The organism is Pseudomonas sp. KCJK9016 (genome assembly GCF_046231795.1).
Classification (GTDB): domain Bacteria; phylum Pseudomonadota; class Gammaproteobacteria; order Pseudomonadales; family Pseudomonadaceae; genus Aquipseudomonas; species Aquipseudomonas bananamidigenes.
This window is the reverse complement of record NZ_JBJJMM010000009.1, coordinates 1-222,901: the sequence shown is the minus strand read 5'-3', so window position 1 is coordinate 222,901 and position 222,901 is coordinate 1. Positions and strand designations below refer to the sequence as shown.

Here is a 222,901-nt window from a genome sequence, read left to right as displayed (position 1 = left end):
CGCATCAGTCGTTACCTTACCGAGCGCAGTCAGTTGTTCAGTGCGATTTCCCATGACCTGCGCACGCCGATCACTCGCCTGCGACTGCGGGTCGAACTGCTCGAAGACGAACAACTGCAAACCAAGTTCGGCCGCGATCTTGACGAGCTGGAACTGCTGGTCAAAGGCGCGCTGCAATGCGTGAAAGACACCGACATTCACGAAAACATCGAGCCGGTGGATCTGAACCATGTGCTCGACTGTCTGGTGGAGCCTTATCTGGCGCCCAACGGCAATGGCCGCGTAACCCAGCAGGGACGGGCGCTGGCGGCGTATCCGGGCAAGCCATTGGCGCTCAAGCGCTGCATCGGTAACCTGATCGACAATGCGTTGAAGTACGGGCAGAACGCACACCTGCATATCGATGACGACGAAAGCGCGTTCGTGCTGCACGTCGATGACGAAGGGCCGGGCGTACCGGAGCAGCGGCTGGAGCAGGTGTTTGAACCGCACTTCCGCTTGGCGGGTCAACAGCAGGGATACGGTCTCGGTTTGGGGATCGCCCGCAACATTGCCCATAGCCATGGTGGTGAAGTGACGTTGCAGAACCTGCGTGAGGGCGGGTTGCGCGTGACGCTGCAATTGCCTCGCAGTGCTGACTGACACTGTTTCTGTGGCAAGCTCCCTCGCCACAGATTCCGAGAAACTGTCACCAGATGGTGACAAAACCCGTCCCCTTCGTTACAAGCCAGCCCCGCCCCGTTGTTTAGACTGCCCGCAGTCATAACAACAAAAAAGGCCTTCCATGGATCTCTTCAATCCGGGCTTCAGCAGTTGGCTGAACGCCCCTGCCCACCAGCAATGGCTCGCCGATGAAGGCCTGCGCCTGCTGGCGTTTGCCAAGGCTTCGCGACTGCCCGAAGGCTTCGGCAATCTCGATGAGCGCGGTCGGCTCCAGGTCGGCGCACAAGCCGAAACCATGAACACCGCGCGCATGACCCACAGCTTCGCCATGGCCCACATTCAGGGCCTGCCGGGATTCGCCGAACTGGTTGATCACGGCATTGCGGCATTGCGCGGTCCGTTGCGCGATGCGCTGCACGGTGGCTGGTTCGCCGTCGCCGACCACCGCGACGGCAACACTGGCAAGAACGCTTATCTGCACGCTTTTGTGGCCCTCGCGGCCAGTTCCGCAGTCGTCGCCCAGCGCCCCGGCGCGCAGGCGTTGCTGGATGACGCCGTCGACATCATCGACACCTATTTCTGGAGCGAAGAAGAGGGCGCCATGCGCGAATTCTTCAATCGTGACTGGCGCGAAGAAGAAGCCTATCGCGGCGCCAACAGCAACATGCACGCCACCGAAGCGTTCCTCGCGCTGGCCGATGCCACCGAGGATCCGCGCTGGCTGATGCGTGCGCAGCGCATTGTCGAGCGGGTGATCCACGGTCACGCTGCCGCCAACGATTACCTGGTGATCGAGCATTTCGACCGAAACTGGCAGCCGCTGCGCGAATACAACCATGACAACCCCGCGGACGGTTTCCGCCCCTACGGCACCACGCCGGGCCACGGTTTCGAGTGGGCGCGGCTCTTGCTCCACCTCGAAGCGGCGCGGGTGCAGGCCGGCATGCTCACGCCCGGCTGGCTGGTCACCGATGCGCAGAAACTGTTCGAGCAAAACTGCCGTCATGGCTGGGACGTCGATGGTGCCCCGGGCATCGTCTACACCCTCGACTGGAACAACAAGGCCGTGGTGCGCCATCGCTTGCACTGGACCCACGCCGAAGCCAGCGCCGCCGCCAGTGCCTTGCTCAAACGCACCGGCGATGCGCAGTACGAATCCTGGTACCGGCTATTCTGGGAATTCTGCGAAGCGAATTTCATCGACCGTTGCGACGGCAGCTGGCATCACGAACTCGATCCGCAGAACCGTCCAAGTGCCGATATCTGGGCGGGCAAACCCGATCTGTATCACGCCTGGCAGGCGGTGCTGATTCCGCGTCTGCCGCTGGCGCCGAGCATGGCGACGGCGCTGGCACAGTTGTCCCGGGCCGTTCCTGTGTAACCATGCGGTGACATTTGCGCGTCCCTTCGTTACCTGCGAGGGGAAACGCCCTGTTTAAACTCGTATGCAGCGCAAGCACCAGACTTGCATGCATAACAACAAGAAAGGTACATCTCAGATGAATGCGATTTCTCGCCTCGCTACTGTCATTTCTGTCGCCTCCCTGTTCCCGCTCGCTGTGCTGCCCCTGAGTGTTTCCGCTGCCGAATCCAAAGGTTCGGTGGAAGTCGTGCATTGGTGGACGTCCGGTGGCGAAAAAGCCGCCGTCGATGTGCTCAAGGCACAAGTGGAAAAAGATGGTTTCACCTGGAAAGACGGCGCTGTCGCCGGTGGTGGCGGTGCGACTGCCATGACCGTGCTGAAAAGCCGTGCCGTCGCCGGCAACCCGCCAGGCGTGGCCCAGATCAAAGGCCCCGATATCCAGGAATGGGCGTCCACCGGTCTGCTCGATACGGACGTGCTGAAGGACGTTTCCAAGTCCGAGAAGTGGGACAGCCTGCTCGACAAGAAAGTCTCCGATACCGTGAAGTACGACGGTGATTACGTGGCCGTGCCGGTGAACATTCACCGGGTGAACTGGCTGTGGATCAACCCGGAAGTCTTCAAAAAGGCCGGTATCGCCAAAGCCCCGACCACTCTCGAAGAATTCTACGCCGCCGGTGACAAGCTCAAGGCTGCGGGCTTCATCCCGCTGGCTCACGGCGGACAGCCTTGGCAGGACAGCACCGTGTTCGAAGCGGTCGTGCTGTCGGTGATGGGCGTTGATGGTTACAAGAAAGCCCTGGTCGATCTGGACAACGCTGCCCTGACCGGTCCGGAAATGGTCAAGGCCCTGACCGAGCTGAAGAAAGTCGCGACCTACATGGACGTCGACGGCAAAGGCCAGGACTGGAACCTGGAAGCGGCCAAGGTCATCAACGGCAAGGCCGGCATGCAGATCATGGGTGACTGGGCCAAGTCCGAATGGACCGCCGCCAAGAAAGTCGCCGGCAAGGATTACGAGTGCGTAGCCTTCCCGGGCACCGACAAGGCATTCACCTACAACATCGACTCCCTGGCCGTGTTCAAGCAGAAGGACGCGGGCACCGCGGCCGGTCAGCAGGACATCGCCAAAGTCGTGCTGGGTGAAAACTTCCAGAAGGTCTTCAGCATCAACAAGGGCTCGATCCCGGTGCGTAACGACATGCTCGCCGACATGGGCAAGTACGGTTTCGACTCCTGCGCCCAGACCGCTGCCAAGGACTTCCTGGCAGACGCCAAGACCGGCGGCCTGCAGCCGAGCATGGCGCACAACATGGCGACCACGCTGGCGGTACAGGGTGCGTTCTTCGATGTCGTGACCAACTACATCAACGATCCGAAAGCCGACCCGGCCGACGCTGCCAAGAAACTCGGCACTGCCGTCAAGGCTGCCAAGTAACACCGGCGTAGAGCAGCTGCCAGCTTCAAGTCGCGCATCGGCTTGAGGCTGGGAGCTCGCAGCGGTCCTTCATCTTTTTTACTGGATCTTCCCATGAGTTCTGTTGCTGTGTTCAGCAAGGCCTCGCCATTCGACGCATTGCAGCGCTGGCTACCGAAACTGGTGCTGGCGCCGAGCATGTTCATCGTTCTGGTGGGCTTCTATGGCTATATCCTCTGGACGTTTGTCCTGTCGTTCACCTCGTCGACCTTCCTGCCGAACTACAAGTGGGCAGGGCTGGCGCAGTATGCACGGCTGTTCGACAACGACCGCTGGTGGGTGGCGAGCAAGAACCTGGCCGTGTTCGGCGGCATGTTCATCGCCATCACCCTGGTGATCGGCGTGACGCTGGCGATTTTCCTCGACCAGAGAATCCGTCGCGAAGGCTTTATCCGCACCATTTACCTGTACCCGATGGCGCTCTCGATGATCGTCACCGGTACCGCGTGGAAATGGCTGCTCAACCCGGGCATGGGCCTGGACAAATTGCTGCGGGACTGGGGCTGGGAAGGCTTCCGTCTCGATTGGCTGATCGACCCGGATCGTGTGGTGTATTGCCTGGTGATCGCGGCGGTCTGGCAAGCCTCGGGTTTCATCATGGCCATGTTCCTCGCCGGTCTGCGTGGCGTTGATCAGTCGATCATCCGTGCCGCCCAGATCGACGGCGCGAGCATGCCGCACATTTACTGGAAAGTGGTGCTGCCAAGCCTGCGTCCGGTGTTCTTCAGTGCGGTGATGATTCTGGCGCACATTGCGATCAAGAGCTTCGACCTGGTGGCGGCCATGACGGCCGGCGGTCCGGGTTACTCCTCCGACCTGCCGGCGATGTTCATGTACTCGTTCACGTTCAGCCGTGGGCAGATGGGCATGGGCTCGGCCAGTGCAATCCTGATGCTCGGTGCGATCCTCGCGATCATCGTGCCTTACCTGTACTCCGAGCTGAGGACCAAGCGTCATGACTAGTCTCGCTGCCAAACCTTCCGTCAGCCTGAGTCGCATCGCGATCTACGCGGTGCTGATCCTTGCGGTCCTGCTGTATCTGGTGCCGCTGGTGGTCATGCTGTTGACCAGCTTCAAGACCCCGGAAGACATCTCCACCGGCAACCTGCTGAGCTGGCCGACCGTGGTCAGCGGCATCGGCTGGGTGAAAGCCTGGGCCACCGTTGACGGTTACTTCTGGAACTCGATTAAGATCACCGTTCCGGCCGTGATCATCTCCACTGCCATCGGTGCGTTGAACGGCTACGTGCTGTCGTTCTGGCGCTTCAAGGGTTCGCAGCTGTTCTTCGGCCTGCTGCTGTTCGGCTGCTTCCTGCCGTTCCAGACCGTGCTGCTGCCGGCGTCGTTCACCCTCGGCAAGATGGGCCTGGCGAGCACCACCACGGGCCTGGTGTTCGTGCATGTGGTTTACGGGCTGGCGTTCACCACGCTGTTTTTCCGTAACTACTACGTGAGCATTCCGGATGCGCTGATCAAGGCTGCGCGGCTGGACGGCGCAGGATTCTTCACCATCTTCCGCCGGATCATCCTGCCGATGTCGACCCCGATCATCATGGTCTGCCTGATCTGGCAGTTCACCCAGATCTGGAACGACTTCCTGTTCGGCGTGGTGTTCTCCAGCGGTGATTCGCAACCGATCACGGTGGCGCTGAACAACCTGGTCAACACCAGCACCGGGGCCAAGGAATACAACGTGGACATGGCGGCGGCGATGATCGCCGGGCTGCCGACCCTGCTGGTCTATGTGGTCGCAGGCAAGTATTTCGTGCGCGGGCTGACGGCCGGCGCAGTCAAGGGGTAATCATGGCTACGCTCGAACTTCGCAATGTAAACAAGACCTACGGTGCCGGCCTGCCGGACACCCTGAAGAACATCGAACTGTCGATCAAGGACGGTGAGTTCCTGATCCTTGTCGGGCCGTCGGGCTGCGGCAAGTCGACCCTGATGAACTGCATCGCCGGCCTGGAAACCATCACCGGCGGCGCGATCATGATCGGTGACCAGGACGTCAGCGGCATGAGCCCGAAAGATCGCGACATCGCCATGGTGTTCCAGTCCTACGCGCTGTACCCGACCATGAGCGTGCGCGAGAACATCGAGTTCGGTCTGAAGATCCGCAAGATGCCCCAATCGGCCATCGACGAAGAAGTCGCCCGGGTGGCCAAGCTGCTGCAGATCGAGCACCTGCTCAATCGCAAGCCGGGCCAGCTCTCCGGTGGCCAGCAACAGCGTGTCGCCATGGGCCGTGCGCTGGCGCGTCGCCCGAAGATTTATCTGTTTGACGAACCGCTGTCCAACCTCGATGCCAAGCTGCGCGTCGAGATGCGCACCGAAATGAAACTGATGCACCAGCGTCTGAAAACCACCACGGTCTACGTGACCCACGACCAGATCGAAGCGATGACCCTGGGCGACAAAGTGGCGGTGATGAAGGACGGCATCATCCAGCAGTTCGGTACGCCGAAGGAGATCTACAACGACCCGGCCAACCTGTTCGTGGCGAGCTTCATCGGTTCGCCGCCGATGAACTTCATCCCGCTGCGCCTGCAACGCAAGGACGGTCGTCTGGTGGCGCTGCTTGACAGCGGCCAGGCCCGTTGCGAACTGCCGATGGCGATGCAGGACGCCGGTCTCGAAGACCGCGAAGTGATCCTTGGCCTGCGTCCGGAGCAGATCGCGCTGGCCAATGGCGAAGGCAACGGCCTGCCGAGCATCAAGGCTGAAGTGCAGGTTACCGAACCGACCGGTCCGGACACCCTGGTGTTCGTCAACCTCAACGAGACCAAGGTCTGCTGCCGACTGGCGCCGGACGTGGCGCCGCAGGTGGGCGAGACCCTGACCCTGCAATTCGATCCGTCGAAAGTGCTGCTGTTCGATGCCAACAGCGGCGAGCGTCTGGGGGTGGCGGGGCATTCTCGGGTCGAAGCACGATCTGCAAACGTGGCGCAGTTCAAAGGGCGCTGAGGGTCAAAGAGTGTGGGAGCGAGCCTGCTCGCGAAGGCGGAATATCAGTCGACTGAGATGTCGGAAGTAAAACCGCTATCGCGAGCAGGCTCGCTCCCACAGGGGAGCACGCGGTGTATTGCCTGCAATCCATCGCACGTTATGTAAACCGCGTTGGAAAAAAACAGTTAATAACAATAAAGACGAGGATGTAGGGATGAAAAAGAAACACGTCAATGCCCGGTTGATCTGCCAAGTGTCAGCCGCGGCCGCATTGGTCATGGCCGGCAATGCCATGGCCGCCGATGCATTCAGCTCCGATTCCAAATGGATGACGGGCGACTGGGGTGGCGAGCGGACCAAATTGATCGAGCAAGGCATCGACATCAAGGCTGACTACGTCGGTGAGATGGGCGCCAACCTGCATGGCGGTTACAACGACGACAAGACCGGCCGCTACAGCGACCAGTTCGGTCTGGGCGTGGCTCTGGACCTGCAGAAACTCTGGGGCTGGGACAACACTCAGGCCAAGATCCAGCTGACCAACCGTAACGGTCAGAACATTTCCAACGATCGCGTTGGCGATCCGCGTGCCGGCACCCTGTCTTCCTCGCAGGAAGTCTACGGTCGTGGCCACATGGTGCGTCTGACCCAACTGTGGATTCAGCACCAGTTCTTCGACAACAAGCTCGACGTCAAGGCCGGTTACTTCGGTGAGGGCGAAGACTTCAATACCTTCCCGTGCGACTTCCAGAACCTGGCGTTCTGCGGCTCGCAGGTCGGTAACTGGGCGACCAACATCTGGTACAACTGGCCCGTCAGCCAGGCCGCGATCCGCGTGAAATACAACATCAACGACGAGCTCTACGCGCAGATCGGCGCGTACAACCAGAACCCGTCGCAGCTGGAGCACGGCAACGGCTTCAAACTCAGCGGCAGCGGCACCAAAGGTACCGTGCTGCCGGTCGAGCTGGTCTGGTCGCCGAAGGTCAACAGCCTGCCGGGCGAATACCGTGTGGGTTACTACAAGAGCACGGCCGATGCCGCCGATGTTCGTGAAGACATCAACGGCAACGACGCCGCGACCACCGGTAATGCCTACCGCACCCACAGCAGCAAGCACGGCTACTGGTTCGTTGCGCAACAGCAACTCACCAGCCACAACGGCGACGCTTCCCGTGGTCTGAATATTGCGGCCAACGCCACGTTCCACGACAAGGACACCAACTTCATCGACAACTACCAGTCGGTGATGTTTGTCTACAAAGGCCCGTTCGACGCCCGTCCGAAGGATGACGTCGGTATTGGTGCGGCGCGTATCCACGTCAACGACGACGTGAAGAAAAACGCCGAGCTGCTGAACGTCTCCAACGGTGTTTCGGACTACGACAATCCGGTGTTCTCGCCGATTCGCGAGACCGAATACAACTACGAGATCAACTACGGCTTCCACGTCACCAACTGGCTGACCGTGCGTCCTAACCTGCAATACATCACTCACCCGGGTGGTGTGGATGAAGTGGACAACGCTTTGGTCGCTGGCCTGAAAATTCAGTCTACGTTCTAACGCTGTTGCGATAAGCTCCTCTCCATGTGCGCATATTTGCGGACGGCCAAGGCTGTCCGCTTTTTTTTGAGGGCGGCGCAGCCCTGTGAAAGACGAGTTCAGGACCGTGGCAAATGCATGAGCATCCGCTGCAACGCTTTTTCAAATCCTTGCGCGAACGACCGGTGTTCGCCTGGGAGCGCTATCAGATGCGCGATGTGCTGGTGATCGACCATCCGCTGTGTCAGGCGGTGTTCAGTCGTCAGGGGGCGCAATTGCTGCACTTTCAGCCGCGCGGGCAAAAGCCGTGGTTGTGGTGCGCGGCGAAGTGGCCGCATGTCGGCGCGATTCGCGGCGGCGTACCGGTGTGCTGGCCATGGTATGGCCGCCATCCGAGCGAAAATGCATGGCCGTCCCACGGCTGGGCGCGGCTGCTGGACTGGAAACTGCTCGATAGCAGCACCGCCGACGACGGCGTACGCCTGCACTGGCAGTTGCAGCTGTGTGACTGGCAGGTGGACCTGCACGCGCACCTGGGCGAACGCATGGAATTGCACCTGAGTACCGAGCATCAGGACGACATGCCGTGCCAGTTGAGCCAGGCTTTGCACGCTTACTGGCGTATTGGCGACGTGAGTGAGATAGCGCTGTCTGGGCTCGAAGGGGCGCAGGGTTACGATCAGTTGAACCGTGAAGTCTGCCAACAGGAAGGTGAGTTGCGGGTCGATGGCGGGTGTCAGCGCGTGTTCCAGCACGACGGCGAATTGCAACTCAAGGATCACGCCTGGCAGCGTGAATTGTGCATCGATACCGGTGACAGTGCGGACACGGTGGTGTGGCATCCGGGGGCGCGGCCGTTGCTGGGCGTGACCTGGGATGAGGTCTCGGAATTTGTCTGTGTCGAAGCGGCGGCGGGGGGTACCGACAGCCTGCATCTGGCGCCGGGGGAGAAGGCGCACTTGAGTTTGCAGGCGTGGGCGGGGGCTTAGTGATCGTTCCCACGCATAGCGTGAGAACGATCAACGATTCATCAGGCCTCAGTTGAACTCGTCACCCACCGGATACCGGCTCGCATTCAAACTCTCTTTGATCTTGCGCAGATGCGGCTGGAAATCCACCCCGCGACGCAAGGTCATCCCCGTCGCCAGCACATCCAGCACCGTCAACTGAATGATCCGCGAAGTCATCGGCATGTAAATGTCGGTGTCTTCCGGCAGCGGAATGTTCAGGCTCAGGGTGCTGGCCTTGGCCAGTGGCGAGTTCTCGGCGGTCAGGCCCAGCACCGAGGCGCCGTTCTCCCGGGCGATGCGCGCCACTTCCACCAGCTCTCGGGTACGCCCGGTGTAGGAAATGATCACGAACAGCTCGCCGGTGTGCGCCACCGAAGCAATCATGCGTTGCATCAGCACATCGGCGTGGGCGGTGACCGCCAGGTTGAAGCGGAAGAACTTGTGCTGCGCATCCAAAGCCACCGGGGCCGAGGCGCCGAGGCCGAAGAAGTGGATCTGCCGGGCCTGGATCAACAGGTCGACGGCGCGGCTGATCAAGTTCGGGTCGAGCGCCTGGCAAGCGCTGTCCAGCGAAGCGATGGCGCTGCCGAAAATCTTTTGAGTGTAAGCCTCGGGATTGTCGTCGGCTTCCACTGCGCGGCTGACGTAAGCCGCGCCGCTGGCCAGGCTCTGGGCCAGTTGCAGCTTGAGTTCGGGGTAGCCGCTGACGCCAAACGAACGGCAGAAACGGTTGACGGTCGGTTCACTGACAGAAGCGGCCTGGGCGAGGGCGGCGATGCTGAAGCGGGTGGCCTGCTGTGGGTTGAGCAGGATCACTTCGGCGACTTTGCGTTCGGCCTTGTTCAGCTCTTCAAGGCGACTCTGGATCTGTTCCAGTAAATTTCGCACGCGGTCCATATGGATTTCCTGAGATTCACCGGCGCCGATAAGCGCGCGGCCTTGCAAATTGGGCCTTTGATGAGGCCCGTGACGGTGGCCTATCCTACTGATGGCTCCGATCGACCACCACTCGGAATCTGTATTTTGAGAAAATGTTGTGGTTATTACTACATTTTCCCTTGAGTGATACCTTGAAAAAAGGTATTTGTAGCTTAACTTGATAAAAGAACAAACATCATGCCTTCGATTACGGTTGAACCGTGCACCTTCGCCTTGTTCGGCGCCTTGGGCGATCTGGCCCTGCGCAAGCTGTTTCCTGCCCTTTATCACCTGGATGGCGCCGGCCTGCTGCATGAGGACACGCGTATTATCGCGCTGGCCCGTGAAGAGGGTACCGAGCAGCAGCACCTGGCATTCATTGCCGCCGAACTGCGCCGCTACGTGGGCAAGGAGCTGGACGAGGCCGTGGCCGAGCGTTTTCTCGCTCGCCTGACCTACCTGCACGTCGACTTCCTCAAGGCTGAAGATTATGTGGCGCTGGCCGAGCTGGTCGGCAACACGCAACGCATGATTGCTTACTTCGCCACTCCGGCGGCGGTGTACGGCGCGATCTGCGAGAACCTGGCGAACGTCGGTCTGGCGGAAAACACCCGCGTGGTGCTGGAAAAACCGATCGGCTCGGACCTGGAATCCTCGCGCAAGGTCAACGACGCCGTGGCGCAGTTCTTCCCGGAGAACCGCACCTACCGCATCGACCATTACCTGGGCAAAGAGACGGTGCAAAACCTGATCGCCCTGCGGTTCGCCAACAGCCTGTTCGAGACCCAGTGGAACCAGAATTACATCTCCCACGTGGAAATCACCGTGGCCGAGAAGGTCGGCATCGAAGGTCGCTGGGGCTATTTCGACAAGGCCGGCCAACTGCGTGACATGATCCAGAACCATCTGCTGCAACTGCTTTGCCTGATCGCCATGGACCCGCCGGCCGACCTGTCCGCCGACAGCATCCGTGATGAAAAAGTCAAAGTGCTCAAGGCCCTGGCACCGATCAGCCCGGAAGGCCTGACCACTCAGGTGGTGCGCGGGCAGTACATCGCCGGGCACAGCGAAGGCAAGTCCGTACCGGGCTACCTCGAAGAGCCGAATTCCAATACCCAGAGCGATACCGAAACCTTCGTCGCCCTGCGTGCCGACATCCGCAACTGGCGCTGGGCCGGTGTGCCGTTCTACCTGCGCACCGGCAAGCGCATGCCGCAGAAGCTGTCGCAGATTGTCATTCACTTCAAGGAACCGTCGCACTACATCTTCGCCCCGGAGCAGCGCCTGCAGATCAGCAACAAACTGATCATCCGCCTGCAACCGGACGAAGGCATTTCCCTGCGTGTGATGACCAAGGATCAGGGCCTCGACAAGGGCATGCAGCTGCGCAGTGGTCCGTTGCAACTGAATTTCTCCGACACCTGGCGCAGCGCGCGGATTCCCGATGCCTACGAGCGGTTGTTGCTGGAAGTGATGAACGGCAATCAGAACCTGTTTGTCCGTAAAGATGAAATCGAAGCCGCGTGGAAATGGTGCGACCAGTTGATCGCCGGGTGGAAGAAATCCGGTGATGCGCCCAAGCCGTATGCGGCCGGGTCGTGGGGGCCGATGAGCTCCATTGCACTGATCACGCGGGACGGGAGGTCGTGGTATGGCGATATCTGATGTGAAACTGCCCGAGGGCGTGAATGCCCATGAATTCAAGAGCCCGGTGCTGCTCGCCGAAGGCCTGGCGCTGAATGTCGCCAAGCAGTTGAGCGAGGCGTTGGCAGCGCGCGGCAATGCTGTGTTGGTGGTGTCCGGCGGTCGCAGCCCGGTGGCGTTTTTCCAGCACCTGGCCAAGCAGGAGCTGGACTGGTCGAAGGTTGTCGTGACCCTGGCCGACGAGCGCTGGGTGCCGGTGGAACACGCCGACAGCAACGCCGGTCTGCTCAAGCAGTATCTGCTCAAGGGCCCGGCAGCCAAGGCGCAGTTCCTCAGCCTCTACAGTGCGGCGGCCAACGTCGAGCAGGCTGCCGAGCACGCCGATCGGTTGCTCGCCGAGTTGCCCCCCATCGACGTGCTTGTGCTGGGCATGGGCGATGACGGCCATACCGCGTCGTTGTTCCCGAACAGTCCGAACCTGGCTGAAGCTCTGCAAGCCGATGGCACTCGTCGTTGCTGGTCGATGCTGGCGCCGAGTGTGCCGCGTCAACGCCTGACCATGAGCCGGGCACTGCTGGCTTCGGCGAAGCACAAGATTCTGTCGATTTCCGGTCAGTCGAAACTGACCACCCTGAATGCCGCACTGGCATCCAGCGACGTCGCCACCATGCCGGTTCGCGCGTTTCTGCAACCCACGCTAGAGATTTACTGGTGCCCATGAGCCAAGGAACAGCCGCTATGACAACCCCATCCCCGACCGTTTCCATGGCGGACAAAGTTGCCCTGATCGACAGCCTCTGCGCCAAGGCGCGGATCCTGCCGGTGATCACCATCGCCCGTGAACAGGACGTGCTGCCGCTGGCCGATGCCCTGGCCGCCGGTGGCCTGACCGCACTGGAAGTGACCCTGCGCTCGCAGTTCGGCCTCAAGGCGATCCAGATCCTGCGCGAACAGCGCCCGGAACTGGTGACCGGTGCCGGCACCGTACTCGACCGCAACATGCTGGCCGCTGCCGAAGCGGCCGGTTCGCAATTCATCGTCACCCCGGGCATCACCCGTGACCTGCTGGAAGCCAGCGTTGAAAGCCCGATCCCGCTGTTGCCCGGCATCAGCAACGCCTCCGGCATCATGGAAGGTTATGGTCTGGGGTATCGCCGCTTCAAGCTGTTCCCGGCTGAAGTCAGCGGTGGCGTGGCGGCCATCAAGGCCCTCGGCGGCCCGTTCGGCGAAGTGAAATTTTGCCCGACCGGTGGCGTGGGACCGGCCAACATCAAGAGCTACATGGCGCTGAAAAACGTCATGTGCGTGGGCGGTAGCTGGATGCTTGATCCCGAGTGGATCAAGAACGGCGACTGGGCCCGCATTCAGGAATGCACCGCCGAGGCGCTGGCGCTGCTGGACTGATCGCTTCATCCGACACTTCGTTGTGTGTTCTACGGCTTTACGGTGCGCTTGGTCGGTGCACCGTTTTTTTTTGCCCGGGAAAAGTCTGCGGCGACATTGCGCGATACATAGTTATCGCACGACGACTTTTTCATGGCGCTAACCTGCGTTTTTCTTATGGAAGAGAGAACGCATCATGGATCATCAGCCGTCAGCGCCACCCGTCTATCAACTGGCCCCCGAGCAAGTCGCCGGGCCGTATTTTCGCAATCCCAGACTGTTGCGCCGTAACATCAGCGAAGGTGCCGAGGGCTTGCCTTTGCTGTTGCGCCTGACCATCGTCGATGCCATGACCGGCGAGCCGGTCAGCGGCGCGCTGGTGGATATCTGGCACTGCAATGCTCGAGGGGCCTATTCGGGCTGGAGCCGGATCAATCCGGATCAGGAAGTCGATGTCGAGGAGATCGGCTCCATCCCGCGAACCGACGATGACACCTACCTGCGTGGCGGCCAGTTCAGCGATCACAAGGGCAGGGTGCGATTCACCACGATCTATCCGGGGTTCTATGCCGGGCGGGCGTTGCATATTCATGTGGCGGTGCGCATCGTTGCCGGCAGCGAATACCTGGACGAACGCAATGTGGCCTGGGTCGGGCAGCTGTACTTTCCCGAAGTCGTCTCGCGTTCGGTACTCAATGCCAGGGCCTATCGCGGGCGGGCGTCCTCGCCGCTGAACAATTGCCAGGACCACTACTACACCCGGATGGGCGGAGAAGCCTCGACGCTGACGGTCTGGCCGATCAGCCGCGACTCCCATGAGGACGGTTTCTTCGGTCATCTCACGATCGGCATCGACACCTTTGCGGTGTCGTCGCAGATCAAGCCCGAGGACTTCGACAAGTACACGGTTTAGCGTAGTTCGTCGAGTGCACGGATCAGCAATTGGATTTCCGCGGCCGTAGTGGTCAGCGCCGGTGTGATGCGTATGCACGGCCCGCACGCTGCGCCGTGGCGTACGACGGTAAACAGGTTGAACTCGCCGAGCAGGCGATCGACCATCGCCTGCTGGTCGGCATGCCGGGTAAAGCGTATCGAGGTGATGCCGCAGTACAGACGCGGATCGTCCGGGGTGGTGACCTCGATGCCCGGCAGGTTGCGCACGGCGCTGACCCACAGGTTGCGCAGGTAGTTCAACCGTGCGCCCTTGGCCGCCGCACCGCCCAGTGCACGGTGCTCCTCGAACACCAGCGGCAGGGTCATCAGCGCCGGAATGTTCGGTGTACTGTGGGGCGTGCGGGATCGGATGTCGTTGAGCGGGAAATGCATCTCGCCCATGTCCGGGTCGATGTCGGCCAGACGTTGCGGGGCTATATACAGAAAACCCAGAGTCAGCGGCGAGCCGATCCATTTGTGCAGGTTGTACCCGGCGAAGGCAATGCCCAGTGCATCCAGGTCAAACTCGATCTGGCCGAGGGCATGGGCGCCATCGAGGATGATGTCGACGCCATGCTCTCTGGCGAGCGAGGCAATGGCCTGCACCGGCATTACCAGTCCGGTGCGGTGGGTGACGTGAGTCAGCGCCATCAGCTTGAGTTTCGGATGACGGATGAAGGTTTCGCGGTAGGTTGCCAGCAAGCTTTCGAAACTGGCCGGGTGCGAGTGCTCGATCTCGATCACTTCGACCCCGCGATGGCGCGCCAGCCAGCGCATGGCGCTCTTGACCGTGTCGTATTCCAGGTCGCAGATCAGTACCTGATCGCCCGGTTGCAAGCGGTTGTAGTTGCGGATCAGCGATTGCAGGCCGGCGGTGGCGTTGTGGGTGAAAGCGATGCTTTGTGCGCGCACGCCAATCATCTCGGCCAGTTGCGCGCGGATGTCGAGGCCGTCGTGCTGTTCGAAACGCTGGCGCACGTAGATCGAATTGCTGTTGTTGATCAACTCGATGTGGCGCTGGTAGTCCTCGACCACTGTGCGTGACATGCGTCCGAAGTAACCGTTTTCCAGATTCACGGGGCCGGGGTGGCGATCGTAACGGTCGGCGAAAGTTTGCCAGAAGGCTTCGTCTCGGGCACGGCGGGTGTTATCGGGCATGGTCGGTTCGGCTCAGGAAGCGCCTCAGTGGCGCGGGGCGGGTTTGCCGTGTTTGGCGCGCAACGGTTCAAGCAGTTCCGACAGTCCGTTGTGATCGATCTCATGCATCAGTGCCAGCAGGCCGCCGAGTTCGCCACCGGGGAATCCTTCCCGGGCAAACCAGTTCAGGTAAGGGCCCGGGAGGTCGGCAATGATCCGCCCTTTGTACTTGCCGAAGGGCATTTCGCGGGTGATCAGCAACTCGAGTTTTTCAGGATTCATCAAAGCGATCGTCTGGATTCGAAACAGTCTGGAAAATACAGGCATTCTGCATGCAGGCCAAATGACAAATCATGCAAAAAACAAGCATACAGATTTTCTATTTATTCATAACTTATTGAAAAATAACGATTAAATGTAGTTTTGGAAAATGGCACGCCCGCTGCAACAGTCCTTGCAACTTCCACCAAAACGCAAGGAACTGGAAAATGACTGACCTCAATAAAGAAGCCATCTCTGTCCTCAATGACCTGATTGAAACCAGCAAGGACGGCCAGGAAGGGTTCAAGACTTGCGCCGAGGACATCAAGCACCCTGAACTGAAAGCCCTGTTCGCGAAACGCTCCGCCGACTGCGCCACGGCGGCTGCCGAATTGCAGGCGACCGTGCGCTCGATGGGCGGCGATCCGGAAACCTCCACCAGCGTAAGCGGTGATCTGCATCGTCGCTGGGTCGACGTCAAAGCGATGTTCACCGGCAAGGACGAAGAGGCCGTGCTCAACGAAGCCGAGCGCGGTGAAGATCACGCGTTGAAGGCTTACCGTGAAGCGATCGAGAAGATCAACAAGCACAACCTGGTAGGTATTCGTGATCTGGTCGAGCGTCAGTACCATGGCGTGCAACGCAATCACGATCAGGTGAAAGCGCTGCGTAACCAGGCTCGCGCACGCTCTTAAGCGTTCGAGGCCAAAAAAAACGCCAGCTAGTCTGGCGTTTTTTTTGGCCGGATTTAACCGGGGATCATCAGCCAATGCTGATGGCCGGCAAGGTCGGCAAGGTCACGGTCTGCTGTTTGCGCGGCGCCAGGATCTCGGCCTCGCCATCGACCACCAGCTCATCGCGCTGGTTGAAAACTCGGGTGGCGATGCGTACGCGGAATTTAGGCAGTTTTTCGAGGATTTCCAGGCGCACGGTCAGGGTGTCGCCGATCTTCACCGGCTTCTGAAAGCTCATCTGCTGTCCGATATAAATGGTGCCCGGCCCAGGCAGCTCGCAGGCCACGGCTGCACTGATCAGCGCGCCGCTGAACATGCCGTGGGCGATACGCTCCTTGAACATGCTCGCGGCGGCGAACTCGGCGTCCAGGTGCACCGGGTTGTGGTCGCCGGACATCGCGGCGAACAGCTGGATGTCGCGCTCCTCGACAGTCTTGCTGTAGCTGGCGGTCTGGCCCACTTCAAGGGCTTCGTAAGGGATGTTGGTAACCTGGGTCATGGGTCTGAATTCCTGTGACGGATGAAATGAATCCACAAAAAGACTATTCGCTGCGGTGCGGACGGGGATGGCTCAAGGCCTGGTCGATCCAGGCCAGGATATCGGCGGTCACTTCGTCGCGGTTGCTCTCGTTGAACAACTCGTGCCGGGCCTGCGGGTAAATCTTCAATTGCAGGTTCTGGCTGCCGGCCGAGCGCAAGGCGTTGGCCAGATCAGTCAGACGCTTGCCTTCGCTCACCGGATCACATTCACCGCCGATCACCAGCAGTGGCAGGCCCGGGTCGATCTGGGCGAGATTGGACGCTTTACTGATTTGCTGCAAGCCACCGAGCAGGTCGATCCACAGCTGATTGGTGCAGCGAAAGCCGCACAGCGGGTCAGTGGCATATTTATCGACTTCGGCCGGATCGCGACTCAGCCAGTCGAACGCGGTACGTGTCGGCTTGAATTTTTTGTTGAACGAGCCGAACGACAGCCATTCGATCAGCGCGCTGCGCCCCTTGGCACCCTGGCGCAATTTTTCGAAACGGGCGATCTGCCGCGCCGTTCGATACAGCGCCACCGGCTGGAAATTCGAGCCGCTGAGAATCGCGCCATGCAGGCTGGCGCTGTGATGCAGCAGATACGCCTGCGCGATGTAGCTGCCCATGCTGTGCCCGAGCAATATGATCGGCACGCCGGGATGGCGCTGGCCGATGCACTGGTTGAGGCTCGCGAGATCGCCGACCACCTTGCACCAGCCATCGTCGTCGGCAAAATGCCCCAGCGTCCCATGACCGGCCGTTTTGCCATGACCGCGCTGATCCGGCGCGTAAACACCGTAGTCTGCGGCGCAGAACGACTCTGCCAGTCGCCCGTAGCGGCCGCTATGCTCGGCCATGCCGTGGGCCAGCAGAATCACCGCTTTCAGCGGCGCAGACGGCAGCCACTGGTTGACGAACAGACGGCTGCGGTCACTGGCGTCCAGCCAGAAGGTATCGTGGATCATGGCGCTTCCTTTTGCTGCCTGCTTTTGCTGAAGGGGCTCGAAGACGTTGCATTGTATAGCGCGTCCGATCCGGTCACGCCACGGCAGGAAGATTCACACGATCAATGAGGACCTTGCCCGTATTTGCCTGATTGACCATAGCTGCTAGTGTCCGTGAAGCCCCGCTTTTTGCTGTGTGCTCTTCCATGGACGGGAGAGAAGTGACAGCGACGCGGTCCCGGATCGGCTCAGGTAAAGAGGACAAGAACAATGCAACCTGATTTCTGGAATGACAAACGCCCGGCGGGCGTACCCCTGGACATCGACGTGAATGAATTCAAGTCGGTGATCGAGGTGTTCGAGCGTTCCTGCAAGAAATTCGCTGATCGCCCGGCGTTCAGCAACATGGGCGTGACCCTGACCTACGCTGAACTCGAGCGTCAGAGCGCCGCATTCGCCGGTTACCTGCAAGCCCACACCGACCTGGTGCCGGGCGATCGCATCGCGGTGCAGATGCCCAACGTCCTGCAGTATCCGATTGCCGTGTTCGGCGCCTTGCGCGCCGGGCTGATCGTGGTCAATACCAACCCGCTGTACACCGCGCGGGAAATGCGCCATCAGTTCAAGGATTCCGGTGCCCGGGCGTTGGTGTATCTGAACATGTTCGGCCAGAAGGTCCAGGAAGTGCTGCCGGACACTGACATCCAGTACCTGATCGAAGCGAAGATGGGTGACCTGATGCCCGCTGCCAAGGGCTGGCTGGTCAACACCGTGGTCAGCAAAGTGAAGAAAATGGTCCCGGCGTACTCGTTGCCTCAGGCCCTTTCCTTCAAGAGCGCGTTGCGTATGGGCCGGGGCCTGGGTATCCAGCCGTTGAAGGTCGGCCTGGACGACATCGCCGTCCTGCAATACACCGGCGGCACTACCGGCCTGGCCAAGGGCGCGATGCTCACTCACGGCAATCTGGTGGCCAACATGCAGCAGGTTCGCGCCTGTCTCTGTCAGTTCGGCAGCGATGGCCAGCCACTGTTGCGAGAGGGGCAGGAGGTGATGATCGCGCCACTGCCGCTGTACCACATCTACGCTTTCACCGCGAACTGCATGTGCATGATGGTCTCCGGCAACCATAACGTGCTGATCACCAACCCGCGTGACATCGGCGGCTTCATCAAGGAACTGAAGAACTGGAACTTTTCGGCGCTGCTGGGGCTCAACACGCTGTTCGTTGCGCTGATGGATCATCCGGACTTCAAGACCCTGGATTTCTCCACGCTCAAACTCACCAATTCCGGTGGTACCGCACTGGTCAAGGCCACCGCCGAGCGTTGGGAGCAGATCACCGGTTGCCGGATCACCGAAGGCTACGGGTTGACCGAAACCTCGCCGGTCGCCTGCACCAACCCTTATGGTCAATTGTCGCGGATTGGTACGGTCGGCCTGCCGGTGCCGGGCACCCGGTTGAAGGTCATCAATGACGAGGGCGTCGAGCAACCCTTGGGAGAGCGCGGCGAACTGTGCATCAAGGGCCCGCAGATCATGAAGGGTTACTGGAACAAACCCGAAGCCACCGCCGAGGTGCTGGACGCCGAGGGCTGGTTCAAGTCCGGCGACATAGCGGTGATCGACCCGGACGGCTTCGTGCGCATCGTCGATCGCAAGAAAGACATGATCATCGTCTCCGGTTTCAACGTGTACCCGAACGAAATCGAAGACGTGGTGATGGCCCACCCGAAAGTCGCGAACTGCGCAGTGATCGGTGTGCCGGACGAGCGCTCGGGCGAGGCGGTGAAGCTGTTTGTGGTGGCCCGGGAAACCGGGGTCAGCCTGGAAGAGCTGAAGGCCTACTGCAAAGAAAATTTCACGGCGTACAAGGTACCCAAGCACATCGTGCTGCGTGAGTCGCTGCCGATGACGCCTGTCGGGAAGATTCTGCGGCGCGAGTTGCGTGATATCGCATAGACACGCTTGAAGCAGAAGATCGCCGCCTGCGGCAGCCTCTGAGCGGGAAACGTTTTCCCGCCGGAAGGGTCACGGGCGACGATCTTTTTGCTTTGAAGGCCCCGAAAACCGGGGCTTGCAGAGATTTGTAGGATTTTTGCTCTAAAATGACTGCCAGTAATTCTTGAGTCATTAAAATGACTGCAGGGGCCGCTTTTGGCTCTAGTCGACCCTCGGCAAAGCTGCTACTCTCGGCGCGCTTTGTGACTTCTCGGCCTGCAAAAAGCCAGATTCACCAATACAAGACAAACACCAATAATAATCGCATCAAATGCGGTGCTGAATTCGCGTTGCTGAGGAGTGGGCTTCCATGATCGAAGACTTTTGGAAGGATAAGTACCCCGCTGGAATTGCTGCCGACATCAATCCAGACGAGTACCCGAATATTCAGGCAGTGTTGAAGCAATCCTGCCAGCGCTTCGCCGACAAACCGGCGTTCAGCAACCTGGGCAAGACCCTCACCTACGGTGAACTGTACGAATTGTCCGGTGCGTTTGCCGCTTATCTGCAACAGCATACCGATTTGCAGCCCGGTGATCGAATCGCCGTGCAACTGCCCAACGTGTTGCAGTACCCGGTCGCCGTCTTCGGTGCCATCCGTGCCGGGCTGATCGTGGTCAACACCAACCCGCTGTATACCGCGCGGGAAATGGAACATCAGTTCAATGACTCCGGCGCCAAGGCACTGGTGTGCCTGGCGAACATGGCGCATCTGGCCGAAGCCGTGGTGCCGAAAACCGGCGTCAAACACGTCATCGTCACCGAAGTCGCCGACCTGTTGCCGCCGCTCAAGCGGCTGCTGATCAACAGCGTCATCAAGTACGTGAAGAAAATGGTGCCGGCCTATCACCTGCCCAAAGCCGTCAAGTTCAACGACGTGCTGAGCAAAGGCCAGGGCCAGCCGGTCGCCGAAGCCAACCCGGACAGCGGCGACGTTGCCGTGCTGCAATACACCGGCGGCACCACCGGCGTGGCCAAGGGCGCGATGCTCACCCATCGCAACCTCGTCGCCAACATGCTGCAGTGCAAGGCGCTGATGGGCTCCAACCTCAATGAAGGTTGCGAAATCCTGATCACGCCGCTGCCGCTGTACCACATCTACGCGTTCACCTTTCATTGCATGGCGATGATGCTGATCGGCAACCACAACATCCTGATCAGCAACCCGCGCGACCTGCCGGCCATGGTCAAGGAACTGTCGAAGTGGAAGTTCAGCGGTTTCGTCGGCCTCAACACGCTGTTCGTGGCCCTGTGCAACAACGAAGGTTTCCGCAAGCTGGACTTCTCGGCGCTGAAAGTCACCCTGTCCGGCGGCATGGCCTTGCAACTGGCCGCAGCCGAGCGCTGGAAAGCGGTCACCGGTTGCCCGATCTGCGAAGGCTACGGCATGACCGAAACCAGCCCGGTGGCCACGGTCAACCCGATCCAGAACATCCAGATCGGCACCATCGGCATTCCGGTGCCATCCACTTTGTGCAAGGTCATCGACGACAGCGGTGTAGAGCAACCGCTGGGGCAAATCGGTGAACTGTGCGTCAAGGGGCCGCAAGTGATGAAGGGCTACTGGCAGCGTCAGGAAGCCACCGACGAGATCCTGGACGGCGAAGGCTGGCTGAAAACCGGCGACATCGCGCTGATTCAGCCGGACGGCTACATGCGCATTGTCGATCGCAAGAAAGACATGATCCTGGTCTCCGGTTTCAACGTGTACCCGAACGAGCTGGAAGACGTGCTGGCGACCCTGCCGGGCGTGTTGCAGTGCGCGGCGATCGGCATTCCGGACGAGAAGTCGGGCGAGGCGATCAAGATTTTCATCGTGGCCAGGCCAGGCGTCACGCTGACCAAGGAAACGGTGATGGAGCACATGCGCGCCAACGTCACCGGCTACAAGGTGCCGCGTTCGGTGGAGTTCCGCGATGCGCTGCCGACCACCAACGTCGGCAAGATCCTGCGCCGCGAATTGCGCGACGAAGAGCTGAAGAAGATCAAGGCCAGGAGCGCCGCGTAAAGCAAAAAGCCCCGCAGATGCGGGGCTTTTTATTGGTGCAGGGCTTGATCGGTTACTGACGGAACGCCGCAAAGTTCACGTTGGTCCCCGCCGGACGCATGTCCTGCAGGTACGAATCCTTGTCGGCGCTCAGTTCCAGACTCAGGGCCGCCTTGCGCTTGCCTTCGTTGCGGATCACCAGGCCGTCGAGCTTTTCCCGCAGGAATGCGGTCGGCACTTTCAGGTGCAGCAGTTCGTCGGTGGCCGGGGTGTGCATCAACAGGTGAATCCACTCGTACTGACCGATGGCCAGACGCTTCACCGGTAGATCGAACCACCAGATGTTGCGGTTGCGGTTCAGTTCGGCGAAGTGGCAATTGTTGGTGCCGAGCACGGCACCGCCCAGTTCCTGGTTGCGACGGGCGATGGCCTGCTTTTTATCGAGTTTCATAACATTCCTGCGGGATCGGTTCTGTGGCGCCTGACGCCTTATGATGGGCATTCTCGGGGCTCCGCTCGCAAACATAAAGCCCAACCTGCACGCCACGACGAAATGAGGCCTGAAAATAAATGAAACCTGGCGCAAATCGGGACGGTCCATCGTTACGTACTGACTTTTCCCCTTCAATGCACCCAGGAGAAACACCATGAGCAGCACAGGCGATAAAGTGAAAGGCATGGCCAACGAAGCCGTCGGCAACATCAAGCAAGGCGTCGGTAAAGCCACCGACAACACCAAGCTGCAGGCCGAAGGCAAACTGCAAGAGAAGAAAGGCGAGGCCCAGCAAGCGGTGGGCAAAGCCAAGGACGCGATCAAGAAAGGCGTCGACAAGGCTTGATTACGCCTTGAACGAAACACCGAAGCGGCCATCCAAGGATGGCCGTTTTTGTGTGCCGTTCACATGCCGTCACGGATCACAGTGTTTCAGAGTCGCCAAGTAGGCTACTTTGATGAGAGAACACGGCCCCTGAGTCGCCACGACTTCAACCTGTTTTGCGGCGAAAGGAGACGCGAATGATTTTCCCCGACATGAAAGGCCTGCCCCTGCACCGGGTCATCGTGCGTACCGTCACCGAGTTCATGGATGACGAGATGTCGACCTATGCCTCGGCACTGGCCTACCAGATGCTGTTCTCGTTGTTCCCGTTCATTCTGTTCCTGATTGCCCTGATCGGTTTCCTGCACCTGCCGGACTTCTTCTCCTGGCTGCGCCTGCAGTCGGAGCTGGTGTTGCCGCCCCAGGCGCTGGAGCAGGTCAACCCGGTGATCGACCAGTTGCAGCAGTCCAAGGGCGGCCTGCTTTCCGTGGGTATCGTCATCGCCCTGTACACCGCGTCCGCCGGTGTGCGCCTGATGATGAGCGCGATGAACGCGGCCTACGACGTGGTCGAGGGCCGGCCGATCTGGAAGCGCTTTCCGCTATCGATTTTCTACACCATCGGCATCGCCGGCATGTTGCTGGTGGCCGCCGCGTTGATGGTGCTGGGGCCGCAGGTGATGACGTGGATCGCCGGGCAGGTCGGTCTGGAAGACTTCATCGTCACGGTATGGACCATTGCCCGCTGGCCGGTGATCGTGATTCTGATGATGGTGGCCGTTGCGGTGATCTACTACGTGATGCCAGACGTCAAGCAGGAGTTCCGCTTCATCACGCCGGGCTCGGTGCTGGCGGTGGTGGTGTGGATCGTCGCGTCCCTGGGCTTTGCGTTTTACGTCAAGACGTTTGCCAACTACAACGCCATGTATGGCAGCATCGGTGCGATCATCGTGCTGTTGCTGTATTTCTACATTTCTGCCGCCGTGTTGCTGCTGGGCGCGGAGATGAACGCGGTGATCGAACACATGTCCAGCGAGGGCAAGGACCCGGGCGAGAAAGTCCCCGGTGAACTCGACGAACATCCCAAACAACACGTTTCCGGCCTGGGCCGCGATCCGTCACTCAAGCCGAACACAGACGAAGCCTGATCATGATCCGTGAAATCCTGAAGATGGGCGACGAACGCCTGTTGCGCATTGCCCCGCCGGTGCCGGCCGAGATGTTCGACAGCCCGCAGCTGTGGCAACTGATCGACGACATGTTCCAGACCATGGAAAGCGTCGGCGGCGTCGGCCTCGCCGCGCCGCAGATCGGTGTCGACCTGCAACTGGTGATCTTTGGCTTCGAGCACAGCGAACGTTACCCGGACGCCGAAGCCGTGCCACAGACCATTCTGATCAATCCACTGATCACGCCGCTGAGCCCGCTGATGGAAGAGGGCTTCGAAGGCTGCCTGTCGGTACCCGGCCTGCGGGGCGCGGTGGATCGCTACCAGCAGATCCGTTACGAAGGTTTCGATCCCAAGGGCGAGCCGATCATGCGTGTGGCCTCGGGTTTTCATGCACGAGTCGTGCAGCACGAGTGCGATCACCTGATCGGGCGGCTGTATCCGTCGCGCATCACCGATTTCAGCAAGTTCGGTTTCACCGAGGTGATGTTCCCGGATCTCGACCCCGACGCCGACGACTGATCAGTCCGCCTGCGGCGCCAGTTCCATGGCAATCATCGGCTTGCTCCGCGCATAACGGCTCAGGCGTTCGGCCATGGCCTGGGGCAGGGCGGGATCGAAGGTGAAGCCGCGCCGCTCATAGAATCCGCGCAGGTCCGGGTGGCAGAACAGCCAGACCGGCGCCTTCACATCTTTCACCGCTGCCGCAATCAATTGGGCGGCGATGCCTTGTTCACGACAGGCCGGATCAACGAACAGCCCGGTCAGCCAGTGCCCGCCGAACACCGGTCGCAGACACAGCGCCGCCACGATTTCTTCGCGCCTCGCCACCCACAATTGTGCTTCACGAACCGCTTTCATCGACGATTGGTGCTGGCGGTAGAACTTGTTCATCAAGGGCCAGGACAATTCATCGAGCTGGCTATAGCGGGTATCGGTCATCACTCGGGCTGCCGGTTCAGAAAGAGACGGGATTATAAGGATCCCGGCTCGCAAAAATAATCTGCAAGATCTCCCGCGGGTGTTGCACAGAACGATCAGACCTTCGTTCCGAGCCACGCCATGACCCATTATTTCGACGATGCCCATCGCCAACAGATCGAGACCCTGCGTCAACGCTTCACCGCCCGTACCGACTGGCCGACCTGGTTGCTGCTGATCGGCGTATACGGCGGCTGGTTCACCCTTGTGGCGGGCAGTGAGTGGCTGGGTCTTTGGTGGAGCACGTTGCTGCTGATTCCATTGCTGGTGCTGTGGTTGTCGGTGCAGCACGAGTTGCTGCATGGCCATCCGACGCGCTGGATTGTGGTGAACAAGGTCCTCGGTTATGCGCCGTTCGCCGTGTGGTATCCCTACACGCTCTATCGCGACAGCCATTTGCAGCACCATCGCGATGAGGACCTGACGATCCCCGGCCTCGACCCGGAAAGCCGTTACCTGAGTACCGGGCGCTGGCAGGGCTGCTCGCGATTCGAGCGCAACCTGCACTGGCTGAACAAGACTGTGCTCGGCCGATTCATTCTCGGCGCGCCGCTGGCATTGCTGGCACTGGCCGGTGAGGAACTGCAACGCCTGAAAAACGGCGAGCGTCAGGCCTGGCTGATGTGGCTGACCCACGGCACCTTGACCGTGCTGATGCTGCTTTTCATCGCCCGCTACAGCCTGTTGCCGGTGTGGCATTACCTGTTTTTAATCAGTGTGCCGGCGCTGTCGATTGCGATGGTCCGCTCTTACCATGAGCACCGGCCATACGCACAACCGCAGCAGCGCACAGTGCTCAACGAGGCCGGATGGCCGTGGCGCTGGCTGTTCCTGAACCTGAATTTCCATCTGGTGCACCACGATTTGCCGAAGCTGGCGTGGTACGACTTGCCCAGGGTTTACCGCATGCGTCGCGAGCAATGGATCGAACGCAGCGGCGGCTTTCTGGTGCAGGGTTACGGGCAATTGTGGCGCGAACACGGTCTCAAACCGATCGACAGTCCGCAGCATCCATTCAGTTGAGGAAACCATGACGTCAGGTTACGCAGAGCTGTTGATGTACATCGCACCGGAGCCGATCCGGGCGGCGAATGAGCAATGGCTGGCGCGAATGCTCGATCACCTGGACGGCTCGCGGCTCAGTGCCGAAGGCTTGTCGCTGCCGGAACTCTGGCTGTCGCCGCAATTGCTGCTGACCCAGACCTGCGGCTATCCACTGATGACCGCGCTGCGCGGGCAGGTGAGGATTGTCGGTCGTCCACGCTACGAGTTGCCGGATGCGACGGCCGGCAATCATTGCAGCCTGATCCTGGCCCGGGCCGATGATCCGCGCCAGAACCTGGCAGCGTTTTTCGACAGTCGCGGGGTGATCAACAGCGAGGATTCCAACAGCGGCATGAACCTGTTGCGCCAGCGTCTGACGCCGTTGCATCGGGAGGGCCGTTTTTTCGCTTCGGTGGGCCTCAGTGGCGGCCATCGCCAGAGCCTGCGCTGGTTGCGTGAAAACCGTGCCGACCTGGCGGCCATCGACAGCGTGACCTTTGCATACCTGGCGCAACACGCCGCCGAAGAGGTCAGCGGCTTGCGGGTGGTGGCGCGCAGTGCGCTCAGTCCGACCTTGCCCTTCATCACCGCTGCCAGTGCTTCGGACGCACAGATCGAACAACTGCGTCGGGCGATGAATCGTGGCCTGCAAGACTTGCCGGACGTAGCCCGCATCCTGGGATTGCCGCAAGTCCTGCCCGCCAGTGAAAGCGATTACCTCGTCCTGCTGGATTATCAGCGCGAGGCCGAAGAACTGGGTTATGACCGTTTGCGCTAGCGGTTTTGGATAATTCTTTAATGGAATATAAAAATTCTTTTTAAGTATTTTTAACGCATAAGGCGCCTTGCTAGGATCGCGCCACCGGACGACCGGACATTCAGCGACCCTTGACCAAGGAGCCCCCATGTCCGGCGCCGACTCATCCCATCGAAATCATGTGAACACGTTGTTTCGCGACCATTACCAATGGTTGTGCACACGCCTGCGTCGGCATTCGAACGATGCAGCCGCAGCCGAAGACCTCGCCGCCGAAACCTTCGCACAACTGCTCGAAGCGTCGACCCTGACCGCCATTCGCGAGCCCCGCGCCTTGCTTACCACTATCGCCCGGCGCCTGCTGTATGAGCGCTGGCGGCGGGGCGATCTGGAGCGTCGGTATCTGCATCAGCTTCAACAGGGCGACCTTGATCATGCGCCCTCTCCCGAAGACCTGGCACACCTGGCGCAAAGTCTCAAACATCTGGACCGGACGCTGCAGCGTCTGCCGGGCAAGGTGCGCTCGACCTTTCTGCTGGCCCGCATCGACGGCCTGACCTACCCGCAAATCGCCGCCGAACTGGGCATCTCCCAGCGTTCGGTGAGCCTGTACATGACCCGTTCCCAAGCGCTGTGCAACCGCCACAGCGCCAACCAAACCCTGATTTCCTCCCAGAACAAGAGGTCCGCATGAGATCGATCAAAAACCTGCTCGGCAGTTCGCTGCTGGCCCTGACCCTGACGGCCGGACACGCCGTGGCAGCGGAAAAAACGGCACCGATCCACTTCGGTGACATCACCTGGGAAAGCGGCAGTTTCATCACCGAAGTACTGCGCCTGATTGTCGAGAAAGGCTACGGCTACTCCACCGATACACTGCCGGGCAGCACCGTCAGCCTGGAAGCGGCGTTGGCGAAAAACGACATCCAGGTGATCGGCGAAGAGTGGGCCGGGCGCAGTCCGGCGTGGGTCAAGGCGGCTGCCGAGGGCAAAGTGTTCAGCCTCGGCGACACGGTGAAGGGCGCCACCGAAGGCTGGTGGGTGCCTGAATACGTGATCAAGGGCGACCCCGAGCGCGGAATCAAGCCGCTGGCACCGGAGCTTAAATCCGTGGCCGACCTGCCGCGCTACAAGGATGTATTCAAGGACCCCGAAGACCCGAGCCGCGGGCGATTCCTCAACAGCCCGACCGGTTGGACTTCCGAGATCGTTAACAGTCAGAAGCTCAAGGCGTACGCGCTGAACGACAGCTTCGTCAACTTCCGTACCGGTTCCGGCGCGGCACTGGATGCCGAGGTGGCGTCGTCGATCAAGCGCGGCAAACCGGTGCTGTTCTACTACTGGTCGCCGACGCCGTTGCTCGGTCGCTTCAAACTGGTGAAGCTGGAAGAGCCGCCGTTCGACGCCGAGGCCTGGAAAACCCTGGCCGATGCCAGCAACCCCAATCCGCGAGGCACTCGCTCGATGCCGGCCAGCCTGGCGATTGGCGTGTCGGCACCCTTCAAGGCACAGTACCCGGAGCTGGTGACGTTCTTTGAGAAAGTCGACTTGCCGATCGATCTGCTGAACCAGACCCTGGGCGGAATGAGCGAAAAACGTCAGCAGCCACGCCAGGTCGCCGAGGCATTTCTGCGCGATCAACCGCAAGTATGGAAACCGTGGGTTCCGGGAGAGGTGGCGAATAAAGTCAGTGCGGGTCTGTAGTTCTTTTCCGGTCATTAAGTTGTTTTAAAGTTGCCATTGCGAGTCTGTCGCAATGGCAACAAACATCCCGCCCGCTGAACCGTTTCTCGTCCGTTTCCTGTCCGGAGTCGCCGGATACTGGCCGACTAGTGGCCTTGCGCAAGGCTTTGCGCTGTCTATGCTCAGCTGTAACTAACTATGTCGACCGCAGCCAAAGCGCCTCGACGACAACCGGTTAGCCGAGAACAAAGCTGCCAGAGTGCGCAATCCAAGGCACCGACACTTAACCGGCAAGGAGCATGTTTTTTAAATGGAAGTTCTTTTGCGCGTTAGGAATGGCCCGTTCGCGGGCTATCAAGAGAAGGATGTCTTGATTAGAGCGTCGCTGCATGGACTCTTTGATTAATCATCGTTTATCACCTGACAACTTCCTCCCGTGGAGGAATGCGTGTGCCTGTTCTGTGGAACGTAGTGGTGGATTCTGAAAGACCTGAACTTTCATCAAATCAAAAGACCGCGCCGAAGGTGATACAAACATGTTCAACCTACATCACAAGGCTGACTTGCAGGAAATCGAACGTTTCAGCTGTGCCCTGACCGAAGCCAACGCCAAGCTGGAGGCGATCAGCCGCTCCATGGCGATGATCGAATTCACCCCCGACGGCATCGTGCTGGATGCCAATGACAACTTCTGCAAGACCATGGGCTACAGCGCCGAGGAAGTACGGGGCAAGCATCACCGGATCTTTTGTGAAGAAGCGTTTTATCGTAGCGAGGAATACGCAAAATTGTGGCGTGACCTGGCCCGTGGCGAACCGCTCAGCGGGACTTTCCTGCGTTTGAACAAACGCGGTCAGGAGATCTGGCTGGAAGCCAGTTACATGCCGGTGTATGGCCCGGACAAACAGGTTCGAAGTGTGATCAAAGTGGCCTCGGACATTACCGCGCGGGTGAACAAGGAAAAAGAAGAGGAAAGCATGCTCGCCGCCATCAGCCGTTCGATGGCCGTCATCGAGTTCACCCCGGAAGGCAATGTGATCTCGGCCAACGACAACTTCCTCAAGACCATGCAGTACTCGCTCAATGAAATCGTCGGTCACCATCACAGTCTGTTCTGTCACCGTGCCGAAGCCGAATCGGCACAATACAAGGCGTTCTGGGCCTCGCTCAATCGCGGCGAATATCACTCGCACCGCTTCGAGCGCAAGAACAAGTCCGGGCAGACGGTTTACCTCGAAGCCTCCTACAACCCGCTGTTCGACGCCAAGGGCCGGCTGTACAAGGTGGTGAAATTCGCCAGCGACATCACCCACCAGATGACCACCTTGCAGACCGCTGCGGAATCGGCCCACAGCACCTCGGTACAAAACGACGCCTGCGCGCAAAAAGGCTCACAGGTCGTGCAGCAAACGGTGCAGATCATTCAGGACATTTCCCGCGACCTCAACGAAGCGGCGTTGAGCATCGATGCCGTGAACAAACAGTCGGACATCATCGGCACCATCGTCCAGACCATTCGCGGAATTGCCGACCAGACCAACCTGCTGGCACTCAACGCGGCCATCGAAGCGGCACGGGCCGGTGAGCACGGACGCGGTTTTGCGGTGGTGGCGGATGAGGTGCGCAGCCTTGCGGCGCGGACCAGTCAGGCGACCCTGGAGATTGTCGATGTGGTGCGCAAGAACCACGAGTTGTCACTGAGTGCGGTGTCGAGCATGCAGTCGAGCCTGAGCCGCACCGGGCTTGGGGTGGAACTGGCGAACGAGGCGGGGGACGCGATCCGCGAGATTCAGCAGGGCTCGCGGCATGTGGTGGATGCGATCAGCCAGTTCAACGAGACGTTGCAATTGAACTGATGGCCTGGAGATAAAAAAGGATCCCCGCAGGGATCCTTTTTCTTTGCGTCGTTTTTCAGCTTCAGAGCGAAGCCAGGAACTTGTCGGCCGACTGGTCGCTGAGCTTGACCGAGTTGGCGTCCTGCTTGTTCTGCTTCTCGGCTTCGGCGAGTTTCACCTTGTCCTGCAGACGGTCGGCGATCTCTTTGTTGATGGCCTGTTGTTTTTCCGGCGGCATCGCTGCGATGTCATCTTCGGTCAGACCCATTTCCTTCAGGATGCTGTCGCGCAGGCGCTGTTCCGGCGACTTGCTCATGTAGTCCTTGAACTCGTCCAGCGCCGAAGATCCGGAGGATCTGGTCGGCGAAGTATCGGAAGTTTGCAGGGCGACACGGGTCTTGGCGAACGCCTCGTCGACGTTGTCACTGATGCGTGTGGCTTCGTTGACTTGCCGGGTGGCGAGCCGGGTTGCGGAATCCTGCACCTTGGCAGAGGCTTCGGCAGTTTGCGCTTGAGCCTGGGTTTGCAGGGTCTGCAGCATTGCGCCATGCAGTCCGCCTTGCAGACCGGCCGCTGCCGTGGCGGTCGCATCATCATTGAGCGGCTTGGGCAAATGGATGATGGGCTGTTGTTTTGCACTGACCAACATGATGGATAGACCTGTAGGTAATGACTGTCAGCCCTTCGGCAGCAAATACCGTGCCTTTCGAAGAACCCCCCTGATTTCAGTGGCTTGGGCTCAAGCATCGTCGGGTGAAGCGGTCATCCCTTGCCGGAGGGCGGCAGAAGATGACCGTTGTCCGTCAGCGATGGGCGATGTTTTCCAGCGCCAGGTTGCGGGTGCGAGGGCCGAAATAGCCGATGGTCAGCATCACGATCAACATGCTGACGACAATGAACGCCAGCACGCCCGGCGTGCCGAAGTGGTCGAGGAACAGACCGATCAACAGGCTGCTGAACACCGTCGACAAACGACTGAACGAATAACAGAACCCCACCGCCCGGGCGCGGATGTTGGTGGGGAACAGTTCGCTCTGATAGGAGTGATAACTGAAGCTCAGCCAGGCATTGCAAAAGGTGATCATCACCCCGCAGAAGATCAGGCCGAAGGCGCTGGCCTGCAAAGCGAACAAGGTGCCGAAAGTCATTGCACCCAGGGCCGAACCGACGATCTGCCACTTGTTCTCGAAGCGGTTGGCAAATTTGACGAACAGCAGCGGCCCGAGCGGGTAGGCGAGGGTGATGATGAACGCGTACATCAGGCTGTGAGTGACGCTGATGCCCTGGCCGGACAGCAGCGCCGGCAACCAGTTGCCGAAGCCGAAGAAGCCGATGGCCTGGAAAATGTGGAAGACGATCAGCATCAGTGCGCGGCGGCGATACGGCGGTTGCCAGATGTCGGCGAAGCGGCCCTTGCCTTCTATGTCGATGGCCACGGTTTCCGGCGCATCCAGTGGCTGACGGTGATCTTTTTCGCAGCGTGCCTCAATGGCTTCGAGAATCCGGTTGGCCTCATCGAAGCGTCCATGCTGGGCCAGCCAGCGCGGCGATTCTGGCAGGCGCTTGCGCAGCCACCAGATAAACAGCGCAAACACCGCACTCGCCAACACCACCCAACGCCATCCGGACACCCCGAACGGCGCCTGCGGTACCAGCCACCAGGACATCAGCGCCACCGCCGGTACCGACAGAAACTGCACGAAAAACGCGAAGGCGAACGCTGAACTGCGCATGCGTTTGGGGACCAGTTCCGAGAGGTAGGCGTCGATAGTCACCAGCTCGATGCCAAGGCCAATGCCCACCAGAAAACGCATGCAGATGATTCCCAGCGCCGAACTCTGCAGGCCCATCAGCACCGTGGCCACGGTGTACCAGACCAGCGCGAAGGTGAAGATCGCCCGCCGCCCGAAACGGTCCGCCATCGGGCTCAACAGGCTGGCGCCCAAAAACAGACCGAGGAAGGTCGCCGAGGCGAAGGCCGCCTGATCGGAAAAACCGAACACGCCCTGATTGCCGGTGGCGAAGATGCCGTCGCGGATCAGACCGGGGCTGATGTAGGCAGTCTGGAACAGGTCGTAGAGTTCGAAGAAACCACCGATCGACAACAGCGCCACCAGCCGCCAGATCGTGGCGACTGCCGGCAGGCGGTCGATGCGGGCGGAAATCCGGGCGGCGCGTATCGGGTCGATGCCGTCGCGTTGCGCGGCTGCGGGGGCGTGTGCAGTCATGGGCCGATCCATTTTTTTATGATGGAAAAGCTTAGCCTGCTATCGGAAATCAAGGATTGCTTATATCGGCGGTTGGTACGGGAAAATCGCCGATTTCTTGCAATATCTGTTTACCAATCAGCGATTCATGCTGCAGGTGCCGGATCCGGCAGCGCCGAGGCCGGCAGGCCGAACACCTTATCGAACAGCCAGTTGAAGACGAAGGTGTAGCAAGGAATGAACACGATCAGCGCCAGATCCAGCAGGAAGGCCTGCACCAGGCTGATGTTCATCCACCACGCGATCAGCGGAATCAGGAACACGATCAGTGTCAGTTGAAAGCCGACGGCGTGGGCGATGCGGCGTTTGACCGTGCGGGTGCGCGAGGCCTGACGGCTTTCCCAGCGCTCGAACAGCGAGGTGTAAATGAAGTTCCAGGTCACGGCGATGGTGGTGATGATCACTGCCAACGGGCCGGTGCTGCCGGGCGAGGTGCCGGACAACAGAGCCAGGCCGAGGGCCGAGAAGGTCATGCCGATCACTTCATAGAGCGATACGTAGACCAGTTTGCGTTTGACGCCTTGCATGGGGAATTGCCTCTTTCTTGCGACTTGTGGCCATCAGGGCTGGCGAAGGCGACGAAAGATAGCTTCAATATTGATGACAGAAAAAGTCATCAGTTTTCAGTTTTATTGACAGGTGTGTGGATTGAATTTCAACAGCGAAAGCATCGAGCTGTTTCTCGCCGTGATGGAGCGCGGTTCGTTTTCCGCGGCGGCCAGGGTGCTGGGCAAAGTGCCGTCGGCGGTGAGCATGGCCATCGGCAATCTGGAAGCCGAACTCGGTTATGCGCTGTTCGACCGCAGCAGTCGCGAACCGCAACCGACGGCGATGGCGTTGTCGCTGGTACCTCATGCGCGACTGATCGCCGATCAGCTCAAGCAGTTGCGGGTGCATGCGGTGCAGTTGTCGTTGGGGCTGGAAAGCAAATTGTCGATCGGCGTGGCGGCGGATATCGATCGTCGGCGGTTGCTGGCGGCCATCAAGCAGATCAGCGAGCGTCATCCGCTGCTCGACATCGAAGTGCTGACTGCGCCGCAGGATGATGTGCTGGCGATGCTCCACAGCGGGCGGGTCAGTGTGTGCCTGGCGTTCGCCGGGTTGAGCGTGAACGTGCTGGAGCGCTTTCAGTTTGTCGGCAGCGAGCGAATGATTGCGACGTTGGCGGCGGACAGCCCGTTGTTGCAGGGGCAGGATCTGTTTCTCGAGGATCTGGTGCAGGTGCGGCAGATCGTGGTTGGCAGTCGCGATCTGCCGATCAGCGAAACCCGGCCGCTGGTGGCCGAATCCCACTGGCGTACCGACAACCTGGAAACGGCACTGGAAATGGTGGAAGCGGGGCTGGGCTGGGGCAATTTCCCGCTGTCGGTGGTGCAGCCGTGGCTGGACTCTGGGCGATTGAAACGGCTGAATTTCCGCAACATCGAAAACGGCCTGGTGCTGCCGGTGCACGCGGTGTGGCTCAAGAGCCAGCCGTTGCAGAAGGGCGCGCTGGCTCTCGTGGAGTTGCTGGGCAATTGAGTCAGGTGCTTTCGCGGATTTTCAGTTCGAAGCCCATGTCCTCCACCGGTCGCGCCACGCTGTTGCCGGCCATCAGCGTCAGCATCTGCTCCGCCGCACGCCGGCCGATGGCTTCACGCGGGGTGTTGATGCTGCTCAGACGCGGCACCATGTGCTCCGACATCGGCAGGTCGTTGAAGCCGAGGATCGCCACTTGCTCGGGGATCCTGATCCCGTTGCGCAGCGCTTCGAGCAAGGCACCCTGAGCCAGGTCGTCGTTGCCGAAGAAGATGGCATCGACGTCCGGGTGCGCTGCCAGCAGCTGCAGGAACAACTCGCCCCCCAGGCCGACGGACGATGAGCGCGGGGTCAGCACTTCCAGATCCGGGTCATAGCGACCGGCCTTCTGCAAGGCTTTGCGGAACCCTTCGCCGCGCAGCAGGGTGCGCTGATCGAGTTGCGCGCCGATGTAGGCCAGACGCTTGCGGCCCCGGGACAGCAAATGTTCGGCGGCGGTTTCCCCGGCGCTGAGCTGGGAGAAGCCGACGCAGTTCACCCCGGCGGCGCTGTCCAGTTCCATCATGTACACGCAGGGAATATTGCTGGCCTCGATCATCCGCCGCGAGGTTTCGGTGCGGTCGAAGCCGGTCAGCAGAAGGCCCCGTGGCTGATAGGCCATGTAGTTGCGCAGCAGGTTTTCTTCTTCATCCCGGGAGTAGTGGAAGTTGCCGATCAGCACTTCAAAGCCTTTGGGCGTGAGCACCCGATGAATGGCTTCCAGGGTATCGATGAACAACAGGTTGGCCAGCGAAGGCACCAGCACCACCACCGAATGGCTCTGGGCCGAAGCCAGGGCGCGGGCGGCAGGGTTGACCACATAGTTGAGTTCCAGCGCGGCCTTCTGGACTTTCTCCACCAGTTCGGTGGCGACGGTGCTGACCCCGCGCAGGGCGCGGGAGGCGGTAATCGGACTGACGCCGGCCAGCCGGGCAACTTCATTGAGGGTGGGACGGCCGGTGGTGCGGGTGTTTTTATCGTTTTTTGGGGTGGTCATCGGGCGGCTTGCCAAACAAAAATCAAGGCACTAAGGTAGCGCTGTCCTTATGCAGCTGCAAATGCGTGAGCGAGGTCCTGCCTGATCCTCGCTTTTTGGCGTGGGGACAAAACCTGCTGCAACCCAAAAAAACGACAAGAAGGCGTCGGCAACTTCTGCCTGTGCACTAGAGTCATAGCTAGCGAAGGTAGCGCTGTCTGCGCGCTGAGGTGTTAAATGAATCATCCCATCACCGCCCTGGTCATCATGGGCGTTGCCGGTTGCGGCAAGACGTGCGTCAGCGAGGCCCTGTGCCGATTGAGCGGCGCCACTGCCATTGAAGGCGATACTTTCCATCCGGCCGCGAACATCGAAAAGATGAGCGCGGGGATTCCCCTGAACGACGAAGACCGTGCCGGCTGGCTCGACAGCCTGTGCGACGAACTGCGCCGCGTCGACGCCAAGGGCGAGCGCCCGGTGCTGACCTGCTCGGCCCTCAAACACATTTACCGCGAACGTCTGCGCAGTGCCTTGCCGGGCCTGGGTTTCGTGTTCCTCGAATTGACGCCTGAAGTCGCCGCCGACCGCGTGTCCCATCGCCCGGGGCACTTCATGCCGGCCACCTTGATCGAAAGCCAGTTCGCCACGCTTGAATCGCCGGTCGGCGAACCGTTGACCCTGGCCCTGAATGCTTCGATCCACAGCGTTGAAGAACTGGCGTCGCAAGCTCACGTCTGGTGGCAGGCCCATGGCCTGAAGCAGGCGGTATGAGTGTGATTGTGAAGACAGCGCTGTCCTTTCGGCTTCTGACTAACCCGCTTTAATAACAACAACAAACCAGGAGACACCCCCAATGTTTGGCATGTCCCATGACGCCTATCTGCTGCTCGATGCAGTGGTCACGGTGATCGGGCTTATCGTCCTGATCACCAAATTCAAGCTCCATCCCTTCATTGCCCTGACCATCGCCGCCGCGTTCCTCGGCCTGACGTCCGGCATGCCGATCGGCACCATCATCAAGGCGTTCCAGGACGGCTTCGGTGGCGTGCTCGGTTTTGTCGGCATCATCCTCGCGCTGGGCACCATGCTCGGCAAAATGATGGCCGAATCCGGCGGTGCCGATCAGATCGCCCAGACCCTGATCCGAGCCTTCGGCAAGGACAAGGTGCAGTGGGCGATGATGTTCGCCGCGTTCCTGGTGGGCATTCCGCTGTTCTTCGAAATCGGCTTCGTGCTGTTGATTCCGCTGGTGTTCATCGTCGCCCGTCGCACCGGCGTATCGATCATCAAGATCGGCATTCCGCTGCTCGCGGGTCTCTCCGCCGTGCACGGTCTGGTACCTCCGCATCCGGGCCCGCTGCTGGCCATCGGCGTGTTCGGTGCCGACATCGGCAAGACCATTCTCTACGGTCTGATCGTCGCGCTGCCGACTGCCATCATTGCTGGCCCGATCTTCGGTACGTTCATCGCCAAACACATTCCGGGCACGCCGAATCAGGAACTGGTCGATCAACTGGCCCGTGAAACCGATTCGACCAAGCTGCCAAGCTTCGGCATCACCCTGGTCACCGTGCTGCTGCCGGTGTTCCTGATGCTGCTGAAAACCTTCGCTGATGTGGCGCTGCCGGACGGTCATTTCTTCCGCACCTGGATGGACATGATCGGTCACCCGATCTCGGCGCTATTGCTGGCACTGTTGCTGTCGCTGTACACCTTCGGCCGTAAGCAGGGCATCGGTTCCCAACAGATGCTCAAGTGGCTGGATGCGAGCCTGGCGCCTACCGCTGCGATCATCCTGATCATCGGTGCCGGTGGCGGCTTCAAGCAGATGCTGGTGACCAGCGGCGTGGGTGACGTGATTGGCCACATGGCGGTCAGCGCGCAGATCTCGCCGATTCTGCTGGCGTGGCTGGTGGCGGCGGTGATCCGTATCGCGACCGGTTCGGCCACCGTGGCGACCATTACCGGCGCGGGCATTGTGGTGCCGGTGGTCGGGATGATTCCGGGTGTGAACCGTGAGCTGCTGGTACTGGCTACCGGTGCCGGTTCGCTGATCCTGTCCCACGTCAACGACGCCGGTTTCTGGCTGGTGAAGCAGTACTTCAACATGACCGTGGCCGAGACCTTCAAGACCTGGACAGCGATGGAAACCATCCTGTCGGTGGTGGGCCTGGGTTTCATTCTGTTGCTGTCGCTGTTCGTTTAAGCAGGCACACCGCAAAACAAATGTGGGAGCGAGCCTGCTCGCGATGAGGGCATAACATTCAATGAAAATGTTGAATGTCAGTCCGCAATCGCGAGCAGGCTCGCTCCCACAATGTTATGTGCCCAGCGTCAGGATTTGGTGATCAGGCCATCGGCCCGGAACATCCCGCGAATCCCGCGTACCGCCTGACGAATCCGGTCCTGGTTCTCGATCAGCGCGAAGCGCACGTGATCGTCGCCGTACTCGCCAAAACCGACACCCGGCGAAACGCAGACCTTCGCCTCGGCCAGCAGCTTCTTGGCGAACTCCAGCGAACCGAGGTGCGCATAGGCGTCGGGAATCTTCGCCCAGACGTACATCGAGGCTTTCGGGTTCTCGACCATCCAGCCCAGTTCATGCAGGCCTTTGACCAGCACGTTGCGGCGCTGACGGTACTGTTCGGCGATGTCGCGCACACACTGTTGATCGCCTTCCAGCGCAGCAATTGCGGCCACCTGCAGCGGGGTGAAAGTGCCGTAGTCGTGGTAGCTCTTGATCCGCGCCAGTGCGCTGACCAGCTCTGGATTGCCGACCATGAACCCGATCCGCCAGCCCGCCATGTTGTAGCTCTTGGACAGGGTGAAGAACTCCACCGCGATGTCCTTGGCGCCCGGCACCTGCATGATCGACGGGGCTTTCCAGCCGTCGTAGACGATGTCGGCGTAGGCCAGGTCGTGCACCACCAGCACGTCGTACTGTTTGGCGAGGGCGATAACCCGTTCGAAGAAATCCAGCTCCACGCACTGCGCGGTGGGGTTGGACGGGAAGCCGAGGATCATCATCTTCGGTTTCGGGATCGAGCCGCGAATCGCCCGTTCCAGCTCATCGAAGAAATCCACGCCCGGCACCAGCGGCACCGATCTCACCTGGGCGCCGGCAATCACGGCACCGTAGATGTGAATCGGGTAACTCGGGTTCGGCACCAGCACGGTGTCGCCCTGATCCAGGGTCGCCAGCATCAGGTGCGCCAGGCCTTCCTTGGAACCGATGGTGACGATGGCTTCGCTTTCCGGGTCGATATCGACCTCGTAGCGTTCCCTGTACCAGTTGGAAATCGCCCGGCGCAGGCGCGGAATGCCTTTGGACGTGGAGTAGCCGTGGGTGTCTTCGCGTTGTGCAACCTGCACCAGTTTTTCAACGATGTGCGGCGGCGTGGCGCCGTCAGGGTTGCCCATGCTCAAGTCGATGATGTCTTCGCCACGACGTCGGGCGGCCATCTTCAGCTCGGCGGTGATGTTGAAAACGTAAGGGGGGAGTCGATCGATGCGCGCAAAGCGGCGCGGCGAACCTTGTTCAGCCATTGTTGCCTCGGATAACGTAAGCGCCCGGAACCGTCCGAGCGACGCTGGTCACTGCGGTGACCTGTGGCGGAAGATAAGGGCAGCAGTGGCAGACTGTCCAGCGTGTACGACAACAATTTTTTCCCAAGGAAAACGGTCAATGGAATTCACCAGCGGCTTCTTGCTGAGCCTTTCGCTGTGCCTGGACATCGGCGTGGCCAACATCGCGATGATCACCCTGGCCATGCAGCGCGGCTATTTTCAGGGCTTCGCGCTGGGTCTCGGGACCTGTGTCGGTGACCTGATCTACGCGGTGCTGGCCCTGGCCGGGATGACCGTTCTGCTGCAATACGAAACCGTGCGCTGGGTGCTGTGGATCGGTGGCTCGGCGCTGTTGATCTACTTCGCGGCGAAGATGATTTATTCGGCCATTCATCATGAAGCGCAGCTGGCGCAGGCAGCGGAGGTCGGCCAGAACTCCCATCGCAAGGAATTCTTTCGGGGGATTTTTCTCGCCATGTCGTCGCCGAGCGCCATCCTCTGGTTCGCGGCAGTGGGCGGCACCTTGATCGCCCGTTCCGGTGGCGGCGGCCCCTTGAGCTCGGCGCTGTTCCTCGGCGGCTTCCTGTGTGCCGGGCTGTTGTGGTCGGCGGGCCTGTGCTTCGCCGCAAGTCATGGCGGCAAGCTGCTGGGCGACAAACTGCTGCGCTATTCCTACCTGGCATCTGCAGCGATCTTCTGCTATTTCGCGGTCTACGTGATCGTATCCGGTTATAACGAATTCGTCGGCTCAGGCGCCGCCGAGGCCCTGCATGCGCTGTAAATGTGCGAATCGGGTTTGGCTTCTATACTCCCAGCCGAACCCACTTTTTTCGTTCCAAGGAGTCGAGTCATGGATGAGCAAAAACGCGTCGAAGTGGCTGAACCTCGCTTCGAACATGGACACTTCCTGCTGATTGCAGGTTTTCGCGACCGTTTCACCAAAAAGACCGTTCAGGACATCTCGGCGCTGTGGGAAAAACTGATCCCGCACATCGGAAACATTCCCGGCCAGAAAGGCGAAGTCACCTACGGTGTCTGCAGCAATTTCGACGGCAACGGCGGTTTCGATTACATGGCCGGCGTCGAGATCAGCAAGCTTGATGAGTTCCCGCAGGAAAAGTATCCGTGGATCGAAATTCTCCCACGTCAATACGCGGTGTTCGAACATAAGGGTTCGCTGGATCAGTTGCCGAAAACCATTGATTACATCTACAACACCTGGCTGCCGGCGTCCGAGTACAAAGGGCTGAACGCCCCGGAGCTGGAGCGCTACAGCGCCGACTTCAATCCAAGGCTCAGAACCGGAAAGCTGGAAATCTGCGTTCCGGTCGAAAAGAAAACCTGATGGGCAACCGGCAGCGCGAACCTGTTTCGCGCTGCCGTTCGAGTCCTATTTGCCCTTGATCCGTCGTGCCCGCAACAGGTCGATGCCCAGGGTGATGAAGCCGAAGACGCTGATGCCCAACACCATCAACAAACCGATTTCCACGCTGCTCATAAGCTGTTTCCCCCTTCGGGTGATCAGAGACAGTGCTCAGGAATAGACCGTCCCGATTGCGAAGAAAAGTGCTTATACGCAGGCTTTACGCTGCCCGTGCGGATCGATATGAACACCTTATTCCTTTATTCTTGGCAGCCCCGTTTTCACTGATTTCGAGCCGCCATGAACACCGTCATCCGCCACGTCACCGCCGCCGACCTGGACCGCTGCTACGCCATCGAGACCCTCGCCTACGAAGGCGACGAAGCCGCGACTCGCGAGAAAATCGCCACGCGTATCGCCACCTGGCCGGACGGTTTCATCGTCGCCGAAGTGGACGGGCAGGTGGCCGGGTTCATCAACTCCGGTGCGGCGTTTGATGTGCAGATGTCCGACGAGGCGTTCAAGGAACTGATCGGCCACGACCCGGCCGGACCGAACGTGGTGATCATGTCGGTGGTGGTGCACCCGGATTATCAAGGCCTCGGTCTGGCCAAACGTCTGCTGGGCGAGTTCATCGAGCGCATGCGCGCCCAGGGCAAGGCAACGATTCACCTGATGTGCAAGGAACGGCACATACCGCTGTACGCCGGATTCGGTTTTGCCTACATCAAACCGTCCGAGTCCGACCACGGCGGGATGGCGTGGCATGAGATGATTCTGACCCTCTGAAGAACAGCCCCGGACCTGATTGTTCCCACGCAGAGCGTGGGAACGATCGATGGGCGGTGTCAGTAAAGGGTGTCACGCACCCGCGCCGGGGCCTCGCGATCATAAGCCTCGGCATCAAACTGCCCGTCATTCAAACGCTTGTGAAACGCGCCAGCGGTTGGCAGCGCCGAGCGCGGCAGATGGGTTTGCGGATTCCACGCATCCGAACGCACAAACGCTTTCGAGCAATGGAAGAACGCCGCCTCCACGGTCACCAGCAACACCGTGCGCGCCGGTTTGCCGTTGACTGCAAAGCTTTCCAGCAACTCCGGATCTGCGCTGATGGTTGCGGTGCCGTTCACCCGTAACGTCTCGCCAATCCCCGGAATGATGAACAGCAGCGACACCCGTGGATCGTGGAGCACGTTGCGCAAGGTATCGATGCGGTTGTTGCCCGGGCGGTCGGGCAGGGCCAGGGTGCGCTCGTCGATGATCCGCACAAACCCCGGCGCATCGCCACGCGGAGAGCCGTCGATGCCATCGGCGCCCACCGAGCTGACGATCACCAGCGGCGAGACCCGGACCATCGCCTGATAGTCTTCGTTGAGAAAACCGATCTGCTTGCGCACGGCACGTTCGTGGGGCAAGCCGTAAATGGCTTCCAGCGCTTCGATTGAATCGATCATCGTTGCTCCCTCTACGATTGGAAGAACAGGCCCATGCGCCGCTCGTAACCGATGCGCCCCTTGTACGCTTCGCCGCTGTCGACGAAGCCGTACTTGGCGTACAGCGCAATCGCGGCGTCGTTGTCGGCGTCCACCGACAGTTCCAGCCCTTTGATCTCCGGCCAGGCCTGGCGTGCAACGTCAGGCAGTGCCAGCAGGCAGGCCTTGCCGTAACCCTTGCCCTGAGCCCGGTGATCGACCTGCAAGGCATGCAAGGTGGCGCTGTGTTCATTGGCCCAGGCCGGCAACACCGGTGGGCGCTTGAGCAGCAGGAAGGCCACCGGTACGTCCTCGGCCAGCAACGCAAAACCTTTCACGCCGGGGCCGGGTTTCGACAGCAGCGTGTGCAGGGCGCCGTGGATGTCGCCGGAGAACTTGATTTGCTCCGGGTGGATTTCAATGGCCTCGACCTGTTGGCGTTGGGTGGCGTTCAGGCTTTCGTAAGGTACCAGTCGGGCTGACACGGGAATTTCCTTTTTCCTGCAAAAATGAATCCCGGATTCTAGCGATTTTGTTTGCAAGCGAATTTTTTTGTTCACATTGTCGATACGGCCGATCGCCGAACGACAAAGGGTGTCTTCACAACAAAAAACAGGGAGAACCCCCATGAGTACCCAAGCGCAGATTCAAGCCATCATCGACACCTACCGCCAGGCCGTGATGACCAAGGACGTGGACAAGGTCATGACCCTGTATGCCGATGACATCGTTTCGTTCGACGCCATCAAGGCCCTGCAATTCAAGGGCAAGGAGGCCTACCGCGCCCACTGGATCGCCTGCATGGAAATGTGCCCCGGCCCGCACATCTTCGAGTTTCACGAGATTGCCATCGAAGCCTCGGACAACATCGCCTTCGCCCATTGGGTGGCCAACTGCGGCGGCACCAATGACAAGGGTGAAACCCAGAGTTGCTGGATGCGCGCCACCGCCTGCTATCGGCTGGTTGGCGGAGCGTGGAAAATTGCCCACGAACACTGGTCGGCACCGTTCGATCCGATGACCGGCTCGACCCTGTTCGATGCGAAACCCTGATCTTCAGCCATAGTTGATCCGTCCGATTCAGGAGAACGCCATGAAGTATTTATGTCTGGTCTACAGCGATGAGCGCCTGCTGCATTCGTCGCCCGACAGCCCGGAAGACGCCGAGTGTTGGGCCTATGCCGAGTCGATCCAGGGCAGCGGCCGGATGATCGCCGCCGAAGCGCTGGAATCGGTGCAGACCGCCACCACGGTGCGCATGCGTAACGGCAAGTTGTCGATCACTGACGGCCCGTTCGCCGAGACCAAGGAGCAACTGGCCGGTTTCTACCTGATCGACGCACGGGACCTCAATGAAGCCATTCAGGTCGCCGGCCACATTCCGGCGGCCCGGGTCGGCAGTGTCGAAGTGCGTCCCGTGCGGCAGTTGAATGTCTGAGGTCAGGGTCCGGGTCGAGCAGGTCTATCGCGAAGACTCGCGGCGGATTCTCGCGACCTTGATCCGTCTGCTCGGCGATTTCGACCTCGCCGAAGAAGCCTTGCACGAGGCGTTCTTCGTCGCGGTCGAGCGCTGGCAGCGGGATGGCGTTCCGGACAATCCACGAGCGTGGCTGGTGTCCGCCGGGCGCTTCAAGGCCATCGACGTACTGCGCCGCCGTGCACGGTTCAAGGCCTCGCAGCCGTTGTTGCTGGCGCAACTGGAAGAGCTGGAACAGTCCGAATGGGACGCCGAAGACGTGGAAGACGATCGGCTGCGGCTGATTTTCACCTGCTGCCACCCGGCGCTGGCATCGGATGCACAGGTGCCGCTGACCCTGCGCGAAGTCTGCGACCTCACCACCGAAGAAATCGCCCGGGCGTTCCTCTCGGCTCCGGCGACCATTGCCCAGCGCATCGTGCGCGCCAAGGCAAAGATCCGCGACGCAAAAATCCCTTATCAAGTTCCGGGCCTGAACGAATTGCCCGAGCGTCTCGACAGTGTGCTGCGAGTGATTTACCTGGTGTTCAACGAAGGCTACTCGGCATCCGGTGGCGCCCAGGTGACCCGCGAGGATTTGACTCGCGAGGCGATTCGTCTGGGGCGGTTGTTGCTGGAGTTGTTGCCCGACCCGGAAGTCATGGGCCTGCTGGCGTTGATGCTGCTGCACGAGTCGCGACGGTCGGCGCGCTCATCGCCGGAGGGGGAACTGATTCTGCTGGATGATCAGGATCGCGAACTGTGGAATGCCGGGCTGATTGCCGAGGGCTGCGATCTGGTGGAGCGGGCGCTGACCACCGGACGCTTCGGGCCGTACTGCCTGCAAGCGGCGATTGCGGCGGTGCACGCTGAAGCGCCAACAGCAGGGGAGACGGACTGGGAACAGATCGTCGGGCTGTATGACGTATTACTGCGGGCCGTGCCGTCGCCTGTGATCGAACTCAACAGGGCAGTGGCGGTGGCCAAGCGCGACGGGGTGCAGGCCGGGTTGACCTTGATCGAAGGGATTCTGGAGCGCGGAGAGTTGCAGGATTATCACCTGGCGCATTCGGCGCGGGCGGAGTTTTGTCGGCAGTTGGGGCGGGTCGGGGAGGCTCGGGCGGCTTATACCCGGGCGCTGGAGTTGACGCGGCAGGAGCCGGAGCGGCGGTTTATTGAAGGGCGGCTTAAAGCACTGGAGTGATCCGAAAGGATCATTGGCAATATTGGCCTCTTCGCGGGCAAGCCCGCTCCCACAATTGGAATGCGATCAAATGTGGGAGCGGGCTTGCCCGCGAAGGGGCTATTTAGGTCTGTAACAATGGATCAGGCTTGCTGACGCGTAGCCGCCATCACAATCTCCCGAATACAAACCCCCTGCGGCTGCCCATACGCATAGGCAATCGCCGTCGCCACATCTTCGGCGCTCAGCACCGTGCCGCCCATGTCGTGCTTCCACGCCTGATACCCGGTCTTGATCGCCTCATCCGTGGTGTGGCTCAACAACTCGGTCTCGACTGCGCCCGGCGCAATCGTGGTCACCCGCACGTTGTGTGGCGCCAATTCTTCACGCAGGTTTTCCGACAGGCCATGCACCGCAAACTTGGTGCCGACATACGCCACGTGGTTCGGGAAGGTCTTGCGTCCGGCCACCGAGCTGACATTGATGATGGTGCCGTGCTTGCGCTCGATCATCCCGGCGACCACCGCGTGCACGCCGTTGAGCAGGCCCTTCACGTTGACGTCGAGCATCTGGTCCCACTGCGCCGGATCCTGTTTGCCCATCTCGCCCAGCAGCATCACCCCGGCATTGTTGATCAGCGCGTCGGCCGGGCCGAACTGCGCTTGCGCCTCGGCCACAGCGGCCAGCAAGGCGTCGCGGTCGGTGATGTCGACGCGGCGGTTCAGGGTGTTCGGCAGGGCCAGTGCTTCCAGGCGTTCAATGCGCCGGGCCAGCAACAGCAGCGGGTGACCGGCAGCGCTCAAGCGGCGGGCGGTGGCTTCGCCGATGCCCGAGCTGGCGCCGGTGATGATGATCAATGGCTTGCTCATGGTTGAACTCCTGAAATAAGAAAAACAAATAACCAGATTCGGGACGCAGTATATTTAGCCCGCTGGAGGCTGAAAAATGCCTTATTTCTCTGTCTGCTATCGGAATCTCCTATGGATATCCGCCATCTCAAGGCCTTCCTCGCCGTGTTCGAGGAGCGCAACATCACCGCCGCCGCGCAACGGCTGTTCATCAGTCAGCCCACGTTGTCGGTCACCATCAAACAGCTGGAAGAAGAACTCGGCGCGACACTTTTCGTGCGTCAGCCCCGTGGTGTGGAAGTCAGCGACGAAGCGCGGTTGCTGTACCCGCAGGCGCGACGGATGGTGGCCGAATCCGAGGCGTTGAGCCGGATGTTTCGCGGTCGCGAAAACCGTGCGCCGCTGACCCTCGGCATCGAGGGCGACATCGCTGCCAGTCACATTGAAGCCTTCGTGCGCATGGCTCATCAGGCATTGCCCAATCTGCTGCTGACGCTGGAAGAGGGTTGTCACGGTGATGGTAGGTTGGCGGTCGAGGAAATGTGCTGCGAGGACGAGTTGTTCCTGCCGCTGTGGGAAGAGTCCTATGTGATGGCGCTGCCCCTCGATCACCCGATGGCCAACGCGCAAGCCGGCTGGGCGCCGATCGAGGACTGGATCACCTGTCCGCAGCATCCGTCCCATCAGCGATTGATGGCGCTTTACGGGCGTTCGCCGCAAGCGGTGGCGGGGCATGCCGGGTCACTGCAACAGGCGTTGCACATGGTGGCGGCGGGTGTCGGGGTGGCGATGCTGCCGCAGTCGCTGGTTCGTGGGCATGAGCGGATCATCGTGCGGGCGCTGCACCTGCCGGCACCGACCCGCCGGGTGGGGTTGTGTTATGCGGCGCAGGCGCTGGAGTTGCCGGCGCTGCGCGGGTTGCATGAGTTTTTCCAGCACAACCGGCCACCGGCCATTGCCGTTGCCTGAGTCCTCACTCAAGCATCTTGCCGAGCAACCAGCTTCCCGCCGGCCCCGGCGGGTACAGCCGCGACCACAACGCATCGACGAACACCGGTTTCGGCCAGCCGCGCACGTTCAGTTCAACCAGCGAGTCGTTGCCGAAATGCGCCACCAGCCAGCGCGGCAGGGGTGCCCAGCCAAAACCTTTCTGGGCCATTTCCAGCAGCATCAGATAACTCGGCGCCGACCACACCCGGCCTTTGCCGCGACTGTCATAGGGATTGACGATGGTCGCCAGGCGCAGCTCGCGATGCTGTTCAAGGGCCGTCTGATCGACGGATTTCAGTGTCGCCAACGGATGGTTTCGGCCGACAAACAGGGCGATTTCAGTGCGCTCGGCGACGGTCGCGGTCGCCAGATCCGGCGGGTAATTGTCCTGCATCTCGGCGAACGCCAGGTGCGCGCGACCGCGTTGCACCAGTTCGATCAGGTCATCGCACTCGGCGATCAGACATTCCAGTTCCAGATCCGGATAACGCTGCTCGAAGCCCACCAATGCGGCTTCGAAACGGTCGGACTGATAAGTGTCGGAAATCGCCACCGTAAGTTTCGGCTCGACGCCCTGGGCCAATTGCCGAGCGGTCATTTCCAGTTGGCTGTTGGCTGACAGGATCGCCTCGGCCCGTTGCAGCATCACGTGGCCGGCTGGGGTCAGGCTCGGCTTGCGGCTGCTGCGGTCGAACAGAATCAGATCCAGATCGATCTCCAGACTGGCCACCGCCGCACTGATAGTGGATTGACTGCGCCCGAGTTTGCGCGCCGCCGCCGAAAACGAGCCTTGAGTCGCCGCTTGGACAAACGCCAGCAGCACTTCTTGAGAGGCCATGAACTATCGCCTTGATCGATGGTTACTGATTATGAAGTATCGGTGTAGTGCCGGATCATGGCAACCATCTTCACAGAGGACTTCGGCCATGACTGCCAACAAATCCATCACTGAACGTATTTTCCAGGCCATCGGTTTCGAACTGCTGGCGATCCTGATCTGTACCCCGCTGCTGGCGTGGATCATGGGCAAGCCACTGGTGGAAATGGGCGCCGTTACCATTGCCATCGCTTTGCTGGCCCTGGGCTGGAACGTGGTGTTCAACGGCTTTTTCGACCGGATGCTCAAGCGCTGGAACATCGCCCGCAATGCCTGGGTGCGGGTGCTGCACGCGCTGCTGTTCGAGGGCGGGCTGATCGTGATGGGCGTGCCGCTGATTGCCGGGTGGCTGTCGGTCAGCCTGTGGCAGGCGTTCCTGCTCGATATCGGCGTGTTGCTGTTCTTCCTGCCGTACACCTACCTCTACCACTGGGGTTATGACCTGGTGCGCGAGCGGCTGGTGATGCGTAATGCTTGCCAGGGATAAACACGGTTGTGGCGAAGGAGCTTGCTCCCGCTCGACGGCCAAGCCGTCGCAAAACCCGAGAATATGGTCTGACTGCATTTCCCTGCTCTCGGTTTTGGGGGTGCTTTGCACCCCAGCGGGAGCAAGCTCCCTCGCCACTTTTGCAGGATCAGAGAAACATCCCGCCCGACGCCTCAATGCGCTGACCGTTGATCCACTGCGCCCCCGGCGACAGCAACAGCGCCAGCGCGCCACCAATGTCATCCGGCTGTCCGGCGCGGCCCAGCGCGGTGTTGCTGGCGACCATGGCGTTCAGCGCCGAGTTGTCGCGCACGGCGCCGCCGCCGAAGTCGGTTTCGATGGCACCCGGTGCCAGGATGTTCACGGCGATCTGCCGCGCGCCCAGCTCCTTGGCCTGATAACGGGTCAGCACTTCCATCGCACCTTTCATCGCCGCGTAGGCCGCATAACCCGGCAGGGTGAAGCGGGCCAGACCGCTGGAGATATTGATGATCCGCCCGCCATCGTTGATCAGCGGCAGCAGTTGCTGAGTCAGGAAGAACGGCCCTTTCAACTGCACATTCATCAGCAGGTCGAACTGCTCCGGCGTGGTGTCGGCGAAGGAAGCATGCACGCCAATCCCGGCGTTGTTGATCAGGAAATCAAAGCGTGGTTGCCCGAGTTGTTGCAGCGCTTGTTCGACCCGCACGGCGAAGTCGGCAAAGCCTTCGCTGCGACCGACATCCAGTTGCAGCATCACGGCGTTGGCGCCGAGTGTTTTCAGTTCCTCGACCAGCGATTGCGCTTCATCGGCGCGGCTGTTGTAGGTGCCGATGATGTCCACGCCTTGCGCGGCAAGATGCAGGGCGGCGTTCTTGCCAAGGCCACGGCTGGCACCGGTGATCAATGCGATTTTGCGGTTCATGGGTCTTCCTCGAGAGCGGTGACGGTTGATGCAGCAAAGTTTATTTATCCGCCTTGGGGTGATAAACAGACTGAAACCGGAATCACTGGTCGGTGATTCCGAACAATCAACAGGTGGCCCATGAACAAACTGGAACTGCTGCGCACCTTCGTCCGGGTCAGCGAGTTGTCGAGTTTTACGATGGCGGGAGAGAGCCTCGGGCTGCCGCGCTCGACCGTGTCCGAGCAGGTGCAGGCCCTGGAAACCCTGCTCGGCACACGCCTGCTGCAACGCACCACCCGGCGGGTGCAGGCGACTCAGGACGGCCTCGCGCTGTACGAGCGCAGCAAGGATCTGCTGTCGCACATGGACGAGATCGAGAACCTGTTCCGTCAGGACGAGGCGTCGCTGACCGGGCGGATCCGGGTCGATATGCCGAACATTCTGTCGCGACGGCTGATCATGCCGAAGCTGCCGGAATTCATGGCGCGGCATCCGAATCTGGAACTGGAAATCAGCAGCACCGACCGTCGCGTCGACCTGCTCGCCGAAGGCTTCGATTGTGTGGTGCGCATCGGCGCGCAGCCCGATCAGTCGGTGGTGGCGCGGCACCTGGGGGATTTCAGCATGATCAACTGCGCCAGCCCTGCGTATCTGCAACGCTACGGTGTGCCGCAATCACTTGAAGACCTGGCGCAGCATCGACTGGTGCACTACGTCGGGGTGCTGGGTTCGCGTTCGGAAGGGTTTGTCTACGAGCAGGGCGGCCAGGTCCACCGCGTGCCGATGGCCGGCAGTGTCACGGTCAACAGCACCGATGCCTACGAGTCGGCGTGCCTGGGTGGTTTTGGTCTGATTCAGGTGCCGCGTACCGGCATGAACAGCTATCTGGACAGCGGCGAGATTGTGACCGTGTTGCCGCAGTACACCGCGCCGGCGATGGGCATCTCACTGCTGTATGCCCGGCAGCGGCATCTGCCGTTGCGGGTACGGGTGTTCATGGACTGGCTGGGGGATTTGATTCGTTCGACGCTCTGACTCCTGCCGCAAATCCCTGTGGGAGCAAAGGCTCTCACAGGGATTCCGGTTAATCAGAAGATCTGGGTAAACAGCCAATACAGGCTGCCCGACAGCAGAATCGCCGCCGGCAACGTCAGCACCCACGCCATCAGCAGGTTGCGGATGGTCTTCATCTGCAGGCCGCCGCCGTTGGCGACCATGGTCCCGGCCACACCGGAGGACAGCACATGGGTGGTGGACACCGGCAGGCCGAACATGTCGGCGGCGCCGATGGTCAGCATCGCCACGGTCTCCGCCGAGGCGCCCTGGGCGTAAGTCAGGTGGGTCTTGCCGATCTTCTCGCCGACCGTGACCACGATCCGCTTCCAGCCCACCATGGTGCCCAGCCCCAACGCAATCGCCACGGCAATCTTCACCCACAACGGAATGAACCGCGTGGCGTTGTCGATCTGCTGTTTGAACAGTTGCAGTTTGTTGGTGGTGTCGGCATCGAAGGTGCCGACCTTGTGCTTGTCCATCAAGCGAATGGTTTCACTGGCCAGGTACATGTCGTTGCGCACGTTGCCCATGGCCTCCGCCGGGACTTTCGACAGCGAACCGTAGCCTTTCACCTCGTCGCCAATGTGCCCGGTCAGCGCCGCGAGGGCCGGAACCAGTTGCGGTGTGGCCTGCTTGCTGCGCACGTAATCGGCCAGCACCGGGCGTGGATCGGCCGGGGCCGGCAGCGGGGCGCTTTTCACCAGCGCCTGCTGGGTGACTTCGGCCACCGCTGCGAATTGCAACGTTTGATCGGCGGGCATGGTGCGGTTCAGGGCATAGGCCATCGGCAGGGTGCCGACCAGAATCAGCATGATCAGCCCCATGCCTTTCTGGCCGTCATTGGAGCCGTGGGCGAAGGACACGCCGGTGCAGGTGGCGATCAGCAGGCCGCGAATCCACCACGGCGGCGGGGTGTTGCCGTCCGGCGCCTTGTACAGCGAACGATTCTTCACGAAGGCGCGCAGGGCCAGCAGTAACAGCGCAGCACAACCGAAGCCCACCAACGGCGACAGCAAAAGCGCGTAACCGATCTTGATGGCCTGGGCCCAGTCCACACCGCTAGTGCCGTCGCGACCGTGCATCAGGGCATTGGCCACGCCAACGCCGATGATCGAACCGATCAGTGTGTGCGACGACGAAGCCGGCAGGCCCAGCCACCAAGTGCCGAGGTTCCACAGGATCGCCGCGATCAGCAGGGCGAAGATCATCGCGAAACCGGCGGACGAGCCGACCTGCAGAATCAGCTCCACCGGCAGCAACGCGATGATGCCGAACGCCACCGCGCCGCTCGACAGCAGCACGCCGAGGAAGTTGAAGAACCCCGACCAGACCACCGCGAAATACGGCGGCAGCGAATGGGTGTAAATCACCGTGGCCACGGCGTTGGCGGTGTCGTGGAAACCGTTGACGAACTCGAAGCCCAGCGCAATCAACAGCGCCACGCCGAGCAGCAGAAAAGGGGTCCAGGTGGTGACCACCGTGCCGAGTTGGTGCATGTCGTGCATCAGGCTGTAGGCGGTGAACAGCAGCCCCATCGCCAGCACCGCAAAAAACACCACATACGTGAACGGGCCGGGTTTCTTGTCGAGCGCCGGCCTGCCACTGGAAGCGGAGGCGTGGCTGGCGGTCAGGGAGGGAGTAGCCATGGGCGGACAATCCTGAGCGGGGGAAGGAGTGTTGCCCATGATCGTTGCTAAATATTACAGAGAATCTGCGATAGATCAGTGTTTGGCGGATTAGCCCCGCATTGATATGGACGCACTGTGGAGAGGGAGCTTGCTCCCGCTGGGGTGCGAAGCGCCCCCAAGCCGTTTATCGCAATCTTTAAGGCAACCCGCCCCAAGAACTCTGCGACTGCTTTGCAGCCGAGCGGGAGCAAGCTCCCTCGCCACAGGTGGATCAGTAATCCCCGCGCTTGCGAAACGCCCAGCGCCCGGCAATCGCGGTGAACGTCGCCACCAGCGCCACCAGAATCCAGAACCCTTCCGGATCGGTGGCCAGCGGCACCCCGCCGACGTTCATGCCGAAGAAACCGGCGATGATGTTGATCGGCAACGCCAGCACCGTCACCACGGTCAGGGTGAACAGTGTGCGGTTGCTCTGTTCGTTGACGTTGGCGGCGATTTCTTCCTGCAACAGCTTGATCCGCTCGCCGAGGGCCGTGAGGTCGTTGATGATCAGCGCAAACTCCTCGGTGGACTTGCGCAGCTCCTTGACGTCTTCCTTCTGCAACCAGGACGGCGGTCGGTTGAGCAGGCGCAGCAGCGAGCCCGGTTCCAGCGCCAGCAGCCGTTGCAGGCGTACCAGCACCCGGCGGTTGGCACCGAGTTCGGCGCGGTTGGTCGACAGTCGCGAGGACAGCAACTCGTCTTCGACCTGATCGACGCTCAGGCTGGTCTTGCGCACGATCTGGGTCAGTACTTCGCCCTGGTCGCGCAACAGGTGCACGAGCAATTCCGACGGCGAGCGAAAGCACTCGCCGGCCTTCACCGACGAACGCAGTTTGTCCACCGAGTGCAACGGTTGCAGACGCGCACTGACGATCAGTTTGCTGCGCACGCAGACCCACAGCGTCGACACGTCCGACGACACCATGCTGCTGAGGTTGAACACCACGTCGTTGACCACCGCCAGTAACGCCGAATCCACATGCTCGATGCGGGTCGAGCGCGAACCTTCATGCAGCGCCTCGAAAAATTCCTGGGGCAATTGCAGATGACTTTTCATCCAGCGCTCGCACGCGGCGTGGGCCAGGTTCAGGTGCAGCCAGAGGAATTCGTCGCTGTCGCTGTCGTCCTGCAGACAGCGCAGGGCGGTCGCCGAATCCACTTCGCGCCCGCGCTCGCCCGGGCGAAAACGGAAGCCGTAAAGCAGGCCGAACAGATCAGGATCGCGATGGCTGATATCCAGGCTGTGGTTCATGAAGTCTCGCTGCAGGGAAGGCGTCGATTGCGGGATTTGCAGGTTCACCCGAGCCGCATCATCGCAACGCAATGTGACGTTTTGGTGACGATGAAATGACCTCAAAATCAATGCCTTACCGGCGGTCGGATTTTTCTCAAGAAGTGCTCTGGCACGCCGATCACGCATGAGTTAGGTTGCGCGCCTTCGGCCATGAGCCAAGGTTCGGCGACACGGATGTCCGGCCACAATTCACGCCTTGTCGGGCGTGCCTCATTCCTGTCCCGAGTACCTGCGATGCTGCAAAAATCCTTGAGAGCGCAAATTCTTGCCCTGCTGAGCGGCAGCCTGTTGGCGATGCTGTTGATCGCGCTGGCCTGCTTTCACTTCCTGTCCAACGGCGTGCAAAGCTACAGCCAGTTGATCGCCGGTCCCTTGCACACTTCGCAATTGATCGACGAAGCCAACCTGCAATTCAAGGTGCAGGTCCAGGAGTGGAAAAACGTTTTGTTGCGCGGCAAGCAACCGGCGGACCTGGCCAAATATTGGGGCCAGTTTGAAGATCGTCAGCGTGATGTGCAGAACATCCTCGGTGAGCTGGCCAATCAGAAAGGCCTCGAGCCTTCGTTGAAAACCCGCATCGAACGCCTGCGTGAAGAACACCGCCTGCTTGGCGCTGCGTATCAGAAGGGCCGTGATGCCTACGTGGCTGCCGGTGCCGATCCGGCTGCGGGCGACGTGGCCGTCAAAGGCGTCGACCGCGCCGCCAGCGACCAGATGAGCGAACTGGTGGCCGAACTGCGCAAGCAGGGCACCGAACAGTCGGCGCTGATCAGCGCCAGTGCCGATCGCACCGTGATGCTGGGGATTGTGGTGATGCTTGCCTCCGGTCTGTTGATCGGCCTGCTGAGCCTGTGGCTGGTCAACCGCAACCTGGTCGAGCCGATCCGCAACCTCATCGACTACGTCACCCAGTTGAGCAAGGGCCGTCTGGTCGAGCGTGTCGTCAGCAATCGTCAGGACGAATTGGGTAACCTGGCCGCTGCGGCCAACACCCTGCGCGATTTCCTCGCCGAAACCTTCAATCACCTGCAACGCAGCGCCAAGGATCTGGACAGTGCCAGTGGCGAGCTGAACGCCATCGCCACGCTGATGGCCGGCGGCACCAACGAGCAGTTCAACCGCACCGATCAGGTGGCCACGGCGATGAACGAAATGTCCGCCACCGCCCAGGAAGTCGCCCGTCATGCCGCCGACGCGGCGCGTGCGGCGGACGATGCCGACCAGTCCGCCCAGCAGGGCGAGAAGGTCATGCAGAGCACCATCCACAGCATCACCCAGATGCGTGGCGAAATCGCCAACACCGCCACCGTCATCCGTCGTCTGGAAGCCGACAGCGGTCGTATCGGCAAGGTGCTGGAAGTGATTCGCGGGATTGCCGAGCAGACCAACCTGCTGGCGCTTAACGCGGCCATCGAAGCGGCTCGTGCCGGTGAAGCCGGGCGTGGTTTTGCGGTGGTGGCCGATGAGGTGCGCAACCTCGCGCAGCGCACGGCGGAGTCGATCATCGAGATCAACCAGATCATCCAGAGCGTGCAGACCGGTGCGGTGGATGCGGCCCAGGCCATCGACAGCGGCCAGACCCGAAGCGATGAAAGCGTCGAGCAAGTGACCCAGGCCGGCGCGATGCTCGAGCGCATCACCCATGCGGTGGAAGCGATCCGCGACATGAACCGCCAGATCGCCACCGCCGCCGAAGAGCAGACCTCGGTGGCTGAAGACATCTCGCGCAACCTGACCGAGATCACCTCGATCGCCAGCACTAACCTCGACAACGTGCAGCGCACCGAAAGCGCCAGCCAGAACCTGCACGGCCTGTCCGGACAACTGAACGATGTCACGGCTCGCCTGAGCGTCTGACCCACCAGCGACTGTGTACCGGCCCGGTTACCGAGTCGGTACACAGTCGATCTCAATTCGTGCAGGCCGCCGCCGATGGCCGGTTAACCATAACCGTCATTGGAGAATTTCCATGGTCAGCATCACCTCTGTTTCGATCAATCAGACCGTCACCACGTCCACCGGCAAAACCTTGATAGCGGACGGCGACGGCGGCGTTGCAGGCGTCTGATTCGAGTACGTCGGGGGCGTTGCTCAGTACTTCTGCATAAGTCGCAGACATAAAAAAGCCGCACGATCCGAAAATCGTGCGGCTTTGTCGTGTGGGGCAATCAGTGATCCTGTTTGTTGCTCAGTACCTTGCCGGTGGCCGCATCCAGGTCCACGTCCCATTCCTTGCCATCGGCGGTACGCAGCTCGACTTCGTACTCATAGCCGTTGAAATGGTTGTCCAGGTCGGTGTCGACGATGGTCGCGCCCGGGTGCAGGGCCAGGGCAATCTTGTTCAGCTCTTCCAGTGGCTTGATCTTGCCGGATTTCACCAGCTCAGGGATCTGATCGACACGAACGTCAGCCTGGGCCAGGCCAGCGGTGAGGGTCAGGGCGGCAGCGGTAAACAGGGCAGTCAAAGTTTTCATCGGTTATTCCTTTGGGTGATTCGTTCAAGTGAGTTCAGGTTAATCACCGCAACTTAATTCACCCTTAAAAAACAGCGAGCAGGCCGGACTCCCTGTGAGAGCGAGCCTGCTCGCGTTACTGACGCCCGATTGAAAGATCAGAAACCGTTGTTCTTCAACACCTGATCCACACTGGCGGTGGCCGGGCGTTTGTAGAACTTCAGCAGTTCGCTGGCGCGGTTGGTGAAGATGCCGTCGACGCCGGCAGCCATGACTTTCTCGTAGTCCACCGGCTCATCGACGGTGTAGACGTGCACCAGCATTCCCTTGTCGTGGGTGTACTGGTTCATCCACGGCTGTACCAGGTCCGAATAGCTCTGATCGCCGCCGTGGGTCAGCCTGGCCGAAGGGCCGGTGCCGATGGCGCCCTGAGCCTTGGCGTAGTCGATCCACTGCTTGAATTCAGCTTCGGATTTCGGCTCCTGCTTGCCGTAGAAAACGTTCTTGTCCTTCTCGCCGGATTCGGCAAAGGTCACTTTCGATTTCGGTTCGATGCTGCCCTCACCGACCCACAGCAGCAGGATCTTCGGCACCTGCGGCATTTCCTTTTGCAGCAGTTCCAGGCTGTTCTTCTCGAAGGTCTGCAGGATCACCTTGCCGTTGCTTTCGCCGACGCTGGCGACGTTTTTGGCCGGTTTGGCGCCGGCCGGAATCAGCCAGCCACGGGCCTGGAGCTTTTCCTTCAGGTCGTGCTCGATGCCCGGGAACAGTTGCGGCTCCTTGGTCTCGATGTACAGGCCAGGTTTGTGCTGCGGATTGGCCTGGGCGATGTCGATGATTTCATCCAGGGTCAGAATCTGCAGGCCGGCGTAGGAAGGGCGGGCGCGATCCGGGTAGGCCTTGTTGTACCAGCTGCCGGCATCCAGGGTTTTCAGCTCGGCCATGGTGAAGGCATTGGCCGGGCTGTCCTTGCGGTCCGGGAACTTGGTGGCGACGTCGGTGGTGCGTTGCAGGTTGTTGTCGTGCAGGGCGAACAGCACGCCGTCCTTGCTGCGCTGCAGGTCCATTTCCAGGTAGTCGGCGCCGAGGTCGCGGGCCAGTTTGTAGGAGGCTGCGGTGGATTCCGGTGCGTCGAAGGAGGCGCCACGGTGGGCGATCACTGCCGGGCGCGGAATGCCCTCTGAGGCTGCAAGCGCAGCTGGGCTCGACGGGTTGGCAGCGTGCGCCTGGCCGAGGCCGAGCATCAGGCTCAGCAGCAGAGCGCTTTTGGTAAACGTGGCGGGCATATCGAGGTCCTTTCGCAGGGATTTTCAAAGATGTCCCTTTTAGCAACTCAAACGAAAACCTGCTATCGCAAGACCGACATAAACGTACTGAAAGCGAAAAAATCCGCACTTTTGTGCGTTCGTTTGCAGTACGCTTGGCCACGGCAACCACCCCGGCAGAGGGGGTGCCTCAACGCCCTGCGTGTAGACCATCGATCCTTTTCGTGAGGTTTACCATGCGCATCACATCTCAACTCATCTGCCAGGCCGCCGACGACCTCAAGGGTTTTGTCGGCCTCAACCGCAAGACCGGCCAGTACATCGTGCGATTCAGCGAAGACGCGTTCGGCATGGACGTGGCTGATGACGGCATCATGCCCGCCAGCGAATTTGTCTGGTCACCGGCCTCCGGACAGACCATGACCCTCAAGCGCGAGTCGATCCAGTTGCTGCTCGATCAGCACATCGACGACCGGATCAACATCACCGAGCCGTTGCGGGTGTACATGCAAAAACGCGAAGTGCCGGAGATTGTGGCGGTGCGCAGTCTGGTGAAGGGCTGACTATCCGAATCGATAATCGCGCTCCACTTTGCACACTCGCGTATGACATGCCGAGTACCAGGTCGAACGTCCGCGCTCGCGAATGGCCTGGTGCTCGGGATGGTTTTTCCACGCCAGAATCGCCGCTTCACTGCTCCAATAGGAGGCCGTGATCCCGAGCCCGTCCGCGCCCCGGGCCGACTCTACGCCCAGAAATCCCGGTTGTTCTCGGGCCAGTTCAAGCATGCGTTCGGCGGCTTCGGCATAGCCCTGATCGCCTTCGGTGCGGGTCGATGTGAAAATCACCGCGTAGTAAGGCGCCTTTGGGGTTTTGGCAATCATCCCCGTTGCTCCGCGCAAGCTTCGACGAACACCCGCACCAGCGGCGGCAATTGCCCTTTGAGCGCAGCACGTTCCGGTTGAAACAGAGTCGCGACGAAGAACACATGGTTTTTCAGTTCGATGGCACGCAAATCACCGGTCGAATCGTGGCCCACGGCATGCAGGTCATGGGTCAGCAAATCTCGTTCGAACTGCGGATTCACTCCATAACGGCAGCGATACCCTTCACGAATCTCGGACATGTCGTACGCCTTGGCGATCAACGAACCGGGCACCAGATGAATACTGTCCACCGCTTCCACCAGCGAGCAGGTCAGGGGCGAGAGCACGGCGCGGCTGGCATCGGGCGAGGTTTCGCCATGTTCGGCATCGGCCCATCCGAGCACGTTGCGGGAAAACTCCAGCACCGCGTGTTGAAAACCGCCGCAGGTGCCGAGGAACGGTCGCTGCTGTTCGCGCGCAAAACGAATGGCCCGTAGCGCGCCCGCTTCGCTTTTGTAAGGACTGGCCGGGACGCACCAGAAACCGTCGAAGCCGTCGAGCGGTGTATCGGGGTGAATGGCGTCCGTAGCCAGCCATTCGAAATCCACGGGACGGCGAAGGTATTGCGCCGCCAGCCCGAGGGCGACAGGGATGGCTTGATGGGCGGTGACTTGCGGGTCGTAGTCACCGATCAGGGCGATGCGCAGAGCTCTGGATTCCATGAGTGTTCGCTGTGCTTGTTGAGGGATGGCGCTCACTATAGATTGGCGTTCATGCACTCCATATGGGCGTTTTCCCAAGTGATCAATGCAGCGACGCACTATCGACTCGACTTCCCGGATCTGGCACTGATTCTCGCCCTGGTGCGTGGCGGCTCTCTGGCCCGGGCCTCGCAGCTGTTGAAGGTCGATGTGTCGACGGTGTTTCGCGCCGTGCGCCGACTGGAAGCCGCGCTGGGTCAGCAGTTGTTTGAAAAAAGCCGCGCCGGTTATCTGCCCACCACCCTTGCGCAATCATTGGCGGAGCAGGCCGAACGTGCCGAGCAGGCACTCGAAGCGGCGCGCATCGGCGTGGAGCAGGGCGGCGAAGTGGTCAGCGGTACGGTGCGCCTGACCTGTACCGATTCGGTGCTGCAATGCTTGTTGCTGCCGGCGCTGGCGCAGTTCATGCCGAACTACCCGGCGCTGACCATCGAACTGAGCACCTCCAACGATTTCGCCAACCTCAGCCGTCGCGATGCCGACATCGCCCTGCGCCTGACTCGTACACCACCGGAACATCTGGTCGGACGGGAGCTGGCGAAAATTTCCTACCGGGTCTGTGCCAGTGAGCGTTATCTGCAAAAGGTCGATGCATCCGATCTGGCCGTCATGACCTGGATCGCCCCGGACGATTTCCTGCCCGATCATCCGACCGTTGTCTGGCGTCGTCAGCACTTGCCGGGCGTGATGCCGGGCTATCGCTGCAACAGCATGCTCTCAGTGACTGAACTGGTGCGTGCCGGCCTCGGTGTCGCGGCGTTGCCGGACTTTCTGATCACCGAAGGATTGCATGCGCTGAGCGAGCCGCTGCATGGCTACGACACCGCGCTGTGGCTGCTGACCCGTCCGGACTGCCGAGCGTTGCGCTCGGTGGTCACACTGTTTGATGAGCTCGGGCAGGCGTTGCGTTTGTCATGATGGCGGGTCATGTCTTCGGTTGTTGTTCCTGTTGCAAGATGTGCTGATGCAACTCGCGGGTGAGGATTTCGATCCGTTCGGTCAAGTCCTTGGTCATCTCGGTCAGGCGAGTGTTCTGTTCCAGCAATTCGAGCAGTTGGGCGGTGTTCTTCGCCGCTTCCGCCTGGCGCTCGCTGTTGGCCACCGCTAGTGCTTCGCGATGCTGCGCGTCGGCCTCCGATTGCGCTTTGTCCCGTGCCGCCTGGCGAGTCTGGGCCAACAGAATCAGTGGGGCGGCGTAGGCTGCCTGCAGGCTGAACGCCAGATTCAGCAAGATGAATGGGTAGGCATCGAACCGGGTTACGCCCGAGACGTTGAGGCCCATCCAGACCACGACGATCAGCGTCTGCGCGCCAAGAAACATTGGCGTGCCGAAAAAACGCGCGAATGCTTCGGCGCGCAGAGCGAATTTGTCATTGCCGAAGGTTGTGTTCAGGTGGGCGTGAGGGCGGTGGAATCGCAGATGATCGATAGAAGCGTTTGCAGGGTATTCGGATTTTTCTGTGTTCATGACGGGCTCGGCAGGGCGTAGGACTTTGGCTCACTATAGCCCTGCGCCAAGGGTCAGGCGCCGGTGTGACTCAACGCGATGCTGATCGTATTACGGCCGGTGTGTTTGGCGGTGTACAACGCCTTGTCAGCGTCGTCCAACCAATGCAGCGCATCCGGGTAGGTCGATTGAAAACGCGCCAGGCCGATGCTCAGGCTGACCCGCATTTGCGGTACATCGGGGTGGCGGTACTGATGCAGGGCCTGACGCAATTGTTCCATCAGGGCTTCGGCTCTGCCGAGTGGCAGATTGGGCAGGATCACGCAGAATTCGTCGCCGCCGTAACGGCCGGCCAGTGCGTTTTCACCCAGCAGGGATTTGAGTTCTTGACTCAGTTGCTGAAGCACGGCGTCGCCGACGATGTGTCCGTAACTGTCGTTGATCACCTTGAAGTGGTCGACGTCGATCAGTGCGAGTGTGGCCTGATGGTTGTGTTCGCGGCACTGCTGGAACTTGAGGTGCAGCAGGTCTTTCCAGGCGCCGTGGTTGAGCAGGCCGGTCAGGCTGTCGGTGCGGCTCAGGGCACTCAAGGTGCGCTTGTGTTCGGCGAGCTTGATCGCCAGCCGATAGCAGACCGTGCCCAGCGCCAGCGGATAAAGGGTGAGCATCGGCAGGCACGCCCAGACCTGGGTCTGTGTGGCCGTCAGCGTGAATCTGACCCCGAACAGCGACCACCCCAACAGCACGCCGATCACCTGGGCAAGGGCACCGAGCAGGAACAGACGTCGGCCGCCGGCGGCGACATTGTTCATGGTCATCATCGACAGAATGGTCACGGTGACCAGCGGGTTGAACTGAAAACACGCGGTCCAGAAACCACCGAACACCGAGTCATACAGCAGATTGCGGCGCTCGGCGCGATAGGGGAAAGCCGAGCGGATCGACCATTGATAGGCCACATGGGGCCAGACAAAACCATTGAACAGCAGCAGCGTCCAGATCCATGCTGGCATGTTCAATGGATACAGCGCGGCGCCGACGCTGAAGAAACCGATGCCCAATCCAAGGGCACGTGGCAAGTAGATACGTCTGGCGAATGACAAGCCTTTGCCGCGTCGGTTTTCCATGATGTTCTGCGCCAGATTCATTCTGAAACACTTTGCAGTGTAATTCTTCAGAGCGACCGTTCATCGGTCAATGACAGACATTGTCATTTATTCCAGCGGGAAAATTCAGTGTCCTTGTGAGCCAATTACGCGGCGCAGACCTGTTCTAGAGCTGGTAACAGGCCAGGAACATGTCCAGCGCGGAATCGGCCACGGCCTTTTGCGCGGCCGTGTCGAGAGAGGGCTGGCCCATGGAAATCTGCGGCCAGAACGCGAAGGTTTTGAGCAGGCCTTGTAACTGATGCGCGGCAAACTCCGGGTCGACCGGTTTCAACCGACCATCCGCCTGGGCGGCGCGGATCCACACGGTCACGCTTTCCTCGCGTTCACTCATGCGCGTCACCATGTTCTGCGCGCGCTCGGGCGAGTGGATCGTGGCGGCGATGGCGACCCGGGCCAGATCCATGAAATTATCGTCCGCCATCATCTGCAGTTTGGCCAGCAGCATCGTTCGCAGTTGATCACGCAAAGGCTGATCGGGCTGATACGACACAGCTTGCTCGGTGCTGATCCGTGCCCACAACTGGTTGAGAATTTCGGCGAACAGCTCTTCCTTGCTCGGAAAATGGTTGTACACCGTGCGCTTCGACACCCCGGCGCTGGCCGCGATTTTGTCCATGCTGGTGACCTCGAAGCCGTTAGCCCGGAATTCGGAAATGGCCGCCAGGATGATGGCTTCGCGTTTGCGGTCGGTGAGGCGCGTTGGAGCTGTCATAAATTCGATTCGGCAAGAATATGGAGGAAATTACACTCGGCAGTTTACTTGTCATCCGGATTCATGCAACCTAGAAAGTACACCGATCAGTGTAATGTTGCGTTAATCGGTGCCACCTAAAACCAGATGTCCGGCTGATGCGTGCGTGCCTTGGCCATTATCGTCCCACCGTGGAAAACCGTGAATTGCGCGGTTTCTCTGGAGTCATTCAGTCATGGCCAAATCAATTTCCTCCGCGGTCAGTCCTGTACCTGAAGCTTCGCGCCAGGCCGAAGGGACATTCCGCAACCACGCGCCGGTGCAGCGCGAAGGTGTGCGCAAGATGCTGCGCATCATGTGGAACATGATCTTCAATAAACCGCACAACACCCGTCCGGCGTCAGCCATTCCTGTGCAGCCGCTGACCCGTGCCGACCTGATTGCCGCGCCGAACCACAGTGTTTACCGCCTCGGCCACTCGACCCTGCTGCTGAAACTGCAAGACAAATTCTGGATCACCGACCCGGTCTTCGCCGAGCGCGCCTCGCCCGTGCGATGGGCCGGCCCGAAACGCTTCCACCAGCCACCGATCAGCATCGACGAGTTGCCGCCGATCGAGGCCGTGATCCTTTCGCACAACCACTACGACCACCTCGACTATGCGGCGGTGCTGAAACTCGCGGACAAGGTCAACCTGTTCCTCACCCCGCTGGGCGTCGGCGACACCCTGATCAAATGGGGCATCGATGCCACCAAGGTCCGCCAGTTCGACTGGTGGCACGGCACAGAAGTCGCCGGCATCCACTTCATCGCCACCCCGTCGCAACATTTCTCCGGCCGTGGCCTGTTCGATGGCAACCAGACCCTGTGGGCTTCGTGGGTGATCATCGACGGCGACAAGCGGATTTTCTTCAGCGGAGACAGCGGGTACTTCAACGGCTTCAAACACATCGGCGAACAGTTCGGTCCGTTCGACCTGACCCTGATGGAAACCGGCGCGTATAACGTCGAATGGCCCCACGTGCACATGCAACCGGAAGAAACCCTGCAGGCCCACATTGACCTCAAGGGCCGTTGGCTGTTTCCGATCCACAACGGTACGTTCGATCTGGCGATGCATGCATGGCATGAACCGTTTGACCGCATCCTCGCACTGGCCTGGGAACGCAGTGTTTTCATCACCACCCCGCAAATGGGCGAGGCGTTCAACCTGGCACAACCGCAACGTGGGGATGCGTGGTGGTTGGCGGTTGAAGGGGAGAGTGAGGTGGTGGTGCAGGAGGCCTGACTCCCTGATCCAGGTTCGCCTCAAAGAGGCGAACCGAATCACTCCGCCATTGCATAGTCCCCACGCACTGACTCAACTGTGGAACCATTGCTCGTCGAACGCCCCGGCGCAAACCCCGGAAAGAACACCAACCCCTGCGCCTCGAACCGATACGTCAACGCCAGCCGCGCCGCATCCGCCACGTCCTGCTGCGCTTCGAACCGCTGAATGTCGTCAACCGAAACCCCGGCTTCCCGCGACAGTTGCTCAACGCTCCAGCCCAGGATCTCTCGAGCCTGGACGCAATGGGTCGGGGTGAACTGGAAAAGGGCGATACGTTCGAGGATGAGGTTCATCGCTGAAGAGGCCATGGTGTGCTCCGGGCTCGAGAGTGCTGATGGAAAATGTACTGTGTTTTTGTACAGTTGTTTTCGGCCGGGATCAAACGCATTTTTTGATTTGCCCTAGTTCGCCACCTCCAACCAGACGGACGGTGCCTGACCGAGTATCCGACGGAACATCGTCGAGAACGCCGCCGGGCTGTCATAGCCGAGATCCAGGGCAATCCGCGTCACCGCTTCACCCGCCGCCAGCCGTGCCAGCGCCAGCACCACACAGGCGCGCTGGCGCCATTGACTGAAGCTCAGGCCGGTTTGCTGGCGGAACAGTCTGTTGAAGGTGCGCAAGCTTACGTGCAGTTGATCGGCCCATTGCAGAGGCGACTGATGGGCATTCGGCTGATGCAGAAAGGTCTGACACAGTTCGAGCAATCTTCCGTCAGACGGCAGCGGGATATGCAAGGGAAGTGGCGCACTCCGCTGCAATTCATGCAGCAATAAATCGATCAGCACCCCGTCACGCCCGGCCACGTCATAGGTCAGTGGCAGCTCCACCGCTTCCATCAGCAAGTGCCGCATCAACGGCGACACATTGATCACCTGACAGCACTCGCCCAGATCCACCGCCTCCGGCTCGATATACAAACTGCGAGTGCTGACCCCCAGCATCAACACCTCATGCGCCACTCCCGGCGGAATCCACACCGCCCGCTGCGGCGGCACCACCCAGTTGCCGTCATGGGTGCTGACCTGCATCACCCCGGTCGCGCCGTACAACAATTGCGCCCGCCGATGCGTATGACGTGGCAACAGATAGCCGTGGGAATAATCCGTACCGATCGCCACCACCGGACGCGGTGTGTCATCCAGCAGATTGATCGAAACATTGCGCATGAGCGGCCCGGCGATTGGCGTAAACGCAAACATTATTGGCTGACTTGCTGAAGCGGGCCAAACGTTACGGCTCTATCGTCGACCGCTTCCAAACAACGGACGGCGTACCATGTTCTACCTACTGCTGACACTCTTCGGCTGCCTGACCGGCGTCACCGCCGTACTTTTCGGATTCGGCGGCGGCTTCGTGGTCGTACCGCTGCTGTACCGCATGCTCACCGCCAGCCACGGCGCCGACGACCCGATCAGCCAATCCGCCATGCACATCGCCGTCGCCACCTCGACCTGCGTGATGATCGTCAACGCCCTGGTCGCCACCCACAAACACCACCGCGCCGGCAACCTGATCCGTGAGTATCTGTGGCCCTTGGGCGGATTCATTGGATCAGGTGCCATCGTGGGTGCCATCGCAGCCGTGTGGGTCAGCGGCGAAGTCATTCGCTATGCCTTCATCGCCTATCTCGGCGTGACGATTGTCGACTGCCTGCTGCGAAGGGGATTTCTTACGCAGTCCGAAGGTGCCATCCCACGTCGACTGGGAACGGTGGAGACGTCCGGCGGTGGTGTAGGCATTGGCGCCATTGCGACCTTCCTCGGCGTAGGAGGAAGCGTCATGACCGTGCCATTGCTGCGCCGTTGCGGGTTGAGCATGTCCCGGGCGACGTCGATGGCCAATCCGTTGAGCGTGCCGGTGGCGCTGGCGGGCACGTTGACCTACATGGTGATGGCGCGGTTCAGCGAGACAGACCTCGGGCCATGGTTTATCGGGTATGTGGATCTGTTGGCGTTTGCAGTGCTGACGCTGGGCTCGATGCTGGGGATTCGACTGGCCACGCCGTGGATCGGACGGATACCGGATCGGGTGCATGCGTGGGTGTATATCGCGCTACTCATCATCGTGATGCTGGGCATGACACTGAAGTAGCACCTCGATTCCCGCGCGCATCCTCTGCATACTCCGCAGCCTTATTCACTCAGGGATCGATCCATGCTCAAGGGACTGTTGCGCCTGGCGCCATACGCTGCCGTGTTGTTTTCACTGCTTTCCACCGCTCAGGCTGACGACGGCAGGCGTGTGTTCACCGGCACGCTGGGCACGACGCCGATTGTGGTCGAGCTCAATACGCAGCAGGTGGATGAAGTGACCGGTCGTTACTTCTACGAAAGTACCACCGCGATTTGGCCCTCAGCGGCGCACTGCAGGACAGCACGCTGACGCTGGTTGAAGGCACCAATCGCTACGGTGCCCGCCAGCGAACCTTACGAATATCTGCGGTTACAGGGGCTAAAGCTCAAAGCCACGAAAAAAGAAGATTTCATGGGCTACCCCCTTCAATGGTGGACGGAGCCCGAGTCGAAGATTGCCTTGTTTATCGTGGAATCCAGCCTGCCGAAAGATGACGTGCAGCGGGTCAACCAACAGGTCTGTACCTCGGCGCCTACTTTGCTCGCGTCGCCTGCGCCTGCGATGCGCCGGACTGGTCAGTCCTGCCGTACTCAGTCGTCAAACAACACCCCGGCGCCGTCAAACTGCAACTGCCCCAAGGCTGACCATCACGCCAGACCCGGCGCTTCACGAATGATGAAGTGATCCAGGTTCTCGATATTGGCATTGAAGACCTCGAAAGGCTTTTCGGGGTTCTTCTTGCTCGGCACCTGTTTCAACTCCGGCGTCACACCATAGAAGAAGCAGAACAACGCCTTGTCACTGTCGATGGCGTGCTTGATCTCTTCCAGAAACGCCTTGCGCTTGCGGTAGTTGTCGATCAGCTTTTTGTTGAGATAGACACTGACCGGATAAGGTTTTTTCTTGATGTCATCCGGCTTCTTGAACCAGACCTTGTCTTCGAAATCGATCCGGAAACTGGCGCTGTGGAAGTCCTCGATTTTCTTGATCCGGCCCCAGTAAATCAGCCCCTTGTTGTCCGTCAGGTACTCGATTTTCTTGAAGAACGAACTGTATGGCGCCGTATGCTCGCCAATCTTCAACGGCATGCGCTTGAGCAAATCCTTGTCCGCGAAGTTCGATACAAAACACTCCACGGGGTGAGCGAAGACACTGGTCTTGTCAGGCGCCGTCTCCCGACTCGGCGATTCTTTTGAGGGGGTAGCCACCACCCGCACCGGATCATCCCGCAACACATCCGCCACTTCAGTAGGCGCGGCAGGCTTGCGTACATACTCACGGCGCGTCAGCAACAACTCCGACGGGAAATGCTCCTCACGCCCGTCATCCGCTTCCCCATCCGCCGCCTCAACCCCCGACGCCGGCGTCTTCACACTCACATACGGACAACCTGCCACATGCTGCGTACCGGGCAGATTCTTGAAGTGCGGCGTGCGCACGTAATTCACGTTCTTGGCGTTGAACGTACCCAACTCGTTGGAGGCATCGAACGCCGAACGACAGGCGTCGTTGGGGCACTGGAAATGCTCCTTGGCGGAATCGAACGCCACCGTCTCATCGAAATTGAGATCGCGAACGTCATAGATCGACAACCTGTCGTCGAGGCTGAGGCAGTAGGCGAGGTCGAATTTCATGGTGGGGCTCGGGTCCTTGAGTGGGGGCGGGGTATTAATAGCGGGAGGTACGTGTTGGCGCACCTATTAATTCACCTTAGTAACCAGCTTCGTCATGTTTTCGGCCCGTTTTCGGTGTCTTGGAAGGCCTTTCTTTGCGACAAGGACTCGATCGCTGCTTTCTAGGTGTTGTTTTGAGTTGCGAGTGAGAGTCTTCTGTGGATTGTGTAGGAGATTTCCTGGAATTTGGTAGTCTTCATCCTCTGGTAGGGAGGGGAGTGGATGCCAGCTGTAATTGCCGAAAATGATGAGTCAAAGTGGGACGACAAAACAGGAGTTTCTTATCACTTTCCGAAGCAGTACCGAGCGATTCTGGCTGAAGGAACGAAGGTGCTCTATTACAAAGGGAAGATGACAAACAGGGCTTTTTCAGGGCAGCGTCTGAGTACTGAACCTCATTATTTTGGGGTTGCTCGAATAGGTAAGGTTTACGCAGATGTGAACAGCAAGCAGGGGGATTGGTTTGCTGTCATTGAAGATTTCAAACCATTTGAATCTGCGATCCCGATCAAAGCCGATGGGGAGTATTTTGAGCAGATTCCTGTAAATCTTAAAAAAAATTATTGGCGGAATGGTGTTCGCCCAATTGGTGAAACCGTATTCGACCAAATCTTATCCCGAGCGGCGTTGAAGTCGGTTCCGATTGATCAGCTCAGTCCAACCAATATCACGCAGGAGTTTGAAACCAAGATCGTTGGTACTGAAGGGAAAAAAGTAATTTACTACGGTGTTAGATATGAGCGCTGTCCAAAGCTGAGAGCGCAGGCAATCGCTATTCACGGGCTTCAATGCAAAGCCTGCGATTTTGACTTTGAGAAAGCATACGGAGCTCATGCAAAGGGTTTTATTCACGTGCATCACGTGAAACCCATTTCTGAATTTGGCGAGAATCAGGTTGTGGATCCCGAGACTGATTTGATCCCGCTTTGTGCAAATTGCCACGCGATTGTACATAGAAAGCCCCAGCAGCTACTGAGTGTTGAACAATTGAAAGGTATTCTCAGTGGGCGTTGGGTTTTTGACGATTTAACCTAAGGTGCAAAATGGATTAACAGAACAGCTACCGAGAATTGAGAACCCACGTCAGTTGGGACTGTCAGCCGCCCATAAAAAAGCCCCGATAAAATCGGGGCTTTTGCTTTCTCAATTCGATGACTCAAGCAGCAGTCTTCAAATCGTGGCGAGCGAGACGATTAGTCCCAGCTCAGCGCACCACCAGTTTGGTATTCGATCACACGAGTCTCAAAGAAATTCTTCTCTTTCTTCAAGTCCATGATCTCGCTCATCCAAGGGAACGGGTTAGTCGTCCCTGGGTACTCTTCCTTCAAGCCGATCTGCGACAGGCGACGGTTAGCGATGAACTTCAGGTAGTCCTCCATCATCGCCGCGTTCATGCCCAGTACGCCGCGAGGCATGGTGTCACGCGCGTATTCGATTTCCAGCTGGGTGCCCTGCAGGATCATCTGCGAGGCTTCTTCCTTCATTTCGGCGTCCCACAGGTGTGGGTTTTCGATCTTGATCTGGTTGATCACGTCGATGCCGAAGTTCAGGTGCATGGATTCGTCGCGCAGGATGTACTGGAACTGCTCGGCGACGCCGGTCATTTTGTTGCGGCGGCCCATGGAGAGGATCTGGGTGAAGCCGCAGTAGAAGAAGATGCCTTCCAGTACGCAGTAGTAGGCGATCAGGTTGCGCAGCAGTTCCTTGTCGGTTTCGACGGTGCCGGTGTTGAATTCCGGGTCGGAGATGGCGCGGGTGTATTTCAGGCCCCAGGCGGCTTTTTTCGCGACCGACGGGATCTCGTGGTACATGTTGAAGATCTCGCCTTCATCCATGCCCAGCGATTCGATGCAGTACTGGTAGGCGTGGGTGTGGATCGCCTCTTCGAACGCTTGGCGCAGGATGTACTGGCGGCATTCCGGGTTGGTGATCAGGCGGTACACGGCCAGGGCCAGGTTGTTGGCCACCAGGGAGTCGGCGGTGGAGAAGAAGCCGAGGTTGCGCATCACGATGCGGCGCTCGTCGTCGGTCAGGCCTTCCGGGTTTTTCCAGAGGGCGATGTCGGCGGTCATGTTGACTTCTTGCGGCATCCAGTGGTTTGCGCAGCCGTCCAGGTATTTCTGCCAGGCCCAGTCGTACTTGAATGGCACGAGCTGGTTGAGGTCGGCGCGGCAGTTGATCATGCGCTTTTCGTCAACGGCGACACGGGCGGCGGAGCCTTCGAGTTCGGCGAGGCCTTCGGCGACGTCGAGCGAATCCAGTGCAGCCTTGGCGCGGGCAACGGCAGCCGAGTCGGTGGCGGTCACGGCGCGGGCTTCGAGGGCGGCGGCACCGCCGGCGCTGTCGAGGCGGTCCATGGTGGCTTCGGCAGCGCGGCCGGCGTTAGCGCCTTTCACTACTGCTTCTTCACTGTCTTCTTTGTCGAATTCGTCCCAGCTCAGCATGACGTGTCGTCTCCTGCGTGAGGGCCTGTGCCCGTGTGAAAACTGATGGGTTGGTTTTTCACACGGCCGTACAGGCCGCGTTGGATGTCGTTTTTTGCAGCGGTGCTACGCAGGCAATAAACAGAAAATTTTTTCGGGTTTCCGAGAGCCTCTGACGGGCGCGAGACAGCGTTGACGCTGCTGCGGGGCTTCAGAATGGCTTTGATCCCTGTAAGGGAATATTGCTGACCCGATGGGGCGGCATTATAGGGAAAAAAACACGGCTGTGCTGAGGCGAATCCGCGCATTGCGCGGTCGGGGAGGCTGGTTTTTCGACGAGAGCGAGGGTTTACAGGGCTTTGCCGGGGATAGATTTTTTTTCGAAAAAATCTCGCAATTGTGGATTTGCTCAAAAAACGAACAAAAAAACACTATTTTCACTACATGTTGTGTTTTGCAAGAGCTTTTTGCAGCTCCAGACACAACTGAGCCCGACCGAAGCCGGGCTGGAATCGACCCTCGATGTTGCGCCGAGCGGTCCGATCCGGTGCAGTCTCAAACCATCAATTGGTACAGCCGTTACCCATCACGCTGTAACGCAGGATGTGACGCTGGCCGGTGGAGTCGTCGTACTCCATTTTCATCGGTACCACTTCGCAGACATTCGGAACTTCGCTCATCGATACAACTTTGGCGATGTCCAGGTGAGTGGAGTAAGTGTATTCCTCGATGGCCGGTTGTTGCTGTGCGACATCAGTCGGGACCTCGTCTGCCATGGCGGTTGCGCACAGACTGCTGAGGGCCAGAACCAATAAAGCTTTCATTTGAAATTTACCTTCTTGAGGTCGAGTGGGGTCACGCAACCTTTTTGGGGTTGCGTGTGGAACTTCATCGTTTGGGTTTGTTACTTCAGAGCTGGATTAACGGCCTTCGTGGGGGCTGTAACCTTGTTAATCACTTTGCCTTGTCGGCGAGGCAGATTTTAGGGAGACGGGGTGGGGGTAAACAGATGCGGTTTTGATAAACACCTTTGGCAGATTTGGTAACAATCGCCGCCGAGCCACAGGAATCAGGGCTTGCGGGGTGCTCAAGGGGAAACATCGGGATTATCGCCACGACCTGTAGGGGCTTGTTACTACCATCGTCGAATGGTTCTATACGGTCGCCCCGGCTACAACAGGGTCATACAAAAACAACTATTACACCGAGGTAGGAAAGATGAGTGCGGCTTCTCTGTATCCCGTTCGTCCCGAGGTTCTGGCCAATACGCTGACCGACGAGGCGACCTACAAAGCCATGTACCAGCAGTCGGTCGTCAACCCTGACGGTTTCTGGCGCGAGCAAGCCAAGCGTCTCGACTGGATCAAGCCTTTCACCACGGTGAAACAGACTTCGTTCGACGATCACCATGTCGACATCAAGTGGTTTGCCGACGGCACCCTGAACGTTTCCTACAACTGCCTCGACCGTCATCTGGCCGAGCGCGGCGATCAGGTCGCCATCATCTGGGAAGGCGACGATCCTTCCGAAAGCCGCAACATCACCTACCGCGAACTGCACGAACAGGTCTGCAAGTTCGCCAACGCCCTGCGTGGCCAGGACGTGCACCGCGGTGACGTTGTCACTATCTATATGCCGATGATTCCCGAAGCCGTGGTCGCCATGCTGGCCTGTGCCCGGATCGGTGCGATTCACTCGGTAGTGTTCGGCGGCTTCTCTCCGGAAGCCCTGGCCGGTCGCATCATCGACTGCCGCTCGAAAGTGGTGATCACCGCTGACGAAGGCATCCGTGCCGGCAAGAAGATCTCCCTCAAGGCCAACGTCGACGACGCCCTGACCAACCCGGAAACCAGCAGCATCCAGAAAGTCATCGTGTGCAAGCGCACCGGCGGCGACATCAAGTGGAACCAGCATCGCGACATCTGGTACGAAGACCTGATGAAAGTGGCGGGCACCGTTTGCGCGCCGAAAGAGATGGGCGCCGAAGAAGCGCTGTTCATCCTTTATACCTCCGGCTCCACCGGCAAGCCGAAGGGCGTGCAGCACACCACCGGCGGTTACCTGCTGTACGCGGCCATGACCCATGAGCGCGTGTTCGACTACCGTCCGGGCGAAATCTACTGGTGCACCGCCGACGTCGGCTGGGTGACCGGTCACTCCTATATTGTTTACGGTCCACTGGCCAACGGTGCGACCACGCTGCTGTTCGAAGGCGTGCCGAACTACCCGGACATCACCCGGGTGGCGAAGATCGTCGACAAACACAAGGTCAACATCCTCTACACCGCGCCGACCGCAATCCGCGCGATGATGGCCTCCGGCACCGCTGCTGTCGAAGGCGCGGACGGCAGCAGCCTGCGTCTGCTCGGTTCGGTGGGCGAGCCGATCAACCCGGAAGCCTGGGACTGGTACTACAAGAACGTCGGCAAGTCCCGTTGCCCGATCGTCGACACCTGGTGGCAGACCGAAACCGGCGGCAACATGATGAGCCCGCTGCCAGGCGCTCATGCCCTGAAGCCGGGTTCGGCGGCACGTCCGTTCTTCGGTGTGGTGCCGGCGCTGGTGGACAACCTCGGCAACATCATCGAGGGCGAGGCCGAGGGCAATCTGGTGATTCTTGATTCGTGGCCTGGTCAGGCCCGTACCCTGTACGGCGACCACGACCGTTTCGTCGACACCTACTTCAAGACTTTCCGTGGCATGTACTTCACCGGTGACGGTGCCCGCCGCGATGCCGACGGTTACTACTGGATCACCGGTCGCGTGGACGACGTGCTCAACGTGTCCGGCCATCGCATGGGCACCGCCGAGATCGAAAGCGCGATGGTCGCTCACCCGAAAGTCGCCGAAGCGGCGGTGGTGGGTGTGCCGCACGACATCAAGGGGCAGGGCATTTATGTCTATGTCACGTTGAAAAATGGTGAAGAGCCGAGCGAGCAGTTGCGCCTGGAGCTGAAGAACTGGGTGCGTAGGGAGATCGGCCCGATCGCTTCGCCGGACGTGATCCAGTGGGCGCCGGGGCTGCCGAAAACCCGTTCGGGCAAGATCATGCGCCGCATCCTGCGCAAGATCGCTACCGCCGAGTACGAAGGCTTGGGCGACATCTCGACGCTGGCCGACCCGAGTGTGGTGCAGCATCTGATCGATACGCACAAGACCATGAACGTCGCGTAAGCGAAGGGTCTGAAGGCTGAAAAGCCCCGCCCGGCATCGCGCCGGTCGGGGCTTTTTGTTTTCGATCACGCCACGTTGATCGTTCCCACGCTCTGCGTGGTAACGCCTTCTTGGACGCTCTTGGGACGCGGAGCGCCCCGGGCTGCATTCCCACGCGGAACGTGGGAACGATCAGTTACTGGGTGTGGCCGGGTTCAAGGTGAGGGGGGATTTTCGGCCAATAATTATCGAATTGCTCCGTCAGTCCATTCCTGTTGTTACCCGCCAGCCTTCAAGTAACCGAATGTGTAACCGCCCGCCCCGCAACGGGGCAATGAGAAACGTATCGCCCCGTTTCGGCGCCTCAAAACTCCGGTGAAAAATAAGACATCACCCCGCGCTTGCCGGATTAGAAGGGTTTGCGAATAATAGGCCCGCAATTTGCAGCATAGATCGGTTCACTGTCTTTTGCTCTTGCATGAAATTGCGGAGCTGTCAATGTGCTCAGGCGAGCTTCTCGGTGCTTCTGTAATTTGTTGTCGCATTGAAGAAATATCGGCTTCAGACCTGTCGTTAGAATGCCGATCACTCGCTCGTCGTGGCTCATGTTGAAATCGCTTCGGGTTTCAATGGGAGAAATCCTACGGACGCAGCAGCGCTTTTCCGTTCCACCCATTCGCATATTGGGCTGTCGCTCACTCTGCCGTTTTTGCCCTTTACCGATGGAGTCCCAAGATGAAGAAACTTGTGCTGCTTGGCGCCCTGGCACTGTCCGTGCTGTCCTTGCCGACATTCGCCGATGAAAAGCCTCTGAAGATCGGTATCGAAGCGGCTTACCCTCCATTCGCATCCAAAGCCCCGGACGGCAGCATCGTCGGTTTCGACTACGACATCGGCAACGCCCTGTGCGAAGAAATGAAGGTCAAGTGCCAGTGGGTCGAGCAAGAATTCGACGGTCTGATCCCGGCACTGAAAGTGCGCAAGATCGACGCGATTTTGTCGTCCATGTCGATCACTGAAGATCGCAAGAAGTCCGTGGACTTCACCAACAAGTACTACAACACCCCGGCCCGCCTGGTCATGAAGGAAGGCACCGTGGTCAGCGACAAGCTGACCGAGCTCAAGGGCAAGAACATCGGCGTGCAGCGTGGTTCGATCCACGAGCGTTTCGCCCGCGAAGTCCTGGCGCCGCTGGGTGCCGAGATCAAGCCGTACGGCTCGCAGAACGAAATCTACCTCGACGTTGCCGCCGGTCGCCTCGACGGCACCGTGGCGGACGCCACCCTGCTGAACGACGGCTTCCTGAAAACCGACGCCGGCAAGGGCTTTGCGTTCGTCGGCCCGCAGTTCACCGATGAAAAGTACTTCGGTGACGGCGTAGGCATCGCGGTGCGCAAGGGCGACGCCCTGAAAGACAAGATCAATACTGCCATCGCGGCCATTCGCGAAAACGGCAAGTACAAGCAAATCCAGGACAAGTACTTCGACTTCGATATTTACGGCAAGTAAAGACGTCGCTCGACCCGTCCGAAATGGCGCAAGCAACAGGATCTCTGCGGTTTGCGCCATTTTTTCATCCCAACTTTCGAGGACCTGAATCATGTTGAAAGGCTACGGGGCTGTCATCCTCGATGGCGCTTGGCTGACGCTTCAGCTCGCCTTGTCGTCCATGGCCCTGGCCATCGTTCTCGGGCTGATCGGCGTCGCGTTGCGCCTGTCGCCAGTGCGCTGGCTGGCCTGGCTGGGCGATCTGTATTCCACGGTGATTCGCGGAATTCCCGATCTGGTGCTGATCCTGCTGATCTTCTACGGCGGTCAGGACCTGCTCAACCGTGTCGCCCCGATGCTGGGCTATGACGAGTACATCGACCTGAACCCGCTGGCCGCCGGTATCGGCACCCTTGGTTTCATCTTCGGTGCGTACCTGTCGGAAACCTTCCGTGGCGCCTTCATGGCGATCCCCAAGGGTCAGGCCGAAGCGGGCATGGCCTACGGCATGAGCAGCTTCCAGGTGTTTTTCCGGGTGCTGGTGCCGCAGATGATCCGTCTGGCGATTCCGGGCTTCACCAACAACTGGCTGGTGTTGACCAAGGCCACCGCGCTGATTTCCGTGGTCGGTCTGCAAGACATGATGTTCAAGGCCAAGCAGGCGGCCGACGCCACCCGCGAGCCTTTCACCTTCTTCCTCGCAGTGGCGGCGATGTACCTGGTGATCACCAGTGTCTCGTTGCTGGCGCTGCGTCACCTTGAGAAGCGCTACTCGGTAGGCGTAAGGGCGGCTGATCTATGATCTTCGACTACAACGTCATTTGGGAGGCTCTGCCGCTGTACCTCGGCGGTCTGGTCACCACCCTCAAGTTGCTTGCATTGTCGCTGTTCTTCGGTCTGCTGGCGGCGCTCCCCCTGGGGTTGATGCGCGTGTCCAAGAATGCCGTGGTCAACGGTGTGGCGTGGCTTTACACCTACGTGATTCGTGGCACGCCGATGCTGGTGCAGCTGTTCCTGATCTACTACGGTCTGGCGCAGTTCGAAACCGTACGTGAAAGCTTCCTCTGGCCATGGCTGTCCAGCGCCACGTTCTGTGCGTGCCTGGCGTTCGCGATCAACACCAGCGCCTACACCGCCGAAATCATCGCCGGCAGCCTGAAGGCCACGCCGAACGGCGAGATCGAAGCGGCCAAGGCCATGGGCATGTCGCGCGTCATGATGTACAAGCGCATCCTGCTGCCGTCGGCCCTGCGCCGGGCGCTGCCGCAGTACAGCAACGAAGTGATCATGATGCTGCAGACCACCAGTCTGGCGTCCATCGTGACCCTGATCGACATCACCGGTGCGGCCCGTACCGTCAACGCGCAGTTCTACCTGCCGTTCGAGGCGTACATCACTGCCGGCGTGTTCTACCTGTGCCTGACCTTCATTCTGGTGCGCCTGTTCAAGCTGGCCGAGCGTCGCTGGCTGAGCTACCTGGCCCCGAGGAAGCACTGATATGGAACGCATCGACCACGTTCTGCCGTGGAGCCATCTGGGCAGCGAGCGCCGGATTTCGGTGTTCCGCTACGGTAGCGGTGAGCGCAAGGCCTACATTCAGGCCAGCCTCCACGCTGACGAGCTGCCCGGCATGCGCACCGCCTGGGAACTGAAAAAACGCCTCGGCGAACTCGAAGCCAAAGGCCTGCTCAATGGCATCATCGAGCTGGTGCCGGTGGCCAACCCGCTGGGTCTTGGCCAGTTGCTGCAAGGCAATCATCAGGGCCGTTTCGAGGCCGGCAGCGGCAAGAATTTCAACCGTGATTTCGTCGAACTCAGCGCGCCGGTGGCGGCGAAGGTTCAAGGGCTGCTCGGTGATGATCCCCATGCCAATATCCGTCTGATCCGTCAGGCGATGGCCGATCATCTGGCCGCATTGCCCGAGGCGAGCAGCCAGTTGCAAGGCATGCAGCGCATCCTGCTGCAACATGCCGCCACCGCTGACGTGGTGCTGGATCTGCATTGCGACTGCGAAGCCGCGCTGCACATGTATGCGTTGCCGCAGCACTGGCCGCAGTGGCGTTCCCTTGCCGCGCATCTGGATGTGAAAGTCGGCCTGCTGGCGGAAGATTCCGGTGGCAGCTCGTTCGACGAAGCCTGTTCGCTGCCATGGCTGCGTCTGTCGCGTCTGTTCCCGGATGCGCAGATTCCGCTGGCGTGCCTGGCGACCACCGTTGAACTCGGCGGTCAGGCTGATACCACACCCGCGCAGGCTGAAGCCTGGGCCGAAGGGATTCTGGCATTCCTTGCCGAGCAAGGGCTGATCCGTGGCGAGTGGCCGAGCGCCGGGCGCGAACCGTGCGAAGGCATGCCGTTCGAAGGCACGGAATTGCTTCTGCCGCCGCATCCGGGCGTGGTGAGTTTTCTGCGCAGGCCCGGCGAGTGGGTTGAAGCCGGTGACAAGATTTTCGAAGTGATCGATCCGCTGTCGGATCGGGTCAGCACGGTGTGTGCTGGTACGTCCGGGGTGCTGTTTGCCATTGAGCGGCTGCGTTACGCCCAACCCGGTTTCTGGCTGGCCAAAGTGGCGGGGCGCGATGCGCTGCGCGACGGCCCTTTGCTCAACGACTGACTGTTTTTGTGAGAACCGACCGCATGTACAAACTTGAAGTCCAAGACCTGCATAAACGCTATGGCAGTCACGAAGTGCTCAAGGGCGTTTCCCTGAAAGCGGCCGCCGGCGATGTGATCAGCATCATCGGCTCCAGTGGCTCCGGCAAAAGTACTTTCCTGCGCTGCATCAACCTGCTCGAGCAGCCGCACGCAGGCAAGATCCTGCTCAACAACGAAGAGCTGAAACTGGTTGCCAACAAGGACGGCGCGCTGAAAGCCGCTGACCCGAAGCAGCTGCAACGCATGCGTTCGCGCCTGTCGATGGTGTTTCAGCATTTCAATCTGTGGTCGCACATGACCGCGCTGGAAAACATCATGGAAGCGCCGGTTCACGTACTGGGCGTGTCCAAGGCCGAAGCCCGCGAGAAAGCCGAGCACTACCTGAACAAGGTCGGCGTGGCCCATCGTAAAGACGCGTTCCCGGGCCACATGTCCGGTGGTGAGCAGCAGCGTGTAGCGATTGCCCGTGCGCTGGCGATGGAACCGGAAGTGATGCTGTTCGACGAACCGACTTCGGCCCTCGACCCGGAACTGGTCGGCGACGTATTGAAAGTCATGCAGGCCCTGGCTCAGGAAGGCCGCACCATGGTGGTGGTGACCCACGAAATGGGCTTCGCCCGTGAAGTGTCGAACCAACTGGTGTTCCTGCACAAAGGCGTCGTGGAAGAAAGCGGCAACCCGCGTGAAGTGCTGGTCAATCCGCAATCGGAACGTTTGCAGCAGTTCCTCTCGGGCAGCCTCAAGTAATCGTTCCCGTTATGCACCCAATCAGGTCATGCTGCATGACCTGAGGGGCGGATCCATTTCCTCTGTGGGAGCGAGCCTGCTCGCGATTACGGTGGTTCAGAAGCAATGATGCCGGCTGACACACCGCTTTCGCGAGCAGGCTCGCTCCCACAAGGGATCCGCACCGGTTTCAGGATTTGTGTTCATTTTCGGGCTAGCATTGGCCCTTGCCTTCATCACCGTTTTTCGTTTCGGATCGCCCACCATGACTGCCCATCGAATTGGTTTCCTGATTTGGCCCAGCACTAAAGCTCTGACTTTGGCGCTGGCAGAGGAGGCCTTGCGTGTTGCCCAGCGTGTGCATCCGGAGGTGGTTTACGAACTCTCGTTCCTGCAGGCCGAACCGCCGCTCGAAGGTGAGTGGCAACTGCCCGGTGAGCCCTGGGCCGGCAAGCTCGAAAACTTCCAGAAACTGTTCCTGCTTGCCGATGAGCCGCCGGCTACCCTGGCGCCAGCCCTCAGCAGCGCACTCAAGCAACTGGTACGCACCGGTTGCGTGATCGGCGGTCTGTCGGCCGGTGTGTATCCACTGGCGCAACTCGGTCTGCTCGACGGTTACCGCGCTGCCGTGCACTGGCGCTGGCAGGACGACTTCGCCGAGCGCTTCCCGAAAGTCATCGCCACCAGCCATTTGTTCGACTGGGATCGCGATCGCCTGACCGCGTGCGGCGGCATGTCGGTGCTCGATCTGTTGTTGGCCGTCCTGGCCCGTGATCACGGTGCGGAACTGGCCGGTGCGGTTTCCGAAGAGCTGGTGGTCGAGCGCATCCGCGAAGGCGGCGAGCGGCAGCGCATTCCGTTGCAGAACCGACTGGGCTCCAGCCATCCGAAGCTGACGCAGGCCGTGCTGCTGATGGAGGCCAACATCGAAGAGCCGTTGACCACCGACGAAATCGCCCAGCATGTGTGCGTGTCCCGACGTCAGCTGGAGCGGATCTTCAAGCAATACCTCAACCGCGTGCCGAGCCAGTACTACCTGGAGCTGCGTCTGAACAAGGCGCGGCAAATGTTGATGCAGACCAGCAAGTCGATCATCCAGATCGGCCTGTCCTGCGGTTTCTCTTCAGGGCCGCATTTCTCCAGCGCCTATCGAAACTTCTTCGGTGCCACGCCGCGGGAAGACCGCAACCAGCGGCGCAGCAGCAGCCCGTTCGAGTTGTCGTCGGTGCCACCGGAGCGCGGCTGATCCTTGAGTCACAGCGCCATAGATCATGGCGCTGTTGTTTCAGGCTCTGTTCAATCTTCCATCTCGACACTGGGGCGAGTCGGCATCGTCGGATGTTCCAGCACGCCGTCAACGTTCAGTGTCATCCCCGTTTCCTGGTAGTAAGCGCGAATTCGCTGCATGGCCCGCGCGGAGAAGGGATTGCCGCGAAAGTCATAGCGATCACCGACGTAGGCAGGCACCTCCATCAGTTCGTCAGGCATTTCACTGATTTCATTGCCTGACAGATCCACCTCCATCCAGTTGAAGTTTTCGAGCACGCCTTTCGGGATTTCACGAATGCCGGTGGTGCTCAGATCGAGATCCGTAAGCCCTCGGAGATTGGTGAGGTCAGGCGTCAGCCCGAGCGGGTTGTCGTGCAGATGCAGCAGATCAAGGTTGTCCAGTGTGGCCAGTCCCGCCACATCGCGCGGCGACAGCGTGAGATCGCATGCCGGCAGGCTCAACGTGTTGAGTCGTCTCATCTGGAAGATGGCCTCGGGGATATGGTTCAGTTCATAGCCTTGTATATCAACGCTTTCAAGATTGCGAAACGCATCGAGGAATCGGCCGATCCTTGGTGAATAATCACTGGTGCTGACCAGATGCAGGTCCGAAACGTGGCCGAAGTCGGCACTCAGCGTCGGCAATTCACCACGGATCGGTAGTCTGAAAACGAAGTGGTGTTCACGCGCGTCCGCCCCCTCCACCGGTGTTTTGCGCCAGCAAGTCAACAATGCCTCCTTGAACGTTGACCTGTTCTGTTCCTCCAGCAGGCGCTCTTCGAGTGTGAGGGGGAGGCCGGTCGGGTGATGGTCGGGTATGTCGGCTTCCCAGGTTGCCAGATCTCCCAGCAATCTGACGAGTTCAGCCTCCCGACGGGCCAGTTCGACCCGCCCGTCGTTCAGTGTGCCGTCGAGCCGATAAATGAAGGCGCTGGCCTGTTCGTCGTTGAGCGCAGGATAAAGTGTGCGGGCGCGTGCGATGTCTGCTGGCTCGGCCAAAACGCCAAGGTCTTCCCCGGTTCTGTGGTAGTAAGCCTTTATCTGCTCTCGGGTGGCGGCACCGAAGGGATTGTTGTTGAAGTCAAAGCCTTTGCTGGCCGCAGCGGGCAGATTGAAGATTTCCGGGGGGAGCTCAGTCAGGCGATTGCCGCTGAGAATGGCTGTTTCGAGCCAGGGCGGATCCAGCAAGCCTGGAGGCAATGCCGAGATCCCGGTGTTCGCGAGGTCGAGGAATTCAAGATTTGGCAGCGTGCGCAGATCGAATGACCGGCCCAGCGGGTTGTTGTAAAGATCGAGCCTCACCAGATCTTTCAGTGACGAAAGCGTTGCAATCCCTTCGTCATCCAGCACGATCTGGCAGTTGCTCAACACCAGTTGCTGCATATCCGGCATTTCCCTCAGTGCTGGCGGAATTTCTACCAGTGCCAGATCCCGTAACTCAAGGGAGTCGAGCCCGGTGAATCCGCGCAGAAAACCCGTGTCGGCCCGCAACTGAGGATTGCCGGTGATCGACAGTGTCGTGACATGTGCGAAGTCTGCTCGCAAGGCGGGCAGGTCACCGATGAATTGCGGATTCAGACCGAGAGCGGCGGTTCTCGATTCAGGACTTTCCGCAGATCTTTCGCGCCAGAACGATTCGATCTCCAGTCTGAACATCATGCGACTGGCCCGCTCGATATTTCGGTCGCTCTCGGTCAGGAGAATGTCACTGGCAGGGTATCGTTCAGGGATATCGGTCTCCCATTGTTCAAGGTCACCTTCAAGTTGCCGCAGCTCGGTCTCCCAGCGTCGGATCTGTAGCCGACCGTCTTCGAGGGATCCCGGAAGCAGATACAGCACTCGATCGGCGTCATCCTTGTCCAGGGACGGGAACAGCGCACGGAGACGATCGATGTCTTCGGGGGGCATCGAAATGCCGAAGCTCTGCCTGAACTGCCGATAGCACGACTTGATGCGTTCGCGTGTGGCAACTGACAGTGGATTGTCGGCAAAACTGAACTGCCTGGGCGTGCGGCCAGGGATATCGAAGAGGATCTCGGGCAGTTCGCGGAGCCGGTTGCGATCGAAGTGGGCGACAACAAGACGGGGATGATCGAACAGACCGTCGGGCAAGCTCGATATCCCGCCATCGATCAGGCGCAGTTGTGTCAGGGCCGGAAGCGTTTCGAGTCCGGGTGGTGTCCCCAGCGGGTTTGCACTCAGATTCAGGTATTGAAGGTTGCTCAGGGAGGCCAGGTTGGTTCGGCTCTCGGGTGTCAGTGTCAATCGGCAGTTTTCCAGCACCAAACGTTCGAGTGGAGGCGTGCGCAGGAAGGTCAGCGGGTTTCGCTCGAGACCGAAGTCGTGCAATTCCAGATGACGCAACGTTGAAAAAGGTTGAAGAAACGCGTCGATGCCGCTCAGTGCTGCGTTGCCTGTCAGTGATATTTCGCGAATATGGCTGAAATCTGTGCTCAGGGTGGGAAGTTCACCGATGAACGCAAGGCTGGCAACCAGCGAGTCTCCACGCTGTCTGGGGTTGTCCGGCAGTCGGGCTCGCCACAATGCTTGCATATGATCGGCAAAGACTGTCCTGGCCGCGTATTCGGCAAATAATTGTGGCGGAGCCAGCGGTCGAGCCTCGAGAGGGTGGATCCGGGGAACGGCCGTTTTCCATTGTTCAAGGTCCGCCGAGAGCTGTTCGATCTCCGCTTTCCAGTGCCTGAGCTGCGACCGGCCATGCGCCAGGTCACCCGGCAAGCCATAGAAGACATCGCTGGCTTCCTCACTGTCCAGAGTTGGGAACAGCGCCTGGGTGGCATCGATGTCTGCCTGTTCGGCAAGCACCCCGAAATCCAGCCCGGTTTCACGGCTGTAGCGTTTGATCCTTTCACGTGTGTCGAGGGTCAGTGGATTGCCGGAAAAGTCGAATCCTTCGCTGGCCGATGCGGGCATTTCAAACAAGGTTTCGGGCAGCTCTCGGATCTGATTGTCACTGACAATGGCTGTTCGCAATGTCGGGTGAGCGGACAAACCTGCCGGTACATCGCTGATACCGGTATGAGACAGATCCAGGTAATGCAGTCCGGTCAGGCTGCTGACATCGGGGGCGCGACCCAGAACGTTGTTCGGCAGCTCAAGGGATTCGAGTTCACGCATCTCTGCCAGTGCGGCTTGTAGTTCGCCGGTGAGTTCAACGCCACAGTTATTGAGCAGCAGCGTATTCAGCTCAGGCAGGCTGGTGAGTGTTTCCGGCAACCGATCCAGGGTGAAGTCGTGGAGGATCAGGCGCTTCAGTCGGGGAAAGCTCTTGAGGAACGGTGCGGTGGCCTGTATTTGCTTGTTTCCGTTCAGGGACAGCGCCGTGATATGACTGAAATCGGCCGACAGGGCAGGCATGTCACCGATGAACGAAGCCTGTGCCGAGAACACGTCCGCTCTTGTCAGTGGCTGTGCGGTCGATCGGTGGCGCCAAAGCCGCTCGATCCTTCCGGCAAATATCTCTCGCTCGTAGAACTGGTTGAAGTGTTCGTTGGGCGGCAGCAGCTCGCCCGTGAGCGGATTGCGGTTCGGTGTGCCCCGGGCCCAGGCGGCCAGGTCGGTGGTCAGTCGGGCCAGTTCGTTCTCCCAGCGATCCAGCTGCAGGCGGCCTTGCGCCAGGGAACCGGGCAACTCGTAGATCAGTTCGCTGGATTGACGATCGTTCAGGTCGGTGAACATTGCCTTGACCCGGTTGATATCCGCTTGCTCGGGACGTACGCCCAGGTCGCTGCCGGTCCGTCTGAAATAGACCTTCACTTTTTCACGTGTGGCAACGGAAAGTGGATTGCCTAAAAAATCGAAGCCCGCTGTGGCGGACGCTCCCCGTTCGAACAATGAATCAGGCAGTGTGGTGATCTGGTTGTCGGTGAGCCAGGCGCTGATGAGTCGGGGATGATTCAGCAGACCGGGCGGAATATCGGAGATTCCCGTGCTGGACAGATTCAGATGCGTCAGGTTCGGCAGGAAACTGACATCGAACAGCGTGCCCAACGGATTACCTTCCAGGTCCAGCGCGATCAGCCCGTTGAGGGAAAACAGCAGTGCCTGGTTCGGCGGGGTAAGGATGATGCCGCAACTGTGCAACGTCAGTTGCTTCAGCTCCGTGAGTCCTGTCAGGCGCGGCGGCAGTCTGTGCAGGTCGAAATCACGCAAATCCAAACGGACCAGCCCTGAAAAACGTTCGAGAAAGGTGTTCAGCGCAGCCGATGCGCCACTGCCGATCAGTTCCAGATCGCCAACGTGGCTGAAGTCCGCCGTGAGAGCCGGCAAATCGCCCACCACCGGTTGTGAAAAGCGCATCTGGTAGCCGTGGGGAGCTCGCATTTCCCGCCGCCAGCATCTGCGCAATGCGTGGGCGAATGTCTGTCGATCACGGATGGCGGCCATTCGTTGTTCGGTCGACAGTCGGTTGCCGTCCGCCGGGTTGATTTCCGGAAACTCGAGCATCCAGTGATTGAGGTCGCTATCGAGTTGAGCGTATTCAAGTTGAAGGCGCGACAGCTCGGCGATCGCACCATTTGGATGGCCCTCGAGTCGTCTGGCCAGGGTGGCCTGTTCCGCTTCGGATATTCTCGGATAGACCTGCCTGATCCGGTTCGCCAGTGTACGGGGCATTCGCTGGCTGGCAGGCGGGTTGCGTGAATAGCCATCAGTGCCCAGCAATCTCAAGTTATCCACGACGGGAGGCGGTACCGGATCGGGCAGAATTGCCAGTCTGAGTTCGGTGCGGGCCAGCGGGTTGTCGCGGATGGCTTGCCTGAGTTTTTCTCCTTCGCCGATCTGCAGGTTCAACGCCTGCCGCTGTGCGTCCGGCAGGGCTTGCAGGACGGCCGTGTAGAAGTCGGTGGGGCCGGACAGCTCCAATCCCTGTTCATCAAAAGGCTGCCATAGATTGTCGGCTCCGAGCGTCAGCACTTTCCGGATCGACGCCTCCATGGGGCCGGTGCTGTCGAGTGCGCGGCCCTCTCGGGATTGCGCGCGGACTTCCAGCCGCACATCCGCGGACCACCCCGGCAACAGTTGAAGACTGTGCAACGCCAGGGTGTCGGAATCGGGATTGCGCACCGAGTCAAGTTCCAGTCCTTCATAGGCGCGGGTGATGCGCAGTTCCTGCCTGGCGTGCGCTGCCAGAAGCCGTTGCCGTTCAGGCCAGTGCCCTCTGCTGATTTCCACAAGCTCCGTGCCGGTGGCCGTGTGCAGCAGTTCTTCGGTGATTCTGGCGGGCAGTTGCGGTTCGTGCAGGGTCGCCTGTCTGACCATGGCCTCGTCGCGATGCTGGAGTGCCTGATAGCGCACCTCGAAAAGTGAGGTGCGATGCTGGCGGGCGATCTGTGCGAGTCTGCTCCTCAGCTTGCGGGTGCGCGCCTCGAGGGCCAGCCTCTCGCCGAATTCCTCTTCCAGCAGTGTGTTGATTTCCGGTTCGCTGAGGGTGTGCAGCAATGTCTTGAGCAAGTCGTCCTCGGAAAGCCTGTCCTGACGAATCGCTGTCAACGGGAGCTGTTGATTGTCGGAGGACTGCCAGACGATCTCACCTTGTTCGTCGATGAAGCACAGTCTTCGGGTGTCCGGCCACAGTTTCTGACTCTTGAGAAGCTCGAGCTGGAGCAGTGGGTCCGCCTTCAGGTAATCCTCGGGCCTGTCGCTGGCGATCCGTTCAATGAAGTCTTGCAGCTGCTGATCGATCCTGAAGCGCTGGATGCTGTCAGCCAGCAGCGGTGGCACGCGTTCCTGCTCGACGTGCATTTTGCGCAACGCATCTTCCGGACAGCCGCTGACCTTGAGGATCCGCTCGCGTCTGGCGGGGGAGAACGATTCGATGCTGTTTCCCAAGCGTTGCAACGCAGTGGCGGCGTCCCATTCGAGCGGTTGCTCAAGCTCGGTGTGAAAGGCGCCTTCATGGTTATGACGCACGATGGGGCGGTAGGCATCGTCACGGGTCGGATGCTCGATATACAGCTTGCCGGGATGTTCGTGAGCACTGACTTCGTAATGGGCCTGGTCAATGGGGAGCAGTTTTTTGCCCTGGTGCAAGAGCAGTCCTGACGGCTCGGTCACGACGCCATGGGCGGGTTGAACCTGTCGCGCGTACGGTCGCAGGTCGGGCTTCCAGTACAGCGTCTTGCCGTTGCGCAATGTCACGGGCTGGAATCGGTCAATCAGTGAAACCAGCTCGGCCGGCAATATTTTTGGCAGCTCCTTGATGGCGATGGTACCGCCGATGCCGAAGGCTCCGAGCTGGATCAGCGACTCCAGTGCGCCGAACATGTGTTCGGCCACTTCGGTGCTCAGTCCTTCGGCCCAGTCAACGACACCCTCGAATACTTCGTCGAGAAATTGATAGGCCATGTACGCCATCATCATTTCGCCCAGAAAGGGCACGAAGGGCATCAGTACGAACGAGGCGAATTCGAGAATCGAAGAGGCGATCCGGGTGAAGGAATCCCACATCGCCCAGCGTGCGTTGCGATCGACCGTGGCGGTCGGGACTGCGATCGTTGCAGCGTCATTCAGGATTTTGTCCAGTTTTCGCTCATAAAGGTGATCCAGCAACGGGCCTTCGATGGGTGTGGCGGCGAATTGCAGATCGGGGGTGTCGATGGGGGTATCCCGCCATGCCGGCAATGAGCTGCCGGGTTCAGAGATGTGCCATTTCACCCGGCTCAGGCGTTGCCCGAGGTCGGCGAAGAAGTGCCCGCGCTGGTCATGGGCCACGAAGCGGCTGAAAAATTTCTGATACTCCGGGTTGCGCAGCTGACGTGTCAGCTCGCGCATCAAGTCTGCCGTCGAGGCGTATTCCTTGACCGGATGCTCGGGATCATCCGGTACATAGGCCACCACCCTGACCGGGGTGCGGGCCTGCTGCGGATCCGGTGCGAACAGAACGATGCCGGTCAGCTTCGACGACATCATGGCCAGGTCATGACAAAGCAGCGGCTGGCCTTCGACACGCATGCCTTGCAAACCGTCGAGCAAACCGCCGATCAAGCGTGCGTACAGCTCGCTCACATCGCCATTCATTCGCGCCATTTGCAGGGCGGTCTGCATCGCAGTCTTTTCGCTGGCGTCGATATGCAGGCGCAGTGCCGAACCGGCGACCGGGTCGTTGAGGCCCAGATTTTCTTCCAGAAACTTTTTGTAGCGGGCGCCGATGTCCAGTTCCCGGCACAGTCTGGTGAACGCTGCGATACCGATTTGCGCCTTGATCTGCGGCAGGTTTTCGAACCGGCCCGACGGACCGGGTCTGGTAATGAAAGTCGATTCGCTGGAGTAAGCATCGGATTCGGTTTCGTCTTCGTCGAAGTTGTGCAGCGCAGCATCGAGCAGCGACACCGTCCAGGTCCGGTTGCCGGTGGTTATCGGGAACCCGCGTGCTTTCACCGGGATGTAGAGGTGAAGGAAGGTATTCCTGACATCCAGGTCGAGACTGAATCGGCTCTTGAGTGCCTCGGTCAGGATCGGCTCGGCGTAGGTGGCGGCATCCTTTAGCGGCTCCAGTGTCTGGTCGAGCCTGTTCTGTGCACTCATGCGTCGGCCGATCAGGGCTCTGAGTTCCTCATGCTGTGCCTTCGATGCTTGCTTGAGGGCGCCGGTGAGTGGGCGGCGGTTGTGTTTCAAGGCCTGGCGTCGGGCGGCCGAAGCCTTGCCGAGCCATTCGGGGAAGGCATTTCTGAGGGGTTCGTAGTGTTCGGGGGGATTGAGCGGTGTGTGGGCTGCAATTTGTCCGGTGGATGCCTGCATCGGGTCTGTCCATGTACGTCGGGAAGCCGTCAGCAGACCAGAGAACGCTGCGGCGGATGCGGTACATAGGTATGACAGACCAGCGCCTGCCAATTGATATGCTCACAGGCCTGCTGCAATTGTCGGCGACGGTTTAAACTGCGCCTTTGCGACGCTATATGTCGCATTGCCGTAAACCCGGGAAAATCCGGGGTTTGCGCTATAAGAAGTTGTCGCTTGGCGACAAGGCCGGGCAGAAAACTGTCCTTACAATCCCACCATCGCTCGCCAGTTTCAGGCGGGTGGCCCTCATCAGGAGACTCCGATGTCCGTTGAGCACGCTGCGGTACAACGCGCCGATTTCGACCAGGTTATGGTTCCCAACTACGCGCCTGCCGCTTTCATTCCGGTGCGTGGCGCCGGTTCCCGCGTCTGGGATCAGGCCGGCCGCGAGCTGATCGACTTTGCCGGCGGCATCGCCGTCAACGTATTGGGCCACGCGCATCCGGCGCTGGTCGGTGCGCTGACCGAACAGGCGAACAAGCTGTGGCACGTGTCCAACGTGTTCACCAACGAGCCGGCGCTGCGTCTGGCTCACAAGCTGATCGACGCTACCTTTGCCGAGCGCGTGTTCTTCTGCAACTCCGGCGCCGAAGCCAACGAGGCCGCCTTCAAGCTGGCCCGTCGTGTCGCATTCGACCGTTTCGGCAGCGAAAAATACGAAATCATCGCCGCGCTCAACAGCTTCCACGGTCGTACCCTGTTCACCGTGAACGTGGGTGGCCAGTCGAAGTACTCCGACGGTTTCGGCCCGAAAATCACCGGCATCACCCACGTCCCGTACAACGACCTGGCGGCCCTGAAAGCCGCTGTTTCGGACAAGACCTGCGCGATCGTTCTGGAACCGATCCAGGGTGAGGGCGGTGTGCTGCCGGCCGAGCAGGCTTACCTGCAAGGCGCCCGTGAACTGTGCGACGCACACAACGCGCTGCTGGTGTTCGACGAAGTGCAGACCGGCATGGGCCGCACCGGCAATCTGTTCGCCTACCAGCATTTCGGCGTGGTTCCGGACATCCTGACCAGCGCCAAGAGCCTGGGCGGCGGTTTCCCGATTGCTGCGATGCTGACCACCGAAGCGCTGGCCAAACATCTGGTCGTCGGTACTCACGGTACTACCTACGGCGGCAACCCGCTGGCATGCGCCGTGGCTGAAGCGGTGATCGATGTGATCAACACCCCTGAAGTGCTGAACGGCGTCAACGCCAGGCACGACAAATTCAAGACCCGCCTGCAACAGATCGGTGAAAAGTCCGGCCTGTTCACCCAGGTGCGCGGTCTGGGTCTGCTGATCGGTTGCGTGCTGAGCGATGCCTGGAAAGGCAAGGCCAAGGACATTTTCAACGCCGCCGAAAAAGAAGGCCTGATGATCCTGCAGGCCGGTCCGGACGTCATTCGCTTCGCCCCGAGCCTGGTGATTGAAAACGCGGATATCGACGCGGGCCTGGACCGCTTCGAGCGCGCCGTGGCCAAGCTGACTCAAGCCTGAAAGACCCTTCGGCGCCCGGTACTTTCAGGCGCCGAACCCAATTTTGATGCCGGGCGAGTTCCATTGTGGGAGCGAGCCTGCTCGCGAAGAGGGCGTGTCAGTCAACATTTTTGCTGACGGATAGACTGCTTTCGCGAGCAGGCTCGCTCCCACGGTGTCCGGCGTTTTTTCTGTGAGTTTATGAGAGAAAGGAGTGACACCATGCTGGTGATGCGCCCTGCGCAAATGGCTGATCTGGGCGAGGTACAGCGTCTGGCTGCGGACAGTCCGATCGGTGTCACTTCCTTGCCGGATGACGTTGAGCGCCTGAGCGACAAGATCGCGGCGAGCGAAGCCTCGTTTGCCGCCGAAGTGAGCTTCAACGGTGAGGAGAGTTACTTCTTCGTCCTTGAGGACACCGCCACCGGCAAACTGGTGGGCTGTTCGGCGATCGTCGCTTCGGCCGGTTACTCCGAGCCGTTCTACAGCTTTCGCAACGAGACCTTCGTGCACGCTTCCCGCGAGCTGAAGATCCACAACAAGATTCACGTGCTCTCGCAATGCCACGACCTGACCGGCAACAGCCTCCTGACCAGTTTCTACGTGCAGCGGGATCTGGTCGGTTCGCCCTGGGCGGAGCTCAACTCCCGTGGTCGACTGCTGTTCGTCGCCAGTCATCCGGAACGTTTCGCCGATTCGGTGGTGACCGAGATCGTTGGCTACAGCGATGAAAACGGCGACTCGCCATTCTGGGATGCCATCGGTCGCAACTTCTTCGATCTGAACTACGCCGAGGCTGAACGTCTGTGCGGTCTGAAAAGCCGTACCTTCCTCGCCGAGCTGATGCCGCATTACCCGATCTACGTGCCGTTGCTGCCGGACTCCGCTCAGGAAGCGATGGGTCAGGTGCACCCGCGTGCGCAGATCACCTTCGACATCCTGATGCGCGAAGGCTTCGAGACCGATCACTACATCGACATTTTCGACGGCGGTCCGACCCTGCATGCGCGCGTTTCGGGGATCCGTTCGATCGCCCAGAGCCGTGTGGTGCCGGTGAAGATCGGCGAGCCGGTCAAGGGTGCCGGTCGCCAGTATCTGGTGGCCAATGCCCAGTTGCAGGATTACCGCGCGGTATTGCTGGAGCTGGATTACGCACCGGGCAAACCGGTGACCCTGGATCTGGAAGCGGCCGAAGCCCTGGGCGTCGGTGAAGGTGCCAGCGTGCGCCTGGTGGCGGTTTAACGCCTTAGCGAGTTTCACGGGTGGCCGCGGCGGCCCGTTTGAGGAGATAGCATGATTGTTCGTCCCGTACGCAGCAGCGATTTGTCCGCTCTGATCGACCTGGCCCGCAGCACCGGCACCGGCCTGACCACCTTGCCGGCCAACGAAGAGCGCCTGACCCATCGGGTCGGCTGGGCCGAGAAGACCTTTCGCGGCGAAGCCGGGCGTGGCGACGCGGATTACCTGTTCGTGCTCGAAGACGACAACGGTCGGGTGGTGGGGATTTCCGCCATCGCCGGCGCCGTCGGTCTGCGTGAGCCCTGGTACAACTTCCGTGTGGGCCTGACCGTCAGCGCCTCGCAGGAGCTGAACATCTATCGCGAGATCCCGACGCTGTTCCTGGCCAACGACCTGACCGGCAATTCCGAACTGTGCTCGCTGTTCCTGCACGCCGACTACCGCACCGGCCTCAACGGTCGCATGCTGTCCAAGGCGCGGATGCTGTTCATCGCCGAGTTCCCGGAACTGTTCGGCAACAAGATCATCGCCGAGATGCGCGGTGTGTCCGATGAAGCCGGTCGCTCGCCGTTCTGGGAAAGCTTGGGCCGGCATTTCTTCAAGATGGAATTCAGCCAGGCCGATTACCTGACCGGCGTCGGCAACAAGGCGTTCATCGCTGAACTGATGCCGAAATTCCCGTTGTACACCTGCTTCCTGTCTCCGGACGCGCGCAACGTCATCGGTCAGGTGCATCCGGACACCGAGCCGGCACTGGCGATGCTCAAGAGCGAAGGTTTCAGCTATCAGGGCTACGTCGACATCTTCGACGCAGGTCCCGCCATCGAGTGCGAAACCGGCAAGATCCGCGCGGTGCGCGACAGTGAGGCGCTGGTGCTGGCCATCGGCACGCCGGGCGACGACGCCACGCCGTTCATCATCCATAACCGCAAACGCGAAGACTGCCGCATCACGGCTGCGCCGGCCCGTCTGGCCGCCGGTACGCTGGTGGTCGATCCGCTGACCGCCAAACGTCTTCAACTTAACGCTGGCGATCAGGTGCGCGCCGTGGCGTTGTCTGCTGCCCGGGAGTCGAAATAATGAATTCGCTATACATCGCAGGTGAGTGGCTGGCCGGTCAGGGCGAGGCCTTTCAATCGCTGAACCCGGTGACCCAGCAAGTGCTGTGGTCGGGGGAGGGCGCCACTGCCGCTCAGGTCGAGTCCGCCGTGCAGGCTGCTCGTCAGGCGTTCCCGGGTTGGGCCCGGCGTACCCTGGAAGAACGCATTGGTGTGCTTGAAGCTTTCGCCGCCACGTTGAAAAAACACGCCGACGAACTGGCCCGCACCATCGGTGAGGAAACCGGCAAACCGCTCTGGGAAGCCGCGACCGAAGTCACCAGCATGGTCAACAAGATCGCGATCTCGGTGCAGAGCTACCGCGAACGTACCGGCGAGAAGAGCGGCCCGCTGGGCGACGCCACCGCCGTGTTACGCCACAAGCCTCATGGTGTGGTCGCCGTATTCGGCCCTTACAACTTTCCCGGCCATTTGCCGAACGGTCACATCGTGCCGGCGCTGCTGGCCGGTAACAGCGTGCTGTTCAAGCCGAGCGAACTGACCCCGAAAGTCGCCGAACTCACAGTCAAGTGCTGGATCGAAGCCGGTCTGCCGGCCGGCGTGCTGAACCTGCTGCAGGGCTCCCGCGAAACCGGTATCGCCCTGGCGGCGAATCCAGGTATCGACGGTCTGTTCTTCACCGGTTCCAGCCGCACCGGCAATCATCTGCACCAGCAGTTCGCCGGGCGTCCGGACAAGATCCTCGCGCTGGAAATGGGCGGCAACAACCCGCTGGTGGTCGATCAGGTCGCGGACCTCGACGCCGCGGTTTACACCATCATTCAATCGGCATTCATTTCCGCCGGCCAGCGCTGCACCTGCGCCCGTCGTCTGCTGGTGCCGCAAGGCGCGTGGGGTGACAGCCTGCTCAAGCGTCTGGTGGAAGTCAGTTCGACCATCGAGGTCGGCGCGTTCGACCAGCAACCGGCGCCGTTCATGGGATCGGTGGTTTCCCTCGGCGCGGCGAAAGCGTTGATGGATGCCCAGGCGAATCTGTTGGCCAACGGCGCCGTGTCGCTGCTGGCCATGACTCAGCCGCAGGCGCAGTCGGCGTTGCTGACCCCGGGCATCATTGATGTGACGGCGGTTGCCGAGCGTTCCGACGAAGAGCTGTTCGGCCCGTTGCTGCAAGTGATCCGCTACACCGATTTTGCGGCGGCGATTGCCGAGGCCAACGACACGGCATTTGGTCTGGCGGCTGGTCTGCTGTCGGATTCCGAAGAGCGCTATCAGCAGTTCTGGCTGGAAAGCCGCGCCGGGATCGTCAACTGGAACAAACAACTGACGGGCGCGGCGAGCAGCGCGCCGTTCGGTGGTGTCGGCGCTTCGGGCAACCATCGCGCCAGCGCCTACTACGCGGCGGATTACTGCGCTTACCCGGTGGCCTCGCTGGAGACCCCGAGCCTGGTGTTGCCGGCGGCCCTGACGCCTGGCGTGAAGATGGCGTGATGCCAATTCGCGAGCAGGCCGCGCCGCGGTCTTGATGAATAGTTACTGAAGCCTATAACAACAGATTCTCGTGGAGCCTCGCTGATGAAATCCTTTGAAGTCAATTTTGACGGTCTGGTGGGGCCGACCCATAACTACGGTGGCCTGTCCTACGGCAACGTTGCGTCCCAGAGCAACAGCCAGCAGTCTTCGAATCCGAAGGAAGCGGCGCTGCAAGGTCTGGCGAAAATGAAAGCGCTGATGGAAATGGGCTTTCAGCAGGGCGTTCTTGCACCACAGGAGCGTCCGGACGTGGCCGCTCTGCGCCGTCTGGGTTTCAGTGGCAGCGACGCCCAGGTGATCGAGCGCGCCGCGAAAGATGCGATGCCGCTGCTGGTCGCCAGTTGCTCGGCGTCGAGCATGTGGGTGGCCAACGCCGCCACGGTCAGCCCGAGTGCCGACACTGCCGATGGTCGCGTGCATTTCACCGCCGCCAACCTGAACTGCAAATACCACCGCAGCATCGAGCACCCGACCACCAGTCGCGTGCTGGGCGCGATGTTCGCCGATCAGCAGCACTTCGCTCACCACGCGGCGTTGCCGGCGGTGGCGCAGTTCGGCGATGAAGGTGCGGCCAACCACACGCGCTTCTGCCGTGAGTACGGCGAGGCTGGCGTCGAGTTCTTCGTGTTCGGTCGCAGCGCTTTCGACACCCGCTATCCGGCGCCGCAGAAGTACCCGGCGCGCCAGACCCTCGAAGCGTCGCAAGCGGTTGCCCGCCTGCATGGCCTGCGTGACGACGGTGTGGTCTACGCGCAGCAGAACCCGGCAGTGATCGATCAGGGCGTGTTCCACAACGACGTGATCGCGGTGGGCAACGGCGAGGTGCTGTTCTATCACGAGGACGCGTTCCTCGACACCGAACAGATGCTGGCCGAACTGCAAGCCAAACTGGCCAGGGTCGGCGGCAAGTTCCAGTCGGTCTGCGTGCCGCGTTCGGCGGTCAGCGTGGACGATGCGGTGCGATCCTACCTGTTCAACAGCCAGTTGCTGTCGCGTCCTGACGGTTCGATGCTGCTGATCGTGCCGGAAGAATGCCGTGGCAACGAGCGCGTGTGGAATTACCTGCAAGGCCTCACCGGCTCCGGTGGCGTGATCCGCGAAGTGAAGGTCTTCGACCTCAAACAGAGCATGCAGAACGGCGGTGGTCCGGCGTGCCTGCGCCTGCGTGTCGCGCTCAACGAGACCGAGCTGGCGGCCGTCAACCCGGGCGTTATCATGACCGCCCCGTTGTATGGCTCGCTGACTGCTTGGGTCGAAAAGCACTACCGCGACCGCCTGACCGAAAGCGATCTGGCGGATCCGCAGTTGCTGATTGAATGCCGGACGGCACTGGATGAACTGACGCAAATCCTTAAACTGGGCGCGGTTTATCCATTCCAGATCAATTGATGGCCGGCGCGCTGCCTGAACGCGGCGCGCGGCTTGTCTCCCCAACAGAGCGTAAGAAAGACATGAGCGATTCCCTGCGGTTGATCCTTGAAGACACCGACGGCAAGCAACTGGAAACATCCTGCACCCGCTTCGCGGTCATGTGGCAAGGCAAGGAAGTCTGGATTCAGCAGGATGGTCGTGGCCAGTTGCTGATCGGCGTGGACGTCGAAGAAGGCGACGAAGAATACGCCAACCTGCTGTTGCGTCCATTGGCGACTAATCTGGTAAGTCTGCAACTGGAGATGGAACCGGCTGACCTCGGCGACGATGACGGCCATGTACACGGCCCGGATTGCAACCACGACCACTAAGGAAACCGCTCTATGCTCGCCCTCGGCAAACTGCTTGAACTGACCCTCGCCGGCCGCGAACCGGCGGAGAAGACTCAACTGACTGTCGAAGGCGTGCGCATGCGCTGGCTGAGCGAGGGTGCGCTGGAAGTCCGGCCACCCGAAGCGCGCGACAATGGCCTGGACCTGCTGCTGTCGGCAGGCATCCACGGCAACGAAACGGCCCCGATCGAATTGCTCGACCGGTTGTTGCATGACATCGCCCGCGGCGACCTCAAGCCGCGCGCACGCATTCTGTTCCTGTTCGGCAACCCGGAAGCGATTCGCAAGGGTGAGCGTTTCATCGAGCAGGACGTCAATCGGCTGTTCAACGGCCGTCATGAGCAAAGCAGCGGTTACGAAGCCCTGCGCGCCTGTGAGCTGGAGCGCCTGGCCGCGAGTTTCTTCAGCGTGCCGGATCGTCAGCGCCTGCACTATGACCTGCACACGGCGATTCGCGGTTCGAAGATCGAGCAGTTCGCGTTGTATCCGTGGAAGGAAGGGCGCCAGCACTCCCGTCTTGAACTGGCCCGCCTGCGCGCCGCCGGCATGGAGGCGGTCCTGCTGCAGAACAAACCGTCGATCGTGTTCAGCTCCTACACCTACGACAAGCTGGGTGCCGAGGCTTTCACCTTGGAGCTGGGCAAGGCGCGGCCGTTCGGGCAGAACGCCGGGGTCAATGTGTCGCGGCTGGAAAACCGTCTGAAACAGATCATCGAAGGCACCGAGCCGGAGATGGCCGAAGCGGGCCTGGACGGCCTGCAACTGTTCAGCGTGGCCCGGGAAATCATCAAGCACAGCGATGCGTTCCGCCTGAACTTGCCGGCGGACATCGAAAACTTTTCGGAACTGGATGCGGGCTATCTGCTGGCCGAGGATCTGGCCAATACCCGCTGGATCATCGAAGAGCAGGGCGCGCGGATCATCTTTCCCAATCCCAAGGTCAAGAACGGCCTGCGGGCGGGCATTCTGATCGTGCCGGCCACCGACGATAATCTCGCCTGAAACCAAATCGCCCCCACGCGTTGCATGGGGGCGATTGTTATTGCATCAGACCGCTACGGCACGCGGCTCGGTGCGGCGCAATGCACGCACTTTCTGCAGCGTGTCGGCGCAGGTTCTCGCCGCTTCCTGACCCTTGTACACGAAATGCTCGAAGAAGAACTTCTGGTGTTCTTCGCCGGCATGGAAGTGGTGCGGGGTCAGAGATACCGAGAACACCGGCACTTCGGTTTCCAGCTGAACCTGCATCAGGCCGCTGACGACCGACTGGGCGACGAATTCGTGACGATAGATCCCGCCGTCCACCACCAGGGCCGCGGCGACGATGCCGGCATATCGACCGGTCCTGGCCAGCAGCTTGGCGTGCAGGGGCATTTCAAAGGCGCCGCCGACTTCGAAGAAGTCGATGTCCGATTCCTGATAGCCCAGGGCGATCATTTCCGCGACGAAACCTTTACGACTCTGGTCGACGATTTCCTTGTGCCAGCAAGCCTGGATGAACGCGACGCGCTCGCCGTGAGGGTGTTTGTTTTTGCTGTCGATAGCGGTGGGTTGCATGTTCTGACTCCTGTTTGTGTGAAAAACAGGGCGTTATGAATCGAAAGGGATTCAAGGGTGCGCACGCTCGCGCAAGCACGGCGGACGGCCCTTTGGCGTCAATCCCGTTCTCTCTTCATCCGGACTGTGACCGTCGGCCCCGGAATCACACCGGGTCTGCTGACCTTGCCGCCGCTCACGGTTTCTGCCGTGCCGTCACCAAGCGCTCGCGGGCTATGCGCATTGCGCGCAATTACCGCCGGTGGGGAATTGCACCCCGCCCTGAGAACGTTTCGCCGCCCTTTTGTCGGGCGGCGCAGCGTTTTTAACACAGATCGACGGGCTGTGCATTGCGCCTTTGTGATGATTGCCATCGGATTTTTCGAAGCACGAAACGACTTTTCCTTGCGCAAGGGTTGATTAATCCGCGCCATGCCTGCAGTAATTCCCCTTCGAAAAGGGATTTCCCCTGCTGACTTGAGGCCAGGTTCATGAGCGTTATCGATCTTCGCAGCGACACCGTCACCCAACCGACCCCCGCCATGCTGGACGCGATGACCGCCGCGGCTACCGGTGATGATGTGTATGGCGAAGATCCGACGGTCAATCGTCTGGAAACCGAACTGGCAAAACGGCTGGGTTTCGCCGCGGCGCTGTTCGTCCCGACGGGAACCATGAGCAACCTCCTGGGCTTGATGGCGCACTGCGAACGCGGTGACGAGTACATTGTCGGTCAGCAGGCGCACACCTATAAGTACGAAGGCGGGGGTGCCGCAGTGCTCGGTTCTATCCAGCCGCAACCGCTGGAGGTGCAGGCTGATGGCTCGCTGGATCTGGATCAGGTGGCCGCAGCGATCAAACCAGACGATTTCCACTTCGCCCGCACCCGTCTGCTGGCGCTGGAAAACACCATGCAGGGCAAGGTATTGCCGCTGGAATATCTGGCCCGGGCCCGCCGGTTCACTCAGGACAAGGGCCTGGCCCTGCATCTGGACGGCGCGCGGCTGTACAACGCGGCGGTGAAGCTTGGGGTCGATGCCCGGGAGATCACGCAACACTTCGATTCGGTCTCGGTGTGCCTGTCCAAAGGCCTCGGTGCGCCGGTCGGCTCGGTGCTCTGCGGTTCGGCCGAGTTGATCGGCAAGGCGCGGCGCCTGCGCAAGATGGTCGGCGGCGGCATGCGTCAGGCCGGATTGCTGGCGGCGGCGGGTTTGTATGCGCTGGATCACAACGTCGAGCGTTTGGCGGATGACCATGCCAATGCGCAGTTTCTGGCCGAAGGCCTGCGCGCAGCTGGCTTCACTGTCGAGCCGGTGCAGACCAACATGGTTTACGTACAGATGGGTGATCGTGCCGAGGCGATCAAGGCGTTTGCCGCCGAACGCGGCATCAAACTGAGCGCTGCCGCCCGTCTGCGGATGGTCACCCACATGGACGTCAATCGTTCGCAAATCGAGCAAGTGATCGCGACATTCGTCGAGTTTTCGCGCAAGTGACAGTGTTAGCCACCCAATTGACCGTTTCTATCGTATAAACACGCTGTACCCCGCGCGCAGGGCCGATATAATGCGGCCCTTTGCCGTCGTTTCGTCTGTTGACGTTTCGTACAGGCCTTTGGCCGCAGCCTCCGTGGAAGAACCTAATGAAAAGCGCAGAAATCCGTGAAGCCTTCCTTCGCTTCTTCGAAGAGCAAGGTCACACCCGTGTAGCCTCCAGCTCTTTGATCCCGGGCAATGACCCAACCCTGCTGTTCACCAACGCGGGGATGAACCAGTTCAAGGACTGCTTCCTGGGCCAGGAAAAGCGCGCGTACACCCGCGCCGTTTCCAGCCAGAAATGCGTGCGCGCCGGCGGCAAGCACAACGACCTGGAAAACGTCGGTTACACCGCCCGTCACCACACTTTCTTCGAAATGCTGGGTAACTTCAGCTTCGGCGACTACTTCAAGCGTGACGCCATCACTTACGCCTGGAACTTCCTGACCTCCGAGAAATGGCTGAACCTGCCGAAGGAAAAGCTGTGGGTCACCGTTTACGCAAGCGATGACGAGGCCTACGACATCTGGACCAAGGAAGTCGGTGTGCCGGCCGAGCGCATGGTGCGCATCGGCGACAACAAGGGCGCGCCATACGCCTCCGACAACTTCTGGACCATGGGCGATACCGGCCCGTGCGGTCCTTGCACCGAGATTTTCTACGATCACGGCGCCGACATCTGGGGTGGCCCACCGGGCTCGCCGGAAGAAGACGGCGACCGCTACATCGAAATCTGGAACAACGTGTTCATGCAGTTCAACCGCACGGCCGATGGCGTGCTGCACCCGCTGCCGGCCCCGTCGGTGGACACCGGCATGGGTCTTGAGCGGATTAGTGCCGTGCTGCAGCACGTTCACTCGAACTATGAAATCGACCTGTTCCAGAGTCTGCTGGCCGCTTCGGCCAAGGCCATCGGCTGCAGCAACGACAATCAGGCTTCCCTGAAAGTCGTGGCTGACCACATCCGCTCCTGCGGTTTCCTGATTGCCGATGGCGTGCTGCCGTCCAACGAAGGCCGCGGCTATGTGCTGCGTCGCATCATTCGTCGAGCCTGCCGTCACGGCAACAAACTGGGCGCCAAGGGCAGCTTCTTCTACCAGATCGTTGCCGCTCTCGTGGCCGAGATGGGCGACGCCTTCCCTGAGCTGAAATCCCAGCAGGCACATATCGAGCGCGTTCTGAAAGCCGAAGAAGAGCAGTTCGCCAAGACCCTGGAGCAGGGCCTGAAGATTCTCGAACAGGATCTGGCCGAACTCAAAGGCGATGTGGTGCCGGGCGACGTGGTGTTCAAACTCTACGACACCTACGGTTTCCCGATGGACCTGACTGCGGATATCGCCCGCGAGCGCAGCCTGACCATCGACGAAGTCGGTTTCGAGCGTGAAATGGAAGCCCAGCGCGTCCGTGCACGTTCTGCCAGTTCCTTCGGTCTGGACTACAACAGGCTGGTCAAGGTTGATGTCGACACCGAGTTCACCGGTTACCACGCCACCAGCGGTTCGGCGAAAGTCGTTGCGCTCTATAAAGATGGCCAGTCCGTGGACGTTCTGAGTGAAGGGCAGGAAGGCGTTGTGGTTCTGAACCAGACGCCGTTCTACGCCGAATCCGGCGGCCAGGTCGGCGATTGCGGTTACCTGCAGGCCGGCAGCAGCCGCTTCGACGTGCGTGATACCACCAAGACCGGTGGTGCGTTCCTGCATCACGGTGTGTTGGCGTCGGGCAGCCTGATCGTTGGTGCGCCGGTGGAAACCCACGTCGAAGCCGACGTGCGTCACGCCACTTCGCTGAACCACTCGGCCACGCACCTGCTGCACGCCGCCTTGCGCAAAGTGCTGGGCGATCACGTTCAACAGAAGGGTTCGCTGGTCGACAGTCAGCGCCTGCGTTTCGACTTCAGCCACTTTGAAGCGATCAAGCCGGAGCAACTGAAGGCGCTGGAAGACATCGTCAACGCCGAGATCCGCAAGAACTCTGCGGTTGAAACCGAAGAAACCGACATCGAAACCGCCAAGCAGAAAGGCGCCATGGCTCTGTTCGGCGAGAAGTACGGCGACAACGTGCGTGTGCTGAGCATGGGCGGAGATTTCTCCGTCGAGCTGTGTGGTGGTATCCACGCCACCCGTACCGGTGACATCGGCCTGCTGAAGATCATCAGCGAAGGCGGTGTGGCATCGGGTGTGCGTCGTATCGAGGCAGTCACCGGCGCTGCGGCGCTGGCTTACTTGAACGCTGCCGAAGAACAACTCAAGGAAGCGGCCAGCCTGGTCAAGGGCAGCCGCGAAAACCTGATCGACAAGTTGTCGGCTGTACTGGAGCGCAACCGTGCGCTTGAAAAACAGCTCGAACAATTGCAGGCCAAGGCAGCCGCCGCTGCCGGCGACGATCTGTCTGCTTCGGCAGTGGACGTCAAGGGCGTGAAGGTTCTGGCCGTGCGTCTGGATGGTCAGGACGGCAAGGCGCTGCTGGCGCTGGTCGATCAGCTGAAAAACAAACTCGGCCGCGCAGTGATCCTGCTCGGCAGTGTCCATGAGGAAAAGGTCGTACTGGTTGCAGGCGTAACCAAGGACCTGACTGGCCAACTCAAAGCCGGTGATTTGATGAAGCAGGCTGCTGCGGCGGTTGGCGGGAAGGGCGGTGGTCGTCCGGACATGGCGCAGGGCGGCGGTGTCGACGCCGGCGCACTGGATAGCGCACTGGCGCTGACCGTTCCATTCGTCGAGCAGGGTTTATAAGACGGTCCGTCGGGCCCGCAGTCTAGTGGCGGGCCCTGCAGCCGTTCGAGTGATTATTGGGCGCCCTTCATGGGCAGAGGCGGCTTTGAAATGGCTTTGATCGTACAGAAATTTGGAGGCACCTCGGTCGGCAGTGTCGAGAGAATCGAGCAGGTCGCCGACAAGGTTAAGAAATTCCGCGATGCTGGCGATGACCTGGTGGTTGTGCTGTCTGCAATGAGCGGCGAGACCAACCGTCTGATCGATCTGGCCAAGCAAATCAGTGGCGAAGATCAACCGGTTCCGCGTGAACTGGACGTGATCGTTTCCACCGGTGAGCAGGTGACGATCGCCCTGTTGGCCATGGCGCTGATCAAGCGCGGTGTGCCGGCGGTGTCGTACACCGGTAACCAGGTACGGATCCTGACAGACAGTGCGCACAATAAAGCGCGTATCTTGCAGATTGATGACCAGAAGATTCGTGGTGATCTGAAGGCCGGTCGTGTGGTTGTGGTTGCCGGTTTCCAGGGCGTAGACGAACACGGCAACATCACGACTCTGGGCCGTGGCGGTTCCGACACCACTGGCGTGGCATTGGCTGCTGCATTGAAGGCTGACGAGTGCCAGATCTACACCGATGTCGATGGTGTCTACACCACTGACCCACGCGTGGTATCGGTCGCTCAGCGTCTGGACAAGATCACCTTCGAAGAGATGCTGGAAATGGCCAGCCTCGGCTCCAAGGTGCTGCAGATCCGTGCGGTGGAGTTCGCCGGCAAGTACAACGTTCCGCTGCGCGTACTGCACAGCTTCAAGGAGGGTCCGGGCACCCTCATTACTATTGATGAAGAGGAAACCATGGAACAGCCGATCATTTCCGGCATCGCTTTCAACCGCGATGAAGCCAAGCTGACCATCCGTGGCGTGCCAGACACCCCGGGCGTGGCATTCAAGATTCTCGGCCCGATCAGTGCCGCGAACATCGAAGTCGACATGATCGTGCAGAACGTCGCGCACGATAACACCACCGACTTCACCTTCACCGTGCACCGCAACGACTACCAGTCCGCGCAGACCGTGCTGGAAAACACCGCTCGCGAGATCGGTGCCCGTGAAGTCGTCGGCGATACCAAAATTGCCAAGGTCTCGATCGTCGGCGTCGGCATGCGTTCCCACGCAGGTGTGGCCAGCCGCATGTTCGAATCCCTGGCAAAGGAAAGCATCAACATCCAGATGATCTCGACCTCGGAAATCAAGGTTTCCGTGGTGATCGAAGAGAAGTATCTGGAATTGGCCGTGCGCGCCCTGCACACGGCTTTCGAACTGGATGCTCCGGCCCGTCAGGGCGAGTAATCCCGGTCAATAAAGGGCGCGGTCTGACCGCGCCCTTTATTTTTTGAATGGCGCGAGCCCTGAACTGTTCTTTTGCTCGCGCTGGTCAATACTCAGGCATGTAGGGCTACGATCGCTCCGGTTGTAGGTCGGGTGCCTTTTTTTTGCAGACTGTTGTCCCTGAAATGATTCGCGTGAGGAGAAAGGTATGCTGATTCTGACTCGTCGGTGCGCAGAAAGCCTGATTATCGGTGATGGCGAAATCACCGTGACCGTGCTCGGCGTCAAAGGAAATCAAGTGCGTATCGGCGTCAATGCACCGAAAGAGGTGGCCGTGCACCGTGAAGAAATCTACCTGCGTATAAAGAAAGAAAAGGACGAAGAACCAAGCCATTAATTTTTATCGATTTTTTTGTTTGCAAACGGGGAAGAAGCTGGTTAATATACGCCCCGTGTTGCGGAGAGCTGGCCGAGTGGCCGAAGGCGCTCCCCTGCTAAGGGAGTACACCTCACAAGGGTGTCGGGGGTTCGAATCCCCCGTTCTCCGCCATTATTTGCTTAGTACGTTGTAATCTGGCTTTTTCTGTAAGTTGTTGAATTTATTAGAAAAAGTGGTTGGAATAGAGATTAGACGGGCTATAATGCGGCGCAACAAATGCACTCGTAGCTCAGCTGGATAGAGTACTCGGCTACGAACCGAGCGGTCACAGGTTCGAATCCTGTCGAGTGCACCATTTAAGAGTCAGTTACCGCAATGTAAATGACTCGGCTTCAACCAGGTGTGATCTGGTCTAACAAACACAAATGCACTCGTAGCTCAGCTGGATAGAGTACTCGGCTACGAACCGAGCGGTCACAGGTTCGAATCCTGTCGAGTGCACCATTTAAGGGTTAGTTGCAGCAATGTAAATAACTTGGTTTCAGCCAGTTGTGGTCTGGTCTAAAAACACAAAATGCACTCGTAGCTCAGCTGGATAGAGTACTCGGCTACGAACCGAGCGGTCACAGGTTCGAATCCTGTCGAGTGCACCATATACCAGAAAGCCCGCGTTTAACGCGGGCTTTTTGCTGTCCGGGATTTGAGTTTTCCTGTCACACATCCTTTCTCATCGAAATCGATCAGCGCACTCCGGCCTCGCTTGAGATTATAGCTATAGCTTGTTGAAGAATTTCGGATGCTGATCTTGTCGGGCTTGCCCAGTGCGCTTTCGACGTCCTGCTGGTTCATGCCTGCGATGATTCGCTGATTGATGATTGCTTCGCGCTTTTGTCTTGCGTCGATCAGATCTCCACATTTGTCGAATGTGCGCCCCACGATGGCCATTTCTCGTTTTCTGTTATTCATCCCGGATATTTCTTCGTGCCGGGCTTCGGGTATCAGGGCCACGGTCGAGCCGGGTGAGTAGGGATGCACCTCTTGAATTGAAAGGCGTTCATCGTTTGCGCAGCTCAGCGTGGTGAACGTAAGGCTGCCGTCCGGGGCTTCACAGCGATGAAATGTTGTTGTGTTCCCTGTAGCAGGGAGGCAGAGCAGGGTGGTCAGCATGAGTCGGGATGTTCTTGATGGCATTCGGCGTCCTCCATGACGATCCTCATCAAGCGTAGCCGGCAGTTTTTTCACCGCCGGTGTGTTTTCTTTTCAGGATGAGTCGTCGCACTCTGGAGAATCAGGACAGCGCTCAGCTTTGTCTCGCAAGCGCTTGTTTCAGGCTGGATTTTTTAACGTTTAAAACCGTCAGGCGGTGTATCATTGCGCCCGTCAGCCCCGCCGGGGCTTATGGAAAACCTCCATGGACTTACCCAGTAGTTACTCAATACTCAGTTTTACCAATCATGAATTGACTGATTGATCCTTCCGGCGTGCCCCGCTGCTGGGAGTGGAGTTCGCCTATGTCAGAAATCGAAGTAAAGAAAACACAGGAAAGCCTGCAGGATCGCCTGGCTCAGGTCGTTGAGCTACTGCAGCGCCAGCGAGTTGTCGAAGACCTGACTCACCGCCAGGAAGGCGCACATCATGACCGGGTCGAGAACCTGGTTCACCGGCAAAATCTCGTCGAGCTGCAACGCAAGCTCGATGATCTGCACTCCGCCGACGTTGCCTACATTCTTGAAGCTTTGCCGCTGGACGATCGTCTGACGCTCTGGCAATTGGTCAAGGCTGATCGCGACGGTGACATTCTTCTCGAAGTATCCGACTCCGTCCGTGAAACGCTGATCGCCGACATGGACGATCACGAACTCCTGGCCGCCGCCAAGGACATGGATGCCGACGAACTTGCTGACCTGGCCTCCGAGCTGCCGCGAGACGTCGTCCATGAACTGATGGAGACTCTGGATCAGCAACAACGCGAGCGCGTGCGTTCGGCCCTGTCCTACGACGAGGAGCAGGTCGGTGCGCTGATGGACTTCGAGATGGTGACTATCCGTGAGGATGTCAGTCTCGAGGTGGTTTTGCGTTACCTGCGTCGTCTCAAAGAGTTGCCGGGTCATACCGACAAGCTGTTCGTGGTCGATTACGACGGCGTGCTCAAGGGGGTGCTGCCGATCAAGCGTTTGTTGGTCAATGACCCGGAGAAACAGGTTTCCGAAGTAATGGCCAGCGATCCGGTGAGTTTCCACCCGGACGAAGATGCCTACGACGCCGCTCAGGCGTTCGAGCGTTATGACTTGATTTCGGCCCCGGTGGTCGACAAGAACGGCAAGCTGATCGGTCGTCTGACCATCGACGAAATGGTCGACCTGATTCGTGAGGAGAGCGAAAGCGAAGTCCTCAGCATGGCGGGTCTGCGTGAAGAGGAAGATATTTTTGCCTCGGTCTGGAAATCCCTGCGCAACCGTTGGGCCTGGTTGGCGATCAATCTGATCACCGCTTTCGTCGCATCCCGTGTGATTGGCCTCTTCGAAGGTTCGATCGAGAAACTGGTGGCCCTGGCAGCACTTATGCCGATCGTGGCAGGTATTGGCGGCAACTCAGGCAACCAGACGATCACCATGATCGTTCGGGCCATGGCGCTCGATCAGGTCAGTACCGGCAATACGTCGCGCCTGATGCGCAAGGAGCTCGCTGTAGCGTTGATCAACGGCCTGGTTTGGGGCGGTGTGATCGGTGTAGTGGCGTACATGCTGTACGGCAGTTGGTCGCTGGGCGTGGTAATGACGGCTGCAATGACGCTCAACCTGTTGCTGGCGGCGCTGATGGGGGTTTTGATCCCTATGACCCTGGCCAAGATGGGGCGCGACCCGGCAATGGGAGCCAGCGTGATGATCACGGCCATGACTGACAGTGGCGGTTTCTTCATCTTCCTGGGATTGGCGACGATTTTTCTTCTTTGATTTTCCATATACAAACAGCCCGCCGAATGGCGGGCTTTTTTTCGTCCTTGAAAAGCTCGAGCAGGGAGCAAAAAAAAGCCAGCATTCATGCTGGCTTGAGATGTTCGGTTTGACTCAGGATGCGTCTGCGGCCATTTCGGCGTCGTGAGCGATCAGAGAAACCAGCGCGTTCTGCTGGCGATGGGAGAGTTGGCGGAAGCGTTGCAGCAGTTCGCGTTCGTGCAGCGACAGTTCAGGGCTGTCCAGACGCATGCTCAGCTCTTCGCCCAGTGCGCCTTCCTGAATGAGACTCTGCTCAAGGCGTGCAATGATCTCGGAGTTCATGCTGCGATGATGATTGCGAGCCACCTCGGCAATGCGTTCACGCATTCCGTCTGGCAGACGTACGACGAACTTGTCAGCCGTACGGCTGGAATAAATTGCCTGTTTCAATGGGCGCATATATTTAACCGGTTAGTTCAGGGGAGCGGTTCTCGGGATTGGCCGCAGGATGAGGTGTAGGACATGCATCCGCGCCAAATGGTTCAACCTGAATTGTTAAGAGGCTCGCATCTTGCCTCAAAATTGCCAGATCATTGGCGTCAATTCTGTGACAAATATTGATCCGGGTAAAGGCGTAATGCCAGCACCAATTATCAGAAATGCGGACTGGTTTGAAAAGAATGCGCCGGCCCGTATCGCTGACCGCGTCCTGAAGCGCACGAACGGATGCCCGAAGGCGTCAGACCGTGCATGCTATGCGGGATAAAATCCTTGTTCCTTACCTTGTACAGGATAGTGGCAAATGGCCGATTTACCAGGGGCAAATCCCCGCCGGAGGGCGTTTTCAGGATGGATGGCAGGCTGATTTATCTCATGGGGCCATCCGGCTCCGGCAAGGACAGTCTGATCGAGGCTGCGCGTGAGCCGTTGCGTGCGCTGAACTGCGAAGTGATGCGTCGGGTGATTACGCGCTCGGCTGAATCGGTGGGTGAAGATGCGATTGGCGTAACGCCGCAAGAGTTCGAGCAGCGTGAGCGCGCGGGTAAATTTTCGCTGGCGTGGCGGGCCAACGGTCTTGCCTACGGCATCCCTGTCGAGATGGATGAGTGGTTGAAAGCCGGGAGACACGTACTGGTAAATGGCTCTCGTGCGAACCTCAGGCAAGCGCTGGAAAGCTATCCGTCCCTGGTGCCTGTGCTGCTGACGGTCCGGGATGATGTCTTGCGTGAGCGCCTGCTCAGACGTGGCCGGGAGACGCTTGCTCAGATCGACGCAAGGCTTGCCCGCAATACGCTGTTCAAGGAAAGACGCTCAACCGACAAGCCTGTGCATTTGATCGACAACTCGGGTGAGCTGGCGGATGCCGTCGGTCATTTGCTGGAACTGGTAACGCTCAGCGCAGGACAGGATCAAACTTGATCTTGCGCCCGGCCACCAAAGCCAGCGCAAACAGAACGGCGAACACACCGCAGCCAATCAGTGGCAGGGAGATTTCCGTCCTTTCGAACAGCGAGAAATGCAAAACACCGCTCAAGACAGCGAGGATCAATAATCCCAGGGCGGATCTGGACATGCGGTACTCCCGAAAATGATTCAAAACACCAGGCGTTCGGACAACTGAGCGGTCGGTACCTGATCCGACTCGCTGACGTCATGCGCAGCAAAGTCATGTTGATCGTTCATCACCGCCCATTGTGGCGCCTTCTGCACTTGCAGGTAATGCGGCATACGCTGAGTCACGGCTTCGTTGTGCTGGGGGATAAAATGAAAACCCACCAGCGTCATCAGAGCCATTGCATTTGCGAGCAAGAGGAAGCGGTTCATGAGGCGATGCTCCGTTTTGTTCTGTTGCAAGAACCGGAAGCAGCCGTCGTGCCAATAGTCTAACCGCTGTTAAGTCCTTTAAAAACAAGCATTTGGAAGGGTTTTTAACACGGTGGGAATTGCATTCTGCAATGATGGCTTTTTTGAGGTGTGCAAATTGCACGGCAAAACATCCCACGATATTGCAAGGCGCCTGCCTACACTTTAAAAAACCAGCGGATGACATGACAAATCAGGGCCTGGCCGTTAACATGCACGCCGTCTGTCGTACCGGCAGTTCCGTGTCTCAGTAGCTCAATTGGATAGAGCATCCCCCTCCTAAGGGGAAGGTTGGCAGTTCGAACCTGCCCTGGGACACCACATATTCGAAAGCCCCACGCAGAGTGATCTGGTGGGGTTTTTTGTTGGGTTTGCCAAATCACCTATAACGTCTCGGCGCCACCTTCGGCTTTGCCGACTGAAGTGCTGATCCGGGTGATATGTCGACGTCCGTTGACCGTATAGCCTCGCTCCTGGCCTTCAGCTTCTGGTTTACGCAGGGTCAGCTGGGCAAAAAGCCCGGTCTTTTCATCGTAGCTGCCGAACCAGTTGATCAGTCTGGCGACGAAACAATCTTCACCAATGATCACGGGGAAGTCAGCGACAGGCTCGATCGCGTAATAGCTCGCACCGTAGCTGTAGTACTCCTCACTGTCCCTGGCGGATTGGGGAATGGGGCAGAGCGGTTGTTTGTGCCGGCCTGTCACCCCGGCCGTTGCGTTCACGTTTGTCACGGCGTTGGCGAGCACTTTCTGCAGGGACGGCTCCAGTTCGTAGGCTTTACTGCTGTCCTCAAGGTGCTGAGTACGTGGAATGGTCAGTCGATAGTCGTAGTGCACGCTGACAGTCGGCACTTGCCTGTTGATTTTCAGGGGATTGAGCAGGAAGACCTGATCTTCGCCGTAACTGCCGTTTCGATAAGCGAAATAGATTCTTCCATGACTGCCGATCAGGTAGGCGGACTGATTGGCACCACGATCATTGGTATAGAAAAGAACGCTGTCGTTACTGGTCTCAGGGGCAATTTCAGCGGCTCTCCTGATAAATCTGCTGTCGACCCGACGCCAGGTTTCCGTGTAGTGAAACATCCCGGTGCCGCCCGCGTAGGTTTCCACGATAAGGTCGCGCTGACCGTCGCCATCCAGATCCATCAGGGTGTAGGAGGTTGGACCTGACTCCGCTGCTCCCTTGATGTCGGATGCTTGCAGTGCTTTCCATTCGGCTTGCGTGACGCCTTTGGGGATGGTGGTGGGAAAGAGTGGTTGCTCGTCTTGATCCAGCTCAGCTGAAAACGAGCTGCCGACTTCGCCAAGCGTGAGAGAATCCAGCGCCCGCTCCAGCGCAAACTCCGGATGCTCCTTGCTCATCTCCCGAACCCGCAGTTGCAGATCCTCCATAACCTGCCTGTCAATGTCGTCCGGCTTATAGGCAACGGCTTCGATCCACTGCCCGTGCAATACCTGCAAGCGATCCTGATAGCGCTGGTTCAGGCAACCGATGTTGTCGGCACATTGATCGCGCGCCTTCAGCCACTGGCGCTGGGCTTTTTTCACTTCGGTCTGTATCGGAGTGGCCGACATCAATTTCCGGTAAGTCGCCCCCATCCGTGCATCCAGCTCATACAGCGATTTCTCTGCGCAAATCGCATGTTCCACAGCACTTGCCGCTTTTGTGCAGTCCATTCCGGTCGCCAGTGCCTGCTGGAAAAACAGCAGCGCACAGGTCGACACGATGTAGCGTCCTTTGATGTACACGATAAAAACCTTGAAAGCAGGAGGGTGGGAACAGGCGCGCAGGGTAATCGCTGTGCAATGAATCTTGAACCCCCGCTTCAAGAGAACCGCTGATCCGGCCGATAACCCATTCGGTGACTTCAGAGTCGCACGAAATCGCTTGATAGCATTTGGCCGGCAGCTATCATCAGCGCGCCTGAAATGTGCCCTCGGTCCATCCTCTTCAATTGCCTGGAAATCTTCGATGCTGTCGTATCACCAAAAGAGTTTTCTGATCGTCGATGATTTCTCGGATTTCCGCAGTTCCGTGCGCTCGATGTTGCGCGAGTTGGGCGTCAAGGACGTGGACACTGCCGACAGCGGTGAGCAGGCGCTGAAAATGTGCGCGCAGAAGTCCTACGATTTCATTCTTCAGGACTTCCACCTCGGTGACGGCAAGAAAAACGGTCAGCAGGTGCTGGAAGACCTGATGATGGAGAAGCTGATCAGTCACGAAGCGGTGTTCGTGATGGTCACCGCCGAGACCAGTCAGGCCATGGTGCTCAGCGCCCTGGAGCATGAGCCGGATGCTTACCTGACCAAGCCCTTCAATCGCGTCGGTCTGGCCCAGCGCCTGGAACGTCTGGAGCAGCGCAAGACCCTGCTCAAGCCGATTCTGCAAGCCCTCGACCGTGGCAAGCCGGTGGAGGTGCTCAACGCCTGTATCGCCCTGTGCAAGCAGGATATCCGCTATTCGCCGCTGTGCCTGCGCTACCGCGCCGATGCCTTGCGCGACATGAATCAGAACGAAGCGCTTGAGCGCCTGTATGACAGCATCATCGCCGACCGGCCGTTGCCATGGGCTTTTGCCGGGCTGGGCAAGTTGCTGTTCAAGCGTGGTCAGGTGGCCCAGGCCAAAGGCGTGTATGAAAAAGCCCTGAAAGTATTCCCTATGATGCCGGCGCTGTACGACGGCATGGCCGATGTGTTGGTGGCAGAGGGCGATACAAAAGGCGCACAGAAGGTGCTGGAAGAGGCGATCCGCCTGTCGCCGCTGGCGGTTCGCCGTCAGGCGCTGCTCGGCAAGCTGGCGATGACCAACGAAGATTTCGACACGGCCTCGCGCGCCTATCGTCAGGCGGTGGCGCAGGGCGCGCAGTCGCGCTTCAAGGATCCGGAAAGCAACCTGGGGCTGGCCCATGCGCTGATCAGCAAGGGCAGCGAAAAGGGCCTGGATACCCGTACGCGGCTGGAGATCAACACCACCCTCAGTGCCGTGGCCAAGGAAAACCCGAGCGATCCCGGTTTGCAGATCCGCGCGCGTCTGATGAAGGCCACCAGTCTGCTGCTCAACGATGCCGAAACCGCTGAGAAGCTCACCGAGCAAGCACTGATGCGTCTCGACGGCATGGAGCAGTTCATGAGCCCGGAAGCGGCATTGCTGGTAGCCAAACAATTGCAGATGCTCGGTCAGACCGAGGCGGGCACGTCGATGCTCAAGAGTTGCGCGGAGATTTACGGCGATGACCCGGCGGTGATGAAAGACATCGCCAAGCTTACCGACGACCCGACTATTCTCAGTTCCAGCAACGCTGCCGCCGACCTCAACCGACAGGGCGTGCGTGTGTACAAGACCGGCAATCTGGCGGAGGCCCGCGAGGTCTTCCGCAAGGCGCTGAAGATGCAACCGAAGAACATCAGCATCGCGCTGAACATGGCGCAGTCGCTGTTGCACGGCACCGACACCAGTGTGCCGTCGGCGGAGCTGGAAGAATGTCGGGCCTGCCTGAAAATGGTCGGCCTGATGCCCGACACCGACGCGCGTTATCCGCGTTATCAGAAGCTGAAAAGCAAGGCGTTTGGCGAATGAACCAAGACGAGCAGGCACTGGATTTTTCCACGGTGATCGCCTCCACCGTGCACGACATGAAGAACTCCCTGGCGATGTTGATGCAGGCCCACAGCCAATGGCTGGCGCGCCTGCCCGAAGCCGAACGGCAGTTACCGGAACAGGGCGTGATCGATTTCGAGTTCGCCCACCTCAACGGCATGCTGGTGCAGTTGCTCGGGTTATACAAACTCGGGGTCAACCAGATGCCGTTGCAGCCGGCCTATCACGAACTGGACGATTTCATCGAGGCGCAACTGGCGTCCCATCAGGAGGTGTTCGCCAGTCGTGGAATCATCGCAACCTACGAGGTCGATCCGCTCAGTCCCCTGGGGTTCTTCGACCGTGAGCTGATTGCTTCGGTGCTGGGCAACTGCATCAACAACGCGATCCGCTATGCCCGTGAATCGTTGCTGATCACGGTCAGCGATGAGGCCGGGCAGCTGGTGCTGAGCATCAGTGACGACGGCCCCGGTTATCCTGCCGAAATGCTCGAGCGCCAAGCCGACTATGTGCAGGGCATCAACCACAGCAGCGGCAGTACCGGCCTGGGTCTGTACTTCGCCGGGCGTATTGCGGCGCTGCATCAGCGCAACGGTGTCGGCGGTCGCACCGAGATCCGCAATGGCGGGCCGCTGGGCGGTGGCGTGTTCAGCATTTACCTGCCCTGAGGCGTGGATTCGTCATCCTGAGGTCTTTTTGTTGGCCGCTGCTTGAAATTCCGAACAGGCGAGGCCTATGTTGTCCGGGTCGCCGTTCGCGGCTCGCACAATAACAAGGATTGCGTCATGACAACCGATGGCCAGCGTTCACTCGCGCAGCGATTGACGGGCATTGATGAGATTGAATGTGTCACGCCGGATTTGAACGGCGTGCCACGGGGCAAGGTGATGACCGCCGAGGGTTTCCTCGAAGGGCGGCGTTTGCAGATGGCCCGGGGGGTGCTGCTGCAATGCATCATGGGAGGCTATCCCGCTGCACGGTTCTACGGCAGCGATGACGGTGACCTGGCGCTGGTCGCCGACCCTGCGCAGATCCACCCGCTGCCGTGGAGCGATGAGCCACGTGCCCTGGCCATCTGTGACGCCGACGAGCTGAGCGGCGAAAGCTCCAACCTGTCGACCCGTGGCCAGCTCAAGAAAGTCATCGCCCGTTATGCGGCCCGTGGTCTGGCGCCGGTGGTGGCGACCGAGCTTGAATTCTTTGTGTTTGCGCCGAACACCGATCCGAACCAGCCATTCCAGCCGCCAGTCGGCCTCGATGGTCGGCGCGAGGATGGTCACTCGGCGTTCAGCGTCAGTTCCAACAATGGCCTGCGGCCGTTCTTCAGTGAAGTCTACAAATGCATGGCTGCGCTCGGTTTGCCGCGCGATACGTTCATGCACGAGATGGGCGTCAGCCAGTTCGAGATCAACCTGCTGCACGGCGATCCGCTGCTGCTGGCCGACCAGACTTTCCTGTTCAAGCATCTGCTCAAGGAAGTTGCGCTCAAGCATGGCCTGACCGTGGTCTGCATGGCCAAGCCGCTGGCGCACACGCCGGGCAGCTCGATGCATATCCATCAGAGCATCGTCGAGACCGGCAGCGGCAAGAATGTGTTCAGCGACGAGAACGGTCAGCCGACCTCGATGTTCCGTCACTTCATCGGCGGACAACAGGCTGGCATGGCTGATTTCACGGCGCTGTTTGCGCCGAACGTCAACTCTTACCAGCGCCTGTGCCACCCGTTTGCATCGCCGAACAATGCCTGCTGGTCCCACGACAACCGTGCGGCGGGTCTGCGAATTCCGGCCAGCTCTCCGGTCGCACGTCGGGTCGAAAACCGTTTGCCGGGCGCCGATGCCAACCCTTACCTGGCCATCGCTGCGAGCCTGGCGGCCGGCCTGTATGGCATTGAGCATGAGCTGGAGCCGAGTGCGCCGATCCAGGGTGAGTTCGACGTGCCGGACAATCTTTCGCTGCCGTGTACGTTGCACGCTGCGATCGATCGCCTCAAGCGCAGCCAGCTGGCCCGGGAACTGTTCGGCAACGAGTTCATCGAAGGCTACGTCGCTTCGAAGACCATGGAACTGACCAGTTTCTTTGATGAGATCACTCCCTGGGAACGGCGCGTTCTGGCAGCCCAGGCCTGACGAAATGTCGTCATCGGGCTATCGTTCGATAGCCCGACACTTACCGCAAGGAGCCGCTCGGAACGCCGATGCGCCAAATCTGGAAATCCTTTCGAGCGCTGTATTTCGCCTCGCTGATGATGTTGATCGGCTCGGGCCTTCTTTCTACTTATCTGGCGTTGCGCCTGGCAGCCGATCACGTCGACGGCCTGTGGGTCGGTGCCTTGATGGCGGCCAACTATTTTGGCCTGGTGCTGGGCGGCAAGATCGGCCACCGCCTGATCGCACGGGTCGGCCATATCCGCGCCTATTCGGCCTGTGCCGGGATCGTCGGTGCGGCGGTGCTGGGCCACGGTCTGGTGGACTGGCTGCCGGCCTGGCTGGTGCTGCGGACCGTCGTCGGCCTCGGCATGATGTGCCAGTACATGGTGATCGAGAGCTGGCTGAACGAACAAGCCGACGCCAGCCAGCGTGGCATGGTATTCAGCGGTTACATGATTGCCTCGTATCTGGGGCTGGTGCTCGGTCAGTTGATTCTGGTCATGCACCCCGGGCTGGGCCTGGAACTGCTGATGCTGGTCGCCCTGTGTTTTGCCTTGTGTCTGGTGCCGGTGGCGCTGACCCGGCGGATTCACCCGGCGCCACTGCATCCGGCGCCGATGGAGCCGCGCTTTTTCATCAAGCGTGTGCCTCAGTCGCTGAGCACAGTGCTCGGGGCCGGGTTGATCATCGGCTCGTTCTACGGTCTGGCGCCGCTCTATGCGTCACAACAGGGGTTGACGACCGAACAGGTCGGTCTGTTCATGGGTACGTGCATTTTTGCCGGGTTGCTGGTGCAGTGGCCGCTGGGCTGGTTGTCCGATCGTTATGACCGGGCTCTGCTGATCCGCTGTTTTGCCGGGTTTCTGGCACTGGCTGCGCTACCGTTGGCGATCCTTCCGCAGGTGCCGCTGGAGATTCTTTTCGTCGTCGGCTTCCTGTGTTCTCTGGTGCAGTTCTGTCTGTATCCGCTGGCGGTGGCGTTTTCCAACGACCATGTCGAAGGTGAGCGGAGGGTGTCGCTGACCGCGATGTTGCTGGTGACTTACGGGGTCGGCGCCAGTGTCGGGCCGTTGCTTGCCGGCGTGTTGATGAAGCTGTTCGGCAGTCAGAGCCTGTATGCGTTCTTTACGTTCTTCGCTCTGGTGCTGGTCTGGCGGATCCGGCCGAAGGCCGTGACCAATCTGCATCAGGTCGACGATGCGCCGCTGCATCACGTGGCGATGCCGGACAGCATGTCCAGTTCACCCTTGGTAGCCGCGCTCGATCCGCGGGTCGATGAACAGGTGGTGCAGGAGCAGATGCAGGCGACGGTCGCTACCGAGCCGGTACCTGATCCCGAGCCGGAACCGGCGGTAGAGACTGATACCGGCAACGACAATTCTGCGCCTGACATCAGTGGCGCCAAACCTTGATCCCGGAAAGGTATCAGGCATAAAAAACGGGCAGTCACCACAAGGTGCTGCCCGTTTTTTTAGGGTGCGGACGGATCAGAGATCGTCTTTGTCGAAACGCCGCGCTTCGCGTTGCAACTGGTAGACGAAACGCTCGACGTTGCGCGCGGCCGGGCCGCTGATGTTATGAAAGCGCAGGCCGGCGAAGGTGATGTTGAGCTTTTCTTCGAAATGCAGGTAGCGCAGCTCCACGGCGGCCGGCTGGTTGCCGAACAGTGGCGGGGCGATCAGGCGGTCGTAGACCTGGCCCAGTTGCAGGCGCTCGGTGATGTCGCCTTCGAAGCGCAGCTTGCAACCGGTGGCGGAGATGTCCAGCAGTTTGCCACCGAGAGGCGACTTGAGTTTTTCGCCGCCCAGTTCGACGCTCACCAGGTCGGTCAGCTTAAGTGCGGCACGGAAGGCGTTGCGGCGTTGGTGATAGACCACTTCGCTGGGCATCTGGCCAATATAGTAGCGGTCGCCGTCCGACTCCTTGATATCCAGTGTGCCGTTGTATTCCCAGGCAATCCGCACGCCGTCATGAAAACCCTCGACCTTGAACGGCTCGCCGGCCAGCAGGAAGCGCTCGCCGTCACGGGGAATCATTTCATCCAGGGCAATGGTGGCGGTTTCCCGGTCGACCTTGATCAGGTAGCTCTGGAAGCGCTGGCTGCGTTCGTGAAAGGTAATGATCAGCGGATCGTGGCTCTCTTGCAGCTGGCGCAGGTTGCTGGAGATTTCCAGAGGCGTGGTGAGCACCTTTGGTGGCTGCGGAGAATCATCCGCGCTGAGGACGTTGGACACGTTGAATCAATCTCCAGACAAAATTTGACTACGGCTGGCCATTATTTTGCCAGCATGTTTCGCGCGTTGATAGGGCGCACGCATGGAAGAAAGCATCACGCCTGGCTGAGCGCGCGCGGTTTCTGCAGTTTGGAGAAAGTGCCGCTGGCATCATAGAGCGCTGGAGGCTCGCCACCGGTGAGGATTTTCAGCTGATTGGCCGTGGCGGCCTGTTGCACCACGATCGATTGACCATTTTTCGCGTTGGCGACCTGGCACTGGGCGATCAGATCGGTCAGCACATCGCTTTGGCTCAGCAGTTGTTCGCCGATGCTCGACTGGCTGGCCAATTGCTCCAGGCCCTGACGATCAAGCGACAGATTGAGACTGGCGAGGATTTCGCTGCGTTTGCGGCCATGCTGCTCGAGCAAAATGATCAATGCCTGTTTGCGCGCCAGAATTTCTTCCAGCAGGGGCATGTCGCGACCGTGCAAGGCGAGGGACTCGGTATGCAGCAACTCCAGCAGTTGTTGAGCTGGAGCAAAGTCGTCGGTGATCAGTTGCAATAAAGTAGTGTCGTGCATGGCTGGCCTTGGGTTTTAAGCGTCCAAAAGCCTGGCGCAGGCCAAGGCCTAGCGCTGGGCTTCGAAGTTGAGCAGTTTGCTGGCTACACGGTTGCTGTCGACTTTATAGCTGCCATCGGCAATCGCTGCTTTCAGCTCGGCCACGCGGGCTTTGTCGACAGCAGGTTGATCGCGCAGCTTGTCAGTGACCTTCTGCAACTGTTGAGCCTCATTGCTGAGGTGTACCGATTCCCCGCTTTTTGCGGTACTGGCCTGTTCGGCCGGGGTATTCAGCGGCGCGGAAGTGCCGGATTCGGCAGTTTCCTTGGGCGCGCTGGTACGTGTACTGCCCGTAAGTGACGAGGAGCTGTTCAAACGGCTGAAATCGATGACCATGTTAAAAACCTCTGGGAATTTGGACGCTTGCCATGTTCTCGGCCATCCCATGGAAAACTTTAGGCTCTTTTACCAATGAGCCTGCATGCGCCGTACAGAACCTGCTGCGGCACAGTTTAGGGAACAGCCGGGGTCGGCGCCAGTTTTCTCCTTGCCTGTTTTACATGGCCACTTCCACCTGGCCCGGCGCCATGACCTGCGCCTTGATGACCCGTTGGGAGTTGAGGTTTTTCACTCGAATCTGTTCTTTCAGGCCGCCGTTGGACAGGGCTTCGCCTGGCATGCGCACGGCGAGTGTGCCGCTGCGGGCGGTAATCACCACCTGATCACCCTTGCGAACGACTTCCGCCTGTTCCAGGTGTACCAGCGTCAGCACCTGGTCGGCGACCGTTGGTCGGGTCAATTTTTGCCCGACAGCTTCGTCTACCGACGTCAGGAAACCCTGATTGATCTGGCTAACATCATGCTCGCGCAACGTCACATCCTGAGGTTCGATGATACCGGCGCGCTTGAGGGGGCGAGTGGTCGTCACGACCTCGCGAAACAGGCGGACTTGAGCGGGCACGAACACGGTCCAGGGGGATGCGCCTTCACAACGGACCTTGACCGTTACGCGGCCCAAAGGGCGCCCCGGGCTCTCCAGTGACGCTGTCAATTCCTTGTCGCACATAGGCATGCGCATGCGCGGATCGAGCTGCTTGACCTCGATTTCATAACGCCCTTCTGTTTGACTGGTAGCCAAATAGTCTTCTACGGTGAATTCAAGAAAGCCCTGAGTGACGCCGATAAGCATGTCAGGCAAGGTAACCGCATCAGCACTGGCAGGGCTGCCCGCAAAAAGCAGGTAAACGGCGGACATCGCGCAAAGCCCTCTGCGGAGGGGGGATGTCAGACGTCGGAAAAATGTCGTTTGAGTGTTCATACGGGTTAAAAAGCAAGCGCCGTGCCGTTTAGCAATGAATGTGCGTCGCAACAACACTTGGCGTTGGTGTAGGAGTCTGGGCATGGCTGGTGTAATGGATTCGGTGAACCAGCGCACGCAACTGGTAGGGCAGAATCGCCTGGAGCTGTTGTTGTTCCGTCTTGACGGCCAGCAGCTCTACGGGATCAACGTGTTCAAGGTTCGGGAAGTGCTGCAATGCCCGCAACTGACGCTGATGCCCAAGTCCAGTCCTGTCGTGTGCGGGGTGGCGAATATCCGGGGGGCAACCATTCCGATCCTCGATCTGGCAATGGCGACCGGCTCCGGGGCGTTGAAAGACAAAAACAGTCCGTTCGTGATCATCACGGAATACAACACCAAGACCCAGGGTTTCCTGGTGCACTCGGTGGAACGTATCGTCAACATGAACTGGGAGGAGATCCATCCGCCACCCAAGGGCACCGGTCGCGATCACTACCTGACCGCTGTGACTCGGGTGGACAATCAGCTAGTCGAAATCATCGACGTCGAGAAGGTGCTGGCGGAAGTGGCCCCGACGCCGGAAGCGATTTCGGTCGGCGTGGTGGATGTCGAGACCCAGAGCAAGGCGCTGTCGTTGCGGGTGCTGACGGTCGATGACTCGTCGGTGGCGCGCAAACAGGTGACACGTTGCCTGCAGACGGTGGGTGTCGAAGTGGTGGCGCTGAACGACGGCAAGCAGGCGCTGGATTACCTGCGCCAGCTGGTCGACGAGGGCAAGAAGCCGGAAGAAGAGTTCCTGATGATGATTTCCGACATCGAGATGCCGGAAATGGACGGGTACACCCTCACGGCGGAAATCCGCAGCGATCCACGCATGCAAAAGCTTCATATCATCCTGCATACTTCGTTGTCGGGTGTGTTCAACCAGGCGATGGTCAAGAAGGTCGGCGCCGATGACTTCCTGGCCAAATTCCGTCCTGACGACCTGGCATCCCGGGTAGTCGACCGGATCAAAGCAGCAGATATCAGCTAGGGGCCTTCTGCCCCTGGCGGTCAACACGATTTAAGAGGCGGCATCATTTGTCTACGGGTAATTTGGATTTCGAACAGTTCCGGGTCTTCCTGGAAAAAGCCTGTGGCATTTTGCTCGGTGAAAACAAGCAGTACCTGGTGTCGAGCCGTCTCAACAAACTGATGGAGCAGCAGGGCATCAAGACGCTGGGTGAGCTGGTACAGCGCATCCAGACCCAGCCGCGCAGCGGTTTGCGCGAGCAGGTGGTCGATGCCATGACGACCAACGAAACCCTGTGGTTTCGCGATACCTATCCGTTTGAGGTCTTGAAGAACAAGGTGCTGCCCGAGGCAATCAAGGCCAGTCCCAACCAGCGTCTGCGGATCTGGTCGGCGGCCTGTTCGTCGGGTCAGGAGCCTTATTCGCTGTCGATGTCGATCGACGAGTTCGAGCGGACCAATATCGGTCAGTTGAAGATGGGCGTACAGATCGTCGCCACCGATCTGTCCGGCAGCATGCTGACCAACTGCAAGACCGGCGAGTACGACAGTCTGGCGATCGGTCGCGGTCTGTCTGCCGATCGTCTGCAGCGCTACTTCGATCCGAAAGGGCCGGGACGCTGGGTGGTCAAGGCACCAATCAAGAACCGGGTGGAATTCCGCTCGTTCAACCTGCTCGACAGCTACGCCAGCCTGGGCAAGTTCGACATCGTGTTCTGCCGTAACGTGCTGATCTACTTCTCCGCCGAGGTGAAGAAGGACATCCTGTTGCGTATTCACAGCACGTTGAAACCGGGTGGTTATCTGTTCCTCGGCGCTTCGGAAGCGCTGAACGGTCTGCCGGATCATTACCAGATGGTCCAGTGCAATCCGGGGATCATTTACCAGGCGAAGTGACTGGCAGCGGCGATTCAAAAAAACGGGAGTCCTCTGGGCTCCCGTTTTTTTATGCCTGACCGTTTTCAAGGTGAGGGCAAGCGGCAGAAAAGCGGCAGCCGGCGGAAACCCGTTGCCGCTTTTCTGGCATCGCCGCCTTGCCGGGGCCCTTCAAAGCCCCGGAAACCGGGGCTTTTTCAAACTGGCACGCGGCTTGCTATAACCCGATTACGAAAAACCGGACACCTGAAGGTTCCCGACATGAGCATCAGCTTCGATAAAGCGCTCGGAATTCACGAACAAGCCTTGGGCTTCCGCGCCCAGCGTGCTGAAGTCCTGGCCAACAACATCGCCAACGCCGACACCCCGAACTACAAGGCTCGGGATCTGGACTTCTCCAAAGTGCTCGAAGCACAGAGCCAGAAGAACGCCAACGGCACCATCGCCCTGAACATGACCAACAGCCGTCACATCGAAGCTGAAGGCCTGGGCAACGGCGACGAGTCGCTGATGTATCGCACACCGATGCAGCCATCGATCGACCAGAACACCGTCGATGCCCAGCTTGAGCAGTCGAACTACGCGCAAAACGCCATCGGCTTCCAGGCCAGCTTCACGCTGCTCAACAGTAAATTCAAAGGGCTGGTTTCAGCCTTGCGCGGAGAATAATCCATGTCCCTGTCCAGCGTTTTCAACATTGCCGGCAGCGGCATGAGCGCACAGAACACCCGTCTCAACACCGTGGCGTCGAACATCGCCAACGCCGAAACCGTCTCGTCGAGCATCGACCAGACCTATCGCGCCCGTCACCCGGTGTTCGCCACCATGTTCCAGGGCGGCCAGAGCGGTGGCAGCGATTCGCTGTTCCAGAACCAGGATGCCGCAGGTCAGGGCGTACAGGTGCTCGGCGTGGTCGAAGACCAGAGCAACCTCGAGGCGCGCTACGAGCCGAATCATCCGGCCGCCGACGCCAAGGGCTACGTGTACTACCCGAACGTCAACGTGGTGGAAGAAATGGCTGACATGATTTCCGCGAGCCGGTCCTTCCAGACCAACGCCGAAATGATGAACACCGCCAAGACCATGATGCAGAAGGTATTGACCCTCGGTCAGTGATAAGGGGCGACTGCCATGAGTGTGACCGATACCACCAGCAGCCTGACGATGAAGGACATCCTGGCGAACTCGTCGAAAAAGACCAGTTCGACCACCGGTGACGGCATCGCTTCGGCTACCAACAGCTCCACCGGCGGCCAGACCCTGGGCAAGGATGCGTTCCTGCAACTGCTGGTCACCCAGCTGAAAAACCAGAACCCGCTCGATCCGCAGGACAACAGTGCATTCGTTGCCCAGTTGGCGCAGTTCAGCAGCCTCGAGGGAATTACCACCCTCAACAGCACCGTCAGCTCGCTGGCCGGCAACTACAACTCGTCGCAAGCCCTGCAGGCTTCGTCGCTGGTCGGCCGTAACGTGATCGTGCAGACCAACTCGGTCCAGCTCGACGATCCGAGCAAAGGCATGACCGGTTCGGTCACCGTGCCATCGTCGATTGCCGGCGGCACCGTCACCATCAGCGACAGCAGCGGCGCGGTCGTTCGTACCATCGATCTGGGCAGCCGCGCCGCGGGCAGTGCGAGCTTCACCTGGGACGGCAAGGACAAGGACGGCAACCTGGTGAAGACCGGTACTTATACCGTCAAGGCCAACGCCTCGATCAATGGCACCTCGACGGACATGGCGACCTACCTGCCGGCCACCGTCACCAGCGTGACCATCAGCCAGACCGGCGGCGAGCTGATGCTCAACCTGTCCGGCAAGGGCACCGTCGCCCTGTCCAAAGTACAAACCATTGGTATATAGAGCCGACTAACCGGCACAAAGGAGTGGAATATGTCTTTCAATATCGGCCTTAGCGGTCTCTATGCAGCCAACAAACAACTGGACGTGACCGGCAACAACATCGCCAACGTCGCGACCGCCGGTTTCAAATCGTCCCGTGCCGAGTTTGCGGACGTCTATTCGGCGACTCGTCTGGGCAGCGGCAGCAAGGTCATCGGTAACGGTGTGCGCCTGGCCAACGTGTCCCAGCAGTTCACCCAGGGCGACATCAACAACACCGGCAACGTGCTCGACATGGGCATCAACGGCTCGGGCTTCTTCACCCTGAGCGACAATGGTTCGATCACCTACACCCGTGCCGGTACGTTCAAGGTCGACAAGGACGGCTTCATCACCAACACCGACTACACCTCGCGCCTGCAAGGTTATGGTGTGGACGCCAACGGCAAAGTCATCAACGGCGTGTTGACCGACCTGAAGATCGACACCTCGAACCTGGCGCCGAAGTCCACCTCGCTGGTCACTTCGACCATCAACCTGAACTCGACCGCTCCGGTGATCGACGACACTGTACCGGCAGGCAAATTCGATCCAACCAACACTGCCACCTACACCAAGTCGTTCAGCACCCCGATCTATGACAGCCAGGGCAACTCCCACGTCATGGATCAGTACATGGTGAAAACCGGGGCCAACACCTGGAAGGTCTACACCCTGGTGGACGGTCGTAACCCGGATGCCACCGGCAGCGATCCGAAAACCACTGCACCGGTGGCCTCGACCATGAGCTTCGACAGCACCGGCAAACTGACCCAGGTCAGCACCCCGGATCCTGCGAACCCTGGTACACCGATCATCAGCAGCGACCTGAAACTCACTGGCTGGGTGCCGGGTACGGTGACCAATGGTGTATGGACTGCCAACGGCGCTTCAGCGAACCCGGCCGGCATCACCATCTCCATGGCCAAGACCACTCAGTTCAACGCCGACACCGCGCGTTCCATCCCGACTCAGGACGGTTACGCCACCGGCCAGATCACCAACCTGACCATCGATGGTACCGGTACGCTGTTCGCCAACTTCAGCAACAACCAGAGCAAGGCCATCGGCCAGGTTGCACTGGCCAGCTTTACCAACGAACAGGGCCTGCAGCCTGTGGGCGGCACTGCCTGGAAGGAAACCTTCGCTTCGGGTATCCCGGGCTACGACGCACCGGAAACCGGTACTTTGGGTTCGGTCGTGTCCAACTCGCTGGAAGAATCGAACGTCAACCTGACCAACGAGCTGGTGGACCTGATCAAGGGCCAGAGCAACTATCAGGCGAACGCCAAGACCATCTCGACCCAGAGCACCATCATGCAGACCATCATTCAGATGACCTGATGTTTGGTTGTTCAAGGAGCCCCTCTTTTTGAGGGGCTTTTTTTTTGTTTGGCGTGGCGTTCTTGGAGACGGCCATGCTGTTTTGGGTTTGGGTGTATATCCGTTGCTTCGGGTGTGGCGGCTGGCGGTTTCGCCCTTACGGCGAGTCCCTTTGGCAAACGCCCCAAAGGAACCAAAGGTCTGGGCCCCTGCGTTCGGCACCTCGCCTAGGCTCGGTGTTCCTTCGTTCCGGGATTCATCCGGGGGCATCGCCTCCGGTTTGCTTCGCTGCACCTCCTCTCGATGTGTTTGGCTTCGCCAAACGGCGCTACGCGCCCACCCCCGGATAAACCCTCCACTCAGCCTGCCGAAGGGGCCGGCACGTCAAAAGCGGTACTCGAGCTAACGCTCATTGTGTTGAGTGGTAGAAAGCCAAAGCCAAAGCCAAAGCTGGGTTGGGGATATTCTTTTTTATAACTCGAGTTCATCTCGGTATTTCACTTCGGCATACATCTTCCTGGCGACTTGATCGGTTCTTGCTCCCATCCAGGGTGAGGGCGCTTTAGCTTTTCCCGCAGGCAAAAGAAAACCCCCGACAAACCAGAAGTCTGTCGGGGGCTTCTCGATCAGGCGTTTCGCAACGCCTGATTCGGCTCAGCTTATTGGCAAGCTTCGCAATCCGGCTCGTCGATGGCGCAGGCCTTCGGTACCGGAGCAGGGCCGGCAGGCGCTGCCAGGACCGAATCGTCACCGTGGTTGCCGCCCGCGGAAACCGCGTTCAGCTTGCCGGTGTTGATGGTCGACTTCTCGGTGCTGGTCGCGGCCAGGGCACGGAGGTAGTAGGTGGTTTTCAGACCACGGTACCAGGCCATGCGGTAGGTCACGTCGAGTTTCTTGCCCGATGCGCCGGCGATGTACAGGTTCAGCGACTGGGCCTGGTCGATCCACTTCTGACGACGGCTGGCGGCGTCAACGATCCACTTGGTGTCCACTTCGAAAGCGGTCGCGTAGAGCGCCTTGAGCTCTTGCGGGATGCGCTCGATCTGCTGCACCGAACCGTCGTAGTACTTCAGGTCGTTGATCATGACCGAGTCCCACAGGCCGCGAGACTTCAGGTCGCGAACCAGGTACGGGTTGATCACGGTGAATTCGCCCGACAGGTTCGATTTCACGTACAGGTTCTGGTAGGTCGGTTCGATCGACTGCGATACGCCGGTGATGTTGGCGATGGTCGCGGTCGGTGCGATGGCCATGATGTTCGAGTTGCGGATGCCTTTCTGCACACGGGCGCGAACCGGTGCCCAGTCCAGGGTTTCCTTCAGGTCGACGTCGATGTACTTCTCGCCGCGAGCCTGGATCAGGATCTGTTGCGAATCCAGTGGCAGTACGCCCTTGGACCACAGCGAACCCTGGAACGTCTCATACGAGCCGCGCTCGTCGGCCAGGTCACAGGAAGCCTGGATCGCGTAGTAGCTGACCGCTTCCATCGACTTGTCGGCGAACTCGACGGCAGCGTCGGAACCGTAAGGGATGTGCTGCAGGTACAGCGCGTCCTGGAAGCCCATGATGCCCAGGCCGACCGGACGGTGACGGAAGTTGGAGTTCTTCGCCTGCGGCACCGAGTAGTAGTTGATGTCGATCACGTTGTCGAGCATGCGCACGGCCACGTCGATGGTGCGCTTGAGCTTGGCGGTGTCCAGCTGGCCGTCGACGATGTGGTTCGGCAGGTTGATCGAGCCCAGGTTGCAGACCGCGATCTCGTCCTTGTTGGTGTTCAGGGTGATCTCGGTGCACAGGTTCGAGCTGTGGACCACACCGACGTGCTGCTGCGGGCTGCGCAGGTTGCACGGGTCCTTGAAGGTCAGCCAAGGGTGGCCGGTTTCGAACAGCATCGAGAGCATCTTGCGCCACAGATCCTTGGCCTGGATGGTCTTGAACAGCTTGATCTTGCCCGGGTATTCGGTCAGGGCTTCGTAGTACTCGTAGCGCTCTTCGAAGGCCTTGCCGGTCAGGTCGTGCAGATCCGGTACTTCGGATGGCGAGAACAGGGTCCACTTGCCGTCGTCGAAGACACGCTTCATGAACAGGTCAGGGATCCAGTTGGCGGTGTTCATGTCGTGGGTACGACGACGGTCATCACCGGTGTTCTTGCGCAGCTCGATGAACTCTTCGATGTCCATGTGCCAGGTTTCCAGGTAGGCACACACAGCGCCTTTGCGCTTGCCACCCTGGTTAACGGCGACGGCGGTGTCGTTCACCACTTTCAGGAACGGAACCACGCCTTGCGACTTGCCGTTGGTGCCCTTGATGTACGAACCCAGTGCGCGAACCGGCGTCCAGTCGTTGCCCAGGCCACCGGCGAATTTCGACAGCATGGCGTTGTCGTGGATCGCGTGATAGATGCCCGACAGGTCATCCGGAACGGTGGTCAGGTAGCAGCTCGACAGTTGTGGACGCAGGGTACCGGCGTTGAACAGGGTCGGGGTCGAAGCCATGTAGTCGAACGAGGACAGCAGGTTGTAGAACTCGATCGCACGGTCTTCTTTCTGCTTCTCTTCGATCGCCAGGCCCATGGCCACGCGCATGAAGAAGATCTGCGGCAGTTCGAAGCGCACGCCATCCTTGTGGATGAAGTAACGGTCGTACAGGGTCTGCAGGCCCAGGTAGGTGAATTGCTGGTCGCGCTCGTGGTTGATCGCCTTGCCCAGTTTCTCCAGGTCGAAGTCGGCCAGCACGGGGTTCAGCAGTTCGAACTCGATACCTTTGGCAATGTAGGCCGGCAGGGCCTTGGCGTACAGGTCGGCCATCTCGTGGTGGGTCGCGCTCTCGGCGACACCCAGGAAGCCCAGACCTTCGGCACGCAGGGTGTCCATCAGCAGGCGGGCGGTCACGAACGAGTAGTTCGGCTCGCGCTCGACCAGGGTACGGGCGGTCATCACCAGCGCGGTGTTGACGTCGTTCAGGGCCACGCCGTCGTACAGGTTCTTCAGGGTTTCGCGCTGGATCAGGTCGCCGTCGACCTCGGCCAGGCCTTCGCAGGCTTCGGTGACGATGGTGTTCAGACGGCCCATGTCCAGCGGCGCGAGGCTGCCGTCGGCGCGGGTGATGCGGATCGACGGGTGCGCTTGCACCGGTGCTTCGGCGGTGGTGCGGGTGGCGCGCTCCTTGGAGCGGGCATCGCGGTAGATCACGTAGTCGCGAGCCACTTTCTGCTCGCCGGCACGCATCAGGGCCAGTTCGACCTGGTCCTGGATTTCTTCGATGTGGATGGTGCCGCCCGACGGCATGCGACGCTTGAAGGTCGCGGTGACCTGCTCGGTCAGACGGGCAACGGTGTCATGGATTCGCGACGAAGCGGCAGCGGTGCCGCCCTCAACTGCGAGAAACGCTTTGGTGATAGCGACGGTGATCTTGTCATCGGTGTAAGGAACGACAGTGCCATTACGCTTGATCACGCGCAGTTGACCAGGCGCGGTGGCTGCCAGATCCGGATTCGAATCGGCGGCCTGCGGCAAGGTGCCCTGCGGGTTCTCGCGAGTTGTGTCGGTTTGCATGGGTGTCTCCACGTTCTCTATGTTTGTTTGGGCACCATCACGGTGCCCACCGTTCCGTCCTGAAGCACTACGACCGGCCAGCGCCGGGTAACGACTTCGGGACAGATCAGGAAGGGGCCTTGTGGGCGCCGCTTCCATGCCGAAGTCTTCGGTTCGCGCAATACGCGTGAAACCGCATTCCTTTCGGGGAGCAGTTTCGCCACTGCAACACCCGTACCGTTTACGCCGTGGTCGGCTGAAAAACGGTAGCCATCCGCAGGCGCGGTTTGGGCTTCTGAAAATACCTTTGGTTCAACCCGACAATGGCAATAAAAAGCCTTGAATTCACTGCCCGGTTTGTGTTTGGTTTTTGGCGCCAACCCCTACATGTAGGGGTTTTTCAGGCGCGGGCTACAAGATAATGCGTTTTGGGGGGCGATTGCAACGCACAGCCTGTGGATAACCCTGTGCGTAATTTGTGTGCGAAATGTCGAATTCGCATGTAGGCCGCAGACCCGTTGAGTTAGACCGTCTGTCACTGTTTTTTCTTCGGGAAAAACGCTTCAGCGGATTTTTAAGGGCGCGAACCCTATCACAAAAAACGGCCTTGTCCGAACGCATTTGCCGACTTGTGTTCTCGCTGTACGCCGTTTATACAATCGGCCCGAACACTTGCATTCTTATGCACCAAAAACATGACAAATGAAGGACTGCCATGCAGTCAGCGGGAGCAAGCGCCCTCGCCACAAGATCCTTCCTTTACTAATAACAATGGCAAGCAGAGGTCACCCGTGGAGCAAGAAGCCTGGCAGGTATTGATAGTCGAGGACGACCAGCGTCTGGCCGAACTGACCCGCGAATACCTGCAAGCCAATGGATTGCATGTGGAGATCGAAGGCAACGGGGCGCTGGCGGCGGCGCGGATCATCAAGGAACAGCCGGATCTGGTGATTCTCGACCTGATGCTCCCTGGTGAAGACGGCCTGAGTATCTGCCGCAAGGTGCGCGACCGGTACGACGGGCCGATCCTCATGCTGACTGCGCGCACCGACGATGCCGACCAGATTCTCGGCCTCGACATCGGCGCTGATGACTACGTGTGCAAGCCGGTGCGCCCGCGTCTGTTGCTGGCGCGCATCCAGGCGTTGTTGCGACGCAGTGACACACCTGAACAGGGATCGGGCAATCCTCGTCGTCTGCAATTCGGCCCGCTGGTGGTGGACAACGCCTTGCGCGAAGCCTGGCTGAGCGACAGCGGTATCGAGTTGACCAGCGCCGAATTCGATCTGCTGTGGCTGCTGGTGTCCAACGCCGGACGCATCCTGTCCCGGGAAGAAATCTTCACTGCGTTGCGCGGCATCGGTTACGACGGACAGGATCGCTCGATCGATGTGCGTATCTCGCGCATCCGCCCGAAGATCGGCGACGACCCCGATCACCCGCGCCTGATCAAAACCGTGCGCAGCAAGGGCTATCTCTTCGTGCCGGAAGCCTGCGCAGAACTGCCGCTGTGAATTCGATCTTCCTGCGTATCTATGGCGGCATGTGCGCGGCGCTGATTCTGGTGGCGGTGCTCGGGGTACTGGCGTTGCACCTGCTCAATCAGGTGCGCAGCGAGCAATACCGCGAGCGTTTGGCCCATGGCACGTTTTCGTTGATGGCCGACAACCTGCAACCGATGAACGACACCGAACGACATCGGGCGTTGCTGGTGTGGGAGCGGCTGCTGGGGATTCCGCTGACGCTGAAGATTTTCCAGCAGACCGATCTCGATCTGACCCAGCGCACTCGTGTACAGCGCGGGCAGGCCCTGGTCGAGCAGACCGGGCCGCACGCGGCGAAGGTCTATCGGATGGTCAGCGAAAAGGAACAGCTTGTGCTGGTGGGCGAGGTGCAGCAGATCAGCGAGCAACTGGCACGGGCAACCATCTATCTGCTGGCCGATGAGCTGGTGCGGGTGCCGGTGGGTGAGCAGCCCAGACGTCTGGCGCAATTAAAGGAAGAGAAGGGCTTCGGCTTCGACCTGCGGCTGGTCACCGTGAACGAGGCCGACATGGACGAAGATCAGAGCCGTCGTGTATCGGAAGGCGATACGGTGATGGCGCTGGGCAAGGGCGGTGATTCGATCCGGGTGTTCGCCGGGATGGTCGGCACGCCGTGGGTACTGGAAATCGGTCCGCTCTATCAAATGAATCCGTACCCGCCGCAATGGCTGGTGTTGATTGCAGCGCTGGGGCTGACCCTGATCGGTCTCATTGTCTACTTGCTGGTTCGTCAGCTCGAACGACGTTTGCGCGGTCTTGAAGCAGCGGCCACGCGTATCGCCAAGGGCAGCCTGGAGACCCGTGTGCCGGCTCGCGGCGCCGATTCGGTGGGCAAACTGGCGGCAGCGTTCAACGGCATGGCCGAGCACCTGCAACAGTTGCTGGCGATCCAGCGTGAGCTGGTGCGCGCGGTGTCCCATGAGTTGCGCACACCGGTGGCGCGCCTGCGTTTCGGTCTGGAAATGATCGGTTCGGCCACCACCCCGCAAGCTCTGGAGAAATACCGCGAAGGCATGGATCACGACATCGAGGACCTCGATAAGCTGGTCGATGAGATGCTCACTTATGCGCGGCTGGAGCAGGGTTCGCCGGCCCTGACGTTCCAGCGCATTGACCTTGATGCGCTGGTCAGTCAGGTGATCGAAGAACTGGCGCCGCTGCGCGCCGACGTCACGGTGCAGCGTGGCTTGTGTTTGTCGGCGGCTGACTGTGACGATGCCTGGGTCGAGGCCGAGCCGCGTTACCTGCATCGGGCCTTGCAGAACCTGGTGGGCAACGCCATGCGCCATGCGCGCTCGAAGGTTACGGTGAGTTATCAGGTCGGTCAGATGCGCTGTCGGGTAGACGTCGAGGACGATGGTCCCGGTGTGCCTGAAAGTGCCTGGGAGAAAATCTTCACGCCGTTCCTGCGGCTGGACGACAGCCGGACCCGCGCCTCGGGTGGCCACGGCCTGGGCTTGTCCATCGTGCGGCGGATCATTCACTGGCATGACGGCCGGGCGCTGATCGGCAAGAGCAAGAGTCTGGGTGGGGCATGTTTCAGCCTGAGCTGGCCGAGGAATCAGGAGCGTCGCTGAAGTCGCTCAAGCCCGAATGCTGACCAGACTCAGCAACTGCCCGTCCTGCACACTGAACTGCGCATCCAGTTCCGTGCCGTTGCGCCATTCGCTGGACAGGTCCGTCAGCAGTCGCAGCCGAACCTGACCCTGTTCGGTCCACTCGAGCATTTCGGCGTGCTCGAAATAGAAGCGCTTCTGGACGATCGGGTACAACGCCTTGAACAGGCTTTCCTTCACCGAAAACGTCAGCGTCACCCACAACGCCAGTTGATCGCGGGCGCCGGCCGCCAGGCGCTGCATCTCTGCTGGTGTGAGGATTTCCCCGGCCAGCCGCTCGGCCCGCTCGGCGTTGAGCAGGTTTTCCAGATCCATGCCCAGCCCGCGCCAGTGTTGCTTGTTGGCGACAATCGCTGCCGCCCGGCCGGTGCTGTGGGTGATCGAGCCGCAGATGTGCGCAGGCCAGACCGGTGCACGATCTTCGCCGATGGCCGGAACGCTGCCTGAGCCTTCCAGGTGCTGCAGCGCGGCCCGGGCGCAGATCCGTCCGGCGAGATATTCCGCCTGACGCTTGGCCACCGAGCGCTGGATGCTCGGTGGAGGCTCTATGGCGCTGCGGCGGAAGTCATCGCCGAGCAATTGCGACGGATCGAAGTGGGTGCTCAGCAGCACGGTATCCGGCAGCACGGTCGGCAATGGCCAGCGGGCATCGAGCGGGGTGCAGCAGGCGGGGAGGAGAGGGCTGGAGTTCATGGCGGGCATTTTGCCGATAAGCGTCAGGGCTGGATAGTAGGCATCAGTGCCATTGTGGTGAGGGAGCTTGCTCCCGCCGGGGCGCGAAGGCCTCTGAACCTGCATCGGGTTTGTGACGGCGTTACCGCTGAGCGGGAGCAGGCGCCCCCGCCACACGGCATCCAGTCAGCCCAAGATATTCTTGAAGAAGGCCTGCATGTCCGCCCAGGATTTTTCATCCGCGGCCTTGTTGTAACCGATATCCGGGCCACCATGCTCGCCGTGGCTCAGACGGTCTGCGTCGGGGTTGGTGAAGCCGTGTTTGGCGCCGTCAAGGCTGACGAACCTGTAGTCGGCGCCGGCCTTGTCCATTTCCGATTTGAAAGCCGTGACGTCGTCGGCAGTGACCATGCTGTCCAGTGCACCGTGTTCGACGAGGATTTTGGCTTTGACACTGCCGGGTGTCGCCGGAGTCTTGGTGGCCAACGCGCCGTGGAAACTCACCACGCCCGCCAGTGGTGCACCCTGACGAGCTGCATTGAGCACCACGCCACCACCGAAGCAGTAACCGATGGCCGCCAGTTTGCCGGTGTCGGTCTGCGGTTGTTTCTTCAGCAGGTCGAGACCGGCCTGGAAGCGTTTGCTGGCGGCGTCGGCATCCTGTGTGGCGGCCTGCATGAACGCCATCGCATCTTTCGGGTGCTCGGTGTGTTTGCCGTCGCCGTACATGTCGATGGCCAGCGCGCTGTAGCCGAGCCCGGCAAGATCCCTGGCGCGGCGCTTGGCGTAGTCGTTCAGGCCCCACCACTCATGGACCACCACCACGCCGGGGCGAGGTCCCTTGATCGCATCATCGTAGGCGAAATAACCGATCAGTTTCGTGCCGTCGGCGCTCTGGTAAGGTATTTCCTCGGTTTTGATTGCAGCCGCGCCAAGGCTGCTGAAGACGAGCAGGGTGAGGGCAAGGAACAGACGCATGATCGGGTCTCCTGACAATAAAAGGTCAGGACAGCCTAGTTCATTTGCCTGCACCGGGTTCAGGGTGCGTTCAGGGCAGGTACAGGCCGGGTTCAGTAATCTGGAGCCCTGTCCGAGGGATGAAATGAACAGGCCCCTCAAAAGCGGCAGTACACCGTTGTCGCAGGTATGCTGTCGGAGATTCTGATTGGCCCGGGAGAGTGTCATGAAGCTGTTGGTCGTCGAAGATGAAGCGCTGTTGCGCCATCACCTGCAAACCCGCCTGACGGAAAGCGGTCACGTGGTCGAGTCCGTGGCCAATGCCGAAGAGGCGCTGTACCAGGCCGGGCAATTCAACTTTGACCTGGCGGTCATCGACCTGGGTCTGCCGGGCATGGGCGGGCTGGATCTGATCCGCCAGTTGCGTCAGGACGGCAAGAGCTTTCCGATCCTGATCCTCACCGCCCGCGGCAACTGGCAGGACAAGGTCGAAGGCCTGGCCGCCGGTGCCGATGATTATCTGGTCAAGCCGTTTCAGTTCGAAGAGCTCGAAGCGCGGCTCAATGCGCTGCTGCGTCGCTCCAGCGGCTTCACTCAGTCGTCCATCGTCGCCGGGCCGCTGTTGCTGGACCTCAATCGCAAGCAGGCGACCCTCGATGAACAGCCGCTGGCACTGACCGCCTACGAATACCGGATTCTCGAATACCTGATGCGCCACCACCAGCAAGTGGTGCCCAAGGATCGGCTGATGGAACAGCTGTACCCGGACGATGACGAGCGTGATCCGAACGTGATCGAAGTGCTGGTCGGGCGTCTGCGGCGCAAGCTCGAAGGCCCGGGCGGGTTCAAGCCGATCGATACGGTGCGCGGGCTCGGCTATCTGTTCAATGAGCGCTGCACTTGATCCGTTCGCTTCGTGTTCGCTTGATGCTGGCCGCCACGACGCTGGCGGTGTTCTTCATGCTCGCCCTGCTGCCGGCGATGCAGGGGGCGTTCAGCCTGGCGCTGCAGGATTCCATCGAGCAGCGCCTGGCTTCGGATGTCACCACGCTTATTTCAGCCGCCCGGATTGAAAACGGTCGGCTGGTGATGCCGGTGCAATTGCCGGACGAGCGTTTCAACCTCGCCGACTTCCGTTTGCTCGGCTACATCTATGACCGCGAAGGTCATCTGGTCTGGCGCTCGAAAGCGACCCAGGAAGAGCAGATCAACTACAAACCGCGTTACGACGGGATGGGCAGCGAGTTTGCGCGGATTCGCGAAGCCAGCGGCCAGGAGTTCTTCGTCTACGACGTCGAAGTCAAATTGCTCGGCGGCAAGAATGCGGCGTTCAGCATTGTCGCGCTGCAACCAGTGCGCGAATACGAAACCACCCTCCAAGGGCTGCGGGAAAACCTCTACCTCGGCTTCGGCGCTGCATTGCTGGTGCTACTCTCGCTGCTGTGGATCGGCCTGACCTGGGGCCTGAAAGCCTTGCGCCGGCTCAGCCAGGAGCTGGATGAAATCGAAAGCGGCACCCGCGAAAGCCTCAGCGAACAACACCCCCGTGAACTGTTGCGCCTGACCGGCTCGCTCAACCGCTTGTTGCACAGCGAGCGTCAGCAACGCAGTCGCTATCGAGATTCCCTCGACGATCTGGCCCACAGCCTGAAAACCCCGCTGGCGGTCTTGCAGGGCGTCAGTGAAGACATGGCCCAGCGTCCCGAGGATCGCGATCAGGCCTGGGTGCTGCAAACCCAGATCGAACGCATGAGCCAGCAGATCAGCTACCAGTTGCAACGCGCCAGCCTGCGCAAAAGCGGTCTGGTTCGCCATCAGGTACGCCTGCGGCCGGTGCTCAAAAGCCTGTGCGACACCCTGGACAAGGTTTACCGCGACAAGCACGTACGCGTGGCGTTCGATTTGCCGGAGCAGTGTTACGTGCCGATCGAGCAGGGCGCCTTGCTGGAAATGATGGGCAATCTGCTGGAAAACGCCTATCGCCTGTGCCTGGGCGAAGTGCGCATCAGCGTGCGCGAAAGCCTGGCCGGAATCGAGCTGTGCATCGAAGACGACGGCCCCGGCGTGCCACAGCATCAGCGGGCACGCATCCTTGAGCGGGGCGAACGACTGGATCGCCAGCACCCGGGGCAGGGGATCGGTCTGGCGGTGGTCAAGGACATCATCGAGAGCTACAACGCCAAATTGACCCTCGGTGATTCGCCGATGGGTGGGGCGGCGTTCAGGATTCATTTGCCGGCGGTGTGATCGCCTATTGCTCCTGCGCCCGATAAGCCCCCGGCGTCAGCCCCGTCCACTTCTTGAACGCCCGATGAAACGCCGACGGCTCGGAAAACCCCAATTGTTCGGCGATCTGTTGCAACGACAGATCGGCTCGCCCGAGGTGATAGATCGCGATGTCCCGCCGCAACTGATCCTTCAACTCCTGAAAGCTGGTGCCTTCCTCGCGCAAATGCCGGCGCAGGGTCTGCGGGCTGATGTGCAGGTGTGCAGCGACGGCTTCCAGGTCCGGCCAGCGGGCACTGTCGTGGCTGAGCAAACGACGCAGTCGGCTGCTGAGACTGTTGCCTTCATCCGGACGTGACAGCAGGTCGGCCGGGGAGCGTTCGAGGAAGTGCTTGAGGGTGCGTTCATCCTGCAACAGCGGCATGTGCAAATAACGGCTGTGAAACACCAGGCTGGTTTGCGTTGCCGAGAATTCCAGCGGGCAGGAAAACAGCAAGTCATATTCGGCCCCATGGGCCGGTTTCGGGTAGCTGAATGTCGCCTGCTCCAGGCGAATCCGCTGGCCGATCAACCAGCTGCCGAGGCGATGCCAGATCACCAGCAGGCTCTCCGAGAGAAAATGATCCGGATCCCACCAATGCCTGTCGTCGAGGCTCAAACGTACCCATTCGTCTTTGCGCGTCAGGGTCAGGCGCGGCGCTTGCGGGAATAGGCTATAAAACAATAAGCCGCGTTGCAGAGCCTTTTCCAGGCTGCGGCAATGAATGATGGCGTGGCACATCATGGCGAAACTGCCGGTCTTGCTGGGCGCGTCGCCGAAACCCAGGCACTCGTCGTCCAGGGCCAGCCACAGGTTCTGGATCAATTGGGTGAACAGTTCAGGAGCGATCCGCGCACGGGGTTCGTCGAGCAGCTCGGGACTGATGCCCAGTTGCAACAGCAGGTCCGAATAATCGAATCCGCGACGACGTGCACCGCCTAGGGCGGCACGGGCGAAATGACTGGCGATGGTGCGTTCGCGCATGGGCGGCAAATCCTTCCTCTGGCGGCCGATGGTAGCTGGCGGCTCCAAGTGGCAACAAGGCGGATTTCCGCCAAATTGTAGGACGAGAGCGGGTGTGTTGGCGGAAATCCGCCACACTTGAGCAGGCAGAGGGTGGCGCAGAAAAACCTGTTTACCCTGATATCAAAAGGCTTGCAGCGATTTGCACCAAAGTGGCACGACGTTTGCGATAAGAGCGACAGAAGCGTGCGCCGAGCCTGTCCGGGCAAGCGTCGTTCGACACAACAAATCCCTCCAGTGCAGGAGGGTTCGCAATTCAAGTGTCGCGTACAACAGATGGATGTTGCCACGCGGGACTCTTGAGGAACTTTGCAATGACGACTCGTCAGCCACTGTACAAATCCCTGTATTTCCAGGTGATCGTCGCAATCTGTATCGGTATTGCGCTCGGCCACTACTACCCGCAGCTCGGTGTGGCCGTGAAGCCGCTGGGTGACGGGTTCATCAAACTGATCAAAATGATCATCGCCCCCATCATCTTCTGCACCGTGGTCAGCGGCATCGCTGGCATGCAGAGCATGAAATCGGTGGGCAAGACCGGCGGTTACGCACTCCTGTACTTCGAAATCGTTTCGACCATCGCCCTGTTGGTCGGTCTGATCGTGGTCAACATCGTGCAACCGGGCAACGGCATGCACATCGATGTCAGCACCCTCGACGCTTCGAAAGTCGCCACCTATGTGCAGCAAGGCGCTGACCAGAGCGTTGTCGGCTTCCTGCTCAACGTGATTCCGACCACCATCGTCGGCGCGTTCGCCACCGGTGACATCCTGCAAGTGCTGATGTTCTCGGTGATCTTCGGTTTCGCCCTGCATCGCCTGGGTGCCTACGGCAAGCCGATCCTCGACTTCATCGATCGCTTCGCCCACGTGATGTTCAACATCATCAACATGATCATGAAGCTTGCGCCGATCGGTGCCTTCGGTGCGATGGCGTTCACCATCGGTGCCTACGGCGTCGGCTCGCTGGTGCAGCTGGGTCAACTGATGGCGTGCTTCTACATCACCTGCGTGGCGTTCATCCTGATCGTGCTGGGTGCCATCGCCCGCATGCACGGCTTCAGCGTGCTGAAGATGATCCGCTACATCCGTGAAGAACTGCTGATCGTGCTGGGTACTTCCTCCTCGGAATCGGTACTGCCACGCATGCTGATCAAGATGGAGCGTCTGGGCGCGAAGAAATCGGTGGTGGGTCTGGTGATCCCGACCGGCTACTCATTCAACCTCGACGGTACTGCAATCTACCTGACCATGGCGGCCGTGTTCATCGCTCAGGCGACCGACACTCACATGGACATCACTCACCAGATCACCCTGCTGGTGGTGTTGCTGCTGTCCTCCAAAGGCGCCGCCGGTGTGACCGGTTCGGGCTTCATCGTGCTGGCCGCCACCCTGTCGGCGGTCGGTCACCTGCCGGTGGCCGGTCTGGCGCTGATCCTGGGTATCGATCGCTTCATGTCCGAAGCCCGTGCCCTGACCAACCTGGTCGGCAACGCCGTTGCTACCATCGTTGTGGCCAAATGGGTCAAGGAGCTGGATACCGACGTACTGAACGCCGAGCTGGCCTCGGGCGGTCGCGGTATCGTCGACCAGCGTCACGAAGACGACCTGGGTGTGGCCGAAGGCCCGACCCCGAGCAATGTGAAGTAAGCATCGCCTGAATGGAAAAACCCGCTTCGGCGGGTTTTTTCTTGCCTGCGATTTGAGCAAAACGGTCAGCACAACTGATGCATCCGGTAATTGCCCCATCGTCGACGGCTGCCTAGGCTGCAAGCATCGTTGATGGAGATCGCCCATGTCCGCACCGCTGGCCTCACTGAAGATTCTGGATTTTTCGACCCTGCTGCCGGGTCCGTTCGCCTCGTTGTTGCTGGCGGACATGGGCGCCGAGGTACTGCGTATCGAGTCACCGACCCGCCTTGATCTGCTGCGGATATTGCCGCCTCACGATCACGGGGTTTCGGCCAGCCATGCTTATCTGAATCGCAACAAGCGCAGTCTTGCACTGGATCTCAAGCAGCCCGCAGCACTGGAGCTGGTCAAGCAGTTGCTGACGGATTACGACATCGTGCTGGAGCAATTTCGCCCCGGGGTGATGGAGCGGCTGGGGTTGGGTTACGAGGCGCTGAAGGCGATCAATCCGAAGCTGATTTATGTGTCGATCACCGGTTATGGCCAGACCGGGCCATACAAGGATCGCGCCGGCCACGACATCAATTATCTGGCGCTGGCCGGGCTCTCGAGCTACACCGGGCGCGCCGACAGCGGGCCGTTGCCGCTGGGCATGCAGGTGGCGGATGTCGCTGGTGGCTCGCTGCACGGGGTGATCGGTCTGCTCGCGGCGGTGATCGCTCGCCAGCAGACCGGGCAGGGGACGCACCTGGACGTGAGCATGACCGACTGTGCATTCAGCCTGAACGCCATGGCTGGCGCCGGGTATCTGGCCTGCGGTGAAGAACCGGGTTGGGAGGACCAGATGCTCAACGGCGGCAGTTTCTATGACTATTACCGTTCTCGGGACGGGCGCTGGATGTCGGTGGGCAGTCTGGAGCCGGGTTTCATGCAGCAACTGTGTGCGGCGCTGGGCCGGCCTGAACTGGCGGCGCAGGGGTTGTCACCCAGACCCGAGCAGCAACGCGCACTCAAGGAGGCCTTGAAGGTCGAATTCGAGAAGCATGACTTTGCCGAACTGTGCGAACGGTTCGCCGGGATTGATGCTTGCGTCGAGCCAGTGCTGAAACTGGGCGAGGCGGTGCAGCATCCGCAGTTACAGGCGCGGGAACTGGTGATTCGGGTACCGCGCGAGGATGGCTCGACGCAAGCGCAGATCGCTTGCCCGCTAAAGTTCTCCGAAGCGTTGCCGCCGCCCCGGCATATCGGCGCGGCGCCGGGGCAGCATACGGATCAGGTGTTGGGAGCGTTGGGTTTAAGCCCTGAACGGATTGCCGAATTACGTGCCGCGAAAGTCATCGCATAGCTCGTAGCTTGCACCTCGCTCTGCGCGGGAACGAGGTGCGGGTTATTCGACCCGCATCTCGCCACTGAACACCAGCGTGTTGCGACAACGCCGGCACAAATACCGCCGCCCTTGCCGCACCAGATTATGGCGCTGGGCCGTAAACGGGAAATCACTCTCGGCACACGGGCACTTATAGATGTAGCGGGTCACGCTGCGGCGTTTGACTTCATACGTATGGCAGCGGTCCGGCGGCAATTCGTAGACGCCGCGCATGATCAATTGCCACTCCTCGCCGTGGGGCTGGATGCGGTCGCCGAACAGTTGATGGGCGATCAGGTGCGCGACTTCATGGGCCACGGTCTGCTTGAGGAAATGTTCGGTGTTTTCCCGGTACAGCTGCGGATTGAAGCGCAGCAGGTTCTCGTGCAGATGCGCGACGCCGGCTTTTTGCCCGCGCAGCTTGAGGCTCACCACGGGGCGTTTGAAAGGACGTTTGAAAAAGGATTCAGCGAGTTGGAAACAGTCTTCGACGCGGGTATTGAGTTGCTCGGGCATGCTTGATGGATCTCCAGAGAGTCGGAGTATGCCGCAACCGTCCGGCCTTGCGTATTGCCGAACTGCCGAATGGTCGTGGCGCTTTTCCCTGGCATGAGAAGGCCGCCTTGCGGCGGCCTGTGTTGGCGGATCTTGTTCTTCTCGGCGGTAAAACGCTCTAGTTCGTATAGACGGGCCCCACGCCCAGTCCCCAGACAATCACGGTAAACGCCATGATGGCGACCAGCACCACCAGCCCCACCGCCAGCACCGAGCTGGAAAACAGGAAGCCCTCGTCGGACGGAATGTTCATGAACGTCGGCAGACCCACATACAGCAGATACACCGTGTAGCAGATGGCCGCCGTGCCGACGATCATTCCCAGCCACATATGGGGATACAGCGCCGCCAGCCCGCCGACGAACAATGGTGTCGCGGTGTAGGTGGCGAATGCCACGCAGCGGGCCAGGCTCGGGTTGGCGTCATAGGTGCGGGCCATCCAGTGCACGAAGGCCCCCATGACCGCGACGCCCGCCAGCATGGCCAGATACGACATGATGGTCATCCACAACGCGCTTTCGACGGTGAGCATCACCGGTGCGCGATTGCCGATCACCCAGCCGACCCGAGTCGTGCCGATGAACGCCGAGACGGCGGGGATCGCCGCCAGGATCAGCGTGTGCGTCAGGTACATGTGGCTGATGCTTTCCTCTTGGTCGCCACGGATTTCCTTCCATTCCTGATCGGGGTGGGTAAAAAGTCCCACTACGTGATGGATCATGCCAGTCACTCCTCTCGTTATTGCCATCGCCCCCCAGCGGAGCGCCTACGGGCCTATGTGGCCGAGCAAATACAGGTCTTCAGATTGTGTGCGACCTTATGTCGCAGTATAGAAAGGACTTAACCGCACAGGTATCAGGGTCTTAGAGCAAATCGCGCTGTAAACCGGCGGGGTAATCGCGGTGAGGTCTGTGCGAGCGGGCTTCGGCGGGGGCGACAACCTGTGGCCACAACCCCGGTGTTTTTGCGTAAAATGCCCGCCTTTCGTCACACCTCACGGATTTCGCGTCATGGGCACTCTTACGGTCAACCAGAACAAACTGCAAAAGCGCCTGCGCCGCCTGGCCGGCGAAGCAGTCACCGACTTCAACATGATCGAAGACGGCGACAAGGTCATGGTCTGCCTGTCCGGGGGCAAGGACAGCTACACCATGCTCGACGTGCTGATGCACCTGCAGAAGGTTGCGCCGATCAAGTTCGACATCGTCGCGGTGAACATGGACCAGAAGCAGCCGGGCTTTCCCGAGCATGTGCTGCCGGCCTATCTGAAAGAGCTGGGCATCGAGTACCACATCGTCGAGAAAGACACCTACTCGGTGGTCAAGGAACTGGTACCGGAAGGCAAGACCACCTGCTCGCTTTGCTCGCGCCTGCGTCGCGGCACGCTGTACACCTTTGCCGACGAGATCGGCGCGACCAAGATGGCCCTCGGTCATCACCGTGACGACATCGTCGAAACGTTTTTCCTCAACATGTTCTTCAACGGCACCCTCAAGGCGATGCCGCCGAAGCTGCGTGCCGACGATGGCCGAAACGTGGTGATCCGTCCGCTGGCGTACTGCAACGAGAAAGACATCCAGGCCTACTCGGACTTCAAGCAGTTCCCGATCATCCCGTGCAACCTCTGCGGTTCCCAGGAGAACCTGCAGCGTCAGGTGGTCAAGGAAATGCTTCAGGACTGGGAGCGCAAGACCCCGGGCCGCACCGAAAGCATTTTCCGCAGCCTGCAGAACGTGGTGCCGTCGCAACTGGCCGACCGCAACCTGTTCGACTTCACCAGCCTGAAGATTGATGAAACCGCCGCTTCGCGTTTCGTCAATGTCGTAAACCTGTAAACACAGTCAAAATGTGGGAGCGAGCTTGCTCGCGAAGACGGAGTATCAGTCAACAAATCAGTTGAATGACACACCGCTTTTCGCGAGCAGGCTCGCTCCCACATGGGCGATTCGTTTCATTCAAAGGAGAGGGCATGCGCGACTACAAGTGGCTGCACGAATACTGTCTGAACCGCTTCGGTTCGGCGGCTGAACTGGAAGCCCATCTGCCCGTCCCCAAGACCCCGGCGCAACTGCGCCAGGTCAGCGATGACCGTTATCTCTCGACCATGGCCCTGCGGGTGTTCCGGGCCGGACTCAAACACAGTCTGGTGGATGCCAAGTGGCCGGCCTTCGAAGAGGTGTTCTTCAGGTTCGATCCGGAAAAAGTCGTGCTGATGAGCGCCGAGCACCTGGAGCGGCTGATGCAGGACGCTCGGATCATCCGTCACCTGGGCAAACTGAAAAGCGTGCCGCGCAATGCGCAGTTCATTCTGGACGTCGAGAAAGAAAAGGGCAGTTTCGGTGCGTTGCTCGCTGACTGGCCGGTGACCGACATCGTCGGTTTGTGGACGTATCTGAAAAAGCACGGCCATCAATTGGGCGGGCTGTCGGCGCCGCGCTTCCTGCGCATGGTCGGCAAGGACACCTTCGTGCCGAGCTATGACGTGGTGGCGGCGTTGAATGCACAGAAGATCGTCGACAAGGTGCCAAGCAGTCTGCGGGATCTGGCGACGGTACAGAATGCGTTCAACCAGTGGCATGAAGAAAGCGGTGGGCGGCCGATGAGCCAGATTTCGATGATGCTGGCGTATACCGTCAACCATTGAGACCGAGTGATCGTTCCCGAGTAAAACGTGGGAACGATCCTGGGACAGCTGTCAGCTGACAGACAGTTCGCCTTCGCCGGCCAGCTTGCGGTTCAGCTGATACCGCCACCGCACATACAGCAGCGCCGAGCAGAACACCGCCAGACTGGCGATCATCTCCAATACGCCGAACAACTGGCGGCTCGGGTCGTACGCCGCCAGGGCGCCCTTGATGAAATACAGGTTCACCACAAAGCACATCCACGAGTGCCCGCGTGCGCTGCCCATGATCATGCCCGGTGCAAGCACCAGCCACGGGATCAACTCGATCAGCAGAATCACCCACGGCCGTGCGCCATGCAGGTCGGCGAACACCAGGTAGTACGCGGCGAGCAGTCCGGCCAGGGCGAAAAAGCACAGCAGACTGATCACCCGCATTGCCCGCACCCGAGGCTCCAGCCATTCGATGGCGGGCAGGACTTTCGGCTTTCTGGCCATCTCAGCTCCCCAGTTTCAGGGCCGTTTTGGCCAGACGTGCGCCCAACGCACGGCAGAGCGCCACTTCGTGCTGATCGAGACCGCTTTTGCCGTCGGCCCCGGCGTGATGGCTGGCACCGTACGGCGTGCCGCCCCCCTGGGTTTCCAGCAGCGCCGACTCGCTGTAGGGCAGGCCGGTGATCAGCATGCCGTGGTGCAAAAGCGGCAGCATCATCGACAGCAGCGTGGTTTCCTGACCGCCATGCAGGCTGGCGGTGGAGGTGAACACCCCGGCCGGTTTGCCGACCAGCGCGCCGGTCAGCCACAGGTTGCTGGTGCCGTCGAGGAAATACTTGAGCGGTGCGGCCATGTTGCCGAAGCGGGTCGGGCTGCCCAGGGCCAGGCCGGCGCAGTTCTTCAGGTCATCCAGCGTGGCATAGAGGGCGCCCTCATCAGGAATGTCCGGCGACACCGCTTCGCACTCGGTGGAGATTGCCGGCACGGTGCGCAGGCGGGCTTCGAGGCCGGCCTGTTCGACACCACGGGCGATCTGCCGGGCCATCTCGTTGGTCGAGCCGCTGCGGCTGTAATAGAGGACCAGAATGTACGGCGCACTCACGGCAACAGCTCCAGGATCTGCTCCGGCGGGCGGCCGATGACGGCTTTGTCGCCCGCTTCGAGAATCGGACGTTCCATCAGCTTCGGATGCGCGGCGATCGCCTCGATCAATTGTTTCTCGGTGAGACTGGCATCTGCCAGATTCAAGGTTTTGTATTCATCTTCGCCGGTGCGCAGCAGTTGCCGGGCGCTGATCCCCAGCTTGCCGAGCAGGGCTTTGATCTGCGCGGCGTCCAGCGGCGTTTCGAGGTAGCGCACCACGTTTGGCGCAAGGCCGCGGGCTTCGAGCAGTTCGAGCGCGCCGCGGGATTTCGAGCAGCGCGGGTTGTGATAAAGCGTCAGATCGGTCATGGGCGGGTCGCTTCTTGCGTAGAGTGGCGGCTATTCTAACTGTGCAGCGCGCAATCCAGAACCTTGGGAGGCGATGGGTCGCAGGCGCATTCAATTTTTTACAAGGAACACGACATGACACGGCGACTGGCAGCGGCATTGACGATCATCGGAGCGTTGATGCTGGGGGGCTGCGGTAACGACTATGGCATCGATCAGAACGGACAGAAGGTCGCCTCCGAGCGCCTGGACAAGCAATGGGTCGTGCTCAATTACTGGGCCGAATGGTGCGGTCCGTGCCGCACGGAAATTCCGGAACTCAATCATCTGGCCGATGAGCTCAAGGGCAAGAAGATCGGTGTGTTCGGAGTCAACTTCGACAATGTGCAGGGTGAAGAGCTGAAAGCTGCCAGCGAAAAACTCGGCATCAGGTTCACCGTGCTGGCGCAGGATCCGGCGGACGTGTTCGAGCTGCCACGCAGTGAAGCCTTGCCGGTGACCTACATCATCGACAACAAGGGCAAGGTGCGGGAACAGTTGATGGGCGAGCAGACGGCGGCGGGGGTGATGGCAAAGCTTGAAGCGTTGAAGGCGACCAACTGAGGAGCGCTCCCACGCATTGCGTGGGAGCCTTTCGGTCCGGCAGGATCAACCCTCTTCCAGCCACCAGCGCAACGGCTTGCCTTCGGCAGGCCAGAAGCGCATCTGCTCGATGGGGGAAACGTCCCAGCGCTGCACTTTCTCCAAAGCCTGCAGGAACCGCTGTTCCTGCTCCATGAGCGCCGGAGCGCACAATTTGCGGGTCTTGCCGATCTTGCCGAAGCTGAGCCTGTCGCCGTCGAGGGTATAGGGCGCAAACCAGTGGTTGCAGCCACCGTTGCCATACGCCCGGCCGTCTTCGCCGAGAGTCACGGTCAGATGGCTGTAGTCGATCAGCGGTCGTTCGCCGATCCATTCCAGTATGTAGCTGCGGTCCTGTTGCAGTTGCACAGGCTCTGCGGCGCAACCCATCAGGCCGGCGCTCACAGCGGCGGTCAGGGCCAGATGCTTCATCACGCCGGCTCCTGGCATTTCGGGCACAGGTGCCGGTCGCCGGCCGTTTTCCAGCCCAGTTCGGCGATGCGTGCCGTGGCGGCCGGTTTTTCAGCCGTTTTGCCGAGTCTGGCATCTACCGCGAATTCGAAGCTCAGTTCTCTGGCGCAGCTGTCGCAGTTGACCTGCCAGGTATGGATCGCCAGTTCACCAAACACCGGGCCGGAGGTCATGGCGGTCCATTGTCCCGGCGGATTGATCAGGTGGCGCACGGTTTCGACGGTCAGGCGCATGGACAGGTCCTTGCTGCCTTTGAGGGTGACCAACAGCACATCGCCGATGCGGATCGAGCCGCCGTTGCCGGTGACCTGATAACGGCCCGGAACCAGGGCGCGGCATTCGGTGAGTGTGTGTTGCGGGTTCATCAGGGTGTAGCGGAAATCGTGTTCGACCATGGGTCCTCCAAATATGCGCGACATGCTAGCACGGGCGTGATTGCAGGATGACGCGGGCTTGCGACCTTCGATCCGGTTCAAATCGACCGTGCAGTCGTGGCAAACTGCCGCCAACTTCTCTAAGGAACGGAACATGGCATTGATCGAATGTTATGAATGCAAGCGGAGCATCAGTTCCGAAGCGACAGCGTGCATTCATTGTGGGGCTCCGATGGCGGAGGGGCAGACACGGGCTGCACAACCGGCCTCTGCTGCGTCGACAATTTCCTTCGGCAGCCTGCCGCGCAACAAGGCGGTTCCTGAAACGTTCGCCGCAGCCCCCGCGCCTGCCCCCGAACCCAAAGTCATGCCCGCCGCTGCCGGTCGCCGGCGCCGACAACAGGCCGAGCGAGCGGCCGTACCTCAGTTGGATGCCGACGGCGTGCGTCCGGTTGAAGGCTGGTTGAAGATCATGGCGTTCCTGATGCCGATGATCTTTGTCTGGTTCCTGTTGCGCAGCGGTCACTCCCTCAAGCAGCGGCTTTTCGGTTTCGGCTGGTTGGGGCTGCTGATCCTCGCGTCGACGCTATCCCCGAACGGATCCCACTGAGGTTTCAGCCTTCGACCTGGTTCTGCGGTGATCCCGCCGCCCAGGTCGCAATGTTGTGCAAGGTGGTCGTGGCGATGGCGCCCAGCGCCTCGCGGGTCAGGAATGCCTGGTGCGCGGTAACGATCACGTTGGGGAAGGTCAGCAACCGTGCCAGCACATCGTCCTGCAACGGCAGGTCGGAGCGGTCCTCGAAAAACAGCTGCGCCTCTTCTTCATAAACGTCCAGTCCCAGATAGCCCAGCTGACCGTCCTTCAAGGCGTCGATCAGTGCCGGTGTGTCCACCAGACCGCCGCGCCCGGTGTTGATCAACATCGCTCCGGGCCGCATGTGTGCCAGCGAATGGCGGTTGATCAGGTGTTTGCTCTGTTCGTTGAGCGGGCAATGCAGACTGATGATCTGCGATTGTTCGAGCAGTTGCGGCAAGCTCAGATAACGCGCGCCCAAGGCTTCCACGGCCGGGTTCGGGAACGGGTCGAAGGCCAGCAGTTCGCAGCCGAAGCCGTGCATGATTTTCGCGAACGTCGCACCGATCTGGCCGGTGCCGACAATGCCGACGGTTTTGCCGACCAGATCGAAACCGGTCAGACCGTGCAGGCTGAAATCGCCTTCGCGGGTGCGGTTGTAGGCCCGGTGCAGCCGGCGGTTGAGTGCAAGAATCAGCGCCACCGCATGCTCGGCCACTGCATGGGGCGAATAGGCCGGAACCCGCACGACATCGAGTCCCAGGCGTTTGGCAGCGCCCAGATCGACATGGTTGTAACCGGCCGAGCGCAACGCGATCAGCCGGGTTCCGCCGGCCGCCAGACGCTCCAGCACAGGCGCGCCGAGGTCATCATTGATGAAGGCACAGACCACTTCGTGCCGCTCGGCCAGCGCTGCGGTATCCAGATTGAGCCGGGCCGGTTGAAAGTGCAGTTCGATACCGGCGGGGCAGTCGGCGGCGAGGAAGCTGTCGCGGTCGTAGGTCTGGCTGCTGAAAACGATCGTGCGCATGCAATTCTCCTGAAGCATCGACGCGGGCGCGATTCACCCGCGTCAACTTTAGCCGCGCCGGTGCGGATCGGCATTGCCGTGGATCAGGCGCTGATCTTCGCTTGTGCCGCCAGACGATTGATCGCCCGCTCCAGTTCATCCAGAGCGCTGGAGGCCTTGGGGTCTTCCTGCTTGAGCAGGGTTTCGCTGCGCTGGCAGGCTGCGCGCAATTGCGGCACGCCACAGTAGCGGGTCGCGCCATGCAGGCGGTGGACCCGCTCGAGCAGAGCGTTCTGATCCTGACTGTCGCGGGCCGCGCGAATGGCTTCGCGGTCGGCCTCGAGCGAGGCCAGCAGCATGGCGAGCATGTCCGCCGCCAGATCCGCCTTTCCGGCAGCCAGGCGCAAGCCTTCTTCGTGATCGAGGACCGGCAGGTCCTGCTGTCCCGCCAGGCTTTCACTACCACGGTCCGGGGCCTGATTGCGCAGCGCAAGGCCGGTCCATTTCAGCACCACCTGGGCCAGTTGCCGCTCGCTGATCGGCTTGGTCAGGTAGTCGTCCATGCCGCTTTGCAGCAGGGCACGTTTTTCGTTGGCCATGGCATGGGCGGTAAGCGCGACGATCGGCAGCGGCGTGCAATGCCGTTCGCTTTCCCACTGGCGGATGGTTTCGGTGCTCTGACGCCCGTCCATGCCCGGCATCTGCACGTCCATCAGAACCAGATCGAAGGATTCGTTCTGTACCGCCTTGACGGCGGCATAACCGCTTTCCACGGCCAGTACCTTGGCGCCCATGTCTTCGAGCAGGGTTTGCACCAGCAGCAGGTTGGCGGGGTTGTCGTCGACGCATAGCACTTTCGGCGCACGGCTGGACAAGGGTTCGCCAGGCTCGCTGCGCATGGGTCGTGGATTGACCATGTCCGACAACGCCCGACGCAGCTTGCGGGTGCAGGCCGGTTTGGCCTGGAGCTGGCTGTGCGGATTGGGCACCGAGAGATGGAACAGTGTCAGCTCGGTGGTCGGGCACAACACCAATACCCGGCACCCGAGATGTTCCAGGTCCCAGATGTGCTGGTTAAGCCGTTCCGGCGGCATGTCGTTGCTGGTGATGCCGAGCACCGCGAGGTCGATGGCCTGATCCGTCTGGTGGGCGCCGGTGACGCCATTGGTCAGGCTTTCCAGGGTATTGAATGGCGTGACGTCGAGGCCGCAGTCTTCCAGTTGATGCTGCAAGGCCTGACGCGCCAGCTCGTGGTTCTCCAGCACCGCGACCCGGCGCCCGAGCAATGGCGCGGCGGGCAGGTCTTCGGCATCGTCGCGGGTCTTGGGCAGGCTCAGGCTGATCCAGAATTCCGAGCCTTCGCCAGGCGTACTGTCGACCCCGATCTCGCCACCCATCTGTTCGATCAGACGCTTGGAAATCACCAGGCCCAGACCGGTGCCGCCGGGCTGACGCGACAACGAATTGTCAGCCTGACTGAAGGCCTGGAACAGCGCGCGAACGTCCTGGTTCGACAGACCGATGCCGGTGTCCTGAATGCTGATGCGCAACTGCACGCTGTCTTCGTGTTCTTCTTCGAGCATGGCGCGGGCGACGATCGTACCCTCGCGGGTGAACTTGATGGCATTGCTCACCAGGTTGGTGAGGATCTGCTTGAGCCGCAGCGGATCGCCGACCAGCGACAGCGGTGTGTCGCGGTACACCAGGCTCACCAGTTCCAGCTGCTTGGCGTGGGCGGCAGGGGCGAGGATGGTCAGGGTGTCCTGCAACAGGTCGCGCAGGTTGAACGGGATGTGGTCGAGCACCAGTTTGCCGGCCTCGATTTTCGAGAAATCCAGAATTTCGTTGATGATCCCCAGCAGGCTGTCGGCGGATTTTTCGATGGTGCCCAGGTAGTCGAGCTGGCGCGGGGTGAGTTCGCTTTTCTGCAACAGGTGGGTGAAACCGAGAATGCCGTTGAGCGGCGTGCGGATTTCGTGGCTCATGTTGGCGAGGAATTCGGATTTGATCCGGCTCGCTTCCAGGGCTTCCTTGCGGGCCAGGTCCAGTTCGATGTTCTGGATCTCGATGGTTTCCAGGTTCTGGCGCACGTCTTCGGTGGCCTGGTCGACACTGTGTTGCAGTTCTTCCCGGGCGTTTTGCAAGGTGCCGGCCATGCGGTTGATGCCGGACGCCAGTTCATCCAGCTCCTGGCTGCCGAGCGGCGGCAGGCGGGTTTCCAGATGACCGTCCTTGAGCTGCGCGACCGCTTGCTTGATCTGGCTGATCGGGCGATTGATCGTGCGGCCCATGCGTACCGCCAGCAGCGCGGCGCCGGCCAGTCCCGCAGCGATCAGTAACAGGCTGGCGAACAGACTGCGATAACCACGCAGCAACATACCGTTATGCGACAGTTCCAGCTCGACCCAGCCGAGCAGCCGGTCGGACTCTTCAGGGATCATCTCGCCGGCCAGATTGCGGTGCTTGCCGAATACCGGCAGCAGATAGCGAGTGGCATCATTGCCGCTGCGTCGCAGCAATTGCGTGCTGTCGCCGCTGGGGGCCTGATTGAGCATGGTCGGGCCGGCATGGGCCAGTGGCGAGCGGTCGGGCGCCAGGAAGGTCACCGCGCGTACGTCGGGTTGTTCAAGGGACTGGGTGGCAATACGCTCAAGCCATTCGGCATCGCCATGACTCATGGCCCGCGCCACGAGTGGCGCGAGTTGTTCGGCGATCATTTCCCCGCGCTGCATCAATTGGGACTGCAGGTCGGACTGCTGCATCCAGGTGAAATAGCCGCCCAGCACCAGCGCCATCAGGCTGGTCGGCAACAGGGTCAGCAACAATACGCGACCTTTGATTCCCAGTTTCTTGAGCACGCCTTTCTCCCGCATCCCGCCGATCGTTGACTCACACGTGCTTCCGGCACGCGACATGGGCGCAGTGTAGCGATTTGCTTGCGGGCATTCCCGGGAAAAATGATGTCGTGGCCGGTCTTTTCCGGCGCCGCTCATTTGTCCGACAGGTTAACCTTGGGTTGCCCGGCAGCGGTCAATCTTGAATAATCACCCAACTGAGAATTATTTGCAGATAGTCATGACTCCTGTCTCTGTTGGCCAGCCACGCATTCTTTCCATCGAGGACGATCCTGTACTCGGTGCCTATGTCCATGAGCAACTGGGGCGCAGTGGCTTTCAGGTGACCTGGTGCCGCAACGGCAACGAGGGTTTGAGCATCGCCCGGCGTCAGGCGTTCGATGTGGTGTTGATGGACATTCTGTTACCGGGCCTCGACGGCCTGAACGTGTTGACTCAATTGCGCCAGAGCCATTCCACGCCGGTGCTGCTGATGTCGGCGCTGGGGGCGGAGGCCGATCGCATCAGCGGTTTTCGCCTGGGGGCCGACGACTATCTGCCCAAACCCTTCAGCATGGCCGAACTGCATGTACGCATCGAAGCGATTCTGCGCCGGGTCGCTCTCGATCGGCGTCCGGTTGCGGTCGCCGAGCCTGTGATGGCGGGAGGGCTGCATTTCGACGATGAGCGGTGCGAAGTGTTCTACCGCGATCAACCGGCCGGCCTCACTCGCAGCGAATTCCGTCTGCTGGAAACCCTCAATCGCAACGATGAGGAAGTGCTGAGCAAGGCCTTCCTTTATCAGCACGTTCTTCAGCGTGGTTACGCGGCCCACGACCGCAGCCTCGACATGCACATCAGCCAGATCCGCCGCAAACTCAAATCGATCGGCTACACCGAGCGAGAAGTGCGCACGGTGTGGGGCAAGGGCTACATGCTGAGCGCCGTCGATGAAAGTGTCTGACCTGCCGGGTCGGCATTCGCTGTTCTGGAAACTGGCCTGTCTGCTGGTGGCTTTCTGTTTATTGATGATCTGGCTGAGTTGGTCCTGGGGTTGGTATATGGAGCAGCGCAACCAGTTCCTCTCCGACGAGGCGCGCGGCACATTGACCCGTTATGCCGCCGAGGCCGAGCAAGCATGGCGCCAGGGCGGGCGCAACGGTGTCGATGGCTGGTTGCAAGGCATGGAATTGCGCGAGAGTGCCTGGGTTGGCGTGATCGACGGCAATTTGCAGTCTCTGAGCAGCGATCCTTTGAGCGGGCAGGAAATCCAGCGCCTGACCTTTCTGCGCGGGCTGGACTGGCCGATCCACAAGAAGGGCCGACCATGGCTGCGTGTGCCGTTTCCCATTGAGCCGACCGCCGGCAGTCTGGTCATCGAGTTGCCTGAACGATTCGTTCCGGGCAAGTACCGAGTGTTCTGGCGCGTGATCACCAACGGCGTGATTCCCGGCCTGTTCACGCTGCTGCTGTGTGTGGGGCTGTACCGCTTGCTGGTGGTGCCACTGAACAATCTGCGCGAGCAGGCCAATGCGTGGCGTGCCGATCAATTGAACGTGCGTCTGTCGGGTGGCATCACGCGGCGCCCGGACGAACTGGGCGAGTTGGCCCGGGCCTTCGATTCGATGTCCGAACGCCTGCAATCGACCGTCTCCCTGCAGCAGCAATTGTTGCGCGACCTGTCCCACGAACTGCGCACGCCCCTGAGTCGCCTGCGGGTGGCCAGTGACAGCGAGCAGGATCTGCTGTCATTGCGCGAGCGCATCAGTCGTGAAGTCGATGGCATGCAGCGGCTGGTGGAAGACACCCTGCAACTGGCCTGGCTCGAAACCGAACGTTCGCCGTTGCCGGACGAAGCGATCCAGGTCCAAGCGTTGTGGGAGATGCTCACCGATGACGCCTGCTATGAAAGCGGCTGGCCGACTCTGCGATTGCACTGCTCGGTGGACTCATCGTGCTGGGTGCGCGGCAACCTCAATACCTTGGCTCAGGCGCTGGAGAACATCCTGCGTAACGCCATCCGTCATTCGCCACCAAGCGGTATCGTCCGTCTGGATGGCCGGCGTGACGGGGACTACTGGCATCTATGGCTGGAGGACGAGGGCGGTGGTGTGGCCGAAGAGGATCTGGAACGGATCTTCTCGCCGTTCACCCGACTCGACGGTTCGCGACCGGGAGATGGTGGTTTCGGTCTGGGGTTGAGCATTGCGAGGAACGCCGTGCAACGGCAGGGCGGAATTTTGTGGGCGGAGAACGGCCAGTCGGGATTACGATTGAATTTGCGGTTGGTGGCGGATGACAGCGCCGCCCATTCCGGCGCCTTCGCTGGCAAGCCAGCTCCCACAGTGGACATGAGTCGCCCGGGAATTGTGTGAGCAGCAAAAAAGTCGCACCACCGGCGCGACTTTTACTGCTTATTCCAAGAAACCATAAGCACCACACTTTGCGTGATATGGGCCGCGCAGGTTTGCCGGTATGATAGGCGCCCCCGCTGTCCGGATTGCGAAAAACGCCATGACCTTGCAGTACCCAACCATCGCCGATTGCGTCGGCAACACGCCGCTGGTGCGTTTGCAGCGCCTGCCCGGTGTCACCAGCAACACCCTGTTGCTCAAGCTCGAAGGGAACAACCCGGCGGGTTCGGTCAAGGACCGTCCGGCATTGTCGATGATCACCCGCGCCGAATTGCGCGGGCAGATCCATCCAGGCGATACCCTGATCGAAGCCACCTCGGGCAATACCGGGATCGCCCTGGCAATGGCTGCCGCGATCAAGGGTTACAAGATGATCCTGATCATGCCGGACAACTCCAGCGCCGAGCGCAAGGCGGCGATGACCGCCTATGGCGCTCAGCTGATTCTGGTCAGCCAGGAGGAGGGTATGGAAGGTGCTCGCGATCTTGCCCAGCGAATGGAGGCCGAGGGTCGTGGCAAGGTGCTGGACCAGTTCGCCAACGGCGACAATCCCGAAGCGCACTACACCACCACCGGCGCTGAAATCTGGCGTCAGACCCAGGGCTCCATCACGCATTTCGTCAGCTCCATGGGGACCACCGGCACCATCATGGGCGTGTCGCGCTACCTGAAAGAGCAGAGCGACAAGGTACAGATCGTCGGCCTGCAACCGATGGAAGGCTCGGCCATTCCCGGTATCCGCCGCTGGCCGCAGGAATACCTGCCGAAGATCTATCAGGCCGACCGCGTCGACCGTATCGTCGACATGGCACAAAGCGAAGCCGAGGACGTCACCCGACGTCTGGCCCGCGAAGAAGGCATCTTCTGCGGTGTGTCCTCTGGCGGTGCGGTGGCGGCGATGCTGCGTCTGTCCAAAGAAGTCGAGAATGCGGTGATCGTCGCGATCATCTGTGACCGTGGCGACCGATACCTGTCGACCGGCATTTTCGACGCGGCCAACTGATGGCAAAGCACGATAGAGGCCTGCGCTTCCAGCCCACCGGCGGCAGCAAGGCCCCGCAACTCCCGACCGGCAAAAAGCAGCGCCTGAAGATCGAGCGCCTGGCCAACGACGGTCGCGGCATCGCGTTTTTTGAAGGAAAAACCTGGTTCGTCCTCGGCGCCCTGGCGGGTGAAGAGGTTGAGGCCCGCGTGCTCGGTGCCCACGGCAAAGTGGTCGAGGCGCGCACCGAGCGTGTGTTCACTGCCAGCGAACTGCGTCGTCCGGCACCTTGCCGGCATGCCGGTCGTTGCGGTGGTTGCAGCGTCCAGCATTTGTCCCATGACGAACAGCTCGCCCTGAAACAGCGCATGCTCGCCGAGCAATTGTCGCGAGTCGCCGGTGTCGAGCCCGAGGAGTGGGCTGCACCCTTGACCGGTCCGGAATTCGGCTACCGTCGCCGCGCCCGTATTGCCGTGCGCTGGGACAGCAAGGCCAAAACGCTTGAGGTCGGATTCCGTGCCGCCGGCAGTCAGGATATCGTTGCGATCAGTGAATGCCCGGTGCTGGTACAGCCCTTGCAACCGATCATGACCCGTCTGCCGGAGATGCTTCGTCGCTTGAGCAAGCCTCAGGCGCTGGGGCATGTCGAATTGTTCAGCGGTTCATCTCTGGCCGTTCTGTTGCGCCATATGGCGCCTCTGTCCGAGACCGATCTGACGATCCTCAAGGATTTTTGTGCATTCCATGAAGCGCAACTGTGGCTGCATGGCGAAGGCGAGCCGCAACCGGTCGATGACACGCAGTCGCTGGGCTACCGTCTGCAACAGTGGGGGCTGGATCTGGCGTATCGCCCGGGGGATTTCATCCAGGTCAACGCCGGCGTCAACGAAGCCATGGTGGCCCAGGCCCTGGACTGGCTGAAGCCGGCTGCGGACGAGCGCGTGCTCGATCTGTTTTGCGGTCTCGGCAACTTTGCCTTGCCGCTGGCCGGATCCGTACGTGAAGTGGTGGCGGTCGAAGGCGTGCAGACCATGGTCGATCGCGCGGCGTTGAATGCCGCCAGTAACAATTTGCATAACACAAGGTTTTTTCAGGCCGATTTATCCCAGCCTTTGACCGATGCCGAATGGATCGGAAACGGCTTTTCTGCGGTACTCTTGGACCCACCGCGTGACGGTGCTTTCGAGGTGGTGCGCAAGCTCGCGACCCTGGGTGCCGAGCGGTTGGTGTATGTATCGTGCAACCCTGCAACTCTGGCGCGCGATACGGTCGAATTGATCAAACAGGGCTACCGGTTAAAACGTGCCGGGATTCTCGATATGTTTCCTCAGACGGCGCATGTCGAGGCCATGGCGTTATTTGAAGCGAGCTAGGATGGCTCGTCTGATCCGACTGATCCGCCCGTGCAGCACTCGTCTGAGCCCCGCGAGTGCAAACGGGCAATCAAGGTCAGTGATTTGACGCATTGAGTCTGCGTCGTAGGGAAGGTAAAGCAAGATGGTACAGGTGAGAGCACACCAGCCGATCAACACCGACGGCAGTATCAATCTCGAGGCTTGGCTCGATCATGCGGTCAGTGTCGACCTGGCACTGGATCGCGAAGCCTTGAAGGAGGCCTGTGAGTACGCTCGACAGGCCGAGCAACAGTCCAATGCGGCGAACAATCTCTGGTCCGAAGGCAGCGGCAGTTTCAGCACCGGCCTGGAGATCGCCGAGATTCTCGCCGACCTCAAGCTCGATCAGGATTCGCTGGTCGCGGCGGTGCTTTACCGTGGCGTACGCGAAGGTCAGATCGAGCTGTCGGCGGTCAGCCAGCGCTTCGGGCCGGTGGTCGCCAAGCTGATCGACGGCGTGCAGCGCATGGCGGCGATCAGTGCCAGTCTCAGCCCGCGCCAGTCGATGGTGATGGGCACCCAGGGTCAGGTGGAAAACCTGCGCAAGATGCTGGTGGCGATGGTCGACGACGTGCGCGTCGCGCTGATCAAGCTTGCCGAACGCACCTGCGCGATCCGCGCGGTGAAGACCGCCGACGACGAGAAGCGCAACCGGGTCGCCCGGGAAGTCTTCGACATCTATGCGCCACTGGCCCACCGGCTCGGCATCGGTCATATCAAGTGGGAACTGGAGGACCTGTCCTTCCGTTACCTGGAGCCCGACCAATACAAACAGATCGCCAAGCTGCTGCACGAGCGGCGGCTCGACCGCGAGCGCTTCATCTCTGATGTGATGACCCAGCTCAAGGACGAATTGCAGGCCACCGGTGTCGATGCCGACATCAGCGGCCGGGCCAAGCACATCTATTCGATCTGGCGCAAAATGCAGCGCAAGGGGCTGGAGTTCAGCCAGATCTACGACGTGCGCGCCGTGCGGGTGCTGGTGCCGGAAATGCGCGACTGCTACACCGCGCTCGGTATCGTCCACACCCTGTGGCGGCACATCCCGAAAGAGTTCGACGACTACATCGCCAACCCGAAAGAGAACGGCTACCGCTCGCTGCACACGGCAGTGATCGGCCCTGAGGGCAAGGTGCTGGAAGTCCAGATCCGTACCCATTCGATGCACGAAGAGGCCGAGCTCGGCGTCTGCGCGCACTGGCGTTACAAGGGCACCGACGTCAAGTCCGGCTCGAACCACTATGAAGAGAAAATCTCCTGGCTGCGTCAGGTGCTCGAGTGGCACGAAGAGCTGGGTGACATCGGTGGTCTGGCGGAACAGCTGCGGGTCGATATCGAACCGGACCGGGTCTACATCTTCACCCCTGACGGCCACGCCATCGACTTGCCGAAAGGCGCGACACCGCTGGACTTTGCCTATCGCGTGCACACCGAAATCGGTCACAACTGCCGTGGCGCCAAGATCAACGGGCGGATCGTGCCGCTCAACTACAGCCTGCAGACCGGCGAGCAGGTCGAGATCATCACCAGCAAGCACGGCACGCCGAGCCGCGACTGGCTGAACCCGAACCTCGGTTACGTCACCACGTCCCGGGCGCGGGCGAAGATCGTTCACTGGTTCAAGTTGCAGGCACGCGACCAGAATGTCGCGGCAGGCAAGACCCTCATCGAGCGCGAACTGAATCGCCTCGGTCTGCCGGCGGTGGATTTCGACAAACTGGCCGACAAGGCCAACATGAAAACCGCCGAAGACATGTTCGCCGCCCTCGGAGCCGGCGACCTGCGACTGGCGCAACTGGTCAACCTGGCGCAGCAACTGGTCGAGCCGGAGCGCGGCAACGAGCAGCTGGAACTGATTCCGCGCAAGGCCACGGGCTACAAGCCGGGCAAGCGCGGCGACATTCAGATCCAGGGTGTCGGCAACCTGATGACCCAGATGGCCGGCTGCTGCCAGCCGTTGCCGGGCGATGCGATCGTCGGTTACATCACCCAGGGTCGTGGCGTGAGCATTCACCGTCAGGACTGCGCCTCGGTGCTGCAACTGGCCGGGCGTGAGCCGGAGCGGATCATCCAGGTCAGCTGGGGGCCGGTGCCGGTGCTCACTTATCCGGTGGACATCGTCATCCGTGCCTACGACCGTTCCGGTCTGCTGCGTGACGTTTCGCAGGTGCTGCTCAACGAGCGGATCAACGTGCTGGCGGTCAACACTCGCTCGAACAAGGAAGACAACACTGCACTGATGTCCCTGACCATCGAGATTCCGGGACTGGACGCACTGGGGCGGCTGCTGGGGCGGATTTCCCAGTTGCCGAACATCATCGAGACGCGGCGTAACCGGACTCCATGAAATCGACCTACAGCCTTGAAGACCTGCTGCACCTGATGAACCGACTGCGTGACCCGCAGTTCGGTTGCCCGTGGGACATCAAGCAGACCTACGCGACCATCGTCCCGCACACCCTCGAAGAAGCGTATGAAGTCGCCGACGCCATCGAGCGAGGCGATTTCGATCACTTGCAGGGCGAGTTGGGCGATCTGTTGTTTCAGGTGGTGTATTACAGCCAACTGGCCCGGGAAGAAGGGCGGTTCGAATTCGCCGGGGTGGTCGACAGCATCACCCGCAAGCTGATTCGCCGTCATCCGCACGTCTTCCCGACCGGCGATCTGTATGCGCCGCTGGATGTGCCTCGCCTGAGCGAAGAGCAGGTCAAGCAGCGCTGGGAGGAGATCAAGGCCGAAGAGCGTGCCGAGAAATCCGCCGAGCCGCTGCAACTGTCGCTGCTCGACGATGTGCCCGCGGCGTTGCCGGCCTTGTCCCGTTCGGCCAAATTGCAGAAGCGCGCCGGGCAGGTCGGTTTCGACTGGCCGGATGCCTTGCCGGTGCTGGACAAGGTGCGCGAAGAGCTCGATGAAGTGCTCGAGGCCATGTCCGAGAATGATCCTGAAGCGGTGGCCGACGAGATCGGTGACCTGCTGTTTTCCGTGGTCAATCTGGCCCGGCATCTGAAGGTCGATCCGGAAACCGCGTTACGTGGCGCCAACGGCAAGTTCGAACGACGCTTCCGTTTTATCGAACAGGCATTGCGCGACACCCGTCGCCCCATGGAAGATTGCACCCTCGAAGAGTTGGACGCCCTGTGGGGCGAAGCCAAACGTCAGGAAAAGAATTTGCCCAGCTGCGGCTGAGCCGTTGCCCAAGTGAGTAAGCATCAATGAGCCTTTCCCTTCGCGACCAGTTGCTCAAGGCAGGACTGGTCAACCAAAAGCAGGCCAAGCAGGTCAGCAAGGAAAAACAGAAGCAACAGCGCCTGGCCCACAAAGGCCAGATCGAGCTGGACGACTCCCAGCAGCGCGCAGCCCAGGAAGCCATGGCCGAGAAGGTCAAGCGCGACCAGGAGCTGAACCGCCAGCAGCAGGAGAAGGCCGAGGCCAAGGCTCGCGCCGCGCAGGTCAAGCAGTTGATCGAGGTCTCGCGTCTGCCGAAGCTGACCACCGAGGACTACTACAACTTCGTCGACGACAAAAAGGTCAAGCGCATCTCGGTCAACACGCTGATGCGCAACAAGCTCAGCAGCGGTTCGCTGGCCATCGTGCATCATGCCGGCGGCTACGAAGTGATCCCCCGCGAGGCGGCCCTGAAAATTCAGGAACGCGACCCGCAGCGCATCGTGCAGTTGAACGAGAAGGTTGAAGAGGTCGCAACCGAGGATGATCCGTACGCGGCTTACGTGATTCCTGACGACCTGATGTGGTGATCGTCTGTGGCCAGGGAGTTCGCTCCCGTCGGGTCGCAAAGCGGCCCTGATGACACCCCACAACGACGAACCCCGCCAATGGCGGGGTTCGTCGTTTTCAATGCTGTAGTTCCGGTCAAGCGGATTTCAGATCCCTCTGCTGTTCCAGCAGTTCCAGTTCGGCCTTGTAGTTGTGGGCATCGGTCTCATTGTGGAACATGCCGACCAGCAAGTCTTGTTGATGCACATCCCAGATCCGTACGCCGGCGGCTACGCCTTCATGGGACATGTGTGAATCGTCGCGTTCAGTTACTTTTACAGTCATCTGCTAGCTCCAATCTCTGTTATCTGCAGCAAGGCGTGTGCAGGACTCTTTTATAAAATTTGTTAGCCTGCTAAGTAAACGCTCGATTCGTGCAACGTATCCTTGCGAAATCTGCAACAGTCCTGGAGCCCGCCAAATACGCGACATTCGGTCGCAGGGCGGTAAGTTGCATGACAGAAGTTTCATTTTGGTCTTGCTGAACCGTGCTTTTTTCAGGGCAAAAAAAACGCCCCGAACCAGTCGGGGCGTTTTCATGTACGGCCTGGCAGGAGGGAATTACTTGCCTGCCCAGCGCTTCAGGACCAGCGTGGCGTTGGTGCCACCGAAACCGAAACTGTTGCTCATCACGGTGTCGATCTTCGCGTTTTCCTGAGTCTTGGTCAGAACCGGCAGGTCGGCCACTTCCGGATCCAGCTCGTCGATGTTGGCGGAACCTGCGATGAAGTTGCCTTCCATCATCAGCATGCAGTAGATCGCTTCGTGAACGCCGGCGGCGCCCAGGGAGTGACCCGACAGGCTTTTGGTGGAGCTGATGGCCGGGGCCTTGTCGCCGAACACTTCACGCACGCCTTTCATTTCCGCGACGTCGCCGACCGGGGTCGAGGTGCCGTGGGTGTTCAGGTAGTCGATCGGAGTGTCGACGGTGGACAGCGCCTGCTGCATGCAGCGGATTGCGCCTTCACCGCTTGGAGCCACCATGTCGTAGCCGTCGGAGGTCGCGCCGTAGCCGACGATTTCCGCGTAGATCTTCGCGCCACGGGCCAGAGCGTGTTCCAGCTCTTCGACCACCACCATGCCGCCGCCACCGGCGATGACGAAACCGTCACGGTCGGCATCGTAGGCGCGGGAGGCTTTCTCCGGGGTGTCGTTGCGCTTGCTGGACAGGGCGCCCATGGCATCGAACAGGAACGACTGGCTCCAGTGCTCCTCTTCACCGCCACCGGCAAACACGATGTCCTGCTTGCCCATCTGGATCTGTTCCATGGCGGTACCGATGCAGTGAGCACTGGTGGCGCAGGCAGAAGCGATGGAGTAGTTCAGGCCCTTGATCTTGAACGGAGTGGCCAGGCACGCCGAAACGGTGCTGCTCATGGTCCGCGTTACACGGTATGGGCCGACACGCTTGACGCCTTTCTCGCGCAGGATGTCCAGCGCTTCCATCTGGTTCAGGGTCGATGCACCGCCCGAACCTGCGATCAGGCCGGTGCGCGGGTTGGAAACCTGCTCTTCGGTCAGACCGGCATCGGCGATGGCGTCCTTCATGGCCAGGTAGGCATAAGCCGCTGCGTGGCCGACGAAACGATAGATCTTGCGATCGATGAGCTCTTCAAGGTTGAGGTCGATGGAGCCGGAAACCTGGCTACGCAGACCCATTTCGGCGTATTCCGGGTTGAACCGGATGCCCGGGCGGCTTGCACGCAGGTTAGCGGAGACGGTCTCTTTGTCATTGCCCAGGCAAGAAACAATGCCCAGACCAGTGATAACGACGCGGCGCATGCGGATAACCCTTAGAAGTTGTCAGTGGAGGTGAACACGCCGACCCGGAGGCCTTCGGCGGTGTAGATTTCGCGACCGTCGACAGTCACCGAACCGTCGGCGATGGCCAGGTTCAGCTTGCCCTTGAGGACGCGTTTGATATGAATGTTGTAGGTGACCTTCTTGGCGGTCGGCAGAACCTGGCCGAAGAATTTCACTTCGCCCGAACCCAGCGCACGGCCACGGCCCGGCAGGCCTTGCCAGCCCAGGAAGAAGCCGACCAGTTGCCACATGGCATCCAGACCCAGGCAGCCCGGCATCACCGGATCGCCCTCGAAGTGGCAAGCGAAGAACCACAGGTCAGGGGTGATATCCAGCTCGGCGACCAATTCACCTTTGCCGTACTTGCCGCCGTCTTCGCTGATCAGGGTGATGCGATCCACCATCAGCATGTTCGGGGCGGGCAGTTGCGCGTTACCTGGGCCGAACAGCTCACCGCGACTGCAGCGCAGCAGGTCTTCCCGAGTAAAGGCGTTTTGTTTGGTCATGCGAGCTCCTCAATAATCCCATGCGGCAGGTGGGGCAGATCTTCCCGGCCGATCGACGCGTTCATGCCTCGAACCGGCAGCCTACTCATAGACTATTGCGTTGTAGTGAAAGTCACAGCGCCAAGGACATGAATGTACACTTGTGCACTGAAATTTTTATTCAAGCCCCTTTTGGGGCCCGTTCGGGTGCCTAAGACTGCCGCACTTTCGCTTTTCACGCCAGTCGCAGATGCTCGAAAGGCCCTCTCTACTGCACCCAGCGCTGCAGAATCAGCTGCAGGTCATTGCGTTTGAATGGCTTGGCCAGGTAATCATTCATGCCCGCCGACAGGCAGTTCTCCCGGTCACCCTGCAAGGCGTTGGCGGTCAGGGCGATGATCGGAACATGGCCGCCGCCGGGCAGTCGGCGAATCTGACGGGTGGCCTCGTAACCGTCGATGATCGGCAGGCGGCAATCCATCAGGATCGCCTCGTAGCGGTTGGCGCTTGCGCTTCGCACGGCCTGCATGCCATCGGTGGCGACATTGACGGTAAAACCCAGGCTGCGCAGCATCGCTTCGATCACGGTCTGATTGACCGGGTTGTCTTCCACCAGCAGCACGTTGCGGCCTTCTCCATGAGGATTGCCATCAATTGTGCGCGGCGCCGCCGCCAGTGTCGGCAGGTCCTGCTTATATAGCGCCAGCGGAATTTCCAGGGTGAACACCGAACCACGACCTTCTTCGCTTTGCGCGCGCAAGGTGCCACCCATGCGTTCGGCCAGGGTGCGGGCGATCGGCAGACCCAGGCCGGTACCGCCGTAACGGCGCGAAATCGAGCTGTCGGCCTGCTGGAATGCATTGAACATCAGTTCCAGGCTCTCGGAAGAAATCCCGATCCCGCTGTCGCGCACCGAGCAGGTGAACCACAGCAGTTCGTGATCCAGCGACTGCCACTGCGCCTCGATACTGACGCGACCCTGTTCCGTGAACTTCAGCGCATTGCCCACCAGATTGACCAGAATCTGCCGGATCCTTGTCGGGTCCCCCTGCACCTGCAAGCCTCGCAGATCCTCGGGGATCCGCAGTTGCAAGGCCAGCCCTCGCTGTGCCGCACTGTGCTGAAACGATTGGGCGCACGCGCCGATCAGGTCGGCGAGATTGAACGGTATGTGTTCCAGCTCCAGTTCCGAGCGTTCGATGCGTGAGAAATCCAGAATGTCGTTGATCACCTTGAGCAAGTGCTCGGTGGATTCGGAGGCCAGGGCTGCGTACTCGATCTGCTCCTCGGTCATGTCGGTGGTTTCCAGCAGTTGCAGCATGCCCAGGACACCGTTCATCGGGGTGCGCAGTTCATGGCTCATCATGGCCAGGAAATCCGATTTGGCGTTATTGGCCTTCTCGGCCTCTTCACGGGTCTGGATCAGTTGCGCCATCGCCTGGTGCTGTTCGCGGCTGGCTTGCTCCAGCGCGTGGGCCAGATTGTTGATGTGTTGCGACAAGGCCCCCAGCTCAGTGTCATCGACAATCGGCAGCGGAGTCCTGTAGTCGCCTTCCTGAATCGCCTTGACCGCATCGCTGATATCGCGGATCGGCTGCGAAAGACTGCCGGCCAGCCGCCGTGCCAGAACAAAGGTGAAGAGCAGGGCGAACAGCGCCAGAATCCCGGCCTTGAACAGGATCTCCTGTTGGCGTTGACTGAACGCATCGTTCGACAGACCGACGATCACCCGCCCCAGATAATCCTCGCCGGCAGCGCCGTTGCTGCTTTTTCCGTCCTGAAAGAAATCATTGTGCAAGGCAATCCGTTGCAATCGCACCGGCGACTGGAACACTTCGACCTGATGCGGGCGCTTGTGCGCATCCGAGGGCTGCTCGACGTACGCCAGAATCCGGTTGGCGCTGTCCTGTATTTCGAGAAACCGCACATTGGGCGTAGCCAGGGTGGCTTTGAGCAGGCTTTCCAATACTTCGTTATTACCGGAAATGACCCCGTATTCGGTAGCCGGCGCGAGCTGGTTGGCGATCAGTTGGCCCGTGTGGTTCAGCTCCTGGCGCAAATCCTGGATGCGCACGAAGGTGAAAAAACTGATCAGCAGCAAGGTCAGCAACAGCGCGGGGCCCAGGCTGATCAACTGGGTTCGGGTATTGATGTCCCAACGGCGGAAAATCATGGGTGGCGCTCTCCTTCGGCCAGCTCTGCGGCAACAGACGCTTCATTCATCGGCTCTATCCCTAATGAACGAGCCACCTGCGCATTGCTTGAAACTTTGAAACGCCCGGGGTAGAGCGATCGCGGCCAGGCGGTGGGCGGGTGGTCGAGCAGTTCGTCGAGTACGGTCAGCCAGTCGCTCTGATCGCTGTAGGTACTGGCGAGGCTGCCGGCACGTACGAACGAAACGTTCGGGCCCACCAGGGCCAGCTGCCGCGCATAACTGCTGAGCAGCAGGTTTTTCGCGGTTCTCGGGTTGTACAGGTCGGGATCGTCGAGGCCCAGCAGCACATCGCTGTTTTTCAGTACGGTCTGCAAGGGGCGGTTGTCGTGGGTATTGTCCCAGCGTTGTGGGACGATGTGCAGATTCAGCGGGTTGGCGGCCGATTGCAGTTCCTTGAGGAGGAATTCGCTGTGCTGATCGAACAGCACACCGACGCGTTGCGCCTGAGGCAGGATTCGGCGGATCAACTGCAATTGGCGACTCAGTGGCGGATCGCTCCACAGCAGGCTCAAGTGGGATGGCTGCGCGGTGCCGAAGCGTTGCCGCGCCTGCAGGCGGCTGATCCGCAGAACCAGCGTCGCCGGGCCCTGGCTTTCCTGCATGCGCCAGTCGAGGCTCGGCAGGTCGAGCAGAATCAGGCGTAGGCTGGACGGTAATTTGCCCGGCGCCGGCAGGCTTGCCAGTGGCTGGAAATGCACCCGGTCGGTGGGCCTCAGCTCGCTCAGAGCCTGGACGAACGATTGTACGCCGGGGCTTTCCTCGGCGCCGGTCAGCAGAATATCGGCGGCCTGCACTGCCACGCCGTACAGCCAGGCCGTCACGAAAAGGCACAGCCCGGCCAGCCATTGGCGGGCGGTTGGCATCTTTCGTGACAGGGCGTAGCGCATCCTAGAACTCCAGCTCGGCGCTGAAGTACATCACCCGGCGTTCGTCGTAGTTGTTGTCGACGAAAGTGGTCGGCTCATGATCCAGACGCTGTTGCAGCACGGCGGCCAATTGCAGTTGAGCCTTGCCCAGTGGGATGTTTTTGGCGATTCGCGTGTCGACCCGTTCGAAGCGATATCCGTTGAGCGCGTTGTCGCCGTAATAGAAGAAGGCGCTGTTCCAGCCCCGGCCCCAGTCGCGCAGCCAGCCGGCCGAACCGCTGTTGCGCGCCGTGAACTGCTGATCCAGCGGGTTGCTGGCTTCGGCGTCGACGAAGGCATAGGTCAGGCGCAATCGGTCGATCGCGCTCAGGCGCCAGTCCAGTTGTGTTTCGGTGCCGCGAAAGCGTGAATCGTTGGCGTTGCTGGCGATGAACTGGTTATTGCGCAGCGGCTCGCTGATCATCCCGGTGATTTCGTCGTAGAACAGTTTCACGTCCAGCGCCAGGCCCCATTCCGGGAAAAAGCCGTTGTAGCCCAATTCCCTCGAGCGCATGTGCTCCTGGTCAAGATCACCCGGCCCCCGAGTCTTGACGAAGTAGCGGGCCGACGTCTGGCCATAGGCGGAGGGGCGCAGGTTGGTCACCTGATAACTCCAGTTGACGTTGTTCTCGAACATGTCCGGCGAGCGGATGGCTTCGGAGTACACCGCACGCAAGCTGTGGCGCGGATTGATCAAGTAGTTGATGGCAAACCTGGGTGTCAGCGAACTGCCGATCAAGCGGGTGTTCTCGAACATCGCGCCACCCTGCAGCAGCCAGTGTTCGCTGGCGCGCCATTCCAGTTGGCCAAACGCGCGCCACGTGGTGTCGTCCAGCGTGCCGTTGAAATAGGTCTCTGAATCGGCCCGGTCGTAACGATAGTTCAGGCCGCTGACCAGGCGCAGACTGTCGGACAGGCTGAGCGTGTCCTGCAATTCCAGGTCATAGCGCGATTCCCGGGCGCTCTGATCGATGTCGCCACACAGGGTCCGGCTGGCGCCGTTGCGCCATTGATCGAGTACTTGATTGGCCAGGGCCATTTCCGTTGGCGTGCCGGGGGCTGCACCGGGCCCGATGAACCGGGTGATGTTGCGCGCCAGTTGCTCGGTGTAATTGGGGTTGAGTTGCCACAGCTGCGTCAATTGCGGGCTGAACGAGACTTCCGCGTCGCAGGCGCGCCAGGTCTGCTGGCGGTCCCAGTGTTGTGCCGAGCCTTGTACGTAAAGGCTGTGATCGGGGTTGATGTCCAGATTCCAGCGCACGGAACCGGCGTAATCCTTGGCGATCACGTCGGAGTTGTTCCCGGCAGCGGTAATCCCGGAGAACACCGGGCGGTAGGTATAGGGTCGCTGGTTGGTCCCGTCCTTGGCGTTGAGCTGCCAGTCCACGCTCTGGTTGTCGCTCAGCATCTGGCTGACCGCAAGGCTGAAGCGGTTCAGGCGACGGCTGTCACGGTAGTCGGCGCCGGTACGGTCGCTGTCGAAGCCGTCGTCCTCCTGGCCGGACAGCGACAGGCGCAGGTCGCCGCCGTTCCAGCCTGTGCCCTGACTGGCGTAGAAGTCGTTGATGCCTCGTTGGCCACGGGTGATTTTAAGGCGTGTGCCGTGGCTGTCGGCCGGGTTGCGGGTGATGATATTGACCACCGCCATCAGCGCATTGGCGCCGTAACTGACGGTGTTCGGGCCGCGAAAAACCTCGATGCGCTCGATGTCCTCCATGGCCACCGGAATGTCGCTCCAGTCCACCGTAGCCAGACCGGCGCGGTACACCGAGCGGCCGTCGATCAACACTTGCATGCGCCGGGCTTCGCTGGCGTTGGTGCCGTGATAGTTCACGACCGCCTGATTGCCGCTGATGTTGCCGACCATCATCCCCGGCACCAGCCGCAGTAACTCACTGATGTCCCGGGCACCGCTGGCGTTGATCAGTTCGCTGTCAAGCACGGTCATGCTGCCGGGGATTTCCGCCGGTGACTGTTTCAGGCGAGTGGCCGTGAGAATCCGGGGCAGGGCCTCGCTATCGAGAAACAGGTCGTCCGCGAACAGCATCGGGCTGAACAGCAGCGCCAGCAGCAGGGACGAGCGCGAGGAGGGAGTGCCAGAAAACACGACGCGGCCTTGATAGCAAAGAATTGGCGCGCATGTTAACCGAGGACAGTGACTTTTCCAGTCACGTTGCGGGCATTTTCCACGGCTTTATTGGTCTTCTTCCTACAAGTGCGGGTAATTGACGCCGGGGCTGTCCGAGAAGGGGCCGCTCCGTATAATGCCCGCATCGCCACTGGTATGGATTAACGGATTACATATGACTGAACAGCGCCCGATTGCGGTCCTGGGAGGCGGAAGTTTCGGTACCGCCGTGGCCAATCTGTTGGCCGAGAACGGCCATCAAGTCCGGCAGTGGATGCGTGACCCTGAACAGGCCGAGGCCATCCGGGTCAATCGCGAGAACCCGCGTTACCTTAAAGGCATCAAGATTCTGCCGGGCGTGACGGCCGTCACCGACCTGCAGGAAACCCTCGATGTCTGCGAGTTGTGCTTCGTCGCGTTGCCATCGAGCGCACTGCGCACGGTTTTGGCGGCGCATGCCGAGCGCCTGAGCGGCAAGATGCTGGTCAGCTTGACCAAGGGCATCGAAGCCCACACCTTCAAACTGATGAGCCAGATTCTCGAAGAGATCGCCCCACAGGCGCGCATTGGTGTGCTGTCCGGGCCGAACCTGGCACGGGAAATCGCCGAGCACGCGCTGACTGCCACGGTGGTCGCCAGTGAAGATGAAGCGCTGTGCAAGGCCGTGCAGGCTGCGTTGCATGGTCGCACCTTCCGTGTCTATGCCAGTGCCGACCGCTTCGGCGTGGAACTGGGTGGTGCACTGAAAAACGTCTACGCGATCATCGCCGGCATGGCGGTCGCGCTGGAGATGGGTGAGAACACCAAGAGCATGCTGATCACCCGCGCCTTGGCCGAGATGACCCGGTTTGCGGTGAATCAGGGCGCCAATCCGATGACCTTTCTCGGTCTGGCGGGGGTCGGTGACCTGATCGTTACTTGCTCGTCGCCGAAGAGTCGCAACTATCAGGTCGGTTTCGCCCTTGGCCAGGGGTTGAGCCTCGATGAAGCCGTATCGCGTCTCGGTGAGGTCGCCGAAGGGGTCAACACCCTGAAAGTGCTCAAGGCCAAGGCCCAGGAGGTCGGTGTGTATATGCCGCTGGTCGCCGGGTTGCACGCGATCCTGTTCGAGGGGCGCACGCTGGAGCAGGTGATCGGCCTGTTGATGCGTGCCGAACCCAAGACCGACGTCGACTTCATTTCCACCAGTGGTTTCAACTGATTGCTACTGATTTCAGAGCGGGGGAGCTAGACATGAACGATCCGAAAACCGAAGCCGCGTACGAATCCATCCTGCTGCGGGTGCTATGGATGATCGTCTACATCGTGGTCTGGCAGGTGGCGCAGTTCATCCTCGGTGCGGTGGTACTGGTGCAGCTTGTGTATAGACTGATCTATGGCGCCCCGAGCGCCGGTCTGATGAATTTCGGCGATAGCCTGAGCCAGTTCCTGGCCCAGATCGGCCGGTTCGGCACTTTCCACAGCGACCAGAAACCCTGGCCGTTCGCCGACTGGCCGGCGCCGCGTACTCCGGAAGGTGAGGCGCCACACGTTGTCGCGCCGGCACCGCATCCGGCCCGGGATGAGGAACCCAAGCTATGAAACTCTGGGTATTGCGTCACGGCGAGGCCGAGCCCTATGGCTCGCGCCCCGATTCGGAGCGGGAACTGACCGCTCACGGTCGCAAGGAAGTGCTCAGCAGCGCGGCCCGCTTGATGGGACAACCACTGACAGCGATCTACGCAAGTCCCTACTTGCGGGCACAGCAGACCGCACAGCTGGTGCGTGAGGCGCTGGGCTTCGAGCCGGAAATCCGTACGGTCGAATGGCTGACCCCGGAGGTCGATCCGGATCGTGTTGCCGAGCAACTGGTATCGGTGAGCAATGTGCTGCTGGTCAGCCACAATCCGTTGGTGGGCAATCTGCTGAGTTACTTGCAGCATGGCGCCGGCTATCCTCCGGAAAAGGTCAGTACCGCCGGACTGGCCGAGCTTGAGCACAGCGAATTGCTGATCGGCTCGATGACGCTCAACAGCCTTAAACATCCTTGAAATCTTTTGTTTAAAATAGTCAACCAAGCACTTGCTTGGTTGACTACGCTTGCTCCATTCCAAAAGAAAGGAGCGAGTCGCATGTCTGCTGCTTTTCGATTGCCGCTGGACGTGTTTTACGAACGCGAGGCCCGGCACCCGCGCCAGCGCTACCTGGTGCAGCCCATCGGCGCCGGGCAGGTCGAGACGCTGACCTGGGCCGATGTCGGCCATCAGGCCCGCTGTGCCGCACACTGGCTGCGCTCCCGGGAGTTGCCGCCGGGCAGCCACATCGCGCTGATCTCGAAAAACTGCGCTCACTGGATCATTGCCGACCTGGCGATCTGGATGGCCGGGCATGTTTCGGTGCCGCTCTATCCCAACCTCACTGCCGATTCGGTCAATCAGGTCCTCACCCACTCTGAAAGTGTCCTGGCGTTCATCGGCAAACTGGATGACTGGACGGGCATGTCGCCCGGGGTGCCGGCGGATCTGCCGACCATCAGTCTGCCCCTGCACCCGCCGGGCGAGTTCGATTTCAATTGGGGCGACCTGCAACGCTATTCACCGATCCTGGACGATCCCCGCCCCGGCGCCGAGCAACTGGCGACCATCATCTACACCTCCGGCACCACCGGTCTGCCCAAGGGCGTGATGCACAGCTTTGCCAACCTGGGTTTTGCCGCCACACGCGGCACGCAGCTGTTCGGCCTCAATGAAAACGATCGTTTGCTGTCCTATCTGCCGCTGTGTCATGTGGCTGAACGAATGTTCGTCGAACTGGCGTCAATCTATACCGGGCAAACAGTGTTCTTTGCGGAGAGTCTCGATACTTTTCTCGATGATCTTAGACGGGCACGGCCGACGGCGATGTTTGGTGTGCCGAGGATCTGGACCAAGTTCCAGATGGGCGTCTACAGCAGGATCCCGGCAAAACGCCTGGACTTTCTCCTGGGCCTGCCCTTCATCGGCAAGCGAATCGGCCACAAGGTGCTGGCCGGATTGGGACTGGATGCCTTGCGCGTGGCGCTGTCCGGCGCGGCACCGGTGCCGCTGACCTTGTTGCGCTGGTATCAGAAACTCGGGTTGGAGGTGCTGGAGGTCTATGGCATGACCGAAAGCTGCGGCTATTCGCACATCTGCCTGCCGGGGCAATACAAGGAGGGCTGGATCGGCCGGCCATGTCCTGACGTCGAGGTGCGAATCGACGAGTCCGGCGAAGTGCAGGTGCGCAGCCAGGCCAACATGCTCGGTTATTTCAAGGAACCGCAGAAAACCGCCGAGACCTTGACCGCCGACGGCTTCCTGCGCACCGGCGACAAGGGCGAACAGGACACCGACGGGCGCTTGCGTCTGACGGGGCGACTCAAGGAAATCTTCAAGACCAGCAAAGGCAAGTACGTCGCTCCCGCACCGATCGAAAATCGCCTCGCCGTGCATACCCGGATCGAGCAGGTCTGCGTGGTCGGTGATGGTCTGAGTGCACCGCTGGGGTTGTGTGTGCTCTCGGCTGCCGGGCATGAAGAGGCGCGGCCGCAACTGCATTCGAGCCTGGAAAAGTTGCTGGAGGAGGTCAATGCCGTCCTCGACAAGCACGAACGGCTGCGCCGTCTGGTGGTGGTCAAGGACAGTTGGGCGGTGGAGAACGGCTTTCTCACGCCGACCCTGAAGATCAAGCGCAACGTCATCGAAGACACCTACGGCGCGCGCTTCGAAGAATGGAGCGAGCGCAGCGAGGCGGTGCTGTGGCAGGATTGAGCGACGATCAAAACAACAAAGGAAGCCTGCGATGACCTTGTGGCGCACCACTCCGAACATCGAGCAGTTGAATGCCATCCAGAAGAACACCATCGGTGAGGTGTTGGACATCCGTTTCGATTCCTTCGACGAAGAGTCCCTGACCGCCAGCATGGTGATCGACCATCGCACCCATCAGCCTTATGGCTTGTTGCATGGCGGTGCGTCAGTGGTGCTGGCCGAAACCGTCGGCTCCATGGCCAGTTACCTGTGCATCGACGCCAGCAAATTCTATTGCGTGGGCCTGGAGATCAACGCCAACCATCTGCGTGGCTTGCGCAGCGGGCGAGTGACAGCGGTGGCCAGACCGATTCATATCGGCCGTACGACTCATGTCTGGGACATACGTCTGACCAGCGATGAAGGCAAGGCCAGTTGTGTGTCGCGGCTGACCATGGCAGTAGTGCCACTGGGCGAACAGCCACCGGCGCGCTGACCGATCCTTCATGGCACTGACCGGACTGTCATCATTCCTGGCAGTTACGGTCATTGCCGTGATGCGCGGTCTTACGGACAATCAACGCCACGTTTACCGCCCATGGATTTACCCGTATGTCGCAACCGATCTTCTTCGCCCACGCCAACGGCTTCCCTTCCGGTACTTACGGCAAGCTGTTCTCGGCGCTGGCGCCGGAGTTCCGGGTGACGCATCTGGAGCAGCATGCCCACGATCCGCGTTTTCCGGTGGGTGACAACTGGTATCACCTGGTCGACGAACTGATCCATCACCTGCAGCAGCAAGACGAGCCGGTGTGGGGCGTTGGCCATTCATTCGGCGGAATGCTGCACCTGCACGCAGCACTGCGTTGCCCCGAGTTGTATCGCGGGGTGGTGATGCTCGACTCCCCGGTGTTGACCCGCACCGATCGCTGGGTAATCCGCGCCGCCAAGCGGTTTGGTTTCATCGACAAACTCACCCCGGCCGGCCGCACGCTGGGACGGCGTGAAGAATTCGCCGACCTCGACAGTGCCCGCAGCTACTTTGCCGGCAAGACCCTGTTTCGCGGTTTCGATCCCGAGTGTTTCGACGCCTACCTGCAACATGGCCTGCACCAGGTCGGCGACAAGCTGCGCCTGCGCTTCGATCCGGCCACGGAGATCAGCATCTATCGCGGCGTGCCGCACACCAGTCCGGGGCGAACCCGACAGCTCCAGGTGCCGCTGGCGGTGGTGCGCGGGCACAAGAGCCGGGTAGTGATGAACCATCACACCCGGTTCGTCGGCCGTCTGCCTCACGGAGAATCGCTGACGGTGCCAGGCGGTCATATGTTTCCCCTTGAGCGTCCGCAGGACACCGCGCAGTTGCTGAAAAACCTGTTCGCTCGCTGGGAAAACCGCCAGCAAAAGGCCTGCGCATGAGCCCGGCGGTCGAAGAAGTTCGCCTGAGCCTGCCGCATATCGAGCTGGCGGCGCACATTTTCGGCCCGGAAGACGGGGTGCCGGTGATTGCCCTGCACGGCTGGCTGGACAACGCCAACAGCTTCGCTCGTCTGGCCCCTCGACTCAAAGGCTTGCGAATTGTCGCGCTGGACATGGCCGGTCATGGCCACTCCGGGCACCGCCCGGTCGGCGCGGGTTACGCGTTGTGGGATTACGCCCATGATGTGCTGCAAGTCGCGGAACAACTGGGCTGGCAGCGCTTCGGCCTGCTCGGGCACTCGCTGGGGGCGATCGTTTCGCTGGTACTGGCGGGCTCGTTGCCGGAGCGCATCACCCATCTCGCATTGATTGATGGCGTGATTCCGCCCACAGATAAAGGCGAAAACGCCGCCGAACGCATGGGCATGGCGCTGCAGGCGCAACTGGATCTGCGCGAGAAGCGCAAGCCGGTCTACAACACTCTTGATCGGGCCATCGAAGCACGCATGAAAGGCCTGGTGGCGGTCAGCCGTGAAGCCGCCGAACTGCTGGCACAACGAGGTCTGATGCCGGTGCCCGGCGGTTACACCTGGCGCACCGACAACCGCCTGACCCTGCCATCGCCGCTGCGTCTGACCCAGGAGCAGGCGATGGCGTTCATCCAGCGCCTGGCCTGTCCTGCACAACTGGTGGTAGCGGCTGACGGCATGCTCGCCAAACATACAGAGCTGCTGGAACGTCTACCCTTCAGCCGGGAACAGCTGCCGGGCGGGCACCATCTGCACCTGAACGATGAGTCGGGCGCGATGCTTGTCGCAGACTGTTTCAATCGGTTCTTCGCCATTTCTTGACTTGCCTTTGGCAACTGTCGAGGCTGGGCGGGTTGAAACGGGAGACAACCACAATGGATTTCCACACTGCAGCGAAACTCAATCGCCCTGAAGGCGCCTCGGGCATGCTGATCCGATGAGCCGGCCGATGCGATTCTTCAGTCTGCTGGCGCTGTGCTGTTTCAGTCCCGTGCTGCTCGCGGCCGACCTGCCGGGCAGTCAGGATCTGCCAATCGTGCCGCGACTGGCCGATGCGCAGATCGTCGACTATCGCCCAACCGCAACCCTGGAGCGGATTTACCCGCTGGGTTCGATCCGCAAGATCAGCGGCCAGCTGCGTTTCGACGGTCAGGTCGGTGCCCGCGGACAAACCACCTCGGTCACCTATGAACTGCCGCCGGAACACTCCGCCACCGAAGCCTTCACGCTCGCTCGCGAAGCCTTGCAAAAGCAGGATGCCGAGCTGTTGTTCTGGTGTCAGGCCAGGGATTGCGGCGAAAGCAGCCTTTGGGCCAATGAGGTGTTCGGCAACGCCAAGCTGTACGGCGCCGACGAGCAGCAGGCCTATCTGCTGCTGAGGCTGGCGGCGCCTCGCGACAACACGCTGGTGGCGCTGTACGGCATCACTCGCGGCAATCGCAAAGCCTATCTGCATGTCGAGCAGTTCGAGGCCGTCACACCGTTGGGAGAGTTGTTGCCGACCTCCGCGACCCTGTTGCGCCAGTTGAAGGACACCGGTGAGCTGAAGTTGCCAAAACTGACCGGTGATCCCGACGACACCTGGTTGCGTCTGCTGTCCCGTGGCCTGAACCTCGATACCACGTTGCGAGTGGCGGTGTCCGGGCCAAAGGCCGAGGTCTGGCGTCAGGCGCTGATCACGCAGGGCGTGCGCGCAGCACGTATGGAGACCGGTAGTGTCGAAGGCAATGGCCTGCGCATCGATCTGTTGCGATAAGGTGTCTGCGGCGGACACGCCCGGCGCGTTCGCCTACGCTTTGCCTGACTGATTTTTTCGAGATTTCACATGCCCAATAATGATCGTCTGCTGGTGCAGATCCTGTTGCTTGTGCTGTTCGGTGCCAGTTTCTGGGTGATGGCGCCGTTCTGGTCGGCGCTGTTCTGGGGGGCGGTGCTGGCGTTCGCCAGTTGGCCGTTGATGCGTCTGCTGACGCGCTGGCTCAATGGCCGCGAGTCGCTGGCGGCAGGCATCCTGACCCTGGGCTGGATGCTGTTGGTGGCCGCGCCGCTGGTATGGCTGGGGTTCAACCTGGCCGATCATGTACGCGATGCCACGGCGTTCATCAAGGACGTTCAAGTTGACGGGTTACCGGAAGCACCGGCCTGGCTTGGCACCATTCCACTGGTGGGGGAGCGGCTGGTCGGGTTCTGGAACAGCGTCGATCAGCAGGGCGCGGCGCTGATGGTGTCGCTCAAGCCTTATCTGGGACAGGTCGGTAACTGGCTGCTGGCGCGCAGTGCACAGATCGGTGGCGGGATTCTCGAGCTGACCCTGAGCATTGTCTTCGTATTCTTTTTCTACCGTGACGGGCCGCGGCTGGCGGCATTTGTTCATGGTTTGCTGGAGCGTTTGATCGGTGATCGTGCCGGCTATTACATCGAGTTGGTGGCCGGTACGGTGCAGCGGGTGGTCAACGGTGTGATCGGTACCGCGGCAGCGCAGGCGATACTGGCATTGATCGGGTTTCTGATAGCTGGAATTCCGGGGGCGCTGGTGCTGGGTATCGTGACATTCCTGCTCAGCCTGATTCCGATGGGCCCGCCGCTGGTGTGGATTCCGGCCACGGCGTGGCTGGCCTGGAAGGGCGAGTACGGGATGGCGGTATTTCTCGGGATCTGGGGGACATTCATCATCAGCGGCGTGGACAACGTACTCAAACCGTACCTGATCAGCCGTGGCGGGAATCTGCCGCTGGTGATCGTGTTGCTCGGGGTGTTTGGCGGATTGATTGCGTTCGGCTTTATCGGGTTGTTTATCGGGCCTACGCTTTTGGCTGTTGCTTATAGTCTGTTGACGGATTGGAGCAAGAGTCAGGGGCGGGTTGAGGATCGGCGTTGATAAAGCCGCTACCCGAGTCGAGCTGACGCTCATCGTTTGAGGTGTCGCAGGTATTGGGATTTTGTACCGGGCGGTACACGCTCCGGCCTAGAGTCGAGGCAGGCGAATCACGGCGGTAAGGCCACCGCCAGGCGTTTCTTCCAGGTTCAAATGGCCGCCCTGGCGCTGGGCAGCTTCCCGGGCGATGGTCATGCCCAGACCGACGCCGCCGGAGTTGCGGTTTCGCGAGCCTTCCAGGCGGAAAAACGGCTCGAACACGGCTTCGCGTTTGTCCTCGGCGATGCCCGGGCCGTGGTCGATGACGCGGATCAGCAGGTGTTCGCGCTGATCCTGCAGCTCGATGTGTGCTTGCCCGGCGTAGCGCAAGGCGTTATCCATCAGGTTGTTGATGCACGAGCGCAGGGCCATTGGCTGAACCGCCAGTGGTGCGCAATGGCCGCTGACCTGCACATTGGCGCCCTGATCCTGGGCGTTCTCGCACAGGGATTCGACCAGTGCCTGCACGTCCATCATCTGCAGCGCCTCACTGGTGCGTTGTTCGTGCAGGTAAGTGAGGGTGGCGTCGAGCATGCCGATCATGTCGTTCAGGTCCTGACGCATCTGTCCCTGCAACTTGTCGTCGTCGATCTGTTCCAGACGCAGTTTCAATCTCGACAACGGTGTGCGCAGGTCATGGGAAACGGCGCCGAGCATGCGCGCGCGTTGCTGAACCTGTTCGCGAATCCGTTGCTGCATCAGGTTGAAGGTATGCGCTGCCTGTCGGGCTTCTCGCGGGCCCGATTCATCCAGCGGCGGGCTGTCGAGGTTTTCACTGAGGCGTTCGGCGGCGTCGCTCAGGCGCTGGATCGGGCGGCTCAGGAGTTTGGCGCCGTACCACGCGGCGATCATCAATGAAATGAACTGAAAGGTCAGCGGCACCAGCGGTCCGCCGAACCAGGGGCGCGGGCGATGGGGGAAGCGCGGATCCGCTGGCGGGCGTTGCCCCTCGACTCCCTGCGAAAACGCCGGCGGTGGAGGTGGCGGAGGCGGGCCGTAATGGTGGAACCAGGCGAAAGCCAGCAGGTGCGCCAGGACGATCGCCACGAACAGCACGCCAAACAGGCGACCGAACAGCGTGTCGAAGCGTGCCCGCATCAGCCGATGTCCCTGGCATCGAACAGATAGCCTTCGCCACGTACGGTCTTGATCAATTGGGGGGCTTTGGGGTCATCACCGAGTTTTTGCCGCAGACGCGAGACCAGCAGGTCGATGCTGCGGTCGAAGGCTTCGATGGAGCGACCACGGGCGGCGTCCAGCAGTTGTTCACGGCTGAGTACCCGGCGCGGACGTTCGATGAACACCCAGAGCAGGCGGAATTCGGCGTTGGACAGCGGTACCACGAGACCATCGTCGGCGATCAACTGGCGCAGGACGCTGTTCAAACGCCAGTTGTCGAAGCGAATGTTCGCACGTTGTTCGGTGCGGTCGTCGCGCACCCGGCGCAGAATCGTCTGTATCCGAGCCACCAGTTCACGGGGTTCGAACGGTTTGGCCATGTAGTCGTCGGCGCCCAGTTCCAGGCCGATGATGCGGTCGGTGGGTTCGCAACGGGCGGTCAGCATCAGGATCGGGATATCCGATTCGGCGCGCAGCCAGCGGCACAGCGACAGGCCGTCTTCGCCGGGCAGCATCAGGTCGAGCACCACCACGTCGAAGTGTTCGGCCTGCATCGCCTGGCGCATGGCCGCACCATCGGTGACGCCGCTGGCGTGAATGTTGAAACGGGCCAGGTAGTCGATCATCAGTTCGCGGATCGGCACGTCATCGTCGACGATCAGTGCCCGGATGCTCCAGCGCTTGTCGTCTTTCTGCTCTTCATTCACGGAGGCTTGGGAGTTGTGCATGAGGCTGTTCATCTGCCAGTAGGCCGCCAACCACAAAGATAGGCTGCGAGGTTGTGGTTTCAGCATAGGCGTCCGGCCGTGAGGCGGGAAGGGCTGCTGTAAGGACATGTTGCGGCTGGCGAGGCTAGCGCGGGCGCATGTTGTCGGCGTGTCGGTTGTGTATCGGCTTCGACACAATACCCTGCAAGGCTATGCTGATCACGTCCGGCGCGATGATTTACCGATCATCGGGTGCCGCGCCGCCGCCGGTTCCGCTACAATGCGCGCCGATTTCGACTTGCCTGAGAGCCCATTCATGTCCGCCTGCCAGACTCCTATCATCGTCGCCCTGGATTTCCCTACCCGTGACGCCGCACTGAAGCTGGCCGACCAGTTGGACCCGAAACTTTGCCGAGTCAAAGTGGGCAAGGAGCTGTTTACCAGCTGTGCCTCGGAAATCGTCGGCACCTTGCGTGACAAGGGGTTTGAAGTCTTCCTTGACCTGAAATTCCACGATATTCCCAACACCACGGCGATGGCGGTCAAGGCCGCCGCCGAAATGGGCGTGTGGATGGTCAACGTTCACTGCTCTGGCGGTCTGCGCATGATGGCGGCCTGCCGTGAGGAGCTGGACAAGCGCAGCGGCCCGCAACCCTTGCTGATTGGCGTGACCGTGCTGACCAGCATGGAGCGTGAGGATCTGGCCGGTATCGGTCTGGACATCGAGCCGCAAGAGCAGGTGCTGCGCCTGGCAGCGCTGGCCGAAAAGGCCGGGCTGGACGGTCTGGTGTGCTCGGCGCTGGAGGCCACTGCACTGAAAACCGCGCACCCGTCGCTGCAACTGGTGACCCCGGGGATTCGTCCGGCCGGTAGCGCACAGGACGACCAGCGTCGCATCCTGACCCCGCGTCAGGCACTGGATGCCGGTTCCGACTATCTGGTGATCGGTCGTCCGATCAGCCAGGCGGCGGATCCGGCCAAGGCCCTGGCCTCGGTGGTCGCCGAACTGGCCTGATCGAGTATCTGTAGATTCAATGAAGGGAGCCCGATGGCTCCCTTCATTGTTCTCAGACCTTCAGCACCAGCTTGCCGAAGTTCTCGCCGCTGAACAGCTTGCCCAGGGTCTCCGGGAAGGTTTCCAGCCCTTCGACGACGTCTTCCTTGCTCTTGAGCTGCCCCTTGGCCATCCAGCCGGCCATTTCCTGGGCGGCACTGGCGTACTGCGCGGCGTAATCCATCACCACGAAACCCTCCATCCGCGCACGGTTGACCAGCAGCGACAGATAATTGGCCGGGCCTTTGACCGCTTCCTTGTTGTTGTACTGGCTGATGGCGCCGCAGATCACCACGCGGGCCTTGAAGTTCAGACGGCTCAGTACGGCGTCGAGGATTTCGCCGCCGACGTTGTCGAAATACACGTCCACGCCTTTCGGGCATTCGCGTTTAAGGCCGGCCAGCACGTCTTCGCTCTTGTAGTCGATGGCGCCATCGAAGCCCAGTTCATCGATCAGGAACTTGCACTTCTCCGCGCCGCCGGCAATCCCGACCACCCGGCAACCCTTGATCTTGGCAATCTGCCCGGCAATGCTGCCGACCGCGCCCGCTGCACCGGACAACACCACGGTGTCCCCGGCCTTCGGTGCGCCGACATCGAGCAGCGCGAAGTAGGCGGTCATGCCGGTCATGCCCAATGCCGACAGATAACGCGGCAACGGTGCGAGTTTCGGATCGACCTTGTAGAAACCTTTTGGCTCGCCAAGGAAATAATCCTGCACACCCAGGGCGCCGTTGACATAGTCCCCGACCGCAAACCCCGGGTTGTTCGATGCGATGACCTTGCCTACACCCAATGCGCGCATCACCTCACCAATACCTACCGGCGGGATGTAGGACTTGCCCTCGTTCATCCAGCCGCGCATGGCCGGGTCCAGGGACAGGTATTCGTTCTTCACCAGGATCTGTCCCGCCGCCGGCTCGCCCACCGGCACTTGCTGATAGGTGAAGGTCTCGCGGGTGGCTGCGCCTACCGGGCGTTTGGCGAGCAGGAACTGACGATTGGTCTGGTTAGTCATGACAGGCACTCGACGGATGAAACCTTGTTGATAGACCGTCACCGGCGATGCTGCAAGGTTGGCTGACGAGGCGAATACACACCGATCAGGCAGGGTGATAGTGGCAGGCACAGTTTCATCACTGCGATTCATGGGCGGTCAAACGGCCTTCTGATAGTGCTGCCGCTGATGAGATGGCCGTGGCTATGCTGCCTTCATTCATCCCGCATTCGAGGACATAACAATGAGCATGACGTTTTCCGGTCAGGTCGCCGTAGTCACCGGGGCTGCCAACGGCATTGGCCGCGCGACCGCGCAGGCGTTCGCCGCCGAGGGTCTGAAAGTGGTGGTGGCCGACCTGGATGCCGCGGGGGGCGAGGGGACGGTGGCACTGATTCGTACAGCCGGCGGTGAAGCGACCTTCGTGCGCTGCAACGTTACTGTCGAGAGCGACGTGAAAAATCTGATGGATGAGGTGATCAAGACCTACGGTCGTCTCGACTATGCCTTCAACAATGCCGGGATCGAAATCGAGAAAGGCAAACTGGCCGAGGGCTCGATGGATGAGTTTGACGCGATCATGGACGTCAACGTCAAGGGCGTCTGGCTATGCATGAAGTACCAGTTGCCGCTGCTGCTGGCACAGGGGGGCGGGGCGATCGTCAACACGGCGTCGGTGGCCGGGCTGGGCGCCGCGCCGAAGATGAGCATCTATGCCGCATCCAAACATGCGGTGATCGGTCTCACCAAGTCTGCTGCGATCGAGTACGCCAAGAAGAAAATCCGCGTCAATGCCGTTTGCCCGGCAGTGATCGATACCGACATGTTCCGTCGTGCCTACGAGGCCGATCCGAAGAAGGGCGAATTCGCCAACGCGATGCACCCGGTCGGTCGCATCGGCAAGGTCGAGGAAATCGCCAGTGCCGTGCTGTATCTGTGCAGTGATGGTGCAGCCTTCACCACCGGCCATTCACTGGCAGTGGATGGCGGTGTCACCGCATTCTGAGAAAGCCATGGTCGACACCGGAACGGACCCGCCCTGCAGGCGGGTTTTTTTTGCCTGTTTTTGGTTCCATGTCATTGATAAACAATGTGTTTCAAATGGTTAGAACGGTGGCTTTTGACGGCGTTGTCGCACAGCCTGACCGACGCGGCTGTGATTTACTGCCGCGAGTAAAACGGACAGGAGTTTGGCTACTCATGGAATTGAGAATTGACCGACAGGCAATGGTGCCGGTCGTACAGCAGATTGTGGATGGCTTGACCGAGTGGATCGAGCAGAGCCAGGTGCCACCGGCGACGCGCCTGCCTTCCATACGGCAAATCGCACGGTCTAACCTGCTCAGCCAGTCGAGCGTCATGGAAGCTTGCGAGCGTCTGGTGGCGCAAGGTGTTCTGGCCTCCCGGCAAGGTGCCGGTTTCATGGTCGCAAGTACATTGCCAAAGTGTTGCAAGGCCTTTGATAGCCAGGCTTTTGCGGGCGAGAGCTACGGCTGCGAGACCGTGCCGCAATCGCGCGCCTGGCTGAAACTGGGTGACGGTGTTTTGCCCTCGAGCTGGCGAGAACCCGACGATCTCAGTTATGCCATCCGTCAGGTGGCCCGCACCGACATGGCCAGCCTGTTCAACTACAACACGCCCCTGGGGCTCTCCATGCTGCGCGAACAAATCGTCAAACGACTCGGATTGCTCGACATAGAGGCCGATGAAGCGCGGGTTTTGACCACGGCAGGTGCCAGCCACGGACTGGATCTGATCGTGCGGACCCTGTTTCGGGCCGGCGATTGTGTGGTGGTCGAATCACCGGGTTACGCACCTCTTTTCGATCTTCTGCGACTGCAGGGCGTGCGCATGCTGGAGGTCCGCCGGATGCCGGACGGCCCTGACATCGAGGCTCTCGAGGCGTTGTTGCAGCAGTTCCGGCCTGTGGCGATGTTCATCAACAGTCATCACCACAACCCTACCGGGAGTTGTCTGGCACCGGCAGTGGCCCGACGGATTCTGCAATTGAGCAAAACCTACGACCTGCGGTTGATCGAAGACGACGTCTACGCCGATCTGCACAATGGCAGCGGTACGCGGTTGGCTGCACTGGACGATGACAGGCGGGTGATCTATGTCGGCAGCTATTCCAAGACGCTGAGCAGTTCGTTGCGGGTCGGCTTCGTGTCGGCAGGGCTTGAGGTGATTGAGCAACTGGCACGGGTCAAGACGATCAGTTGCATGGGGACCTCCGGTTTCAACGAGGCCGTGCTGGCAACGCTGTTGTCCAATGGCGCCTATCGCAAGTTGGTACAACGTCAACGCCAGCGGCTCAATACCGATCGTGCGGCAGCCCTTGAGGTGCTGGAGGATGCGGATTGGGAAGTGTTCGGCAAACCGACGGGCGGGCTGTTCATCTGGGCGCGCGCTCCGTGGACGAATGTGGAGCGTTTGCGCAGGCAGGCCTTGCATCATGGCGTGCAATTGTCTTTCGGGGCGTCATTCAATCCTGGCGGCGAAACCTGTGACTGGCAACGGATCAATGTGGCTTATGCCTGCGACCCAAGGGCGCGACAGTTCTTTTGCAGTACAACCGTGGATCGACCTCAAGTGTTCTGAAAACGACGCGAACCTAGCTTTTTGCCATTATTCCGACGTCAGAGTCTTGTGCTGGTTCAAGGCCGTTGCGACTCTTCGGCAACAGACTTCGGCAGGGGGCTACGCGCAATGATTTCGGCCGTGCAAGGACGTTTTGCCAACCTCGGTATGGCAAAAAAACTGGGTATCGGGTTTGTGCTGGTCTTGCTGTTGACCGCGCTGGTGGCGGCCATTGGCGTCTGGTCCCTGCAAACCATCAGTCAGCGCTTCGACGGGCTCAAGCAGATGTCCTCGCTCAACAGCGATCTGCTCAATGTGCGCTTGCTGGAGCGGGACTACGCCCTGCACGGTAATCCGAAAACCGTCGATGCCCTGCATGAAGGGGTGGATGCCTTGATCGCGCAGGCCAACAAGCTGAAAGCGCAAGCGCCGGCCAATGTCGCGGTGATGAGCGATGTCGAGCAGTCGCTGGTTGCCTACCGCAAGGCCTTCGATGAGTTCGTCTCACTGACTCAGGCCAAGGATCTGGCGCTGGAAATGGCCAGTTGGTCGGTATCCAGCGTCGCCAATAATCTTGATGTCCTCCAGGCCGGGCTTGCCGATGACGGCGCCTACACGCTCAAGGACAGCGAAGGCAAGGATGGGGCGCAGTTCATCGAGCAGGCCAATCAGGTCAGCCAGGTTTCGCGCCTGATGCTGCAGGCCATGAACGAAGCACGCGTGCGCCTGGATCAGAGCCGCAAGGGGGACGACAGCGCCAAAGGCAACATCGAACAGGCCGCCCAGGCCCAGGCGCAAGCCGAACAGTTGAAATCCACGGTCAAGGACGAAGGGTATCTGACGGTACTCAATGAGGTGTCAGGCCACATCGCCGGTTTCAATGACAAACTTGCCGAGTACACCGGGCTGCTGGCTCAGGAAAAAGCCGTATCCGAGCAATTGCATCAACGTGCTGCGCAAGTGGTGGAGCGGGTCGATCAGGCCTACGTCGCTCAGGACGTCGCGATGCAGGGTGAGCTGAAGAAAAACTCTGTGCTGATCATCGGGTCGTCGGCGCTGGCTTTGCTGGTCGGTCTGGTTGCGGCCTGGGTGATCACCCGCCTGATCGTCGCTCCGTTGCGCAGCGTGATGCAGGTTGCCCAGCGGATTGCCGCCGGTGACTTGAGTGCAACGGTGGAAGTGAATCGTCGAGACGAGATCGGGCAGTTGATGCAGTCCATGCAGCAGATGGGCGCAGGCCTCAGTGCCATTGTCAGCGGATTGCAGGCCGGTATCGAACAGTTGGCCAGTTCCGCACAATCGCTGTCGGCGGTGACCGAGCAGACCAATCTTGAAGTGAGCAGCCAGAAAGAGGAAACCGAGCAGGTTGCTACGGCCATGAACCAGATGACCGCCACCGTCCATGATGTGGCGCGTAATGCCGAAGAGGCCGCACTTGCGGCGCAGACTGCGGACGACAAGGTCGAGAGTGGTCAGCAAGTGGTGCGCCAGAGTATGGCGCGGATCGAGCAACTGGCGGACTCGGCGACGTCGGCCAGTTCGAGCATCGAAAGCCTGAGCGCGGAAATCCAGAACATCGGCACGGTGCTCGAAGTGATCAAGAGCGTCGCCGAACAGACCAATCTGCTGGCGCTCAACGCGGCAATCGAAGCGGCGCGGGCAGGGGAGCAGGGCAGGGGCTTTGCGGTGGTCGCCGATGAGGTGCGGGCGCTGGCCCGGCGCACGCAGCAGTCGACCGAAGAGATCGAGCGGTTGGTCAGTGCCTTGCGTTCGGCGGCGTATTCATCGGTGCAGCAGATTCAGAACAGTGGCGAACTGGTGAAACTGGCGGTGAGCGACGCGTTGCAGACCGAAAGTGCGCTGGGGAGTATTGCGGCGGCGGTTTCGTTGATCCAGCAGATGAATCAGCAGATCGCGGCGGCGGCCGAGGAGCAGAGCTCGGTGGCCGAGGAGATCAATCGTAGCGTGACCAGCATTCGGGCGAGTGCGGATCAGTCTTCGATTGCGATGCGCGGGAATGCAGCTTCGAGTGTTGAGCTGGCGCAGTTGGGGAGTGAGCTTCGGGGAATGGTTGGGCATTTTCGGCTTTGACCTTGGCGGCCTTTGGGCCGACCAGGTTTTGGGGTGTTTTGGGTGAATATCCGTTGCTTCGGGTGTTGCGGCTGGCGGTTTCGCCCTTACGGCGAGTCCCTTTGGCAAACGCCCCAAAGGAACCAAAGGTCTGGGCCCCTGCGTTCGGCGCCTCGCTGAGGCTCGGCGTTCCTTCGTTCCGGGATTGATCCGGGGGCATCGCCTACGGTTTGCTTCGCTGCACCTCCTCTCGATGTGTTTGGCTTCGCCAAACGGCGCTGCGCGCCTACCCCCGGATCAATCCCTCCACTCAGCCTGCCGATGGGGCCGGTACGTCAAAAGCGGTACTTGAGCTAACGCTCATCGTGGTGTGTGGTGAGGAGTGGGTGCGGGCTGTTTTTGCTTTCTGTGGGAACGAGCTTGTTCGCGAATGCTGTTTGCCAGTCGGCTGAGCGCTTTCTGGTTTACTCCTGAATTTAAGCCAACAAAAAAAGCCACCTCTCGGTGGCTTCTCTCTTTGACTGGACTCAGTCGTAAATCACTTTCTTCTTCCAGTCCGCGTCAGCCTCGACATCTTTGAGGCCGGCGGTCAGTTGGTTTTCTTCGCCTTCGACCGGGGCGATTTTGTCCATGACCTGGGCGTTGGCGCGGGCCAGGAGTTTTTCCAGATATTGGAGTTGTTCGGCGTAGATTTGCGGGTCCTGCTGTTTGCGCAGGTATTGCACACCGCGTTCGAAGGCGAGGCGGGCCTGGCCGGGCTGGTTTTGTTGCAGGGCGTGCTGGCCGAGGTTGTTGAAGAATTCGATGTGCAGCAGCACCAGAATATGGCGCACTTCGCGAATCCAGTGCTTGGCTTCGTTCGGTGGCAGGAAACCGTCCTGGGCGGCGCGGGTGATCTGGCCGTGCAGGGCTTCGAGGAGGAAACGGACGTCCTTGGCCTTGGCTTCGGTCTGGATCGGCGCCGGCGGGTTGTTGACCGGGATCGATTCACCTTGGGCGACGAGGGCGCTCAGTTCGGTGATGCGGGCCTTGGTGGTGGCGCTGGTCTTTTCCAGGTTGAGCAGGCGCTGGCAGACGTTCAGTTCCAGGCGGGTCATCAACAGCTTGAGGGCAGGGGTCATGAACTGGCCGGGGAAGGTTTCCGTCAGTTCGCCACAACGGCGCAGGCGATCGTTGAGTTCGACCTTGGTGCGGGCCTTCTCCAGTTTGGTGTTTTCCACCACATGGTTCATGTAGCCAATGGCGATCAAGATTGCGATCCCGGCTATGACTAGCAGGGTGATCATGAGTGGTGTCACCGGTAAGACCTCTTTATAGGGTTCGCGTGCGAGTGTAGTGGCTTGGCCTATGAGAGCCTAGCGCCGCTCGACGGGTTGGATCAGCGAAGTTTCATCTGTATCGGCCGCAAGCCTGCTTATATAAATACTGGCCCTTGGGGTACAGATTGCCATCACCTGTGGCGTGGACTATAACGCCTTGGCGAGTGTCGGAATATAGGCGCCAATCGTCGGGCGGCCGAAAAGTCCGATTCGGCCCGTCATGCGCCCCGAAGTCATTGATTTAAATAAATTTATATCAGGGGGTTGACGACCCTCCAATCCATCCATAGAATGCGCGCCACTTGCAGCGTAAAGCACACAGCGAAACGCGGCAGGGAGTGAATGTTGTAGTGTGTCCCCTTCGTCTAGTGGCCTAGGACACCGCCCTTTCACGGCGGTAACAGGGGTTCGAGTCCCCTAGGGGACGCCAATGCGGGAATAGCTCAGTTGGTAGAGCACGACCTTGCCAAGGTCGGGGTCGCGAGTTCGAGTCTCGTTTCCCGCTCCAATTTTAAACGGCAGTGCTTTCGGGCGGTGTCGAGTGAAACCGGAACCAAGTCTTCGGATCTGGATCTGGACACCGAAACACAAACCATGTGTTCCGGGTAGTGTGTCCCCTTCGTCTAGTGGCCTAGGACACCGCCCTTTCACGGCGGTAACAGGGGTTCGAGTCCCCTAGGGGACGCCATTTGCGGGAATAGCTCAGTTGGTAGAGCACGACCTTGCCAAGGTCGGGGTCGCGAGTTCGAGTCTCGTTTCCCGCTCCAAATTCAAGAAGCGCCGCTTTGCAAAGAGCGGCGTTTTTATTAGTGAAAGTTGTAGCCTGTCCCCTTCGTCTAGTGGCCTAGGACACCGCCCTTTCACGGCGGTAACAGGGGTTCGAGTCCCCTAGGGGACGCCATTGCGGGAATAGCTCAGTTGGTAGAGCACGACCTTGCCAAGGTCGGGGTCGCGAGTTCGAGTCTCGTTTCCCGCTCCATATTCAATAAAAACGCCGCTCAGACATGAGCGGCGTTTTTGTTTGTGCGTGATTTGCAGCGCCACAAAAAAGGACCGTGAGGTCCTTTTTTGTGGGCCCGCCTGGGTGGCGGGCCTGAAGCGTAATCAAAGTTTCGGCAGTTGCCCGATACGCCCCATCATCTCCGTGACGATCTGCAGGTCCAGCAGGAACTGGTCAACGGTCTTGAACTCGCCGTCGGTGTGGCCGGTGTATTTGACTTCAGGTCGAGCCAGACCGAATTGCACCCCGTTCGGCAGCTCATGCACCGAGGTGGCGCCGGCAGAGGTGCCGAACTCGTGTTTCATGCCCAGGTTTTCGGTTGACACGGCCAGTAGCGCCTTGACCCATTCGCCTTCAGGATTGCGGTACATAGGCTCGGCAATCGAGTAATCGAAGTTGACCGCCACGTGGGATTTCTTGCTCCAGGCCGCCAGCTTGTCGGCAATTTCGCTCTTGAGCACTTGCGGCGACTTGCCCTTCGGTACGCGCAGGTTGACCGCCAATTTGAAGGTCTTGTCATCCATGCCGACGTAAGTCAGCGAAGTCGTCAGCGGCCCCATGAAATCATCGGCGAAACCGACACCCAGCTTGCCACCCTTGTAGTCCAGGCCCCAGTTGTCGGCGGCGTAGCGGGCGGCATCGGTGATGTGGTTGTGTTTGAACGCAATCTTTCCATCCACGCTGTGAATGAAGTCGAGCATGCGAGCCACCGGGTTGACGCCGGACTCCGGTTCGGAGGAGTGGGCGGAAACGCCGGTTACGCTGAGTTTCACGTCTTTGCCATCGACCTTGGCATTCACTTCGAAATCGCCGCCATTGCGTTTCGCGTATTCGCTACCGGCCTTTTGCAGGCTGGCGGCCAGTTCGGCGGGTTTGTCTGTGACGAGAGTGACGACTGAAACCGATGGAATCTGGTTGGTCGCCATGCCGCCGGTCATCGAGACCAGTTCCGCACCTTTGCCTTCGGCCTTGCGCTTGGCGAACTTGGCCATGACCGTGCCGTAGCCTTTCTCGGCGATCACCACCGGGTAGCCGCCATCCAGCGCCAGGTTGTACTCCGGCGTCGGGTTGCGTTCGAAGTAGTAAGGAATCGCGTCGCCGGTGGTTTCTTCGGTAGTGTCCACCAGCAGTTTGAAATTGCGGGCCAGCGGCAGTTTTTCTTCCTTGATGACTTTCATGGCATACAGGGTGACTACGATGCCGTTCTTGTCGTCCTCGGTGCCACGGCCGTACATGCGATCGCCGATCAGCGTGACCTTGAACGGGTCGAGTTTGGTGCCGTCCTTCAGCACCCAGTTTTCCGGTGTTACCGGTACAACGTCGGCGTGCGCGTGAATGCCCACGACTTCCTTGCCGCTGCCGTCGAGAGAAATTTCGTAGACACGATTGTCGATGTTTCGGTAATTCAAACCAAAGGACTCGGCCAGGTCCTTGATCTTGGCGGCAATCTTGATGAATTCAGGATTCTCGTGCTGGGCAACACCTTCCTTGCGATCGGTCGGGATCTCCACCAGTTCGCGCAGGGTTTCCAGAGCGGCTTTGCCGTATTTCGCCCGGGTATAGAGACCGAGCAGGCGATAGATTTCGTTTTGCTGCTCAGCCGTCAACGTCTTGTTGTCGAGAAACGCACTGATGGACGCGCGCAGATCGTCGGTTTTGCTCAGATCGCTTTTGGCCAGTTCACCCAGAAACTGGCGGAAATCACTGACCTTGGCATCGCTGAAACTCTTGAGGATGGTCGCACTTTGCTGCGGTGTGATGTTGGCATGTGCAGGCAGTGTGACGGACGAAAGGCTGGCCAGAATCAGGGTCGACACAGCCAGTTGCTTGAGGGAAAAATCCATTGCTAAGGGCATTCCTTTGCAGGTGGTGAGTAGGAAGTGTCTGATTGATGGTTCAGACGGTTTTGCAAACTAACACCACAAGCGCGTGACAGGGGAGCCCCCGAAGTGGGACGCGTCGCACAGAAATGCAAAAGCGGCGCAGAATCGAAAAAGCCCGCCCAATCAGTCTGGAGCGGGCCTCTTCGAGCTGCATATTTACATCGACAACACCAGTCGTCCGGCAAACAAAATCAGAATCACCCCCATGCTGCGCTCGAACCAGTGCCCCATGCGCATGAACAGCTCCCGCACTCTGCTGCTTGAAAAGAACAGCGCAACGATCACGAACCAGAGTGCGTTCACGCCGCACATCCACAACCCGTACAGCGCCTGAATTTCCAGCGGTGTGCTGGCGCTGATGATGGTGGTGAAGATTGCCAGGAAAAACAGCGTGGCTTTGGGGTTGGTGGCGTTGGTCAGGAATCCGGTGGAAAACGCCTTGAACAGGGACTGCTCAACCAAGGGTTCGTCTGCTGCCTTTTCACCCTCGATCGCGGTCTTGGGCTTGCTGCGAATCAGACTGAGGCCAAGGTAAAAAATGTAGGCGCCACCCACGACCTTGGCCACCGTCAGCAGCCATGGCGTGGTGTGCATCAAGGCGCCGACGCCCAGCAGGGTATACAGCACGTGCACGGAAATCCCCGCGCCGATGCCCAGTGCCGTGCAGATACCGACCAACCGACCGAATCGCACGCTTTGACGAATGGTCACGGCGAAGTCCGGGCCGGGAGCTACCACGGCCAGAAAGTGAATGGTGGCCAGCGCCATAAACTCGCCCAGGTAATTCGATGTCATTTCAGCTCCAGAAAGTCAGGGGTGATGCATTGCCGCGATAGCCGACAAAAAACGAAAGACTCAGGCGCGGATCTGCCACGCCCGGCGTGACCGAGTGCATGCGACGGGAATTGAACATGATGAAATCCCCGGGTTCCGGGCGCACTTCGAGTGCTGGCGGGCCGAGCAGTGCCGGGTCGATGCCGTAGCTGTCGCCGCGCATTTCGTCGAAGCGATCCGGTGAGATGTCGTCCTCCCACATCTGCAACGCGCCGCCCTCGGTCGGCATGTTCAGGTAAACGTTGCAGGCGAATTGCGCCTCCAGGCTGCGGGCCTGAAAGCTTTCCGGAGCATCCTTGGCGAAGATGTCATGGTGAGCGAGAAAGCAGACACCGGGTTTGACCACCCGTGACAGACCGACATACATCTTGCGTCCGTACAGGTTCTCCAGATGCGCGCCTGCCGGCCAGGACTCGTCGAGCATGCAGCGCAGAGTGTCGATCGGCGAGGAGTAGGGCGCGCAACGATTGCGCAGTTCGGCAATGTTGCTGGTGGCGCGTTCGAAGTAATCCTCGATGAGCAACGGCTGGTTTTCCGCTTCATAGAACGCCATGCCGATGCGACCGATGCTGGGTGCGTTGATATAACCTTCGAAGCCGGGGGCGAGAATTTTGTCGCCAATCCGGATCGCCTGGTCTTCAGGCAAAAAGCCTTTGAGACGGATAGCGAGGACTTCTTCGTTGGCCAGTTTTTTTATGCACGTCTCATCGAGACGCTCGACGTCAAGCATCATGGTTTCAGGTCCATCTAACGAGTAGTCAACGGAACCGGCGAGCGCGGTTCCCCGGCGTCGGGCACTGCATCTGGCAGTGCCCGATATCCTCAATCCACGGTGTAGTGGACGGACAACGTGCCCTTTTTCTGCGAAAGGGACGCGATCGTGACTGTGCCCAGATCCTTCAGGCTGCGTACATGGGTGCCACCGCAGCCATAGGCCGGCAGCTCACCAAAGCCGATTTCCCGCGCGCCCTCGCGCAGGGATGTCAGGCGTGGGAGATCGTGTTCGATCCATTGTCCGATACCGTACTGGACGATTTGCGCATCGACTTCCTGAGCCGAATCCCCGGGTTTGAACTGCACCCGGCCTTCATCGGGCCAGTGGTGCCCCTTGATCGGCATCCAGCCCATGGCTTGAATGAAATGGCCGATCAAGTGACCGGCGGAATGCATGCGGGTGTTGAAATGCCGGCGTTCTTCATCGACGCGGATCTGGGTCATGCCCAGCGGCACAGGCCGATCGACGAAGTGGATGATTCGTTCCGTTTCCTGCACCACTCGCAAAACCCGAGCGTTGCCGATCCAGCCGGTGTCGCAAGGTTGCCCGCCGCCTTGCGGGTGAAACAGCGTGGCGCGCAGCACCACGGCAAATTCGTTCTCATGGGGCGTGCAGTCGAGGACTTCCACATTGGCCTTGAGGTCATCACTATGGAAAAAGAGGCGAAGCGTCATATTCCATGCCCTTATTAAAGTTTCTTTTTTAATTATATGAATCGTGCAATAACGTGATAATCCGTTCAAACATCAAAGGACTGTTGCGCTGTGAGCATAAATCTTCCCTTGCCACTGCTCGGTGAAATGGCCATTTTCGTCAAGGTCGTGGAAACCGGCAGCTTCTCCGAAGCGGCTCGCCAGCTGGGCTCCTCGCCTTCGGCGGTCAGCCGCAGCATTTCTCGCTTGGAGAAGGCTTTGGCCACGCGGTTGCTGCAACGCACTACGCGCAAGTTGCGCCTGAGTGACGGCGGGGAAGAGGTATTCAAACGCTGTCAGGAGATGGTCAGCGCCGCCCGGTCGGTGATGGAAATCAGCGGACAGTTCACCCACGAAGCCGAGGGACTGGTGCGGGTCAGCGTGCCGAAAGCGGTGGGGCGTTTCGTGATTCATCCGCACATGCCGGAGTTTCTGCGCCGTTATCCGAAGGTCGATGTGGAATTGCTGCTGGAAGACCGGCAGGTGGATCTGATCGACGATCATGTCGATCTGGCGATTCGCATCACGGAGCGGCCGCCAGCGGGGCTGGTCGGGCGACAGTTGCTGACCATCGACCATTTGCTGTGTGCGACCCCGCAATACCTGGCCGAACATGGCACGCCCACTCATCCCCATGACTTGCTCAATCACAGTTGCATCTATCTGGGTGAAACCCCGAGCGATGCGCGCTGGAAATTCAAGAAGGGCAGCAAGGCAGTGACCGTCGGCGTGCGTGGCCGGTATGCCGCCAATCACACCGGCGTGCGTCTGGGCGCCGTATTGCAGCACATCGGGATCGGCAGCCTGCCTTATTTCACGGCGCGCTATGCCCTTGAGCAGGGGCTGGTCGTGCAGGTGTTGCCGGACTGGACATTCCTGGCGTCCTATCATGGCGGTTTGTGGCTGTTGCACTCGCCGACGCGCTACCTGCCACCGAAGTTACGGGTGTTCATCGACTATCTGGTGGAGTGTCTGGAGAAAGAGCCGACATTAAGCAAACGAGGAAAATCCGGCAGTGTGAAGGTTTTGGCCGAGTATGAATTGCCCGAGGGGAAAGGGTTGATCTAAGCAAAAAAAGGCCCGCATGAATCATCATGCGGGCCTTCTCATTGTGCGGTGAAAATCAGTGCTTGCTGTCCTGGGCGGACATCGCCAGCAGTTGTTTTTCCTGGTTCCAGTCGAACGGTTCGTCGTTCTGTTCGGCTTCGTAGCGGCGCTCTTCCAGCGCCTGGTACAGGTCGATTTCTTCGTCCGACAGGTAGTGCAGGCAGTCGCCGGCGAAGAACCACAGCAGATCCCGAGGGATCAGGTGGGCAATTTGTGGGTAGCGGGTAATCACTTGAGTCAGGATGTCCTGGCCCAGGTACTGGCTTTCGATCGGCTCGATCGGCAGTGACGCCAGCAGTTCGTCGAAACGCTCCAGGAACAGGGCATGGCTTTCTTCGGGAACCTGATCGGCCTCACCTACGGCGACCAGGATACTGCGCAGGTGGTCGAGCAAAACCAGATGATCGGCAACGACATTGGACACGAGATAAGTCCTCAAGAGCAAAACGGGCGCGGGAGTATAAAGCCCCCGCGCCCGTTTTTCACTGATTGAAGGGATCAGCGGATTTTCCCGTCCGCCGGTTTCAGTTGCTCTTTGTCGAAGTCATCGACATCGATCACCTTGCGCCGTGCGGCTTCGGCATCACGCAGGGTCTGGGCTTCCGCCGCTTGCAGCACGCCCGCCTCCAGCGCCGCATCGATGACGTGTTCGCCGGCAACCGGTTTGACCTGACCGCTTTTGAGCGAGGTGTGCAGTTTTTTGTGCAGCGGTTGCGCGGCATTCAGTTGATCGCAGGCATGTTGCAGCGCACCCACGGCATCGTCCGCCGATTGCGGGCGATAGCAGCCGGCGAGCAACTCTTCCAGCGCCGGATCGCCTTTGGCCCGACCGATAACCGCTGCCACTTCGGCACCGAGTCGGTCCGACGGACCTTTGTGGCGGCGACCGAACGGGAACACGATCACGCGCAACAGACAGCCGAAAACCCGGTTCGGGAAATTGGTCAGCAGCTCATCCAGGGCCTTTTCCGACTGCCCGAGGCTTTCTTCCATCGCCCATCTGAACAGCGGTTCCATATAGGCCGGGTAATCAAGGTCGTGATAGCGCTTGAGCGCTGCGGAGGCCAGATACAGGTTGCTCAGCACATCGCCCAGCCGTGCCGAAAGACGTTCGCGACGTTTCAGTTCACCGCCCAGCAGCATCATGCTCAGGTCGGCGAGCATGGCAAATGCCGCAGCCTGACGGTTGAGTGCGCGGAAATACCCCTGGCTGAGCCTGTCACCCGGGGCGTGTTCGAAATGGCCGAGTCCCAGGTTCAATACCAGCGTGCTGGCGGCGTTGCTCACGGCAAATCCGATGTGCCTGAGCAGCAGGCCGTCGAACTCCTTGAGCGCCTGGTCCTTGTCCTCGCGACCGGCGAGGGCCATTTCCTTGAGAACGAACGGATGGCAGCGGATCGCGCCCTGGCCGAAGATCATCAGGTTGCGCGAGAGAATGTTCGCGCCTTCCACGGTGATGAAGATCGGCGCGCCGTTCCAGCTGCGGCCCAGGTAATTGTTCGGGCCCATGATGATTGCCTTGCCGCCGTGCACGTCCATGGCGTGGCTGATGCACTCGCGGCCGCGTTCGGTGAGGTGATACTTGAGGATCGCCGACAGCACCGAAGGCTTCTCGCCCAGATCCACCGCGTTGGCGGTCAACATGCGTGCGGCGTCCATCATCCACGCGTTGCCACCGATGCGGGCCATGGCTTCCTGAATGCCTTCGAAGGCGGACAACGGGACATTGAACTGCTCACGAATCTGCGCGTACTGCCCGGTGACCAGGCTGGTGAACTTGGCCGCGCCGGTACCTACTGCCGGCAGGGAGATCGAACGGCCGACCGACAGGCAGTTCATCAGCATCATCCAGCCTTTGCCGAGCATGTCCTGGCCGCCGATCAGGAAATCCAGCGGAATGAATACGTCCTTGCCTGAGTTGGGGCCGTTCATGAACGCTGCGCCCAGCGGCAGGTGGCGGCGGCCGATTTCAACACCGGGGGTATCGGTCGGAATCAGCGCGAGGCTGATGCCCAGGTCTTCCTTGTCGCCGAGCAGGTGGTCCGGGTCATACGCCTTGAAGGCAAGGCCCAGCAGGGTCGCGACCGGACCGAGGGTGATGTAGCGCTTTTCCCAGTTCAGGCGCAGGCCGAGGGTTTCCTTGCCTTCCCACTGCCCCTTGCAGATGATCCCGGTGTCGGGCATCGCTCCTGCATCGGAACCGGCGAGGGGGCCGGTGAGGGCAAAGCACGGAATATCGTCACCCCGGGCCAGGCGGGGCAGGTAGTGGTTTCGCTGTTCGTCGGTGCCGTAGTGCAGCAGCAATTCGGCCGGACCGAGGGAGTTGGGCACCATCACGGTGGAGGCAAGATCGCCGCTGCGGGTTGCCAGTTTCATCGCCACCTGGGAGTGGGCATAGGCAGAGAAGCCTTTACCGCCGAATTCCTTGGGAATGATCAAGGCGAAAAAGCCGTGTTCCTTGATGTGGTTCCAGGCTTCGGCGGGCAGGTCCATCGACTGGCCGATCTGCCAGTCGGTGACCATGGCGCAGAGCTCTTCGGTCGGGCCGTCGATAAAGGCCTGCTCTTCTTCGCTCAGCTGCGCCTTGGGATAGGACAGCAGTTTTTCCCAGTCCGGACGACCGCTGAACAATTCGCCGTCCCACCACACCGTGCCGGCATCGATGGCATCGCGCTCGGTCTGCGACATCGGCGGCAGGGTTTTCTGGAACCAGCTGAACAGCGGCGCGCTGAAGTGCTTGCGGCGCAGATCCGGCAGCAGCAACGGAGCCGCGACGATGGCCAGTACGACCCAGAAGATCAGCAGCAGCCAGCCCGGCGCGTGGCTGAAGATCCCCATCGCCAGCAGATAAGCCGCGACGATGCCCAGTGCCGGCAGCGGGGCGATGCGTCGGTGGGCCAGATACGCCACGCCGACGATCAGAACCAGTATCCACAACAACAGCATATGTAATCCTCCGTGAACCAGGGCAAGCGACCCTCCAGAGCTTAGACGGCATCTGCAAATCAGGGTGGTCAGAGCAGGGTGATCTGAATCGTGGGAATGCCTGGATATCTTTTGTAAGTCAGGTGGGCAACATCCGTGGGAAATCGTTCGCCGACTCCGCGGCTTTGCGTCCATGTTTGGCCGAAACGTCGTTATCTTTGTGCTGAACCTCTCGCTAGACTCGGATTTCATCCAGGAGAACATCGTCATGCGCGAGTATCTGAGCCCCGGCCGCTTCATCGATAGTGACCACCCCTCGGTGGTGGAGTTCGCAGAACAGCACCGTGGGGCCAGCCGAGACCCGCGCGCGCAGGCGATCAGTCTTTATTACGCGGTGCGTGAGGCGGTGCGTTACAACATGTACACCTTCAGCCGCGACCCGCAGACCTTGCGCGGCAGTCACGCGCTGGCGGCGGGTGAAAGTTATTGCGTGCCCAAGGCCACGCTGCTCGCCGGTTGCGCGCGCCATTGCGGGATCCCGGCACGCATCGGTCTGGCGGATGTGAAAAATCATCTGTCGACGCCGCGCCTGCTGGAGCTGCTGAGAAGCGAAGTGTTCGCCATGCATGGTTATACCGAGCTGTTTCTCAATGATCGCTGGGTCAAGGCCACACCCGCGTTCAACCAGAAGCTCTGCGAAATGTTCAATGTTGCGCCGCTGGAATTCGACGGCATGAACGACAGCGTTTTCCACCCGTACAACAGCGATGGCGCACTGCTGATGGAGTACCTGGTCGATCACGGCCAGTTCGCCGATGTACCGGAATCCTTTTTCTTCGAACATCTGCAGAAATGCTATCCGCACCTGTTCAACGATCAGCAGACGCCACTGGCCAGCGACATGCACGGTGATGTCGGCAGCCGCTGATCCGGCGTATGCTGCTCGCCCACTCAATGGAAAAGAGGCGGTCATGCTGAAGATCTGGGGTCGCAAGAATTCGTCGAATGTCAGAAAAGCGTTGTGGGCTGCCGAAGAGCTCGAACTGGACTACGAGGCGATCGATGCCGGTGGTGCGTTCGGGGTGGTCGACACGCCACAGTACCGGGCGATGAATCCGAACGGTCGGGTGCCGGTGATCGAGGACGACGGTTTCGTGTTGTGGGAATCCAACGCCATCGTCCGCTACCTGCTGGCCAGGCACGCAGCCAACACTTCGTGGTATCCGGCGGACCTGCAAACCCGCGCGATCGCCGACAAGTGGATGGACTGGACCACGTCCAGTTTTGCCGGGCCGTTCCGTACGGTGTTCTGGGGCGTTCTGCGCACCCCTGCCGAAAAGCAGGACTGGCCGGCGATTCATGCCGCGATCAAGGAATGCGAAGGCTTGCTGGTCATGGCCGATCAGGCCCTGAAAAACCAGCCGTACCTGTCCGGCAGTGAAATCGGCATGGGCGACATTCCGCTCGGCAGTTTCATTTATGCCTGGTTCGAAATGCCGATCGAGCGTGCGCCGATGCCGCATCTGGAGGCCTGGTACGCGCGACTGAAGCAGCGCCCGGCCTATCGCAAGGCCGTCATGACCGCGTTGACTTAATACCTACTATCGACACACTTGACTGTACTTGTGCGGCGACGGCAAGCACCATTGCGCGTGTGCGCCGCGGTTGTTTCCCTCGCCGCCCGCCGTCATTCAGTCCTATTTCTCTTCTTGGTGCGTAATCCGATATGAGTTCCGCTCTGTCCATCCGGCAGCTAACCAAAACCTACGGCAACGGGTTCCAGGCCTTGAGTGGTATCGATCTGGACGTCGCCGAAGGTGATTTCTTCGCCTTGCTCGGCCCCAACGGCGCCGGCAAGTCCACGACCATCGGCATTCTCTCCACCCTGGTGAACAAGACCAGCGGCACGGTGAACATCTTCGGTCACGACCTGGACAAGAACCCTGCGGCCCTCAAACGCTCGATCGGCGTGGTGCCCCAGGAGTTCAACTTCAACCAGTTCGAAAAGACCTTCGACATCGTCGTGACTCAGGCCGGCTACTACGGCATTCCGGCGAAGATCGCCAAGGAACGCGCCGAGCTGTACCTGACCCAGCTTGGCCTGTGGGACAAGCGCGATGTGCCGTCGCGTTCGCTGTCCGGTGGCATGAAGCGGCGTCTGATGATCGCCCGGGCGCTGGTGCATGAGCCGCGTCTGCTGATCCTCGACGAACCGACCGCCGGGGTGGATATCGAACTGCGCCGTTCGATGTGGACGTTCCTCACCGAGCTGAACCAGAAAGGCATCACCATCATCCTCACCACGCATTATCTGGAGGAGGCCGAACAGTTGTGCCGCAACATCGGCATCATCGACCACGGCTCCATCGTCGAGAACACCAGCATGCGGCAGTTGCTTGGGCAGCTGCATGTGGAAACCTTTCTGCTCGACCTGAAGAACGACTTGAGTGTCGCGCCACAACTGGCCGGTTATCCTGCCCGGCTGGTGGATGCGCATACCCTGGAAGTCCAGGTCGACAAGTCCATGGGTATCACCGCGCTGTTCGGCCAGCTGGCCCTGCAGAACATCGAGGTGCTGAGCCTGCGCAATAAAACCAATCGCCTTGAGGAGCTGTTCGTGTCCCTGGTGGAAAAAAACCTGTCGAAGGTGGCGGTATGAGTTCCGAACTGCGCCCCAACCTCGTCGCCCTCAATACCATCGTGTACCGCGAGGTCCGGCGATTCATGCGGATCTGGCCGCAAACCCTGCTGCCGCCGGCGATCACCATGGTTCTGTACTTCGTGATCTTCGGCAACCTGATCGGCAAGCAGATCGGCGGCATGGGCGGTTTCTCCTATATGGAGTACATCGTGCCGGGGCTGATCATGATGTCGGTGATCACCAACTCATACGGCAACGTGGTATCGAGTTTCTTCGGCAGCAAGTTCCAGCGCTCCATCGAAGAACTGATGGTGTCGCCGGTGTCGCCACACACGATTCTGATCGGCTACACCCTCGGCGGCGTGCTGCGGGGCCTGATGGTAGGCATCATCGTGACCATTCTGTCGCTGTTCTTCACCAGCCTGCAGGTGCATCACCTGGGCATCACCGTGCTGGTGGTGGTACTGACGGCCACGATCTTCTCGCTGCTGGGGTTCATCAACGCCGTGTTTGCACGTAACTTCGATGACATCTCGATCATCCCGACGTTTGTGCTGACCCCGCTGACCTACCTGGGTGGCGTGTTCTATTCGATCACCTTGCTGCCGCCGTTCTGGCAGACCGTGTCACTGGCCAACCCGGTGCTGCACATGGTCAACGCCTTCCGGTACGGCATCCTCGGTGTGTCGGACATCCGTATCGGCATTGCGATCACTTTCATGCTGGTGGCGACCGTGGTGTTGTATTTCGGTTGTGCGCGGTTGCTGGTGAGCGGACGCGGCATGCGTACCTGATTCATCTGCCGGTTCAATGCAATGCAAAACGGCCTCCTGCAACGGAGGCCGTTTTGCATTCATGGCTGGCGACTTTTCCTGCGCCGCGCCCACTGTCGGGCGACCCACCAGCGCCAGTACATCATCACCAGGCAATAGGCGAGGGCGCCCAGCGTCAGTCCGACCACCACCGAACCGAGCAGGAACGGTTGCCACAGGGTCGAAAGTTCGCCACTGATCCACTCCCAGGTCAACGAATCCGGCAGGGTGCGGGCGGGGATGTCCATCAGCCACGCCCCGACTTTGTAGGTGCAGTAGAACACCGGCGGCATGGTGACCGGATTGGTCAGCCAGACCAGGCTGACAGCGATCGGCATGTTGCCGCGCACGGTGATGGCCAGTGCGGCGGCTACCAGCATCTGCGCGGGAATCGGCAGGAAAGCCGCAAAAATGCCGACCGCCATGGCCCGGGCTACCGAGTGCCGGTTGAGGTGCCAGAGGTTCGGGTCATGCAGCAACTTGCCGAGAAAGCGTAAGGATTTGTGTTCCCTGATGCTCGTCGGGTCGGGCATGTAACGTTTGAATAAGCGCCGGGGCATAAGGCTTCTCGGTCGGTCCAGGCGGCAAGTATGTCTGGATTCTATGAGCCGCCCATTCAGACTTTGTGACAATTGTTGACGACTTCTCTGCTCCACAAGCGCTATGCCTGATGAGGGACTCTCAAGGACGGGCGTATGCGCACAGGGATGATGGCGCTGGCAGTCGGTCTGCTGGCACCGGTTTTTTTGCCGGCGATACCGTCGGTCGGATGGATGGTTCTGTTGTCGGGCGTGGCGCTGATGCTCTTGCCGTTTCGCACCAGTGCACTGGCTTTTTTGCTGTTCGGCATCACCTGGTCGTGCATTGGTGCGCAATGGGCGCAGGATGATCGATTGTCGGCGGAGTTGGATGGCGAGACGCGCTGGATGGAGGGGCGGGTGGTCGGCCTTCCGCAAACTGGCGATGCTGTGGTGCGGTTCGAACTGGCCGATGCCCGCTCGCGTCACGAAAAACTGCCGTCGTTGATGCGCCTGGCCTGGTACGAAGGGCCACCGGTCAAGAGTGGCGAACGATGGCGCCTGGCGGTCAAGCTCAGGCGCCCCGGCGGGCTGCTCAATCCCGACGCCTTCGATTACGAGGCCTGGTTGCTGGCGCAACGCATCGGCGCCACCGGTTCGGTGAAGGACGGCCATCGGCTGGCGCCGGCGCAAGGGGCCTGGCGCGACAGCATCCGCCAGCGTTTGCTGGAAGCGGATACCCAAGGGCGGGGCGCAGCGCTGGCGGCGTTGGTACTGGGTGATGGCTCGGGGCTCGGTCGCGAGGACTGGCAGATATTGCAAGACACCGGCACCGTGCATCTGCTGGTGATTTCCGGGCAGCACATCGGTCTGCTGGCGGCTGTGATGTACGGGTTGGTCGCGGGACTGGCACGCTTCGGTGTGTGGCCATTGCGTTGGCCCTGGCTGCCGTGGGCCTGTGGGCTGGCATTCATGGCGGCATTGGGATATGGCCTGCTGGCCGGGTTCGACGTACCGGTGCGGCGGGCCTGCGTGATGGTCGCGCTGGTCTTGCTGTGGCGATTGCGATTTCGCCATCTCGGTGCCTGGTGGCCGTTATTGCTGGCCTTCAATGGTGTGTTGTTGATGGATCCGCTGGCCAGTCTGCGTCCGGGATTGTGGTTGTCCTTTACGGCAGTGGCGGTGCTGATTTTCACGTTTGGCGGTCGTCTGGGACCTTGGCGCTGGTGGCAGACATGGACCCGGGCGCAATGGCTGATCGCGATTGGCTTGTGCCCGGTGTTGTTGATCCTGGGCCTGCCGATCAGCCTCAGTGGGCCATTGGTCAATCTGCTGGCGGTACCGTGGATCGGTTTTGCGGTGCTCCCCCCGGCATTGCTCGGCACCTTGTTGTTGCCGATCCCCTATGTCGGCGAAGGTCTGTTATGGCTGGCCGGCGGGTTGATCGATGGATTGTTCAGGGCTCTTGCCCTGATTGCCGGGCGCTGGCCGGCATGGGGCGCCGCTTCGATGCCCGGTTGGATTCTGTTGCTGGGCTGTATCGGTGCCGTGCTGCTGTTGCTTCCCCGGGGTGTTCCATTGCGGCCTCTGGGCTGGCCGTTGCTGCTGGTGCTGGCATTGCCGCCCCGGGAGCGCCTCGACGAAGGCGTGGCCGATGTCTGGCAACTGGACGTCGGTCAGGGGCTGGCGATTCTGATCCGCACCCGTAACCACACATTGTTGTACGACAGCGGCCCACGCTTCGGTGATTTCGATGTCGGCGAGCGGGTGGTGCTGCCGGCCTTGCACAAACTGGGTGTGGAGCGAATCGATTTGATGATGCTCAGTCATGCCGATGCCGATCACGCGGGGGGCGCACGCGCCGTGGCGAAAGGCTTGCCGGTCGGTCGGGTGATCAGCGGCGATCCTCCCGGGTTGCCCGAGGAACTGAATGCCGAGGCCTGTGAAAGTGGCCGGCAATGGCAGTGGGACGGTGTTGCCTTTCATCAATGGCAGTGGTCCGGCGCCCATGACAGCAATCAGCGTTCCTGCGTATTACAGATCGAAGCCAACGGCGAGCGGTTGCTGCTGACAGGCGACATCGACAGCGCTGCCGAACGGGATCTGCTCGACAGCGCGCTGGCGGTTCCCACCCAGTGGTTACAGGCCCCGCACCATGGCAGCCGCAGTTCTTCCTCAATGGCCTTGCTCAAGGTTTTGCAGCCGCAGGCTGTGCTGATTTCCCGTGGGCAGGGCAATTCGTTCGGCCATCCGCACCCGACGGTCGTCGCCCGCTACCGTAAATTGGGAATACGCATCCATGACAGCGTCGAGCAGGGCGCCATTCATCTGCAACTGGGCCGGTTTCAGCCGGCCCGATCGATGCGTCAGCAACGTCGGTTCTGGCGTGACCCGCCGTTGTCGGGAGCAGAGATCCGTTGAGCACGGTCGTCGGGGCGACGGGTCTTTATCGTGAACCGGTATGGTAAAGTGGCGCACTTTTTCGAGGGGGCTGTCACTGTGTGGGAATTGGTCAAATCCGGCGGCTGGATGATGTTGCCGATCATTCTGAGTTCCATCGCCGCCATGGCGATCGTCGCCGAACGCCTGTGGACGCTGCGCGCCAGTCGCGTCACCCCTGAGCATCTGCTGGGCCAGGTCTGGGTCTGGATCAAGGACAAGCAGCTCAACACGGAAAAACTCAAGGAACTGCGCGCCAACTCGCCGCTGGGTGAAATCCTCGCCGCGGGCCTGGCCAACTCCAAGCATGGTCGCGAGATCATGAAAGAGTGCATTGAAGAAGCCGCCGCCCGGGTCATCCACGAGCTGGAGCGCTACGTCAATGCGCTGGGCACCATCGCCGCCATGTCGCCGCTGCTGGGGCTGCTGGGCACGGTGCTGGGCATGATCGACATTTTCAGCGCCTTCACCGGTTCCGGCATGACCACCAACGCTTCGGTATTGGCCGGTGGTATCTCCAAGGCGCTGATCACCACGGCGGCGGGTCTGATGGTCGGTATTCCGTCGGTGTTCTTCCACCGTTTCCTGCAACGCCGCATCGATGAGCTGGTGGTGGGCATGGAGCAGGAAGCGATCAAACTGGTGGAAGTGGTGCAGGGCGACCGTGACGTCGATCTGGCCGGGGGCAAAGCGTGAAATTCCGTCGCAAGCCCCGGGAAACCATCGATATCAACCTCGCGTCGCTGATCGACGTGGTGTTCATTCTGCTGCTGTTTTTCGTCGTGACCACCACCTTCACCCGCGAGACGCAGCTGCGCGTCGACCTGCCTGAAGCGGTCAGCGGCTCGCCGGCCGAGGATCAGCAGCTCAAGCAACTGGACGTCGCCATCAGCGCTGAAGGCGTGTTCTCGGTGAACAACAAAATTCTGCCGAAGAACGACCTGGCGACCCTGATGGAAGCCATGCAAAAAGAATCCAATGGTGACACCAACATGCCGTTGTCGATCAGTGCCGATGGCAAGACCCAGCACCAATCCGTGATCACCGCCATGGACGCGGCCGGCAAGCTCGGTTTCAGCCATCTGCGCATGACCACGGTCGAGGCGGCGCCCAAATCCTGATGGCCATGTCCGATCGTCTGCTCGCCGCGTGGTATCAGGGGCATCCGGCCCTGACCCTGTTGCGGCCGCTGGAGTGGCTGTATCGCCGCGTCGTCGCCGGCAAGCGCCAGCGTTTTCTCGACGGCGAGGGCGAGATCTACCAGTCGCCGGTGCCGGTGATCGTGGTCGGCAACATTACTGTCGGCGGCACCGGCAAGACGCCGATGATCCTGTGGCTGATCGAACACTGTCGGCGCAGCGGGTTGCGGGTCGGGGTGGTCAGTCGCGGCTACGGCGCCAGGCCGCCGCAATTGCCGTGGCGGGTCAATGCAGATCAGCCCGCCGACATCGCGGGCGACGAGCCGCTGCTGATCGTGCAGCGCACCGGTGTGCCATTGATGATCGACCCGAACCGGGCCGCCGCCGTCAAAGCCTTGCTGGCCAGTGAGCCGCTGGATCTGATCCTCTCCGACGACGGCATGCAGCATTATCGTCTTGCGCGTGACCTGGAGCTGGTGCTGATCGATGCCGCCCGCGGATTGGGCAACGGGCGCTGTCTGCCCGCAGGCCCCTTGCGTGAACCGGTCGAGCGCCTGCAAAGCGTCGATGGCGTATTGTTCAACGGTGCCAGCGAGGATCGTGACGACGGTTTTGCCTTCCGACTGCAACCCACGGCGCTGGTCAATCTGCAAAGCGGCGAACGCCGGTCACTCGATCATTTTCCGCCCGGGCAGTCGTTGCATGCGGTGGCCGGCATCGGCAACCCGCAACGTTTCTTCAATACCCTCGAAGCGCTAGACTGGCGGCCTGTGCCCCACGCGTTTGCCGACCACGCCGAATACAGCGTGCAGGCCTTGAGTTTCACGCCGTCATTGCCAGTGGTGATGACCGAAAAGGACGCGGTGAAGTGCCGCGCCTTCGCTGCCGCCGACTGGTGGTACCTGGCGGTCGATGCCGTGCCGTCGCCGGCCTTCGTGGCCTGGTTCGACACACAGTTGATGCGTCTGCTGCCGGATCGGCTTTTGCCTTAAACCGTTTTTATCCAGGGAATGTTCATGGACACCAAACTGCTCGACATCCTCGCCTGCCCGGTCTGCAAAGGCCCGCTCAAGCTCAGCGCCGACAAGACCGAACTGATCAGCAAGGGCGCCGGCCTGGCGTACCCGATCCGTGACGGTATCCCGGTGATGCTGGAAAGCGAAGCCCGCACCCTGACCACCGACGAGCGTCTGGATAAATGACCACAGCCTTCACCGTTGTCATCCCGTCGCGCTACGCCTCGACCCGCCTGCCGGGCAAACCGCTGCTGGACATCGCCGGCAAGCCGATGATCCGGCACGTCTGGGAGCAGGCGAGCAAAAGCGGCGCCAGCCGCGTGGTCGTGGCCACCGACGATGCGCGCATCGTCGAAGCCTGCAAGGCTTTCGGCGCCGAAGTGGTGCTGACCCGTGAAGATCACAATTCCGGTACCGACCGCCTGGCCGAAGTCGCCGCGAAGCTGGGCCTGGAGCCGGATGCCATTGTGGTCAACGTCCAGGGTGACGAACCGCTGATCCCGCCAAGCGTGATCGATCAGGTTGCCGCCAACCTCGCGGCCCATACCGAAGCGCGCATGGCCACCCTGGCCGAGCCTATCGAAGACGTGGAAACCCTGTTCAACCCGAACGTGGTCAAGGTTGTCAGCGACCTCAACGGTCTGGCGCTGACCTTCAGTCGTGCGACCCTGCCGTGGGCCCGTGACGCATTCGCCAAGAGCTGCGACGTGCTGCCGGAAGGTGTGCCGTATCGCCGTCACATCGGCATCTATGCTTACCGCGCCGGCTTCCTTCAGGACTTCGTGAGCTGGGGCCCGTGCTGGCTGGAAAACACCGAATCCCTCGAACAGTTGCGTGCCCTGTGGCACGGCGTGCGGATTCACGTGGCTGACGCGCTGATCGCGCCGCCGACCGGGGTCGACACCGCTGAAGACCTCGAGCGCGTCCGTCGCCTGCTGGAGGCCTGATGCGCGTTCTGTTTGTGTGCCTGGGCAATATCTGCCGTTCGCCAACCGCCGAAGGCGTATTGCGCCACAAGTTGCGCGAAGCCGGGCTGGCGACTCAGGTTGAAGTGGCCTCCGCCGGCACCGGTGACTGGCACGTCGGCAATCCGCCCGACAAGCGCAGCCAGGCCGCGGCCAGACTGCGTGGTTACGACCTGTCGGCGCAACGGGCGCAACAAGTCAGCCGCGCCGATTTCGCCAGCTACGACCTGATCCTCGCCATGGACAACAGCAACCTGCGCAACCTCAAGGCGCTGCAACCGTCCACCGGCAAGGCCGAGCTGGACCTGTTCCTGCGTCGCTATGAGGGCGAAGTCGATGAAGTGCCGGATCCGTATTACGACGGCGATCAGGGGTTCGAGCAGGTGCTGGATCTGATCGAGCGCGCCTGCGACCGGTTGTTGATCGAAGTGAAGGGCCGGTTATGAGTTTGCAGGTACATCCTCAGGTTTCCCTGAAACCGTTCAACACCTTCGGCGTCGACGTTCGTGCGCAACTGTTTGCCGAAGCCCACAGTGATGCTGATGTGCGCGAAGCCTTGGCTTACGCGACCTCCCACGACGTGCCGTTGCTGGTGATCGGCGGCGGCAGCAATCTGTTGCTGACGGCGGACATTCCGGCGCTGGTGCTACGTATGGCCAGCCGCGGCATCCGTGTTGTCAGTGATGACGGCAACCGCGTGGTGATTGAAGCCGAAGCCGGCGAGCCTTGGCACCCGTTCGTGCAGCACACGCTGGCGCAGGGTTTCTCGGGGCTGGAAAACCTCAGCCTGATCCCCGGCACCGTCGGCGCCGCACCGATGCAGAACATCGGTGCCTACGGGGTCGAGATCAAGGACGTGTTCGCCGGCCTGACGGCGCTGGATCGTCAGACCGGCGAGTTGCGCGACTTCAGTCTGCAGGAGTGCCACTTCGCTTACCGCGACAGCGTGTTCAAGCAGCAGCCTGGGCGCTGGTTGATCCTGCGGGTGCGCTTTGCACTGGACCGCTTCGCCCATCTGCATCTGGAGTACGGTCCGGTGCGTCAGCGCCTGACCGAGCAGGGCATCGAGCGGCCAACGCCGACGGATGTCAGCCGCGCCATTTGCAGCATCCGCAGCGAGAAACTGCCGGACCCGGCGGTGCTGGGCAATGCCGGCAGTTTCTTCAAGAACCCGCTGGTGTCGGCAGCCGTTGTGGCGCAGATCAAGGCGCAGCACCCGGATCTGGTGGCCTACGCGCAACCGGACGGGCAGATGAAACTGGCGGCGGGTTGGCTGATCGAGCGGGCAGGCTGGAAAGGTTTCCGTGAGGCGGATGCCGGCGTGCATAAATTGCAGGCGCTGGTGCTGGTCAATTACGGTGCGGCGACCGGGCTGCAACTGCTCGATCTGGCGCAACGTATCCAGAAAGACATTGCAGAGCGTTTCAATGTCGAGCTGGAAATGGAGCCCAACCGTTATTGAGGCTACGCTTTCAAGGCGCCATCCAGAGCCCTGCACTATTTAAAAAAGTGCAGGGCTTTTTTGTTAATCCCGGGTTAACTTAGCCAGCTAACGATAAACCCCTTTGCTCTACCAAAGGCCCGGTGCAGACGTTTTCGTCGGCACAAGAGAGCCTCATTAGCCTGAGTCGATCTGCGTGAACCCACCGCTGATTTCCGGCGGCAGATTGCTCGACCCCATAACCTCCCTGAATATGCGGGCGTGCCCATGATTACCCTGAAACTCAATGGCCAAGACCATCCACTCGATGTCACCGAGGACATGCCGCTGTTGTGGGCGATCCGTGACGTCGCCGGTTACAACGGCACCAAGTTCGGCTGCGGCATGGGCCTGTGCGGCGCCTGCACCATTCATATCGACGGATTGCCGGTGCGCAGTTGCATCACGCCGGTCGGTTCGGTGACCGGCCAGAATGTCACCACCATCGACAACCTGCATGCCGATCCGATCGGTCAGATCGTCCAGCAAGCCTGGCTCGACACTGCCGTGGCCCAGTGTGGGTTCTGTCAGGGTGGGCAGATCATGTCCGCCACCGCGTTGCTTAAGTCCAACCCGAACCCGAGCGACGAGCAGATCGAAGAGGCGATGGTCGGCAACATTTGCCGTTGCGGCACCTACAACCGGATCAAGACCGCCATCCGCCAGGCCTCCACTCACCTGAAGGAGGCCAAGGCATGAGCCGTTTGCCGAACGATTTTGCCCTGAGCAACCTGAGTCGCCGGGGCTTCCTCAAGGGTGTCGGCGCCACCGGGGCGCTGGTGCTGGCCGCAAGTTGGGGCTGGCAGGATGCGTTGGCTGAAGACAAACCGAAGAAATTCGGTGCCGATGGTATGCCCAACGGATGGATCGATGATCCGAAGGTCTACGTCAGCATTGCCGCCGACGGCACGGTGACCGTGGTCTGCAACCGTTCGGAAATGGGCCAGGGCGTGCGCACCAGCCTGACCATGGTAGTCGCCGATGAGCTGGAAGCCGATTGGGCCCACGTCAAAGTGCAACAGGCGCCGGGCGATGAAGTGCGTTTCGGCAACCAGGACACTGACGGATCGCGCAGCATGCGTCACTGGTACGAGCCGATGCGTCGCTGTGGCGCCGCTGCCCGTACCATGCTGGAACAGGCCGCCGCTGCGCAGTGGAAGGTGCCGGTCGGCGAGTGCCGCGCGCAACTGCACAAAGTCATTCACGTACCGTCCGGGCGCGAGCTGGGTTACGGTGAACTCGCCGCCACGGCCAGTGCGCTGACAGTGCCGGCCCGTGACAGCCTGCGGCTCAAACAACCGTCGGAACTCCGCTACATCGGCAAGGAGGGGACGAAGGCCATCGACGGCGAAGATATCGTCAACGGCCGTGCCGTGTATGGGGCCGACGTGCATTTCGACGGCATGCTGTACGCGGTGATCGCCCGTCCTGCGGTGTATGGCGGCAAGGTCAAGTCGGTGGACGACAGCGCCGCGCTGAAAGTGCCGGGCGTGCTGAAAGTCATCCAGGTCGAGCCTCGGCCATTGCCTTCGGAATTTCAGCCGTTGGGTGGTGTGGCCGTGGTCGCCAGTAATACCTGGGCGGCGCTCAAGGGCCGCGAGGCCCTGAAGATTGAGTGGGACGACGGCCCGAACGCCGGCTACGACTCGATTGTCTATCGCAAGGAGCTGGAAGCCGCTTCGCTGAAACCGGGCAAGGTCGTGCGCAACACCGGCGATATCGACAAAGCCATCGGCAGCGCTGTCAGCACGCTGGAAGCGTCCTATTACTTGCCGCATCTGGCACAGGCACCAATGGAACCCATGGTGGCCATCGCCCGCTATCAAGAGGGCGTGTGCGAAGCATGGGCGCCAAGCCAGGCGCCACAGGTCACCCGTGAGCGAATTGCCGAGCGCCTCGGTCTGCCGTTCGACAACGTGACCTTCAACGTGACCCTGCTCGGCGGCGGTTTTGGTCGCAAGTCCAAGCCGGATTTCGTTGTCGAAGCCGCCATTCTCGCCAAAGAGTTTCCCGGCAAGGCTGTGCGGGTCCAGTGGACGCGTGAAGACGACATCCACAATTCGTATTTCCACACCGTGTCGGCCGAGTACCTCAAGGCCGGCGTGGGCAAGGATGGCTTGCCGTCCGCCTGGCTGCATCGCACGGTGGCGCCGAGCATTACCGCGCTCTTTGCGCCGGGCATGAATCACGAAGCCGCGTTCGAGCTGGGCATGGGGTTCACCAACATGGCGTATGCAATTCCCAACGTGCGTCTGGAAAACCCTGAAGCCGCGGTTCATACGCGAGTCGGCTGGTATCGCTCGGTGTCGAACATTCCCCATGGCTTTGCCATCCAGAGTTTTGTCGACGAACTCGCGCACAAGGCCAAGGAAGACCCGCTCAAGTATCAGATCAAATTGCTCGGCCCGGATCGTCAGATCGACCCGCGCACGCTCAGCGAAGAGTGGAACTACGGCGAATCCCCCGAGCGTTATCCAATCGACACCGGACGCATGCGCACCGTGCTGGAAACCGCGGCCAAGGCTGCGGGTTGGGGGCGTCAGTTGCCCAAGGGCCGTGGTCTCGGCCTGGCAGTGCATTACAGCTTCGTCACTTATGTGGCGGCGGTGATCGAAGTCGAGGTCAAGGACGACGGCACGCTGATCGTGCACAAGGCCGATATCGCCGTGGATTGCGGGCCGCAGATCAACCCGGAGCGCATTCGTTCGCAGTTCGAAGGTGCGTGTGTGATGGGCCTGGGCAATGCCGTCTGGGGCGAGATCAGCTTCAAGGACGGCAAGGTGCAGCAGGACAACTTCCATATGTATGAAGTGGCGCGCATGTCGCTGGCGCCGAAGGAAGTCGCGGTGCATCTGGTGACGCCGCCGGGCGAGGTGCCGCTGGGCGGCGTCGGTGAGCCGGGCGTGCCGCCGATTGCGCCAGCGCTGTGCAATGCGATCTTCGCTGCGACCGGCCAGCGCATTCGCAACCTGCCGGTGCGCTACCAGTTGCAGGGCTGGCAAAAGGCGCAAGCGTGATGGACAGCGCTGATCTCAATGTCCTGCGCAGCGTGCTCGAGTGGCGGCGCGCCGGGCAGCGGGTGGTGCTGTTCACTGTCGTGCAGACCTGGGGCACCGCGCCCCGGGCGCCCGGCGCGATGCTGGCGTTGCGCGAGGATGGCGTAGTGATCGGTTCGGTGTCCGGCGGTTGTGTCGAGGATGATCTGATCGCCCGTCTGCACGATGGGCGGATTCCCGCCGACGGGCCACCGGTGCAGTTGATCACCTACGGCGTGACGCGGGAGGAGGCGGCGCGGTTCGGCCTGCCTTGCGGCGGCACTTTGCGCCTGACCGAGGAACGGGTCGGTAATCCGGCGTGGGTCGCCGCACTGCTGGCTCGTTGTGAGGCTCACGAAATCGTTGCTCGCGAGCTGAATCTCGAAAGCGGGGAAGTGATTGTTTCGCCAGCAAACAAAACGGACTCACTGGTCTTCGATGGCAAGACCCTGCGTGCCATCTACGGCCCGCGCTGGCGTTTGCTGCTGATCGGTGCCGGGCAGTTGTCGCGTTATGTGGCCGAGATGGCGCGATTGCTGGATTTCGAAGTGCTGATCTGCGATCCCCGCAGCGAATTCGTGTATGACTGGGAAGAACAGCATGGCCGCTTTGTCCCCGGGATGCCGGATGAGGCAGTGCTGAGCATTCAAACCGACGAACGCACCGCCATCGTTGCCCTGACTCACGATCCGCGTCTGGACGACATGGCGCTGCTGACGGCGCTGGACTCCAGGGCGTTTTACGTCGGCGCCCTGGGCTCACGTACCAACAGCCTCAAGCGCCGGGAATACCTGGCTGAGCTAGGCTTGTCGCAAGCGGCCATCGCTCGATTGCATGGGCCGATCGGTCTGCCGATCGGCAGTCATTCCCCGGCAGAGATCGCGTTGTCGCTGCTGGCGGAAATCGTGGCGATCAAGAATGGCGTCGAATTGGAGCGCAAGAAGGCGGAACGGGCATGAGTCGATCCATTGGAGTGATTGTGCTGGCGGCAGGCGAGGGCAGCCGCTTTCGCGAAGTGGCGGGTGCCGACAAGGACAAGTTGCTGGCCGACTGCGCCGGGCGCGACGGTGCCGTGCGTTCGGTGATCGAGCAGGTGCTGGTTAACCTGCCGACGAGTCTCGACAAACGCGTATTGGTAACGACCGAAGCGCGGCCGCAGGCAATGCGTATGGCACAGGCATACGGGTGTGACATTGTTTCGATCGAGCCTGCGGGGATGGGCGACAGCATCGCGGCGGGTGTGGCGGCTTGCCCGGATGCCGATGGCTGGTTGATCGTGCTGGGTGATATGCCGTTCATCCTGCCATCGAGCATTGAACAGGTAGTGGCGGCGATTGCCGAGGATGTGGTCAGTGTTCCGGTGCAGGGTGGCGAGTTTGGGCATCCGGTCGGATTTGGTCGCTCGTTTGGGCACGGACTGATGGCATTGTCCGGTGATCGTGGGGCCAGGCCTTTGTTCAAACAGGGGCGGGTGGTGGAAGTGGCGGTGGATGATCCCGGTGTGCTGTGGGATATCGATGTGCCTCAGGCGCTGGTTTTTCCGCAGGCCTGATACAAGTCGCGAGGCATAAAAAAGCCCCGCCTGGTTCACCAGGCGGGGCTTTTCATTGGCGCTCGGAATCAGACGAGAGGTTTAGGCTCGTGTTCTTTTTCCTGGACCTGTTCGCGGTGCTCGACCGCGTCCTGAACGGAACGTGGTGCTTCGGCAATCACTTCTACGGCAGCTTCTTCAGCGACCGGGGCAGGGGCTGCCTCGACCACTTCGGCAGCGGCTGGAGCAGCGGCGGCAGCGGCAGCCAGTTCGGCTTCCTTCTGCAGACGCTCTTCTTCACGCTTGCGACGACGCACTTCACGCGGATCGTTCGGTGCGCGGCCACTTGGGGTCAGGGCGCTGACTGGAGCGACAACTGGAGCCGCTTCAACTACCGGAGCAGGTGCTTCGGCGACAACTGGCGCTTCTACCGCTGGCGCTTCAACGACCGGTGCCGGTTCGGCAACCACTACTGGCTCGGCAGCCCTGGCTTCTTCCACGACAGGCGTTTCAACCGCTGGCGCTGGCGTTTCGGCGACAGCCGGCTCGGCCACCCAGTTGAAAGCGGTCTGTTCTTCACGAACTTCGCGCACGGTTTCAGTGACGGTTTCGACCACCGGCTCTGCGACTGCAACAGGCTGCGGCGCGACGAAAGCAGGTTCGGCGGCGACTTCAACCTGAGGCTGAGCTTCGCGAACCGGCGCCACTTCGACTTCCGGAGCAGCAATCACTTCGACCGGGGTGGTGGCTTCGACAACCGGAGCTTCTACCGAAGCGGTTTCCAGCGTTGCAGCGGTGGCGCGTTCAGCTTGCTGGTGGGCCTGAGCTTCGGCCGGAGCGCTGATCACGGTGCTGGCAACGGCGGCAGTAACAGCCAGACCAGCCGCCAGGTCGGCAGTGCTTGGCTCGGTGCTTTCAGCGTTCTCGGCGGACTCTTCCGAACCTTCGATCACGTTGCCGTTGGCATCACGCTGGCGCTCGCGACGGTTGCTGCGACGACGCTGACCACGGGAGCGGCGGCGTGGACGATCGCCTTCGGCGTTTTCAGAACCGTCTTCCGGCAGTTGCTCTTCGTTGGTGGTGATGTCTTCTTCAGCCACGGCAGCAGCGGCCTGTTCGGCACGCGGTTGACGCTCTTCACGCGGAGGACGTGGCGCACGCTCTTCACGCGGTTGACGGGCCGGACGCTCTTCAGCGGTGGCGGCAGCGGCTGGAGCGGCATCCAGAGGTTCGCGCAGTTCACGTACGCGTTCTTCACGCTCGCCACGCGGCTTGCGATCTTCACGCGGAGCACGTGGTGCACGTTCTTCACGAGGGGCGCGTGGGGCGCGTTCTTCGCGGGCTACCGGTGCTTCGTCACGGGACTCGCGTGGCTCGCGCAGTTCGCGGGCTTCACGAGGCTGACGCTCTTCACGTGGCTCACGCGGTGCGCGTTCTTCACGTGGAGCACGCTCTTCGCGCGGCTTGCGTTCTTCGTCGCGGCGACCGTTGCGGTTGCGGCTCTGTTGACGACCGTTGCGACGCTCTTCGTTGCGGGCCGGGCGCTCGGCGGCAGGTTTTTCAGCCACAACCGGAGCAACAGGCTCTTCCTTGGTCGCGAACAGGCTGACCAGCGACTTCACCAGACCTTTGAACAGGCTTGGCTCTGGTGCGGCAACCGGGGCCGGAGCAGCGACTTCGGTCGGAGCCGGAGCGTTGGCGCGGGCAGGAGCCGTCTTGACTGCAGCTTCCTGACGAACCAGGGTGCGGGTTGCCGCAGCAGGTTGAGCCTCTTCGACCTCGGCAGCGGCGGCAGCGATTTCGTAGCTGGACTGATTGTTGGCGGCTTCCGGGTTGTCGTCACGCAGACGCTGAACTTCGAAATGCGGGGTTTCGAGATGATCGTTCGGCAGAATGACGATGCGGGCCCGGGTGCGCAGTTCGATCTTGGTGATCGAGTTGCGTTTTTCGTTGAGCAGGAATGCCGCCACCGGGATCGGCACCTGGGCGCGGACTTCGGCGGTACGGTCTTTCAGGGCTTCTTCTTCGATCAGGCGCAGGATCGCCAGGGACAGCGATTCGACATCACGGATGATGCCGGTGCCGCTGCAGCGCGGGCAGACGATGCCGCTGCTTTCGCCGAGCGAAGGGCGCAGGCGCTGACGGGACATTTCCAGCAGGCCGAAGCGCGAAATGCGGCCGATCTGCACGCGGGCACGGTCGGCTTCCAGGCATTCGCGGACTTTCTCTTCCACGGCGCGCTGGTTCTTGGCAGGGGTCATGTCGATGAAGTCGATGACAATCAGGCCGCCGATGTCACGCAGGCGCAACTGACGGGCGATTTCTTCGGCGGCTTCAAGGTTGGTCTGCAGAGCGGTTTCTTCGATGTCGCTGCCTTTGGTGGCGCGCGCCGAGTTGATGTCGATGGACACCAGGGCCTCGGTCGGATCGATGACGATGGAGCCGCCTGAAGGCAGCTCAACGACGCGCTGGAAAGCGGTCTCGATCTGGCTTTCGATCTGAAAACGGTTGAACAGCGGAACGCTGTCTTCGTACAGCTTGATCTTGCTGGCGTACTGCGGCATCACTTGGCGGATGAAGGTCAGGGCTTCGTCCTGTGCTTCAACGCTGTCGATCAGTACTTCGCCGATGTCCTGGCGCAGGTAATCGCGGATGGCGCGGATGATGACGTTGCTTTCCTGGTAGATCAGGAACGGCGCGGAACGATCCAGAGAGGCTTCCTTGATCGCGGTCCAGAGTTGCAGCAGGTAGTCGAGGTCCCACTGCATTTCTTCGCTGCTGCGGCCCAGGCCGGCCGTGCGCACGATCAGCCCCATGTCGGCCGGTGCGACCAGACCGTTCAGCGCTTCGCGCAGTTCGTTGCGCTCTTCGCCTTCGATGCGGCGGGAGATGCCGCCGGCACGCGGGTTGTTCGGCATCAGGACCAGATAACGACCGGCCAGGCTGATGAAGGTGGTCAGGGCTGCGCCCTTGTTGCCACGTTCTTCTTTTTCGACCTGAACGATGACTTCCTGGCCTTCGCTCAGGACGTCCTTGATGTTGACGCGACCTTCGGGGGCTTTCTTGAAGTATTCGCGGGAGATTTCCTTGAGGGGCAGGAAGCCGTGGCGCTCGGAGCCGAAATCGACAAAGGCAGCCTCAAGGCTTGGTTCGATGCGAGTGATACGGCCTTTATAGATGTTGGCCTTTTTCTGCTCGCGTGCACCGGATTCGATGTCCAGGTCGTAGAGGCGCTGGCCATCTACCAGTGCAACACGCAACTCTTCGGGTTGAGTTGCGTTAATCAGCATTCTTTTCATGTAGTACCGTCGGTTTCCGGGCTGCCGGAAACGGCGTTCGGCACACACGACTTCTCACGGTCGGTGTCAGGTGCGTCGGGAGTGGCTGGCCATTCCCGTGTCCAGCGATGTCCGGCCAATTGGGCCGTTATCGCGACGTACGCGTCCTGCTTGCTGTGGCTACTTAAGCACTCAGTCAGGAGGAGGAATCAAACGCGGCTGTGGACGAGATGAAGCGTCTTGATAAAGCCTGTTGCTACACAGTCCAGCGGTTGTGCATCTCCACCCTACACGTATCCCTGATAATTCGGGTGCTGCCGCGCGCAGAATCCGCAGCGGGTTGGCATTTACCGTGAGCTCCGTAAAGGGAGGTCACGCATCATGGCTAATTCAGGCGGTGTTTCCGGCGTTTTCGCTCGGGGTCATCCGCGGCTGACCGCACTTTGTGAACTGGCCGTGAATATGGCTCGCGTGGCGAGTCAGAACTCTGCTTTGCGGCGTGATTCAGGCCTCATGTCACCTGCGCTTGTTACAGCTGCAAACTCCACCGTTACGTAGCGAAAGCCCCGTAGGACGGCCTTGCGTCCTGGTGAATTGCGTTGGTCAGGGCCGGTTGTTGACCGTGGTTCCGCTGTCCAGGCCGCTTTTGGCGGCGTTCGCGACTATAGCAGCAATGATTAAGTGCTTCAAATCCATAAAAATTGTTATTATCCGCCGCATGACGACTACTGCCCCTTCGACTCCAGGCGTTCAATTGCTTGAGGTCTCGCCGGAATATGCCGGCCAACGAATCGACAATTTTCTCCTCGCCCGGCTCAAAGGCGTGCCCAAGACCTTGATTTATCGCATTTTACGCAAAGGCGAAGTGCGGGTTAACAAAGGTCGGATCAAGCCCGAATACAAGCTGCAGGCCGGTGATATCGTGCGCGTGCCGCCGGTTCGCGTGCCGGAGCGTGACGAACCCGTTCCAGTGGCTCAGGGGTTGTTGCAGCGCCTGGAAGCCTCGATTGTGTATGAAGACAAGGCGCTGATCGTGATCAACAAGCCCGCGGGCATTGCGGTTCACGGTGGCAGCGGCCTGGATTTCGGCGTGATCGAAGCCTTTCGTCAGTTGCGCCCCGACGCCAAGGAGCTGGAGCTGGTGCATCGCCTCGACCGCGACACTTCCGGTCTGCTGATGATCGCCAAGAAACGCAGCATGTTGCGTCACTTGCACGAGCAGTTGCGCGGTGATGGCGTCGACAAGCGCTACATGGCGCTGGTGCGCGGCCACTGGGCGACTTCCATCAAGCAGGTCCGTGCGCCGCTGCTAAAGAGCAACCTGCGCTCCGGCGAGCGCATGGTCGAAGTCAATGATGAAGGCAAAGAGGCGCTGACCGTGTTCAAGGTCCTTCGCCGTTTCGGCGAGTTCGCGACCATGGTCGAGGCCAAGCCGGTGACAGGCCGCACCCACCAGATTCGCGTTCATACCCTGCACGCAGGGCATTGCATTGCTGGCGACAGCAAGTACGGCGACGACAACTTCACCAGGGAAATTCGCGATCTGGGCGGCAAGCGTCTGTTCCTGCATGCCTACATGCTCACCGTGCCGCTGCCCGATGGTGGCAAGCTGAATTTGCAGGCCCCCGTCGATGAGATGTGGGCCAAGACTGTGGAGCGTCTGAGTGCGGCACCCTGACTACAAACTGCTGATTTTCGATTGGGACGGCACCCTGGCCGATTCCATTGGTCGGATCGTCGAGGCGATGCATGCGGCATCGGGGCGTTCGGGGTTCGAGTTGCGTGATGATTTTGCCGTCAAGGGCATCATCGGTCTGGGTTTGCCTGAGGCAATCCGTACCTTGTATCCCGAAATCAGCGATGCCGAAATGATCGCGTTTCGTGAGTTTTATGCCGAGCACTACATCGCGGCGGAAACGGTGCCCTCGCCATTGTTCGAAGGTGTACTCGAGTCGATGGCGTCCTTTCGCGAGGATGGCTATCACCTGGCGGTCGCGACCGGCAAGAATCGTCGCGGGCTGGATCGGGTGCTCAAGGCGCATGGCTGGGAGGAATATTTCGATATCACCCGTGCCGCCGATGAAACCGCGAGCAAGCCGCATCCTCTGATGCTGGAGCAGATCCTGGCGCATTGCGGTGTATCTGCAGGACAGGCGCTGATGGTCGGGGATTCGTCTTTCGATCTGCAGATGGCGCGTAATGCCGGCATGGGCTCGGTTGCGGTCAGTTACGGGGCGCAGTCGATCGAGTCGTTGCAGCGGTTTGAGCCGCGACTGTCGATTGACCGGTTTTCTGAATTGCATGCCTGGCTGGGGCAGCAGGCTTAATACGTTTTTGCTGGGGTGGATGGCATGACCGACGAATGGAAAGCACCGGCCAAGGCAACTGCCGACGAGGGTGATGCGAAAAGCTGGAAGCTGCTGGAAAAGACGTTGCTGGCCAGTGTGCAGGAGCAGCGTCGCTCCAGGCGCTGGGGCATCTTCTTCAAGTTGCTGACGTTTGTTTATCTTTTTGTTGCGCTGATCCTGTTCACGCCGTTGATGGATATGGAAAAGAGCGCTACGCGCGGCTCCAGCTACACCGCACTGATCGATGTCACCGGCATGATCGCCGACAAGGAGCCGGCCAGTGCTGACAATATTGTCGGCAGTCTGCGAGCGGCGTTCGAGGACAAGAAGGTCAAGGGCGTGATCCTGCGCATCAACAGCCCGGGCGGCAGTCCGGTGCAGTCGGGTTATGTGTATGACGAGATCAAGCGCCTGCGCGGCCTGCACCCGGATACCAAAGTGTATGCGGTGATCTCCGATCTTGGTGCGTCCGGTGCCTACTACATCGCCAGTGCGGCGGATCAGATTTATGCCGACAAGGCCAGTCTGGTGGGGTCCATCGGTGTGACGGCGGCAGGGTACGGTTTTGTCGGCACCATGGAGAAGCTGGGTGTCGAGCGTCGTACTTACACCTCCGGTGAGCACAAGTCCTTCCTCGATCCGTTCCAGCCGCAGAAGCCGGACGAAACGGCGTTCTGGCAGAGTGTGCTGGATACAACGCACAATCAGTTCATCAATAGCGTCAAGCAGGGTCGTGGCGACCGCCTGAAGGATAAAGAGCATCCGGAGCTGTTCTCCGGGCTGGTCTGGTCCGGCGAGCAGGCGCTGCCGCTGGGTTTGATTGACGGTCTGGGTAATGCCAGTTCCGTGGCGCGTGACGTGATTGGCGAAAAGGAGCTTGTGGACTTCACGGTTCAGGAATCGCCGTTCGACCGTTTCTCGAAAAAGCTGGGTGCCAGTGTGGCTGAGCAGTTGGCAATGTGGATGGGATTCAACGGTCCGTCGTTGCGCTGATTGATTGCAGCATAAAGGAACCGGCCTTCGTGGCCGGTTTTTTGTGGCTCAGGGAATCTGCACGCCTTCCGCCAGCAACATGTCGATCAGGCGAATCAGCGGTAATCCGATCAGGCTGGTGGCATCGGGGCCTTCGGTGGACTGGAACAGGCTTACGCCCAGGCCTTCGGCCTTGAAACTGCCGGCGCAGTCGTAAGGTTGTTCTGCATGCAGGTAGCGCTCGACGCGGGCCTGATCCAGTGTGCGCATGTGGACGGTGAAAGGCACGTAGTCGACCTGGCAGTGGTCCGTCTGGCTGTTGAGCAGTGCCAGGCCGGTCAGAAAGGTCACGCTGGCGCCGCTGGCGGCCAGCAGCTGTTCGCGGGCTTTTTCGAAAGTGTGTGGCTTGCCGATGATGCGCTCGCCGAGTACCGCAACCTGATCGGAACCGATGATCAGGTGGGCGGGGTGGCTGTCGGCCAGGGCTCGGGCTTTCTGTTCGGCGAGGCGTTTGACCAGTTCGACGGCTGATTCGCCGGGGCGATGGCTCTCGTCGATATCCGGCGAGCAGCAGACGAACGGCAAGCGCAGGCGATTGAGCAATTCCCGACGATAGGTCGAGCTTGAAGCGAGTAATAAAGGCAGCATTCGCATCTCCAGAGTCAGGTGGCAGATTCTAGCGGAGCCGCGTAAGTGACGGACAGGGCGGAATTTCCTTTGACATGGGCGGGTGCATCCCTATAATGCTGCGCCTATGTTGAATGACCCGATTCCACCTCACGTTGACCCGCGCAAATTGGCTGACCGTGGCACCACCCTTCAAGGTGAACTGCTGCTGGCCGATTTGAAGAGACTCTGCGACCCGCTTTCCGACGATGTCGGTACGGTGCAGGCCAAATTCGTTTTTGAACGAGATGAACGTAAATCTGTGGTGATCCACAGCTTTATCGACACCGAAGTCAAAATGGTTTGCCAGCGTTGTCTTGAGCTGGTCACCCTGCCGATCCACAGCGAATGCAGTTACGCCGTGGTGAAGGAGGGTGCGAATACCCAGTCGTTACCGAAAGGTTATGACGTGCTGGAACTGGGCGAAGATCCTTTGGATCTGCAGTCACTGATCGAGGAGGAGCTTTTGCTCGCCTTGCCCATTGTGCCTGCTCATCATCCGGAAGAATGCCAGCAGCCGGCGGGAGCAGATGAACCCGAACCGAGCGAGGACGAGGTAACGCGGTCCAACCCGTTCAGTGTATTGGCGCAGTTAAAGCGTGACCCAAACGTTTAGGAGTTAATCAATTATGGCTGTTCAGCAGAACAAAAAATCCCGCTCTGCCCGTGACATGCGCCGTTCGCACGACGCTCTCGAGGCTAGCACCCTGTCCGTAGAAAAAACCACCGGTGAAGTTCACCTGCGTCACCACGTATCGCCAGAAGGCGTATACCGTGGCCGTAAAGTGATCGACAAGGGCGCTGACGAGTAATCACTTGTCCGCTCAAGTCATCGCGATTGACGCAATGGGCGGGGACTTCGGTCCCCGCAGCATTGTTCAGGCCAGCCTTGCTTGCCTTTCTGCTACGCCCTCGCTACACCTGACCCTCGTCGGTCAAGCCTCCCTTCTTGAAGAATTGATCACTGGCCAACCGGCTGCCGATCGCGCGCGCCTGACGATTGTTCCGGCATCCGAAGTCATCACCATGGACGAAAAGCCTGCCCAGGCCCTGCGCGGCAAGCCGGACTCGTCGATGCGTGTCGCCCTTGAATTGCTGCGTGACGGCAAGGTTCAGGCTTGTGTCAGTGCAGGCAATACCGGTGCGCTGATGGCGCTGTCGCGGTTTGTGCTCAAGACCCTGCCGGGGATTGATCGTCCGGCCATGGTTGCTGCGATCCCTACTCAGAAGGGCTATTGTCAGTTGCTTGACCTGGGGGCCAATGTTGATTGCAGTGCCGAGCATCTGTTGCAGTTCGCCGTGATGGGTTCCGTGGCGGCGCAAACACTGGGTATTGCCCGTCCGCGGGTTGCCCTGCTGAACATCGGCACCGAAGACATCAAGGGCAATCAGCAGGTCAAGCTGGCTGCAACATTGCTGCAAGCGGCCCGGGGTATCAATTACATCGGTTTCATTGAAGGCGACGGCTTGTATCGCGGCGAGGCGGACGTAGTGGTTTGCGACGGTTTTGTCGGCAATATCCTGCTCAAGTCCAGCGAAGGTCTCGCGACGATGATTGCTGCGCGCATCGAAGCCTTGTTCAAAAAAAATCTTGCGTCCCGTGCAGTGGGGGCTTTGGCGCTGCCATTGATGAAACGATTGCAGGCTGATCTGGCACCGGCGCGACATAACGGCGCAAGCTTCCTCGGCTTGCAGGGCATTGTGGTAAAAAGTCACGGTTCAGCCGGGGTTCAGGGGTTTCAGAGTGCCATTCAGCGGGCGTTGATCGAGATTCAGGAGAATCTTCCCGAGCGTCTGCACGGCCGTCTGGAGGATTTGTTGTCTTAGGCGTTTTCGTCGGACAATGCTTAAATGTGACCGCCCGGTTCAAAGGGCCATCCAACTGTCAGTTTCTTGCGTCCCTCTATCGGGATGCCATTTTTCCGACGACAAGATCATTAGGGGCTTGTTACATGTCTGCTTCCCTCGCATTCGTCTTTCCAGGGCAGGGTTCGCAGTCCCTCGGCATGCTGGCCGAGTTGGGCGCGCAACATCCGCTGATCCTCGAAACTTTCAAAGAAGCATCCGATGCTCTGGGCTACGACCTGTGGGCGCTGACCCAGCAGGGGCCGGAAGAGCTGCTCAATCAAACCGACAAAACCCAACCGGCCATTCTGACCGCTTCGATCGCCCTGTGGCGCCTGTGGCTGGCGGAAGGTGGTGCGCGCCCGGCCTTCGTTGCCGGTCACAGCCTGGGTGAATACAGCGCACTGGTCGCTGCCGGCAGCCTGAGCCTGGCGGACGCGGTAAAGCTCGTCGAGCGCCGTGGCCAGCTGATGCAGGAAGCCGTTCCGGCCGGGCAGGGCGGCATGGCTGCCATCCTTGGTCTGGAGGACGCCGATGTGTTGGCGGCCTGTGCCGAAGCGGCGCAAGGCGAAGTGGTCAGCGCGGTGAACTTCAACTCTCCGGGCCAGGTGGTGATCGCCGGTGCCAAGGCAGCCGTCGAGCGCGCCATTGAAGGTTGCAAGGCTCGTGGCGCCAAGCGTGCCATGCCGCTGCCGGTCAGCGTACCATCTCACTGCGAGCTGATGCGCCCGGCTGCCGAGCGCTTTGCTGAATCCATCGCGGCCATTGACTGGCAGGCGCCGCAGATTCCTGTGGTACAGAACGTCAGCGCTCAGGTGCCGGCGGATCTGGAAACCCTCAAGCGTGATCTGCTCGAACAACTCTACAAGCCGGTTCGCTGGGTCGAGTCCGTACAGACTTTGGCAGCGAAAGGCGCGACCAGCCTGGTCGAGTGCGGCCCTGGCAAAGTGCTGGCCGGTCTGAACAAACGTTGCGCCGATGGCGTTTCGACTTCCAACCTCAATACCCCAGACGCTTTCGCTGCTGCTCGTGCAGTGGCTGTCTGAATCAGGAGAAGCTTGCATGAGTCTGCAAGGTAAAGTTGCACTGGTCACCGGCGCAAGCCGTGGTATCGGCCAGGCTATCGCACTGGAACTGGGTCGTCAGGGCGCCATCGTTGTCGGCACCGCGACTTCCGCTTCGGGCGCCGAGCGCATTGCTGCGACCCTGAAAGAAAATGGCATTCAGGGTGCAGGTTTCGAACTCAACGTCACCAGTGACGAATCGGTCACCGCAGTGCTGGCGAGCATTCAGGAACAATTCGGTGCTCCGGTCGCGATCCTGGTCAACAATGCCGGTATCACTCGCGATAACCTGATGATGCGCATGAAAGACGACGAGTGGTACGACGTGATCGATACCAACCTGAACAGTCTGTATCGCCTGTCCAAGGGCGTTCTGCGCGGCATGACCAAGGCGCGCTGGGGTCGAATTATCAGTATTGGCTCGGTGGTGGGTGCCATGGGCAACGCTGGCCAAGTAAACTACGCAGCCGCCAAGGCTGGTCTGGAAGGTTTCAGTCGTGCCATGGCGCGTGAAGTCGGTTCGCGTTCGATTACGGTCAACTCGGTAACCCCGGGGTTCATCGACACCGATATGACTCGCGAACTGCCTGAGGCACAGCGTGAAGCCTTGCAGACACAGATTCCGCTGGGCCGTCTGGGACAAGCTCAAGAGATCGCGTCCGTGGTCGCTTTTCTTGCATCCGACGGTGCGGCATACGTGACCGGGGCTACAATCCCGGTGAACGGCGGGATGTACATGTAAGTAAAATGTGACGGATTGCTTCAAAAAAATGTCATACGAGCTGTCTAAAATCCGTTATAAAGCTGCAATCTATTTATAGGCAGAGGGCTGCAGGGTTTGAGGAGTGAAGCTTTCAGTTGAAAAGCTGAAAAGGCTTTCTATACACTTACCCACTGGCCAGCTGCCTGAATTTGTCCATTAGGAGTGAAAACAAGGTATGAGCACCATCGAAGAGCGCGTCAAGAAAATCGTTGCCGAGCAACTGGGTGTTAAAGAAGAAGAAGTGGTCAACACCGCTTCCTTCGTTGAAGACCTGGGCGCCGACTCCCTTGACACCGTTGAGCTGGTGATGGCTCTGGAAGAGGAATTCGAGACCGAAATCCCTGACGAAGAAGCTGAAAAGATCACTACTGTACAAGCTGCAATCGACTACGTTAACGCTCATCAGGCGTAATAGTTTGTAATCGTTGCTCGCTGTCATGGAAAAACCGCACTGCCATCATGGCGTGCGGTTTTTTCTTTAGGCCTGATACAAAATCGTCATTTGAAAAAGGAGAGTGCTGTGTCGCGTAGACGCGTCGTAGTCACCGGTATGGGTATGTTGTCGCCACTGGGCACCGATGTGCCGAGCAGTTGGCAGGGCATTCTGGCTGGCCGCAGTGGCATTGGTCTGATCGAACACACCGACCTTTCTGCCTATTCCACCCGCTTTGGCGGCTCGGTAAAGGGCTTCAATGTCGAGGAATACCTGTCGGTCAAGGAAGCACGCAAGCTCGACCTGTTCATTCAGTACGGTCTGGCGGCCGGCTTCCAGGCTGTACGCAATGCCGGTCTGGAAGTCACCGATGCCAACCGTGAGCGCATCGGTGTGGCCATGGGTTCGGGTATCGGCGGTCTGACCAACATCGAAGAAACCAGTCGCACCCTGCACGAGACCGGCCCACGCCGGATTTCTCCGTTCTTCGTGCCTGGCTCGATCATCAATATGATTTCCGGCTTCCTGTCCATCCATCTGGGTGCACAGGGGCCCAACTACGCCATTGCCACAGCCTGTACCACCGGTACGCACTGCATCGGCATGGCGGCCCGCAACATCATGTACGACGAAGCCGACGTGATGATTGCCGGCGGTGCCGAAATGGCTGCGTGCGGTCTGGGCATGGGCGGCTTCGGCGCTTCCCGTGCGCTGTCGACCCGCAACGATGAGCCGACCCGTGCCAGCCGTCCATGGGACAAGGGCCGTGACGGTTTCGTCCTGTCGGACGGTGCCGGTGCCCTGGTGCTCGAGGAACTCGAACACGCCAAGGCCCGTGGTGCGACCATTTACGCCGAGCTGATCGGCTTTGGCACCAGTGGCGATGCGTTCCACATGACTTCGCCACCCGCCGATGGTGCCGGCGCAGCACGCTGCATCACCAATGCGCTGCGCGATGCGAAGATCAACATCGATCAGGTGCAGTACATCAACGCTCACGGCACCTCGACCCCGGCCGGCGATCTCGCCGAAGCCAATGCGATCAAGTCGGTGTTCGGTGATCACGCCTATAAATTGGCGGTCAGCTCCACCAAGTCCATGACCGGACACCTGTTGGGTGCGGCTGGCGCGGTCGAGGCGATATTCAGTGTGCTGGCCATCAACAGCCAGGTGGCGCCGCCGACCATCAACCTCGATGAACCGGATGAGGGTTGCGATCTCGATTTCGTGCCACACACGGCGCGCAACATGGACATCGACGTCGTGCTGTCCAACTCGTTCGGGTTTGGCGGCACCAACGGTACGTTGGCGTTCCGTCGGTTCGCCGGCTGATGGATTGCTGGGTCGACGGTCAACCGGCTGACGCTCTGTCGCTGAAAGATCGCGGCCTGGCTTACGGCGATGGTCTGTTCGAAACCATCGCTGTACGTGGCGGCCAGCCACTGCTGCTGGATCGTCACATGCTGCGCCTGGTCGAAGGTTGTACGCGGCTGGCCATTGCTGCCGATATCGAGTTGATCCGCAGCGAATTGCAATCCTATGCAGCGGCCATGGGCGAGGGTGTGCTCAAGCTTATCCTCACCCGTGGTGACGGCTTGCGCGGTTATGCGCCGGATCCTTCGGCGCCGGGTCGACGCATTCTGCAAGGCAATCCTCCTGTGGCTTATCCCGCCGTCCACGGCGAGCAAGGCGTCCGCCTGTTTCCGTGTACGACGCGTTTGTCCATTCAGCCCTTGCTGGCAGGTCTCAAGCACCTCAATCGTCTGGAGCAGGTTCTCGCCCGCGCCGAATGGCAGGACAGCGAGCACGCCGAAGGCTTGATGCTCGATCAGGCAGGTCGTGTGATCGAAGGTGTGTTCAGCAATCTGTTTCTGGTGCGCGACGGCGTGCTGGTCACGGCGGATCTGAAACGCTGCGGCGTGGCCGGTGTGATGCGCGCCGAGCTGTTGTATCAGGCAGCTTCAGCGAGTATTCCCGTGCAAATCACCGATATCAACCTTGAGCAGCTGCAATGGGCCGATGAAGTTTTTGTCTGCAACAGCGTGTATGGCGTCTGGCCGGTACGCGCGTACGCTGCACTGAGCTGGCCGGTTGGGCCGCTCACCCGTAAACTGCAAACCATTGCCCGCACGCTACTGGATGCCTGATTCGTGAGACGTAAACTTTTGCTGCTGCTGGAAACCGGACTGGTTCTGGCGGGGCTGCTGCTGGGCGCCAGCGCCTGGAAGATTCATTCGGCACTGGAACAGCCCCTGAACATCACGCAGGAAGAACTGCTGGATGTGCCCAAGGGTTCCACGCCGACCCGCACTATTCTCGGACTCGAAGCCGACGGGGTGATCAAGGACGCTTTCTGGCTGCGCATTTATTGGCGCTTCAACCTGGCGGGCACTCCGATCCACACGGGCGAGTACCGCATGCAGCCGGGTATGACCGTCAAGGGCCTGATCGAGCTGTGGAAGCGCGGCGACGTGGTTCAGTACAGCCTGACGCTGGTCGAGGGCTGGAACTTCCATCAGGTACGTGCCGCGCTGGCGAAAGACGAAAAGATCGAGCAGACCCTGACCGGTCTGAGCGACAGCGAGGTGATGGCCCGAATCGGCCATAAAGGCCTTTTTCCTGAAGGTCGATTCTTTCCCGATACCTACCGGTTCGTGCGCGGAGTGTCCGACACCGAGCTGTTGAAAAAGGCGTTTGACCGCCTCGACGAGGTGCTGGCCAAAGAGTGGGAAAATCGCTCCGCCGATGCGCCGTATTCCGAGCCTTATCAGGCATTGATCATGGCTTCTCTGGTGGAGAAGGAAACCGGAGTGCCCCAGGAACGTGGCCAGATTGCCGGCGTGTTCGTGCGTCGAATGGCGCTGGGCATGCAACTGCAGACCGATCCGACCGTGATCTACGGTCTGGGTGAACGGTACAACGGCAAATTAACCCGTGCGCATCTCAAGGAAGCCACGCCGTACAACACGTACATGATTCAGGGGCTGCCACCGACGCCGATCGCCATGGTTGGGCGCGAAGCCATTCATGCCGCGCTCAATCCGGTGGATGGCACCAGTCTCTACTTCGTTGCCCGTGGCGATGGCAGTCATGTTTTCTCCGATGACCTGGAGGCGCACAACAATGCTGTGCGCGAGTACCAGCTCAAGCGGCGCGCGGATTACCGCTCGAGCCCGGCGCCGGCGACAGCGCCCGGGCCTGCTCCGGCAGCCGAGGAGGCGATTCCGGTGGCCTCGCCCGATACCGCACCGGAATCGTTGCCGCAACCGCCTGTTCAAGTGCCCGCACCGACACCGTCCCCCGAAGCGGCTGCACCGCAAAACGCGCAATGACTTTGATTAAGGACCGCCTGTGACTGGCTTGTTTATTACCCTGGAAGGCCCGGAAGGCGCCGGCAAGAGCACCAACCGCGAATACCTCGCCGAGCGCCTGCGCGCCGCCGGTATCGAAGTGGTGCTGACCCGCGAGCCAGGCGGCACACCGCTGGCCGAGCGAATTCGTGAGGTGTTGCTGGCACCGGTCGACGAAGTGATGAATCCGGACACCGAACTGTTGCTGGTGTTCGCCGCCCGTGCCCAGCATCTGGCCGAAGTCATTCGCCCGGCACTGGCACGCGGCGCTGTCGTGTTGTGCGACCGGTTCACTGATTCGACTTATGCCTATCAGGGCGGCGGTCGCGGTTTGTCTCTGGAACGAATCGCTGCGCTGGAGACTTTCGTTCAAGGTGACCTGCGCCCTGACCTGACGCTGATTTTCGATCTGCCGGTGGAAATCGGCCTGGCCCGAGCCAGCGCCCGAGGTCGTCTGGATCGTTTCGAGCTGGAGGGCCGGGCTTTTTTCGAGGCCGTGCGCAGTGCGTTCCTCAAACGCGCCGAGGCTGACCCGGCGCGTTATGTGCGGATCGACGCCGGGCAGCCGCTGACGCAGGTCCAGCAGTCGCTGGATGGCTTGCTTCCGCGTTTGCTGGAGCTGAGCCGTGGCTGAGGCCTATCCGTGGCAGGACAGTCTCTGGCAGCAACTGGCCGGGCGTACTCAACACGCTCACGCCTATTTGCTGCACGGGCCCGCCGGGATCGGAAAGCGGGCACTGGCCGAGCGGCTGATGGCCAGTCTGCTGTGCCAGCACCCGACACCTGAGGCCTGCGGCGAGTGCAAATCCTGCCTGCTGCTAAAGGCCGGTAGTCACCCGGACAATTACATCCTGGAGCCGGAAGAGGCGGACAAGGCGATCAAGGTCGACCAGGTGCGCGAACTGGTCAGTTTTGTGGTGCAGACCGCGCAACTGGGCGGGCGCAAGGTGGTGCTGATCGAGCCGGTGGAGTCGATGAACATCAACGCCGCCAATGCCTTGCTCAAGAGCCTTGAGGAGCCGTCCGGCGATACCGTGTTGTTGCTGGTCAGTCACCAGCCGAGCCGATTGTTGCCGACCATCAAGAGCCGCTGTGTGCAGCAGGCCTGTCCGCTGCCGAGCGAGTCCATGAGCCTGCAATGGCTGGCTCAGGCATTGCCGGAATGCTCCGAAGACGAACGTGTCGAACTGTTGACCCTGGCCGCCGGCTCGCCGTTGGCCGCCGTCACCTTGCAGGAGCAGGGCGTGCGTGAACAGCGGGCGCAGGTGGTGGAAGGCGTGAAGAAGCTGCTCAAGCAGCAGCAATCGCCGACACAACTGGCCGAAGAATGGAAAAACATTCCGATGTTGCGTCTGTTCGACTGGTTCTGCGACTGGTCGAGCCTGATTCTGCGCTATCAACTGACCCAGGATGAAGCGGGACTGGGCCTGACCGACATGCGCAAGGTCGTGCAATATCTGGCGCAGAAAAGCGCACAGCGTAAAGTCCTCGATATTCAGGACTGGATTCTCGCCCAGCGCCAGAAAGTCCTGAGCAAGGCGAACCTTAATGGAGCGTTGCTGCTGGAAGCATTGCTGGTGCAATGGGCGGGCTTGCCTGGTCAAAGATAAGAATGTGTACCTAGACTCTGAACATCAGCAGTGGAGGTCAGCATGAATGAACCTGTCAGCCCGGGACCGCGCAATGGCATCTTGTCCCTGACCATCAAGGACAAGTCAGTCCTTTACGCCGCCTACATGCCGTTCATCAGGAACGGCGGCCTGTTCATCCCGACCAACAAAAGCTACAAGTTGGGCGACGAGGTGTTCATGCTGCTGCACCTGATGGATGAAGCGGAAAAGATTCCGGTGGCCGGCAAGGTGGCCTGGATCACTCCAAAAGGTGCCCAGGGTAACCGCGCCGCCGGCGTCGGCGTGCAATTCAACGATGGCGACAACACCGCGCGCAGTCGCATCGAAACCCATCTGGCCGGAGCGCTGAAGTCCGACCGTCCCACTCATACGATGTAAGTTGCAGTCTTTTTTATGCTCGTAGATTCCCATTGTCACCTTGATCGCCTCGACCTTGCCGTTCATGACGGTTCCCTGGACGCCGCGCTGGATGCGGCCCGCCAGCGTGGTGTCGGGCATTTCCTGTGCATCGGCGTCAGTGCCGATAACGCGGCCGAGGTCAAAGCGCTGGCCGAGCGTTACGACGACGTCGATTGTTCGGTCGGCGTGCATCCACTGGATGTTCAGCCGGGCGCCGCGCCGGCACTGGACTGGCTGCTGCATGAGCTCAATCACCCGAAAGTGGTGGCCATCGGTGAAACCGGTCTGGACTACCACTACGAGCCGGAAGCCGCCGAGTTGCAGCAGGAATCGTTCCGTCTGCACCTGCAAGCCGCGCAGCAGACCGGCAAGCCGGTGATCATCCACACCCGTGGCGCCCGTGCCGACACCCTTGAACTGCTGCGTGAAGCCGCGTTGCCCCAGGCCGGGGTGCTGCATTGCTTCACCGAGGATTGGGGCATGGCCAAGGCTGCGCTGGACATGGGTTATTACATTTCCCTGTCAGGCATCGTCACCTTCCGCAATGCCGATGCCCTGAGAGATGTGGCGAGCAAGGTGCCGGCCGATCGCCTGCTGGTAGAAACCGATTCGCCGTATCTGGCACCAATTCCTTATCGCGGCAAGCCCAATCTGCCGCAATACGTGCGGGAAGTGGCAGAGTTTCTGGCGATGCTGCGGGGCGAGAACTACGAGCGTTTTGCTGAGCAGACCACCGAGAACTTCAAGCGCCTGTTTCCGCTGGCGCACGTAAAAGCCTGAATCGCAGACAAAAAAAACCCGGGTTCTGGGGGGTGAATCCGGGTTAAGACCATTAGGAGTAAAACAAAGGCACGCGGTCCCTTGGTACCTTTACCGGCGCGGCACTTGGGGGAGATGCCGCCCGACAGTTCAAGTATTGATCAGTCTGGCGTTCAGTCCAGTTGGCCGGTCGGGGTTTTTAAACAAATTTGGAATACGTTCGCTTCGGTTATGTTCTCATTGCCCATGAAGCGTTCGTGAAATGAACGAGAAACACAGATATGGTCGGATGATCCGTGCATTTTTGCGCAATTTAGGCATAATACGCGGCTTCGAATTTTGACCCCTACAGACCTTTTCTTATGCACAAAGAACCTCGTAAGGTCCGTGAGTTTCGTCGCCGCGAGCAAGAAATTCTCGATACCGCGCTCAAGCTGTTCCTCGAACAAGGTGAAGACAGCGTCACCGTCGAGATGATTGCTGATGCCGTGGGTATCGGCAAAGGCACGATTTACAAGCACTTCAAGTCCAAGGCCGAGATCTACCTGCGCCTGATGCTCGATTACGAGCGTGACTTGAACGAGCTGTTGCATTCAGCCGATGTCGACAAGGACAAGGAAGCCCTGTCCCGTGCCTATTTTGAATTCCGCATGCGCGACCCGCAGCGTTATCGCCTGTTCGATCGCCTGGAAGAGAAGGTGGTCAAGGGCAACCAGGTGCCCGAGATGGTCGAGGAACTGCACAAGATCCGCGCCTCGAACTTCGAACGCCTGACCCTGCTCATCAAGGGTCGCATCAGCGAAGGCAAGCTCGAAGACGTGCCGCCGTACTTCCACTACTGCGCATCCTGGGCGCTGGTGCATGGCGCGGTGGCGCTGTATCACTCGCCGTTCTGGAGCAATGTGCTGGAAGATCAGGAAGGTTTCTTCCAGTTCCTGATGGACATCGGCGTGCGGATGGGCAACAAGCGCAAGCGCGACCCTGAAACACCCAGCAGCTGAATCATTCAGTCGCCTTATGCGTCGTGTTTTTCGCTACATGGCGCAGTACCGCAGGAATATACTCAGGTATGGGGCTTGCTAAAACTTGAATTGTGAGTCAAGTTTTAGCCGCTCGATTTTCCATTGCCGGAGTGCTCCATGATCGTTGACCGTCAAGGCAGGCGTTTTCGCAATTTGCGGATCAGTCTGACCTCAGCCTGCAATTACGCCTGTACCTACTGCGTGCCCAACGGCAAGCGGCTGGTGGCTGCGCAGGATGAACTGTCGGCCGAGGCCATGGCGCGCGGCGTTGCCTACCTGATCGAAGCCGCCGGCATCGAGCGCCTGCGCATTACCGGCGGTGAGCCGCTGGTCAGCCCCAAACTCGAATCCTTCATGAGCGCCGTCGGCAAGATGGGCCTGGAAGACATCAGCCTGACGACCAATGGCCAGCTCCTGGCGAAGAAACTGCCGCTGCTGGTCGATGCCGGCCTGCGCCGGATCAACGTTTCCCTCGATACCCTGGACGCCGGCGCGTTCCGCAGCATTGCCCGTGGCGGTGATCTGGCAACGGTGCTCGACGGCATGGATCGAGCCAAAGCGGCGGGCATGAAGATCAAGGTCAACATGGTGCCGTTGCGCGGGCAGAACCTCGATCAGGTCATGCCGCTGCTCGATTACTGCCTTGAGCGTGGCTATGAGTTGCGCTTCATCGAATTGATGCGCATGGGCCACCTGGCCAAGGACTCCAATGCGTTCCTGCAGCAGTTCGTCAGTCTGCAACAACTGCTCGAACTGATCGGCGAGCGTTACGAGTACGCGCAAACCGATGCGCCTGTGGACGCCACGGCCGTTCGTTACGCGATTGCCGGCCTGGGGACCTTCGGCGTGATCGCCAACGAAAGCGTGCCGTTCTGTCGGACCTGCTCACGACTGCGCCTGTCGTCCACCGGATGGCTGCATGGCTGCCTGTCGTCGAGCAGCCGTCACTATGTCGGCGATCTGCTCGACAAGCCGCGTCACGAGGCGTTGCCGGCGTTGCAACGGCTGTTGGTCAAGGCCTTGGGTGACAAGCAGGAAGTCGCGTTCTCCGGCGGCGCCACCGTCATGAAAATCATCGGCGGCTTTTTATTCCTCCCCGAAAAACTTTTTTTTAAAATGGGAACCTTTCTTTTCCATTGAACCCTGCTGAAATCGTATCCTTCGCGCATCCTCTGGGTGTCTGTCTCCCGGCCCTGTTAGATTATGATTGCTTTACTGGGGTTTCTTTTT

210 protein-coding genes, 11 tRNA genes, 3 pseudogenes and 1 riboswitch are annotated in these 222,901 nt (G+C 60.3%); of the genes and pseudogenes, 150 read left to right on the top strand and 74 right to left on the bottom strand.

Going from position 1 to position 222,901, the window contains the following annotated elements:
• The 8 genes from ACK6BI_RS11645 to ACK6BI_RS11610 form a co-directional block, all read left to right on the top strand.
• On the top strand, positions 1–642 hold a 642-nt coding region (locus ACK6BI_RS11645; RefSeq protein ID WP_409317171.1), incomplete at its 5' end, for a sensor histidine kinase.
• Between the two features lie 142 nt (positions 643–784).
• Positions 785–2,044, top strand: coding sequence for an AGE family epimerase/isomerase (locus ACK6BI_RS11640; RefSeq protein ID WP_409317170.1), 1,260 nt, complete (start codon positions 785–787; stop codon positions 2,042–2,044).
• A gap of 118 nt (positions 2,045–2,162) precedes the next feature.
• The gene (locus ACK6BI_RS11635) at positions 2,163–3,464 is read left to right on the top strand and encodes an ABC transporter substrate-binding protein (protein ID WP_260520694.1); all 1,302 of its coding nucleotides are present in this window, start codon (positions 2,163–2,165) and stop codon (positions 3,462–3,464) included.
• Between the two features lie 93 nt (positions 3,465–3,557).
• The gene (locus ACK6BI_RS11630; protein WP_065258491.1) at positions 3,558–4,466 is read left to right on the top strand and encodes a carbohydrate ABC transporter permease; all 909 of its coding nucleotides are present in this window, start codon (positions 3,558–3,560) and stop codon (positions 4,464–4,466) included.
• Complete coding sequence (locus ACK6BI_RS11625) at positions 4,459–5,304, top strand: carbohydrate ABC transporter permease (RefSeq protein ID WP_409317169.1); 846 nt, start codon at positions 4,459–4,461, stop codon at positions 5,302–5,304. Before ACK6BI_RS11630 ends, ACK6BI_RS11625 begins: the two co-directional genes overlap by 8 nt.
• A gap of 2 nt (positions 5,305–5,306) precedes the next feature.
• Positions 5,307–6,467, top strand: a complete 1,161-nt coding sequence (locus tag ACK6BI_RS11620) for an ABC transporter ATP-binding protein (protein ID WP_065258489.1) — start codon at positions 5,307–5,309, stop codon at positions 6,465–6,467.
• 196 nt (positions 6,468–6,663) lie between these two features.
• Positions 6,664–8,013 (top strand): carbohydrate porin, encoded by a 1,350-nt coding sequence (locus tag ACK6BI_RS11615; RefSeq protein WP_065258488.1) that lies wholly within the window; start codon positions 6,664–6,666, stop codon positions 8,011–8,013.
• A 113-nt stretch (positions 8,014–8,126) separates the two neighbouring features.
• Positions 8,127–8,981 (top strand): D-hexose-6-phosphate mutarotase, encoded by an 855-nt coding sequence (locus ACK6BI_RS11610; protein WP_409317168.1) that lies wholly within the window; start codon positions 8,127–8,129, stop codon positions 8,979–8,981.
• Positions 8,982–9,029: 48 nt separating this feature from the next.
• Here ACK6BI_RS11610 and ACK6BI_RS11605 read toward each other — a convergent pair whose 3' ends face one another.
• Positions 9,030–9,890, bottom strand: coding sequence for a MurR/RpiR family transcriptional regulator (locus tag ACK6BI_RS11605; RefSeq protein WP_169842436.1), 861 nt, complete (start codon positions 9,888–9,890; stop codon positions 9,030–9,032).
• 228 nt (positions 9,891–10,118) lie between these two features.
• Between ACK6BI_RS11605 and zwf the strand changes: the two genes are divergently transcribed.
• The 4 genes from zwf to ACK6BI_RS11585 all read left to right on the top strand — a co-directional run bounded on the left by zwf (position 10,119) and on the right by ACK6BI_RS11585 (position 13,860).
• On the top strand, positions 10,119–11,585 hold the full coding sequence (zwf, locus tag ACK6BI_RS11600) for a glucose-6-phosphate dehydrogenase (RefSeq protein WP_409317167.1): 1,467 nt from the start codon (positions 10,119–10,121) through the stop codon (positions 11,583–11,585).
• A complete protein-coding gene (pgl, locus tag ACK6BI_RS11595) occupies positions 11,572–12,285 on the top strand; it encodes a 6-phosphogluconolactonase (RefSeq protein WP_409317166.1) in 714 nt (237 codons plus the stop codon). The genes zwf and pgl overlap by 14 nt, the downstream gene beginning before the upstream one ends.
• 17 nt (positions 12,286–12,302) lie before the next feature.
• The gene (locus ACK6BI_RS11590) at positions 12,303–12,968 is read left to right on the top strand and encodes a bifunctional 4-hydroxy-2-oxoglutarate aldolase/2-dehydro-3-deoxy-phosphogluconate aldolase (RefSeq protein WP_011335602.1); all 666 of its coding nucleotides are present in this window, start codon (positions 12,303–12,305) and stop codon (positions 12,966–12,968) included.
• A 175-nt stretch (positions 12,969–13,143) separates the two neighbouring features.
• A complete protein-coding gene (locus tag ACK6BI_RS11585) occupies positions 13,144–13,860 on the top strand; it encodes an intradiol ring-cleavage dioxygenase (RefSeq protein WP_409317165.1) in 717 nt (238 codons plus the stop codon).
• On the opposite strand, the gene ACK6BI_RS11580 is transcribed toward ACK6BI_RS11585, so the two are convergent.
• Entirely contained in the window at positions 13,857–15,038 is a 1,182-nt protein-coding gene (locus ACK6BI_RS11580; protein ID WP_409317164.1) for an aminotransferase class V-fold PLP-dependent enzyme, read from the bottom strand. The two genes, ACK6BI_RS11585 and ACK6BI_RS11580, sit on opposite strands and share 4 nt — an antisense overlap.
• Positions 15,039–15,062: 24 nt before the next feature.
• Positions 15,063–15,299, bottom strand: a complete 237-nt coding sequence (locus ACK6BI_RS11575) for a DUF3820 family protein (RefSeq protein WP_409317163.1) — start codon at positions 15,297–15,299, stop codon at positions 15,063–15,065.
• 206 nt (positions 15,300–15,505) lie between these two features.
• On the opposite strand from ACK6BI_RS11575, the gene ACK6BI_RS11570 reads away from it, so the two are divergent.
• Entirely contained in the window at positions 15,506–15,973 is a 468-nt protein-coding gene (locus tag ACK6BI_RS11570) for a PA2169 family four-helix-bundle protein (RefSeq protein WP_065259338.1), read from the top strand.
• A gap of 67 nt (positions 15,974–16,040) precedes the next feature.
• Here ACK6BI_RS11570 and ACK6BI_RS11565 read toward each other — a convergent pair whose 3' ends face one another.
• Complete coding sequence (locus ACK6BI_RS11565) at positions 16,041–16,511, bottom strand: MaoC family dehydratase (protein ID WP_003227420.1); 471 nt, start codon at positions 16,509–16,511, stop codon at positions 16,041–16,043.
• A gap of 43 nt (positions 16,512–16,554) precedes the next feature.
• On the bottom strand, positions 16,555–17,499 hold the full coding sequence (locus ACK6BI_RS11560; RefSeq protein ID WP_409317162.1) for a lysophospholipase: 945 nt from the start codon (positions 17,497–17,499) through the stop codon (positions 16,555–16,557).
• A 249-nt stretch (positions 17,500–17,748) separates the two neighbouring features.
• Between ACK6BI_RS11560 and fadD2 the strand changes: the two genes are divergently transcribed.
• The gene (gene fadD2 / locus ACK6BI_RS11555) at positions 17,749–19,437 is read left to right on the top strand and encodes a long-chain-fatty-acid--CoA ligase FadD2 (protein ID WP_409317161.1); all 1,689 of its coding nucleotides are present in this window, start codon (positions 17,749–17,751) and stop codon (positions 19,435–19,437) included.
• 349 nt (positions 19,438–19,786) lie between these two features.
• The gene (gene fadD1, locus ACK6BI_RS11550) at positions 19,787–21,484 is read left to right on the top strand and encodes a long-chain-fatty-acid--CoA ligase FadD1 (protein WP_409317160.1); all 1,698 of its coding nucleotides are present in this window, start codon (positions 19,787–19,789) and stop codon (positions 21,482–21,484) included.
• 52 nt (positions 21,485–21,536) lie between these two features.
• Here fadD1 and ACK6BI_RS11545 read toward each other — a convergent pair whose 3' ends face one another.
• Entirely contained in the window at positions 21,537–21,914 is a 378-nt protein-coding gene (locus ACK6BI_RS11545) for a hypothetical protein (RefSeq protein WP_065259334.1), read from the bottom strand.
• A 196-nt stretch (positions 21,915–22,110) separates the two neighbouring features.
• Between ACK6BI_RS11545 and ACK6BI_RS11540 the strand changes: the two genes are divergently transcribed.
• The 3 genes from ACK6BI_RS11540 to def all read left to right on the top strand — a co-directional run bounded on the left by ACK6BI_RS11540 (position 22,111) and on the right by def (position 23,971).
• Complete coding sequence (locus ACK6BI_RS11540; protein WP_248742534.1) at positions 22,111–22,302, top strand: CsbD family protein; 192 nt, start codon at positions 22,111–22,113, stop codon at positions 22,300–22,302.
• 176 nt (positions 22,303–22,478) lie between these two features.
• A complete protein-coding gene (locus tag ACK6BI_RS11535; RefSeq protein WP_409317159.1) occupies positions 22,479–23,429 on the top strand; it encodes a YihY/virulence factor BrkB family protein in 951 nt (316 codons plus the stop codon).
• 2 nt (positions 23,430–23,431) lie between these two features.
• Complete coding sequence (gene def, locus ACK6BI_RS11530) at positions 23,432–23,971, top strand: peptide deformylase (RefSeq protein ID WP_409317158.1); 540 nt, start codon at positions 23,432–23,434, stop codon at positions 23,969–23,971.
• On the opposite strand, the gene ACK6BI_RS11525 is transcribed toward def, so the two are convergent.
• Positions 23,972–24,391, bottom strand: coding sequence for a GNAT family N-acetyltransferase (locus ACK6BI_RS11525; RefSeq protein WP_409317157.1), 420 nt, complete (start codon positions 24,389–24,391; stop codon positions 23,972–23,974).
• Positions 24,392–24,511: 120 nt separating this feature from the next.
• Between ACK6BI_RS11525 and ACK6BI_RS11520 the strand changes: the two genes are divergently transcribed.
• From ACK6BI_RS11520 to ACK6BI_RS11495, 6 genes and pseudogenes are all read left to right on the top strand, one after another.
• Complete coding sequence (locus ACK6BI_RS11520; RefSeq protein WP_409317156.1) at positions 24,512–25,453, top strand: fatty acid desaturase; 942 nt, start codon at positions 24,512–24,514, stop codon at positions 25,451–25,453.
• 7 nt (positions 25,454–25,460) lie between these two features.
• The gene (locus ACK6BI_RS11515) at positions 25,461–26,252 is read left to right on the top strand and encodes a phosphate/phosphite/phosphonate ABC transporter substrate-binding protein (RefSeq protein ID WP_409317155.1); all 792 of its coding nucleotides are present in this window, start codon (positions 25,461–25,463) and stop codon (positions 26,250–26,252) included.
• Positions 26,253–26,379: 127 nt separating this feature from the next.
• Positions 26,380–26,925 (top strand): sigma-70 family RNA polymerase sigma factor, encoded by a 546-nt coding sequence (locus ACK6BI_RS11510; protein WP_409317154.1) that lies wholly within the window; start codon positions 26,380–26,382, stop codon positions 26,923–26,925.
• Positions 26,922–27,935 carry an ABC transporter substrate-binding protein gene (locus ACK6BI_RS11505; protein ID WP_409317153.1) on the top strand — a complete coding sequence of 338 codons (1,014 nt, stop codon included), beginning with the start codon at positions 26,922–26,924 and terminating at the stop codon, positions 27,933–27,935. The genes ACK6BI_RS11510 and ACK6BI_RS11505 overlap by 4 nt, the downstream gene beginning before the upstream one ends.
• Positions 27,936–28,450: 515 nt before the next feature.
• Positions 28,451–29,221 (top strand): annotated as a pseudogene (locus tag ACK6BI_RS11500) (PAS domain-containing protein); the annotation flags it as partial.
• A 9-nt stretch (positions 29,222–29,230) separates the two neighbouring features.
• On the top strand, positions 29,231–29,770 hold the full coding sequence (locus tag ACK6BI_RS11495) for a methyl-accepting chemotaxis protein (RefSeq protein ID WP_409317179.1): 540 nt from the start codon (positions 29,231–29,233) through the stop codon (positions 29,768–29,770).
• 61 nt (positions 29,771–29,831) lie between these two features.
• On the opposite strand, the gene ACK6BI_RS11490 is transcribed toward ACK6BI_RS11495, so the two are convergent.
• The 3 genes from ACK6BI_RS11490 to ACK6BI_RS11480 all read right to left on the bottom strand — a co-directional run bounded on the left by ACK6BI_RS11490 (position 29,832) and on the right by ACK6BI_RS11480 (position 32,543).
• The gene (locus ACK6BI_RS11490; protein WP_409317152.1) at positions 29,832–30,398 is read right to left on the bottom strand and encodes a hypothetical protein; all 567 of its coding nucleotides are present in this window, start codon (positions 30,396–30,398) and stop codon (positions 29,832–29,834) included.
• Positions 30,399–30,552: 154 nt separating this feature from the next.
• Entirely contained in the window at positions 30,553–31,977 is a 1,425-nt protein-coding gene (locus ACK6BI_RS11485; RefSeq protein WP_409317151.1) for an MFS transporter, read from the bottom strand.
• Between the two features lie 125 nt (positions 31,978–32,102).
• Entirely contained in the window at positions 32,103–32,543 is a 441-nt protein-coding gene (locus ACK6BI_RS11480; RefSeq protein WP_409317150.1) for a PACE efflux transporter, read from the bottom strand.
• A gap of 121 nt (positions 32,544–32,664) precedes the next feature.
• Here ACK6BI_RS11480 and ACK6BI_RS11475 point away from each other — a divergent pair, with 121 nt between their 5' ends.
• Entirely contained in the window at positions 32,665–33,537 is an 873-nt protein-coding gene (locus tag ACK6BI_RS11475; RefSeq protein WP_409317149.1) for a LysR family transcriptional regulator, read from the top strand.
• A gap of 1 nt (position 33,538) precedes the next feature.
• On the opposite strand, the gene ACK6BI_RS11470 is transcribed toward ACK6BI_RS11475, so the two are convergent.
• On the bottom strand, positions 33,539–34,570 hold the full coding sequence (locus ACK6BI_RS11470; RefSeq protein WP_065259320.1) for a LacI family DNA-binding transcriptional regulator: 1,032 nt from the start codon (positions 34,568–34,570) through the stop codon (positions 33,539–33,541).
• A gap of 216 nt (positions 34,571–34,786) precedes the next feature.
• Between ACK6BI_RS11470 and ACK6BI_RS11465 the strand changes: the two genes are divergently transcribed.
• Together ACK6BI_RS11465 and ACK6BI_RS11460 are read left to right on the top strand one after the other, a co-directional pair.
• Complete coding sequence (locus ACK6BI_RS11465; protein WP_065259319.1) at positions 34,787–35,320, top strand: gluconokinase; 534 nt, start codon at positions 34,787–34,789, stop codon at positions 35,318–35,320.
• A gap of 82 nt (positions 35,321–35,402) precedes the next feature.
• On the top strand, positions 35,403–36,755 hold the full coding sequence (locus ACK6BI_RS11460) for a GntP family permease (RefSeq protein WP_409317148.1): 1,353 nt from the start codon (positions 35,403–35,405) through the stop codon (positions 36,753–36,755).
• 128 nt (positions 36,756–36,883) lie between these two features.
• Here ACK6BI_RS11460 and alaC read toward each other — a convergent pair whose 3' ends face one another.
• Positions 36,884–38,095, bottom strand: a complete 1,212-nt coding sequence (gene alaC / locus ACK6BI_RS11455; RefSeq protein WP_409317147.1) for an alanine transaminase — start codon at positions 38,093–38,095, stop codon at positions 36,884–36,886.
• Positions 38,096–38,234: 139 nt separating this feature from the next.
• Here alaC and ACK6BI_RS11450 point away from each other — a divergent pair, with 139 nt between their 5' ends.
• From ACK6BI_RS11450 to ACK6BI_RS11440, 3 genes are all read left to right on the top strand, one after another.
• Complete coding sequence (locus ACK6BI_RS11450) at positions 38,235–38,897, top strand: LysE family translocator (protein ID WP_409317146.1); 663 nt, start codon at positions 38,235–38,237, stop codon at positions 38,895–38,897.
• Between the two features lie 69 nt (positions 38,898–38,966).
• The gene (locus ACK6BI_RS11445) at positions 38,967–39,461 is read left to right on the top strand and encodes a GyrI-like domain-containing protein (RefSeq protein WP_409317145.1); all 495 of its coding nucleotides are present in this window, start codon (positions 38,967–38,969) and stop codon (positions 39,459–39,461) included.
• Between the two features lie 318 nt (positions 39,462–39,779).
• Positions 39,780–40,268 carry a GNAT family N-acetyltransferase gene (locus ACK6BI_RS11440; protein WP_085709682.1) on the top strand — a complete coding sequence of 163 codons (489 nt, stop codon included), beginning with the start codon at positions 39,780–39,782 and terminating at the stop codon, positions 40,266–40,268.
• 59 nt (positions 40,269–40,327) lie between these two features.
• Here the strand turns inward: ACK6BI_RS11440 and ACK6BI_RS11435 are convergent, their stop codons facing one another.
• Both ACK6BI_RS11435 and ACK6BI_RS11430 read right to left on the bottom strand, forming a co-directional pair.
• Positions 40,328–40,933 carry a pyridoxamine 5'-phosphate oxidase family protein gene (locus ACK6BI_RS11435; protein WP_409317144.1) on the bottom strand — a complete coding sequence of 202 codons (606 nt, stop codon included), beginning with the start codon at positions 40,931–40,933 and terminating at the stop codon, positions 40,328–40,330.
• Positions 40,934–40,944: 11 nt separating this feature from the next.
• Positions 40,945–41,436, bottom strand: a complete 492-nt coding sequence (locus ACK6BI_RS11430; RefSeq protein ID WP_409317143.1) for a GNAT family N-acetyltransferase — start codon at positions 41,434–41,436, stop codon at positions 40,945–40,947.
• 142 nt (positions 41,437–41,578) lie between these two features.
• Here ACK6BI_RS11430 and ACK6BI_RS11425 point away from each other — a divergent pair, with 142 nt between their 5' ends.
• From ACK6BI_RS11425 to ACK6BI_RS11415, 3 genes are read left to right on the top strand one after another with little or no spacing between them, the layout of a single operon-like run.
• On the top strand, positions 41,579–42,004 hold the full coding sequence (locus ACK6BI_RS11425; RefSeq protein WP_409317142.1) for a YybH family protein: 426 nt from the start codon (positions 41,579–41,581) through the stop codon (positions 42,002–42,004).
• Positions 42,005–42,044: 40 nt separating this feature from the next.
• Entirely contained in the window at positions 42,045–42,389 is a 345-nt protein-coding gene (locus ACK6BI_RS11420; RefSeq protein ID WP_409317141.1) for a YciI family protein, read from the top strand.
• Positions 42,382–43,611, top strand: coding sequence for an RNA polymerase sigma factor (locus ACK6BI_RS11415; RefSeq protein ID WP_409317140.1), 1,230 nt, complete (start codon positions 42,382–42,384; stop codon positions 43,609–43,611). The genes ACK6BI_RS11420 and ACK6BI_RS11415 overlap by 8 nt, the downstream gene beginning before the upstream one ends.
• A gap of 122 nt (positions 43,612–43,733) precedes the next feature.
• Here ACK6BI_RS11415 and ACK6BI_RS11410 read toward each other — a convergent pair whose 3' ends face one another.
• A complete protein-coding gene (locus tag ACK6BI_RS11410; protein WP_409317139.1) occupies positions 43,734–44,459 on the bottom strand; it encodes an SDR family oxidoreductase in 726 nt (241 codons plus the stop codon).
• A 111-nt stretch (positions 44,460–44,570) separates the two neighbouring features.
• Here ACK6BI_RS11410 and ACK6BI_RS11405 point away from each other — a divergent pair, with 111 nt between their 5' ends.
• Complete coding sequence (locus ACK6BI_RS11405) at positions 44,571–45,407, top strand: LysR family transcriptional regulator (protein ID WP_409317138.1); 837 nt, start codon at positions 44,571–44,573, stop codon at positions 45,405–45,407.
• A gap of 4 nt (positions 45,408–45,411) precedes the next feature.
• Here ACK6BI_RS11405 and ACK6BI_RS11400 read toward each other — a convergent pair whose 3' ends face one another.
• Positions 45,412–46,266: a LysR family transcriptional regulator gene (locus tag ACK6BI_RS11400; protein WP_409317137.1), complete on the bottom strand. Its 855-nt coding sequence runs from the start codon at positions 46,264–46,266 to the stop codon at positions 45,412–45,414.
• 88 nt (positions 46,267–46,354) lie between these two features.
• Between ACK6BI_RS11400 and ACK6BI_RS11395 the strand changes: the two genes are divergently transcribed.
• Positions 46,355–46,792, top strand: a complete 438-nt coding sequence (locus ACK6BI_RS11395) for a multidrug/biocide efflux PACE transporter (protein ID WP_409317136.1) — start codon at positions 46,355–46,357, stop codon at positions 46,790–46,792.
• Positions 46,793–46,940: 148 nt separating this feature from the next.
• Here ACK6BI_RS11395 and ACK6BI_RS11390 read toward each other — a convergent pair whose 3' ends face one another.
• Positions 46,941–47,696, bottom strand: coding sequence for an SDR family NAD(P)-dependent oxidoreductase (locus ACK6BI_RS11390; RefSeq protein ID WP_085709691.1), 756 nt, complete (start codon positions 47,694–47,696; stop codon positions 46,941–46,943).
• A 120-nt stretch (positions 47,697–47,816) separates the two neighbouring features.
• Between ACK6BI_RS11390 and ACK6BI_RS11385 the strand changes: the two genes are divergently transcribed.
• Positions 47,817–48,713 carry a LysR family transcriptional regulator gene (locus ACK6BI_RS11385; protein WP_409317135.1) on the top strand — a complete coding sequence of 299 codons (897 nt, stop codon included), beginning with the start codon at positions 47,817–47,819 and terminating at the stop codon, positions 48,711–48,713.
• Between the two features lie 53 nt (positions 48,714–48,766).
• Here ACK6BI_RS11385 and ACK6BI_RS11380 read toward each other — a convergent pair whose 3' ends face one another.
• Both ACK6BI_RS11380 and ACK6BI_RS11375 read right to left on the bottom strand, forming a co-directional pair.
• Positions 48,767–50,380: an inorganic phosphate transporter gene (locus tag ACK6BI_RS11380; protein WP_409317134.1), complete on the bottom strand. Its 1,614-nt coding sequence runs from the start codon at positions 50,378–50,380 to the stop codon at positions 48,767–48,769.
• Positions 50,381–50,633: 253 nt separating this feature from the next.
• Complete coding sequence (locus tag ACK6BI_RS11375) at positions 50,634–51,656, bottom strand: transporter (protein ID WP_065259346.1); 1,023 nt, start codon at positions 51,654–51,656, stop codon at positions 50,634–50,636.
• Positions 51,657–51,848: 192 nt separating this feature from the next.
• Here ACK6BI_RS11375 and ACK6BI_RS11370 point away from each other — a divergent pair, with 192 nt between their 5' ends.
• Entirely contained in the window at positions 51,849–53,555 is a 1,707-nt protein-coding gene (locus tag ACK6BI_RS11370; protein ID WP_409317133.1) for a methyl-accepting chemotaxis protein, read from the top strand.
• Between the two features lie 311 nt (positions 53,556–53,866).
• Here ACK6BI_RS11370 and ACK6BI_RS11365 read toward each other — a convergent pair whose 3' ends face one another.
• The gene (locus ACK6BI_RS11365; protein WP_065259299.1) at positions 53,867–54,172 is read right to left on the bottom strand and encodes a PepSY domain-containing protein; all 306 of its coding nucleotides are present in this window, start codon (positions 54,170–54,172) and stop codon (positions 53,867–53,869) included.
• Positions 54,173–54,309: 137 nt separating this feature from the next.
• The gene (locus ACK6BI_RS11360) at positions 54,310–55,437 is read right to left on the bottom strand and encodes a glycerophosphodiester phosphodiesterase (protein WP_409317132.1); all 1,128 of its coding nucleotides are present in this window, start codon (positions 55,435–55,437) and stop codon (positions 54,310–54,312) included.
• Between the two features lie 215 nt (positions 55,438–55,652).
• Between ACK6BI_RS11360 and ACK6BI_RS11355 the strand changes: the two genes are divergently transcribed.
• Complete coding sequence (locus ACK6BI_RS11355) at positions 55,653–55,979, top strand: DUF2025 family protein (protein WP_409317131.1); 327 nt, start codon at positions 55,653–55,655, stop codon at positions 55,977–55,979.
• Here the strand turns inward: ACK6BI_RS11355 and ACK6BI_RS11350 are convergent, their stop codons facing one another.
• Both ACK6BI_RS11350 and ACK6BI_RS11345 read right to left on the bottom strand, forming a co-directional pair.
• Entirely contained in the window at positions 55,980–56,300 is a 321-nt protein-coding gene (locus tag ACK6BI_RS11350) for an antibiotic biosynthesis monooxygenase family protein (RefSeq protein ID WP_409317130.1), read from the bottom strand. It abuts the gene before it with no gap.
• Positions 56,297–57,004, bottom strand: coding sequence for a CTP synthase (locus ACK6BI_RS11345; RefSeq protein WP_409317129.1), 708 nt, complete (start codon positions 57,002–57,004; stop codon positions 56,297–56,299). Before ACK6BI_RS11345 ends, ACK6BI_RS11350 begins: the two co-directional genes overlap by 4 nt.
• 15 nt (positions 57,005–57,019) lie before the next feature.
• Between ACK6BI_RS11345 and ACK6BI_RS11340 the strand changes: the two genes are divergently transcribed.
• On the top strand, positions 57,020–57,961 hold the full coding sequence (locus ACK6BI_RS11340) for a LysR family transcriptional regulator (protein ID WP_409317128.1): 942 nt from the start codon (positions 57,020–57,022) through the stop codon (positions 57,959–57,961).
• A gap of 7 nt (positions 57,962–57,968) precedes the next feature.
• Here the strand turns inward: ACK6BI_RS11340 and ACK6BI_RS11335 are convergent, their stop codons facing one another.
• From ACK6BI_RS11335 to ACK6BI_RS11325, 3 genes are all read right to left on the bottom strand, one after another.
• On the bottom strand, positions 57,969–58,511 hold the full coding sequence (locus ACK6BI_RS11335) for a DUF1003 domain-containing protein (RefSeq protein WP_409317127.1): 543 nt from the start codon (positions 58,509–58,511) through the stop codon (positions 57,969–57,971).
• A gap of 53 nt (positions 58,512–58,564) precedes the next feature.
• On the bottom strand, positions 58,565–59,617 hold the full coding sequence (locus tag ACK6BI_RS11330) for a diguanylate cyclase (protein ID WP_409317178.1): 1,053 nt from the start codon (positions 59,615–59,617) through the stop codon (positions 58,565–58,567).
• A 145-nt stretch (positions 59,618–59,762) separates the two neighbouring features.
• Positions 59,763–60,371, bottom strand: a complete 609-nt coding sequence (locus ACK6BI_RS11325) for a TetR/AcrR family transcriptional regulator (protein ID WP_409317126.1) — start codon at positions 60,369–60,371, stop codon at positions 59,763–59,765.
• Between the two features lie 214 nt (positions 60,372–60,585).
• Here ACK6BI_RS11325 and ACK6BI_RS11320 point away from each other — a divergent pair, with 214 nt between their 5' ends.
• Positions 60,586–61,638, top strand: coding sequence for an MBL fold metallo-hydrolase (locus ACK6BI_RS11320; RefSeq protein ID WP_409317125.1), 1,053 nt, complete (start codon positions 60,586–60,588; stop codon positions 61,636–61,638).
• A 38-nt stretch (positions 61,639–61,676) separates the two neighbouring features.
• Here the strand turns inward: ACK6BI_RS11320 and ACK6BI_RS11315 are convergent, their stop codons facing one another.
• Together ACK6BI_RS11315 and ACK6BI_RS11310 are read right to left on the bottom strand one after the other, a co-directional pair.
• Positions 61,677–61,988, bottom strand: a complete 312-nt coding sequence (locus ACK6BI_RS11315) for a multiprotein-bridging factor 1 family protein (protein ID WP_409317124.1) — start codon at positions 61,986–61,988, stop codon at positions 61,677–61,679.
• Between the two features lie 93 nt (positions 61,989–62,081).
• Entirely contained in the window at positions 62,082–62,849 is a 768-nt protein-coding gene (locus ACK6BI_RS11310; RefSeq protein WP_409317123.1) for an AraC family transcriptional regulator, read from the bottom strand.
• Between the two features lie 109 nt (positions 62,850–62,958).
• Between ACK6BI_RS11310 and ACK6BI_RS11305 the strand changes: the two genes are divergently transcribed.
• Positions 62,959–63,774 (top strand): sulfite exporter TauE/SafE family protein, encoded by an 816-nt coding sequence (locus tag ACK6BI_RS11305; protein ID WP_409317122.1) that lies wholly within the window; start codon positions 62,959–62,961, stop codon positions 63,772–63,774.
• Positions 63,775–63,837: 63 nt separating this feature from the next.
• Positions 63,838–64,275, top strand: a pseudogene (locus ACK6BI_RS11300) (hypothetical protein); the annotation flags it as partial.
• A 128-nt stretch (positions 64,276–64,403) separates the two neighbouring features.
• Here the strand turns inward: ACK6BI_RS11300 and ACK6BI_RS11295 are convergent.
• Positions 64,404–65,390: a hypothetical protein gene (locus ACK6BI_RS11295; protein ID WP_409317121.1), complete on the bottom strand. Its 987-nt coding sequence runs from the start codon at positions 65,388–65,390 to the stop codon at positions 64,404–64,406.
• A 261-nt stretch (positions 65,391–65,651) separates the two neighbouring features.
• Between ACK6BI_RS11295 and ACK6BI_RS11290 the strand changes: the two genes are divergently transcribed.
• Positions 65,652–66,464, top strand: a complete 813-nt coding sequence (locus ACK6BI_RS11290) for an HNH endonuclease (protein ID WP_409317120.1) — start codon at positions 65,652–65,654, stop codon at positions 66,462–66,464.
• A 158-nt stretch (positions 66,465–66,622) separates the two neighbouring features.
• Here the strand turns inward: ACK6BI_RS11290 and ACK6BI_RS11285 are convergent, their stop codons facing one another.
• Together ACK6BI_RS11285 and ACK6BI_RS11280 are read right to left on the bottom strand one after the other, a co-directional pair.
• Positions 66,623–67,873, bottom strand: a complete 1,251-nt coding sequence (locus ACK6BI_RS11285) for a ribonucleotide-diphosphate reductase subunit beta (protein WP_409317119.1) — start codon at positions 67,871–67,873, stop codon at positions 66,623–66,625.
• Between the two features lie 542 nt (positions 67,874–68,415).
• On the bottom strand, positions 68,416–68,676 hold the full coding sequence (locus tag ACK6BI_RS11280) for a DUF2790 domain-containing protein (RefSeq protein ID WP_085709715.1): 261 nt from the start codon (positions 68,674–68,676) through the stop codon (positions 68,416–68,418).
• 394 nt (positions 68,677–69,070) lie between these two features.
• On the opposite strand from ACK6BI_RS11280, the gene acs reads away from it, so the two are divergent.
• From acs to argR, 7 genes are all read left to right on the top strand, one after another.
• Positions 69,071–71,026 carry an acetate--CoA ligase gene (gene acs, locus ACK6BI_RS11275; protein ID WP_409317118.1) on the top strand — a complete coding sequence of 652 codons (1,956 nt, stop codon included), beginning with the start codon at positions 69,071–69,073 and terminating at the stop codon, positions 71,024–71,026.
• Between the two features lie 714 nt (positions 71,027–71,740).
• Positions 71,741–72,514 carry an ABC transporter substrate-binding protein gene (locus ACK6BI_RS11270; protein WP_065261786.1) on the top strand — a complete coding sequence of 258 codons (774 nt, stop codon included), beginning with the start codon at positions 71,741–71,743 and terminating at the stop codon, positions 72,512–72,514.
• 91 nt (positions 72,515–72,605) lie between these two features.
• Positions 72,606–73,295 carry an ABC transporter permease gene (locus tag ACK6BI_RS11265; RefSeq protein ID WP_065261785.1) on the top strand — a complete coding sequence of 230 codons (690 nt, stop codon included), beginning with the start codon at positions 72,606–72,608 and terminating at the stop codon, positions 73,293–73,295.
• Entirely contained in the window at positions 73,292–73,990 is a 699-nt protein-coding gene (locus ACK6BI_RS11260) for an ABC transporter permease (protein ID WP_260520630.1), read from the top strand. The genes ACK6BI_RS11265 and ACK6BI_RS11260 overlap by 4 nt, the downstream gene beginning before the upstream one ends.
• A gap of 1 nt (position 73,991) precedes the next feature.
• Positions 73,992–75,104 carry a succinylglutamate desuccinylase/aspartoacylase family protein gene (locus ACK6BI_RS11255; RefSeq protein WP_409317117.1) on the top strand — a complete coding sequence of 371 codons (1,113 nt, stop codon included), beginning with the start codon at positions 73,992–73,994 and terminating at the stop codon, positions 75,102–75,104.
• A gap of 23 nt (positions 75,105–75,127) precedes the next feature.
• Positions 75,128–75,892: an ABC transporter ATP-binding protein gene (locus ACK6BI_RS11250; protein WP_003227281.1), complete on the top strand. Its 765-nt coding sequence runs from the start codon at positions 75,128–75,130 to the stop codon at positions 75,890–75,892.
• Between the two features lie 244 nt (positions 75,893–76,136).
• Entirely contained in the window at positions 76,137–77,117 is a 981-nt protein-coding gene (gene argR / locus ACK6BI_RS11245) for a transcriptional regulator ArgR (RefSeq protein WP_409317116.1), read from the top strand.
• Between the two features lie 50 nt (positions 77,118–77,167).
• Here argR and ACK6BI_RS11240 read toward each other — a convergent pair whose 3' ends face one another.
• A complete protein-coding gene (locus ACK6BI_RS11240; protein ID WP_409317115.1) occupies positions 77,168–84,898 on the bottom strand; it encodes a dermonecrotic toxin domain-containing protein in 7,731 nt (2,576 codons plus the stop codon).
• A gap of 304 nt (positions 84,899–85,202) precedes the next feature.
• Between ACK6BI_RS11240 and ACK6BI_RS11235 the strand changes: the two genes are divergently transcribed.
• The 7 genes from ACK6BI_RS11235 (at position 85,203) to astE (ending at position 92,994) form a co-directional block, all read left to right on the top strand.
• On the top strand, positions 85,203–86,423 hold the full coding sequence (locus ACK6BI_RS11235) for an aspartate aminotransferase family protein (RefSeq protein ID WP_409317114.1): 1,221 nt from the start codon (positions 85,203–85,205) through the stop codon (positions 86,421–86,423).
• Between the two features lie 201 nt (positions 86,424–86,624).
• Positions 86,625–87,644, top strand: coding sequence for an arginine/ornithine succinyltransferase subunit alpha (aruF, locus tag ACK6BI_RS11230; RefSeq protein ID WP_065261780.1), 1,020 nt, complete (start codon positions 86,625–86,627; stop codon positions 87,642–87,644).
• Between the two features lie 51 nt (positions 87,645–87,695).
• The gene (gene astA / locus ACK6BI_RS11225; protein WP_065261779.1) at positions 87,696–88,721 is read left to right on the top strand and encodes an arginine N-succinyltransferase; all 1,026 of its coding nucleotides are present in this window, start codon (positions 87,696–87,698) and stop codon (positions 88,719–88,721) included.
• On the top strand, positions 88,718–90,187 hold the full coding sequence (astD, locus tag ACK6BI_RS11220; RefSeq protein ID WP_409317177.1) for a succinylglutamate-semialdehyde dehydrogenase: 1,470 nt from the start codon (positions 88,718–88,720) through the stop codon (positions 90,185–90,187). Before astA ends, astD begins: the two co-directional genes overlap by 4 nt.
• A gap of 84 nt (positions 90,188–90,271) precedes the next feature.
• The gene (gene astB / locus ACK6BI_RS11215) at positions 90,272–91,618 is read left to right on the top strand and encodes an N-succinylarginine dihydrolase (protein ID WP_065261777.1); all 1,347 of its coding nucleotides are present in this window, start codon (positions 90,272–90,274) and stop codon (positions 91,616–91,618) included.
• 62 nt (positions 91,619–91,680) lie between these two features.
• A complete protein-coding gene (locus tag ACK6BI_RS11210; protein ID WP_065261776.1) occupies positions 91,681–91,971 on the top strand; it encodes a topoisomerase II in 291 nt (96 codons plus the stop codon).
• A 12-nt stretch (positions 91,972–91,983) separates the two neighbouring features.
• Positions 91,984–92,994 carry a succinylglutamate desuccinylase gene (astE, locus tag ACK6BI_RS11205; RefSeq protein WP_409317113.1) on the top strand — a complete coding sequence of 337 codons (1,011 nt, stop codon included), beginning with the start codon at positions 91,984–91,986 and terminating at the stop codon, positions 92,992–92,994.
• Positions 92,995–93,039: 45 nt separating this feature from the next.
• On the opposite strand, the gene ACK6BI_RS11200 is transcribed toward astE, so the two are convergent.
• Positions 93,040–93,549: a 6,7-dimethyl-8-ribityllumazine synthase gene (locus ACK6BI_RS11200; RefSeq protein WP_409317112.1), complete on the bottom strand. Its 510-nt coding sequence runs from the start codon at positions 93,547–93,549 to the stop codon at positions 93,040–93,042.
• A gap of 102 nt (positions 93,550–93,651) precedes the next feature.
• Positions 93,652–93,822, bottom strand: a riboswitch (FMN riboswitch).
• A gap of 197 nt (positions 93,823–94,019) precedes the next feature.
• Between ACK6BI_RS11200 and ltaE the strand changes: the two genes are divergently transcribed.
• The 8 genes from ltaE (at position 94,020) to ACK6BI_RS11160 (ending at position 100,138) form a co-directional block, all read left to right on the top strand.
• On the top strand, positions 94,020–95,024 hold the full coding sequence (gene ltaE / locus ACK6BI_RS11195) for a low-specificity L-threonine aldolase (protein ID WP_409317111.1): 1,005 nt from the start codon (positions 94,020–94,022) through the stop codon (positions 95,022–95,024).
• Between the two features lie 146 nt (positions 95,025–95,170).
• On the top strand, positions 95,171–97,795 hold the full coding sequence (gene alaS / locus ACK6BI_RS11190; protein ID WP_409317110.1) for an alanine--tRNA ligase: 2,625 nt from the start codon (positions 95,171–95,173) through the stop codon (positions 97,793–97,795).
• Positions 97,796–97,885: 90 nt separating this feature from the next.
• Positions 97,886–99,127, top strand: coding sequence for an aspartate kinase (locus ACK6BI_RS11185; RefSeq protein ID WP_065258858.1), 1,242 nt, complete (start codon positions 97,886–97,888; stop codon positions 99,125–99,127).
• Positions 99,128–99,314: 187 nt separating this feature from the next.
• The gene (csrA, locus tag ACK6BI_RS11180) at positions 99,315–99,503 is read left to right on the top strand and encodes a carbon storage regulator CsrA (RefSeq protein WP_002554426.1); all 189 of its coding nucleotides are present in this window, start codon (positions 99,315–99,317) and stop codon (positions 99,501–99,503) included.
• Positions 99,504–99,565: 62 nt separating this feature from the next.
• Positions 99,566–99,656, top strand: a tRNA-Ser gene (locus ACK6BI_RS11175).
• A 107-nt stretch (positions 99,657–99,763) separates the two neighbouring features.
• A tRNA-Arg gene (locus ACK6BI_RS11170) sits at positions 99,764–99,840 on the top strand.
• Positions 99,841–99,912: 72 nt separating this feature from the next.
• A tRNA-Arg gene (locus ACK6BI_RS11165) sits at positions 99,913–99,989 on the top strand.
• A 72-nt stretch (positions 99,990–100,061) separates the two neighbouring features.
• Positions 100,062–100,138, top strand: a tRNA-Arg gene (locus tag ACK6BI_RS11160).
• A 19-nt stretch (positions 100,139–100,157) separates the two neighbouring features.
• On the opposite strand, the gene ACK6BI_RS11155 is transcribed toward ACK6BI_RS11160, so the two are convergent.
• A complete protein-coding gene (locus ACK6BI_RS11155; protein WP_409317109.1) occupies positions 100,158–100,676 on the bottom strand; it encodes a cell envelope protein SmpA in 519 nt (172 codons plus the stop codon).
• 320 nt (positions 100,677–100,996) lie between these two features.
• Between ACK6BI_RS11155 and mgtE the strand changes: the two genes are divergently transcribed.
• Positions 100,997–102,439 carry a magnesium transporter gene (gene mgtE, locus ACK6BI_RS11150; RefSeq protein ID WP_065258856.1) on the top strand — a complete coding sequence of 481 codons (1,443 nt, stop codon included), beginning with the start codon at positions 100,997–100,999 and terminating at the stop codon, positions 102,437–102,439.
• A gap of 114 nt (positions 102,440–102,553) precedes the next feature.
• Here mgtE and ACK6BI_RS11145 read toward each other — a convergent pair whose 3' ends face one another.
• Entirely contained in the window at positions 102,554–102,880 is a 327-nt protein-coding gene (locus ACK6BI_RS11145) for an Arc family DNA-binding protein (RefSeq protein WP_003178899.1), read from the bottom strand.
• 390 nt (positions 102,881–103,270) lie between these two features.
• Here ACK6BI_RS11145 and phnN point away from each other — a divergent pair, with 390 nt between their 5' ends.
• Positions 103,271–103,840 carry a phosphonate metabolism protein/1,5-bisphosphokinase (PRPP-forming) PhnN gene (phnN, locus tag ACK6BI_RS11140; protein WP_409317108.1) on the top strand — a complete coding sequence of 190 codons (570 nt, stop codon included), beginning with the start codon at positions 103,271–103,273 and terminating at the stop codon, positions 103,838–103,840.
• Here phnN and ACK6BI_RS11135 read toward each other — a convergent pair.
• A complete protein-coding gene (locus ACK6BI_RS11135) occupies positions 103,815–103,994 on the bottom strand; it encodes a PA3371 family protein (RefSeq protein ID WP_409317107.1) in 180 nt (59 codons plus the stop codon). The two genes, phnN and ACK6BI_RS11135, sit on opposite strands and share 26 nt — an antisense overlap.
• A gap of 20 nt (positions 103,995–104,014) precedes the next feature.
• Positions 104,015–104,245: a hypothetical protein gene (locus ACK6BI_RS11130; protein ID WP_409317106.1), complete on the bottom strand. Its 231-nt coding sequence runs from the start codon at positions 104,243–104,245 to the stop codon at positions 104,015–104,017.
• A gap of 283 nt (positions 104,246–104,528) precedes the next feature.
• Between ACK6BI_RS11130 and ACK6BI_RS11125 the strand changes: the two genes are divergently transcribed.
• A tRNA-Arg gene (locus ACK6BI_RS11125) sits at positions 104,529–104,605 on the top strand.
• A 62-nt stretch (positions 104,606–104,667) separates the two neighbouring features.
• On the opposite strand, the gene ACK6BI_RS11120 is transcribed toward ACK6BI_RS11125, so the two are convergent.
• The gene (locus ACK6BI_RS11120) at positions 104,668–106,038 is read right to left on the bottom strand and encodes a lysozyme inhibitor LprI family protein (RefSeq protein ID WP_409317105.1); all 1,371 of its coding nucleotides are present in this window, start codon (positions 106,036–106,038) and stop codon (positions 104,668–104,670) included.
• Positions 106,039–106,261: 223 nt separating this feature from the next.
• On the opposite strand from ACK6BI_RS11120, the gene ACK6BI_RS11115 reads away from it, so the two are divergent.
• The 4 genes from ACK6BI_RS11115 (at position 106,262) to ACK6BI_RS11100 (ending at position 111,449) form a co-directional block, all read left to right on the top strand.
• Positions 106,262–107,866 (top strand): response regulator, encoded by a 1,605-nt coding sequence (locus ACK6BI_RS11115; RefSeq protein ID WP_409317104.1) that lies wholly within the window; start codon positions 106,262–106,264, stop codon positions 107,864–107,866.
• Positions 107,863–108,555, top strand: a complete 693-nt coding sequence (locus ACK6BI_RS11110) for a sensor histidine kinase (protein ID WP_409317103.1) — start codon at positions 107,863–107,865, stop codon at positions 108,553–108,555. The genes ACK6BI_RS11115 and ACK6BI_RS11110 overlap by 4 nt, the downstream gene beginning before the upstream one ends.
• A 219-nt stretch (positions 108,556–108,774) precedes the next feature.
• Entirely contained in the window at positions 108,775–110,016 is a 1,242-nt protein-coding gene (locus ACK6BI_RS11105) for a glutamine synthetase family protein (RefSeq protein ID WP_409317176.1), read from the top strand.
• A 68-nt stretch (positions 110,017–110,084) separates the two neighbouring features.
• Complete coding sequence (locus ACK6BI_RS11100; protein ID WP_409317102.1) at positions 110,085–111,449, top strand: MFS transporter; 1,365 nt, start codon at positions 110,085–110,087, stop codon at positions 111,447–111,449.
• 75 nt (positions 111,450–111,524) lie between these two features.
• Here ACK6BI_RS11100 and ACK6BI_RS11095 read toward each other — a convergent pair whose 3' ends face one another.
• The 4 genes from ACK6BI_RS11095 to flgA form a co-directional block, all read right to left on the bottom strand.
• Positions 111,525–112,271, bottom strand: a complete 747-nt coding sequence (locus tag ACK6BI_RS11095; protein WP_065258848.1) for a flagellar brake protein — start codon at positions 112,269–112,271, stop codon at positions 111,525–111,527.
• A gap of 95 nt (positions 112,272–112,366) precedes the next feature.
• On the bottom strand, positions 112,367–112,834 hold the full coding sequence (locus tag ACK6BI_RS11090) for a flagella synthesis protein FlgN (RefSeq protein WP_409317101.1): 468 nt from the start codon (positions 112,832–112,834) through the stop codon (positions 112,367–112,369).
• Between the two features lie 48 nt (positions 112,835–112,882).
• Complete coding sequence (gene flgM / locus ACK6BI_RS11085) at positions 112,883–113,209, bottom strand: flagellar biosynthesis anti-sigma factor FlgM (protein ID WP_065258846.1); 327 nt, start codon at positions 113,207–113,209, stop codon at positions 112,883–112,885.
• Positions 113,210–113,369: 160 nt separating this feature from the next.
• Positions 113,370–114,131: a flagellar basal body P-ring formation chaperone FlgA gene (gene flgA / locus ACK6BI_RS11080; protein WP_409317100.1), complete on the bottom strand. Its 762-nt coding sequence runs from the start codon at positions 114,129–114,131 to the stop codon at positions 113,370–113,372.
• Between the two features lie 82 nt (positions 114,132–114,213).
• Between flgA and ACK6BI_RS11075 the strand changes: the two genes are divergently transcribed.
• From ACK6BI_RS11075 to flgE, 6 genes are all read left to right on the top strand, one after another.
• Positions 114,214–115,146: a chemotaxis protein CheV gene (locus tag ACK6BI_RS11075; RefSeq protein ID WP_409317099.1), complete on the top strand. Its 933-nt coding sequence runs from the start codon at positions 114,214–114,216 to the stop codon at positions 115,144–115,146.
• A 47-nt stretch (positions 115,147–115,193) separates the two neighbouring features.
• A complete protein-coding gene (gene cheR, locus ACK6BI_RS11070; RefSeq protein ID WP_065258843.1) occupies positions 115,194–116,021 on the top strand; it encodes a protein-glutamate O-methyltransferase CheR in 828 nt (275 codons plus the stop codon).
• A 240-nt stretch (positions 116,022–116,261) separates the two neighbouring features.
• Complete coding sequence (flgB, locus tag ACK6BI_RS11065) at positions 116,262–116,669, top strand: flagellar basal body rod protein FlgB (RefSeq protein WP_065258842.1); 408 nt, start codon at positions 116,262–116,264, stop codon at positions 116,667–116,669.
• A 3-nt stretch (positions 116,670–116,672) separates the two neighbouring features.
• Positions 116,673–117,116, top strand: coding sequence for a flagellar basal body rod protein FlgC (gene flgC / locus ACK6BI_RS11060; protein WP_065258841.1), 444 nt, complete (start codon positions 116,673–116,675; stop codon positions 117,114–117,116).
• A 15-nt stretch (positions 117,117–117,131) separates the two neighbouring features.
• Entirely contained in the window at positions 117,132–117,860 is a 729-nt protein-coding gene (gene flgD, locus ACK6BI_RS11055; protein ID WP_409317098.1) for a flagellar hook assembly protein FlgD, read from the top strand.
• Positions 117,861–117,890: 30 nt separating this feature from the next.
• Positions 117,891–119,222, top strand: coding sequence for a flagellar hook protein FlgE (gene flgE / locus ACK6BI_RS11050; protein WP_409317097.1), 1,332 nt, complete (start codon positions 117,891–117,893; stop codon positions 119,220–119,222).
• A 638-nt stretch (positions 119,223–119,860) separates the two neighbouring features.
• Here the strand turns inward: flgE and ACK6BI_RS11045 are convergent.
• The gene (locus ACK6BI_RS11045) at positions 119,861–122,755 is read right to left on the bottom strand and encodes a ribonucleoside-diphosphate reductase subunit alpha (RefSeq protein WP_409317096.1); all 2,895 of its coding nucleotides are present in this window, start codon (positions 122,753–122,755) and stop codon (positions 119,861–119,863) included.
• Between the two features lie 770 nt (positions 122,756–123,525).
• Here ACK6BI_RS11045 and ACK6BI_RS11040 point away from each other — a divergent pair.
• Both ACK6BI_RS11040 and ACK6BI_RS11035 read left to right on the top strand, forming a co-directional pair.
• Complete coding sequence (locus ACK6BI_RS11040; protein ID WP_409317095.1) at positions 123,526–124,248, top strand: response regulator; 723 nt, start codon at positions 123,526–123,528, stop codon at positions 124,246–124,248.
• Positions 124,245–125,855 (top strand): ATP-binding protein, encoded by a 1,611-nt coding sequence (locus ACK6BI_RS11035; protein WP_409317094.1) that lies wholly within the window; start codon positions 124,245–124,247, stop codon positions 125,853–125,855. Before ACK6BI_RS11040 ends, ACK6BI_RS11035 begins: the two co-directional genes overlap by 4 nt.
• Positions 125,856–125,861: 6 nt before the next feature.
• Here the strand turns inward: ACK6BI_RS11035 and ACK6BI_RS11030 are convergent, their stop codons facing one another.
• Together ACK6BI_RS11030 and ACK6BI_RS11025 are read right to left on the bottom strand one after the other, a co-directional pair.
• Positions 125,862–126,587 carry a 4'-phosphopantetheinyl transferase gene (locus tag ACK6BI_RS11030; protein ID WP_409317093.1) on the bottom strand — a complete coding sequence of 242 codons (726 nt, stop codon included), beginning with the start codon at positions 126,585–126,587 and terminating at the stop codon, positions 125,862–125,864.
• Positions 126,588–126,752: 165 nt separating this feature from the next.
• Positions 126,753–127,544 (bottom strand): dienelactone hydrolase family protein, encoded by a 792-nt coding sequence (locus ACK6BI_RS11025; RefSeq protein WP_409317092.1) that lies wholly within the window; start codon positions 127,542–127,544, stop codon positions 126,753–126,755.
• 205 nt (positions 127,545–127,749) lie between these two features.
• Here ACK6BI_RS11025 and ACK6BI_RS11020 point away from each other — a divergent pair, with 205 nt between their 5' ends.
• Positions 127,750–128,427, top strand: coding sequence for a response regulator transcription factor (locus ACK6BI_RS11020; RefSeq protein ID WP_065261650.1), 678 nt, complete (start codon positions 127,750–127,752; stop codon positions 128,425–128,427).
• Entirely contained in the window at positions 128,424–129,770 is a 1,347-nt protein-coding gene (locus tag ACK6BI_RS11015) for an ATP-binding protein (RefSeq protein WP_409317091.1), read from the top strand. Before ACK6BI_RS11020 ends, ACK6BI_RS11015 begins: the two co-directional genes overlap by 4 nt.
• A 4-nt stretch (positions 129,771–129,774) precedes the next feature.
• On the opposite strand, the gene ACK6BI_RS11010 is transcribed toward ACK6BI_RS11015, so the two are convergent.
• Entirely contained in the window at positions 129,775–130,773 is a 999-nt protein-coding gene (locus ACK6BI_RS11010) for an AraC family transcriptional regulator (protein WP_409317090.1), read from the bottom strand.
• A 353-nt stretch (positions 130,774–131,126) separates the two neighbouring features.
• Between ACK6BI_RS11010 and ACK6BI_RS11005 the strand changes: the two genes are divergently transcribed.
• Both ACK6BI_RS11005 and ACK6BI_RS11000 read left to right on the top strand, forming a co-directional pair.
• Complete coding sequence (locus tag ACK6BI_RS11005; RefSeq protein ID WP_409317089.1) at positions 131,127–132,461, top strand: dicarboxylate/amino acid:cation symporter; 1,335 nt, start codon at positions 131,127–131,129, stop codon at positions 132,459–132,461.
• Positions 132,462–132,606: 145 nt separating this feature from the next.
• Positions 132,607–133,788, top strand: coding sequence for a CaiB/BaiF CoA transferase family protein (locus ACK6BI_RS11000; protein ID WP_409317088.1), 1,182 nt, complete (start codon positions 132,607–132,609; stop codon positions 133,786–133,788).
• Positions 133,789–133,830: 42 nt separating this feature from the next.
• Here the strand turns inward: ACK6BI_RS11000 and ACK6BI_RS10995 are convergent, their stop codons facing one another.
• Positions 133,831–134,325: a SprT family zinc-dependent metalloprotease gene (locus ACK6BI_RS10995; RefSeq protein ID WP_409317087.1), complete on the bottom strand. Its 495-nt coding sequence runs from the start codon at positions 134,323–134,325 to the stop codon at positions 133,831–133,833.
• A gap of 157 nt (positions 134,326–134,482) precedes the next feature.
• Positions 134,483–135,085: a Yip1 family protein gene (locus ACK6BI_RS10990; protein ID WP_409317086.1), complete on the bottom strand. Its 603-nt coding sequence runs from the start codon at positions 135,083–135,085 to the stop codon at positions 134,483–134,485.
• 289 nt (positions 135,086–135,374) lie between these two features.
• Here ACK6BI_RS10990 and ttcA point away from each other — a divergent pair, with 289 nt between their 5' ends.
• Together ttcA and ACK6BI_RS10980 are read left to right on the top strand one after the other, a co-directional pair.
• A complete protein-coding gene (gene ttcA / locus ACK6BI_RS10985; RefSeq protein ID WP_260520603.1) occupies positions 135,375–136,199 on the top strand; it encodes a tRNA 2-thiocytidine(32) synthetase TtcA in 825 nt (274 codons plus the stop codon).
• A gap of 134 nt (positions 136,200–136,333) precedes the next feature.
• A complete protein-coding gene (locus tag ACK6BI_RS10980) occupies positions 136,334–137,008 on the top strand; it encodes a DNA-3-methyladenine glycosylase I (RefSeq protein WP_065261658.1) in 675 nt (224 codons plus the stop codon).
• A 51-nt stretch (positions 137,009–137,059) separates the two neighbouring features.
• Here the strand turns inward: ACK6BI_RS10980 and ACK6BI_RS10975 are convergent, their stop codons facing one another.
• The 3 genes from ACK6BI_RS10975 to arsC are packed head-to-tail and all read right to left on the bottom strand — an operon-like array spanning position 137,060 to position 138,433.
• Complete coding sequence (locus ACK6BI_RS10975; RefSeq protein ID WP_409317085.1) at positions 137,060–137,485, bottom strand: DUF2069 domain-containing protein; 426 nt, start codon at positions 137,483–137,485, stop codon at positions 137,060–137,062.
• Position 137,486: 1 nt separating this feature from the next.
• Positions 137,487–138,083 carry an NAD(P)H:quinone oxidoreductase gene (gene wrbA, locus ACK6BI_RS10970; RefSeq protein ID WP_260520601.1) on the bottom strand — a complete coding sequence of 199 codons (597 nt, stop codon included), beginning with the start codon at positions 138,081–138,083 and terminating at the stop codon, positions 137,487–137,489.
• Positions 138,080–138,433 (bottom strand): arsenate reductase (glutaredoxin), encoded by a 354-nt coding sequence (gene arsC / locus ACK6BI_RS10965; protein ID WP_409317084.1) that lies wholly within the window; start codon positions 138,431–138,433, stop codon positions 138,080–138,082. Before arsC ends, wrbA begins: the two co-directional genes overlap by 4 nt.
• 114 nt (positions 138,434–138,547) lie before the next feature.
• On the opposite strand from arsC, the gene ACK6BI_RS10960 reads away from it, so the two are divergent.
• Positions 138,548–139,015, top strand: coding sequence for a TlpA disulfide reductase family protein (locus ACK6BI_RS10960; protein ID WP_409317083.1), 468 nt, complete (start codon positions 138,548–138,550; stop codon positions 139,013–139,015).
• A gap of 45 nt (positions 139,016–139,060) precedes the next feature.
• Here the strand turns inward: ACK6BI_RS10960 and ACK6BI_RS10955 are convergent, their stop codons facing one another.
• Entirely contained in the window at positions 139,061–139,465 is a 405-nt protein-coding gene (locus ACK6BI_RS10955) for an META domain-containing protein (protein WP_260520598.1), read from the bottom strand.
• Positions 139,465–139,899 (bottom strand): hypothetical protein, encoded by a 435-nt coding sequence (locus ACK6BI_RS10950; RefSeq protein WP_409317082.1) that lies wholly within the window; start codon positions 139,897–139,899, stop codon positions 139,465–139,467. The genes ACK6BI_RS10955 and ACK6BI_RS10950 overlap by 1 nt, the downstream gene beginning before the upstream one ends.
• A 133-nt stretch (positions 139,900–140,032) precedes the next feature.
• Between ACK6BI_RS10950 and ACK6BI_RS10945 the strand changes: the two genes are divergently transcribed.
• The gene (locus ACK6BI_RS10945; protein ID WP_409317081.1) at positions 140,033–140,488 is read left to right on the top strand and encodes a hypothetical protein; all 456 of its coding nucleotides are present in this window, start codon (positions 140,033–140,035) and stop codon (positions 140,486–140,488) included.
• Between the two features lie 4 nt (positions 140,489–140,492).
• Here ACK6BI_RS10945 and ACK6BI_RS10940 read toward each other — a convergent pair whose 3' ends face one another.
• Together ACK6BI_RS10940 and ACK6BI_RS10935 are read right to left on the bottom strand one after the other, a co-directional pair.
• Positions 140,493–141,482 (bottom strand): 2-hydroxyacid dehydrogenase, encoded by a 990-nt coding sequence (locus tag ACK6BI_RS10940; protein WP_409317080.1) that lies wholly within the window; start codon positions 141,480–141,482, stop codon positions 140,493–140,495.
• Positions 141,483–141,565: 83 nt separating this feature from the next.
• Positions 141,566–144,319, bottom strand: coding sequence for a response regulator (locus ACK6BI_RS10935; protein WP_409317175.1), 2,754 nt, complete (start codon positions 144,317–144,319; stop codon positions 141,566–141,568).
• A gap of 217 nt (positions 144,320–144,536) precedes the next feature.
• Here ACK6BI_RS10935 and ACK6BI_RS10930 point away from each other — a divergent pair, with 217 nt between their 5' ends.
• The 7 genes from ACK6BI_RS10930 to ACK6BI_RS10900 all read left to right on the top strand — a co-directional run bounded on the left by ACK6BI_RS10930 (position 144,537) and on the right by ACK6BI_RS10900 (position 152,840).
• The gene (locus ACK6BI_RS10930; protein WP_409317079.1) at positions 144,537–145,259 is read left to right on the top strand and encodes a response regulator transcription factor; all 723 of its coding nucleotides are present in this window, start codon (positions 144,537–144,539) and stop codon (positions 145,257–145,259) included.
• A complete protein-coding gene (locus ACK6BI_RS10925; RefSeq protein WP_409317078.1) occupies positions 145,246–146,670 on the top strand; it encodes a histidine kinase sensor domain-containing protein in 1,425 nt (474 codons plus the stop codon). Before ACK6BI_RS10930 ends, ACK6BI_RS10925 begins: the two co-directional genes overlap by 14 nt.
• A gap of 139 nt (positions 146,671–146,809) precedes the next feature.
• Positions 146,810–147,712 (top strand): cysteine synthase CysM, encoded by a 903-nt coding sequence (gene cysM, locus ACK6BI_RS10920; RefSeq protein ID WP_409317174.1) that lies wholly within the window; start codon positions 146,810–146,812, stop codon positions 147,710–147,712.
• Complete coding sequence (gene rlmD / locus ACK6BI_RS10915) at positions 147,712–149,064, top strand: 23S rRNA (uracil(1939)-C(5))-methyltransferase RlmD (RefSeq protein WP_409317077.1); 1,353 nt, start codon at positions 147,712–147,714, stop codon at positions 149,062–149,064. The genes cysM and rlmD overlap by 1 nt, the downstream gene beginning before the upstream one ends.
• Before the next feature lie 124 nt (positions 149,065–149,188).
• Positions 149,189–151,432, top strand: a complete 2,244-nt coding sequence (relA, locus tag ACK6BI_RS10910) for a GTP diphosphokinase (RefSeq protein ID WP_409317076.1) — start codon at positions 149,189–149,191, stop codon at positions 151,430–151,432.
• Positions 151,429–152,271 carry a nucleoside triphosphate pyrophosphohydrolase gene (gene mazG, locus ACK6BI_RS10905; protein WP_409317075.1) on the top strand — a complete coding sequence of 281 codons (843 nt, stop codon included), beginning with the start codon at positions 151,429–151,431 and terminating at the stop codon, positions 152,269–152,271. Before relA ends, mazG begins: the two co-directional genes overlap by 4 nt.
• 26 nt (positions 152,272–152,297) lie before the next feature.
• The gene (locus ACK6BI_RS10900; RefSeq protein ID WP_409317074.1) at positions 152,298–152,840 is read left to right on the top strand and encodes a DUF2058 domain-containing protein; all 543 of its coding nucleotides are present in this window, start codon (positions 152,298–152,300) and stop codon (positions 152,838–152,840) included.
• Positions 152,841–152,955: 115 nt separating this feature from the next.
• Here ACK6BI_RS10900 and ACK6BI_RS10895 read toward each other — a convergent pair whose 3' ends face one another.
• The 6 genes from ACK6BI_RS10895 to ACK6BI_RS10870 all read right to left on the bottom strand — a co-directional run bounded on the left by ACK6BI_RS10895 (position 152,956) and on the right by ACK6BI_RS10870 (position 160,314).
• Positions 152,956–153,144: a hypothetical protein gene (locus ACK6BI_RS10895; RefSeq protein ID WP_065261673.1), complete on the bottom strand. Its 189-nt coding sequence runs from the start codon at positions 153,142–153,144 to the stop codon at positions 152,956–152,958.
• Positions 153,145–153,420: 276 nt separating this feature from the next.
• The gene (fabB, locus tag ACK6BI_RS10890) at positions 153,421–154,641 is read right to left on the bottom strand and encodes a beta-ketoacyl-ACP synthase I (RefSeq protein WP_409317073.1); all 1,221 of its coding nucleotides are present in this window, start codon (positions 154,639–154,641) and stop codon (positions 153,421–153,423) included.
• Positions 154,642–154,652: 11 nt separating this feature from the next.
• Positions 154,653–155,168 (bottom strand): 3-hydroxyacyl-[acyl-carrier-protein] dehydratase FabA, encoded by a 516-nt coding sequence (gene fabA / locus ACK6BI_RS10885; RefSeq protein WP_065258881.1) that lies wholly within the window; start codon positions 155,166–155,168, stop codon positions 154,653–154,655.
• Positions 155,169–155,415: 247 nt separating this feature from the next.
• Complete coding sequence (locus ACK6BI_RS10880; RefSeq protein ID WP_409317072.1) at positions 155,416–157,320, bottom strand: ATP-binding protein; 1,905 nt, start codon at positions 157,318–157,320, stop codon at positions 155,416–155,418.
• Positions 157,317–158,249, bottom strand: coding sequence for an ABC transporter substrate-binding protein (locus ACK6BI_RS10875; protein WP_260520586.1), 933 nt, complete (start codon positions 158,247–158,249; stop codon positions 157,317–157,319). Before ACK6BI_RS10875 ends, ACK6BI_RS10880 begins: the two co-directional genes overlap by 4 nt.
• Before the next feature lies 1 nt (position 158,250).
• Complete coding sequence (locus ACK6BI_RS10870; RefSeq protein ID WP_409317173.1) at positions 158,251–160,314, bottom strand: TonB-dependent receptor plug domain-containing protein; 2,064 nt, start codon at positions 160,312–160,314, stop codon at positions 158,251–158,253.
• 256 nt (positions 160,315–160,570) lie between these two features.
• Here ACK6BI_RS10870 and ACK6BI_RS10865 point away from each other — a divergent pair, with 256 nt between their 5' ends.
• The 9 genes from ACK6BI_RS10865 (at position 160,571) to ACK6BI_RS10825 (ending at position 168,467) form a co-directional block, all read left to right on the top strand.
• Positions 160,571–161,596, top strand: a complete 1,026-nt coding sequence (locus ACK6BI_RS10865; protein ID WP_409317071.1) for an NAD(P)H-dependent glycerol-3-phosphate dehydrogenase — start codon at positions 160,571–160,573, stop codon at positions 161,594–161,596.
• 32 nt (positions 161,597–161,628) lie between these two features.
• Complete coding sequence (locus ACK6BI_RS10860; RefSeq protein ID WP_409317070.1) at positions 161,629–161,976, top strand: DUF4389 domain-containing protein; 348 nt, start codon at positions 161,629–161,631, stop codon at positions 161,974–161,976.
• Positions 161,973–162,425 (top strand): phosphohistidine phosphatase SixA, encoded by a 453-nt coding sequence (gene sixA, locus ACK6BI_RS10855; RefSeq protein ID WP_007957806.1) that lies wholly within the window; start codon positions 161,973–161,975, stop codon positions 162,423–162,425. The genes ACK6BI_RS10860 and sixA overlap by 4 nt, the downstream gene beginning before the upstream one ends.
• A gap of 81 nt (positions 162,426–162,506) precedes the next feature.
• Entirely contained in the window at positions 162,507–164,162 is a 1,656-nt protein-coding gene (locus ACK6BI_RS10850) for an AMP-binding protein (protein WP_409317069.1), read from the top strand.
• 31 nt (positions 164,163–164,193) lie between these two features.
• Positions 164,194–164,637 (top strand): hotdog fold thioesterase, encoded by a 444-nt coding sequence (locus ACK6BI_RS10845; protein WP_409317068.1) that lies wholly within the window; start codon positions 164,194–164,196, stop codon positions 164,635–164,637.
• Positions 164,638–164,753: 116 nt separating this feature from the next.
• Positions 164,754–165,560 (top strand): alpha/beta fold hydrolase, encoded by an 807-nt coding sequence (locus ACK6BI_RS10840; protein ID WP_409317067.1) that lies wholly within the window; start codon positions 164,754–164,756, stop codon positions 165,558–165,560.
• Positions 165,557–166,411, top strand: a complete 855-nt coding sequence (locus tag ACK6BI_RS10835; protein WP_409317066.1) for an alpha/beta hydrolase — start codon at positions 165,557–165,559, stop codon at positions 166,409–166,411. Before ACK6BI_RS10840 ends, ACK6BI_RS10835 begins: the two co-directional genes overlap by 4 nt.
• 127 nt (positions 166,412–166,538) lie before the next feature.
• Positions 166,539–167,345, top strand: coding sequence for a DUF4892 domain-containing protein (locus ACK6BI_RS10830; protein WP_409317065.1), 807 nt, complete (start codon positions 166,539–166,541; stop codon positions 167,343–167,345).
• A gap of 69 nt (positions 167,346–167,414) precedes the next feature.
• Entirely contained in the window at positions 167,415–168,467 is a 1,053-nt protein-coding gene (locus ACK6BI_RS10825) for an AI-2E family transporter (protein ID WP_065258869.1), read from the top strand.
• Between the two features lie 87 nt (positions 168,468–168,554).
• Here ACK6BI_RS10825 and ACK6BI_RS10820 read toward each other — a convergent pair whose 3' ends face one another.
• Entirely contained in the window at positions 168,555–169,601 is a 1,047-nt protein-coding gene (locus ACK6BI_RS10820; RefSeq protein WP_409317064.1) for a sensor histidine kinase, read from the bottom strand.
• A complete protein-coding gene (locus ACK6BI_RS10815) occupies positions 169,601–170,362 on the bottom strand; it encodes a response regulator (protein ID WP_409317063.1) in 762 nt (253 codons plus the stop codon). The genes ACK6BI_RS10820 and ACK6BI_RS10815 overlap by 1 nt, the downstream gene beginning before the upstream one ends.
• A gap of 283 nt (positions 170,363–170,645) precedes the next feature.
• On the opposite strand from ACK6BI_RS10815, the gene pyrF reads away from it, so the two are divergent.
• Positions 170,646–171,344 carry an orotidine-5'-phosphate decarboxylase gene (gene pyrF / locus ACK6BI_RS10810; protein WP_409317062.1) on the top strand — a complete coding sequence of 233 codons (699 nt, stop codon included), beginning with the start codon at positions 170,646–170,648 and terminating at the stop codon, positions 171,342–171,344.
• Between the two features lie 52 nt (positions 171,345–171,396).
• Here the strand turns inward: pyrF and ACK6BI_RS10805 are convergent, their stop codons facing one another.
• Complete coding sequence (locus ACK6BI_RS10805; RefSeq protein WP_409317061.1) at positions 171,397–172,401, bottom strand: NADP-dependent oxidoreductase; 1,005 nt, start codon at positions 172,399–172,401, stop codon at positions 171,397–171,399.
• Positions 172,402–172,624: 223 nt separating this feature from the next.
• On the opposite strand from ACK6BI_RS10805, the gene ACK6BI_RS10800 reads away from it, so the two are divergent.
• The 4 genes and pseudogenes from ACK6BI_RS10800 (at position 172,625) to ACK6BI_RS10785 (ending at position 177,051) form a co-directional block, all read left to right on the top strand.
• Positions 172,625–173,386 carry an SDR family oxidoreductase gene (locus ACK6BI_RS10800; RefSeq protein WP_409317060.1) on the top strand — a complete coding sequence of 254 codons (762 nt, stop codon included), beginning with the start codon at positions 172,625–172,627 and terminating at the stop codon, positions 173,384–173,386.
• A 194-nt stretch (positions 173,387–173,580) separates the two neighbouring features.
• Positions 173,581–174,981, top strand: coding sequence for a PLP-dependent aminotransferase family protein (locus ACK6BI_RS10795; protein WP_409317059.1), 1,401 nt, complete (start codon positions 173,581–173,583; stop codon positions 174,979–174,981).
• Positions 174,982–175,089: 108 nt separating this feature from the next.
• Positions 175,090–176,142: pseudogene (locus tag ACK6BI_RS10790) on the top strand (methyl-accepting chemotaxis protein); the annotation flags it as partial.
• Between the two features lie 27 nt (positions 176,143–176,169).
• Positions 176,170–177,051 (top strand): methyl-accepting chemotaxis protein, encoded by an 882-nt coding sequence (locus tag ACK6BI_RS10785; RefSeq protein WP_409317172.1) that lies wholly within the window; start codon positions 176,170–176,172, stop codon positions 177,049–177,051.
• 506 nt (positions 177,052–177,557) lie between these two features.
• Here the strand turns inward: ACK6BI_RS10785 and ACK6BI_RS10780 are convergent.
• Positions 177,558–178,316 carry a hypothetical protein gene (locus tag ACK6BI_RS10780; protein WP_065261849.1) on the bottom strand — a complete coding sequence of 253 codons (759 nt, stop codon included), beginning with the start codon at positions 178,314–178,316 and terminating at the stop codon, positions 177,558–177,560.
• A gap of 387 nt (positions 178,317–178,703) precedes the next feature.
• On the opposite strand from ACK6BI_RS10780, the gene ACK6BI_RS10775 reads away from it, so the two are divergent.
• The 6 genes from ACK6BI_RS10775 to ACK6BI_RS10750 all read left to right on the top strand — a co-directional run bounded on the left by ACK6BI_RS10775 (position 178,704) and on the right by ACK6BI_RS10750 (position 179,328).
• Positions 178,704–178,779: transfer RNA gene (locus ACK6BI_RS10775), tRNA-Glu, on the top strand.
• Positions 178,780–178,781: 2 nt separating this feature from the next.
• Positions 178,782–178,857: transfer RNA gene (locus ACK6BI_RS10770), tRNA-Gly, on the top strand.
• 104 nt (positions 178,858–178,961) lie between these two features.
• Positions 178,962–179,037: transfer RNA gene (locus tag ACK6BI_RS10765), tRNA-Glu, on the top strand.
• Positions 179,038–179,040: 3 nt separating this feature from the next.
• Positions 179,041–179,116 (top strand) — tRNA-Gly (locus tag ACK6BI_RS10760).
• Between the two features lie 58 nt (positions 179,117–179,174).
• Positions 179,175–179,250, top strand: a tRNA-Glu gene (locus ACK6BI_RS10755).
• A 2-nt stretch (positions 179,251–179,252) separates the two neighbouring features.
• Positions 179,253–179,328, top strand: a tRNA-Gly gene (locus tag ACK6BI_RS10750).
• Positions 179,329–179,453: 125 nt separating this feature from the next.
• Here the strand turns inward: ACK6BI_RS10750 and ACK6BI_RS10745 are convergent.
• From ACK6BI_RS10745 to ACK6BI_RS10730, 4 genes are all read right to left on the bottom strand, one after another.
• Positions 179,454–181,193 carry a dipeptidase gene (locus tag ACK6BI_RS10745; RefSeq protein WP_409317058.1) on the bottom strand — a complete coding sequence of 580 codons (1,740 nt, stop codon included), beginning with the start codon at positions 181,191–181,193 and terminating at the stop codon, positions 179,454–179,456.
• Between the two features lie 195 nt (positions 181,194–181,388).
• Positions 181,389–182,027, bottom strand: coding sequence for a LysE family translocator (locus ACK6BI_RS10740; RefSeq protein ID WP_409317057.1), 639 nt, complete (start codon positions 182,025–182,027; stop codon positions 181,389–181,391).
• 1 nt (position 182,028) lies between these two features.
• Positions 182,029–182,799, bottom strand: a complete 771-nt coding sequence (locus tag ACK6BI_RS10735; RefSeq protein ID WP_409317056.1) for a 2OG-Fe(II) oxygenase — start codon at positions 182,797–182,799, stop codon at positions 182,029–182,031.
• Positions 182,800–182,888: 89 nt separating this feature from the next.
• The gene (locus ACK6BI_RS10730) at positions 182,889–183,515 is read right to left on the bottom strand and encodes an alanyl-tRNA editing protein (RefSeq protein WP_409317055.1); all 627 of its coding nucleotides are present in this window, start codon (positions 183,513–183,515) and stop codon (positions 182,889–182,891) included.
• Between the two features lie 90 nt (positions 183,516–183,605).
• On the opposite strand from ACK6BI_RS10730, the gene ACK6BI_RS10725 reads away from it, so the two are divergent.
• The gene (locus ACK6BI_RS10725; protein WP_409317054.1) at positions 183,606–184,601 is read left to right on the top strand and encodes a LysR family transcriptional regulator; all 996 of its coding nucleotides are present in this window, start codon (positions 183,606–183,608) and stop codon (positions 184,599–184,601) included.
• Positions 184,602–184,656: 55 nt separating this feature from the next.
• Here the strand turns inward: ACK6BI_RS10725 and ACK6BI_RS10720 are convergent, their stop codons facing one another.
• Positions 184,657–185,064, bottom strand: coding sequence for a PA2817 family protein (locus ACK6BI_RS10720; RefSeq protein WP_039770706.1), 408 nt, complete (start codon positions 185,062–185,064; stop codon positions 184,657–184,659).
• 74 nt (positions 185,065–185,138) lie between these two features.
• On the bottom strand, positions 185,139–187,586 hold the full coding sequence (locus ACK6BI_RS10715) for an acyl-CoA dehydrogenase (protein ID WP_409317053.1): 2,448 nt from the start codon (positions 187,584–187,586) through the stop codon (positions 185,139–185,141).
• Between the two features lie 247 nt (positions 187,587–187,833).
• Between ACK6BI_RS10715 and ACK6BI_RS10710 the strand changes: the two genes are divergently transcribed.
• The 4 genes from ACK6BI_RS10710 (at position 187,834) to ACK6BI_RS10695 (ending at position 191,000) form a co-directional block, all read left to right on the top strand.
• Positions 187,834–188,493, top strand: a complete 660-nt coding sequence (locus tag ACK6BI_RS10710) for a transglutaminase-like domain-containing protein (protein WP_409317052.1) — start codon at positions 187,834–187,836, stop codon at positions 188,491–188,493.
• A 43-nt stretch (positions 188,494–188,536) separates the two neighbouring features.
• Positions 188,537–189,160: a glutathione S-transferase family protein gene (locus tag ACK6BI_RS10705; protein ID WP_409317051.1), complete on the top strand. Its 624-nt coding sequence runs from the start codon at positions 188,537–188,539 to the stop codon at positions 189,158–189,160.
• A 131-nt stretch (positions 189,161–189,291) separates the two neighbouring features.
• A complete protein-coding gene (locus tag ACK6BI_RS10700) occupies positions 189,292–190,224 on the top strand; it encodes an ABC transporter ATP-binding protein (protein WP_065257252.1) in 933 nt (310 codons plus the stop codon).
• Positions 190,221–191,000, top strand: coding sequence for an ABC transporter permease (locus tag ACK6BI_RS10695; protein ID WP_065257251.1), 780 nt, complete (start codon positions 190,221–190,223; stop codon positions 190,998–191,000). Before ACK6BI_RS10700 ends, ACK6BI_RS10695 begins: the two co-directional genes overlap by 4 nt.
• Positions 191,001–191,059: 59 nt before the next feature.
• Here ACK6BI_RS10695 and ACK6BI_RS10690 read toward each other — a convergent pair whose 3' ends face one another.
• Entirely contained in the window at positions 191,060–191,578 is a 519-nt protein-coding gene (locus ACK6BI_RS10690) for a DUF2062 domain-containing protein (RefSeq protein ID WP_409317050.1), read from the bottom strand.
• Positions 191,579–191,713: 135 nt separating this feature from the next.
• Here ACK6BI_RS10690 and ACK6BI_RS10685 point away from each other — a divergent pair, with 135 nt between their 5' ends.
• The 12 genes from ACK6BI_RS10685 to ACK6BI_RS10630 all read left to right on the top strand — a co-directional run bounded on the left by ACK6BI_RS10685 (position 191,714) and on the right by ACK6BI_RS10630 (position 203,162).
• Positions 191,714–193,957 carry a DNA internalization-related competence protein ComEC/Rec2 gene (locus ACK6BI_RS10685; RefSeq protein ID WP_409317049.1) on the top strand — a complete coding sequence of 748 codons (2,244 nt, stop codon included), beginning with the start codon at positions 191,714–191,716 and terminating at the stop codon, positions 193,955–193,957.
• A gap of 78 nt (positions 193,958–194,035) precedes the next feature.
• Positions 194,036–194,671: a MotA/TolQ/ExbB proton channel family protein gene (locus ACK6BI_RS10680; protein ID WP_176704393.1), complete on the top strand. Its 636-nt coding sequence runs from the start codon at positions 194,036–194,038 to the stop codon at positions 194,669–194,671.
• Entirely contained in the window at positions 194,668–195,096 is a 429-nt protein-coding gene (locus ACK6BI_RS10675; protein ID WP_105705320.1) for a biopolymer transporter ExbD, read from the top strand. The genes ACK6BI_RS10680 and ACK6BI_RS10675 overlap by 4 nt, the downstream gene beginning before the upstream one ends.
• On the top strand, positions 195,096–196,106 hold the full coding sequence (lpxK, locus tag ACK6BI_RS10670) for a tetraacyldisaccharide 4'-kinase (RefSeq protein ID WP_409317048.1): 1,011 nt from the start codon (positions 195,096–195,098) through the stop codon (positions 196,104–196,106). The genes ACK6BI_RS10675 and lpxK overlap by 1 nt, the downstream gene beginning before the upstream one ends.
• Before the next feature lie 24 nt (positions 196,107–196,130).
• Positions 196,131–196,316, top strand: a complete 186-nt coding sequence (locus tag ACK6BI_RS10665; RefSeq protein WP_003179363.1) for a Trm112 family protein — start codon at positions 196,131–196,133, stop codon at positions 196,314–196,316.
• The gene (gene kdsB, locus ACK6BI_RS10660) at positions 196,313–197,077 is read left to right on the top strand and encodes a 3-deoxy-manno-octulosonate cytidylyltransferase (protein ID WP_409317047.1); all 765 of its coding nucleotides are present in this window, start codon (positions 196,313–196,315) and stop codon (positions 197,075–197,077) included. The genes ACK6BI_RS10665 and kdsB overlap by 4 nt, the downstream gene beginning before the upstream one ends.
• The gene (locus ACK6BI_RS10655; RefSeq protein ID WP_409317046.1) at positions 197,077–197,541 is read left to right on the top strand and encodes a low molecular weight protein-tyrosine-phosphatase; all 465 of its coding nucleotides are present in this window, start codon (positions 197,077–197,079) and stop codon (positions 197,539–197,541) included. The genes kdsB and ACK6BI_RS10655 overlap by 1 nt, the downstream gene beginning before the upstream one ends.
• Complete coding sequence (gene murB / locus ACK6BI_RS10650; RefSeq protein WP_409317045.1) at positions 197,538–198,557, top strand: UDP-N-acetylmuramate dehydrogenase; 1,020 nt, start codon at positions 197,538–197,540, stop codon at positions 198,555–198,557. The genes ACK6BI_RS10655 and murB overlap by 4 nt, the downstream gene beginning before the upstream one ends.
• A 246-nt stretch (positions 198,558–198,803) precedes the next feature.
• A complete protein-coding gene (locus tag ACK6BI_RS10645) occupies positions 198,804–199,274 on the top strand; it encodes a (2Fe-2S)-binding protein (protein ID WP_409317044.1) in 471 nt (156 codons plus the stop codon).
• Complete coding sequence (locus ACK6BI_RS10640; RefSeq protein WP_409317043.1) at positions 199,271–201,592, top strand: molybdopterin cofactor-binding domain-containing protein; 2,322 nt, start codon at positions 199,271–199,273, stop codon at positions 201,590–201,592. Before ACK6BI_RS10645 ends, ACK6BI_RS10640 begins: the two co-directional genes overlap by 4 nt.
• Positions 201,592–202,569 carry an XdhC family protein gene (locus ACK6BI_RS10635; RefSeq protein ID WP_409317042.1) on the top strand — a complete coding sequence of 326 codons (978 nt, stop codon included), beginning with the start codon at positions 201,592–201,594 and terminating at the stop codon, positions 202,567–202,569. The genes ACK6BI_RS10640 and ACK6BI_RS10635 overlap by 1 nt, the downstream gene beginning before the upstream one ends.
• Positions 202,566–203,162 carry a nucleotidyltransferase family protein gene (locus ACK6BI_RS10630; RefSeq protein WP_409317041.1) on the top strand — a complete coding sequence of 199 codons (597 nt, stop codon included), beginning with the start codon at positions 202,566–202,568 and terminating at the stop codon, positions 203,160–203,162. Before ACK6BI_RS10635 ends, ACK6BI_RS10630 begins: the two co-directional genes overlap by 4 nt.
• Before the next feature lie 68 nt (positions 203,163–203,230).
• On the opposite strand, the gene rne is transcribed toward ACK6BI_RS10630, so the two are convergent.
• Positions 203,231–206,440, bottom strand: a complete 3,210-nt coding sequence (gene rne, locus ACK6BI_RS10625) for a ribonuclease E (RefSeq protein ID WP_409317040.1) — start codon at positions 206,438–206,440, stop codon at positions 203,231–203,233.
• Positions 206,441–207,137: 697 nt separating this feature from the next.
• On the opposite strand from rne, the gene rluC reads away from it, so the two are divergent.
• The 3 genes from rluC to sppA are packed head-to-tail and all read left to right on the top strand — an operon-like array spanning position 207,138 to position 209,760.
• Positions 207,138–208,097 carry a 23S rRNA pseudouridine(955/2504/2580) synthase RluC gene (gene rluC / locus ACK6BI_RS10620; protein WP_260520555.1) on the top strand — a complete coding sequence of 320 codons (960 nt, stop codon included), beginning with the start codon at positions 207,138–207,140 and terminating at the stop codon, positions 208,095–208,097.
• Positions 208,084–208,746, top strand: a complete 663-nt coding sequence (locus ACK6BI_RS10615) for an HAD-IA family hydrolase (protein WP_409317039.1) — start codon at positions 208,084–208,086, stop codon at positions 208,744–208,746. The genes rluC and ACK6BI_RS10615 overlap by 14 nt, the downstream gene beginning before the upstream one ends.
• Positions 208,747–208,770: 24 nt before the next feature.
• A complete protein-coding gene (sppA, locus tag ACK6BI_RS10610; RefSeq protein ID WP_065257235.1) occupies positions 208,771–209,760 on the top strand; it encodes a signal peptide peptidase SppA in 990 nt (329 codons plus the stop codon).
• 48 nt (positions 209,761–209,808) lie between these two features.
• On the opposite strand, the gene ACK6BI_RS10605 is transcribed toward sppA, so the two are convergent.
• Positions 209,809–210,387, bottom strand: coding sequence for a Maf family protein (locus tag ACK6BI_RS10605; protein ID WP_409317038.1), 579 nt, complete (start codon positions 210,385–210,387; stop codon positions 209,809–209,811).
• A gap of 106 nt (positions 210,388–210,493) precedes the next feature.
• On the opposite strand from ACK6BI_RS10605, the gene ACK6BI_RS10600 reads away from it, so the two are divergent.
• The 15 genes from ACK6BI_RS10600 to ACK6BI_RS10530 all read left to right on the top strand — a co-directional run bounded on the left by ACK6BI_RS10600 (position 210,494) and on the right by ACK6BI_RS10530 (position 222,811).
• Positions 210,494–211,021, top strand: a complete 528-nt coding sequence (locus ACK6BI_RS10600; RefSeq protein WP_003204262.1) for a YceD family protein — start codon at positions 210,494–210,496, stop codon at positions 211,019–211,021.
• A gap of 13 nt (positions 211,022–211,034) precedes the next feature.
• On the top strand, positions 211,035–211,217 hold the full coding sequence (gene rpmF, locus ACK6BI_RS10595) for a 50S ribosomal protein L32 (RefSeq protein WP_003179396.1): 183 nt from the start codon (positions 211,035–211,037) through the stop codon (positions 211,215–211,217).
• Positions 211,218–211,221: 4 nt separating this feature from the next.
• Positions 211,222–212,232, top strand: a complete 1,011-nt coding sequence (plsX, locus tag ACK6BI_RS10590; protein ID WP_409317037.1) for a phosphate acyltransferase PlsX — start codon at positions 211,222–211,224, stop codon at positions 212,230–212,232.
• A gap of 125 nt (positions 212,233–212,357) precedes the next feature.
• On the top strand, positions 212,358–213,296 hold the full coding sequence (gene fabD / locus ACK6BI_RS10585; RefSeq protein ID WP_409317036.1) for an ACP S-malonyltransferase: 939 nt from the start codon (positions 212,358–212,360) through the stop codon (positions 213,294–213,296).
• Positions 213,297–213,312: 16 nt separating this feature from the next.
• A complete protein-coding gene (gene fabG / locus ACK6BI_RS10580) occupies positions 213,313–214,056 on the top strand; it encodes a 3-oxoacyl-ACP reductase FabG (protein WP_085710930.1) in 744 nt (247 codons plus the stop codon).
• Between the two features lie 196 nt (positions 214,057–214,252).
• Positions 214,253–214,489, top strand: a complete 237-nt coding sequence (gene acpP / locus ACK6BI_RS10575) for an acyl carrier protein (protein WP_065257230.1) — start codon at positions 214,253–214,255, stop codon at positions 214,487–214,489.
• Between the two features lie 108 nt (positions 214,490–214,597).
• Positions 214,598–215,842 carry a beta-ketoacyl-ACP synthase II gene (gene fabF, locus ACK6BI_RS10570; RefSeq protein ID WP_065257229.1) on the top strand — a complete coding sequence of 415 codons (1,245 nt, stop codon included), beginning with the start codon at positions 214,598–214,600 and terminating at the stop codon, positions 215,840–215,842.
• A complete protein-coding gene (pabC, locus tag ACK6BI_RS10565) occupies positions 215,842–216,657 on the top strand; it encodes an aminodeoxychorismate lyase (RefSeq protein WP_409317035.1) in 816 nt (271 codons plus the stop codon). The genes fabF and pabC overlap by 1 nt, the downstream gene beginning before the upstream one ends.
• Before the next feature lie 3 nt (positions 216,658–216,660).
• Entirely contained in the window at positions 216,661–217,842 is a 1,182-nt protein-coding gene (gene mltG / locus ACK6BI_RS10560; protein ID WP_409317034.1) for an endolytic transglycosylase MltG, read from the top strand.
• A gap of 19 nt (positions 217,843–217,861) precedes the next feature.
• On the top strand, positions 217,862–218,494 hold the full coding sequence (gene tmk, locus ACK6BI_RS10555) for a dTMP kinase (protein ID WP_408986873.1): 633 nt from the start codon (positions 217,862–217,864) through the stop codon (positions 218,492–218,494).
• Positions 218,487–219,470, top strand: a complete 984-nt coding sequence (locus ACK6BI_RS10550; RefSeq protein ID WP_409317033.1) for a DNA polymerase III subunit delta' — start codon at positions 218,487–218,489, stop codon at positions 219,468–219,470. Before tmk ends, ACK6BI_RS10550 begins: the two co-directional genes overlap by 8 nt.
• A 42-nt stretch (positions 219,471–219,512) precedes the next feature.
• Positions 219,513–219,869: a PilZ domain-containing protein gene (locus tag ACK6BI_RS10545; protein ID WP_085710925.1), complete on the top strand. Its 357-nt coding sequence runs from the start codon at positions 219,513–219,515 to the stop codon at positions 219,867–219,869.
• Between the two features lie 15 nt (positions 219,870–219,884).
• Entirely contained in the window at positions 219,885–220,670 is a 786-nt protein-coding gene (locus ACK6BI_RS10540; protein WP_409317032.1) for a TatD family hydrolase, read from the top strand.
• A 341-nt stretch (positions 220,671–221,011) separates the two neighbouring features.
• Positions 221,012–221,650: a TetR/AcrR family transcriptional regulator gene (locus ACK6BI_RS10535; protein ID WP_007950805.1), complete on the top strand. Its 639-nt coding sequence runs from the start codon at positions 221,012–221,014 to the stop codon at positions 221,648–221,650.
• A 138-nt stretch (positions 221,651–221,788) separates the two neighbouring features.
• Positions 221,789–222,811 (top strand): GTP 3',8-cyclase MoaA, encoded by a 1,023-nt coding sequence (locus ACK6BI_RS10530; RefSeq protein WP_409317031.1) that lies wholly within the window; start codon positions 221,789–221,791, stop codon positions 222,809–222,811.
• The last annotated feature ends 90 nt before the right edge of the window (positions 222,812–222,901 follow it).

Coding starts and splice junctions, on each gene's coding strand:
- ACK6BI_RS11640 (WP_409317170.1), top strand. CDS start 785: ATGGATCTCTTCAATCCGGGCTTCAGCAGTTGGCTGAACGCCCCTGCC.
- ACK6BI_RS11635 (WP_260520694.1), top strand. CDS start 2,163: ATGAATGCGATTTCTCGCCTCGCTACTGTCATTTCTGTCGCCTCCCTG.
- ACK6BI_RS11630 (WP_065258491.1), top strand. CDS start 3,558: ATGAGTTCTGTTGCTGTGTTCAGCAAGGCCTCGCCATTCGACGCATTG.
- ACK6BI_RS11625 (WP_409317169.1), top strand. CDS start 4,459: ATGACTAGTCTCGCTGCCAAACCTTCCGTCAGCCTGAGTCGCATCGCG.
- ACK6BI_RS11620 (WP_065258489.1), top strand. CDS start 5,307: ATGGCTACGCTCGAACTTCGCAATGTAAACAAGACCTACGGTGCCGGC.
- ACK6BI_RS11615 (WP_065258488.1), top strand. CDS start 6,664: ATGAAAAAGAAACACGTCAATGCCCGGTTGATCTGCCAAGTGTCAGCC.
- ACK6BI_RS11610 (WP_409317168.1), top strand. CDS start 8,127: ATGCATGAGCATCCGCTGCAACGCTTTTTCAAATCCTTGCGCGAACGA.
- zwf (WP_409317167.1), top strand. CDS start 10,119: ATGCCTTCGATTACGGTTGAACCGTGCACCTTCGCCTTGTTCGGCGCC.
- pgl (WP_409317166.1), top strand. CDS start 11,572: ATGGCGATATCTGATGTGAAACTGCCCGAGGGCGTGAATGCCCATGAA.
- ACK6BI_RS11590 (WP_011335602.1), top strand. CDS start 12,303: ATGACAACCCCATCCCCGACCGTTTCCATGGCGGACAAAGTTGCCCTG.
- ACK6BI_RS11585 (WP_409317165.1), top strand. CDS start 13,144: ATGGATCATCAGCCGTCAGCGCCACCCGTCTATCAACTGGCCCCCGAG.
- ACK6BI_RS11580 (WP_409317164.1), bottom strand. CDS start 15,038: ATGCCCGATAACACCCGCCGTGCCCGAGACGAAGCCTTCTGGCAAACT.
- ACK6BI_RS11575 (WP_409317163.1), bottom strand. CDS start 15,299: ATGAATCCTGAAAAACTCGAGTTGCTGATCACCCGCGAAATGCCCTTC.
- ACK6BI_RS11570 (WP_065259338.1), top strand. CDS start 15,506: ATGACTGACCTCAATAAAGAAGCCATCTCTGTCCTCAATGACCTGATT.
- ACK6BI_RS11565 (WP_003227420.1), bottom strand. CDS start 16,511: ATGACCCAGGTTACCAACATCCCTTACGAAGCCCTTGAAGTGGGCCAG.
- ACK6BI_RS11560 (WP_409317162.1), bottom strand. CDS start 17,499: ATGATCCACGATACCTTCTGGCTGGACGCCAGTGACCGCAGCCGTCTG.
- fadD2 (WP_409317161.1), top strand. CDS start 17,749: ATGCAACCTGATTTCTGGAATGACAAACGCCCGGCGGGCGTACCCCTG.
- fadD1 (WP_409317160.1), top strand. CDS start 19,787: ATGATCGAAGACTTTTGGAAGGATAAGTACCCCGCTGGAATTGCTGCC.
- ACK6BI_RS11545 (WP_065259334.1), bottom strand. CDS start 21,914: ATGAAACTCGATAAAAAGCAGGCCATCGCCCGTCGCAACCAGGAACTG.
- ACK6BI_RS11540 (WP_248742534.1), top strand. CDS start 22,111: ATGAGCAGCACAGGCGATAAAGTGAAAGGCATGGCCAACGAAGCCGTC.
- ACK6BI_RS11535 (WP_409317159.1), top strand. CDS start 22,479: ATGATTTTCCCCGACATGAAAGGCCTGCCCCTGCACCGGGTCATCGTG.
- def (WP_409317158.1), top strand. CDS start 23,432: ATGATCCGTGAAATCCTGAAGATGGGCGACGAACGCCTGTTGCGCATT.
- ACK6BI_RS11525 (WP_409317157.1), bottom strand. CDS start 24,391: ATGACCGATACCCGCTATAGCCAGCTCGATGAATTGTCCTGGCCCTTG.
- ACK6BI_RS11520 (WP_409317156.1), top strand. CDS start 24,512: ATGACCCATTATTTCGACGATGCCCATCGCCAACAGATCGAGACCCTG.
- ACK6BI_RS11515 (WP_409317155.1), top strand. CDS start 25,461: ATGACGTCAGGTTACGCAGAGCTGTTGATGTACATCGCACCGGAGCCG.
- ACK6BI_RS11510 (WP_409317154.1), top strand. CDS start 26,380: ATGTCCGGCGCCGACTCATCCCATCGAAATCATGTGAACACGTTGTTT.
- ACK6BI_RS11505 (WP_409317153.1), top strand. CDS start 26,922: ATGAGATCGATCAAAAACCTGCTCGGCAGTTCGCTGCTGGCCCTGACC.
- ACK6BI_RS11495 (WP_409317179.1), top strand. CDS start 29,231: ATGACCACCTTGCAGACCGCTGCGGAATCGGCCCACAGCACCTCGGTA.
- ACK6BI_RS11490 (WP_409317152.1), bottom strand. CDS start 30,398: ATGTTGGTCAGTGCAAAACAACAGCCCATCATCCATTTGCCCAAGCCG.
- ACK6BI_RS11485 (WP_409317151.1), bottom strand. CDS start 31,977: ATGACTGCACACGCCCCCGCAGCCGCGCAACGCGACGGCATCGACCCG.
- ACK6BI_RS11480 (WP_409317150.1), bottom strand. CDS start 32,543: ATGCAAGGCGTCAAACGCAAACTGGTCTACGTATCGCTCTATGAAGTG.
- ACK6BI_RS11470 (WP_065259320.1), bottom strand. CDS start 34,570: ATGACCACCCCAAAAAACGATAAAAACACCCGCACCACCGGCCGTCCC.
- ACK6BI_RS11465 (WP_065259319.1), top strand. CDS start 34,787: ATGAATCATCCCATCACCGCCCTGGTCATCATGGGCGTTGCCGGTTGC.
- ACK6BI_RS11460 (WP_409317148.1), top strand. CDS start 35,403: ATGTTTGGCATGTCCCATGACGCCTATCTGCTGCTCGATGCAGTGGTC.
- alaC (WP_409317147.1), bottom strand. CDS start 38,095: ATGGCTGAACAAGGTTCGCCGCGCCGCTTTGCGCGCATCGATCGACTC.
- ACK6BI_RS11450 (WP_409317146.1), top strand. CDS start 38,235: ATGGAATTCACCAGCGGCTTCTTGCTGAGCCTTTCGCTGTGCCTGGAC.
- ACK6BI_RS11445 (WP_409317145.1), top strand. CDS start 38,967: ATGGATGAGCAAAAACGCGTCGAAGTGGCTGAACCTCGCTTCGAACAT.
- ACK6BI_RS11440 (WP_085709682.1), top strand. CDS start 39,780: ATGAACACCGTCATCCGCCACGTCACCGCCGCCGACCTGGACCGCTGC.
- ACK6BI_RS11435 (WP_409317144.1), bottom strand. CDS start 40,933: ATGATCGATTCAATCGAAGCGCTGGAAGCCATTTACGGCTTGCCCCAC.
- ACK6BI_RS11425 (WP_409317142.1), top strand. CDS start 41,579: ATGAGTACCCAAGCGCAGATTCAAGCCATCATCGACACCTACCGCCAG.
- ACK6BI_RS11420 (WP_409317141.1), top strand. CDS start 42,045: ATGAAGTATTTATGTCTGGTCTACAGCGATGAGCGCCTGCTGCATTCG.
- ACK6BI_RS11415 (WP_409317140.1), top strand. CDS start 42,382: ATGTCTGAGGTCAGGGTCCGGGTCGAGCAGGTCTATCGCGAAGACTCG.
- ACK6BI_RS11410 (WP_409317139.1), bottom strand. CDS start 44,459: ATGAGCAAGCCATTGATCATCATCACCGGCGCCAGCTCGGGCATCGGC.
- ACK6BI_RS11405 (WP_409317138.1), top strand. CDS start 44,571: ATGGATATCCGCCATCTCAAGGCCTTCCTCGCCGTGTTCGAGGAGCGC.
- ACK6BI_RS11400 (WP_409317137.1), bottom strand. CDS start 46,266: ATGGCCTCTCAAGAAGTGCTGCTGGCGTTTGTCCAAGCGGCGACTCAA.
- ACK6BI_RS11395 (WP_409317136.1), top strand. CDS start 46,355: ATGACTGCCAACAAATCCATCACTGAACGTATTTTCCAGGCCATCGGT.
- ACK6BI_RS11390 (WP_085709691.1), bottom strand. CDS start 47,696: ATGAACCGCAAAATCGCATTGATCACCGGTGCCAGCCGTGGCCTTGGC.
- ACK6BI_RS11385 (WP_409317135.1), top strand. CDS start 47,817: ATGAACAAACTGGAACTGCTGCGCACCTTCGTCCGGGTCAGCGAGTTG.
- ACK6BI_RS11380 (WP_409317134.1), bottom strand. CDS start 50,380: ATGGCTACTCCCTCCCTGACCGCCAGCCACGCCTCCGCTTCCAGTGGC.
- ACK6BI_RS11375 (WP_065259346.1), bottom strand. CDS start 51,656: ATGAACCACAGCCTGGATATCAGCCATCGCGATCCTGATCTGTTCGGC.
- ACK6BI_RS11370 (WP_409317133.1), top strand. CDS start 51,849: ATGAGCCAAGGTTCGGCGACACGGATGTCCGGCCACAATTCACGCCTT.
- ACK6BI_RS11365 (WP_065259299.1), bottom strand. CDS start 54,172: ATGAAAACTTTGACTGCCCTGTTTACCGCTGCCGCCCTGACCCTCACC.
- ACK6BI_RS11360 (WP_409317132.1), bottom strand. CDS start 55,437: ATGCCCGCCACGTTTACCAAAAGCGCTCTGCTGCTGAGCCTGATGCTC.
- ACK6BI_RS11355 (WP_409317131.1), top strand. CDS start 55,653: ATGCGCATCACATCTCAACTCATCTGCCAGGCCGCCGACGACCTCAAG.
- ACK6BI_RS11350 (WP_409317130.1), bottom strand. CDS start 56,300: ATGATTGCCAAAACCCCAAAGGCGCCTTACTACGCGGTGATTTTCACA.
- ACK6BI_RS11345 (WP_409317129.1), bottom strand. CDS start 57,004: ATGGAATCCAGAGCTCTGCGCATCGCCCTGATCGGTGACTACGACCCG.
- ACK6BI_RS11335 (WP_409317127.1), bottom strand. CDS start 58,511: ATGAACACAGAAAAATCCGAATACCCTGCAAACGCTTCTATCGATCAT.
- ACK6BI_RS11330 (WP_409317178.1), bottom strand. CDS start 59,617: ATGGAAAACCGACGCGGCAAAGGCTTGTCATTCGCCAGACGTATCTAC.
- ACK6BI_RS11325 (WP_409317126.1), bottom strand. CDS start 60,371: ATGACAGCTCCAACGCGCCTCACCGACCGCAAACGCGAAGCCATCATC.
- ACK6BI_RS11320 (WP_409317125.1), top strand. CDS start 60,586: ATGGCCAAATCAATTTCCTCCGCGGTCAGTCCTGTACCTGAAGCTTCG.
- ACK6BI_RS11315 (WP_409317124.1), bottom strand. CDS start 61,988: ATGGCCTCTTCAGCGATGAACCTCATCCTCGAACGTATCGCCCTTTTC.
- ACK6BI_RS11310 (WP_409317123.1), bottom strand. CDS start 62,849: ATGCGCAATGTTTCGATCAATCTGCTGGATGACACACCGCGTCCGGTG.
- ACK6BI_RS11305 (WP_409317122.1), top strand. CDS start 62,959: ATGTTCTACCTACTGCTGACACTCTTCGGCTGCCTGACCGGCGTCACC.
- ACK6BI_RS11295 (WP_409317121.1), bottom strand. CDS start 65,390: ATGAAATTCGACCTCGCCTACTGCCTCAGCCTCGACGACAGGTTGTCG.
- ACK6BI_RS11290 (WP_409317120.1), top strand. CDS start 65,652: ATGCCAGCTGTAATTGCCGAAAATGATGAGTCAAAGTGGGACGACAAA.
- ACK6BI_RS11285 (WP_409317119.1), bottom strand. CDS start 67,873: ATGCTGAGCTGGGACGAATTCGACAAAGAAGACAGTGAAGAAGCAGTA.
- ACK6BI_RS11280 (WP_085709715.1), bottom strand. CDS start 68,676: ATGAAAGCTTTATTGGTTCTGGCCCTCAGCAGTCTGTGCGCAACCGCC.
- acs (WP_409317118.1), top strand. CDS start 69,071: ATGAGTGCGGCTTCTCTGTATCCCGTTCGTCCCGAGGTTCTGGCCAAT.
- ACK6BI_RS11270 (WP_065261786.1), top strand. CDS start 71,741: ATGAAGAAACTTGTGCTGCTTGGCGCCCTGGCACTGTCCGTGCTGTCC.
- ACK6BI_RS11265 (WP_065261785.1), top strand. CDS start 72,606: ATGTTGAAAGGCTACGGGGCTGTCATCCTCGATGGCGCTTGGCTGACG.
- ACK6BI_RS11260 (WP_260520630.1), top strand. CDS start 73,292: ATGATCTTCGACTACAACGTCATTTGGGAGGCTCTGCCGCTGTACCTC.
- ACK6BI_RS11255 (WP_409317117.1), top strand. CDS start 73,992: ATGGAACGCATCGACCACGTTCTGCCGTGGAGCCATCTGGGCAGCGAG.
- ACK6BI_RS11250 (WP_003227281.1), top strand. CDS start 75,128: ATGTACAAACTTGAAGTCCAAGACCTGCATAAACGCTATGGCAGTCAC.
- argR (WP_409317116.1), top strand. CDS start 76,137: ATGACTGCCCATCGAATTGGTTTCCTGATTTGGCCCAGCACTAAAGCT.
- ACK6BI_RS11240 (WP_409317115.1), bottom strand. CDS start 84,898: ATGCAGGCATCCACCGGACAAATTGCAGCCCACACACCGCTCAATCCC.
- ACK6BI_RS11235 (WP_409317114.1), top strand. CDS start 85,203: ATGTCCGTTGAGCACGCTGCGGTACAACGCGCCGATTTCGACCAGGTT.
- aruF (WP_065261780.1), top strand. CDS start 86,625: ATGCTGGTGATGCGCCCTGCGCAAATGGCTGATCTGGGCGAGGTACAG.
- astA (WP_065261779.1), top strand. CDS start 87,696: ATGATTGTTCGTCCCGTACGCAGCAGCGATTTGTCCGCTCTGATCGAC.
- astB (WP_065261777.1), top strand. CDS start 90,272: ATGAAATCCTTTGAAGTCAATTTTGACGGTCTGGTGGGGCCGACCCAT.
- ACK6BI_RS11210 (WP_065261776.1), top strand. CDS start 91,681: ATGAGCGATTCCCTGCGGTTGATCCTTGAAGACACCGACGGCAAGCAA.
- astE (WP_409317113.1), top strand. CDS start 91,984: ATGCTCGCCCTCGGCAAACTGCTTGAACTGACCCTCGCCGGCCGCGAA.
- ACK6BI_RS11200 (WP_409317112.1), bottom strand. CDS start 93,549: ATGCAACCCACCGCTATCGACAGCAAAAACAAACACCCTCACGGCGAG.
- ltaE (WP_409317111.1), top strand. CDS start 94,020: ATGAGCGTTATCGATCTTCGCAGCGACACCGTCACCCAACCGACCCCC.
- alaS (WP_409317110.1), top strand. CDS start 95,171: ATGAAAAGCGCAGAAATCCGTGAAGCCTTCCTTCGCTTCTTCGAAGAG.
- ACK6BI_RS11185 (WP_065258858.1), top strand. CDS start 97,886: ATGGCTTTGATCGTACAGAAATTTGGAGGCACCTCGGTCGGCAGTGTC.
- csrA (WP_002554426.1), top strand. CDS start 99,315: ATGCTGATTCTGACTCGTCGGTGCGCAGAAAGCCTGATTATCGGTGAT.
- ACK6BI_RS11155 (WP_409317109.1), bottom strand. CDS start 100,676: ATGCCATCAAGAACATCCCGACTCATGCTGACCACCCTGCTCTGCCTC.
- mgtE (WP_065258856.1), top strand. CDS start 100,997: ATGTCAGAAATCGAAGTAAAGAAAACACAGGAAAGCCTGCAGGATCGC.
- ACK6BI_RS11145 (WP_003178899.1), bottom strand. CDS start 102,880: ATGCGCCCATTGAAACAGGCAATTTATTCCAGCCGTACGGCTGACAAG.
- phnN (WP_409317108.1), top strand. CDS start 103,271: ATGGATGGCAGGCTGATTTATCTCATGGGGCCATCCGGCTCCGGCAAG.
- ACK6BI_RS11135 (WP_409317107.1), bottom strand. CDS start 103,994: ATGTCCAGATCCGCCCTGGGATTATTGATCCTCGCTGTCTTGAGCGGT.
- ACK6BI_RS11130 (WP_409317106.1), bottom strand. CDS start 104,245: ATGAACCGCTTCCTCTTGCTCGCAAATGCAATGGCTCTGATGACGCTG.
- ACK6BI_RS11115 (WP_409317104.1), top strand. CDS start 106,262: ATGCTGTCGTATCACCAAAAGAGTTTTCTGATCGTCGATGATTTCTCG.
- ACK6BI_RS11110 (WP_409317103.1), top strand. CDS start 107,863: ATGAACCAAGACGAGCAGGCACTGGATTTTTCCACGGTGATCGCCTCC.
- ACK6BI_RS11105 (WP_409317176.1), top strand. CDS start 108,775: ATGACCGCCGAGGGTTTCCTCGAAGGGCGGCGTTTGCAGATGGCCCGG.
- ACK6BI_RS11100 (WP_409317102.1), top strand. CDS start 110,085: ATGCGCCAAATCTGGAAATCCTTTCGAGCGCTGTATTTCGCCTCGCTG.
- ACK6BI_RS11090 (WP_409317101.1), bottom strand. CDS start 112,834: ATGCACGACACTACTTTATTGCAACTGATCACCGACGACTTTGCTCCA.
- flgM (WP_065258846.1), bottom strand. CDS start 113,209: ATGGTCATCGATTTCAGCCGTTTGAACAGCTCCTCGTCACTTACGGGC.
- flgA (WP_409317100.1), bottom strand. CDS start 114,131: ATGAACACTCAAACGACATTTTTCCGACGTCTGACATCCCCCCTCCGC.
- ACK6BI_RS11075 (WP_409317099.1), top strand. CDS start 114,214: ATGGCTGGTGTAATGGATTCGGTGAACCAGCGCACGCAACTGGTAGGG.
- flgB (WP_065258842.1), top strand. CDS start 116,262: ATGAGCATCAGCTTCGATAAAGCGCTCGGAATTCACGAACAAGCCTTG.
- flgC (WP_065258841.1), top strand. CDS start 116,673: ATGTCCCTGTCCAGCGTTTTCAACATTGCCGGCAGCGGCATGAGCGCA.
- flgD (WP_409317098.1), top strand. CDS start 117,132: ATGAGTGTGACCGATACCACCAGCAGCCTGACGATGAAGGACATCCTG.
- flgE (WP_409317097.1), top strand. CDS start 117,891: ATGTCTTTCAATATCGGCCTTAGCGGTCTCTATGCAGCCAACAAACAA.
- ACK6BI_RS11045 (WP_409317096.1), bottom strand. CDS start 122,755: ATGCAAACCGACACAACTCGCGAGAACCCGCAGGGCACCTTGCCGCAG.
- ACK6BI_RS11030 (WP_409317093.1), bottom strand. CDS start 126,587: ATGAACTCCAGCCCTCTCCTCCCCGCCTGCTGCACCCCGCTCGATGCC.
- ACK6BI_RS11025 (WP_409317092.1), bottom strand. CDS start 127,544: ATGCGTCTGTTCCTTGCCCTCACCCTGCTCGTCTTCAGCAGCCTTGGC.
- ACK6BI_RS11020 (WP_065261650.1), top strand. CDS start 127,750: ATGAAGCTGTTGGTCGTCGAAGATGAAGCGCTGTTGCGCCATCACCTG.
- ACK6BI_RS11010 (WP_409317090.1), bottom strand. CDS start 130,773: ATGCGCGAACGCACCATCGCCAGTCATTTCGCCCGTGCCGCCCTAGGC.
- ACK6BI_RS11005 (WP_409317089.1), top strand. CDS start 131,127: ATGACGACTCGTCAGCCACTGTACAAATCCCTGTATTTCCAGGTGATC.
- ACK6BI_RS11000 (WP_409317088.1), top strand. CDS start 132,607: ATGTCCGCACCGCTGGCCTCACTGAAGATTCTGGATTTTTCGACCCTG.
- ACK6BI_RS10995 (WP_409317087.1), bottom strand. CDS start 134,325: ATGCCCGAGCAACTCAATACCCGCGTCGAAGACTGTTTCCAACTCGCT.
- ACK6BI_RS10990 (WP_409317086.1), bottom strand. CDS start 135,085: ATGATCCATCACGTAGTGGGACTTTTTACCCACCCCGATCAGGAATGG.
- ttcA (WP_260520603.1), top strand. CDS start 135,375: ATGGGCACTCTTACGGTCAACCAGAACAAACTGCAAAAGCGCCTGCGC.
- ACK6BI_RS10980 (WP_065261658.1), top strand. CDS start 136,334: ATGCGCGACTACAAGTGGCTGCACGAATACTGTCTGAACCGCTTCGGT.
- ACK6BI_RS10975 (WP_409317085.1), bottom strand. CDS start 137,485: ATGGCCAGAAAGCCGAAAGTCCTGCCCGCCATCGAATGGCTGGAGCCT.
- arsC (WP_409317084.1), bottom strand. CDS start 138,433: ATGACCGATCTGACGCTTTATCACAACCCGCGCTGCTCGAAATCCCGC.
- ACK6BI_RS10960 (WP_409317083.1), top strand. CDS start 138,548: ATGACACGGCGACTGGCAGCGGCATTGACGATCATCGGAGCGTTGATG.
- ACK6BI_RS10955 (WP_260520598.1), bottom strand. CDS start 139,465: ATGAAGCATCTGGCCCTGACCGCCGCTGTGAGCGCCGGCCTGATGGGT.
- ACK6BI_RS10950 (WP_409317082.1), bottom strand. CDS start 139,899: ATGGTCGAACACGATTTCCGCTACACCCTGATGAACCCGCAACACACA.
- ACK6BI_RS10945 (WP_409317081.1), top strand. CDS start 140,033: ATGGCATTGATCGAATGTTATGAATGCAAGCGGAGCATCAGTTCCGAA.
- ACK6BI_RS10940 (WP_409317080.1), bottom strand. CDS start 141,482: ATGCGCACGATCGTTTTCAGCAGCCAGACCTACGACCGCGACAGCTTC.
- ACK6BI_RS10930 (WP_409317079.1), top strand. CDS start 144,537: ATGACTCCTGTCTCTGTTGGCCAGCCACGCATTCTTTCCATCGAGGAC.
- ACK6BI_RS10925 (WP_409317078.1), top strand. CDS start 145,246: ATGAAAGTGTCTGACCTGCCGGGTCGGCATTCGCTGTTCTGGAAACTG.
- cysM (WP_409317174.1), top strand. CDS start 146,810: ATGACCTTGCAGTACCCAACCATCGCCGATTGCGTCGGCAACACGCCG.
- rlmD (WP_409317077.1), top strand. CDS start 147,712: ATGGCAAAGCACGATAGAGGCCTGCGCTTCCAGCCCACCGGCGGCAGC.
- relA (WP_409317076.1), top strand. CDS start 149,189: ATGGTACAGGTGAGAGCACACCAGCCGATCAACACCGACGGCAGTATC.
- mazG (WP_409317075.1), top strand. CDS start 151,429: ATGAAATCGACCTACAGCCTTGAAGACCTGCTGCACCTGATGAACCGA.
- ACK6BI_RS10900 (WP_409317074.1), top strand. CDS start 152,298: ATGAGCCTTTCCCTTCGCGACCAGTTGCTCAAGGCAGGACTGGTCAAC.
- ACK6BI_RS10895 (WP_065261673.1), bottom strand. CDS start 153,144: ATGACTGTAAAAGTAACTGAACGCGACGATTCACACATGTCCCATGAA.
- fabB (WP_409317073.1), bottom strand. CDS start 154,641: ATGCGCCGCGTCGTTATCACTGGTCTGGGCATTGTTTCTTGCCTGGGC.
- fabA (WP_065258881.1), bottom strand. CDS start 155,168: ATGACCAAACAAAACGCCTTTACTCGGGAAGACCTGCTGCGCTGCAGT.
- ACK6BI_RS10880 (WP_409317072.1), bottom strand. CDS start 157,320: ATGATTTTCCGCCGTTGGGACATCAATACCCGAACCCAGTTGATCAGC.
- ACK6BI_RS10875 (WP_260520586.1), bottom strand. CDS start 158,249: ATGCGCTACGCCCTGTCACGAAAGATGCCAACCGCCCGCCAATGGCTG.
- ACK6BI_RS10870 (WP_409317173.1), bottom strand. CDS start 160,314: ATGCTGTTCGCGGACGACCTGTTTCTCGATAGCGAGGCCCTGCCCCGG.
- ACK6BI_RS10865 (WP_409317071.1), top strand. CDS start 160,571: ATGACTGAACAGCGCCCGATTGCGGTCCTGGGAGGCGGAAGTTTCGGT.
- ACK6BI_RS10860 (WP_409317070.1), top strand. CDS start 161,629: ATGAACGATCCGAAAACCGAAGCCGCGTACGAATCCATCCTGCTGCGG.
- sixA (WP_007957806.1), top strand. CDS start 161,973: ATGAAACTCTGGGTATTGCGTCACGGCGAGGCCGAGCCCTATGGCTCG.
- ACK6BI_RS10850 (WP_409317069.1), top strand. CDS start 162,507: ATGTCTGCTGCTTTTCGATTGCCGCTGGACGTGTTTTACGAACGCGAG.
- ACK6BI_RS10845 (WP_409317068.1), top strand. CDS start 164,194: ATGACCTTGTGGCGCACCACTCCGAACATCGAGCAGTTGAATGCCATC.
- ACK6BI_RS10840 (WP_409317067.1), top strand. CDS start 164,754: ATGTCGCAACCGATCTTCTTCGCCCACGCCAACGGCTTCCCTTCCGGT.
- ACK6BI_RS10835 (WP_409317066.1), top strand. CDS start 165,557: ATGAGCCCGGCGGTCGAAGAAGTTCGCCTGAGCCTGCCGCATATCGAG.
- ACK6BI_RS10830 (WP_409317065.1), top strand. CDS start 166,539: ATGCGATTCTTCAGTCTGCTGGCGCTGTGCTGTTTCAGTCCCGTGCTG.
- ACK6BI_RS10825 (WP_065258869.1), top strand. CDS start 167,415: ATGCCCAATAATGATCGTCTGCTGGTGCAGATCCTGTTGCTTGTGCTG.
- ACK6BI_RS10820 (WP_409317064.1), bottom strand. CDS start 169,601: ATGCGGGCACGCTTCGACACGCTGTTCGGTCGCCTGTTTGGCGTGCTG.
- ACK6BI_RS10815 (WP_409317063.1), bottom strand. CDS start 170,362: ATGAACAGCCTCATGCACAACTCCCAAGCCTCCGTGAATGAAGAGCAG.
- pyrF (WP_409317062.1), top strand. CDS start 170,646: ATGTCCGCCTGCCAGACTCCTATCATCGTCGCCCTGGATTTCCCTACC.
- ACK6BI_RS10805 (WP_409317061.1), bottom strand. CDS start 172,401: ATGACTAACCAGACCAATCGTCAGTTCCTGCTCGCCAAACGCCCGGTA.
- ACK6BI_RS10800 (WP_409317060.1), top strand. CDS start 172,625: ATGAGCATGACGTTTTCCGGTCAGGTCGCCGTAGTCACCGGGGCTGCC.
- ACK6BI_RS10795 (WP_409317059.1), top strand. CDS start 173,581: ATGGAATTGAGAATTGACCGACAGGCAATGGTGCCGGTCGTACAGCAG.
- ACK6BI_RS10785 (WP_409317172.1), top strand. CDS start 176,170: ATGCAGTCCATGCAGCAGATGGGCGCAGGCCTCAGTGCCATTGTCAGC.
- ACK6BI_RS10780 (WP_065261849.1), bottom strand. CDS start 178,316: ATGATCACCCTGCTAGTCATAGCCGGGATCGCAATCTTGATCGCCATT.
- ACK6BI_RS10745 (WP_409317058.1), bottom strand. CDS start 181,193: ATGGATTTTTCCCTCAAGCAACTGGCTGTGTCGACCCTGATTCTGGCC.
- ACK6BI_RS10740 (WP_409317057.1), bottom strand. CDS start 182,027: ATGACATCGAATTACCTGGGCGAGTTTATGGCGCTGGCCACCATTCAC.
- ACK6BI_RS10735 (WP_409317056.1), bottom strand. CDS start 182,799: ATGATGCTTGACGTCGAGCGTCTCGATGAGACGTGCATAAAAAAACTG.
- ACK6BI_RS10730 (WP_409317055.1), bottom strand. CDS start 183,515: ATGACGCTTCGCCTCTTTTTCCATAGTGATGACCTCAAGGCCAATGTG.
- ACK6BI_RS10715 (WP_409317053.1), bottom strand. CDS start 187,586: ATGCTGTTGTTGTGGATACTGGTTCTGATCGTCGGCGTGGCGTATCTG.
- ACK6BI_RS10710 (WP_409317052.1), top strand. CDS start 187,834: ATGCGCGAGTATCTGAGCCCCGGCCGCTTCATCGATAGTGACCACCCC.
- ACK6BI_RS10705 (WP_409317051.1), top strand. CDS start 188,537: ATGCTGAAGATCTGGGGTCGCAAGAATTCGTCGAATGTCAGAAAAGCG.
- ACK6BI_RS10700 (WP_065257252.1), top strand. CDS start 189,292: ATGAGTTCCGCTCTGTCCATCCGGCAGCTAACCAAAACCTACGGCAAC.
- ACK6BI_RS10695 (WP_065257251.1), top strand. CDS start 190,221: ATGAGTTCCGAACTGCGCCCCAACCTCGTCGCCCTCAATACCATCGTG.
- ACK6BI_RS10690 (WP_409317050.1), bottom strand. CDS start 191,578: ATGCCCCGGCGCTTATTCAAACGTTACATGCCCGACCCGACGAGCATC.
- ACK6BI_RS10685 (WP_409317049.1), top strand. CDS start 191,714: ATGCGCACAGGGATGATGGCGCTGGCAGTCGGTCTGCTGGCACCGGTT.
- lpxK (WP_409317048.1), top strand. CDS start 195,096: ATGGCCATGTCCGATCGTCTGCTCGCCGCGTGGTATCAGGGGCATCCG.
- ACK6BI_RS10665 (WP_003179363.1), top strand. CDS start 196,131: ATGGACACCAAACTGCTCGACATCCTCGCCTGCCCGGTCTGCAAAGGC.
- kdsB (WP_409317047.1), top strand. CDS start 196,313: ATGACCACAGCCTTCACCGTTGTCATCCCGTCGCGCTACGCCTCGACC.
- ACK6BI_RS10655 (WP_409317046.1), top strand. CDS start 197,077: ATGCGCGTTCTGTTTGTGTGCCTGGGCAATATCTGCCGTTCGCCAACC.
- murB (WP_409317045.1), top strand. CDS start 197,538: ATGAGTTTGCAGGTACATCCTCAGGTTTCCCTGAAACCGTTCAACACC.
- ACK6BI_RS10645 (WP_409317044.1), top strand. CDS start 198,804: ATGATTACCCTGAAACTCAATGGCCAAGACCATCCACTCGATGTCACC.
- ACK6BI_RS10640 (WP_409317043.1), top strand. CDS start 199,271: ATGAGCCGTTTGCCGAACGATTTTGCCCTGAGCAACCTGAGTCGCCGG.
- ACK6BI_RS10635 (WP_409317042.1), top strand. CDS start 201,592: ATGGACAGCGCTGATCTCAATGTCCTGCGCAGCGTGCTCGAGTGGCGG.
- ACK6BI_RS10630 (WP_409317041.1), top strand. CDS start 202,566: ATGAGTCGATCCATTGGAGTGATTGTGCTGGCGGCAGGCGAGGGCAGC.
- rne (WP_409317040.1), bottom strand. CDS start 206,440: ATGAAAAGAATGCTGATTAACGCAACTCAACCCGAAGAGTTGCGTGTT.
- rluC (WP_260520555.1), top strand. CDS start 207,138: ATGACGACTACTGCCCCTTCGACTCCAGGCGTTCAATTGCTTGAGGTC.
- sppA (WP_065257235.1), top strand. CDS start 208,771: ATGACCGACGAATGGAAAGCACCGGCCAAGGCAACTGCCGACGAGGGT.
- ACK6BI_RS10605 (WP_409317038.1), bottom strand. CDS start 210,387: ATGCTGCCTTTATTACTCGCTTCAAGCTCGACCTATCGTCGGGAATTG.
- ACK6BI_RS10600 (WP_003204262.1), top strand. CDS start 210,494: ATGTTGAATGACCCGATTCCACCTCACGTTGACCCGCGCAAATTGGCT.
- rpmF (WP_003179396.1), top strand. CDS start 211,035: ATGGCTGTTCAGCAGAACAAAAAATCCCGCTCTGCCCGTGACATGCGC.
- fabD (WP_409317036.1), top strand. CDS start 212,358: ATGTCTGCTTCCCTCGCATTCGTCTTTCCAGGGCAGGGTTCGCAGTCC.
- fabG (WP_085710930.1), top strand. CDS start 213,313: ATGAGTCTGCAAGGTAAAGTTGCACTGGTCACCGGCGCAAGCCGTGGT.
- acpP (WP_065257230.1), top strand. CDS start 214,253: ATGAGCACCATCGAAGAGCGCGTCAAGAAAATCGTTGCCGAGCAACTG.
- pabC (WP_409317035.1), top strand. CDS start 215,842: ATGGATTGCTGGGTCGACGGTCAACCGGCTGACGCTCTGTCGCTGAAA.
- ACK6BI_RS10545 (WP_085710925.1), top strand. CDS start 219,513: ATGAATGAACCTGTCAGCCCGGGACCGCGCAATGGCATCTTGTCCCTG.
- ACK6BI_RS10540 (WP_409317032.1), top strand. CDS start 219,885: ATGCTCGTAGATTCCCATTGTCACCTTGATCGCCTCGACCTTGCCGTT.
- ACK6BI_RS10535 (WP_007950805.1), top strand. CDS start 221,012: ATGCACAAAGAACCTCGTAAGGTCCGTGAGTTTCGTCGCCGCGAGCAA.
- ACK6BI_RS10530 (WP_409317031.1), top strand. CDS start 221,789: ATGATCGTTGACCGTCAAGGCAGGCGTTTTCGCAATTTGCGGATCAGT.